The sequence below is a fragment of the Tropicibacter sp. S64 genome (genome assembly GCF_049803835.1).
Lineage (GTDB): Bacteria > Pseudomonadota > Alphaproteobacteria > Rhodobacterales > Rhodobacteraceae > Pacificoceanicola.
Genome location: NZ_JBNAGK010000001.1, coordinates 166415 through 397100 on the forward strand (window position 1 = coordinate 166415; position 230686 = coordinate 397100).

Here is a 230686-nt window from a genome sequence, read left to right on the forward strand (position 1 = left end):
GATCCGCTCCCCGGCGTCGATCCGCGCCTGAAACGCGGCCAGTTTCTCGGGATCGTCATTCGTCGCTTCGGATTTTACCATCTGCGCATACATCGTCCGTCCTCCTCAAACGCGTTCCAGGATCAGGGCGACGCCCTGACCGACACCGACACACATGGTACAAAGCGCATAGCGCCCGCCCGTCCGCCGGAGTTGATAGGCCGCCGTCAGCACGAGCCGTGCCCCGGACATGCCGAGCGGATGGCCCATGGCAATCGCCCCGCCGTTGGGATTCACATGGGGTGCGTCATCGGGCAATCCAAGCTCGCGCAGCGTGGCAAGGCCCTGAGCGGCGAAGGCTTCATTCAATTCTATCACATCCATCTGGTCGATGGTGAGTCCGGTCCGCGCCAGAACCTTGCGCGTCGCCGGGACCGGGCCGATCCCCATGATGCGCGGGGCAACCCCGGCCGAGGCCATTCCGACGATACGCGCCATCGGTGTCAGCCCGTTGGCCTTTGCTGCCGTCTCGTTCGCGAGCAAGACCGCCGCGGCACCGTCATTGACGCCAGAAGCATTACCCGCCGTTACCGTGAGGTCAGGACCGTTGACCCCCTTCAGTTTCGCCAGCGCTGCAACATCCGTTCCGGGACGCGGATGTTCATCCGTGTCCACGACCATCGGATCGCCTTTCCGCTGAGGGATTGACACCGGCGTAATCTCGTCCGCGAAAACACCAGCTTTGTGTGCCGCGTCCCACCGCGCCTGCGACCGGGCCGCGAAGGCATCCTGATCGGCGCGAGACACCCCGTAGTCCTCGGCCACATTGTCCGCAGTCTGCGGCATCGAATGCGTGCCATACATCGCACTCATCTTCGGATTGACGAACCGCCAGCCGATGGTTGTGTCATACACTGCGTTTGCCCGGGTGAACGCCTGCGTCGCCTTCGGCATCACGAACGGCGCTCGCGACATGCTTTCGACACCGCCAGCGATCACCATGTCGTAATCGTCCGCCTTGATCCCGCGAGAGGCCATACCGACCGCATCCATGCCGCTGGCACAAAGACGATTGATCGTCGTGCCCGGCACTTCAACCGGCAGACCGGCAAGCAAGGCCGCCATCCGCGCCACGTTCCGGTTGTCCTCCCCGGCCTGGTTGGCACTGCCGTAGATCACGTCGTCGATGGCGCCCCAGTCGACACCACTGTTCCGCGCCATCAGTGCGGAAATCGGCAAGGCCGCCAGGTCGTCCGCCCGAACGGAGGACAACGCCCCGCCGTACCGTCCGATGGGCGTTCGGATAGCATCGCAAATGAAGGCCTGAGTGGTCATGGTCGCGCGTCTCCTCCTGCCGGCATTCGCCGACCGCATGGTCGATCTAACGCGACAGGCGATTCGACGCAAGAAAAACGTTACTGAAACTCAAACTATTTCGACATTCTGTAACATGACGCGTGTTTCAGAACTCAAGGTATCGCGCAGACTGAGGCTCGATCAACGCCGCGGTCAGTCTTCCGGTGGCATAAGCCCCGGTGTCGAGCGGAATGCGGCCCTGCTCTGCTTTCGGATCGCGCGTAATGACATGGCCATGCACCACCCACAGTCCGTCACCGCGTGTCTTTTCAAAGAAAGCGGACCGCCCCCACAGCAATTCGCGCTCGCCCTGTTCCTCGATCGGAAGATCGGGTTCGGCCCCCGCGTGCGCCACAACCACATTTCCCGTCTGCCAATATAGCGGCAGGTCCTGGAGCCAGCCAATCAGACCCGGTCCCATCTTCCTCGCCAATTTGTCCCGCAACCCGGCCCAATCGTCATTCGACCCGGATTCAGGCACGCCGCGCAATCCGTAACTGGCTAGGGTCTGCAATCCACCATTGCGTTGCCAGCGAAATCCATGCGCCGCCGGGTCCTCCAAAAAATCCAGCAGCATTCGTTCATGATTGCCCATGAGGCAGACCATCAGCCCCTCGGAGCCGGTTTGCATGCGGTGCAGTCGCGCCAGCAGACCCGCGCTGTCGTCACCCCTGTCCACGTAGTCACCGACGCAAATCAGCCTTGCGGTGGGGTGAGCCTCCTCATGCAAGCGATGCAAAAGTTTCAAGAACAGTTCATCGCAGCCGTGCAGGTCGCCGACCGCGTAAAAGGGCTCCTCCGGCGCAATCGGCGCATCGAAAACGGCTTGGGGCTTTCTGGATCTGAACAAGCGCATGCAAACGCATTAGGAGGTTTCGCGGCGATGGCCAAGAGGGTCATGCTGTCTGACGCATCAGATGTCGTCGGACTGCGCGTGGCGCAAGCGTCCCAGAGCCTCGATGGTCTCGGCCTGTGCCAGCAAACGCTTCTCGCGGCTCCGCTTTCGGTCTTCCCGATCCAGGCTCTGTGCTGCGTCGAACCGCGCTTGGGCCAGCCGCGCCTGGGACAGGCTGTCCGCTTCCTTTGCCCGGGCCATCGCCATTTCCTGGAGAATGAACGCCCGCCGTGTCACAAGCCACGTTTGCCAGAGCGAGTCCGCACCGGACAACTGCCGCGCGCCAACCGATGCGCCATCCTCCTGCACCGCCTGTCGCAGCGCATCGATCTGATCAAGCTCCGCGGCGAGACGCCTGCTTTCCGCAAGGTTCATGCGATGCTTGTCGAGCGCCCTTTCCTGCAGGATATCGCTCACCGCGATCAAATCGTCGAACTTTCCCGTCATTTACCAACCTCTCTGCCGTGCCTTTGCGCGCATGGCGTCCGCGAACCGGATCGCCGCCGCCACCGGACGGTAATGGTCTCCCGCGATTTCCTGGCCAATCTCCGTCGTCGCGTACAAGGCGCGCGCGGTGGGTGGATCGGAATGGATCGGCACGTTGTTTTCTGCCGCCAATTCCCGGATTTTCAACGCGATTTCGTCCACGCCCTTCGCAACACACTCCGGCGCCGCACCAGGCATCCGGCTCCATTTCAACGCCACGGCGTAATGTGTCGGGTTGACGATGACCACGTCCGCCTCCGGAACCGCCGCCATCATCTGGCTCAGCGCCAATTCCTGCGCTCTACTGCGACGGGCCTGCTTGAAATGGGGATCGCCCTCAGCTTCCTTGAACTCGTCGCGCAACTCCTTGAGCGTCATACGATTCTTGCGCATGTGCTCCGCCCGCTGCCAGAAGAAGTCGAGCCCGCCGATCACCATCGCGATCACCACCACCAGGACCAGGAACTCCATCATGAGGGACAGCATCATGACCGACCCCTCCGCCGCGCTGGCGTAGATGCTTCCGACAATCTCGCCGAGCTTGCTCCGCAGGAACAGCGCAAGGCAGATGGAATAAACCATCAGTTTGACGAAGCTCTTGAAGAACTCGAAGAGTCCCCGCCGCCCGTACTTGTTCTTGGCGTTGGAAATCGGATCGAGCCGCTGCCCTTTTGGCACCAACTTGGACGGCGTGAACAACATCTGTCTCGACGCCACAAGCGTCAGCAGGACAATTCCGCCAGGAAGAAGGAAAACCGGCAGAGCGGGCACCAGCGTCGCCTGGAGCACTTCGCCCGCCACTTCCGTCGCTCCGTCTCGAAAGAACAGGGTTTCCAGACGGTCCGGCTGTTCGATCAATGGCAGCAGTGCATTCGCAAAATCCCGCAGGATCGGCCCACCAAGTGTCAAACCACACAGCAGAAGCCCAAGATAGGACATCGCTGTCGACAAGTCGGGCGCCCTGGGAATCTCACCTTTCTTTCGGGCGTCTTCGAGTTTCTTCGGTGATGGTTCGTGGCTCTTTTCGCCTTCGTCGTCCTCAGCCATCCCGTCACCGCATCGGATTGGCGAGGAAGGCCTCGACCGCGCCAAGCCAGACCGTGAGGATGACCGGCGCGCAAAGAAGCAACATGGAGATCGCGCCGAACGTAATCACGGGCGATCCGACAAATGCAACCATCAGCTGCGGCATGGCCTTGTTGATGACGCCCAGCGTGAGGTTGTAGAGTACAGACAGGATGACGAACGGGGCGGCAAGGCTGAATCCCAGGGTGAAACACTCGCCGATCCGGTGCCGCCCGACATCGGCGATCGCGACGGGGTCCGGAAATTGCAATGGTTCCAACAGATCGTAGGACAAGACCATGTAGGCCGCAGCCTTCACGTGGAAGCCGGTCGCCATGAGCAGCGCGAGCGCCGAGAGCGTCAGCACGTGACCGATCGCAGGCAGGGGGTCGAGTCCATGCGATCCGAGAACCTGAGCCAGCGACGTAGACTGCGCGGCGATCGACCCGGCGATCTGGATGGCCAGAATGAAGAGGCGCAACATCAGTCCGACGAAGAGCCCGGCGAGTGACTCCGTCACCAGCGCCGAGACGAAGTGGCCAAATGTCGGCTCCGGCAGTGCAATGCCCGGCAGGACGGCAGGCGCAACGATGGATGTCAACGCCAGAGACAGCACCAATTTGACCCGAACGGACAACATCTGTTCTCCCAGAGCGGGCAGCACGATCATCGCAGCACCGACCCTCAGGAAAACGATCAAACCGCCCCAGAGCGCCGCCGTGGTCAAGCCGACAAGGCCGTCCAATCCGGCAATCATGCCGCAACCACGCCAATCAGCGCTGGCCGCGCTTCGAGACCGATTTCCTCGAAGGACATCACGGGGTTGGTCATGCCCTTCGCTGCCATGACCGTGCGCAGGAAACGGCGCCGGCGCGAAGAGGTAACGACCGCTGGTACAACCCCACGATTGCCCGCATCATTGATCTGCACGGCGAGGCCTTCGGTCAGAGCCTCGAACCGCTCCGGAGGCAGGGCAACATCAAGCGAGCCGTGCCCGCCGTCAATCTGATAGGACGAGAACGTTTCCTCCCATTCCGGCGCCAGCTGGATGAGCGGAATCGTCCCGTCTTCACGCCGCAGCCGAGCAACCAATTGGAAACCAAGCCGTTTCCGGACATGCTCGCAAATCGCCTCCGGTTGGTTCTGCTGACCGCGCATTTCCGAGATCGCTTCCAGGATGAGCGGAAGGTTGCGGATGGACACCTGCTCGTCCAGCAGAAGTCGCAGGACGTGATGAAGCGTGTCGATCTGAACCTTGTCGGGGATCAACTCGTCAATCAGCTTGCGGTTCGCTTCCGCCCTGGCGGGGTTGCTGAGCGATACCATTTCATCGAGCAGACGCCGCAAAGATTTCAAGGTCAACAGGCGTCCGAAGTTGCGGCGCACCACTTCCAGAAGATGCGTGGCCAGCACCTCCGTCGGAGTGACTATTGTCGCACCAGTGATCGCCGCACGCTCCTGATCTTCCGGGCGTATCCAGCGCGCCGGTGCCCCATAGACCGGTTCGGTCACGTCCTGACCGGCCGGCAACGAAGATCGGTCCTCCGGCATCAGCGCCAGCACGAAGTCCGGGTTCAATTCGCCCCTGGCCATCTCCACCCCGTGAATTTTGACCACGTATGTTCCGGGCCTCAGCTCCGGCGCGTCGGTCAGCCGCATTTCCGGAAGAATTAGCCCATATTGAGTTGCCACGTGGGTTCGCATGTTGGCAATTCGCGCATCGAGGCCCGTGCCCGGATCGAGAACCATATTGACGAGGTCTGGTGCGAATTCGACATGAATATCATCCAGGTCCAGCACGTCTCCCATCCGCCGCTCCCGAGGACCTTCCTCCGCGGTGTCTTCGGGAACTTCTTCTTCGTCTGGTTCGGGCCGGGTGGCCATCCACCACGCCGCCGCACCGAGTACGCCTGCACCGGCAATGAACGGGATGAACGGCAGCCCTGGGACCAGGGCAAACAGACCCATCAGGATCGCAACGGTCGCCAGGGCGGATGGATGGCGCCCGAGTTGGCTCAAGATGGCGAGATCCGTTGATCCTGTTGTGCCACCTCGCGCCAGCAGAAGGCCGGCTGCAATCGAAATGATGACGGCTGGAATCTGGGTCACGAGCCCATCACCCACCGTAAGGATCGCGTAGGTTTCCACGGCATTGCCGAAACCCATGCCATGGACAAAAACGCCCATGGCTATGCCCATGATCAGGTTCAGGCCGGTAATTAGAAGACCGGCAACCGCGTCGCCTTTCACGAATTTCGAGGCACCGTCCAGCGAGCCAAAGAAAGTCGTTTCCTGTTGCTCGCGATCTCGTCTCGCCTTGGCTTCTGCATGGTCGATCGCGCCGGCAGCCATGTCGGCATCGATGGCCAACTGCTTGCCCGGCATGCCGTCCAGCGCAAAGCGGGCCGAGACTTCGGCCATGCGCGCCGCACCTTTCGTGATGACCGTGAAGTTAACGATCATCAGAACGCCGAAAACCACAAATCCGAGGAATACACTGCCCCCCATCACGAAGCTGGCAAATCCCTCAATGACCTCCCCGGCAGCCCCCGTTCCCGTGTGACCATTGCCGATAATCAGCTTGGTGGAACTGACGTTCAACGAAAGCCTCAGCATCAATGAGGTCAGCAGAATCGTCGGGAACGCTGAAAAATCGAGCGGCCGCTCGATAAAGAGTGTCACCGTGAAAATGAGAATGGCCAGACCGAAGGATACTGCGAGACCGACATCAAGAACCCATGAAGGCATCGGCAGAATCATCATGACGATGATGGCCATGAGTGCCAGTGCAAGCAGGATCGTTGGGCGCGTGATAGACGCCAGTGTCAGATTCATGACACCGTGCTCCGCTTGATCAGCTTCTCTGTTCTGATCAGCGCACTTCCTTCGCCGTGGCGCGGCCGCGATTGGCTGCGCCAGGTGTTTCGGGATGGTTTATTCGCCATTTCTTGGCTCTCTGCTACAACCGCGTCGCAATCAAACCTAGAATCCAAGGATTTATTTTTAGTAAGTTTTTCATCCACCCGCGCCGATCCGCGTTGCTTCCAGCAGGGCACGCAAAGTCTCTCGGGTTTCGGCAGCGTTGCCGCTCAAGGTCTCAGCATAAGTCAGGGTCGGGCTTTCAGGGGCCGGACCATCGGCATTCAACAATTGCGCAGCCTGACCAAGGGGCGTGTCTGTGTCTTTGGCAACGCGCTCCCAGTCGCCGGACAACCATGCGCTTTGCAATGCGTCATCACCTCGACCCATTCCGTCATACAACTCACGGGCATAGGAATAGTCGCCCATTCCACGTCGGGCATCCGCACGCAGCGCATCGATCTCTTCGCCACGCAAACCAACCAAGGTGATTTCTGCCTCCTCCGGCCGTGACAGAGCCATGAGCGCCTTGGCGCGCGCGAGACGGAAATCTCGGTTTTCCCGAGCCTGCGGCTCCTTGTCGAGCCGATCCAAAGCCATGTCTGGCATGCCCAGTTCGGTCAGCCGCCGTACGATTGCGAGCTCGAGAGCCGTGTCATGCATCCCAGAGGTATCGAGCGCGCCACCCATGGCATACTTCAAGAACTCCAGATCATCGGCCCTTTGCGTCACGGCCCGCACGGTTTCGCTAAGCATTTCCTTCTGTATTTCCGCCGGTGCGGCTCCAGCGTCTTCAAGCACTTTGAAGCTCTCGCTGAACCGGTCATTGAGCAACAAAGTGCGAAGGTGGGCTTTCCATAGGTCAGGACCCATCTCGCTATCGCGGAGTTCGGATGCATAGGCGGCCGTCAAGGCAACGACCTCTTCGGACACCGGGACATTTCGGGCGTGTGCGATGTCCACCGAAGTTGTAACCGCACGGTACGCTTCGGATTCGGGAAGGGCATTGATAGATTTCAGCGTCGACTCGGCTTTGTCGACGTTTCCATCTCGCATTTCGATTTCTGCCGCATTCAACGCCAAACTGTCGGTCGGCCCACCGTGTAGTCTTTCCAACCTACGCAGGACGTCACGGGCAAGTTCACTTTTTCCCTCCGAAGAAAGTCGTTGGGCCAACAATGGTCCAAGATAGTCTCGCAAGTGAGTTGGCAGGTTCTCTAATCCACGCAGTATTCCCGCCGAATTGTAATGCGCGTTACCACGCTTGACGCCTCCGCTCAGCGCAGCCCAAAATGCCGCAAACCCTTCGCAATCGGCTTGGGAACGAAACCATCCCGTCGGATCTTGTTCACCATCTACCAAGTAACTGATTGAATTCAGCACCGGGTCCGGCCCTTCCGGCAATGCCAGCAAAGCCGATCGCGCTTCCGCGCCGAAGCCAAAGAAGAGCAGTTCTCGGGCATATGCGTTGACCGCATTCTCATTGACGACATCGAATTCACCAAAGAGTTGGTTCCGCCGCTCGGACAAGACACCATTGACCGAGTCTGCAGACGACCAATCTGAAATGTGCACAGCCTTGTCAGGCGTGCACGCGCCCGCTCCAACGGAAATGTAACCTTTCTCGTCACTTTCCGGGCTCAATTCCGTCAACTGACGCGCCAAATCTTCCACAACTCCGGCCGCTTGATCATGCGACTCGTCGGTCTGAGTGGGCTGCAAAACGATATCCGCAGCTTGAGGTGCCGCTGAAATCGCGGGTTCCAAGAGGCCCTCGGTCGCCGCCTTGGCCAAGCTGGCGGCAATAGCCCCACCAAGCTCGTAAGGCTTCGATTCTCCCTGACCTGCCAAAGTATCCTGTACCCGTTCTGGGCGCAGGATGCCAACCGACGGAAGGAGCGGTTCTGCCCGGCGATCCGGACCTATACCAGGCAAACCTTCCACACGAACTGTCGACAAGTCACGCGCAAGCGCCAATTCATCTCGTGTTGGAGTGCGGATGGCCGGAGCTGCAGACAGTGACGATGTCTCCTGCGAAGCCAGTTCCGTCGATCCGGGATCACCTTCCTGCAGATCCACAACGATCATTGTCCCGCGCAACGTGAACGTTTTCGCGACACACGAGCAATTCAGCGAAACATCAAGCGCCGATCTGCCTTCGACCGGCGTGATAGCCGCAATGCGGTTCGTGTTTATCTTGTCGAAAACGCTGGACGTATCAAAATCGAGACCTGGCGTCGACAAGCTGATTCTGATATCCCTCGAGTTGCGCAGCTGGCTGAGATCGTATTGCGTCCCCTCCGGAACGGTAAGAACGAGACGCGTGAATGCTCCGTGCTCTCCGCTGCGAACCACTACCTGCTGCGCGAACGCCGAGGCTGGCGACAGGACGAGGAAGACTATGAAGGCGAGACGCCTCATGCAGCCTCCTGCTTGACGGATTTCAGCGCCTCTTCGAGATCAATGAAACTCGGCCTGAACTGCGACGGCGCATTCTGGCGACCAACCTCGATACAAATGTTGGTGGCATGGTTATGCAAATTCGCAATCAGCACTTCGCGGATCAATTGGTAAAAGTGCATATCCTCCTCGACGACAGCCTTTACCTTCGACGCGAAGGGCGCGGCCAGACCGTAGGCAAGGAACACTCCGAGAAAGGTCCCGACAAGTGCGCCACCGATCATCTTGCCGAGAACTTCCGGCGGCTGGTCGATTGCTGCCATAGTCTTGATAACGCCAAGCACAGCAGCAACGATTCCCAAGGCAGGAAGCGCGTCCGCCAAAGACTGAATTGCGTGGCTGGAATGCAGTGCGTGATGCTGCATTCCCTCGATACGTTTGTCCAAGACCTCCTCGACTTGGTGAGGATCGTCGTAATTCATCGACACCGATCGCATGGTGTCGCAGATCAATTCGATCGCGTACTTGTCCCCCTGGATCTTGGAATATTTCTGAAAGATCGCCGATTCCTGCGGAGACTCGATGTGCTCTTCGATGGCAACCGGACTGCTGCGCGCCAGCCTAATCAGTTCAAAAAGAAGGCAAAGAAGATCACGGTAGTCGTCAGGTTTCCATTTGGCTCCCTTGAACACTTTGCCTACATCCTTGAGCGCATGCTTGACGGCCGCGCCATCATTGCTGATCAGGAATGCGCCCGCCGCGGCCCCACCGATCATCATGAACTCGAATGGCAACGCCTTGAGAATGATCCCCAGCTTGCCACCAGCGAGGATGTAACCGCCGAAAACCATGATGAAAATCACGGCAATACCGACAATACTCAGCATTCTGAACTCCCGACTAGACTTTCGTTGAGAATGACAGCCAGCCGTTAAGAACCTCTCACTGGCTGGCGGTTTTTTGCGTCACATCACAACGAACTCGGCGTGCAATGCGCCGGCCGCCTTAATGCTCTTGAGGATGTCGATCATGTCCCGCGGGCTGACGCCCAAGGCATTCAGCCCAGCGATCACCTCGGACAAGGAAGTGCCCTCTGGCACTTCCGCCAGGCTGATCCCCGGATCTTGCTGGATACCCGCCGCCGTGCGCGGAATCACCACGGTCTGGCCTTCGGCAAAGGGATTTGGCTGCACCACGAGGGGCGCCTCTTCGATCCGCAATGTCAAGTTACCCTGAGACACGGCGACACGCGAAATCCGAACATCGGACCCCATGACAATCGTTCCGGACCGCTGATCGACAACAACGCGTGCCCTGCGTTCCGGTTCGACCGCCAGGTTTTCGATTGCAACAACCGCTCGGGCCGGTGAGCCGGCGCCTGTTTGTTCCAGGTTTACCGACACGGTTCCGGCGTCAAGCATCGTTGCTGCCCGGCGACCGACCTGCCGATTGATGACTTCCTCGATACGCGCCGCCGTCGTGAAATCCGGCTCGCGGAGCGCAAGGCGCAGGCTGGAGAGCTGGGTGAAATCGAACTCGACCTCTCGCTCCACGCGAGCGCCCGACGGAATCACACCCGCGGTCGGCACACCTTGAACCACCGAGGCCGCGTCTCCCTGAACCGAAACGCCGCCCGCAATAACCGTACCCTGTGCGACGGCATAGATTTCTCCGTCCGCGGCGTTCAGGGGTGTCATGATGAGTGTGCCGCCGAGCAGGCTCGACGCGTCGCCGATTGCCGAAACCGTGACGTCGATCTGGTTTCCGACCCGGGAAAAGGCTGGCAACCTTGCCGTGACGATCACAGCTGCGACGTTCTTCGGTCGGAATTGCTCCCCGGAAACATTGACACCGAGACGCTCGAGAATGTTCGACATGATCTCTTCGGTGAAGGGCGAATTCCTCAGTCCGTCTCCGGTTCCGTTCAATCCGACCACGAGCCCGTAGCCGACAAGATCGTTGGCGCGGACGCCATCCACTTCCACGAGATCCTTGATTCGCACGGATTGCGCGTGCAGCGCCGTCGCGCTCAGAAAAATCGTAAGGAATAGAACGATAATTTTACGGAATGTCATCAGAGAAACTCCGCCAAAGACAGCCGCTGGGACCGCGCCGTAATCGTGTACAGGCTTTCGAGTTGCCCACGGATCGCTTCGTAGCGTGAGGCGGTCTCGTATGGATCAGCACCGACAAGTTCGAGTTTTGCCTTGCTTGTCGCCGTTCGCTCAGCGGCGTTGCGCGTCTTGGTCTCTTCGATACGGGCTTCGAGGGCGCCAAGACCAGCCCGCAACTCGACAATCGGCTTCTGAGCCGCCAGCAGGTCGCGACCAGACTTGGACAGAAGTTCCACCTGAACGCTTTCGTCGAGACCCAGCCCACCGTTCGAGGCGACCGCCGCCATTGCGAGGGGGATCAGCAATTCCCGGAACGTGTCGTCCGTCGCGCGTATATCGACACTGGCCGTCTCGTTCTCACCAAGACGGATGGGACTCAATCCAGTGTTCGACCCTTGATAAACAACCGTCTCATAGGTTCCGCCTGCCCCGAAGAAAATGTCTAGCTCAGCCTCGATTCCGGCCAGATCGGTTTGCCCGGCGAGAGCCGTCGTCAACTCGGTCATGACGTCGTCGAGTGCAAGAACTGCCGGGCGATCCGTGGCAGTGCCCGCGAACAGGGAACGACCCGCGACCGAACGATTCAGAGCCCCCAGCACCTGGCCCAAAGCGCTTTTCGCATCGTCGGACATCGTTGACAGAAGCTCGCCAGACGGCGTGAGTTCTGCTGCGACGAGTGTCTGCGAGAGCGTCTGCGTCCGGCTTTGCATCTCTTCGAGCGTGGTTTGCATCGTGCTCGTGATGTAGGTTGCTTCCGTGACATTTACGGCGAACGCGTTGAGCTTGTTGAGCGACCTGTCGATGGCCAGCAGGTTGCTGAGGTCACCGTTGAGGTGTTGCCCCGTGTCCTTGACCAGGCCAGTCGAGACTTCGACTGCCAGCTTGTCCATTTCCTCGCGAAGCCGGACCTGATTGGTGCGCAACACGAGGGAGCGGGCGAGGTTTCCTACTGAATCCATGGTCTCTCTCCTCAGATGTTCATCAGGCGTTCAAGAAGTTTGTCGATGGTCTGCATGACCTTGGCATTCGCGGTGTAAAGCTGCTCGATCTCCATGAGGTTCTGGATTTCGAAATCCGTATCGACACCCTTGGAGAGTTCGACTTCCTTCAGCCCCGTGTTCTGCGACGTGGCGAAAACCTGGCGGTTTTCGGCGCGGACCCGTTCACCGACCACATCGGACGCAAAATCCGAAACCTGGTTCATGAAACTGCTGGGGAGCGCGTCCAGGGCAGCCGACCCGGGCACCACTTGCTCCTCGAGTGCTGCAGTGATCGCTGTGAGCAAAGTCGCGTCCCCGACTTCCCCCTGCGTCGCGGCGCCGAGGCCATCGCGCAGTCGCCAGCTGCCGCCACTGCCGGGCGCAACAAGGGAATTGAGCGCAATGCGCTGGGCGAGGCCGGTTTCGTTGAGCGGATCGAAAGCCAGTCCAGCGTCGGTGAAAAGGCCGGGGTCGCCAACCGCGAGCGTGGTGTCGGGTCCACCGGGCCCAAGCCTGTCAATCAGGTCGCGAGCTATGCCGTCAAGCTGCGCCTGCCGCTCGACCGTGACGTCGTCGCGCAGCGTGAATGCGGCTCCGAGCGTACCGCCCCCGAGCATGCCGCCATCGCGCGATCCGATTGCGACGCCATCGAGGGTCAGACCGCTCAGATCCCCTGCGGCCTGGGTCATGTAGGGGGCAATGGACCGGGTCTGCGTGAAGCCGACTTCGAAGGTCTTGCCATCGAGCAACACGGCACCGCCCTGCGTATAGACTGCCACAGTGTTGTTTTCGCGCGCCACCACGCGCAGCGGCACGATGTCGGAGACGGAATCGAGCAGGCGAGCCCGTTCGTCGAGCATCGAGGAGATGTCCGCCCCGGTCGAGCCCGCCTTGACCATGTCGTTGTTCAACGTCTCGATCCGCACCATGGTCTCGTTCAGGGTGCGGACCTGCGTCGCGATCGAGGTATCGGCCGAGACACGCTCCTCCTGCAATTTGTTGGACAGAACGTTGAGTTTGTCGGCGAGATCGTCCGCCGCCGTCGCAATGCTCTCCAGACGCTGGGTCGACGCCGGGTTGGCCCCGCCGGTGATGAGCGCGTTCTCGAAGGTCGTGACAAGGTCCGTCAGCGCGCCCGGAGTACCTGACTCGCCGATAGTGTCCTCGAGACCCTTTGCAAAGGCCATCATCGAATTGGCCCAGCCGAGGCTCGAGTCCGATACCCGCCGGTCGGCAACGAGGGCGGTGTCGGTATGGCGCACGACGCCGTCCACATGAACACCGCCGACGGTTCCGACCGACGCAGGGGACAGCGCCAAGGATCGCCGCCCGTAGCTTTCGGTGGTAGCGTTCGCGATATTGGTCGACACGATGGCCGCGCCACGCGACGTGGCCTTCAAACCACTGAACGCGTTTAGAAGAGCTCCGGACAGCGACATGATTCAGTCTCCTTGAGAACGGGATATCAAGCGCTCAGCGCTTGATATTGGTGGTTTCCTGAAGCATCTCGTCGACGGTCTGGATGACCTTTGCGTTCGAAGAGTACGCGCGCTGGGTCTGGATCATCGAAGTCAGTTCATGCGCCACGTCGGTGGTCGATTCCTCGCGGGCATAGGATTTGATGTCGCCGGTCGGGCCATCACCGGCGTTCCACAGGAAGTAGGCGCCACTTTCAGGCGAAGGCTTGAACGTCTGGTTGTCCATCGGAATCATGCCGTTCGGATTCGGCAGGTCTGCCAGCGGCACCTGGTACAGGACCTGACTCACGCCTGTGTCGTACATCGCGCTGACATAGCCGTTCGCGTCGACCTCAACGGAAACCATATTGCCGACTTGCGAGCCATCCTTGGCGATGGAGATCGGGGCAAAACGGTCGGACAATTGTGACAGGCCGCTCTTCTCGCCCACAGCGCCAATGTCGAACTCAATGGGGCCGCCGAGGACATCGACGATTGCGATACCCGTCACGGAATCATAGGCGCCGCCGGTCACGGTGGTCACGTTGAGGATCTGACCGCCGTTTGCCCGGGTTCCGTCAAACTCGATCACATACTCGCCTATCAGTGCACCGCCTTGCGCCGAATCAGTGATCGTCATGGTCCATTCGTTGGACTGGCCGCCGCCAGCCGCCGGAACCGTCGGCGTGAAGGTCAGCGCCATGGACTGCGAAACGCCAAGGTTGTCGAAGTATTCAACTGAAAGGTTGTAGGGATCGCCGCTCGACCCTTCGACAGTTTGCGTGGCAGGAAGGTTCAGCGACATCTGCACCGAAGTGGTCGGATCTGCGGTCAGGCTCAGGCTGAACTGCACCGGCTCCAATCCGTCCGTCGTATCCCTCGGATAGGAGGGAATCGAGCCGTCCAGATTGGCGGGCCAGCCCATGAGGTAGTACCCTGATTCGTTGGCCAGATAGCCGTTTTCATCAAGACGGAAGGACCCGGTCGAAGTCAGAAGAAGTTCCGGCTCGTTCGTGGCGGCAAACTGCGACGCCGATACGACGGGCAGCATGCCACGGCCGCGAACGGCCAGGTCCGTCGCGTTGTCCGTCGTGACAAGAGAGCCCTTCTGGTCGATTAGGCGAATGTTGCTCGATGTCACGCCGCCGGCGGTGTAGGAGCGCCCACCGTTCGACATCACCATTGCGTTGAATTCCGTTTCCGCTCGGCGGTATCCGTAGGTGGAACTGTTCGCGATGTTGTCGGAGATCGTGGCAAGCCGGGTCGCGTTGGCCGTGAGGCCCGACACACCGGCATTGAGGGAGGAAGAAATCGTCATGGACACGCCTTTCTGCTGTCGCGGTTCAAATCCGCGGACAACAGATAAGGCGGTTAGGTTACCGTGTGGCTAACAGCTAAAAAACGATCCATTCTTGGTACGGAATTCTGTCCGTCACTCCATGTCGGCCGAATGTCTCAGGAAGACGATTTCCAGGCGGTTGTTGCGCGGGTCCATCCGGTTGCTGACCTTCGGCTCCCTGTCGGCATGCGCCGTCACCCGATCCACCCTTTGCTCCGGCAGTCCGTTGCCGAACATGAGCTGGCGAAAGCTGTCGGCCCTTTGACCGGACACGTCCCATTTCGGATTGTTCGCAAGAACAACGGGATAGGATACGGTATGCCCCTCGATGGCAATCGGGTTCGTCACCAGTTCCGATGCCCGCACCAGCACCAGCGACAGGTCCCGCAACAGTTGAGTCGGCTGCTCCCTTTCGTCAAACAACGGTGCGCTGCGCGAGCCGAACAGTTCGATGACCAGTCCCTCGTCAGTCACCTCTGTAAATATGTGCTTGAGCAACTCGTCGGCCACCATGCTTTCGCCGCCCCGGCCCATAAGCATGTCCTCGGCCTGCTGGAAAATCTCGTCCTGACTGTCCTTTTCGGTTTCTTCACCCTGGGAGAAACTGCCTTTCTCCTTCTTGTCCGCAGTCGGTCGCAGGCTCGTGGAGCCCGTCCCCATCCGCGGCAGCACGTTTTCCGCAAAAACGGACTCGCCGCCCAAAGGCCCGTCACCGCCGCCCGACACCCGCGCAAGCGCCACGGTCGGACTGAAGTAGTCCGCAATACCCTTGCGCTGTTTCTCGGTCGTCGCGTTCAGGAGCCACATCAACAGGAAGAAGGCCATCATGGCGGTCACGAAGTCGGCATAGGCCACCTTCCACGCCCCGCCGTGGTGTCCGTCACCACCCGAAACCTTCTTGCGCTTGATTATGATTGGCGCGACCTTGTTATCGCCGCTCATCTCACCACCTCATTTCCCACCGTCGACGGGTATAGGGGTCCGGGTTTTACCAGCGGCTTAACAAATAAAAATGTCGCGTTAATGCGGGAGAAGCACCCAACCGCGGCCCGCAGTGGCAAAGCCGTGCCGATTTTCCCACAGCAAGCCCGGGCAGGAGGGTCTGGAATGGACAGCACGCGGCAAAATGTCTAGCAACAGGGGAGAACGGGTGACATTCGAAGGGGGCGCGGCATGGCGAAACGTCTGTCGGCTAAAGCGCGGCGATTGATCTGGGTGCCGGGAACGGCAGTCGGTGCCGTTGTCGGTCTGTCCGCCTGGAGTGCGCTGGCCGAGCAAACCGTCGCAACGCCGAGCCACAACAGCTACGGTGTTCCAGGACTGATCGACATGCCCACGGCAGAAGTGGACCCGGATGGCACGATCGCGGCGACGGTCGCCCAGATCGGCGACACCACGCGGACCACGGTCGGTTTCCAGATCACGCCGCGGCTGTCGGGAACCTTCCGCTACACCGGCATCGGCAACTTCAATCACCCCCAGAGCAACGCGAACGATGTCTACTATGACCGCTCGTTCGACCTGCGCTTCCAGCTGGTCAAGGAAAGCGACTATCTGCCGTCCGTGGTCATCGGCCTGCAGGACTTCATCGGCACCGGCCTGCTCGGCGGCGAATACGTCGTTGCCACCAAGACCGTCGCGCCGGGACTGAAGCTCACCGGGGGCCTCGGCTGGGGCCGTCTGGGCAGCTACAACAGTTTCACCTCTACCGGCACGCGTCCGGGCGGCGTGTTGCAGAACGGCGGTGTGCCGACCTATGACCGCTGGTTCCGCGGTCCGGTCTCGGGCTTTGGCGGCATCAGCTATGCGCCGAACAGGCACTGGAACTTCGCGGTCGAATATTCCTCCGACGCCTACGTCGAGGAATCCCGCCTTGGGAACATGTCCAAGGACAGCCCCTGGAACTTCGGCGTCGACTACCGCTGGGACAGCGGATCGCAATTGAGCTTCTACCACGTCAACGGCAACGAGGTCGGCGCACAGTTCACTATCGTCCTCAATCCGAAGACCTTCGGCATCCCCGGTGGCAATGAGCCGGCGTCCTACCCGGTCAAGGTGCGCCCGGCCGGTGCGGCAAGCGATCTGGGCTGGGTCGGCAATGCCAGCGTGTCGGAGAGTGCGAAGGCGTCGCTCCGCAAACTGGCGGAAAAGGACGATCTCGAGATCGAGGGCGTGACACTGGACGCCCATCGCGCCACGGTGCGTCTCGTGAACCCGACCTACGGTGCCCCGTCGCAGGCCATCGGACGGACCGCCCGCGCCATGAGCCGGGCCCTGCCCGCCTCCGTCGAAGAATTCGTCATCGTCCCGGTGGTCAACGGCATGGCCATGTCCGCCGTCACCATTCGCCGGTCCGACCTCGAGCGGCTGGAACACGAGAGCGCGGATGCGATGCTCGCGCGCACCGCGATCACCGATGCCTATGGCCGACTGCCGGACGTCGATCCCGGCATTTACCCGAAGTTCATGTGGTCCATCGGCCCCTATGCCATGGCCGAGCTCTTCGATCCGGAGAACCCCGTTGCCATCCACGGCGGTCTGCGCGGTTATGCCAAGTGGGACGTCTCCCCGAACATCGAGATTTCCGGCTCGGTCCGGACCAAACTCTTCGACAACCTCAGCGACAACCCGCGCATCAGCGAAAGCAAACTGCCGCGCGTGCGCACCGACGCCGCGCGGTATGTCGAAGCGGACAATGCGCTCGAGTTCCTGCAGGTCGCCATGTACGGACGCCCGGGCAAGAACCTCTACTCGCGCCTGACCTTCGGCTACCTGGAAACCATGTACGCCGGTGTCTCTGGCGAAGTCCTTTGGAAGCCGGTCAACAGCCGTCTCGCCCTCGGCGCCGAACTGAACTACGTGCAGCGCCGCGACTTCGACATGGGCTTCGGACTGCAGAGCAACACCACCATCGACCCGGTCAGCGGTGCCCGCCGCGAAATTCCGAACGTCAACGGCCACGTTTCGGCCTACTACAGCTTCGGGAACGGCTTCCACGGGCAACTGGACGTGGGCCGCTACCTCGCCGGGGACTACGGCGCAACCCTGTCCATCGACAAGGAATTCGCCAACGGCTGGCGCATCGGGGCTTATGCCACCAAGACCAACGTGTCGGCGGCGGACTTCGGCGAAGGGTCCTTCGACAAGGGCATCCGCTTCACCATGCCGCTGGCCACGCTCACCGGCTCCGCAAACCGCCACACCGACAGCCTGACCGTCCAGTCGCTCACTCGCGACGGCGGGGCGCGGCTCGATGTGCGCGACCGGCTGTATCCCAAGGTCCGCGAGTATCACGAACCGGACGTGGCCCGCTCCTGGGGGAGATTCTGGCGATGACACCAATCCTGAACCGCCTTGGCCTTGCCTGCGCCGGCCTGCTCGCCCTGAGCGCCTGTGGATCGGAGACCCATCCGGCCATCGACTATATCCGCTCGCAGAAACTGTTGTCGTCCGAGCCGAAGAACCCGAAGACCGTGGTCACCGCCGACCAGACCGCCCAGACCCTCGCGGCCACGGACGCTCCAGTGGAATTCGTCAATCTGGAGTCGCGCGAAAGCCAGGCGCTGATGATCGGAATCGAGCGCAACGGGCCGTATTACACCTACGGCACCGCGACGCGGCAGTCGATCGTGCTGCGAAACGGCATGATCACAGCCACCCGTGGCCTCGGCGGCGACCTGATGAGCAGCGAGGAGGACGCGCTCTATCGCGTGGTGCAGTCGCGCCATGCGGGCAGCGCCTCCTACCAGATGCGCTTCCTGACACCCGAGGACGTGATCAGCACGCTGAACGTCTCCTGCACGGTCTCTGCCGGCGGGCCGACCGCCATCGTCGCGGGCGCAATCAACAGTTCGGGCACCACGATGACCGCGAATTGCCAGGGCGACGGTGCGTCCTTTTCCAACACATACGTTGTTGATGCGCGCGGCAATATCCTTGCGGCACGGCAATGGCTGGGTCACGAACTGGGCTACGTCGGCAATCAGGCAATGCGTCGGTGAACCCGGCGGTGAGTATATTTTTAGTCTGAAAATATACTCACCCTTGCGCCCGCTCAGTGCGGATCGACATTCTTGAAGACGGTTGCAAACATCACCCGGAAATCGGTGCAGGTGTTGCGCTTCGGCTCATACAGCCTGTCGATCCGCGCCTTCGCCGGGATACAGCGGCGGCAGTAGACGGCTTCGGTCTCCTCCGCCGTCCGGCACCGGGCCAGCAACGCCTCTTCGTGCTTGTGATAGACAACCGACGCCAACCCGGTGATCCCCGGACGCGCTTTCAGCACGTCGGCATAAATCTCCGGATACATTTCGACATAGCGCCGTAGCGGCGGACGCGGACCAACCAGGCTGACATCCCCGCGAAGCAGGTTCCAGAGTTGCGGCAGTTCGTCGAGCCGCTTGCGCCGCAGCATCGCGCCCGTTTTCGTGATCCGCCCAGTCTTGTCGCCACCGGACACGCCCCGATCGCCGGAATCCGGCCGCATCGTGCGGAACTTCCAGAGCAGGAACCCTTTGTCCGGCGTCTTCATCCGCTCCGCCTTGTAGAGCAAAGGCCGCCCCTCCTTGATCAGCAGCAAAGCAGTGACCCAAAGGATCACCGGCAAAAGCACCGTCCCGAGGACGAAGGCGCTCAGGATGTCGATCAGCCTGCGGAACGGGGTCATGGCCAGACTCCTGTGGCCCGCGCACCATCCACCAGGTGCCGCGCCTCCGCCGCGCTGTCCGGCAAGGGGCAAAGTGTGCCGAGCAAGGTCGTATCGAGCGCCATCCGCTGCACCGCGGTTTCCGGCGCCGGAATCCAGCGTACCTCCGCGCCTGCCGCAAGGGCGATGGCCTCCATCGGCGTGGTCCGCGTCGCGGCCACGTTGACTGGCCCCTCGCGGTCGGAGCGCAGCAGCGCTTCGATCGCTCGGGCAAGATCCTGCGGTGCAATGTAGCTGCGCTCCGGGCCGGCGCCGTCGGAAAACCGGTCCAGGGTGACCGCTCCGGCGGGCCGCAGGTTGGCGAACAGGCTCTCCGCCCCGGCCACATTGCCGATCCGCATGTGCACGGCCTTGGGCCCTCCCGGATGCGCAAGACACCAGGCATCAACAGCCCGTTCCGCCGCCAGTTTCGACTGGCCATAGGCTCCGGCAGGGCGCAGCTCACCCGTCTCGGAAATGGGCTCTGACATAGGCGCATAGACAGCCTGCGTGGAGGCGTGCAGCACCCGCGCTGCGCCCAGCGCTGCGGCAAGTTCCATGGCTGCAACATGAAGTTCGGCGTTTCGCGCCAACGCGGCGGCCTCGCCAGACTTCACGCCCCAGAGGCCAAGAATAGCGTCGACCCGTGGCAATTGTGCGACATCGGCGCCATCCTGCCAGGCAATACCTTCCTCCCCACCGCCCCCCGGCCGAAAAACAGGTATGATTTCAAGGCCTTCCAGAGGGCGATCCGCCCAAACCCGACGCAGCATACGCGCGACGCGTCCGCTCGCACCCAGCAACAGCACCCGTTTGACCACCCGATCGCGCTCCCTGCTTCTTGTCATTCTTCTTCCAATCTGGGACGGGGTTATTTATCAACGGTCTCATCGGTTGATACAATACATTCGGTCTCAGATCCCTGGGGGCAAAGTGGCTGCACAATTCAAACTTCTGACGGTCTTCGCCGCGCTCGTCGCCCTGGCCGCCTGTAGTCTTCCGCGCGGGGCCGCGCTGCAATCGGAAGTCCTCCACGCGAAGAACGCCGAGAACCCGACGTTCGAAGTGGTCGCCGTCACGCGCGAGAACATCCCCGGCATCCTAGCCTGGTCCGCGCACAGCGGCTATGGCAGCTACCATTGGCCGAACACCTCCGAGGGTGCGAATTCCTCGACCATCCGGACCGGCGACCTGCTCGACGTGACAATCTGGGACAGCCAGGACAATTCGCTGCTCACCAACCCGGGCGAGCGCTACACCAAGATCCAGAACCTCGAGGTGGACGGCAACGGCTCGATCTACCTGCCCTACGTCAACAAGGTCGGCGTGCGGGGCCTGACGACCTCCGGTGCGCGGGCCAAGATCCAGAGCCGCCTTGAACCCATCGTTCCCTCTGCCCAGGTGCAGCTCAGCCTGCGCCAGGGACGGGATCATTCTGTCGATGTCGTCGGGGGCGTGACAAAACCCGGCGCCTACCCGATGCCGTCGCGGAATTACAAGATCCTCAACGTGATCTCCGATGCGGGCGGCATTCCGAGCGGCATGCGCAATCCGCAGGTGCGACTAATCCGGGGAACGAGCACTTACGAAATCTCGGCCAACAAGCTGTTCGAGGACGGCTCCAAGAACGCGCTCCTGCAGCCCCGCGACACGGTTTACGTGGAGCCGGACGAGCGCTCCTTCACCTCGCTTGGCGCGTCCGGGCAGGAAAGCCTGATCTACTTCCCGAAGGACGAGGTCACCGCGCTGGAAGCCATGTCCCTGATGGGTGGCCTCGCCGATTTCCGCGCAGACCCCAAGGGTGTGCTTGTCCTGCGCGAGTACAAGCCCGAACACCTGGCCCACAGCGGCCCTGGGCCGACCATGCAGCAGGTCGTGTTCACCTTCGATCTGACGAGCGCGGACGGACTTTTCGCGGCCAAGAAATTCCCGATCCACCCGGATGATACGGTGCTCGCGACCGAAAGCCCGGTCAACTCGATTCAGACTGTCTTTGCGCTGGTCGGTTCCGCCTTTGGCCTGACCGCGCGCGCGGTGGCCCTGAGCAACTGATCGTCTGACATCCATGGAAAAAAAGGCGCGCCCGGCGGCGCGCCTTTGTTGTTTCCGGATGCCGCGGCTCACTGGGCGGCAGGACCCACGGAAACCAGATAGGCATAGACATCTTCCATGCCGGACTTCAGCCGGAACGACATGTTGCTCTTCGCATTGCCCTTGTCGAGATACTCGGCGAGGAAACCCTTCGGATCCTGGATGTAGGCTTCGAAACTCTCCTCGTCCCAGACCAGACCCGCGGCCCCGGCGGCGACGATGTCCGCCCCGTAGTTGAATCCTTCATAGGTGCCGGCGGTCCGCCCGATGATGCCATACAGGTTCGGGCCGGTGCGGCCACCCTTCACGATGTCGGTGCCGTCCGCATCCTGCACCATGTGGCAGGACTTGCACTTTCCGAATACCTTTTTGCCGGCCTCGGCGTCGCCTTCCGCGAAAGCGCCGGTGGCGACCGCGGCCAGAGTCAGGATGGTTGCAATCTTCAGTGTCATGTCATGTCTCCCGTGACAGAGTTCCGCGCCATTGAGATAGCGCAAACTACAAGCATTCAATTCGCACGAAGATTCGGTAACATGGCCCCACCACAGGCTTAATGGCTCAAGATGCCGCGCTTGACCTCTCCACCAGTATAGCGGAAAGGAGCGGGATGCCCGAGTTTCCGAACCCTTCGTCCGACATGAGAACCCTGATTCCCGCCTGGATCAACGGCACCTTGGTGCCGGTGGATAAACTCGACGCCCACCGTCGCGGCCTTCGGCATAAGGCCGTGTCGGTCTTTGTCCTGCGCGAAGACCATGTCCTGCTGCAACAACGGGCCTTGGGGAAGTACCATACCCCCGGCCTCTGGGCGAACACCTGCTGCACCCATCCGCATTGGGACGAACCGGCGCTGACCTGCGCCATCCGACGGCTGCGTGAAGAACTGGGAATCACCGGCGTCACGCCCCGGTTCCGTCAGCAGGTCGAATACCGCGCGGACGTCGGCGGTGGCCTGACCGAGCACGAGGTGGTCGACCTGTTCGTCGCGGAGGCCGATGCCGGGATGCGGCTGGACCCCGCGCCTGCAGAGGTGATGGCGACAGCATGGATCGGTCTCGATGACCTGAAACGGCGCGTGACGGAGCAGCCGGAGCGCTTCACCCCGTGGCTGCGCATCTACATGACCAACCATGCCGAAGGTATCTTCGGAGCCTGACGTTTGCCCCAGTGCGTTGCGCGGCCCGATCAGTCCTCTTCCAGCTTGACCCTGAGTTCGCGCAGGACAGGCAACGCTGCGCGAACCTTCTCGTCTCCCAGTTCACTGACCATTTCGGTGATCAACGGCGTGATCGCCGCAAGCGCCGCGTCGCGTGCCGCCTTCCCGGCCGGAGAAATCGACACCAGCTTGCGCCGCGCATCGTCCCAATCGGGCCGGATATGCACGTAACCCGCGAGTTCAAGCTTGCCCAGCGTGTTGGTCATCGCCCCGCGCGTGACGTGAAAGGCGCGGGCGATCTGTGCAGGAGTGCGTTCGCCGCCGCGTCCAAGGTGGTTCAGCACGGAAAAATGAGAAATTTCCATCCGGTTCGGCAGGACCTTGTTCAGCCGTGCGCGGAGCAGCTGATCCGCCGTCAGCAACTCGCTGAACAGCGAGATGGCGAGGCCGCTCCCGTCGCTCATAGTGGTCCCTCGAACGCGCGGTCATGCGTCAGGGACGGCACCTTGCGGCGTGCTTCGGCCACCGCGGCGAGGTCGAGGTCGGCGATGAACACGCCGGGTTCCGTCCCTGCGTCCAGCAGCACCTCACCCCAGGGTGACACGATCAGGCTGTGTCCATACGTCTGCCGTTTGCGTCCCTTGCGGGCCTCATGCGTCCCGGTCTGCGCCGGGGCCAGCACGTAACACCCGGTTTCGATTGCCCGCGCCTGCAGCAGCGGCTGCCAGTGCATCGGACCCGTTCCCGGGGAGAAGGCTGCGGGAACCGTCAGGATGTCAGCCCCGGCCTGTGCCAAGGCGCGATAGAGATAGGCGAACCGGACGTCGTAACACACGGTCATTCCGATCTTCGCCCAGGGGGTTTTCGCAATAACAGCCCGCGATCCCGGCGCATAACCGCTCGATTCGCGATAGGTTTCGGTCTCGGAGACCTGCACATCGAACATATGCATCTTGTCATACCGGGCCTCAATCGCGCCCGTGTCCCCGACAAGCAGGGAGCGGTTGACGAACCGTGTCTCCGGCGGCTCCGCCTTCAGGGCCAGCGATCCCAGCAGAAGCCAGACCCCAAGCTCCGCCGCCGCGCCTTGCAGCGCCTGCAGCGTTTCGTCTTCGCTCTCCCGCCGCAGGACCTCTGCCTGATACGCACGGTCCATCGACACGATATTGGTCACTTCCGGTGTCAGCACAAGGTCCGCGCCCTGCGCCGCCGCCTCCCGAAGCAGGCCGAGCACCACATCCCGGTTGGAACGCACATCGTCGGACGCGCAGATCTGCAGCAAGGCGACCCGCATCAGCCCGCCAGCAGGCTGTCCAGCTTCCCTGCCCGCTCCAGCGCATAGAGATCGTCACAGCCACCGACATGGCTCCCGCCAATGAAGATCTGAGGCACGGTGTGACGTCCGCCGGCACGGTCCATCATCTCGGACCGGCGATTCGGCTCCTTCAGCACGTCCACTTCGGAAAACGTGACTCCCTTCTGGGTCAGCAGCCGTTTGGCCGCGTGGCAGAAGCCGCAGAGCGGGGAGGAGTAGATTTCAACATCTTGCATGGCGCGCGTCCCGAATGGTGTCACCCGTTACTTAGGCGTCTTTGCCCGCCCGCGCCAGTACGCTCACGAATACCTCGCTTGCACCGCACGCAAGACAGGCGTCCGCAGCAGCCCCAAGAGTCGCACCGGACGTCATCACGTCGTCCACGATCAGGATGGTACGCCCCTGCACCAACGGCTCGTATCCGGGCGTGACCGAAAGCCTTCCGGCCAGGATTTCATAGCGTTCGTCCCGTGACCGCCCCTTGAGCATCGGCGTGTGCCGCGCTCTTTGCAGAAGATCCGGCATGTAGTCGAGATCGAGCAGCCCGGCGAGCGTTTCCGCCAGCAAAGCCGACTGGTTATAGCGTCGCGCGAGGTGCCGCCGAAAATGCAGAGGCACGGGCGCGATCATCGTATCCGCCCGCACGATGGGCCGCGTCACACGCGCCATCCACCGGGCTGCGGGCCGGGCAATGTCGTGCCGGTCTCCATGCTTCAACGCCAGCACCATCCGCCGCGCCCGCCCTTCGTAAGACAGCGCCGCCCGCCCCTTGCTCCAGGGCCGGGCTACCTCCAGGCAATCGTCGCACAGTTCGTCCTGGTCTGACCGGCCGGACAATCGTTTGCCACAGAGATCACAGGCGAGGCCGGAAATGAACGGCGTATCCTTCCAGCACGTGGCACAAAGACCGAAATCCTCGCTGACCATGCCGCCACAGGACAGGCACCGGGGCGGATAGACCATCTGAACGATGGATTGCATCCTTTGGGCCCAACTCATATTTCATCCCCATGACTCAGCCGCCACTCCTGACCGACCGGCAGACGCTCGCCCTGCACCGCTCGCGGGTCACCGATTCTGCCGCGCTGTTCCTGCACGCGCTCGCCCGGGACGAAGCGCAGGATCGACTCTCCATGGTTAAAAGGACCTTTACGAGTGCCGCCGTCGTCACGCCTTTTCCCGACATTTGGCAGGGCGTGTTACCCGGAGCACGGTGTATTTCCGATGACGAGACGCTGGATCTCTCCGAAGCAACGCATGACCTCGTCATTCACGCGTTGACCTTGCATTGGGCCAACGATCCTGTTGGCCAGTTGATTCAGTGCCGCCGCGCCCTGCGTCCCGATGGCCTGCTGCTCTGCCTCACCTTCGGCGGCGAGACGCTGCACGAACTTCGGGCGGCCCTCGCCACGGCGGAGGCGGAGATCACAGGCGGTCTCTCTCCTCGTATCTTGCCCATGGGCGAGATTCGCGACCTCGGTGCCCTGATGCAACGAGCCGGGTTCGCCCTGCCGGTGGCGGACACGCTGCCGCTGAATACGAGCTACGCCTCACCGCTCCACCTGATGCGGGAACTCAGGGCCATGGGTGAATCCAACGCCCTGCACGGACGGCTGCGTTACCCCACGCGCCGCAGCGTTCTCCTGCGGGCCGCAGAACTCTACATCGACATGCACGGCACCGAGGATGGCCGCATTCCGGCGACCTTCGAGATCATCACCCTGACCGGCTGGGCCCCTGATGCCAGCCAGCCACAACCCCTCCGCCCCGGCTCCGCGACGCATAGTCTCGCTGCCATGCTCGGCACCCGCGAAACCCCGCTCAAGGATTGACGCATCCTGAAAAGGCGATACTTACGCGGCACCACCGGGGACGAGAGGACGAACAGGATGCGCGACATGACAACCGAAGCCATGAAACCGGCCCAAGCCCCTGCGGATCATCCAGCGATCAAGCCCGCAAAAGTCGGCATCCTGCTTGCGAACCTCGGCACGCCCGACGACTATACCTACTGGCCGATGCGGCGCTACCTGAACGAGTTCCTCTCGGACAAGCGCGTCATCGACATCGCGTCGTGGAAGTGGCAGCCGCTGCTGCAACTCATCATCCTGACGAAACGCCCCTTCACATCCGGGGCAAACTACAAGTCGATCTGGAACCACGAGGCGGGCGAAAGCCCCCTTATGACCATCACCAAGGACCAGACCGCAAAGATGAAGGCCGCGATGGCGGAGCGCTACGGTGATCAGGTCATGGTCGATTTCTGCATGCGCTACGGCAATCCCTCGACGAAATCGAAGGTCCGGGCGATGGTCGAGGCCGGTTGTCAGAAAATCCTCTTCGTGCCGCTCTATCCGCAACAGGCCGGGGCCACCTCCGCCACCGCGAATGACGAATTCTTCCGCGCGCTGATGGAAGAGAAGTGGCAGCCCGCGGTCCGCACCATCCCGCCCTACTTCGACCACCCGCTCTATATCGACGCGCTCGCGCAGTCGGTCGAGACCGCCTATGCCGCGCTGGAGGAGAAACCGGACATGCTGGTCTGCTCCTACCACGGCATGCCGAAGCGCTACCTCCTGGAGGGCGACCCGTACCACTGCCAGTGCCAGAAGAACACGCGCCTGTTGAAAGAGCGGCTCGGCTGGGACAACACGCAGATCTGCACGACCTTTCAGTCGGTCTTTGGCCGCGAAGAGTGGCTCAAGCCTTACACGGTTGAGCACGTCGCGGAGTTGGCGAAGCAGGGGAAGAAGAAGATCGCCGTGATCGCCCCCGCCTTCGCCGCCGATTGCATCGAGACGCTCGAGGAGATCAACGAGGAGATCCAGGAGAGCTTCATCCATGCCGGGGGCGAGCAGTTCACCTATATCCCCTGCCTCAACGACGCGGATGCGCATATCGCGGCGCTTGGCTCCGTGATCGAGACGAATCTCAAGGGTTGGCTGGAGTGACCCGGAAACTTTGAAAGTTTCCGGATCGAAGTCTTTGCAAGACTTCGACCGCTCAATGCACCGTCCCGCGCCCCATGACCCGGGCGCGGCAATCTTCGCAGAGCAGCGGCAGGCCGACGCGCGTGGCTGCGGTCATTAGCGGCAGCATACCGGCGGGAGAGACGAGGAAACTTGCCTCGGTCAATGCGACCTCCCGTCTTTGCTCCGTTGCCGCCATGACAAACCGGGCGATGGCCAATTCGTCCTCTGAATAACCCGACGCATCGGATCCGAGCACGAGAGGCGCGTGCCAGCCATGCTTTTTGAGTAGCCCGAGCAGCGTTTCGAAGCCTTGCAGGCAGGCCCTCGCCCTCGGAGCGCCCAGACGCTTGCACAGGTCTCGCCAGACCGCTTCCTGCGCCTCCGGACCTTCCGCCCAAAGCCGTAGCATCGTGACGAGCCGCATTTCCGGACCGCGCAGCCCGCTGCCCGATTGCCTTATGTCCGAATAGCGCATGACTTACCCCGGGTTCTCCATGCAATATAACCTGAGTGTTTTTATCAGATATGTCAATCCGGCCCGTTCAAACAAAAAGCCCGGCGAAGATCGCCGGGCTACGAACCGTTTCACGGGACTGAAAGGGATCACATCCCCGCCTCGCTCTCGATCTGCTTGCGGGATTTGCGCTCGCGCTCCGTTGCGCTCTTGAGCTGGCCGCAGGCGGCCATGATGTCCTCGCCCCGCGGCGTGCGGATCGGAGAGGCGTAACCAGCCTTGTAGATGATGTCGGCGAATTTCTCGATCCGCTCCCAGTCGCTGCGCTCATATGGCGAACCCGGCCATTCGTTGAAGGGAATCAGGTTGATCTTGGCGGGAATGCCCTGGATCAGCTTCACCAGCCGCCGCGCGTCTGCATCCGTGTCGTTCACATCCTTGAGCATGACATATTCGAACGTGATCCGCTCCGAGTTCGACAGGCGTGGATATTCCCGCAGCGTGTCGAGCAACTCCTTGATGTTCCAACGCTTGTTGATCGGCACGAGCTTGTCGCGCACCGCGTCCGTCGTCGCATGGAAGCTGACAGCCAGCAAACAGCCGATCTCCTCGGCGCATTTGGCGATCTCCGGCACGACACCGGAGGTCGAGAGCGTGATCCGGCGACGGCTGAGCGCGATGCCCTCGCCGTCCATCACGATATTCATCGCGTCCCGCACGTTCTCGAAGTTGTAGAGCGGTTCGCCCATGCCCATCAGCACGATGTTCGACAGAAGACGCGGGCCCGCGTCGCCGGTGCCGACACCCGGCTCCGGCCATTCGTCCAGATCGTCCCGCGCCATCATCACCTGCCCGACGATCTCGCCAGCCGTCAGGTTGCGCACCAGCTTCTGCGTGCCGGTGTGGCAGAAGGAACAGGTCAGCGTGCAGCCGACCTGGGAGGAAATGCACAGCGTGCCGCGATCCGTCTCGGGGATGTAGACGACCTCGACCTCATGCCCCCCGGCAATGCGCACGAGATACTTGCGCGTGCCATCGGCGCTGACCTGCTTCGAGACCACCTCCGGCACCTCGATCACGAAATGCGCGTCGAGCTTGGTCCGATAGTCCTTTGCCAGGTTGGTCATCGCCATGAAGTCGCGCACACCCCAGTGGTACACCCACTGCCAGACCTGATTGACCCGCATCTTCGCCTGCTTTTCCGGCGTGCCCATCTCGATCAGCGCCTCCCGCAGCGCGTCGCGGGTCAGGCCGACAAGGTTCACCTTGCCCCCCTCCGGCAGCTTGCGCGGGATGGTCAGAACGTCCTGGGTGATCGGCGCTTCGGAGGCCATGAACATCATCCTTCGAGAAAAGAAGCCTGTCCCATACAGGATTCGGCCAAAAACACAAAGGGTCGAGTTGCCCCGACCCTTCACATCATCAACAGCCGCGAACGCGTCAGCTGGCGCAGCGCTTCTCGGCATCTTCGACCGCGGCGGTGAAGCCGAGCAGCGAGAAGGTGTCCTTCGTCGTCGTGCCCCGTGCCGACACCGCCGTCAGCGTCGCATCGGCGCCGCGCTTCATCGCGGTGATCAGCTTGCTGTCGTCCTGCGACGTCGCCGGCCAGGCCCATTCGCCTTCCGTGTACATCTCGAATTCGGTGCCGCCGACATTCACGTTCACCGTGGAGCCCGGCGCGAAGGGATAGCCCCCGGTAAAGGCAACCTGACCGTTCACCCCTGCCGTCGGACGGTAGAAGACCATCAGCAGGATCTCGCCCCGCGTCACGGCAACAACCCGCCCGTCCTTGGTGTTCACGCTTTCCTTGAAGGTGGTCACCGCCCAGCATTCGCGCGGGTCCTGCCCCTCGAAGACAGACCAGTCGGTCATGGCGTCAACGCGGTTCGTGCTCTCTTCCTGCGCGGTGGCGAAGGTCGCCGTCAGGGTCAGGGCCGTCGCGGCGATCACGCGCACAAAGCTTGAAATCATAAGGGCTGCCTCCAGCTGTCTTTGCCTCAATCGTGACAGGCCACACCCCGGGTTCGTAACCGCCCGTCAAGTGGGAGCAACCTTTTCTCTCGACGGCAGGACATTAGCCTGAAATAGCTGAACAACAAAAGCCCTCTTGGCAGAATATCGCTCAGACGTGAGGAGACCCATGACAGCCCCAGCCCTGCTTGCCCAAACCTTCCGTGGACCCTTCCTGGAGAACGCCCACCTAGGACACGCGGTCATCAGCGACACCCTTGGCGTGGTCGAGGCCTGGGGCGAGGCGGAAGCGGTGGTGCTTCCGCGCAGTTCGTCGAAAATGATCCAGGCCCTGCCGCTGGTCGCAAGCGGTGCCGCGGATCGTTTCGGGCTGACGGAGAAGCAACTCGCTCTCGCCTGCGCCTCGCACGAGGGCGCGCCCGAGCATGTTTCCGCCGTTGCGGACTGGCTCTCCACGCTCGACCTCGGGGAACCGGACCTCATTTGCGGACCGCAGCCGTCGCGGGACACCGATCTGAAACTCCAGATGATTCGCGATCACGAGGTCCCGTGCCGGCTGCACAACAACTGCTCCGGCAAACACACCGGCTTCCTGACACTGGGCAAGTTCCTTGGCGCCGGACCGGATTACGTCGATCCCGCGCACCCGGTGCAGAAAAGCTGCCTCGATCTGTTCGAAACGGTCACGGGTCTTGAAAGCCCCGGCTACGGGGTCGATGGCTGCTCTGCGCCGAACTACGCTACGACCGTGGCTGCGATGGCCCGCGCGATGGCCTGGTACGCCACGGCACATACCCGCGACGACAGCCTGAGCAAGGCCGGCGCGCGGCTGGTGCAGGCGATGTATGCCTGGCCGGAGATGGTCGCCGGGCGCGGGCGTGCCTGCACCCTGCTGATGCGTGCAGCCAACCAGCCGGTTGCGGTGAAGACCGGCGCGGATGGATACTTCGTCGCGATCCTTCCCCAGCAGGGTCTGGGTGTGGCGCTGAAAATCGCGGATGGCACCACGCGCGCTGCGGAATGCGCGATGGCCGCAATCCTGGTCAAACTGGGCGTCGTCGATGCCGGACACCCGGACGTCCGGCGTTTCCTGAACCCGGACATTCTCAACTGGGACGGCCTTGTGGTCGGCAAGGTTCAACCCGCCGCCAGCCTGCTGTCCTGACCCGGAAAACCGACCTGCAAAAAGAAAAAGGCGCTGCAACCGCAGCGCCTTTCCTGTTCGTTCCGAGACTGACGATCAGTTCGCGGACGCAGCTGCCGCGATGACTGCGATCAGCAGCAGCGGGATCAGCAGGCCAGCGGAGGACGAGCTTGCTGCGGTTTCTTCAACCACAACGACGGGCTCCATCACAACGTCGTCCTTGGCGTAGGAACCGGCCATTGCGGAAGTGGCAGCAGCAGCGAAAGCAGCGGCGAGAGCGATTTTCTTCATGTTCTTCTCCAGATATTTGCCTGTCACACCCATGTTGAGGAACGTATGACAGGCACCCAAGACTTACCTCGTATAATTGTCTAAACAGCATTTCCGTGCTTTTGCAATTGCATCTTGCGTGGCCCGTTTTGCCGCCTGACCAAGTGTCGTCAAATTAGCAACACTTGCGTCCCAACTTTCGTCATGCCGAAAAGTTCCTTAATGTGTTCATTATAAAGGCCAATGCAGCCATTGGATGAACGCCGTCCGATCTTTCGCGTGTCATGCGTTCCGTGGATCCGGTAGTAGGTCCAGCTGAGGTACAGCGCATGGGTGCCGAGGGGGTTGTCCGGCCCCGGTCCGACGTACTCCGGCCACTCCGGATTGCGCTTGCGCATCGACGGTGTCGGGCGCCATTCCGGTCCTTCGACCTTGCGGACCACCTCGGTCCGGCCCCGCCGCGTCAGATCCTCGGTCAGCGGCACGGACGACGGGTACAAGTGGTAGCCGCCGGTTTCCTCCCAGAAGTGCAGCGCACGGCTGCTGATATCCACGAGAATCGCTCCGTTGCGCAGATTGGAGAAGTAGGGCTGCCAATCGAGCGTGCGGAAACTGGAAATGTTGCGGCGGACAACGGAAGAAATGTCGCGTTCAACCTCTGTCGTACCCTCGTTCACGTTCTGCGCGAGGGCGGGTGTCCCGATCAGCGCAGCCCCGGTTGCGAGAAAACGACGGCGGTTAAACCCTTTCCGGATGGGGGTTTGCATGGCCTCGGGCTCCTGTCAGTGCGATGAATCAATGGTTAATCATATGGCTCCAAAGCCATAGTCGCAATTCAAAGCCGTGTGTTTTGGCGGGCTCACGCCGATGTGGGTTTGATTGGCAACGCCGTGCAGGCTAAGTGAGGGGTTAACCATATGATGTCACGAACCGGAACCAACATGAACCGCCGCACCTTTGTCGCCCTGTCCTCCGCCGCGCTCCTCGCCGCCTGCGCGGAGGCCACCTACAGCACCGCCCTGGGGCCAGACGGAAAGCCCTTGCCGCAGGTCTACCGGATTCCGCCGGGCGCAACGGGGCAGATCCAGTTCCGCGTGCTCGACTCGGTCAACGCGCTTCGGCAGGCCGCGGGGGCGCAGCCGCTTGCCCTCAATGCTCAACTGAACGCCGCATCCGCCACGCATTCGCGCGATATGTCGGTGCAAAACCGGCCCTGGCACTTCGGCTCTGACGGATCTTCGCCGATCGACCGCGTGCGACGCGCAGGATATCCGGGTCGCGTGGTCGGAGAGAACATTTCGGAGACCTTCGAGACCGAACTCGAAACCCTGGCCGCCTGGATGGAAGAGCCGTCGACCCGCAAGGTCATTCTCGATCCGTCCGCCCGCGACCTCGGCTTTGCCTGGCACCAGGAAGGGGGCGGCAAGATCTGGTGGACGATGATCACCGGCGCACCGGGCCTTTCGGCGATCCCGGGCACCGCCGCAATGTGATCCAAAAGGATCACGCCTCAGGGCGTGATCCGGATCGGCGTGCCGTCGCGCACCATGGCGTAGATCGTCTCGATCTCGCGATCCTTCACGGCAATGCATCCCGCGGTCCAGTCGCGCCGGCCGTCACGGTATTTCCGCGGCCGCCCGTGGATGAAGATGTCGCCACCGGGGCTTTTGCCCTCCGCCGCTGCCCGTGCGATGTCCTCCGCGTTCGGGTAGGAAATCCCGATGCTGAGGTGGAACTTGCTGTCGGGATTGCGGCGGTTGATGAAGTAGTCGCCTTCCGGCGTCCTGCCATCGCCAAGGAACTGCTTGTGCCCCGCCGGCGCCGGGCCGAGACCCACGCGATAGGTCTTCAGCACCTCGCCGTTGTGCAACAGGTACATGCGCCGCTCGCTCTTGCTGACCAGCACATGGGTGACTTCGGGGCCGTTGTACGTCTTGAACTTGCTGCTGCAGGCCGACAGCCCGAGAAACAGGGCCAGAACCAGCCCAACCTTGAGAAACTGCATCGATATACCCATTCAGGTTTTTCGAACATCATACCGCAAATGAGGATGTCTCAAAAGAGGACGCAGGCGTCAATCCTCCAGATGTAGCCCCGCCGCCACTTCGACATGCGTGGACCAGCGGAACTGATCGACCACCTGAACGAAATCAAGTACGTAGCCACCCCGCACCAGCGCGGCACAATCCCGCGCAAAGGTGACGGGATTGCAGGAGACATGTGCGACACGCGGCACCCGGGCGCGGATGATCTCCGCCACCTGCGCTTCGGCCCCGGCGCGGGGCGGGTCGATCACCACGCCGGCGAGTCGGTCGAGTTCGTCCAGCATGAGCGGATTGCGGAACAGGTCGCGTGTCTCGTGGGTGAGCAGCTTCATGCCGCTCCCGTTGCGCCAGCCATGGTCCAGCGCCTTCAGCATTTGGGCATCGCCCTCGACCGCGTGCACGCGCATCTCCTGCGCCAGCGGCAAGGCGAACGTCCCGCAGCCCGCGAACAGGTCCGCGACCTTGGCATTGCGGCCCATCGGGCCCAGCGCCTCACGGACCGCGGCGAGCAGCGCCGCCTCGCCCTCGGCTGTCGCTTGCAGGAATGCGCCGGGCGGCGGTGTGACGTCGGCGGAGCCGAACCGCTGGATCGGCGGGCGGCGGGCAATGACTTCGTCGTCCCAGGCCAGCCGTGCCAGATCGTATTCCCGTCCGATGTCGGCCAAGGCGGTCCGAAAGGCCGTGTCGACGGACTTGCCGCCGGTCACCGCCACGTCGAGACCGTTCAGGCTCTCGGTGACCAGAACCGAAAGCTCCCCCTTTCGGCTCGCCCCCAGCACCGCCAGCGCCTCAACCATCGGCAGGGCCTTTGCCAGCGCGGGCGTCACCAACTGGCAGTTCGGCACCGAAACGACGACATCGGAGGATTTCTGATGAAACCCTGCCAGCGCGCCCTTCTTCGTCCGTTTCGCGGAAAAGTTCGCCCGTCGCCGCGAACGTGGCGGCGAAGTCAGGCAGGGGCGGATCTCGGTGACAAGGTCATGCGCCTCCAGCGCTCGCAGCACTACCTCGGTCTTCCAGCCCTCGACGAAGCTGTCCTTCGCATGCTGCAACTGGCACCCGCCGCAGGACCGGGCATGGCTGCAGGGCGGCTTCACCCGCTCCGGCACAGGCGTGACGATGCTGGGCGCCGCCATGACCCCGTCCACGATCTCGCCCGAGACTTCTTCGCCGGGCAGGGCGCCGGGCACGAAAACCGGCCCGGGGGCGATCCCGTCACCCTTGTGGCCGAGCCGTTCTATCCTGATCTGTGTCATGATCCGGCTCTAACGCGGAAATCCCGGCGCCGTCCAGCGTTTGCAGATAGCGCCGCACGTCGGACTGGCTGCGCAGATGCACGCCGGCTTTGGCCGGCCCGATTCGCGCCAGCAACGCCAACGGTTTGCGCCGCCCGGTGTGCCGCGTGTCCCAGATCCATTTCGAGAACTCCAGGTTGAACCGCTCCGGACAATCGTCCTGCATGTCAGGCCGGGTCCGGCCGTAGTACCGCAGCGTCCGCCAGAACACCCGCCACGCCCGCAGCCACAGCGGAAAGTCGAGAAAGATCACGGTATCGGCGCGGTTGAAACGGTCTTCGTAGGTCACCGAAAGTCCACCTTCGATAATCCATTCGGGCCGCGCCTGCTGCTCCAGCGCCAGGGCGATCTTTTCATGCAGCGGACGCGGCACCCACCCCGGCAGATGATGGATCCGGTCGATGTGAACCACCGGCAGGCCGGTGCGGTCTCCAAGTTTCCGGGCGAGAGTCGACTTGCCTGATCCCGGCTGCCCGAGGATCATCACCCGCCTCATTCCGCCGCTTCCTGCCCTTCGTCGGAGCCAAGGAACCCGCCGGACTGGCGATCCCAGTAACGCGCGTAGAGGCCACCCTTCGCCAGAAGGGCGTCGTGGGTGCCTTCCTCGACGATATGGCCTTTGTCCAGAACGATGATCCTGTCCATGCTGCTTATGGTCGAAAGCCGATGGGCAATCGCCAGTACGGTCTTGCCCTCCATGACAAGACTGAGTGCGTCCTGGATGCTGGCCTCCACCTCCGAATCGAGAGCCGACGTCGCCTCGTCGAGCACCAGAATGGGCGCATCCTTGAGGATCGCCCGCGCCAGCGCGATCCGCTGCCGTTGACCGCCCGAGAGTTTCACCCCGCGCTCGCCCAGGTGCGCGCCGTACCCTTCGCGCCCGGCGTGGTCCCTCAGACCTAGGATGAAGTGATGCGCCTCCGCCCGCCGCGCCGCCTCGAAAACCTCCTCGTCGGTGGCGTCGGGGCGGCCATAGCGGATGTTGTCCATCGCGGAGCGGTTGAACATGGCCGTCTCCTGCGTGACCATGCCGATCTGCCGCCGCAAACTGTCCTGCGTGACCTCGGAGATATCCTGCCCGTCGATCACCACGGTGCCTTTCTCGACGTCATAGAGTCGCATCAGGATGGACACGAGCGTCGACTTGCCCGCGCCCGAAGCCCCGACGACACCCAGCTTTTCACCCGGTTCGATGTGCAGCGAGATGTGCTCCACACCGCCGGTCTTCCGCCCGTAGGAAAATCCGACATCCCGGAACTCGATCCGGCCCTTGTCCACGGACAGAGCCCCGGCTCCCGGCGCGTCGAGCAGCGTATGCGGAGGCGTGAGCGTCCGCATCCCGTCCTCTACCTCGCCGACGTTGGCATAGAGCCCCATCAGGGCGAAGGATACCCAGCCGGTCATCTGCGCCAGCCGGAGCGACACGGCCCCGGTCGCCGCGATATCCCCCGCCGTCACCAGACCAAGGCTCCAGAACCACAAGGCACCGCCGACCATCATCACCGGCAACAGACCGGCAAGAGCCATCAGCCAGAAGCGGAACCAGACACTGACACGCCCGAACTCGATGAACCGCGTGCGGTACGTGTCCATTGCGCCCAGCGCCGCCTTGTCCTCGAAGTCGTCATGGGCGAACAGCTTGACCGTTTTGATGTTGGTCACGGTGTCGACCATTTGCCCGGTGATCATGGCCCGCGCCGCCGCCCGCGCCTTGGACCGGGCGCGGACCTTCGGCATGTAGTACCGGATCAGCAGGCCATAGACCCCCATCCAGACCACCAGTCCGCCAGCAATCCGCCAGTTCACCGTGCCCACCATCAGCACCGCGCCGACCACGGAGGCCACCGCGAACAGCACCGTATGCAGCACCTCCGTGATGACGTCGTTCAGTGCCCGCGCCGTCTGCATTTCCTTCTGGCTGATGCGCCCGGCGAAATCGTTGTCGAAGAAGGTCACCGATTGCCCGATGGTGTAGCGGTGCACCCGGCTCAGGATCAGGCTGAACACGTTCGGCTGCGTCACCTGGGTTTGCAGGTACGCGTTGATCCCGAACAACACCGGCCGCAGGGCGAGGAAGAAGACCAGCGAAAAGACCAGAAGACCGAGGTTGGCGCTGAATACCGTTTCTGCACCAGCCGAAAGCGCTCCGTCCACCACCCATCCAAGGATGATGGCCGAGGCCACCTCGACCACGCCCCCGAGGATCGAGAACACCGCCGCCAGCATCAACGGCGGCCAGGCGCCCCGGATCGCCCAGCGGCAGAACGCCCAGAGGGTACGCGGCGGCGGGCCGTCCGCTTCGGCGAAGGGGTTGATCCATTCGGTCGGTTTCATTCTGCTGCCTCGGCTTCGTCTTCGGACTGCGTGTCGGGATCGAGGAACCCGCCGCTTTGCCGGGCCCAGAACCCAGCATATAGGCCACCCTTTGCCAAAAGCATGTCATGCGTGCCGTCTTCCACGATCCGGCCCCGATCCATCACCAGAATGCGATCCATTTGCGCAATGGTCGAGAGCCGGTGCGCAATGGCGATCACCGTCTTCCCCTGCATCATGCCATAGAGCGTGTCCTGAATGGCCGCTTCCACCTCCGAGTCGAGGGCGCTCGTCGCCTCGTCCAGCAGCAGGATGGGTGCATCCTTCAGCATCACCCGCGCCAACGTGATCCGCTGCCGCTGCCCGCCGGAAAGCTTTACCCCGCGCTCGCCCACATGCGCGTCATAACCGCGCCGCCCCTGCGGGTCCTCAAGGTCCAGGATGAACTCATGTGCCTGCGCCTTCTTCGCGGCGGCCATGAGGGCATCGTCGCTGGCACCCGGTCGACCGAACAACAGGTTTTCCCGGACGGAGCGATGAAGGAGTGCGCTGTCCTGCTGCACCATGCCGATTTGCAGGCGCAGACTGTCCTGCGTCACCCGCGCAATGTCCTGTCCGTCGATCAGGATGCGGCCCCCTTCCACGTCGTAGAACCGAAGCAACAATTTCACGAGGGTCGATTTTCCCGCACCGGACCGCCCGACAAGGCCGATCTTCTCGCCGGGCTGGATGGTCAGAGATATATGATCGAGACCGCCGCTGTCCCGTCCGTAGTGATGCGAGACATCCTCGATCTCGATCCGCCCGTCCGTCAACCGCAAAGGCGCCGCATCCGGCGCATCCCTCAGGGCAATTGGCTGGGCAATCGTCTTCATGCCCTCCTGCACGACGCCCAGTTCCCGAAACAGGCTTGTCGTCGCCCACATGATCCAGCCGGTCATGGCATTCAGCCGCAGCACCAGAGCGGAAGCCGCCGCCACGACCCCCGCCGTCGCGCTGCCCTGCACCCAGAGCGCGATTGCCCAGCCGACAACCCCGACGATCAACAGCCCGTTCAGCGTGACAAGCGCCACATCCATGATGGTATAGAGCCGCATTTCGCGCTGAAACGTCTTGCGCCCGTGCTCTATCGCCTCGGTCGCATAGTCCATTTCCCGATCATGATGAGCGAACATCTTGATCGCATGAATGTTGGTGTAGGCATCCACCACCCGTCCGGTGATCTGCGACCGTGCGTCGCTCGACGCCTTGGACGCCGGGCTGACGCGCAGCACGGTCCAACGGATCAGTAGCCCGTAGAGCACGACCCAAACCAGCAGCGGGATCATCAGCCGCGGATCGGCCTCACCCAGCATCACGACCGCCCCGACGATATATGCAATCGAAAAGGTCATCGCGTCGAAGACCTGAAAGGTGACCTCCCCGACCGCAGGCGGCGTCTGCATGATGCGGTTGGCAATCCGCCCGGCAAAGTCGTTCTCGAACCAGCCGACGGACTGCCGCATCACGTGGTCATGTGCCCGGAACCGGATCAACGTGCCGATGTTCGGCAGGAGCGTGTTGTTGAGGAGCGCAACGTCAATGACCTGGATCACCGGCCTGAGCAGCACGATGAACAGCGCCAGCCCGATCAGGGTCATGCCGTGCTGCTCCCAGACCTGCGCCGGGTCACCGGACAGGATATCCACCACCCAGCCCATGACCCAGATCAGACCGATCTCGATTCCTGCCACGAAAATGGAGAAGAGCGTTGCCCAGATGAAGACACCACGAAACCCGCGCGTGTACTGCCAGATGAACGGCAACACCTTCTGCGGCGGCGTTTCCAGCGGCACATGTTTTGAATACGGGTCGACGAGATTTTCGAAGAAACGGAGCATATCGGAGGACTTTTTACGTCTTGCATTGCAAATCTTGATGATAGGCGGGGCGTGAAAAGCCCGCACGAGGACAGGGCCGTTCAGCGTAGGCTGGTTGGGATCCTGTCACACATCATCAAGCGTCCTCCGATTGGATGTCTCGGGCATAGACCAATTTTCGGCCCGTGTCACCCCGCCTTGTCACTCCGAGTTGAGGGACTCCAGCAGAGCGTCCTTTTCGAGGGTAAACCCCGACGCGATCCAGCGGGCCTCCAGCAACCGCAGCGCCTCGCCCAAGGCCGGGCCCTGAAGGGCGGGCATCAGGTCCTTGGACATGACCGGAAAGACGGCCCGGGCCCCGTCGGCGATCTGACCGGCGGCCTCGGAAGGCAGGGGTATCTCGAAACTGGCGGCCCTGAGCACGGCAACATCGCGCGCCATATCCGCACCCGCCCGCCACGCGATCTCCGGCAGGGTTTGCGAGGAGGAAATCAGGCTCTGGTATTGCCCGAGACGCTTCTGATCCTGTTTCGACAAGCGCAGCACGGCCCCGTCGAAAAACCCGCACGCCGCCATCCGGCGCAGCGGTTCCGGCGGCAGGCCGAGCGTCGCTTCGTGCTGCAGCAGCGGGCCAAGCGCACGCGGCGTCGCCCCTGGCATGACCCGTGCCAGAACACCGATGTGATCCATGACGGAGACCGCCATCACCGGGTCAGGGGCACTGAACAGCTTGCGCAACTCCACACCGACCCGTTCCCGCGACAGCAGGTCCAGACCGTCCAGATTGCCCGCGATTGCCGCCAATGTCTCGGCATCCTGGCCAGCGTCGGGATCGCCGTACCAGGCCGAAAACCGGAAATACCGCAGGATTCGCAGGTAATCCTCGCGAATCCTGGTCTCGGCGTTCTCGATGAACCGGAACCGCCGCGCCGCCAGGTCAGCCAGCCCGCCAAGCGGATCGACGATCTCGCCCCAGCGGTCCGCATACAGCGCGTTCATCGTGAAATCGCGCCGGATCGCATCTTCCTGCAGGGTATCGGCAAAGCGCACCACCGCCCGGCGGCCGTCGGTCTCCACGTCGGCGCGATAGGTGGTCACCTCGTAGGGTTCACCCTTCACCACGACCGTCACCGTGCCGTGGTCTATCCCCGTAGGCACGACCTTCAATCCGGCGTCCTGGGCAAGGTCAGAGACTGTCTCCGGCCGCGCCGAGGTCGAAATGTCCACGTCGGACACCGGGACCCCAAGGAGCGCATTGCGCACGCAGCCCCCGACGACATAGGCCTCGTACCCGGCTTCTTCGAGCATCCGCATGACAGTCTGCGTGCCCGCAGCCTCCAGCCATGCGCCGCTCACCCGGGTCATGCCGAGACCCGCTCCGCCAGCACCCGCAGGATCCGCGCGGTGGCGCCCCAGATGTAATAAGGCCCGAAAGGTACCGTGAAATAATGCCGGCGTTGTCCGCGCCAGCGCCGACCCTGCACGGAGAACCGGCAGGGATCCGTGACATGCGAGAACGGCACGGAAAAGACTTCCTCGACCTCGCCCGGCTCCGGCGTCGGATCGAACGGTTTCCGGATCAGGCCCAGAACAGGCGTCACCAAGAAGCCGGTCACGGTTTCATGGCTGGGCAGGCAACCCAGAACCTCGACATTCGACGGCGGCAAGCCGACCTCTTCCCAAGCCTCGCGCACTGCGGCGGCGGTCGCGTCCGCGTCGCCCGGGTCCTGCTTGCCACCGGGGAAGGCGATCTGTCCCGGGTGGTGCTTGAGCCGGGAAGAGCGCTTGGTCAGCAGCAGGTTAAGCCCGCCCGGCCCGTCCTGAAACGCGCAAAGCACTCCGGCGGGACGCAACTTGCGATCCTCCGGCAGCAGCGTTTCAGGGTTCAGATCGAAATCCGATGTCGCCGCGCCCTGGTCACCCACAGCGCGGCGCAGGGCGTCGACCTGCTCAGCCGTCGCCATTGTCCGCCTCGAACCCAACCGTCTTCGGGTCCAGGTCGTAATGCGCACCGCAGAATTGGCAGTCCGCCGTCACCCTTCCTTCCGGCGTGGTCATCTTTTCGATGTCCTTGGCCGAATAGATCGACAGGCTCTGGCGCACGCGATCCTCGGAACAGGTACAGCCAAAGCGAATCGGCTGGGCGTCATAGACGCGGGGCTGTTCTTCGTGGAACAGCCTTACCAGAAGCTCCGTCGGGGGCACGCTGGGGCCGATCAGCTCCAGTTCCTCGACCGTCCCGAGATGCATGTTCACACGGTTCCAATTCTCCTCGACCTCGTCACTGACGAGATCGCTGGCGTGCAGCAGGCCACCTTCGCCGGACCCGCCTTCGCCGGTGGCAAAGGGCGAGGCTTTCGGCATGTGCTGGAGCATCACGCCCCCGGCGCGCCAATGCTCCGCCACGCCCGGCTCTGTCGAGCGGCCGTAGGACAGGGCAAAGGTCGTCGGCAACTGCTCCGACTGGGCGAAATAGGCGGACGCGCAATCGGCAAGGCAGGTTCCGGCGATCGGCGTAATGCCCTGATACGGCTGCATTCCCTGCCCCTGGTCGATCAGGATGGCAAAGTATCCGCTGCCGAGTTGCTGGAACGGCGGCGCGTCGGTGATCCGGTCGCGGTCAAAGCTGGCATAGGCGCGGATGCGGGCAGGCTGCCCCTCCTTGTCCGGGCCGTAATAGTCGGTCGCGATCATCCGCACCGGGCCGTTGGTCTGCACCTGCAGCGACAGCTTCCAGCGCAGCTTGATCGTCTGCCCGATGAGTGCGGTCAACAAGGCCATCTCCGCCACCAGCGCTTCGACCGGGGCGGGATAGTCGTGCTGTTTCAGCACACCGCTGAGCACGCCGTCGAGGCGCGCCACCCGTCCGCGCATGTCGGATCGGTCAAGCTGGAATGGAAGGACGGTATCGTCCCAGGCGATTTTCGAACCAATGGTCATGGGGTTTCCTTATCAGCCGTGCGCTGGCATACCGCAGCCATATAGGGTCGTACAAGGCGAGCGCAAAGGGGCGATGGCATGATCCGCAGATATGGGCAACCTCCCGAACCGGGGCGACGCTACGTCCTGCGTCCCGGCGCCTACGTTATCCTGCCACGGAACGGGCGGCTGTTGCTGACCTTCCAGGAGGCTCCGACACCGGAATTCCAGCTGCCCGGCGGCGGCATAGACCCAGGCGAGCATCCGATCGCGGCGCTGCATCGCGAGGTCTTCGAGGAGACCGGCTGGCGCATCGCCGATCCGCGGCGGCTCGGAGCGTTCCGGCGGTTCACCTACATGCCGGATTATGACATCTGGGCCGAAAAACTGTGCATCATCTACGGTGCCACGCCCGTCCGGCGGTACGGTCCGCCAAGCGAGCCAGGCCACAGCGCCCATTGGCTGAACGCCGCAGAGGCCGTCCGCAGCCTCGGGAATCCCGGGGACCGCAGCTTTGTCGCGCGGTACATCGCCTGAACGGTCAGGCCTCGCCCATCACGTCGAACTCCAGCAGCGCCGCTGAAACGTCATCGCCCAGTGTTTCCGGGTTCTGCATATCCGCGGTGAGCCGCCAGAACATGTCCTCGAGCAACTCCGGTCCTTCGCCGCCATTTTTCACCCCGAGGCGCATGAGTTCGGCCAGACCCTCCTCTTCGAGCATGTGACCGCCTTTCATCACCGCCTCGGTGAAACCGTCAGAATAGAGCAGCAACCGATCGCCGCGAGCCATGGTGAACTCGACCTGGTCGTAGGTCACCTCGTCGACGAGACCGATGGGCAGACCGCCCTGCCCGAGGAACTCGACCACGCCATCGACGCGGAGCAGGATCGGCGGCGGATGACCCGCCTGCACCATGCGCATCTTGCCGGTTTTCAGATTGGCGGCGATATAGGCCATGGTGAGGTATTCCTCTACCCCCGGGTCCGCCGCAAGACGCTCGTTCAGCAACCGCCCGGTCTGCGCAGGCTCCCGCATGGCATAGTAATGATCGAACCGTTTCTCCAAAGCGATGTTCTGGTCCGGAAAGGAGCTTGACATGTATCCGGCCACCCGCGCCGTCACCATGGCGGAGGTGATTCCGTGTCCGGAGACGTCGATGCTGTAAAGGCCGAGCCGGTCGAATCCGGGTGTGAACATGCCGACAAGATCGCCGCCGACGTGGCCGCAGGGTCGCAACAGCAGGCTCACCCGGGACGATCCGAACTGCCGTACCCGTTCCGGCACCAGCGCCTGCTGGATCTTGCGTGCCTGTTTGAGGTCGTTGTCGATCGCCTCATGGATGATCTTCAGTTCGGCAAAGGCTTCGGACACCTGCCGGTTCTTTTCCGAAAGCTGGCGCTCCATGGAAACGACACGGGCCCCTGCATTGATCCGGGCGCGCAATTCGTGCGAATTGACCGGCTTGGTCAGGAAGTCGTCTGCCCCGGCATCCAGACCCTGCGCGACCTCACCCTTGTCGCTCTTCGACGTCAGCAGGATGAAGTATCCATACCCGTCCGACTGCATGGCCTTGAAACGACGGCAAAACTCGAGTCCATCCATACCCGGCATCATCCAGTCTGACAGGACAAGGTCCGGCGGAGTCCGCGCGCAGATGCCCAGCGCCTCCGGCCCGGATTCCGCGGTCATGACCTCGAATCCCCACCGTTTGAGCATCAGGCCGACCATTTTCAGTTGCGAGAGGCTGTCATCGACCAGCAGCACGCGTCGCACCGCGTCCGGTTCAATCCGCAATTCGTCAGTTGCGACTGGCTGCACTTTGGTTCCCTTCCAGGGTGCGGAATTCCTTGCCTCAAGGTCAGATACGCGCCTCGCGTTAACAGGCTCTGAAACCTAAAACTCGAATGATCCAAAGTCTTGCCGAAACCACGCATTCATCTTTCATCCCTTATGGTGAAAGCCACAGTGGAGAACGCGATATGATAGACTGGGCACGCGTGGCCGAACTGCGCGATGAAATCGGACCGGAAGATTTTTCCGAGGTCCTCGAATTGTTCCTGAGCGAAGTGGAAAACGCCATCGACCTGCTCGAGGGCGCCACCGGCAACCCGATCGTGACAGAAGAACAGATGCACTTCCTGAAAGGTGCGTCCCTGAACCTCGGGTTTGCGGACCTGGCCGCGCTGTGTCAGCGCGGGGAAAGGGCCGCGGCGCAGGGCGATGCCGGGGCCATCCCCCCCGGCGGTGTCCGCGAAACATTCGAGGCGAGCAAACTGGCGTTCGAAAAGGACTTTCCCGTACGGTTCGCGGCCTGAGACGCCGCTCAGATGAGCCGGTGAAGGCCCGCCAGCGTTTCGGGCGGATCGTCCCCGAACGTCTCGCGCCGGAGCCTGCGCATCCCGGCGATCCAGCGGTCCATGTCCTCCGCCCTGCGCCGCGCGAACACCGCCGCTTCTTCGTGCGGCAAGATCAGGAACTTCCCTGCCTTGAGCCCCTCGATCAGGCTACGCGCCACATCCTCGGCGCCAAGCACCCGGTCATTGGCGCGATCTTCCGGCGCGGTGCCCTCCGCATAGCCGAGCAATGGCGTCGCCACATACAATGGACAGACCACGCTGGCGTGGATTCCCTGATCACCGTGTTCGATGGCCAGGGACTGTGCCAGGCTGACCGCCGCATGTTTCGTCGCGGAATACGGCGCATCGCCGATCTGGCTGAGCAGACCCGCCGCCGAGGCGACGTTGATCAACCAGCCTTCGCCGCGCGCGATCATCCCCGGCAAGAGCAACCGCACCGCCCGAAGATGGGCCATGACGTGGACATCCCAGCTGTCCTGCCATTGCTGATCCGGCGCGGAAGCCGGACCCCTCACCGCACCGCTGGTAAAACCGGCATTGGAGACCAGCATGCCGATCCCGCCCAGCGCCGCCTCTGCCTCGGCCACGAGTGCTTCGATCTCTTCGGGTTTGCGCACATCGCAGGGAACCGCCACGCCGCCGACCTCGCTGGCCACGGCACGGGCCGAAGTCGGGTCACGGTCGCTGACACAGACCCGCATACCCTCGACCGCCAATGCACGCGCAATCGCCCGTCCGATGCCCTGACCGGCCCCCGTGACGATCACGGTACGGCCCGCGAACCTCATATGATGAAGTTCGAGAGGACTTCGTCCTCGGTGATGTCCGTGTAGACGAAGCCACCTGCATCGAGCTTGGCATAAAGTTTTGCGAAATTTCCGGGGTCGCGCGTTTCGATGCCGATCAACACGGAGCCGAAGTTCCGCGCCGATTTCTTCAGATATTCAAACCGCGCAATGTCGTCCTGCGGGCCGAGCAAATCTAGAAAGCCGCGCAGGGCGCCCGGTCTCTGCGGCAGGCGTAGAATGAAGTATTTCTTGAGGCCCGCATAGGTCTGCGCCCGCTCCTTCACTTCCGGCAAGCGCTCGAAGTCGAAGTTGCCGCCGGAGGTGATGCAGACCACGCGCCGCCCGCGGATCATCTGACCCATGTCCTTCAGGGCATCGACCGAGAGCGCCCCAGCGGGTTCCAGCACGATCCCCTCGACATTCAGCATGTCGAGCATGGTGGTACAGAGCCGGTCCTCGTCGATTTGCAGGGTGCTGGCGAGCCCGATGCTCTTGAGCCGGTCGAAAGTCACATCCCCGATCCGCGCCACGGCCGCGCCGTCCGCAAAGGTATTCACCTTCCTGAGCGTCACAGGTTCCTGAGCCTCCAGCGCCGCGCGAAGGCACGCGCCGCCTTTCGGCTCGACGAAGGTGTAGTTCGGCTGGCCTTCGAAGTACCCCAGCAAACCGGACGCAAGGCCACCGCCACCCACCGGGATCACCAGTGTATCCGGCACTCCGCCCAGTTGCTCCTCGATCTCGGCGCCGACACTCGCCTGTCCCTCGATCACGTCCGGGTCATCGAACGGCGAGAGGAAATAGGCGCCTTCCGCCTCGGTGAAGGCCTTGGCCGCCGCGAGGCACTCATCGAAGTAATCCCCGATCAGCCGGATCTCGACGCTGTCACCCCCGAACATTTCGGTCTTCTGGATTTTCTGCTGCGGCGTGGTCACCGGCATGAAGATCACGCCCCTGACGCCAAAATGCCTGCACATGAAAGCCACGCCCTGCGCATGGTTCCCGGCACTGGCGCAAACCACCAGGCCGAGGTCTGCGCGCTTGCGCATGGCGTTGAAGGCCCCGCGCAGCTTGTAGCTGCGGACCGGGCTCAGGTCTTCGCGCTTGAGCCAGATGTCGGCGCCATACAGCTCCGACAGATGGGCATTGCGCAGCAGAGGCGTGGCAGGAAACACCTCTCGCATGGCACGGGCGGCCGCGCGGGCCTTGTCCTGAAAATCGCTCATGCCTCTTTCGTGGCAGGGGTCGCGTCCGTGCGCAAGTCAGTCAATCGGTCGACCCTGGACATAATGGCCATACAGCGTGGTCAGGATCGAGATGCCAATCATCGTCGCAAACCACCCCGTGACCAGGTTGTAAACCAGCGTCAAAGGCGAATGCGGATTGCCGCTGACCAGCGAGGGCACTTGCAACAGGAAGCTGCCCACCGCCATGATCAGCGCAAGCACCACGATGGCCCCGTCCTTGTCCCGCGTCGCGGACCAGCTTTCTGCCAGGGTCAGCTTCTGATCCACGGTCCCGGCGGGCAGCATAACCCCGAGTCGGAAGAAGAAATACGATCCGGCAAGCACCATGCCGGGAAGCACGAGCACCCGGAGGAACGGAACGAACACCAGAACGCCCACGGTCACCGCGAGGCTAAGACCGATGAGCAGGCCGATCAATATCGAGCGCCCGAGATAGCCCAGTATCCTGCTTCCCTGCCAGCGAGGCAGCCAGCCGACCGGCTGCTCTTCCAGCAGGACGTAGCGATGCCAGGCCACCGCCATCCACAGGCTCGAAATGATCGTGCCCAGCCCGAGCAGCAAAAGCAGCCCGTCATAGGCCGGATCAGACGGGGCGAAGATGCTGACATCGCCGCCTCTGGGCGCAGCCATGAAGGCAACGACGTGATACGCGGCCTGGACGAGATACAGGACCAGGGTGATCCGCATCGCCATGTCGAAGTTGCGCAACACGAGTTGCACCGAGTGCAGGAAAATCGTCCAGCCCTTCATGGCCCACCTCCTTGGTTGCACATGGGCTAGCACGCCTGTCCCCGCCGTCAACGCCTATCCTTGCCCACGCCCGGAAAACGCAGTAAGCCGCGCGTCAACCTGCAAACAGAGGGATTCCAGCATGTCCGCCCCCAAGAAAGTCGTCCTGGCCTATTCCGGTGGCCTCGACACGTCGATCATCCTGAAATGGCTGCAAACCGAGTATGGCTGCGAGGTTGTCACCTTCACCGCCGATCTGGGACAGGGCGAGGAGTTGGAGCCGGCCCGCGCCAAGGCGGAGATGCTGGGCATCAAGCCGGAGAACATCTACATCGAGGACGTGCGCGAGGAATTCGTGAAGGACTTCGTCTTCCCGATGTTCCGCGCCAATGCGGTCTACGAGGGCCTTTACCTGCTCGGCACCTCCATCGCCCGCCCGCTGATCTCCAAGCGTCTGGTCGAGATTGCCGAGGAAGTCGGCGCCGATGCCATCGCGCATGGCGCAACCGGCAAAGGCAACGATCAGGTGCGCTTCGAGCTGTCCGCTGCCGCGCTGAACCCGGATGTGAAGTGCATCGCGCCGTGGCGCGAGTGGTCGCTGACCTCCCGCACCAAGCTGCTGGAGTTCGCCGAGCAGAACCAGATCCCGATTGCCAAGGACAAGCGCGGCGAGGCACCCTTCTCGGTGGACGCGAACCTCCTGCACACCTCTTCCGAGGGCAAGGTTCTGGAGGATCCGGCGGAGAACGCACCGGATTACGTGTACCAGCGCACCGTGAACCCCGAGGATGCGCCCGACACGCCGGAAATCATCGAAGTGACCTTCGAGAAGGGCGACGCGGTGGCGATCAACGGCGTGCCGATGAGTCCGGCGACGATCCTGACCGAGCTGAACGAGTACGGCCGCAAGCACGGCATCGGCCGTCTCGACTTCGTCGAGAACCGTTTCGTCGGCATGAAGTCCCGCGGCATCTACGAGACGCCGGGCGGCACGATCCTTCTCGAAGCCCATCGTGGCATCGAGCAGATCACGCTGGACAGCGGCGCGGGCCACCTCAAGGACTCGCTGATGCCGCGTTATGCCGAGCTGATCTACAACGGCTTCTGGTTCTCCCCGGAGCGCGAGATGCTGCAGGCGCTGATCGACAAGAGCCAGGAGCATGTTACCGGCACCGTCCGGCTCAAACTCTACAAGGGCTCGGTGAACACCATCGCCCGCTGGTCCGAGCACTCGCTCTACTCCGAGGCGCATGTGACCTTCGAGGACGACGCCGGTGCCTACGACCAGAAGGACGCGGCGGGGTTCATCACCCTGAACGCCCTGCGCCTGCGCCTGCTGGCCTCGCGGAACCGGCGGTTGGCGAAGTAAGCCTTTGATTTCGAGTCTTTTTTCAGTCTTTGGAATCTAACCACGATTCCAAAGACTTAGACTTGAAATTCGCTGTACATTGGAGTATAGTCAATAGGCGAGGAATGCGGTAAAGCCCACGTCCGCAGATAGTTGCAAGACTGATCTATAGGGGGAGTTGTGGGTCCCCCCCTCGCTATTTCTTGAAGTATCCAGCGCCGCTTTGATCCGTAAGTGTCACGGCATTTTTCATTTTTGCTCTAGAAAGCTGCGAGCTGAAATAAAAGGTTCTCAAGAACAAGCCTGTGTCCTCTCGGTTTCGCGCAAGCACCAAGAAGTACGCCCGTGACGGTTCCGGTTCATGGAGCACTATCTCAATCTGAAGATTGCCCCCTCGCTTTTTTGACTGATAGTAGTCCCCGAACTTTATGACTGTCGGAAGCGCCAAACCGCGTTCCGCATTCATGCCGTGCATTGGATGATGCCTGATTTTCTGCGCATCTTTAGATGTCAAATAGACTTTTCGAGCCTTCCATCCCAAGCTCGCCGACACTGCCCTGGGGATCTCACAGATATGAAACGGATCAGACTTAACTGTTCCCCCGCAGAGTAGTTTAAAAAGTTGGAATTCTTTATCAGTTGGCTCCATTTCGGAGAAATCTAATTCGGATTCCGAGTCCAGCCAACAGCAATTTGAACAACGTACCCACAGGTACAACCCGCCGCAACGTCACACTTGCCCGCGTCCCGCCTCCCTCCGATAGCTCTGAAAAGCCAACCGGAGGACATCCCATGCCGCTCACCGACATTGCCGCGAAGATGCAGCGCGGGCTCGACAGACATCCGCTCGCGCAGTCGATCAAGTTCGATTGCATGGAAGAAGGCGCGATCACTCTCTACGAGGGAAAGGCGCATCTGGCGGACCTCCCGGCGGACTGCACGATCCGGATTTCGGAAACAAACCTCGAGAAGCTTATCGCCGGAAAGCTCAACCCGATGACCGCCTTTGCCATGGGCAAGATCAAGGTCTCCGGAGATATGTCGCTCGCTCTGAAGCTAAGCCAACTCCTGGGCTGAAACAGTCTCTGTTCTGCCAGAAAACATAAAGAAACGGAGGCGGGGAGTGTTCGCCTCCGTTTCGCGTGAAGGCCAGGGGGACAGCCTTCACCACCGCGTTTACTGCGCGGTCACAACCGTCATGACGAGGTTGCCGTCGGGCTTGATCGGGCCGTCTTCCTTGGCGCCGAGGGTGTATTCGAACATGCCCGTGGACATGCCGCCGTCCTCGCCGTGCACCATGAGCATGAGCATCTCACCGGACTTCACCTCCTCCTGGAGGATCGCCGTCACGTCCATGTTCTCACCCATCTTCAGCGGCGCGTAGCCGACAACCGGGCCCGGCTTCATCTCGCTGTCGGTGCGGTGCACCACGAGCCAGCCATTCGCCGGGGCGCTGACCATCTCGGCGGTCACGGTACCGCCGGACACATCCTGATCGGCGGCGGTCACGCCGGGAGCCATCGAATGGCTCGCGGCCATGGCATAGGTTGCGGTCAGGGCAATCAGGCTGCTTGCGAAAAACGTCTTCATCGGTCTCTCCGTTGTCAAAAGGGGCGCGATCTCTTTCGCGCTTGTCCTGATCCACGGATGGCCTGGAAAAGAGTTTCAGTTTTTTTCAGTTTTTTGCGCGGGCCGTCATCAGCTCATAAAACGGCATGGCGTCCTCGGCCAATTGCTTCGCCCGGCCCTCAAGGTCAGGCAACGGCCCTTCCGCCCCGGCAAAGCCTGTGCTGCCCCAGACCGACGCATACCAATGCGTCGCCCAGACCCCGTCGAACGGCTTTGGTCCCTCAGGCCAGGCCAGAACCGCCGGGTCCCAATCGAGACTGATCCTGTCGCACAGATCGCGCAGGGCCGCTTCCGGGTTCGCCCGGATGTCGGCGCTGTCGATGACGACAGGCGACTGGCCCAGCGCCTCGCAATGGGCGAAGAGTTCCGCCTGCTTGGCAAAACCGATGTCCGCCGCCGTTGCCTGCGGATAGCCTTTCATGAAGCTCGCCACGACCCGCGCGGGATGGCGCAGGAGGAAGACATTGACGCAGTCCGCCATGAAATCGCGCGGCACGCCGTCGATCATGTGCTGGCACATGTGCTTGTGATAGACATGGGCCTTCCCGTCCGGGATCGGACCGAGCAGGGAAGCCTGCACCTCTTCGGCATCCTCGGGCCGGGAGGCCTTGATTTCCTCCGCCATCGGATGATCGAGGCCAGTCTGCCTCAGATACGGGCCATAGAACGGCTCATCCCACGCGGCGAAATCCGCGCGATTGCCGAAAGCGTACATCATCGCCGTGGAAAGGTTCCGCGGCCCGGACCACATCGCCAGCCTCATGGTGTCACCAGATCCTTGTAGAGTTCCCGAAGCCGCTTCGTCACCGGCCCCATCTGGCCGTCGCCGATCTGCCGCCCGTCGATCGTACCCACCGGCGTCTGCGCCCCGAACGTGCCGGTGAGGAAAGCCTCATCGGCACCGTAGGTGTCGACCAACGAGTAATTCCGCTCGAAGACCGGAATACCGTTCGCGCGGCACAGGTCGATCACCTTCTGCCGCGTGATGCCGTTCATGCAGTAATCCCCGGTGGAGGTCCAAACCTCCCCCCTGCGCACGATGAAGAAGTTGCAGGCGTTCGTGGTGTTCACGAAACCATGCACGTCGAGCATCAACGCCTCATCCGCGCCGGCCTTCTCGGCGGCGATACAGGCGAGGATACAGTTCAGCTTGGAATGCGAGTTGAGCTTCGGGTCCTGCGTCATGGGCAAACCGCGAATATGCGGCACCGTGGCAAGGCGGATCGGGCGTGGGATCTTCGGTTTCGAATGCTCCATGATGATAACCATGGTCGGGCCTTGCCGCGACAACGACGGATGCTGGAAGGGCCGCGACTTCACGCCCCGCGTCACCATCAGCCGCGCATGCGCGTCTGTAGTTATGCCGTTGGCTTCCTGGGTCTCGCAAAGCGCGGCAATCACCCCGGCGCGGTCCATGCCGATATCGAGGTCGATCGCCTTCGCCGCCTCGAACAGCCTATCCATATGCTCATCGAGGAAACTCCAGCGCCCGTCATAGAGCCGCAGCCCCTCCCAGACGCCATCCCCGAGCATAAAGCCGGAGTCGAAGACGCTGACCGTCGCCTCGGCGCGGGGTTTCAGTTGGCTGTTGATCCAGATCAGCACGCTTTCGTTGCGTGCATCTTCCTCGGCCTGATGGGTTGTCACATGCTCTGTCATGGGCGGCACGCTAGGCGCGGATGGAGGTTCACACAAGGTCACCTTGCAGTGATGGGCGCAGGTTTGTTTTGCAACGCGCCGCGCCAGCCGCCAGCCTGCGTTCAGGAGGACCAAGCCATGACGTTGACCACCCGTATTCTTGCTCTTTGCCTGTTGACCCTGGTGCCGATGAAAGCGGCCGCTGCCGAGATCATCGTCGCTGGCGGCTGTTTCTGGTGCGTCGAGGCGGATTTCGAAAAGGTGCCCGGGGTGCAGGAGGCGATCTCCGGATACACCGGCGGCAAGACCGCCAATCCGACCTACAAACAGGTGTCCAAAGGCGGCACCGGGCACTATGAGGCGGTCCGGATCAAGTACAACGCAGGACGCACCAACCCACGGGCACTCTATGACCTGTTCTTCCGCTCCGTCGATCCGACCGACGCCGGCGGTCAGTTCTGCGACCGGGGCCAGAGCTACCGGACAGCGATTTTCGTCTCTGATCAGGCCCAAAGACAGGCTGCAGAGGCGGCGAAGGCCGCTGCGGAAGCAGAGCTTGGGCGCACGATCGTCACGCCGATCCTGAATGCAGGACCGTTTTACAAGGCCGAGGATTACCATCAGGACTACTACAAGGGCTCGAATATCGTGCTCACACGATTCGGCCCGCTCACTCAGTCCAAGGCCTACAAGCGCTACCGCAATGCCTGCGGCCGCGACCAACGTGTCAGGCAGCTGTGGGGCAAGAACGCGCCTTTCGTGAACTAGAACGCCGCGTCCTGCACGTCCTTAAGATCCGGGATCACATCCGCCGCACCGAGCCGCGTCACCATGAGAGCACCGGCTTTCGAGGCCAGCCGGATGGCCTGCTCCATCGGCATGCCCCGGTCGAGCCCGGCGACGAGATAGCCTGTAAACGTGTCCCCGGCGCCGGTGGTGTCGACGGGCGTGACCTTGAAGGCGGGATAGTCCTGAGTCGAGTCAATCTCTGTTTTTAGCCAGCGGCAGCCTTTCGAGCCGAGCGTCACGACGATTTCCTGCACCGGCAGGTCGGACACCGACTGCCCCGTCGCCTCCTCCAGCTGCTGTGCTTCCACTTCGTTGAGCACAAGCAAATCGAGCATCGGCAGGACCGCCTTCACCGCCTCCGCATCGAAAGGCGCGGCAGCGTAGGCAACACGGAGGCCTTTCGACTTTGCCAGCCTTGCGCCTTCGGCCTGCAAGGTGGTTTCATTCTGTGTGAGGAAGAGATCGCCTTCCTGCGCTTCCGACAGGGCGGCAATCAGCGAAGCCTTTGACAAAGCCGCATTGGCACCGGGATGGATGACAATGGAATTCTCGGCGGCATCGTCGACGTAGATGATCGCATGGCCCGTGGCCTCGTCCGACATGGCAATCTGCCGGGTGTCGACGCCATACTCCGTCAGTCTTTCGACCGCCCAGCCGCCATCCGCGCCAACCGCACCGATATGCACACACCGCGCCCCGGCCCGCGCCGCCGCAACGGACATGTTCGCGCCCTTTCCGCCCAGGCCCCGGGTAAAGCCTTTGGCGGCAAGCGTTTCACCCGGTCCCGGCAGATGCGGGACGCGGTAGACGAGATCGGCATTGATCGAGCCGAGATTGTAGATGGTCATGGACGGGCCGTGATGTTGGGTGCGCAAGTGGTGCGCACCCTACGACGTTTTATCCAACCTTGCACGCGGCAAGGATGGCCATGTTCAGGATGTCGTTCGCGGTCGAATTGGTCGAGCAGATCTGGATCGACTTGTCTACGCCGGCAAGGATCGGTCCGATGACCGTCGCACCCGCCATTTCCTGCATCAGCTTCACCGAAATGGACGCGGAGTGCCGCGCTGGAACCACGAGGATGTTCGCCGGGCCGGTAAGCCGCTGGAACGGGTAAGCCTCCTGCGCCTTGAGGTTCAGCGCCACGTCCACAGTCATCTCCCCCTCGTATTCGAAGGACACACCGCGTTCGTCCAGAACCTTCGGCGCGATATGCATCTTGGCCGCCCGTTCGGAAACCGGATAACCGAAGGTCGAAAAGCTGACGAAAGCGACGCGCGGTTCGAGCCCGAGGTGCTTGGCCACATCCGCGGCCCGCTCGGCGATATCCGCCAGATCGTTTTCATCCGGCCATTCATGCACCAGCGTATCCGCGATCAGCACGATCCTGCCCTTGTGCAGAAGCGCCGTGACCCCCGCCGCACCCGAACCCGCATCGGCGTTGAAGACGTGGTTCAGGAGTTCGAGCACATGCGCCGACTTGCGCGTCGCGCCGGTGATGAGGCCGTCGCCATGACCGTGCGCCAGCATCAGCGCAGCAAAGACATGACGGTCGCGGGCGGCGAGGCGATGAATGTCCTGCCGGTCCATACCCTTGCGCTGTAGGCGCTCGTACAGGAAATCCTTGTAGGTCTGCAGATGCCGGGAGTTCGCCGCATTGACGATCTCCAACTCGCGGTGCGCGTCCTCGAGGCCAGCTGCTGCCAGCTTCTCTTTGACGTCGGACTCGCGACCAACCACCAGCGCCTTGCCGAGACCGGAGCGCTGGTACATGACCGCAGCACGCAGCACGCGCGGATCGTCGCCTTCGGCAAAGATCATGCGAGCCTGAGCCGCCTTCGCCCGCGCATTGATGCCGCGCAGGATACTCGCGGTCGGGTCCATGCGGCCCTTGAGCGCCTCCGTATAGGCCGCCATGTCAACGATCGGACGCCGAGCCGCGCCGGTTGCCATGCCTGCCTTTGCGACGGCGGGCGGAATGCGGTAGATCAGGCGCGGATCGAAGGGCGTCGGGATGATGTAATCGCGACCAAAGGACAGCGTCTTGCCATAGGCCAGCGCCACTTCGTCCGGCACATCTTCCCGCGCCAGTTCGGCCAGCGCCTGCGCACAGGCGATCTTCATCTCGTCGTTGATCGCGCGGGCATGCACATCCAGCGCACCGCGGAACAGGTAGGGGAAACCCAGAACGTTGTTCACCTGGTTCGGATAGTCGGAGCGGCCCGTGGCGACGATGGCGTCGGGGCGCACTTCATGGGCTTCTTCCGGCGTGATCTCCGGATCGGGGTTCGCCATGGCGAAGATGACCGGATTGTCCGCCATGGAGGCAACCATCTCCTGCGTCACCGCGCCCTTGGCCGAGACCCCGAGGAAGACGTCCGCCCCCTTGATGGCCTCCTCCAGCGTCCGCGCATCGGTCACCGCCGCATGTGCCGATTTCCACTGGTTCATGCCCTCGGTGCGGCCTTGGTAGATCACGCCCTTGGTGTCGCACATGATGCAGTTGTCCTGCTTCGCGCCCATCGACTTGACCAGTTCAAGGCAGGCGATCCCCGCCGCACCGGCACCGTTCAGCACGATCTTGCAGTCTTCGATCTTCTTGCCGGAGATGTGCAGCGCGTTGATGAGGCCGGCGGCGCAGATCACGGCGGTGCCGTGCTGGTCGTCGTGGAAGACCGGAATGTCCATCTCTTCCTTGAGCCGCTGCTCGATGATGAAGCACTCGGGCGCTTTGATGTCTTCGAGGTTGATGCCGCCGAAGGTCGGACCCATCAGGCGCACCGCGTTGCAGAACTCGTCGGGATCTTCGGTATCGAGCTCGATGTCGATGCTGTTCACGTCGGCGAAGCGCTTGAACAGGACGGACTTGCCCTCCATCACCGGTTTCGAGCCCAGCGCACCGAGGTTCCCGAGGCCGAGCACCGCCGTTCCGTTGGAGATCACCGCAACAAGGTTGCCCTTATTGGTGTAGTCATAGGCCAGTTCCGGGTTCGCCGCGATATCCTCGCAGGGCACCGCAACGCCGGGGGAGTACGCCAGCGACAGGTCGCGCTGCGTGGTCATCGGGACCGTCGCCTGCACCTCCCACTTGCCCGGGGTCGGCTCGAGATGGAAGGCCAGCGCTTCCTCGCGGGTAAACTTGGGTTTCAACATGGCTTCCTCCCGGTCGTCTCCAATATCGGGTTTTCCCCGATGAGTGCGCGCCTTAATGTCACGCGAAACCCGAAGGGGGAAGAGGACGTGAGCGCTAACACCACCACAGTCACGCCGATGATGGCGCAATATCTGGAGATCAAGGCCCAGTATCCGGACGCCTTGCTGTTCTACCGGATGGGCGACTTCTACGAGATGTTCTTCGACGATGCCGTCGCGGCCTCCGAAGCGCTGGACATTGCCCTGACCAAACGCGGCAAGCATGACGGCGACGACATCCCGATGTGTGGCGTGCCGGTGCACGCGGCGGACAACTACCTGCTGACGCTGATCCGCAAGGGGTTCCGCGTGGCGGTGGGCGAGCAACTCGAAAGCCCTGAAGAGGCGAAGAAGCGCGGCTACAAGGCCGTGGTGAAGCGGGACGTGGTGCGGTTGGTGACGCCGGGGACGCTGACGGAAGAGTCGCTTCTCGAAGCGCGGCGGCACAACTTCCTGGCCGCCTTGGGCCGGGTTAGAGACGATTTTGCCCTCGCTTGGTGCGATATTTCCACCGGATCGTTTCACGTGATGCCCTTGGCCCGTGCGCGCATCGGCGCTGAACTGGCACGGCTTGCACCCGCCGAGGTGCTGACGACGGACAAGGTCGAGGAAGACCTGCGCGAGGTGCTCGGAGATCTTGGCATCGAGCCGACGCTGCTTGGCGCCGCTTCCTTCGATTCCGGTGCGGCGGAGACGCGGCTGTGCGACGTTTTCGGCGTGCAGACTCTGTCGGGTTTCGGCAGCTTCGGGCGGGCGGAGTTGTCCGCGATGGGAGCGGTGGTCGACTATCTCGAAATCACGCAGAAGGGCCGCCTGCCCTTGCTCAACCCGCCGAAGCAGGACGCTGTCACCCGGCTTATGCAGATCGACACCGCCACGCGGCGGAACCTCGAACTAACGCAGAGCATGAACGGCGGGCGGGCCGGATCGCTTCTGGCTTCGATTGACCGGACGGTGACATCCGGCGGGGCGCGTTTGCTGGAACGGCGCATATCCTCACCGTCGCGGGAACTGAGTGTCATCCAAGACCGGCTTGACGCCGTGACTTGGGCGCTGGAATCGCCTTTGGCGGAGCCTGTGCGCGAGAGCCTGCGACGGGTTCCGGACCTCGACCGGGCGCTGTCCCGCCTGAGCCTCGACCGTGGCGGACCGCGTGATCTGGCGGCGGTGCGCAATGCGCTGACGCAAGGCGAGACGCTGCGATCCCACCTAGGCGAAGCCGAGATGCCGGAGCTGCTCGAACGCGCAAAACAGTCTCTAACCGGGCACAAAACGCTCCTCGAACTGCTGGACGCGGCATTGATCGCAGAGCCGCCGTTGCTCGCCCGCGACGGCGGCTTCATCGCTCCAGGCTATGACCAAGCGCTCGACGAGGCGCGCCAATTGCGCGACGAAGGGCGCGGGGTCATTGCCCGCCTGCAGGCGAAGTACGCAGAGCAGGCCGGAGTCACTGCGCTGAAGATCAAGCACAACAACGTGCTCGGCTACTTCATCGAAACGACAGCGACCCATGCGGACAAGATGATGTCTGCGCCGCTCTCCGAAACCTTCATCCATCGCCAGACCACCGCCAATCAGGTTCGCTTCACAACCGTCGAACTTTCCGAACTGGAAACCCGAATCCTGAACGCCGGAAACGAGGCGCTGGAGATCGAAAAGCGTCTCTATTCCGCCTTGACCCACGCCATTCTCGAATGCGCACCGTCGCTCTCCGAGCTTGCTCTCGCCCTTGCCGAATTTGACCTCTCGATCGCGCTGGCAACCCTGGCCCGCGCCCGAGACTGGTCGAAGCCCCGGGTCGATGACAGCCGCGCTTTCGCCATCGAAGGTGGACGCCATCCCGTTGTCGAAGAAGCCCTTGCCAAGGCAGGTGAGCCGTTCATCGCCAACGATTGCATCCTGAGCGCCGAGGGTGACAAGGCCGCCGTCACCCTGCTGACCGGCCCGAACATGGCGGGTAAATCGACCTACCTGCGACAGAATGCACTGATTGCCCTGCTGGCACAGATCGGCTCCTACGTCCCTGCCCGCTCCGCGCATGTCGGGCTGGTCAGCCAGATCTTCAGCCGCGTCGGGGCGAGCGACGATCTGGCCCGGGGCCGCTCGACCTTCATGGTCGAAATGGTCGAAACCGCCGCGATCCTCAATCAGGCAGACGACCGGGCGTTGGTCATCCTCGATGAAATCGGACGCGGTACGGCGACCTATGACGGCCTGTCCATCGCTTGGGCGACGCTCGAACACCTGCACGAAACCAACCGCGTTCGCGGGCTTTTCGCGACGCATTATCACGAGATGACCGCATTGGCTGGCAAGCTGCCGGGTGTGAAGAATGCGACCGTTGCGGTCAAGGAGTGGGAAGGTGAGGTGATCTTCCTGCACGAGGTCCACGACGGCGCGGCGGATCGCTCCTACGGCGTGCAGGTGGCGCAGCTGGCCGGTTTGCCGAAAGCCGTGATCGCCCGCGCCCGCTCCGTGCTCGATGCCCTCGAGAAAGGTGAGCGCGACCGCGCTTCGCCAAAGGCGCTGATCGACGATCTGCCGCTTTTCTCCGCCGCCGCGAAGGCGCCGCCTCAGCCGGTGAAACCACAAGGGCCGTCGGAGATGGAGCAGAAACTCGCCAGCCTGCTCCCGGACGAGATGACGCCGCGCGAGGCTTTGCAGGCTCTCTATGAGTTGAAAGCGTTGGCAAAGCGGTAAAGCGGGAGGTCCCGGATCAAGTCCGGGACTGCGGCGCACCATGAAAAAGGCGGGGTTCATCCCCGCCTTTCGCTGTTTCACATGAAACGGAGCTTTAGCCGACCATCGACGACACGCCGACCTGCGCGGGTCTCAGCAGGCGGTCATGCAAGACAAACCCTTCCGCCGAGACCTGGATGATGTCACCGGCCTTGGTGCCCGGCACCGGAGCCTCGAACATGGCCTCGTGCATCTGCGGGTCGAACTTGTCTCCGACCTGTGGGGTCACACGCTTGACGCCGTGGCGGTCGAAGACAGTCAGAAGCTCCTTGAGCGTCAGCTCCACCCCTTCCATCAACGCCTCGGACGCCTTGTCCTCGGTATCCTTTGCGGCATTCAGCGCACGGTTAAGATTGTCATAGACCGGGATCAGGTCCCGAGCGATTCGTGTTCCGCCGTAGGCCTGCGCCTCCTGCCGGTCCTTGGCCGCGCGCTTGCGGGCGTTTTCGGCATCGGCCAACGCCCGCATGAATCGGTCCTTGAACTCGTCGCGCTCCGCTTCGAGCGAGGCAATGATCTCCTCTGCGGTCGGCTCTGCATCCAGAGCCTCGTCCGCGGCGGCCTCAAGCGCCTCGATGTCGTCGAGAAAATCCTCGTCTCTCGGTTCTGCCATTCTTCACCTCTAACTCCGGTCTGACAGCAATCTGCCCACCAGCTGCGCCGTGTAGTCCACGATCGGGACGATCCGGCCATAGTTGAGACGCGTGGGTCCGATGACCCCCACCGCGCCAATGATCTTACGGTCAGCGTTCATATATGGAGACACCACCAGAGAGGAACCCGAAAGTGAGAAAAGTTTGTTCTCCGAGCCGATGAAAATGCGCACGCCGTCGCCCTGATCGGTCAATTCGAGAAATTCCGCTATGTCCCGTTTGCGTTCGAGATCGTCGAACAGCTGCCGTATGCGCTCCAGCTCCTCTTCCGCCGAGTCGTCGCCCAGCAGATTCGCCCTGCCCCGCACGATGAGCCGCGCGGAATTGTCCGAGGTCCCGTCCCAGACAGCCACACCGGCTTCGATCAACTCGGCGGCCAGGGTGTCGAGTTCCTGCCGGCGCCGCTTGATCTCCTCGTGCATGACTGCGCGCAACTCTTCGAGAGTGCGACCCTCGACCAGCGCGTTGACGAAATTTGCCGCTTCCCGCATCGAACTGGGCGTCTGCCCCGGTGGCGGGGTAAAGACGCGGTTCTCGACGTGGCCGTCGGCAAAGACGATCACGACAAGTGCCCGGTCATGGCCGAGGGAAACGAATTCGATATGTTTGAGCGGCGCTTCGTGCTTCGGAGTCAGCACCAGGGAGGCGCCGTGTGTCACCCCGGATAGTGCGGAGCCGATGCTGTCCAGCAGGCCGCCGACATCCTGCGCGTTGGCCCCCATGGTCGCGTCGATCTTTTCGCGATCGGTGTGATCGAGGTCGCGCACCTCCAGCAGGCTGTCGACGAACATCCGAAGGCCAAGTTGCGTCGGAATCCGCCCGGCGGAGACGTGCGGACTGTCGAGAAGCCCGAGGAACTCCAGATCCTGCATGACATTGCGGATCGTCGCCGCCGAAACCTTTTCCGACAGCGTCCGCGTCAACGTGCGTGACCCGACAGGCCCGCCGGACTCGAGATAGCCTTCGACCACCCGGCGAAACACCTCGCGCGAGCGATCGTTCATCTGGGAGAGTACTTCGTTCGCCTTGTTCATCGATGTCCTCTTGAGCGTCCGATCATTAAAGTGGCATGGGCCACGGCGTCAATCGGGGTTGCGTGCAGGGGCTCCGCCCGTCTATCCGTGGCGCAGCTTTGACGAGAGGAAAAACATGAGACCTTCGGGACGGAATTTAAGTGAAATGCGCGCGGTTTCAATCGAAACGGGCGTCACGAAACATGCCGAGGGCTCCTGCCTGATCAAGATGGGCGACACCCATGTGCTCTGCACCGCCTCGCTCGAAGAGCGCGTGCCACCCTTCATCAAGGGCTCCGGCCTGGGCTGGGTGACGGCGGAATACGGGATGCTGCCGCGCTCGACCTCTTCGCGGATGCGGCGGGAAGCCACAACCGGCAAGCAAGGCGGCCGCACCGTGGAAATCCAGCGCCTGATCGGCCGCGCTCTGCGCGCCGGTGTGGACCGGGTCGCCATGGGCGAACGGCAGATCACCATCGACTGTGACGTGATCCAGGCAGACGGCGGAACCCGCTGTGCTTCCATCACCGGCGGCTGGGTTGCGCTGCGCATGGCGGTGAACAAGCTGATGAAGGCGGGCGACATCAAGACCGATCCGCTGATCTCTCCTGTCGCTGCCGTGAGCTGCGGCATCTACGCGGGGCAAGCGGTGCTCGATCTCGACTATCCCGAGGACAGCGAGGCCGGCGTCGATGGAAACTTCATCCTGCGCGGCGACGGCCAGCTGATCGAGGTGCAGATGTCCGCCGAGGGCGCAACCTTCACCCGCGCCCAGATGGGCCAGTTGATGGACCTCGCTGAGAAGGGCGTTGGCGAACTTGTGGAATTCCAGAAGGCAGCGATCGGATGACCCGGAAATTCACCGGCACCCGGCTGCTCGTCGCAACTCACAACCAGGGCAAGCTGGAGGAGATTGCCGACCTCTTGACGCCGTTTGGCGTGGAGGTGGTCGGCGCGAAGGAGATGAACCTGCCGGAGCCGGTGGAAGACGGGTCGACCTTTGTCGAGAATGCCCGGATCAAGGCGCATGCGGCGGCGAAGGCGACTGGCCTTCCCGCCATGTCCGACGACAGCGGCATCGAGATCGACGCGCTGGACAAGGCACCGGGTGTGTATACTGCGGATTGGGCCGAAACAGGCTCTGGTCGCGACTTCGTCATGGCGATGACCAGGTCGCATGACCTTCTTGTGGAACGCGGCGCCCCTGCCCCCTGGACCGCGCGGTTCTGCTGTACGCTGGTGCTTGCCTGGCCCGATGGTCATGACGAGGTCTTCCCCGGCGTGATGGAAGGTCAGGTTGTCTGGCCGATGCGTGGGGATCAGGGGCATGGCTATGACCCGATCTTCCAGCCCGACGGTTATGACATCACCTTCGGAGAGATGGACCGCTGGGAGAAGAACAGGATCAGCCACCGCGCCGATGCGTTCCGCAAATTCGTTGCAGGCTGCTTTGACGCTTGAGGATTGGCAGAACGGGGGTTTTGGCCTCTACGTGCACTGGCCGTTCTGCGAGGCAAAGTGCCCTTACTGTGACTTCAACTCCCATGTCACGCGGTCGATCGACCAGCGTGTCTGGGCAGAGACGCTGGCTCAGGAAGTGCGGCGCGTCGCATCGCTGACTCCCGGACGTGTGTTGAAATCCATCTTTTTTGGCGGCGGTACGCCCTCTCTGATGGAGCCCGCCACCGTCCGGAGCGTTCTGGAGGCTGCGAAAGAAGACTGGACCTGGGCCAACGACATCGAGATCACTTTGGAAGCCAACCCGCGCTCGGTCGAGGCGCGACGCTTCGAGGGTTATGCCGAGGCCGGTGTGAACCGGGTGTCGCTTGGCGTGCAGTCGCTTCGCGAAGACGATTTGCGGCGTCTCGGGCGACTGCATGATGTCGAGGAGGCGAAGGCCGCGTTTCACATCGCAAGGCAGGCCTTCGACCGGGTCAGCTTCGATTTGATCTATGGACGGCAAGGACAGACGCTGGAGGGCTGGCGGGCTGAGTTGAATGAGGCGCTGGAGTTGTCCGTCGAGCACCTCTCCCTTTACCAACTGACCATCGAACAGGGCACGGCTTTTGGTGATCGCTACAACGCCGGAAAGCTGAAAGGCCTGCCGGATGAGGATCTCGGGGCGGATATGTATGATCTGACCCAAGAGATTTGCAACGCGGCCGGGATGCCCGCCTATGAGGTGTCCAACCATGCCGCGCCCGGCGCGGAATCTCGCCACAACCTGATTTACTGGCGATACGGGGATTATGCCGGCGTAGGTCCCGGGGCGCACGGGCGGCTGACGGTGCATGGCCGAAAGATGGCGACCGTAGCCGCCTCTGCGCCGGGCGCCTGGCTGGAGCGGGTCAAGTCCGGCTCCGGCGATATTCAGACCGATATCCTGACCGATGCGGATCGTGTGGCAGAGTACCTGATGATGGGTTTGCGAATCCACGAAGGGATCGTACTGGATCGGCTGCAGCGGATGGCCCCGGGCGCCTTGAACACAGAGAGCGTGGCAGACCTCGTTGAGATGGGGCTTGTCTGGAAAACCGAAACGGCCCTTGGCGTCACGCCGAAGGGCCGCTTGGTTCTGAACGCGATTATCGCTGAACTCCTGCCGTGATTGGTGCGGCACTCAGCCGGTGCTGAGCAAAGCGCAGAGTGCGTCCAGCTGTTCGAGCGACTCATAGGAAATGGTCAGTTTGCCTGCCTCCTGACCCGGCTTGTGGTCGATCGAGACCTTCATGCTGAGGGCTGCGGACAGATCCCCCTCGAGCGCCCGCGTGTCGGCGTCCTTTTCGACCTTGAAGGATCCACTCGGCTGCGGCTTCGGCCGTTCTGGTGCTGAGGAATCCTTGACCAGCTTCTCCGCAGCGCGGACCGAGAGTCCTTTTTCGACGATGGTTCGGGCCAGGCTTTCCGGATTGGGCGCTGTCACCAAAGTCCGGGCATGACCCGCACTGAGGTCGCCTTTCACCACCATGTCCTGTACCGTGTCAGGCAAGTTGAGGAGCCGCATCAGATTGGCAATATGACTGCGGCTCTTGCCCAGGGCTTCGGCAAGCTTTTCCTGGGTGTGGCCGAATTTGAACATCAGTTGACGGTAGCCGGCAGCCTCTTCGATGGCGTTGAGATCGGCGCGCTGGATGTTCTCGATGATGGCGACTTCGAGGACTTCGGTATCGTCGAAATCGCGGACGAGCACCGGGATTTCATGCAGTTGCACGATCTGGGCTGCGCGCCAGCGGCGCTCTCCGGCGACAATTTCAAACTGCTCCGGATCGCGCGGATTCTGCCGGACGATCAAGGGCTGGATGATGCCCTTTGTCCGGATGGACTCCGCCAACTCGTGCAGCTGGGCCTCGGTGAATGTCCGGCGAGGCTGGTCCGGGTTTGGCACGACCCGCTCGATCGGAACCAAGCGGTCCGGACGGACCGGCGCGTTCTCCTGCGGACGCGGTTGGGTTTCCACATCCGCCATCAATGCCGACAGGCCGCGACCGAGACCGCGCCGCTGTTCTTTCTTGTCTGCCATACCGGCCCCCTCTTCTGTTGTCGGACTGGCGGTCAGGCCGCCAGTTTCGTGTTCTTGGCCACCAGCTCGTCAGCCAGCATACGGTAAGCTGCCGCGCCCTTCGATTGCGTGTCATAGGCCAGGACCGGGAGCGCGTAGGACGGCGCCTCGCTCACGCGGACATTGCGCGGAATCACCGTCTGGAAGACGAGATCCGCAAGATTGGCCCGGGCGTCCGCCTCGACCTGCTGGGACAGGTTGTTGCGCGCGTCGTACATGGTCAGGACCACGCCTTCGATGCGCAGGTCCGGATTGGCGGACTGGCGTACGTCCCGTATGGTCAGCATGAGCTGCGAGAGTCCTTCAAGCGCAAAGAACTCGCTCTGCAACGGGACAAGGATCGAATGAGCTGCGACCATGGCGTTGACCGTCAACAGGTTCAACGAAGGCGGGCAGTCGATCAGGATATAGTCGAAACTGAAGGTCTCCATGGCCGGTTGCCGAAGGGTGTCATGCAGAAGGAAGCTGCGCTTTTCGTTCGACATGAGCTCAATGTCGGCAGAGCTCAGATCGACGTTGGCCGGGATGAGCTTCAAGTTTTCGGTAGATGTAGTGAGAATGACTTCTCTCAAGTCTACATCTTCGAGCAAGAGATCATATGTGGTGTAAATACGGTCATCCGGTTCAATCCCTAGACCCGTAGATGCATTTCCCTGCGGATCGAGATCGACGATCAGGACGTTCTGCCCTTTTTCCGCGAGGGCTGCTCCGAGGTTGATCGTGGTCGTCGTCTTGCCGACACCTCCCTTTTGGTTGGCCACGGCTATGATCTTGGGATTGGCCGAGCGCGTCAGATCAGACATGGATGATCTCTCCGATTTCGAGGACAACTGCGTTGGGATTGGTCTTGCTTTTATGAGTTATGAGCGTGAAATGCCACGATTCTTGTGCGGTCTGGACCTCGGCTTGCCAGTTTTCGCCTTTCGGTAGGTAGGCCCTGCCCGTCGTCGCCAAGTGCCGCGATACATACCCCAGCAAAGTGTTGAGTGGCGCGAGAGCCCGTGCGGTTACAACATCCGCGTTGCTCGGCACAGCGGCCTCTATACGCTTGGTCTGAATGTCCGGTCTTATCCCGGCTTCTCGTGCGACCGTCCGCAGAAATGTACACTTTCTTATGTCGCTCTCGATCAGCTTCACCTTGGTGGATGGCGATGTCTCGGCCATGATTATGGCGATCACCATTCCCGGAAATCCGCCGCCGCTTCCCAAGTCTGTCCATGTCGTTGGTGACCCGGAAGCGTGAGCCAGGATCTGCGCGGAATCTTCCATATGGCGGGTCCACGCGTCGCTGAGCGTCCCGGGAGAAACAAGGTTAATTTTTGGATTCCAGTGCCGAAGGAGGTCCCGGTAGAGCTCGAGCCGGTCCATTGTTTCACGTGAAACATGGATACCGGAGACTGACAGGGTCTTGCTCATGCACTGGTACGCCGATTGCTCTGACGAATGCGGGCGAGAATGAGGGTCAGGGCCGCAGGTGTCATTCCGTCAATCCGGCTGGCCTGGGCCAGATCTTCAGGCATGGCTGCCTTCAATTTCATTTTCAGCTCCGTCGATAGACTGGAAAGCGAGTCAAAATTGAAGTTGGCCGGAATCTTGAGGGCTTCATCCCGCTTCAAAGTCTCGACGTCCCGATTCTGGCGCTCAAGATAATTGGCGTACAGAGCTTCTCGCTTCAGTTGCGCACCAATTTCAGGATCAATATGACGACAATCCCCACTTAGCGTACAAATGTCCGCGAATTCGACATCCTTGAGAGACAACGCGTGGTAGGCCGTCCGCTTCTGCCCATCAGATTTCGTAGAAGCTCCAATTGTCGCAAGGTCCGAGTTCGAAAGAAAGATAGACTCCGCGATATTTCGAGCGGCGTCCAACGCCTCTCGCTTGGCCTCGAAAGCAACGCGTCTCTCCTGCGAGATGCAACCCAGTTCAATGGCTTTCGGCGTCAACCTTTGGTCGGCGTTGTCTGCCCTGAGGGACAGCCGGAATTCCGCCCGCGATGTGAACATGCGATACGGTTCCGATACCCCGCGCGTCACAAGATCATCAATCATGACGCCAATGTAGCTCTCGCTACGACCGAATCGCACCTGCTCTCGCCCCATGGCATCGGCCGCCGCATTCAAGCCAGCGACCAATCCCTGAGCCGCCGCTTCCTCGTACCCTGTCGTGCCGTTGATCTGACCAGCAAGGAAAAGACCGTTGACGGCTCGAACGGCCAGTGTGGAGTTCAGTTCCCTCGGGTCGACGTAATCGTATTCGATGGCATATCCCGGTTGCAATATTCGGACATCTTCAAGTCCGACGATACTTCTAACGTATCGCTCCTGCACGTCTTCGGGAAGCGAGGTCGATATCCCGTTCGGATAAACAGTGTCATCGTCCAGTCCCTCCGGTTCCAGAAAGATCTGGTGGCTGTCCTTTTCCGAGAATCTTACCACCTTGTCTTCGATGGAGGGACAGTACCTTGGCCCAACGCCACTGATGTGACCGCCGTACATGGCAGAACGGGAAAGATTCTCCCGGATGATATCGTGGGTCTTCTGGTTGGTATGCGTAATCCCACAGGAGACCTGTCTGGCCGTGACTGTCTTGGAGAGGAAAGAAAAAAGCGTCGGGTCATCGTCACCCGGTTGGCTTTCCAAGACGTCCCAGTTGATGGTTTTGCCATCCAGACGAGGTGGCGTTCCAGTCTTCAACCGTCCGAGGTTCAACCCGAAATCGTCAATGCGTTCCGCCAAACGGACAGAAGGCCGATCTCCCATACGACCGCCGGGATAGTGATGATCCCCGATATGAATGATTCCACGCAGGAAGGTGCCGCTCGTCAGAACGACCGTCGCGCATCTCAATGTCATATCGTCGGCAAGAACAACGCCAGTGACCGTTTGTCCATCCAGTAGAAAATCAACAACTTCCGCTTCGATTACATGCAGATTGACAATGCCTGACAAGGCTTTCTGCATGCCGGCCCGGTACAACTTGCGATCCGCCTGAGCGCGCGGGCCTTGAACCGCCGGACCTTTTCTACGGTTCAGCAAGCGAAACTGTATGCCGGCTTGGTCCGCCACGCGGCCCATTACACCGTCCATCGCGTCGATTTCGCGAACGAGGTGTCCCTTTCCCAAGCCACCAATTGCCGGATTGCAGGACATCACGCCAAGATCTGTCTTCCGCAATGTGATCAGAGCGGTCTCAGCGCCCATCCGCGCTGCGGCGGCGGCAGCTTCGGTGCCGGCATGACCCCCGCCGATGACGACGACGTCGAACTGATTTTGTTTCACGTGAAACACTCCTCACTTGCCGACACAGAAGCTGGAAAAGATCTCGTCGAGCAAATGCTCAACATCGACATATCCCAACAGTGCGCTCATTGACCTTGCAGCCACGCGAATCTCTTCACTTGCGACATCATACAGATCGGGGCCATCGTCCAACAGCACAAGTGCCGCCTGCAGATGGTCCTTGCCTTTTTCAAGCACCTGACGATGCCGAACCCGACTTGCAACGCCCGCCCCTGCACTCAAGTCCTGCAAGATGCCCTTCAACGTGTCGAGAAACCCGGAAACGCCGTAGCCTGTCAAACCCGAAACGCCGTCAGTTTCGCCCGACATATCTGCCTTTCCAGTCAGCACAATATCGTTCTGTCTCACCGCGAGAACCGGAGCTCCCCCTGGCTCCAGCAGATGTACACGAACATCCGCCCGATCCGCTCTCATCTTGGCCCGATCAACGCCCAGGGCCTCGACAACGTCGCTCGTGTCACGAAGTCCGGCCGTATCGATCAAGGTGACCGCGAACCCCCCAATATCCATGCGGACTTCGATGACGTCCCGTGTGGTCCCAGCCACCTCGGACGTGATCGCTGCATCCCGGCCGGCCAGAAAATTCAGAAGCGTGGATTTTCCGACATTCGGTGAACCAACAATGGCAACCTCGAATCCCGTTCTCACACGTTCGGCTGCGGTCAGCCCCGACAGTTGAGCAGCAATCTGATCGTGAACATTCGAAACGAGCCCACGCACTTCATCACTGACATCAACAGGCACCTCTTCATCGGCAAAATCAATCGTAGCTTCGAGCAAGGAAGCGGCACGGATGATGTCCCGGCGCCAGGAGTCGACCAACGCACCAAGGGCACCGGACAGCACCTCGACCGCTTGCTTCCGCTGGCTCTCCGTTTCTGCATCAATCAGATCGGCCAGCGCTTCGACCTGAGTCAGGTCAAGTTTTCCGTTTTCCAGCGCACGACGCGTAAACTCGCCCGCCTCGGCGTGCCGCAAACCGTCAAGTCCGGCCAGCCTGTCCAGAACAGCGGAAATGACGGCAGTGCCGCCATGTACCTGGAATTCGACCACGGACTCGCCCGTGAAACTCTTGCCGGCATCGAACACGAGAACAAGCGCCTCATCCAGAACCGCACCTTCGGCCCCGACCAGCTTGCGCAGCGCAGCGACCCGCGGCTTCGGCACATCTCCGCACAGAACTTTCCCGGCGGCGAGCGCCGCGGGACCGGAGACGCGAATTACCGAAACGCCAGCCTTTCCCGGCGCCGATGCCAAGGCAAAGATCGTATCCATGACATTGCCGGCGTCAGCTGTTCATCGAGTCGAAGAATTCCGCGTTCGACTTGGTCTGCTTCAGCTTCGACAGCAGGAACTCAATCCCGTCCGTGGTACCCATAGGGTTGAGTATCCGGCGCAGGAGGAAAGTCTTCTGCAAATCGGTCTTCTCGACCAGCAGATCCTCCTTCCGCGTCCCGGACTTGAGAATGTCGATGGCCGGGAACACCCGCTTGTCCGCAATCTTGCGATCCAGAACGATTTCCGAATTACCCGTCCCCTTGAACTCCTCGAAAATCACCTCGTCCATCCGTGAGCCTGTATCAATCAGCGCCGTCGCGATGATTGTCAGCGAACCGCCCTCTTCAATGTTCCGAGCCGCGCCAAAGAACCGTTTCGGACGCTGCAACGCATTGGCATCCACACCACCTGTCAACACTTTACCCGACGAAGGCACAACAGTGTTGAATGCTCTACCAAGTCTTGTGATAGAGTCCAAAAGAATGACAACATCTCGCTTATGCTCAACCAGCCGCTTGGCTTTCTCGATCACCATTTCCGAAACCGCCACGTGCCGCTGCGCCGGTTCGTCGAAGGTCGAGGACACAACCTCTCCCTTCACGGACCGCTGCATGTCCGTCACTTCCTCCGGGCGTTCATCGATCAACAGAACGATCAGGTAACACTCCGGATGGTTCTTCTCGATCGAATGCGCGATGTTTTGCAGGATCACCGTCTTGCCGGTCCGCGGCGGTGCGACGATCAGGCTCCGCTGACCCTTGCCAATCGGTGCCACGAGATCGATCACACGCGCCGAGCGGTCCTTGATCGTCGGGTCTTCGATTTCCATTTTCAGCCGCTCATCCGGGTAGAGCGGCGTCAGGTTGTCAAAGGCAACCTTGTGCCGTGCCTTCTCCGGATCCTCGAAGTTGATCTTCGTCACCGACACAAGACAAAAATACCGTTCCTCGCCATCCGGAGCCTTGATCTCCCCATCAATGGTGTCACCGGTCCGCAGCGAGTATTTCCGGATCATGTCCGGCGACACGTAGATATCATCGGGACCAGGCAAATAGTTGGCCTCCGGCGAGCGCAGGAAACCGAAACCATCCTGAAGCACCTCCAGCACCCCATCCCCGAAAATGTCCCAGCCCTCGTCCGCCCGCTCACGCAGGATCTGGAACATCATCTCGCCTTTGCGCATGGTCGAGGCGTTCTCGATCTCAAGCTCTTCGGCCATGGCGAGCAGATCTTTCGGACTCTTGGCTTTCAGGTCCGCCAGGTTCAAACGGTCTTCGAGGTCTTGGGTCATGGGTTACCCTCCAGGCAATGACGCCCGCTTTCTTTGTCTTGATGGGAAGCTGCTCCAGAACAGGAGTAGTGGCGTCCTAACCCATCCGCAGCACGCTCGTCAATCTCCATGGCCACACGGCCTTTCTTCCCTAGAATTTAATAAAGAATAAAAGGTTTTGGTTTTAGATAGGGAGCACCGTTAACTGTGGATTAACGAGTCTTACGAAAGTTTGTTCACAGCGTTCCGTCTTCGGGACATCCTTGTGGATACTTTCTCCAGGCATCGGCATCATGCCAGGCTTTCCTGACTGCGCGCGGCAGGAGACACATTGGACAGGTCCGTGTGTAAGTTCCGTGACAACGCCGCTGTTCACATCCTCACATTTATCCCTCCCACAGACAGGAAAAGGGATGCGAGCGATCCTGAACCACGGGAGTCGTCCCGAGGCTTGCAAGACAACGGATTTTTCCCCAAAACCATCCGGGTATCCGGCCACAAGGTTTCTCCCAGTTTTGTCCACATGAATCCTGACTTGATCCTCGCATCCGGCTCCCGAATCCGCGCCGATCTGCTGCGCGCGGCCGGACTTTCGGTCCAGTGCGAATCGCCCCGGCTGGATGAGGAGGCCATCAAGATGGCGCTTCTCGCCGAGGATGCCCCACCCCGGGACATCGCCGACGCTTTGGCCGAGGCAAAGGCCCGGAAAGTGTCCGGCAAGTTGCCGGCACTTCCCGTCCTGGGATGCGATCAGGTCCTGGAATTCGATGGCAGGCTGTTTTCGAAACCGGAAACACGGGAGGAGGCGCAGGCGCATTTGCGTCAACTGCGGGGCAACACGCACCGTCTGCTTTCGGCTGCGGTTCTTTACAAAGACACACGACCCGTCTGGCGCCATGTTTCCACGGCGCGGCTGACCATGCGGACCTTCACGGACGCCTATCTCGAGAGCTACCTGGACCGGAACTGGCCCGACGTTGCTGAGAGTGTCGGTGGGTACAAGCTCGAAAGGGAAGGCGTCCGCCTGTTCTCTCAGATCCAGGGCGATCATTTCACCATCCTTGGCCTGCCGCTGCTCGAATTGTTGAATCACCTTTCCCTGACGGGGGTGATCGAGGGATGAGCCGGATACCTCTTGCCGGGATTGTCGGCACTCCGGTCGACCGCTCCCCAGCGCCACGGCTGTTTGCCCACTGGTTGCGGGTACAGGGGTTGAACGGACACTACGTTCCATTGGACATCGCCCCCGACGTGCTCGAGTCGTGCTTGCGGCGGCTTCCGGACCTCGGGTTTCTCGGGGTCAACGTCACGGCCCCCTACAAGGAAAAGGTGATGGGCATTGCCGACCTGATTTCCGACCGGGCGACGCTGATCGGTGCGGCCAATGTCCTGATCTTTCGCGAGGACGGCCGGATTCATGCGGACAACACCGACGGGTACGGCTTCATCCAGAACGTTCGTCAGACTGTCCCGAACTGGGTGCCTCACGCTGGCCCGGCTCTCGTTTTCGGTGCCGGCGGGGCGGCGCGGGCCGTCATTGCCTCTCTGATTGATGTCGGTGTCCCGGAAATCCGCCTGACCAACCGCACCCGCATCCGTGCCGACCGCCTGCGCGAGGAGTTCGGCCACCGGGTCAAGGTCCACGACTGGGTGCAGGCGGGAAACCTCATCGAAGGCTGCGCCACCGTGGTCAACACGACCTCTCTCGGCATGGCGGGCAAGCCACCGTTCCGCGTGCCGCTCGACGGCTTGCGGCGCGGGATGGTGGTAACCGATACCGTCTACACACCGCTCAAGACACGGCTCCTCGAAGAAGCGGCGGCGCGTGGGTGTTCCGTCGTCGATGGCCTCGGTATGCTTCTGCATCAGGCGGTTCCGGGGTTTGAACGCTGGTTCGGCCAAAGACCGCAGGTGGACGCCGATACGCGTGATGCGGTGATGGCATGAAGTTCCGTCTCGGTCTGACCGGCTCCATCGGCATGGGAAAATCCACCACCGCGACCATGTTCGCCGACGAGGGCTGCGCTGTCTGGGATGCCGATGCTGCCGTGCACCGACTCTACGGCCGTGGTGGTGGGGCGGTTCTCCCGATGTCGGAAGAATTTCCCGACGCTATCGAAAACGGCGCCATCTCTCGCGACCGCCTTCGCACGATCATTGCCGCCGATCCGACCGCCCTGCCCCGGATCGAGGCCATCGTGCACCCGCTTGTCCTGCAGGACCGCGAAGCGTTCATTGCGTCCAATGCGGACAGGATCGGCGTCTTCGACATACCGCTGCTCTTCGAGACGGGCGGAGACAAGGCCATGGATGCCACCGCCTGCGTTCACGTATCCCGAGCCATTCAGCAACAGCGTGTGCTTGCCCGTGGCACCATGACCGAAGCGGATCTGGAGCGCATCCTTGCCCGACAGATGCCGAACGAAGAGAAATGCGCCCGGGCGACCTGGGTCATTGAGACCGATACACTTGAGCATGCCCGCGTGCAGGTGCAGGATGTGCTCAACGACATCCGGAACAGGCTGACCCATGCGTGAGATCGTCCTCGACACTGAAACCACGGGCTTCGAACCGGAGTCCGGCGACCGGATCGTGGAAATCGGGGCCATCGAGTTGTTCAACCACATGCCCACGGGCCGGACGTTCCACGAATACATCAACCCGGAGCGTGACATGCCGGACGAGGCCTTCGGCATTCATGGCATCGGCCCGGACCTGCTGGTCAGCGGACCCCGCGCCGCGAAGCCGGGCGAGGTCACGCTCAAGGACAAGCCGGTGTTCAAAGCTGTCGGGCAGGCTTTCCTCGACTTTATCGAGGACAGCAATCTGGTGATCCACAACGCCAGCTTCGACATGAAATTCCTCAATGCCGAACTGAAATGGATGGGCCTGCCGCAGATCGTCTACAGTCGCGCCGTCGACACGTTGGCGATCGCGCGGAAGAAATTCCCGGGCTCTCCGGCCAGCCTCGACGCGCTCTGCCGCCGGTTCGGCATCGACAATTCGAACCGCACCCTGCACGGCGCCTTGCTGGACAGCGAAATCCTTGCGGACGTGTACCTTGAGCTGATTGGGGGCAAACAGCCGGACTTCGGCCTTGCCGCGCCGGTGCAGAAGGGAAACGGATCCGCGCAGCAGGTCGAAACCGACTGGCGCCCGAAACCGCGCAGCACGCCGCTGCCGCCTCGCATCACGGAAAAGGAAAAGGCGGCTCACGCCACCTTTGTCGCCAAATTGGGGGAGAAGGCGCTCTGGCTCAAGACCTGAGCGCCCGGCCCCGTCAGGATACCGGCGCGGCTTCCTGCTGACGGCGCGCGATTTCCGCGCGGTACAGGGCAAGGAAGTCGATGGTGTCGAGGTTCAGTGGCATGAAGCCACCGTCGCGGGTCACGTCCGAGACGATGCGGCGCACGAACGGGAAGATCATCCGCGGGCATTCGATCAGCAGGAACGGATGCATCTGGTCCTCGGGAACGTTCTCGATCTGGAACACACCGGCATAATCCAGCTCCAGCACGAACAGGTGATCGCCCGTTCCCTTGGACTTGGCTTCGACCTTCAGCTTGAGGACGACCTCATACTGGTGCTCCGCCGAACGCTTCTTGGCGTCGAGGTTAACCTGAACCTGCACGTCCGGCTGGACCTCGCCGGTCACACCTTTCTGCGACAGGATGTTCTCGAACGACAGGTCGCGAACGAACTGCGCAAGGATGTTCATTTTCGGGGGCTGCGGGACTTGGGGCGCCGCGCCGTTTTCGTTTTCTGCCATGAGCCGAACTCCGCTGGGTCAAAATATCGCGCCAAGCCTTAACAGGCAGGGCGCAAAGGCTCAATGCCTCGTCCAGCCGGAGCCGGGGTGATTGGGAGCCTTGTCTTTCGGCACTTCGGTGAACTCGCCGTCGATCACGTCGCCGGGACGGTGTGCGGCGTAAGGATCGCGCTGTGGCGCATCCCGCCGGACATGCATTTCGCCGCCCATCTGGAAGGACGTGACCTTGACCCGGCTCCGCAACCATTTGAACACCGCCACGCGCACCGGCGGGAACAACAGGGCAAAGCCCACCGCGTCGGTAAAGAACCCCGGCGTCAGCAGCAGCGCACCGGACACGAGGATCATCGCCCCATGGGCCAGCGGCTCGCTCGGGTTTTCGAGGCGGGAAAAGGACGACTGCAGGTTCGCAATGGCCGCCCGGCCCTGTTGCTTCACCATCCAGGTGCCCAGGATAGCCGTGATGACCACCACCGCCAGCGTCGGCCAAAGCCCGATCAGGCCGCCAACCTGAATGAACAGGGCAATTTCAATCAAGGGCACCATCAGAAACGCGACGAACAACCACATGAGCGGGCTCCTTCCTTTCCCGGCGCAGGTAGACTTGCCTGCATGCAGCACCTACATAGGAACTCAACCGCATAAATGCCATGCATCGACAACATGAGGTGCCGATGAACTCGCCTATCCTGCAACTTCTGGTTCTCGCCGGAATTGCCATTTTTCTGGTTCTGCGCCTGCGCAGCGTCCTCGGCACGCGTGAGGGGTTCGAAAAACCCCCGGTGCAGCCGTCGTCCTCCTCGCGCCGCGATACCCGCGATTTCGAGGTGATCGAAGGCGGGCCGGATCATGACATCACCGACCACGTTCCCGAAGGTTCGGACAGTGCAAAGGCGCTCGCCGCGATGAAACGGATCGAACCCAGTTTCGGCGTTTCGGATTTCCTGTCCGGCGCGCGCGGGGCTTACGAGATGATCCTGATGGGTTTCGAGCGGGGCGAGATCGAGGATCTGAAGCCGTTCCTCGACGAGGATGTCTACGAAAGCTTCGAGCAGGTCGTCGACCAGCGCGCCGAGCAGGGACTCACCATCGAGGCGGAATTCGTCGGCGTTCGGGAAATGTCCCTGGTCGAGGCGACCTTCGACGACGCCACCCGCCGCGCGGAAATCACCGTGCGCTATGTCGGTGAACTGACTTCGGTGGTCAAGGATGATACCGGGCAGGTCATCGAAGGTTCGGCAACGGCGGTGAAGAAACAGAAAGACATCTGGACCTATGCGCGTATCATGGGCAGCGATGATCCCAACTGGCAGCTTGTCGCAACGGACGAATGATACGAACAGCCCTTGCAGCGCTTCTCGCCGTTCTCCTCATGACCGACCAATCCGACGCCCAGACCGAGGTGCAATACCAGATTCTCGGTTTCGAGGATCTGGACGGCTGGACCGAGGACAACCAGGACGCGGCGCTGCAGGCTTTTCTCGTGACATGCCGGGACATGGACGATCCGGATTGGCGGGCGCTCTGCGGGGTGGCCGCCGATGCAAGGAATGCGCGGGCGTTCTTTGAACTCTTCTTCCGGCCCGTCCTCATAACCGAGGGCAAGGACGCGCTCTTTACCGGTTATTTCGAGCCGGAGCTGGACGGCTCCCCCTACCCTACGCCACGTTACCGCTTCCCGGTCTACAAGATGCCGCCGGAAGCGCGGACGATCCGCCCCTGGCTGACGCGGCGGGATATCCTGACAAGCGGCGTCATGGACAACCGGGGGCTGGAAATCGCCTGGGTCGACGATCCGGTGGAGTTGTTCTTTCTCCAGGTGCAGGGCTCCGGGCGCATTCGATATTCCGACGGCCGCATGGTGCGTGTCGGATACGCCGGTTTCAACGGGCACGTTTACCGCTCGATCGGGCAGGAACTGGTGCGGCGCGGGGTCTACGACATCCACCAGGTGTCGGCGGAGGTCATCAAGAACTGGGTCCGCCGCAATCCCTTCGACGGAGAAGAACTGCTCTATCACAACGACAGCTACGTCTTCTTCCGTGAGGTCAGCGAGGTGCCGTCGGACAAGGGGCCGCTCGGCGCGATGAACCGCTCGATTTCGGCACTGCGCTCGATTGCCGTCGATCCGGCCTACACGCCCCTCGGCGCGCCGGTCTGGCTGGAGAAGGACGGCGCGATCCCGATGCGGCGGCTCATGATCGCGCAGGACACGGGGTCCGCGATCAAGGGTGCGCAGCGGGCGGATGTGTTCATGGGGACGGGCGACGAGGCGGGGCGCGTCGCCGGAATGATGAAGGACAGCGGGCGAATGATCGTCCTGATGCCGATCCAACGCGCCTATGCCCTGCTCGCGGACCCGACCTTATGAGCCGCAGGCGCCTGCGCCCGGACGAGCTCGACCTCTGGCAGCACGTGGCGAAAAGCGCAGACCCGCTGCACAAGCGTCCGAAGCCCGTGGAACGCCCGGAGCCGACCAAACCGGCATTTCGCCAGCCGGAGGTGAAGCCGCAGCCCCTTCCGGCGTTTGATATCGGCGAAATGACACCGCCGCACACCCAGACGCATTATTTCCCGAAGACCACCGGGCAAAGGCTCAAGGCCGAGCCGGTGCGGATGGACAGCAAAGCCTTCACCCGGCTCAAACGCGGAAAGCTGGCGCCCGAGGCGCGGATCGACCTGCACGGCATGACGCTCGACCAGGCCCATCCGGCGTTGAACCGCTTCATCGTGACATCGCACACGCGCGGCATGAGGCTGGTTCTGGTCATCACCGGCAAAGGTGCGCGCGAAGACCCCTATGATCCCATGCCCCACCGGCGCGGCGTGCTGAAACGGCAGGTGCCCATGTGGATGCGGCAAGCGCCGCTGTCGCTCATGGTGCTGCAGGTCGCCGAGGCGCATATCCGGCACGGCGGCGCCGGTGCCTATTACGTGTATCTCAGGCGCGAGCGTTAGAGCCGCCCGGCGTAGCGCGTCACGCCAATCGCCATCAGCACCGTTGTCAGCACGAAATACAGGGCGACGCCAAGGTATTGCAGCTCGATCCCGACGCCGAAGTCGATCAGTGCCCCGGTGATCCCGGGCCCAAGGGCAGATCCAAGAACCATGACCGCCGCCGCTGTCGCCTTGATCGCGCCGAGGTTTCGGGTGCCGTAGAACTCCGCCCAGAAGGCATTCGGCAAAGTGTTGTTGGACCCCGTGACCAGCGCCATGCAGAGGAGACCGAGGAGGGTGGTCCCAAGGCTTTCGCTGAAACCGTAGAAGGCAAAGGCCGCCACGGCCGGAACCTGGAACCACGGGATCAGCCGTGGGGTGCCGAACTTGTCGAGCAGCCAGCCGGACGTCAGCATCGCACCGAAGGTCACCGCGGTGTAGATCGGGAACAGCGCCACGAGGTCGATGTGCTCGAAGCCCTTGACCGTTGCGAAATGGACCTGCTGGAAGAAAAAGGCCGTGCCAAAGGCCGCCGGGCCAAGCAGCGCCGGCACCATGAACCAGAACAGCGGGTGGCGCAGGCATTCCATCCGTGTCCAGTGCCTCTGGTCCATGCCGAAGGACACATCGGACTCCGCATGGCTTTGCGGCGTGCGCTCCTGCGTCAGCAGCAGCACGATGACCGGCATGGCGACGACGCAGACCACCGCCGCGCCCATCCACAATATCCGCCAGTCCAGCACCAGCATGAGCGAGACCGCGCTGACCGGCAGGATCGCCTCGCCCAGCGCCACGCCAAGACCGGAGATCGACAGCGCCCTGCCCCGCGATGCGATGAACCAGCGCGACATGGAGACCACGGCGAGGTGACTCATCATCCCCTGCCCGCACAGGCGCAGCGCAAAGATCACCACTGGCAGCACCGCCGCCCAGGGATTCAGCGCCATGGCGAGGCAGGCGCAGGCAAACAGCAGAAGCACGATCACGCTCAGCACGCGGGTGCGGTAGAGATCGGTCAATGCGCCGCTCCAGAGCATGACCGCGGCGGACACGCTGGTGCCCAGCGTATAGATGCCGCCCCAGGCACCGTGGCTCAGCGAGAAGGCCTCGCGGATTTCACCGGAGAAGACGGAAATGAAAAAGGTCTGCCCGAAACTGGACAGGAAGGTCAGCAGGATGCCGACGGACAACCATCGAAAGTTGCCGAAGAGGAACTGAAAGAATGCCATGCGCAAGCTTTGTCGCGCATTTTCGCGGGCTGCAATGGGCCATCGCCCGGCCCCGTGAAACATTTGTTGCAGGGACCGGATTTCCGGCGAACCCGGCCGCGGCGAAAGGTCAGGCCACGGGTGCCAGTGCCGCGGTGACGTAATTCACCGACAGGTCCTTGTCCGACAGGCTCCAACGCCATGTGATCGGGTTGAAGACAAATCCCTTGCGGTCCACGGGCTCGAGCCCGGCCTTGCTCATCAGGTCATAAAGCTCGTACGGCGTGATGAACTTGTGCCACTCATGTGTGCCCTTCGGCAGCCAGCGCATGACATATTCCGCCCCGACGATGGCCATGGCGAAACTCTTGGGATTGCGGTTGATCGTCGAGCAGATGTGCAGCCCGCCCGGTTTCAGCAGCATCCGGCAGGCGGTCAGATAGGCCAGCGGATCGGCCACGTGTTCGACCACTTCCATGTTCAGCACCACGTCGAAGCGCTCGCCCCCGGCGGCAACCTCCTCGGCGGTGGTGTTGCGATAGTCGATGTCCAGCCCCGACTGTTCCGCATGGGTCATTGCCACCGGGATGTTGCGCGCGGCTGCATCGACGCCGACCACCTCCGCCCCCAGCCGCGCCATCGGCTCGCAGAGCAGCCCACCGCCACAGCCGATGTCGACGATCTTCAGCCCCTTGAACGGCTCCGGTTTCGAAAGGTCCCGGTCGAACTCCCCGGCGATCTGCGTGGTGATGTAGTCGAGGCGGCAGGGGTTCAGCATGTGCAGCGGCTTGAACTTGCCGTTCGGGTCCCACCACTCGGCGGCCATGGCCTCGAACTTGGCAACTTCGGACGGATCGACGGTGATCGTCATGACATTCCCCATGGTCTTTTCAGTGTCGCCCTATCATATAGTGAGCGTATGGATAAGTTCCCGAGCCAAAAACGCGCAGTGCAGTATCTTTATCCTCCCGTCGACCCGTTCGACAGTCGCAGGCTCACGGTGTCCGAGGGGCACAGCCTCTATGTCGAGCAGTGCGGCAATCCGGACGGCGTGCCGGTCATTGTCCTGCACGGCGGTCCAGGTGGCGGCTGCAGTCCGGCGATGCGGCGGTACTTCGATCCGCAGGTCTACCGGACCGTCCTGTTCGACCAGCGCGGCTGCGGGCGCTCCCGCCCCCATGCCAGCGTGAGCGGCAACACGACGTGGGACCTCGTTTCGGACATCGAGACGATCCGGGAGGATCTCGGAATCGAGAAATTCATCGTCTTCGGCGGCAGCTGGGGCGCGACGCTTTCCCTGATCTATGCGATCTCGCACCCGGAACGCGTCCGGCACCTCGTGCTGCGCGGTGTCTTCCTGATGACGCAGGCCGAGCTCGACTGGTTCTACGGCGGCGGGGCTGGCCAGTTCTGGCCGGAAACCTGGGCGCGGTTCCGCGACATGATCCCGGAAGAGGAACGCGGCGATCTGATCGACGCCTACCACAAGCGGCTGTTCTGCGGTGACCTTCGGGTGGAGACGAAACACGCACAGGCTTGGTCCGCCTGGGAGAATGCGCTTGCCTCTGTCTATTCCTCCGGCCATGGCGGCGAAGCGCCCGGCGATTACGCCCGGGCCTTTGCCCGGCTGGAGAATCACTACTTCGTCAACAAGGGCTTCCTCGACCACGACGGCTGGATTCTCGCCAACGTGCACCGGATCGCGCACATCCCGGGCGATATCGTGCAGGGCAGATACGACATGATCTGCCCGCCGCAGCGTGCGTGGGACCTGGCGCAGGCCTGGCCTCTGGTCGATCTGCACATGATCCGCAACGCCGGTCACGCCCTGTCCGAGCCGGGCATCAGCGCCGAACTGGTCCGCGTCATGGACCGTCTGGCCGAGCAAATCGGCTGAAAAGATCGCGGGTTGTCCGCAGATACGCGTTTCGTTCCCGACATTTTTGTCGTCATCTGACATAATCCTTTACAGATGCGGTACGGTTGTTAACTTTCCAGTCAATCAACGAAAGGATCGACAGGGATCGTGAATCCGGTTTTCAAGATCATCCTTCAGCGGCTGGCGCTCGGGCTACTGACGCTGCTCATCGTGTCCTTCGTGATCTTCACGGCGGTAAACATGCTTCCCGGCGACTTTGCCGAGGCGCTGCTCGGCCAGTCGGCGACGCCCGAGGCCGTTGCGGCCATCCGCCGGGACCTCAATCTCGATCAGCCGTTCTGGATTCGCTACTTCTCCTGGCTCGGCGCGATGCTCACCGGCGATCTGGGTGTCAGCTATGCGCAGCTCAACTTCCAGAGCAACATGGGCGCGGCAACGCTGAAGACCGTGGCGGACCAGATCGCGCCGCGTTTCGCCAACACCATGTTCCTCGCCGGGGTGACCGCCTGTATCGCCGTTCCCTTTGCGGTCGGCCTTGGGCTGCTGGCGGCGCTCTACCGCAACTCGGTCTTCGACAAGGGTGTGAACATCGCGACGCTGACGTCGATTTCCTCGCCGGAGTTCTTCCTCGCCTATGTGCTGGTCCTGTTCTTCGCGGTGCTCAATCCGCTGTTGCCGTCGATCGCCAACATCTACCAGGGCATTTCCTTTCAGGATCGCCTCGTCGCGACCCTGCTCCCTGCCCTGACCCTGACCCTCGTGGTCACCGCCCACATGATGCGCATGACGCGGGCCGCGATCATCAGCCTTCTGGCCTCTCCCTACATCGAGATGGCGCGGCTCAAGGGCATGTCCCCGCTGCGCGTCATCGTCAAACATGCCCTGCCGAACGCCTGGGCACCGATCATCAACGTCGTTGCGCTGAACCTCGCGTATCTCATCACCGGCGTGGTCGTGGTCGAGGTCGTGTTCAACTACCCCGGCATCGGCCAGCTCTTCGTGGACGCAGTGAAAAATCGGGACATCCCGGTGGTGCAGGCCTGCTGCCTGATCTTCGCCGGGGCGTACATCCTGCTCAACCTCGCCGCTGACATCCTGTCGATCATGACCAACCCGCGACTGAGGCATCCGAAATGAACACGGTACTCTGGATCGTCGTCGCGCTGTGTATCGTCGCGGTTGCTGGCTGGCTCTTCCGATTTGCCGGGCAGATGCTGACCGGGGGCAAGCCCTATTACCGCGACATGCCCTATGCCGTCGCCTTCGGCTTTGCCCTTGCTGCGGCATTGATCCTCGGCGGGGTCTGGCTGTACCTGCAGGCGCCGGTGACCGAGGCCGGCGTGCCGAAGGCGTCGGTGATCTTCTGGCGCTGGGCCGTGCATTTCCTTGCGATCTCCGCCGCGGCGGCTTTCGTGTTTCGCCTGCTCGGTCGCTTTGCCGGCACCGCAGGGTCGCGCAAGCTGTTCCGGCAAATGCCACTGACCGCCGCCTTCGGCATCCTCGTGGTGCTGATCTACGCCTTTGCCGCGATCTTCGCCGGGGTCATCGCGCCGCACGGTCAGGAACAGGTCTTCGCGACCGCGAATGTCGTGCCCGGCGGCAATCCGGCGCTGGGCGGCAATCCGGATTTCCCGCTTGGCACCGACCAGATCGGCCGCGACATCCTCTCCCGCCTGATCTACGGCGCGCAGAACACCGTCGGCATCGCCTTTGCCACCACGGTTCTGGCATTCCTGCTCGGCGGCACGCTCGGCTTCCTCGCGGCGACGCTGCGCGGCTGGGTGGACCAGCTTCTGAGCCGCGCGGTGGATGTTCTCATGGCCATTCCGTCACTCATCTTTTCCCTGCTGCTGATCACCGTCGCCTCGGCCTGGGTCAGCGGCACGGGACTGACCATCGCCATGATCGTCATCATCGCGGTGATCGACGCCACCCGGGTGTTCCGCCTTGCCCGTGCCGTCGGGATGAACATCGTCGTGATGGACTACATCGAGGCGGCGAAGCTGCGCGGCGAGGGTCTCGGCTACCTGATTTTCAAGGAGATCCTGCCCAACGCCACCGCGCCGTTGCTCGCGGAGTTCGGTCTGCGCTTCTGCTTCGTCTTCCTGACGATCTCCGCGCTCAGCTTCCTCGGCCTCGGTATCCAGCCGCCGTTGGCGGATTGGGGCACCATGGTCAAGGACCTCTCGGCCTTCATCAACTACGCCGCCTTCGCACCGCAGATCGCCGCCTCGCCCTTGCTGGCTGCCGGCGCGATTGCCTTGCTCACGGTGGCGGTCAATTTTGTCGTGGACTGGATGCTGCACCGCAGTTCGGGGCTGAAGGAGTGAGCCATGTCTGACCGCCCGATTCTTGTCGAAATGCGCGGCATCAAGATGGAAGGCCGCAGCGACGAGACCTGGACGCCCATCATCAAGGGCGTCGACCTGACCCTGCGCAGGGGCGAAGTGCTCGGCCTGATCGGCGAATCCGGCGCGGGCAAGTCCACGCTCGGCCTCGCCGCCATGGGCTTCACCCGGGACGGTGTGCGGATTTCCGAAGGGTCGGTGACCTTCGACGGCATCGACCTGCTCGCCGCCAGCGCCGAGCAGAAGCGCCACCTTCTCGGCAAGCGCATCGCCTATGTGGCGCAATCCGCCGCCGCCAGTTTCAACCCGGCGCACAGGCTGATCGACCAGCACACGGAAGGTCCGACCCAGCACGACGTCATGTCGAAGGCCGAGAGCGAGGCCGATGGCATGGAACTTTATCGCAAGCTGCGCCTGCCGAACCCGGACGAGATCGGCTTTCGCTATCCGCACCAGGTGTCCGGGGGCCAGCTGCAACGGGCGATGACCGCAATGGCCATGTCCTGTCGACCTGACCTGATCATCTTCGACGAGCCGACCACGGCGCTCGACGTGACGACGCAGATCGAGGTATTGGCCAGCATCCGCGACATCGTCGACGAATACGACACGGCGGCGATCTACATCACCCACGATCTCGCGGTGGTGGCGCAGATGGCGGACCGCATCAAGGTGCTGCTCAAGGGCGAGGAGGTCGAGGAAAACGAAACCCGAGACATGCTCGCCCACCCCAAGGAGGAGTACACCAAGAGCCTCTGGGCCGTGCGCGAATTCCAGCGGCCGCAAAAACCCGCAGTTGCGACCGATGCCACCCCCGTCATTTCGGTTCAGACCGTCACCGCGGCCTATGGCCATGTCGACGTTCTGCACGACGTCAGCTTTGACATCCACGAAGGCCGCACCGTCGCGGTTGTCGGCGAAAGCGGATCGGGCAAATCGACGACCGCGCGCTGCATCACCGGACTGCTGCCGCCGCGCATAGGACAGATCGAACTGGATGGCGTGGCTCTGCCCCTCGATTACCGCCAGCGCAACAAGGAGCAGCTGCGGCAGGTCCAGATGATCTATCAGATGGCCGATACCGCGCTGAACCCGCGCAAGCGCATCGGCGAGATCATCGGCCGCCCGGTCGAGTTCTACATGGGGCTGAAGGGCCGCGAGAAGCGCCGCCGCGTCGAGGAGCTGCTCGAACAGATCGAGCTTCCCGGCGCACAATACTACGACCGCCTGCCCTCGGAGCTGTCCGGCGGCCAGAAGCAGCGCATTGGCATCGCCCGTGCGCTTGCCGCCGAGCCGAAGTTCATCATTTGCGACGAAGTGACCTCCGCGCTCGATCAACTTGTTGCGGAAGGCATCCTGCGGCTGCTCGCGGACCTGCAAGATCAGTTGAAACTGTCCTATATGTTCATCACCCACGATCTGGCGACGGTGCGGTCGATCGCTGATGAGGTTGTGGTGATGAAAGACGGGAAGGTTGTCGAACAGGGGCCCAAGCGAGAGATGTTCCGTCCGCCGCACCACCCCTATACCGACCTGCTTCTCAGCTCGGTTCCGGAGATGGACCCGGATTGGCTGAGCAATCTTCTGGCCGAGCGCGGCGTCGACAACATCGGCGATGCGGCGGTTGACAACATGAACTGAATCCGAGCCAATTCGGACCAAGAACAGGCGGCCTGACCGCCAGACAACAGGGAGACCAACAATGACACGCATCAGCAGACGCGCTCTTCTGACCACCGGCGCCGCCGCCGGTGTTCTGGCCGCTTCCGGCCTGCCGCTTCGGGCGCAGGCCAAGCGCGGCGGACGCCTTCGCGCGGGCCTGTCCGGGGCAAACACCTCCGACAGCTGGGACAGCCGGACCCACTCCGACCTGTTCATGATCGCCTCCGCGCAGGGCGGCGTCTTCGACAGTCTGACGGAGATCAAGGCCGACGGCTCGCTCGCTGGCGAATTGGCGGAAAGCTGGGAAGCGTCGCCGGACGCGAAGACCTGGACCTTCAACCTGCGTCAGGGCGTGACCTTCCACAACGGCAAGGCCTTCGGCGCGGACGACGTGATCGCGTCGCTGCAGCTGCACGTTGCCGAGGATTCCAAATCCGCCGCCAAGCCCATCGTTTCGGCCATCACCGAGATGAAGAAGATCACCGACAACCAGGTGCAGTTCACGCTGGAATCCGGCAACGCCGACTTCCCGTACCTGATGTCGGACTATCACCTGCTGATGTACCCGGCGGGTCAGATCGACGAAGCCATCGCCAACGGCATCGGCACCGGCCTTTACAGCGTCGTCAGCTTCGAGCCGGGTGTGCGTTTCGTCGGCAAGCGGGTCGACAGCCACTACAAGGGTGACAGCGCGGGCTTCTTCGACGAGATCGAGTACATCGCGATCAACGACAACACCGCCCGGATGAACGCACTGATGACCGGGCAGGTCGAGGCGATCAACCGGATCGACTTCAAGACCGAAGCGCTGCTCAAGGCGAACCCGATGGTCCGCATCCAGGAAGTGACCGGCAACCAGCAGTATACCTTCCCGATGCTGACCAACGTCGCTCCGCTGAACGATGTGAACGTACGCCGTGCTCTGAAATTCGCGATCAACCGCCAGGAAATGGTCGACAAGATCCTGCTTGGCCACGGCCGCGTCGGTAACGACACCCCCATTGGCCCCGCCAACCAGTACTTCAACGGGGACATGGAGCAGACCGCCTACGATCCGGACAAGGCGAAGTTCTACCTCAAGGAAGCGGGTCTTTCGTCGCTCGACATCGACCTTTCCGCTTCCAATGCCGCCTTCGAAGGTGCAGTCGACGCGGCCCAGCTTTATCAGGCCTCGGCCAAGGCCGCCGGCATCAACATCAACGTGGTGCAGGAACCGGCGGACGGATACTGGTCCAACGTCTGGCTCAAGAAGCCGTTCTGCGCCTGCTACTGGTCGGGCCGGGCGACGGAAGACTGGATGTTCTCCAGCGCCTACGAAGAGGGCGTTCCGTGGAACGACACCCAGTGGGGCCGTGACGACTCGGAGCGCTTCCAGGATCTGCTGATCACCGCACGGGCGGAGCTCGACAGCGCCAAGCGCCGCGAGATGTACTACGAGATGCAGCAGATCCTGAAGGACGATGGCGGCGTCGTGCTGCCGATGTTCGCGAACTACGTGCAGGCTGTCAGCAACAAGGTTCAGCACGGCGAAACCGTCGGCAACCTTTGGCAGATGGACAACGCCCGCATGGCGGAGCGGTGGTGGATGGCGTAACGCCAGCCGTATTCTGAACAACAGACGCCCCGCCGGTTCGGCGGGGCGCTTCTGTCTCTACCTCTGCGGAATCGCCGTAAAGAGCACTTGCCCGCGCGGCAGCATGGCCGCGCTCCTGTCGGCCCGCCAGCCCGTGACCTGTGCCATATGCGACACGTCTTCGGACAGCACGTGATATGGCGGGCGGATGTCGTGAGTGACGACACCATCGGGCTGGCGAAAGGGCAGGGCGGCACGGGCCGCGTCCGGCGCAAGGAAGACCGTGAAGAGCAGTTTTTCGAGATTTTCGAACCGCCGGAGGTTGGTCAGCGCCCGGCGCAGGTAGGCCATCGGCAGATGCGGAAAGACGGCAAAGGCGATGGCGTGGGTGATGTCCGGTGACGCACCGGGATATTCGAACCGCGTATCGGCGACCAGCCTGTCGAGCGGCAGCCGACCGGGATCGGACAGCTCGGTCCGATGCCCCGCCAGCAGGAGCGCACGGGAGGCGTCGGTCGCCCAGTAGTGGCCCGGCTGGAGATACGGCACCGCCTTGCACCCGAGCCGCAACGCGCCCGCGCCAATGTCGAGCAGGTGGTGATGCGGGAGGAGGCCCGCCTCCTGCAGGATGGCCATCTGAACCCGCCCGGTCTCGTCCCAACGCCCGCCGACGATGTCACGGTGTTTCCCCGCGGCAATCGCTGCGTCGTGGAAACCCTCCGCGTCGTACGGGTTCTGCACCATGATGTCAGAGCACGTAGCGGCTGAGGTCGGTGGAGCGGGTCAGCTCCCCAAGGTGCTTTTCCACAAAGGCGGCATCCACGGTTACGGACGTCCCGGCCTGGTCGGGGGCCTCGAAGCTGAGTTCCTCGAACACCCGTTCCATCACGGTATAGAGCCGCCGTGCGCCGATGTTCTCCACCGACTGGTTCACCTCCGCCGCAATCTTCGCCAGCGCGGCAATCCCCTCGTCAGTGAAGTCTACCGTCACGTCTTCCGTCGCCATCAGCGCCGTGTACTGGCGCGTCAGGGCGTTGTCCGTCTCCGTCAGGATGCGCACGAAGTCCGCTTCGGTCAGCGGCCGCAGGTTCACCCGGATCGGCAGGCGACCCTGCAATTCCGGCAGCAAATCCGAAGGCTTGGCGATGTGGAACGCTCCCGACGCAATGAAGAGGATGTGGTCGGTCTTGACCGGGCCGTGCTTCGTCGAGACGGTTGTGCCCTCGATCAGCGGCAGCAGGTCGCGCTGCACGCCCTCTCGGGACACGTCGCCGCCCCGGGCTTCCTGCCGCGCCGCGACCTTGTCGATCTCGTCAAGAAAGACGATGCCGTTCTGCTCGACCGCTTCGACGGCGGCCAGCTTCACCTGCTCGTCATCAAGCAGCTTGTCCGCCTCTTCCGCGACCAGCACCTCGTAGCTGTCCGCAACGCTCATCCGCTTGCGCGTCGTGCGCCCGCCGAAAGCTTTCCCGAAGATGTCGCCAAGGTTCATCATGCCCATCTGGCCGCCGGGCTGGCCGGGAATGTCCATCATCGGGAAGGGCGAGGCGGTCTCGGCCACGTCGAGCTCGATCATGGTGTCGTCGAGTTCACCGTTCCGCAGCTTCTTGCGGAACATCTCGCGGGTGCCCTCGCGGGCATCTTCGCCGGCGATGGCGGTGATCACGCGGGCTTCGGCGTTCTCCTTCGCGCGGGTCTTCACGTCCTCGCGCATCTGCTCGCGGGTCATGGCGATGGCGGCGTCGACCAGATCGCGCACGATCTGCTCAACGTCGCGCCCGACATAGCCGACTTCGGTGAACTTCGTCGCCTCGACCTTGATGAAGGGGGCTCTCGCCAGCTTGGCCAGCCGGCGGGAGATCTCGGTCTTGCCCACGCCGGTCGGCCCGATCATCAGGATGTTCTTGGGGTACACTTCGTCGCGGAGGTCATCCGAAAGCTGCTTGCGCCGCCAACGGTTGCGCAGGGCCACGGCCACGGCACGCTTGGCGTCCGCCTGTCCGATGATGAACCGGTCGAGTTCGGAGACGATTTCGCGCGGGGTGAGATCGGTCATGTGGGGTCCTTTCAAGGTCAAGAGAGAGCCCCGGGTCAGGCTTCGATCGTCTCGACGGTCAGATTTCCGTTGGTATAGACGCAGATGTCCGCCGCAATCGCCATGGCGTCGCGGGCGACCGTCTCGGCGTCCTTCTCCGAATCTATCATCGCGCGGGCCGCCGCCAGCGCGTAGTTCCCGCCGGAGCCGATGGCGGCGACGTTGTGTTCCGGCTCCAGAACGTCGCCTGCGCCGGTGATGATCAGCAGGTCCGTGCCGTCGGTCACGATCAGCATGGCTTCCAGCTTTTGCAGATACTTGTCCGTGCGCCAGTCCTTCGCCAGTTCGACGGAGGCGCGTTGCAGCTGGCCGGGGGTGGCTTCCAGCTTGGCTTCCAGCCGCTCCAGCAGGGTGAAGGCGTCGGCGGTTGATCCGGCAAAACCGCAGACGACGTCATGCCCACCGGGAGAGAGGCGGCGCACCTTGCGGGCGGTGCCCTTGATCACGGTCTGGCCAAGGCTGACCTGCCCGTCACCGGCCACCACGACCTTGCCGCCCTTGCGCACGCCGATGATCGTGGTGCCGTGCCAGCCGGGGAAATCGGTATCGCTCATGGTCTGCCTCCTTGGGGTCTTGGGGGACATATGGGGGATTTGGCCATTCTTGCCAAGACGAAGCCCGTAAAACGGAAAGGCCCCGCCGACGAGGGCGAGGCCTTCCATGAAATCCGGTCAGCAGGGGATCAGATCGAGTCCTTGATCCAGCCTTCCAGCGCGGCCTTGGGGGCGGCGCCGGCGCGGTTGGAGACAACCTGGCCGTCCTTGAAGATGAACAGCGCCGGAATGCCGCGCACGCCCATGGCGGCCGCGGTGTTCGGGTTCTGGTCGACGTCGACCTTGGCGATCTTGATCTTGCCTTCGTATTGGGTGGCCAGCTCTTCGAGAGCCGGGCCGATCTGCTTGCACGGGCCACACCACTCGGCCCAGAAATCCACGACGACGGGAACGTCGGAGTTCTTCACTTCTTCATCAAAGGTGGCGTCGGTGACGGCAACGGTTGCCATGGCAGTCTCTCCTGGAAAATGGGGCGGCATGTCTTTGGAGGGGGAACGTATGGACGGCTTTGCCTGCCGTCAAGGTATCGTAGCCCGCCCGAGCGATTGTGTCACGAGGTCGTGCGACAGCGGCATATAGTGCGCGGTGGCCGTCCACAGCAGGGCAGTCCGGACCTCGCGCCCTGGGTAGACCTGCGCCAGAGCGGCGGCGTAGGCCCCCATCTGGCGCAGCAGCCCGTCCGGGGTTTGTTCTGCCGTCGCAGGGACTTCGCGGTTGGTCTTGTAGTCGATCAGGGTGATCTCGGCGTCCGTCACGAGGAGCCGGTCGAGGATACCGTGGATGCGCCCGAGTCCGGGCAGGTCGGCGGTGATCGGCACCTCCGCGAGGCTGTCCGGGGCAAAAAGCGCAGGGTGGACTTGCAGCACGTGCAGGGTTTCAGCGAGCAGCGGCTCCGCTTCGGGCCATTGACCGCGCGACTCGAGCAGCCTGTGCCCGGAGACTTCGCGGGCATCGCCGGGCAGGGGGGCGAGCAGTTCTATCAGCTCGTGGATGAGCGTGCCGCGCGCCTTCGCCACGTCTTCCTCGTCGCCGTGATCGCCAGGCAGCGCCTTTGCGCCGCCGAGGTTCGACGGGCTTGTGGCTGCGGGCAGGGATAAAGGTTCCGGGACTGGGGTGATGAAATGAGGCGGCAGGGGCGGTAGCACCTCCGGCGTCACGGGCTTGTCCGTCAACGCCAGCCCGGTCCAGTCGCCATGGGTCAATGTCAGGCCTGGGCCGTTGCCGAGATCGCCGAAGTCGAAGATCATCTCCTCCGCGCCGCAGCCGTCCATGCCGCGCTTGACCTTGTCGTACCAGGCATCGCCCTTCTTGCCGGTCTCCCCGGCGGCGGCGACGATCAGCCATTTCTCGGCGCGGGTCAGGCCGACGTAGAGCAGACGGTCGCGCTCCTGCGCTTCCTTCTCCTTCGCGGCCTCGATGGCGGCGACATGGCGCGGGGGCAGGCTGTCGCCGGTCTGCTTCCACAGAAGGCCGCTTTCGTCGCGCAGGAGGGTTGCTCGCAAACGGTCCTGCCGTTCGGCGCAGTCCGGCATGATGACGATGGGGGCTTCGAGACCTTTCGAGCCATGCACGGTCATCACGCGGAGCGTCTGGCCCGCGCCTTCAGCCGCGCGCTTGATCTCGAGGTTGTCGCTCTGCGCCCATTCGATGAAGCCGGTGAGCGAGGGAATGTCCGTGCGCTCGTAGCTCAGGGCCTGCGCCAGCAGCGCATTCACCCCGTCCTCGGCTTCCTCGCCAAGCCGCCCGATGAGCAGGCGGCGGCCCCTGTGGCGGGTCAGGATGCGCTCGATCAGGTCATAAGGACGCAGGAAGTCGGTCTTGCCGCGCAGATCGTCGATGATCGCCATTTCGGCGGCGAAGGCACCGCGCTTCTCGCGCAGGGCTTCCCATAGATAGGCCTTCTCCTTGCGGCGGTGCGCGAGGTCGAAGAGCCGTTGCTCACTTACGCCAAACAGCGGCGAGCGCAGGGCGGTGGCCAGCGCGAGGTCGTCTTCCGGCGTCGCAAGAAAGCGCAGCAGGGCCATGATGTCCTTGACCGCGAGTTCCGCCATGACCTTGAGCCGGTCAGCCCCGGCAATCGGCAGGCCCGCCTGCTTTGCGGCGCGGATGATCTCCGCAAACAGCCGCGAGCGGGAGCGCACGAGGATGAGGAAGTCACCGGCGTGCACGGGTCGGGCCTCAAAGTCGCCCGAGAAACCCTTCTCCACCGGCAGGGGCGTCTTCGCGTCGATGGTCTGCTTGATGAAGCGGGCGATGCGCTGGGCGAGCTTCACCGTCTGGTGCTGCGCCCCGACGCGATCCACCGGCTCGAACCACTCGCCGTCCTTCTCTTCCTCCACCTTCTCGACCACCGGCCAAAGGTCGACCCGCCCGGGCATGCGCTCCTTGAAGGCGATGTGCTTCTGATCGGGGGTAAAGCCGGAGGCTTCGGCGGTGTCGAAGGTCATGTCCACCAGCCGCAGGATCGGCGTGGCGGAGCGGAAGCTGTGTTCGAGCTCCATGGCGCTCAGCGGCGCGTCCGTTTCCAGCAGGCGTTCGCGGAAATCCTCGCGCATCCGGTCGAATTCCGCCGGGTCCGCGCCCTGGAAGCTGTAGATCGACTGTTTCTTGTCCCCCACGACGAAGATCGTGCGCCGAACGTCCGTTCGCGCGCCTTCCCCGGCGGTGAATTCCTGCGCGAGGCGCTCGATCACCTGCCATTGCACCGGCGAGGTGTCCTGCGCCTCGTCCACGAGGATATGGTCGATGCCGCCATCGAGCTTGAAGAGTACCCAGGCGGCAACCTTCGGATCGTTGAGCAGGTCGCGGGCGCGGGTGATGAGATCGTCGAAGTCGAGCCAGCCTCGCAGCTGCTTTGCCCGTTCGTAGGCCGGGACGAAATAGCGGGCAAAGTCATGCAGGGCGATGTCGCGCTCTGCGGCACGCAAGGCCAGACGGCGCTGCCGGGCTTCTTCGACCCGTGCGAGCAACTGCTCCATCTTCTCCACAAGCGCCGGAGCGGACTCGCGGACCTTCTTGACGAAAAGCCGCTTGTTCACCGTCCCGGCCTGCGTCAGTGCGGCGTTCTCGATCAGCGCCAAGCCTTGCGCGTCCGGCGCTTTCCACAGTTTCAGGGCATCCGCGAGCTTCTGGCCGTTCGCGCCGCTGCCATCGAGCGTCGGCAGGAAGGCGTCGAAGAGGGACTTCTCGTCGCCAAGGAAGACCTCCTTGCAGACGCCGTCTTCACTGAAGCCTTCGGGCAGGTCGTAGGCGGCGAAGATGTCGGCATTCGTCGGGCCGGGCGTGAAGGCGTCGCGGTTCGAGGTCAGGCCCGCCAGCAAAGCGCCGGTGTCATCGCCCGAAATATGCGGGGCAAGGGCCATCACGAGCGGCGCCTGCGGCCCTTCGACCATCTGATCGAGGATCTCCGCGCGGAGCATTTCCGCCGCGCGATCCTCCATTTCCTTGAACTGCGGGCTGACACGGGCTTCGAGCGGGAAGCGGCGCAGCAGCGAGGAGCAGAAGGAGTGAATCGTCTGGATGCGCAGCCCGCCCGGCGTCTCGATGGCGCGGGCAAAGAGCGTGCGCGCCTCGCGCAGAAAGTCGTCGTCGAGCGCGGTCTCGACGCCCAGGGTCCGCAGTTCGGCGCGCAACGCATCGCTGGACAGCATCGCCCATTGACCCAGCCGCTTGAACAGGCGGTTCTGCATCTCGGAAGCGGCCGCCTTCGTGTAGGTCAGGCAGAGGATATGCTCGGGCAGGACCCCTTCGAGCAGCAGCCGCGCCACGCGGTCCGTGAGCACGCGCGTCTTGCCCGACCCGGCGTTGGCGGCAAGCCATGTGGAGTTCCCGGGTGCGGCGGCATCGACCTGCCGCTGGGTGGCAAGGTCGCGGATCATTCCAGCACCTCCCGGAAAGGCTCGTCCGTCACGTCCCATTCGCCAAGGCGCGAGAGGTGATCGTATTCGGCAAAGTCATTGTCGGACATCAGCGCCCGCCGCGCGGTAAAGCCGCGATCCGGGGCGAGGTAGGCGCTGACGAGCAGGGTCAACTCCTCCCAGACCTGCATGGGCGGGCAATCCTCCAGCGGCGCGGGCACTTCCTTCGGCTCTCCGGGTTTCAGGGAAATGAACAGCGCCCGCTCGACGTGGTTCGGCATCAGGTTCGGGAAGGCACCTTTCAGGGCCATCGCCGCTTCGAGCAGCAGTTGCTTGTCGAAATGCCGCTGCTGGTCTTCGGTCGGGGCCTTGCCGGTCTTGTAGTCGTAGATATGCGCGCCGCCGCGTTCGTCGATGTCGATGCGGTCGGCCTGCCCCTTGAGGGTGAAGCCGAGCGAGGGAATGTCGACGCGGCCGCTGACCTCGAAATGCGCGGGGCGGGCTTTGGTCTGCCGTTCGGCTTCGGTTTCCGAGAACCACCCTGCCACCTGCCGCAGCTTGTCCTGCCAAAGCACGCGCATCATCGGGAAGGGCACGAGATCGGGATCGCCGAGGAGCTGTTCAGCATGCTTGCGCAGGGTCGCAGGCGTGATGAGGGTGGGATCGTCCCGGGTTTCCTTGACGAAGTTTTCCAGCACCTTGTGCACCAGCACCCCGCGCAGCAGCGCATCGGGCGCCTGCATCAGCGGATCGAGCGTCTTGAGGCGCAACACGCGGCGGGCGTAGATCGCGAAGGGATCGCGCACCAGTTTCTTGATGTCCGTCACCGGCAGTTCGCGCGGCCTTGCGGAGGCGGGCGGAGCCGGGGAGGGCCGCTTGGCCCTTGGCGTCTCGATCGGCGTTTCGACAGCGCGGGCGAGGGCGAGCCAGTGCTTGCCCCTTGCCTTCATCTCCCTCAGCGCCTCAGGCCCGTCCCGCTCCGGCAGGCCGGTCATCAGGTTCATCATCCGATTGAGCCAGCGCGAGGGCACCGTTTCGGCGTCGTCGGACTTCATGGACCTTGTCAGCCAGACCTCCTTCGCGGCGGCGGCCTGCTGGAAGTCATGTGCCGAAAGCCCGACGCGCCGTTCCGGCAGGAGCAGCCCGGCTTGCGCCCTGAGCGCCCGGTTCAGCCAGGGGTCCGCCCCCGGCATCTCCGGCCAGGAGCCTTCGTTCAGCCCGGCAAGGATCAGCAGGTCCGCATCCATGACGCGGGCTTCGAGCGTGCCCCAGATCAGGATGTCCGGGTGCACCGTATCGGGATTGCGCACTTCCTCGGCGCTGACGATGGCTCCGAAGAGATCGGCATAGTCGCGAGCGCTCAGCTCCGAGCCGTATTCGGCCTCTTCGGCAAGGTTAGAGACTGTTTCGCGCAGCTTCCGCCCCGTGTCCTTCTCCCAAAGCTCCCCCGATCCCTCCGCGCCGGGACCGGCGGCGATGGCTTCGGTCAGGGCAATGTGCCGGGCAATCCACTCGGTCAGATGCAGCGTGCCGGGAACGGGCCGGTTGCAGAAGGTCAGCGCCACCCAAGCCGTCCAATCCTCGCACTTGCGTTTCACGCCAAAGGCATGGAGCCGCTCTGGCGAGGGGTAGGGCATCCCGTTGCGGCGGATGTGCAGTTCGAGATCGCGGGTATGGCGCAGGTGTTCGCCATGGCCCTCGCCAGTGTTGGTCAGCGGATGCTTGAGCAGGGTCAGCAGCGCCTCGGCGGTCAGCGCCTCCGAGTAGAGCGCCGCCACATGGCGCAGGAGCCGCCCCGGCGGGGTCAGCTGCGCGGGCGTGCCGGCGCTGTCATCGGGGACGAGATCCCACCGGTCGAGCGCCGCCGTTACCTGCCGCGTCAGCATCCGGTCCGGCGTGATGAGCGCGGCTCGGGTGCCCTGTTCGGCGGCTTCGCGCAGGCGCAGGGCGATGGCGAGCGCCTCCTCGCGGGCGCTCGGAGCTTCGATCAGGGTCACGTCCTTGCAGGCCTCGCGCAGGTCCGGCAGGGACGGCCCTTCACTCAGCCACTGGTGCGTCACCGGCGCGGGGCGCAGGGCGAGCGAGAGCAGGCGATTGCGGGCGGGGGCTGGCGGGACATCTTCTGTCCAGCGGACAACATCGTCTCTGTTCAGGCCCAACTCCGCCATCAGCCGGGCGAAGCGATACTGCGGATGATCCTCGCCCTTCATCGGCTCGCCCATCCGGTCCCAGACGCCTTTCGGCATGTCGAAATCGAACCCTGGCAGCACGACGAAACCTTGCGGCAGCCGGGCGACGGCGTTCATGAACGCGGCAGTGGTGCCGCGCGAGCCGGTGGAGCCTGCCACGACGATGGGGTGTTGCGGCGGGGTCTCCTGCCACTGAAGCAGTCTCTCTTCCAGCGCAAAACGCGCATGGGAGGCGGCATCCGGCTCCGCGTCTTCGTCGAAGAAGGGCTGCACCGCGTTGAAGAAGGTCAGCGCCCGCGCCCAGTGCCCGGACTGGTCCGTCACGTCGAGATTGGCAATCGTTTCGGGGGTCACACCCTCGGCGTGCATCTCCTCCATCACGCCCACGAGGCTGTCGGCAAGGTCATAGAGCGCCGAGCGCGGCGCGAGGTCCGGTTGGGCTTCGAGAAGGCGGGCAACGAGGCCGGTCATCTCCAGCCTGCGCCGCAGCTTCGGGATCGGCGGCGGCAATTCCGCGCGACGTAGCGGATCGGCGAGGTCCGTCACGAGGCGGATACGTGGCAGCAGCCTTGCCGGGCCTTGATCGTAGAGATCGCGGATGCGCCGGGCCATGCGGGTCGTGTTGACGTAGAGCTCGACCCGGGCGAGCGCTTCCGGCGGGCCATCCACGCGGGCGTGAAGGCCGTCGATCAGCGCCTTCGCGAAGTCGACGCCGGGGGGCAGGGCAAAGAGGCGGCTAGTCACGAAGCATGTCCTCCGCCATCACGAGTCCTTCCGGATGGCCGACATCACACCACGTGCCGGGGTAGATCAGCCCGTGCAGACGGCCCGCATCGGCCATGAGGGTCCAGAGGAGGTTCAGCGAGAAGGCCTTGTCCTCGATCGCGCCGAGACGTTCCGTCTTCACGATCTGCGCGCCGGTATAGACGACGTCTCCTGTCCGCGTCAGCTGACCGTCCGGATGAAGTGTGAAATCGCCGGGGGTCTTGCGGCCAACGGCGTTGGCGTGCGGTACACACAGCAAGAGCGCGTCCATGACGTCCGGGTTCCAGGTCTCCGCCAGCAGGTCCAACGGATTGGGTCCGCGCCAGACCGCATCGGTGTTCAACGTGAACACCGGGTCCGGGCCAAGGATCGGCAGGGCCAGGCGCAGCCCGCCGCCGGTATCGAGAATGTCGGGCTGTTCGACGCTGACGTGGATGTCGGTCCCGTGCAAATGCGCGGCGATCTGGTCTGCATGGTAGTGGGCATTGACCACGCGGGTCGGGATGCCCCGGGTCAGGGCGAGCGCATGGTCAAGCAGAGGTTTGCCCGCGACGGGGATCAGCGGTTTGGGCCTGTCCTTGGTCAACCGGCCCATGCGGGTGCCGAAGCCTGCGGCAAAAAGCATTATGGCGTCTGGCATCGGGCTCTCAGGATGTTCAGGTGAGCTTCATCCGGCGCGGGCAGCGCGGCCAGCAGGGGGCGCATCGGCGCGAGAGACGGATGCGCGAGGTCGCTTTGCAGGTGCCGCCATGTGCGCGGGATCAGGTCGATGTAATGCGGCTTGCCCCGGGTGGCGGCCAGTCGGGCAAAGACGCCGAGGATACGCAGGTTGCGCTGGGCCCCGAGGACGGCAAGCGAAGCGTGGAAGTCGTCCGGTTCCCGCGCGGTCGCGGCGAGATAGTGGCTGATGCAGGCCTTTTCGGTTCCGGGCGAGACATCGCGGCGGGCATCCTGTAACAGGGAGATCAGATCATAGGCGCGGTGGCCGACCAGCGCATCCTGGAAGTCGAGCAGACCGGCGCGGGCGGGTCCCGTCCGCCCGGGAAGATCGAGGATGTTCTCGGCATGGTAGTCGCGCAGGATCATCACGCCTTCGGGCCGGGCGTGGAGGTCCAGTAGACCCTGAAAGGTGGCGATGGCTTCCGCCTTGCCTGCTGCGCCGGGGGCGTAGAAGTCGAAGGCGAGATCGACCATCTGCGCCAGACGTTCCGGCGTGGCAACCGGCAACCCTTTGGGCGCGGGGTGCCGGTGCAGGGCAATCAGGGCGTCAGTTGCGGTGAGATAGAGCCGCTTTTCGGTCTCGTGGTCCGTGGCAAGGCGGGCGATCAGCCCGTCGCCCAGGTCTTCGAGCAGAAGCAGACCATGCGCTGTGTCTTCCGCAAGGATGCGCGGCGCACTGAGGCCGATGGATGTGAGATGCCGGGCAAGGGTGGCAAAGAGGTCGACGTCGCCTTCGGGGTCCTCCATCAGGATGGCGGTCTCGCGCCCCCGGGTCAGGCGGGTATAGCGGCGGGCGGAGGCGTCCCCGGCAAGCGGCGTGTGTGCCGCGCGTGCCCAACCGGCCTCGTCAAGAAACGCTGTCATGCCATCAATCCGGCAATCAGGGTCGACCAACGGGCATCGGTCCACGCGATGGTCAACAGCCGGGCGTCCTCATCAGGCCCGTCGCGGAAGGCAAGGTTCAGGGCGTTCACGGGCGCGAGGTCTTCGAGCTTGTCCGGCCATTCGACCAGGCAGATCGCCTCGTCGAAAGCCTCGGGAAGGCCAAGTTCCACAACGTCGTCCGGTCCGGACAGCCGATACAGGTCGCTGTGCCAGAGCGCGCCGGCCTTTGTGTCATAGACCTGTACCAGCGTGAAAGTCGGTGAGGGGACATCCTCCGGTTCGATCAGGAGCGACTGGATCAGACAGCGGGCAAAGTGGGTCTTGCCCGCGCCGATGCCACCCGACAGCAACAGGGTGTCTCCAGCGCGTAGCGCGGCACCCAGACGCCTCGCAAGGGCGCAGGTCTGGTCCGGGTTCGCGAGGGGAAAGGTCTGCTGCTTTGCGCTCATGGCGCCAAGATACGCACCCGCCGCGGGGCTGCAAGCAGGTTCGGCGCTCCGGCTCAGCCGTTCACGGCGCGGGACTGCGCTGACCCGCCGATGGACCGGGTGCGTCTCGGCGGCGCGAGGGAGAAGCGGACCATGGTGGCGCCGGCCGACACCGGCTCGACGCTGAACCGCATGTCGCGGCCGTCGCGCAGGCGCAGGTCACGGCTCCACGGGCTGCGGTCCTGCATGGTGGTGACGTAGTCACGCAGGCCTGGCCAGATGTCGCTCTCCTTGCAGCCCTTCTGCCAGGTGTCGGTGGCGTCGGTGATGGTTGTCTCGTTGAAGCTGCTGTCCGGGTCGCAGTCCCAGAGCTGACGATAGGCGGTGTTGCAGAACGTCAGCACGCCGAGGCGTGAAAACACGGCCACGGCCTCCGGGAAACAGTCGATCACCGATTGCGTCAGTTCCAGTTCGGAGCGGAAGCGTCGGGTGAGGGAGATTTCGGCGGAGATGTCTTCGAGCAGGAAGGCGATGGCACCATCCGGGTGCGGGCGGCCGGTGATCTTGTAGGTCAGGCCGGAGGCGAGGCTCCAGGTCTCGCAATAGCGGTCATCCCGGGCGGCGGCGACCACGTCGGTCAGTTGCTCGCGCCACGAGGCGTAGTTCTTCGGTTCCGGCATCATGCGGTTCTCGCGCATCAGGTCGAAGAAGCTGAGCATGTTGGGCCGGGCGGAGAGGAAGTCCATCGGCAGGCGCGTCAGGTCCACCAGCGCGGGATTGAACAACACCAGTCGACGTTCGCGATCGAAGACGGCAAGGCCGATGGGCAGGTGGGCGAACGTCTTGGCCAGCGTCTGGACGAAGTTGCGTTGCGCCAGTTCGGCCTCGATCAGGGTGTCGATGTCGGTGGCGAAATGCAGGACGTGGTCGTGGGTGCGGCGACTGGTGACCTCGAACCAGCGGGTCGAGCCGTCGATCTGCTCGATCTGCGTGCGGCGGCTTTCCTGCCAGGTATCGACGCTGTGCGTCACGGAGATCAGCGGCTCCGCTCCCTGATCCTGCCGCGCGACGAGATTGAGCTTGTCGAACGCCGCGTTGTTCCAGATCACCGTACCGTCCGGATCGGTCGCCCAGATCGGGTTCGGGGCGACGTTGAAAGCGGAGGTGAGCATTTCCAGCTCTTCGGATTGCACGATGTACTGATGCTGCATCGCCGGGCTGACGGGGTCGGAGCGCAGGGTCACGCGCACCAGCGAGCCTTCGGGGGCGATCAGCATTTCGGTGGCGGCGAGATCCTCCGAGACCAACACGATCTCGCGGTCCGGCAGGTCCTTTGGCAGATCGGGGAAGCGTGGCCGGAAGATACGGTAGAGATCGGCCCAGGTGAACCCGTCGTTCAGCGGTGCATGAACCACGTCGCGCACGTCCGGTGTCGTGTCCATCAACCGCCCGCTGCCATCGAAGAGAAAGACGGAGACGGGAGTCAGGGTGCTCCTGGCGGGGGACGACAGCCGACGTATGAGAATCCCGAACGCCATCCAGCCCAGAAGGAACAGCGCGACGCCGGTCAGGATTCCGATGGTCAGGGCCAGAAAATCGTTCAAGAACAAGTCTCACAGCGGTTGGGTTGGCAAGAGTCCACCTATCCGGAAAGTAGTTTACGAATTGTTAATACCCCATGCAATTCGAATGTATCACGCTTCGATTGGCCGGTTTTCCCCGAGTCCCGCCCCCGGCTGTGCCGCCTTTGCAACAATCTTGTGGCGAGGCCAGACGACCTCCACAACCGCGCCGCGCCGCTCGCCTTTGGGGTGGTCCTGGGCAAACGGATCGGAGGCATTGGCAAAGCTCAGCTCCGCGCCACTGCGTTCGAGCAGCGTCTTGGCGATGAAGAGACCGAGCCCCATGCCCTCGTACTCGGGCCTCGCCTTGCGTTCGGCCTCGCTGCGGCGGCGGCGCATGAAGGGATCCCCGATGCGCCCGAGCAGATGCTGCGGAAAGCCGCGGCCATCGTCGATGATGCGGATGGAGATGACGTCGTCGGTCCACAGCGCCTCGATCCAGACTGTGGAGGCGGCGAAGTCGACGGCATTCTGGATCAGGTTGCGCAACCCGTGGATGACTTCCGGACGGCGCAGGATCTGCGGCTGCGCATATTCGCCCCCGGGTCCGGCGCCCTCCTCCAGGACGATCTGCTTGCCGCGGTCCTGGTGCGGTTCGGCGGACTCGCGGATCACCTCGACCAGCGGCGCATACCGCATGTGCAGGTCGTCCTTCCCGGCACGGCCCATGGAGCGCAGGATGTCGCGGCAACGGTCCGCCTGCTCGCGGATCAGCAAGGCGTCCTCGCGCAGGTCCGGGCGGTCCTCGAGATCGTCGGCCAGTTCGGCGGAGGTCAACTTGATCGTCGCCAGCGGCGTGCCAAGCTCATGCGCGGCGGCGGCCACGACCCCGCCGAGGTCGTTGAGCTTCTGCGCCCGGGCCAGTGCCATCTGGGTGGCGGCGAGGGCGTCGGACATGGCGTTCATCTCACGCGTGATGCGGCGGGAGTAGACCGAGATGAACACCAGCGCGATGGTGATCGCCGTCCACTGGCCATAGACAAAAAGGTCGGGGATCCGCAGGATGAACCCCATCTCCGTCCGCAGCGGCAGGTGATAGAACACCATGCCGGAGACCAGAAGAAAGGCCGTGAGACCGAGCGTCAGGGTGGAGCGCAGTGAGAGCACCGAGGCGGACACCGTCACCGGGCCAAGCACAAGCAGCGAGAAGGGATTGTGCAACCCGCCGGTGAGGTAAAGCAGGAAGCACAGCTGCAGGAGGTCGAACATGACCATCAGGAAATTTTCGGTCTCCGACAGACGTTTGTTCTCGGGAAAGACGAAGATCGCCACGAGGTTCCCGACAACCGAAACCCCGACCGCCAGGTAACACAGCCCCAGCTCCAGCTGGAGATTGTAGAGCTTCTGCGCCACTGTGATGGCGGTCAGCTGGCCGATGATGGCGAACCAGCGCAGCAGGATCATGGTGCGCAGGCGAATCCAGTTGCTGCGCTGGTATTCGCTGGTCAGGCCGAGTTCACTATTTGCCATCTGCGCTCATTCGTCACTTGCAGGGGTTGTGGGGATTGTTACCTGTCGCAGGCATCCATGCAATGGGAGAGCCCGATATGCCGCGTCTAGCCTTGTTGTCCGCCAGTGTCGCGGTCCTCGCCCTGATGGGCGGCATCTGGTACGCCACGATGGGACCGAAGAGCGACGATCAATTCGCCGATTGCCGCGCGACGGCGATAGCCGGCGGCAACGACCAGATCGGCGGGCCGTTCGAACTGGTCAATGCGCAGGGCGAGACGGTGACGGACAAGGATGTGATCACCGAGCCGTCGCTGGTCTATTTCGGTTATACCTTCTGCCCGGACGTCTGCCCGTTTGACGCGGTGCGCAATGCCGACGCGGTCGATCTGCTGGCCGAGAAGGGCTATTCGGTGACGCCGGTCTTCATCTCCATCGACCCGGATCGGGACACGCCGGAGGTGGTCGGCGCCTTTGCCGGGAACGTGTCGGACAAGATGATCGGTCTGACCGGCAGTCCGGAGCAGGTCAAGGCAGCCAGCCAGGCCTACCGGACCTATTACAAGAAACAGGACGCCGAGGATGACTACTACCTCGTCGACCACTCGACCTTCACCTACCTCGTTCTGCCGGAACAGGGTTTCGTGGAGTATTTCCGTCGCGAAGTGACGCCGGAGCAGATGGCCGAACGCGCCGCCTGTTTCATCGACGCGTCTTGACCGGGCGCGAGGCCCCGGAGTCGGGCTGTATGTCAAGGGTTTGACCACCCTCCCTCCCCAGTCTACAACCCTTTGGAACAGGCGCACAGCGGGGAGGACGGGCAGTGTCAGACAGCAGCATCGACGAGTTGGGTGACGACCGCACATTGCTTCTCGTGGATGACGACGAGCCGTTTCTGAAACGCCTGGCCAAGGCCATGGAAAAGCGTGGGTTCGAGGTGGAAACCGCCGGGTCCGTCGCTGCGGGCCGCGCCATCGCGACCGCCCGTCCGCCGGCTTATGCGGTGGTCGATCTGCGGCTCGAAGACGGCAACGGGCTCGACGTGGTCGAGGTGCTGCGCGAGAAGCGGCCTGACAGCCGGATCGTCGTCCTGACCGGATATGGTGCGATTGCCACCGCCGTGGCGGCGGTGAAAATCGGCGCGACCGATTACCTGTCGAAGCCCGCTGACGCCACCGACATCACCAATGCGCTGCTGTCGAAGGGTGACGAACTGCCGCCGCCGCCGGAGAACCCGATGAGTGCGGATCGTGTGCGCTGGGAACATATCCAGCGGGTGTACGAACTGTGCGACCGCAACGTGTCCGAAACCGCGCGGCGGCTGAACATGCACCGCCGGACCTTGCAGCGGATTCTGGCGAAGCGCTCGCCGCGCTAGGGTCAGCCGATATCGAGGCGGTCCACGGTGATACTGATGCTCCTTTCCAGGTCCGCAAGACGTGTGACGTACCACGAATAGTCTTCGCCGGAGTCGCGCTGGGCTTTTTCCAACACGCTGCGGGTTTCCGCGGCGCGGGCCGCGCTGAGTGACAGGGTTTCGGCAATCGCGCCACGGGCCCGCACCATGTGGGTGAGCCGCGCGGCCTGATCCGTCTCCGTGTACATCCCGGTTTTGCGCCCGGCCTGCAGCATGGCCATCTCCTCGCCCTGCTCGCGCAGCATGGTGTTTATGTCCTGATCGAGCGCGGCAAGGTCTTCGAGCGCTTGCGAAATGGCGGGCGCGAGGGCGTTGCGGTCGAAGGGTTGGCTGCCCCCCGTCAGGTCGCGCAGCGCGCCGAGCGTGCGGCCCATGAGGTCGCGTTCGGAGCACAGGGCCATGCCTGGATCGGAGAGGTTCCCGGCGCAGGCACCCGCAGGAGCCGAGGCGTTCCGGAGGATGGCGCGGATGCTGTCCTCCAAAGCGATTGCGGTGTTGGTCACGGCGCGTTCGCGGGGCGAGGTCAGGGCCACGGGCTCGACGAGGAAGGGGGTGTCATTGCGGGAGGCTTCGGGGACGCCCGCAGTCTGGCTGCACGCCGATAAGGAAACAATCGCCATCCCGAGCAGGCAAACCTTTCGCAAGCTCATTCCTGACCTCCTGACTTCGCGACAATGTCGGGAGGGCTAAGATTGGAATGCGGCAAGAATGCGGCGGATTGTTTCCGCATCTGCGTCAATGCCGGGACTGTTGCCCGGGGCGCACGTTCAGAGCGGGTGGCGCTTGACGATGCGGTCGACCATCGTGCCATCGGGGCGCATATGATCTTCGGGAATGACGTGGTCGTCCTCGAAACCGAGGCGGCTGTAGAAGGCGAGCCCGCCGGTATTGTCCGAGGTGATCCGCGCCAGGATCGCCACGCCCCCGAGTTTCCGGCAATCGGCCAGGGTCTTGTCGAAGAGAGCGTATCCGGCGCCTTTCACCGGATTCTCCCGGTCGGTGAAGCTCGCGATGCTGTAGAGACCGTTCCCGATATCGAACGCCACCTGGAAGCCGACGATCCGGCCCTGATGCAGAACCACGTTACTGACAGGTGGTGTCAGCCGGTAGTCGCGGTCGAAACCCTCAAGGGTGAACGGCTCTTCATAGGCGGTGGTGCCGCCCAAGCCGATGATGTGGTTGAGGATGTGAACGCAGGCCGGGACATCCCCGGCCTGCATGTCGCGGGTTTCCAGCATGTCAGAGCGCTTTCATCAGGTCGAGGTGCCGCCGGGTGAAGTCCAGCCGGACCTGCACCGGGGGGCGCAGCAGGATCGACAGATCGGCAATCATGTCGAGGTCGGGTGCGCCGAAGAACTTGTCCGCCTCTGCGCGGGAGAACCCGGCGATCTGCGTCGCTTCCATCCAGGCGCTGATGCGGTCGGCCTTCTTGATCTGTTTCTTGAGCCGCGCCGGGGTCACGGCGGGCAGGCCGAAACGGATGTGGATGGCGGCGGTCAGGCGCTTGTCCAGCGTCTCGTAATCGGGACCGACGGCGGCCTTGACCGGGGAGATCATGTCGCCGATCACATATTCCGGCGCATCGTGCAGCAGCGCCGTCAGGCGTTCGGCCGGTGTGGCCTTCGGGCAGAGCCGCCCGAACAACTCCTCGACGAGCAGCGAATGCTCCGCGACGGAATAGGCATAGTCCCCCTTCGTCTGCCCGTTCCAGCGCGCCACGAAGGCGAGACCATGGGCGATGTCCTCGATTTCGATGTCGACCGGCGTGGGATCGAGCAGGTCGAGCCTGCGGCCGGAGAGCATGCGCTGCCATGCGCGGGGTTGTCGTGCCATCACTTGCCTCGGTCTATCGTGCTTGTGCGAGGTAGAAGCCGTTCCGCTCCATCCCGCCGCAGAACCCATAGCCAAGGTCGGGGAAGTGCTCACCCAGGAATTCGGCATACATTGCCTGCTGCCAGGGGCGTTCCGCTTCCAGAACGATCATCGGCGCGTTGTCCGAGATGATGCGGCGGGCCCCGAGCAGGGCGGATTTCTCGAACCCCTCGACGTCCAGATGCAGGATGGACACCCGGCGATGCGGCTCGACGAGGCTGTCCAGGGTCACGACCTCGACCATGACGGTTTCGTCGGTTTCCTTCTCCACGATCTTCGCGCGGGCCGCGGTGGCGCTGCCGCCCTTACGCGACAGTTGCAGGGGCAGTTGCCCGGGCGTCTCGCCCACGGCCACCGGGAAAAGGCTGACGTTGGGAAGGTTGTTGAGCGCAACCGTGCGTTCGGCGGCGGCGAAGCTGAGGGGATTCGGCTCGAAGCTGACGATGCGCGATCCGGCGGCCACGAAAGGCGACAGCGCGGGCAGGAAATCCCCGATGAAGGCACCGCCGGTGACGATGTCTCCCAGCCCCGTGCGACGCTGCATCAGGCGAAGGGTGTTCGGCTCGTAGACCTCGCCGCGGGCCAGAACCTTGGGAAGCTTGCGCTTTTCATAGGCTTTCGGCACGCAATAGAAGCCGAATTCGTTGACGCAGACCCGGTACTCGAAATCCACTGTGGCCCCCTTGCTTGCACAAGGCCATTGAGGCCGCCACACCGCTTGTTGTCAATTGGCCAGCCCTTTGCTAACCCGGCATCGTTTTAACGTGTGTCATCAGGAGCAAAACCCACCATGACCCAGGACTACGTCGTCAAAGACATTTCCCTCGCCGCGTTCGGTCGCAAGGAACTGGACATCGCCGAGACCGAAATGCCCGGGCTGATGGCTCTGCGCGCAGAATATGGCGAGGCCAAACCGCTCAAGGGTGCGCGTATCGTCGGCTCCCTGCACATGACCATCCAGACTGCCTGCCTGATCGAGACGCTCGTGGCGCTGGGCGCGGACGTGCGCTGGGCGTCGTGCAACATCTTCTCGACCCAGGACCATGCCGCGGCGGCCATCGCGGAGGCGGGGATTCCGGTGTTTGCCATCAAGGGCCAGACGCTGGAAGAGCACTGGGACTACCTCGACAAGTCCTTCATGTTCCCGGAAGGCGCGAACATGATCCTCGACGACGGCGGCGATGCGACGCTCTATGTCCTGCTCGGCGCCCGTGCCGAGGCTGGCGAGGACATCATCCCGGTGCCCCAATCCGAGGAAGAGGCTGTCATCAAGGCGCAGATCAAGAAGCGCATGGAGCTCTCCCCGGGCTGGTTCACCAAGACTCGCGACGCGATCAAGGGTGTCTCCGAGGAGACCACCACCGGCGTCCATCGTCTCTATGACCTGCACAAGAAGGGCCAGCTGCCCTTCCCGGCGATCAACGTGAACGACTCCGTCACCAAGTCGAAGTTCGACAACAAGTACGGCTGCAAGGAATCGCTCGTCGATGGCATCCGCCGCGCCACGGACGTGATGATGGCCGGCAAGGTCGCCGTGGTTTGTGGCTATGGTGACGTGGGCAAGGGCTCCGCCGCTTCGCTGCGCGGCGCCGGTGCGCGGGTGAAGGTGACGGAAGCGGACCCGATCTGCGCCCTGCAGGCGGCAATGGACGGCTTCGAGGTCGTGCTGCTGGAAGACGTGGTCGCGGATGCGGACATCTTCATCACCACCACCGGCAACAAGGACGTGATCCGCATCGAGCACATGCGCGAGATGAAGGACATGGCGATCGTCGGCAACATCGGCCACTTCGACAACGAGATCCAGGTGGCCAGCCTGCGGAACCACAAGTGGACCAACATCAAGGACCAGGTGGACATGATCGAGATGCCCTCGGGCAGCCGTCTGATCCTGCTCTCCGAAGGCCGTCTGCTGAACCTCGGCAACGCCACCGGTCACCCGTCCTTCGTGATGTCTGCGTCTTTCACCAACCAGGTGCTGGCGCAGATGGAACTGTGGAACAACGGCCAGAACTACGAGAATGGCGTGTACATTCTGCCCAAGCACCTCGACGAAAAGGTCGCGCGTCTGCACCTCGGCCGGATCGGCGTCAAGCTGACGACGCTGACGGCGGAGCAGGCGGCCTATATCGGCGTGACGCCGGAAGGCCCGTTCAAGCCGGAACACTACCGCTACTGATCACGAGCGGGTGCGGGGCGCAGCCCCGCCCTACGGGATGTCGGGACACCGCGCAGGCCAGATGGCCTGCGCGGTTTCTCATTTTTGAAGACAGGGGAAATTCTCCGAGCGTCCTGGGCGTTGAAAAACAACAACGGCGGTGTGAATGTGTGGGTGTCGCTCGCACCCGCCACGGTGCCGGTGCCGGCGTCCTTGCTGCTGCTTGGCTCGGCTCTGGCCGGTCTGTCCGGTGTGCGGCGGCGGCAAAAGACTGCATAAGGAGCGCCCATGCGCATCATCATTCTTGGAGCGGGCGCCATTGGCGGTACGCTTGCCTTCGAACTTGTCCGCTCGGGTGCGGAGGTTGTCGCCATCGCGCGTGGCGCGCAACTGGAGGCAATGCGGACCGGCGGGCTGAGGCTGCAAGCGCCGGGGGTGGACGAAACGATACGGATTCCGGTGGTGGCGCATCCGGCCGAAATCGAGTTCCGTGCGGACGACGTGATCCTTCTGTGCACCAAGACCCAGCACACCGTTGCAGCACTCGAAGACCTCGCTGCGGCAGGGGTGACAGAGCAGCCGATCTTCTGCCTGCAGAACGGCGTGACCAACGAACGCATGGCGCTGCGCCGGTTTCCGAATGTGCACGGCGTCCTGGTCATGCTTCCGGCTGCGTTGGTGGAACCGGGGCACGTGGCGGTCTTCGCCAAGCCAAAGCTCGGCATCCTCGACATCGGGCGGTATCCGGACGGCGTGGACGCGGCAGACGAGGCGCTGGTGCAGGCTCTGTCGAACACGCGCATCGCGGCTTTTGCCGATCCGGAGGTCATGGCGGGGAAGTACGGCAAACTGCTGGTCAATCTGAACAACATCCTGGAGGCGATTCTCGGTCGTGGCGTGGAGGTTCCGCAGATCAAGAAGGCCCTGATCTCGGAGGCCGAGGCGGCACTGACCGCCGCCGGCCTCTCGTGGCGCAAGGCGGATTCCAGCGATCCGCGCCGGGCCGAGTTCCTCAACATGAGCGATATCGACGGTGTCGCGCGGATCGGCGGCTCTACCACGCAAAGCCTCTTGCGCGGGGCCGGATCGGTGGAGACGGACTACCTCAATGGCGAGATCGTTCTGATGGGGCGGCTGCACGGCGTAACCACGCCGGTCAACGCAGGATTGTGTGCCATTGCCGGAGACCTGGCGCGCGCGGGGGTCAGGCCAGGCTCCCTTGATGGAGGCGCGCTGGCGCGCAGATTGGGCCTCTGAGGGCCTGCTTTTGTGCGCAAGTGAGCCGCAAGGCGGGAATTTCCCCTAGATTTGTGAGGCCCGCTTGTCCAAGGTGCGCTGGGATAAAAGCCTTTGGCAAAACTCAAGGGAGAGTGGACAGATGGGTAAACGCGACGATTTGATCGAAAAATACGCTGACGATCTGAAAAGCAAATGCGGCATGGAGCCGGACATGGACCTGCTGCGCAAGGTCACGATCGGGTGCGGCCCGTCGATCTATGACGCGGATGCCTCGACCGTGGCGTCGAGCCAGGACGGCGAGCTGGAGACCGTCAAGAACAACTTCCTGATCAAGAAACTCGGTTTGAGCGATGGTCCGGAACTGATGGACGCGATCCATTCCGTGATCGAAACGTATGGCAAGTCGGAACGCAACAAGTACCGCGCTGTGGTCTACTACATGCTGACCAAGCATTTCGGCAAGGAAGCCGTCTACGGCTGATCCGCGTCGCGAGCGGACAAGGGCCTTCGCACCGGCGGGGGCCCTTTTGATTCAAGGCGTCGAAAATTGCGTTTACTTGCCGTTTGCCAGGTTGGCAGGGGACAGGGTAAGACTGGTCGAAACAGGCCAGAAGGCCGGACTCAATCGGTTTCGCGTGTGGTGCGTAGGGAGCACGCGGGGTGACGGGGGTGCCGGTCCATTGGTCTGGCGCCCCCGCTTTGAGTCCCACGATCTCAGAACAAGGTCAGGACCAGGCCCATCAGGGCACAGGAGACAGTCGCGTAGCCGCCGTCGATCAGGGTCAGCTTGAGCGGCTTGCCTCCGTAGAGGTTGTTCAGGGCAATCCACGGCGCAATGAAGAACAGCCCGATGCCCGCACCGGAGACGATCCCGGCACCCACGCTGGCGACGCCGCTGGCGGCGAAGACGTGCCGCATCATGCCCGCGACGACCAGCTGGCACAGGAAACCGAGACCGAAGAGCACGGGGTTCGGGCCGCCCAACGGTTTGCCGTTTTCGTCGCAAGGAATGCCAGCCGCCTCCAGCCAATGCTTTGACAGCACGTTGTACCAGACAGCCCCCGCCGCGAAACCGGCGACGGTGGCGGCCAGAACGTTGATCAATTCCATGATGCCCCTCCTGTTGACGCAAGGGCATGGTGCCTCAGGTTTGCCGATTTGCCTACAGCGTTTCTGGTTTGACCTGAAACATGGAGAGGCACGTACGTCCCGGGAGTACGAAGTAGGCAGGGCATGCCTGCCTCAAGTTCAACCAGAAACGCTATAGGGGTTCAGGCTCCGCGAAGCTGGCCGGGCAGCATTTCTGCCAGAAGGTCCCAGACCATCCGCACACGGGGACTGGTCCGCAGCTCGCGGTGTGCCACCAGCCAGACCGGGTAATCCAGCGTCACCTCCGGCAGGACACGGATGAGCTCCGGGAAGGCCCGCGCGTAACCGACCGGCCCGACCCCCACGCCAAGGCCCGCCCGCAGCATTTCCCAGTGCACGGGATGCGTGGAGCCGGTGACGGCGAAATTGTCCTCGGTCACGGGCATGTCCCGGGCATTCAACGCCGCTATGAAATTGGCGTTTTCGTCGAAGCCGATGAGTTTGGCACGGGCGAGATCGGGCTTGTCCCGGATCGCCGGTGCGCGGTCGAGATAGTCCCGCGTGGCGAAGAACCCGGCGCAATCCTCGGCGATGAGCTTGCCGATCAGGTCCGCCTGATCCGGGCGGGTGTTGCGGATCGCGATGTCCGCCTCGCGGCGCTTGAGGTCGCGAATGGCGTTGGACGCCACGACCTCGACGCGGATTCCCGGGGCCTCGGTCGACAGGCGTTTCAGGACAGGCGGCAGGAGCCACGACGCATAGATCTCCGAGGCGGTTATGGCGACGAGACCCTCGACCTGCTGCGCCTGCCCGGAGGCCGCCAGAGAGACGGCGGCGGCGGCCTCGCCCATGGCACGGACATGGTCCATAAGCCGGGTTCCCGAGTTGGTCAGCACAAGGCCGCGCCCGACCCGCTCGAAGAGCAGCACGCCAAGCTCTTCCTCCAGCGCGGTCACCTGACGGCCCAGCGTCGGCTGCGTCATGCCCAAGGCCCGCGCCGCCGCCGAGAACGAACCCTCTTCAGCGGTGACAAGGAACGCGCGGGCGCGGTTCCAGTCGAATGTCACGGAACGCCAATCCATGCGGTATTGCATGGTGAGCATGTCTGTTTGTCAATGGGGTATGCGGCAGTGATGCTGTCGGAAGGGAATGTTGCCGGGACATAGTTTGTTCGGGGACGTGGTCCGCGTCGCCTGCGGCGCTTCCCCTGCGGTATTTGGCGAGCAAAGAAGGCCGGGGCAACGTGCGATCCTTGCGTCGCGGGCCGGATGCAAAAAGGCCCCGGGAATGTCCCGGGGCCCGGCGTGCCTGACAGGGAGAGGGTGTCAGTTCACCTTGTCGGCGTCGACCACGTCCTTCGCGATGGCGCGGGTCGGCTTGGCGATTTCGATCTGGCGCGGTTTCAGCGCTTCCGGGATTTCCCGGGCCAGGTCGATGTGCAGCATGCCGTCCTCATGGATGGCGCCCACGACGCGGACATGGTCGGCGAGGTGGAAGCGGCGCTCGAAAGCGCGGGTGGCGATGCCGCGATGCAGGTAGGTACGGTTGCCCTCGTCCTCGGCCTTCTTGGCGGAAACGACCAGCGCCTGTTCCTTCACTTCGACCGAGAGGTCCCGATCGGAGAAACCGGCCACGGCGATGGAGATGCGATAGGCATCATCGGCGGTCTTCTCGATGTTGTAGGGCGGGTAGGTTTGCTGGCTGACGTCGTTGGCGAGGACGCGGTCCATCATGTCGGCGATCTGGTCGAAGCCGACGGTGGCACGGTAGAGCGGTGCAAAATCAAAGTGTCGCATGGGAATCCTCCGTTTGAGCGATACCGAAAGTGCGGCGCCTTCCCATCGGGGACAGGCGTCTGTTCTGGTCCGGGACCTGGCTTGGCAGCGTCCCGGTATCGTTCAGGTAGGGAGCGATTTTCCGGGTTTCAAGGGGTTTGGCTTACTGCATTTCGACAGTGACGCGCCCGGCCTGTCCGGCAGCGTCGATCACTGAAAGCGTGGTGAAACCCGCGCCGAGGTCCGGGGCGAAGAAGGCGGCACCGCGCAGGTCGGTGCCGACCACCGCCCCGTTTGCCAGGAGGGTGAAGGGCGGGGTGCCGCCGCGCAGCTTGATCGGGACCGGGCCGCCGCTGGCCAGTTTCGCGCCGTCGGGTGGGAAGGTGAGTTGCAGCGTCGGCGCGGTCTCGCGCGGGCCGAAGCGTTGCAGCGGGGCCGGGAGCTGCGCACGGGAAACCAGCAGGGTTTCCGGCGGCGGCGGTGGCAGCGGCGCGGGGCGTGTGGTGGCGCGGCCCAGCACCTCGAAGAGCATGGGCGCGGCGAGATCGCCGCCGAAGGCGCCGGGCACCGGGGTGCCGTCCGGCCTGCCGATCCAGACTCCGGCGACGTATTTGCCGTTCCATCCCAAAGCCCAGGCGTCGCGGTGCCCATAGGACGTCCCGGTTTTGTAGGCCACGCGCCCCGGCGGTCCGGATTGCGGCGGCGGGGCGAGACCGGCGAGCACATGGCCCACCTGCCAGGCGGAGGCGCGGGTGAGGATCGGGCCAAGGGGCTCCTCGGCTGTGTTCTCGTGCCATGTCAGGGCATTCGCCTGCCCGCCCCGGGCCAAGGCTCCGTAGAGTTGCACCATGTCTTCCAGCGACACACCCACCCCGCCAAGCGAGAGCGCCAGACCCGGCGCACCGCCTTGCAGCTTGGCGTTCACCCCTGCGCGGCGCAGGGCGGACATCAGGTGTGCGGGGCCAAGCGCCTCGGTCAGCCGCACCACGGGGATGTTCAGGGACATCTGCAGGGCCTGCCTGACGGGCACTTCTCCCCGGAACACACCGTCGAAGTTCTGCGGCGCGTAAGTGCCGAATTGCACCGGGGTATCGAGGATCAGCGTTTCCGGGTGGACCAGCCCGCGGTCGAAGGCGAGGCCGTAGACCAGCGGCTTCAGCGTGGAGCCCGGCGAGCGTACAGCCTGCGTCATGTCCACGAAGCCCTGCCCTTCGGTCGCGGTGTACCGAGGCGAGCCGACGGAGGCGAGAATCTCGCCGGTTTCGATGTCGGCCAGAACAACAGCCATGGAGAGGCGCAGGTCCCGGCCGCGCATATAGGTCCGCGTCAGGTCTTCCAGAGCCAGTTGCAGATCGCGGTCCAGCGTCAGGTCATGCCGCCCCGGACCAAGCGCCAGAGCGCGGTCAGCCATATGCGGCGCGATTTGCGGCATGGGATAGCGGCCCAGAGGAGCGGGGTCGGACTGGCCTGCTCTGGCGTCTTCCATCGTGATGATGCCGGCCTCCGCCATGCGCATCAGCACGCGGTCGCGGGCGATGCGGGCGGCGTCGGGGTGGCGGTCCGGACGCCGGCTCTCGGGCGCCTGCGGCAGGGCGACAAGCAGCGCCGCTTCGGCGGGGGTCAGGCGACGGGGTTCCTTGCCGAGCCAGACAAGGGAGGCGGCCCGCAGCCCTTCGACGTTGCCGCCATAGGGGGCGAGGCCGAGATAGAGGTCAAGGATCTGCTCCTTGCTCAACTGCCGTTCCAGCGCCAGAGCGAGCCGCATCTGCCGCAACTTGCCGCCCCATTGGCCGGTGGTGCCGTCCTCCAGCAGCCTTGCCACCTGCATGGTCAGCGTGGAGGCGCCGGAGACGATCCCGCCATTCCACACCGCCTGCCACGCGGCGCGGAGGGTGGCCTGCGGGTCGATCCCGTTGTGCTTCCAGAAGCGTTTGTCCTCATAGGCGACCAGCATCTCGTAGAACAGCGGGTCCACCTGATCGGCGGAGACGTTCATGCGCCAGAGGCCATTCTCGATGGTGTATGCGCGGAGCAGTTCGCCATGCCGGTCCCGCACCTCGGGCGCGGTGGCGTGGACCAGTGCAGGCAGTTCGGTTTCGTCGATGATCCGGTCCAGCCCGTCGCGCACAAACGCGACGGACCAGAGGGCAAGGACAAGGGCGACCAGCCGTTTCATGGCGTTACGGCAGGATCGTCACGCTGCCGGATGCCGTGGTGGCGCGGTAGTCGGGCCGATACATGTCTTCGACCAGCGCCGCCGGATGGTGAAACTCCCCGGGCGAGACGGCGCGGAGAATGTAGGCCAGCCGGAACGGGTTGGTCCCCGAGTAGGTCACCGCGGCGAGGAACCTGTCCGAACGGAACTCGGCATTGTCTGCCTCCACCGGGTCGAGCCAGTCGAGCCCGCGCAGATCGCCGGAGCGCAGGAGGTTCGGGTTGTCGATCTCGAAGCTGGCGGGCAGCGGATCGTCCACCATCAGCCGCGCCTGCGTGCCGTCCGAGGGCCGCACCGTCAGCACCGCCACCATGCGGTCGCCAGTCCGGATCGTGTCGCCAAGCGGTTTGCCGTCCAGCGTGTAATACTCGCGGGTGAGCGTGTAGCCATAGCCCGTCGCCTCGGTCTCGCCCATCGGTACGCCGAGCGTGGTCAGGGTGACATCAGTGGGCGTGCTGGCGGTGTTCCTGATCACCATCGGTTGCAGCGTCTCCCCGTCGAGCTTGCGCACGAAGGGACCGGCCAGCGCCGCGCCGTCTACTTCCAGACCAGAAACGGTCGGGTCCTGCACCATCGCATGTGCCGCCAGCAGCGCCCAGCTTTGCTCCTGCGTGGACAGGGGCCGGGTGACGGAGGCGAGACGGGCGGTCAGGGCGCCGGTATCCACGGCATTGGAGCGGGCCTCGATCACCAAAGACAGGATCCCGGCGGTGTCGCGGAAGGTCGAGCCGTAGTCGGCGCGATACTCCCGCCCGCCGTTCGTCACTGGCCGGGCAATCCGCGCCGCGGCCTTGCTGAACAGCGCATCGGCGCGGGGTTGATCGCCGTAAGACGCCAGCGCCGCGCCCAGTTGCGCCTGTGCCATCGGCGTGGCGAAGGCGTCCGCCTTTTCATCGGCATAGTAGCGCAGGTCGCCCATGGCTGCCGCGCCTTCGCGGGCGAGGATCATCAGCGCGTAGGCAATGTCCTCACCGCCCTTATCGAAGTCAGGCGCATAGGCGATGCGGTTCTTCAGGTTGTCGAGGGCATTGCGGAAGGCGATGTCGGGGATGTCGTGGCCTTGCGCCTTCGCCCGGCTGAGGAAGTCGGTGACATAGGCATCGAGCCAGAAGTCGCCGGATTCCGCCCGCCACAGGCCGAAGGCCCCGTTGGCGGCCTGCCGTGTCAGCACCTTTGTGATCGACTGGTCGATCCGCAGCGCGATACGGGCCGGATCGCCGATGCCGAGCGGTTCGGCGACAGAGGACATGTAGAGCAGCGGCAGCGCCTGCGACGTCACCTGTTCGGTGCAGCCGTAAGGGTAGCGGTCGAGCCGCGCCAGCAGCCCCGGTGCGTCGAACCGGGCAAGGGGACCGGCGGAGACGAGGGCGGAGGAGCCTTCGGGCCGCAGGTTGGCGAAGATCTCCCGGTCGAGCGTGAAACTCTGCCCTGGGGCCAGCGACAGGCGGCGAGTCGCGCCGATGGGGGGATCGTTGGCCCGGACACCGAGGGTCAGCTCCTTGGTCAGGCGCATGCCATCGGGCGTGGTGAGGGCAATGGCGATGGTGTAATCGCCGGTGTCCTGAGCGGTGACCGGGATGGTCAGCGCCAGTTTCTCATTCTCGCCGAGGTCGACCTCCGCCGGGATCGCATCGGGTTCGAGCATGAGACCGGCGGAGGTGATCGACAGCGGCATCGTCCCGGTTTCGCCCTTGGTATGGGTCAGTTCCAGCAGCAGGCGGGACGTGTCCCCAGGCGCAAGGAAGCGCGGAAGCGAGGCGGAGAGTACCACGGGATCGCGCACCAGCACGTCCTTTTCCGCCTGACCCACGCCCTTGTCGGTCCAGGCCATAGCCATCAGGCGCACGGTGCCGTTGAAGTCCGGCATCTGGAAGGACAATGTGGCGCGGCCGTTCGCGTCCACCTGCACCGGTCCTTCGAAGAAGGCGACGGTGGCCTCGGTCGGCGGCGGGCTTTGCAGGCGCATCCCGGCATCGGAGTCGCCGCCGGAGCGGACCTGCCCCATGCTGCTGTTCATGCCGTCGATCAGGCGGCCATAGATGTCCCTGAGTTCGACGCCAAGACGGCGCTGGCCGAAGTAATAGGCGGCGGGATCGGGGGTCTTGAAGGCGGTGAGGTTGAGGATGCCCACGTCCACGGCAGCAACCGTGACATAGGCGGTTTCGCCCTCGTTCAGGCCGTCAAGCTGCACCGTAGTGGTCAGCGTCTGACGCGGCAGAGCCTCTTCCGGGGCGTCGAGGCTCACGGCCAGCTTGCGCGATCCGGGATCGACGGCGGCGTGGGCGAGGCCGAGGGCGCGGGCCGGATTGTGCCCGGCGGTCACATCCATCGGGCGGATCACCTGCGCCGTGACATAGACACCTGCACCCCAGTCATCGGTGACGGGCAGGGTCAGCGTGTTGTCACCTTCGGAGACCTCCACCGCCTGCATGGAAATCACCCGATCCGCCAGCACCGTGACCAGCGCCTTGCCCGCATAACGCGGAACCATGCGCAGGGTCGCGGTCTCACCCGGCTTGTAGGCGGGCTTGTCGAGCGACAGCTCCAGCATGTCCGGCGTCTCGGCGGCATTGGCAGGCGCGTACCAGCCCGCGTCGAAGGTCATGGAGGCGGAGACATAGGCGCCATCGGTGCGCTCCACCACCACCTCGAACTCGCCCCAGGTCACATCGGCGCTGATGCTCAGCGGCGTATCGCCCAGCGTCCCGGTGCCGCGTTCCAGCGTTTCGCGGGTGGTGATCGGCTCCCAGTTCCAGTTGCCGTACAGCTGATACCACTGGTAGTGCCTGCTGATCCGGTTGACCTGCCAGCTGACTTCCATCGGCTCTGGAGACAGGTCCGGGCCAAGGGCGATCACGTCGAAACGGGCTTCGGCACCCTCCGGCAGGCTGTCGTCGAACGCCGGCTTGATACCGATCATCGCGGTCGGCGGAGCCACCGGGCGGGCGATCTCGCGCTCCACCGGACGGCCCGAACCCTCGGCGATGCGCAGGCGCACGGTGGCGGTCATCGGGCGGCCTTCCGGGTCCATGTCCGGGATCGGCAGGCTCAGGTCCGCATGGCCGGTCTCATCGGTTGTCAGATCGGACGGGAAACTTTGCGATTGCACGGAGACATCCGCGTCGTGGCGTCCGAAACGGTACTTCGGGTAGGCGTCGAGCGTGTTTTGTGCCCGCAGGATCACCTCGCCCTCGATGGGCAGGTCCGCCCCTGGCGCGCCAAAGAGGTACTTCGCATCGACACTCAGGTCCGGGGCCTCCAGCGGGTTGATGATCCCCTCCGGCAGGTTCAGGTCGAAGTCGATGCGTTCGGGGACGAAATCCTCGACCAGAACGGTTTTCGAGGACAGGGCCGGGGCGTCGGTATCGGCAAAGGCCTCCATCCGCCACGTACCGCGCGGAGCAGACGCGGCGATAGGAAGGGCAAAGACATGCCCGCCCGCCTTCCCGCCGTCCGAGACATGGCGCGAGTATTCAACGCCATCGGGGCGGGTCAGGACCATGGTCAGCGGCAGGTCCGTCACGGCCTTGGCTTCGGCGTCCCGGGTCAGGGCTGTCACATGGATGACCTCCCCGGCGCGATAGGCCCCGCGATCCGTGGCGAGGAAGGTGTCGATGGGGCCAGCAGGCGCACGCCCCTCGACGCCGCGATCCGACAGGTCGAACGCCGGATCGGTGAGCGAAAGGAAGGCGATGTCCTCTTCGCCCCGCGTCGCGGTAATCAGCGCGGGGGCCGCGTTGTCCTTGCCGCGCAAGAGGCCCGGGTCGAAATGGGCGACGCCCTGCGCGTCGGTTTGCACGGTTTCAAGGACGCGGTTGGCGGAGGAGATCAGAGCGATCTCGATGCCCTGCAGGGGCTCCGCCGTGCTCAGGCCCCGGGTGAAGACGGTCAGCCCGTCGTTGCCCTGCATGGTGGTCAGGCCGATGTCCGAGAGGATGAACCACTGCGTCGCCCGCTCGCCGTTGTCGTCATAGGGGTCGGAGCCCGGCACGGAGGCGGTCAACGCGTAAATGCCCGCGGGCAGATCGCCGATGACGTCGCCCATGGGCAGGCGTGTGGTGACTTCGGCGTTCAGGCGGTTCTCGACGATGCCGGTGCCTTTCCAGAGGTCTTCGGCCATCTCATAGGCAAAGCTGCGCTCCTGCCAGTAGCTGAGCGGTGCGCCGAAATAGCTGTCCTGAATGGTCCTGAGCAGGTTGCGGTCCGACACGCGGCGCAGGGTCAGGTCCAGCTCGGTGAGGTTCACTGTCTCCACCGGCAGGCCGGCATCGGCGCTCTTTGGCAGGACATAGGCGCGGCCGGGGAATTTCACGCCGGGCGAGCGGTCGCGGACATAGGCGGTGATCTCCACATCCTTGACCAGCGTCTCGCCTGAGGCGGCGGGCAGGCCGGAGCGGAAGGTGAGCGTATAGCGCCCGCCGTGCTCGACGCCGGTGACGCAGATGCGCTGCTCCTCGGCCTCCACCGCAAGGCGCGGGTCGGGCAGGCGGACATAGGGTGCGTAATCCTGCCCGGCGCGGATCAGCGGTTCGTTGAACTCGGCGCAGATGCGGGGTGTGGCGCTGTCGGCATCGACCTCATGTTCGGAGATGCGGAAGCCGTATTTGGCAATGGCCTCGTCCAGCTTGCGCGTCACTTCCGGGTTGCCGGTCAGGCTCTCGGCGAGGCGCAGCGGCGGGATCATGTCACGTCCGCGCCCCTGATCCTCCAGCATCTTCGCCATCAACACCAGAGCCGCCTCGCGGCCTTCATTGGTATCGCTGCGCAGGTAGGTGTTGATGGAGGCGAGGAAGGCGCGGTTGCGGTAGCGCGAGCGGTCGCTGCCGGTCAGCTGATCGGTCACGAGGTCTGACCATTGGCCATACTGCAACCAAAGGTCCACGGAGTCCGACTGCGCCAGCGCCGCGCCGGTCCAGTGGATCGCGTCGCGCAGGTTGCCCTGACTGCGGCTGCTGTTCGCGGCGGTCAGCAGCTGCTCCACCGTCCACTCGCCGCCGCCATGGCGCACGCCCAGTTCCCCGGCCTCGGCGCGGGCCTCCAGCAGGTCGCTCTCACGCAGGAAATCCAGCTCGGCCCGGCGGGTTTCGGCAAGGTCGATCACCGCCTGCGGCGTGTCCACCACCTGCGCGGAAATCGCGCCCTCATAGGGTTGGCGGTCCGTGATGTCCGACTTGGGGAAGCAGGAATTGGAGCGTTTGTTGAAGGTGAACGCCTTGCAAGCCGAGTTGTTCAGGCACTGCAACTGGCAGGCCTCCTGCGTGGTGTCGAACAGCGCTTGGAGGTCCGCGCCGTAGAAATCCACGTCGCGGGTGACGATCAGCCGCCGGTCAGGAACGCTGTCCTGCGCCAGCAGGGGCGAGGCTGCAATGAAGGAAAGAAGGGCGGCGGAGAGAAAACGGCGCATGGACACGCTCCTTTGAAGGAATGCCGTATCGTGCACCCGCGCCCCATGGTCTGGCAAGGATTCGGACCCTCCGGAAAACCATACCCACCGGGGCATGAACGCGGGGGTATCTGTCATTCGCGGCTTTTCGATCAAGGCGCCGGAAACAGTTTAAGCGGATATTCACGCCTGTTGGTGAAAGTGCGGATCGGGTCTTGGAGGGCACCTCATGAGCATGGCTACACGCCTTGCCGAAGAACGACGCGCGCGCCTTGCAGCGGAGCGCCTGCTTGAGCTCAAGCAGGCGGAGCTTCATGCCGCGAACCGAAAACTCGGCGCTCATGCGCTGCAACTCAGCCACGAGATCACCGAGACCCGCGCCGAGGTGAAGGAGGTCAGGGACGAGAACCGCCGGGTGATCACCCAACTGGGCGAGGCGACGCAGAAGATCGAACTGGTCGAGGACCAGCTGTGGAAAGCGCTGAAGACGGTACGCGACGGCTTTGCCATGTTCAACGCGGAGAACAAGCTGGAGATCGCCAACCCGGCCTACATGTCGGTGTTCGACGGAATGGAATGCGTCGACAAGGGCACGACCTACGCGGAGATTCTCCAGATCCTCGCGGAAGAGGGTATCGTCGACCTGCAGGGCGAGGGTAGCGAGGACTGGCAGTCACGCATGTACGCCCGCTGGGGCAGCAATCCGATTCCGCCCGAGACGGTGCGTCTGTGGAATGGCCGGTTCATCAAGATTCAGGACCGGCGCACGCCGGATGGCGGCGTGGTGTCCCTTTGCGTCGACCTGACGGAACTCATGCGCATGTGGTCCGCCATCGAGGAACTGCCCGACGGTTTCGTCCTCTATGATGACGAGGATCGCCTGATGATGTGCAACGATCCCTACCGTGCGATCTACAGTGCCAGCGCTCCGGCCATCGTACCGGGAGCGAGTTTCGAGGACATCCTGCGTTACGGGCTGGAGCGGGGCCAGTATGCCGAGGCCGTCGGTCGCGAGGAGGAATGGCTCGACGAGCGGTTGCGCCAGCACCGAAGGGCGGACCGCGAACTGGAACAGCAGTTGGACGATGGCCGGTGGCTGCGTGTGTACGAGCGTCAGACCCGCGGTGGCGGCCGGGTCGGTCTGCGCGTCGACATAACGGAGATCAAGAAGGACCAGCAGCGGCTGAAGGAGGCGACGATCCGTGCGGAGGCCGCCAACCGCGCCAAATCCGCCTTCCTCGCCAACATGAGCCACGAAATCCGCACGCCGATGAACGGTGTCGTCGGCATGGCCGACCTGATGGCGGAAACGGACCTGACGGAGGAGCAGCGGCTCTATCTCGACACCATCCGCTCCTCCGGCGAGGCGCTGCTGGTCATCATCAACGATATTCTCGACTATTCGAAGATCGAGGCGGAAAAACTTGAACTGCACCCCGAACCGTTCGATCTTGAGCGTGCGATCCACGAGGTGGTCATGCTGCTCCAGCCGACCGCGCGGGACAAGTACATCCAGATCCTCGTGGACTTCGACATGTTCCTGCCGACGCGGTTCATCGGCGATCCGGGGCGCCTGCGGCAAATCCTGATGAACCTGCTCGGCAATGCGGTGAAATTCACCGTGGAGGGGCATGTGCTGGTCCGCGTGGTCGGCATGCCGGAGGAGGAGGGGCCGTCGGCCATCCACATCACGGTGGAAGACACCGGCATCGGAATCCCGGCGGACAAGGTTGATCACGTCTTCGGCGAGTTCAACCAGGTCGAGGACGAACGCAACCGCAAGTTCGAAGGCACCGGCCTGGGGCTCGCCATCACGAAGCGGCTCGTCGAACTCATGGGCGGCGAGGTCTGGGTCGAGTCGGAGTTGGGCAAGGGCAGCTGTTTCGGCATGCGCATCCTGCTGCCGGTGGCCGAACCGGCGAGCTACGAACGAAAGGCTTTGCCCGCGCATCTCAAGCGCGTCGTCGTGGTGGATGATCACAGTGCCGGCCGGATGATCCTGTCGAAGCAGCTCGATATCCTCGGTCTGAAGACCGAGTTCTGCAAGACCGGCGCGGAGGCCATCGACCGGCTGACCGATCCACCGGACCTGCTGATCGCGGAGGAGGATCTGCCTGATATGATGGGCCATGAACTGGCAGAACAGATCCGGACCCTCGGACACCACATTCCCGTCATCCTGCTGGCCGACAACCCCGGACAGATTTCGACTCCCAGCAAGGACACGGTGCATACAGTCCTGCAGAAACCCTCGACGCGGCGCCAGCTCTTCGCTGCGCTGGAAACCGTCGTGTCGGCCGCCCCGCGTGAGGCGGCGTCGAAAAAAGAGGAGGCCTCGGCCCCAATCCCCGACAGGACACGCGACAACGCGCTGCCGATCGACGTTCTGGTGGCCGAGGACAACAAGACCAACCAGCTGGTGTTCCGGAAGATGGCCGCGTCCTTCAACGTGGCCCTGCGCTTTGCCAACAACGGTGTCGAAGCGGTGGATGCGTTCAAGGCGCAGCGCCCGGAGATGATATTCATGGACATTTCGATGCCGGTCATGGACGGCAAGCAGGCAACGCGCGAAATCCGCGAGATCGAGGGGGATGGCCCCCGTGTGCCGATCATCGCCGTGACCGCCCACGCGATGGCCGGAGACCGTGAGAGCATCCTGGAGGCAGGCCTCGACGATTACCTGACCAAGCCGCTGCGCAAGGCGGAACTGGGAGAAAAGATCAAGATGTACCAGCGCACGATCGTGCAGTCGAAGGCGTCCTGAGCGGTTACTGCGGCGTGGTGGCCGGCCGGACAAAGACCGGCTTGTCCGCCTCCGAAAGGTCGGGCCGATACGCGTAGCCGCCGCTGTCGAAATCGAGCAGCCCTGCGGGATCGGTCAGGCGTCGCTGGATGATGTAGCGCGCCATGGCCCCCCGCGCCCGTTTGGCGAAGAAGCTGACGATCTTCGCCTCGCCCTTCTTCTCTTCCATGAATTGTGGCGTGATGACGCGGATTTTCAAGGACTTGAGCGGCACCGCGCCAAAGTACTCCTGGCTGGCGCAATTGACCAGTACATCTGTGTCGAGGCTATCGGCCTGCGCGTTGAGCGCTTTCGCAAGGGTGTCCCGCCAGTAGTCATACAGGCTCGCCCCGCGCCGCGTCTTGAGCCGCGAGCCCATTTCCAGCCGGTAAGCCTGGATGCCGTCGAGCGGGCGCAGCAGACCGTAAAGCCCGGACAGGATGCGCAGATGTTCCTGCGCCCAGGCCATTTCCTCGGCCTCCAGCGTTCCGGCCTCCAGCCCCATGTAGGTATCTCCGGCAAAGGCCAGCGCGGCGGGGCGCAGGTCCGGCGCGCCCGGAGTCTCGCTGTAGGCCCGGAAACGGTCGCGGTTGAGCTTCGCAAGATCGTCGGACAGGTCCATCAAGGCCTTGAGGTCCCGCAGAGGCAGGTTGCGGGCCGTCTTTGCAAGGCTCCCGGCTTCCTTTAGGAAATCCGGCACGGTCATGTCCACGGAGCGCTCGCTCCAGTCCAGCCGCTTGGCCGGCGAAATCACGATCAACATGGCAGCTCCCCTTGTCTGCGTCCCGGGCAGAGTACCTAGCCTGCCTCCCGTAGAACCTCAAGGAAAGCCGCACCAAAACGCTCGGCTTTCTTCTCGCCGAGGAGGCGCTCCATGGAGTGATCGCAATCCGGTTTTTGCTCGGCAACCTTTGCCAGCAGCGAGGCCGAACAGGACAGGGGCTTGTCCAGACCTTCAGGTCCGCGCAGGAGTTGCGCCTGGGCTTCCATCAGAGCGTCGTACACCGTTCCCGTGCCGCGGCTGGCCAGCCTGCGCCGGGTGGGGTGCACGTCTTCCACCGCGCCGTTGATGACCTCCAGAAAGGCGCGGCCATAGCTCTCCAGCTTCTTGGCCCCGACGCCGTTGATGCGCGCCATCTGATCCATGTTCACGGGGCGGCGCTCCGCCATTTCGATCAGGGTGCGGTCGGGGAAGATCATGTAGGGCGGCACCTGCGCCTCGCGGGCCAGGGCAGTGCGCCGGGCCTTCAGGGCCGAGAAAAGCGGCGCATCCTCGTCGCTGACCAGCGCCTTGACCGCAGGCCTGCGCTCGTCGTCGGCGCGAACCACGGCGTCCTTCCGCAGTTCTATGCTTTCCTCGCCGCGCAGGATCGGCCTTGCTGCGTCGGTCATGACCAAAGCTCCATGGCGTTCCGCGTCCGGGCGCATCAGGTCACGGCCCATCATCTGGCGGAAGACCGCCTGCCACTGGCCCTTTGACAGGTCCTTGCCAACGCCGAAGGTCGGCAGGCTGTCATGACCGCGCTGGCGGACCTTGTCGGTGTCCTTGCCTTGCAGGATGTCGATGAGGTGCCCCGCGCCGAAGCTTTCGCCGGTCCTGAGCGCGGCGGAGAGGGCCTTGCGTACGGCTTCGGTGCCGTCGAACACCTCGGGCGGGTTATCGCAGAGGTCACAGTTGCCGCAGGGGTCCGCCTCTTCGCCGAAGTATTTCAGCAGCGCCTGACGACGGCAGCCGAGCGCCTCGGCCAGCCCCAGAAGCGCGTTCAGGCGACCATGGTCCGCGTCGCGGCGCTCTGGCGGGGCGTTGCCTTCGTCGATCTGGGCGCGGCGCAGGCGGATGTCGTCCGGGCCGAAGAGCGTCAGCGTCTCGGCGGGCGCTCCGTCGCGTCCGGCGCGACCGATCTCCTGGTAATAGGCCTCGATGCTTTTGGGCAGATCCGCGTGGGCGACCCAGCGGATGTCGGGTTTGTCGACACCCATGCCGAAGGCGACGGTGGCGACGACGATCAGGCCCTCCTCGGTGGCGAACCGCGCCTCCACGGCGCGGCGGTCGTCCGCCTCCATGCCGCCGTGATAGAAGCAACTGCTGTGGCCCGCCTCGCTCAGCGCGCGGGACAGGGTCTCGGTCTTGGCACGGGTGCCGCAGTAGACGATGCCGGACTGGCCCTTGCGGGCGGCGGCGAAGGACAGGATCTGCTGGCGAGGGCCGTCCTTGGGTTGGAAGGCAAGGTGGATGTTCGGCCGGTCGAAGCCGCGCAGGAAGGTTTCCGGACGCTGACCGTCGAACAGGCGGGTGACGATCTCTTCCTGCGTCTCGGCATCGGCCGTGGCGGTGAAGGCGGCAAGGGGTACGTCCAGCGCCCGGCGCAATTCGCCGATGCGCAGGTAATCAGGGCGGAAGTCATGGCCCCATTGGCTCACGCAATGCGCCTCGTCCACGGCGATCAGGCTGACCCGCGATTGCGCCAGCATGCGCTGCGTGCCGACATTGGCGAGCCGCTCCGGAGCAAGGTACAGCAGTTTCAGCGAGCCGTCCTGCAGCATGTCCCAGACAGCGTCCGTCTCTTCCTGCGTATTGCCGGACGTCAGCGCACCGGCGGCGACGCCCGCCTCGCGCAGCCCGCGCACCTGGTCGCGCATCAGGGCGATGAGGGGGGAGATGACCACGGTCACGCCCGCGCGCATCAGCGCAGGCAGCTGGAAGCACAGGGATTTGCCGCCACCAGTGGGCATGATGGCCAGCACATTCCGGCCAGCCGCGACCGCATCGACGATCTCGCCCTGGCCGGGGCGGAATCCATCAAAACCGAAGATATCCTTCAGGAGCGCCTCTGCGGGCGCTGTGTCGCGGGGCATGGGACCTGCCGGGTTTGTCTATATCTGCTCTCATCCCGACAGTCTCATACTAAGATTCGGTGAATCAAGCCCCGAGTAGCGGTATTCTTCGCAAATGTCGGGGCCTGAGAGCGTGAACTGACCTTAGACCAAAAAGTCTGCGCACCGCAGACTCTGGCTCAATACCCGTAAAAGACGCCTGCGTTGTTCGCGAGTATGATGCGGATCGCATAGATTCCGACGAGCGCCACCAGAGGCGCGAGGTCGATGCCGCTCATCGGGGGCAGGATGCGGCGGATGCGGGAGTAAGCAGGTTCGAGGATGCGGTTCAGGCCGTCCCAGATCTGCGCGACGATCGGCTGGCGCAGGTTCAGAACCTGAAAGTTGATCAGCCAACTCATGATGACGTGCGCGATGATGAAGAACCAGACAATGTCGAGGATCAGCATAAGGATTTGGAACAACGACTGCATCAGGCGCCTCTTGTTTTCGGAAAGACCGCGCAAGACCTAAGCATTCGCTGCCCGAAGGGCAAGCCGCGACGCGAGGTCGTGGTTGACGCGGCGGTGCGGCGAGGTCACCACAACGCGACGTCAGAAGGAGCCGCCGATGTATCCGTTTTTCCGCCTGTTCAAGGACATGTACTTCGCCCGCCGCGCGCCGCGCATCGGCTTCTTCGACACCCATGTGAGTTACCATCGCTGCATGCCCTGGGATCTCGACCTGTGGATGGAGCTGAACAACGGGCGGACGCTGACGCTCTACGATCTCGGGCGCATCCCGATGGCGGAGCGGGCCGGGCTGCTCGCCATCCTCAAGCGCGAGACCTGGGGCCTGACGATTGCCGGCTCCGTGGTCCGCTACCGCCGCCGCGTCCGGATGTTCGACAAGGTAAAGGTGCTGAGCCGCGTGGCCGGGTGGGATCACCGCTTCGTCTACATCGAGCAGTCCATGTGGAAGGGGAGCGAATGCACCAGTCATGCGGTCTATCGCTCCGCCGTGACTGACCGGAACGGTATCGTGACTCCGGACCGGATCATGGCGGCATTCGAACTCGACGCGACCTCGCCGGAGATGCCGGAGTGGATCAGGCTCTGGATCGCCGCGGAGGACAAGCGGCCGTGGCCGCCGATGACAGACGCGGAGGCTTGAGCGCCATCATTTTCCGACTTGGGCGACTCTTCCTTGTTCTGCTAGGACGAAATTGGAGTTTCCGGGTTTGGAGTATTTGACGATGACTTTCGTGATGAAGGCACAGGCGGCCTGTGTCGCCATCCTTCTTGGCAGCGGCGCACAGGCGGCCGTCCTCATCGAGGACTTTTCCGGCGGGTTGAATGGCTGGAGCGCCTACGAGACCGTGGCGGCGGGAGGTGCGGGCGGCACGCCCGGCGGTGCCACCGTCAGCCACGTCACCACGGGCGGTCCTGGCGGCGCGGGCGATGCGTATATTCAGTATGACGACGCCACGGCCAACTGGCAGCACGCGGTTTTCGGAAACGGCTGGACCGGCGACCTGTCGCTCTACGACAATGGCCTCTTTTCCATCGACTTCATCGAGTCCTTCGGCACGGCCAATCCCCAGCATCTCAGCTTCGGAACCCTGCGTATTTCCGGGTCCGGTCAGAGCGCGGTGATGGACATCGTGCCCGCAAACCCGACCGGAAGCTGGCAGACGGCCAGCATTGCCTTCAACGCCGCGGCTTTTGGTGTGTCCGCAGGTGTGTGGACCAGCATTCTTGGAAACGTCAGCGAGATCCGCTTCCAGACCGAAGCCGCGAATGGTGGCGAGATCGTCGGGCTCGACAACGTCACCCTCACGTCACCGGCCACGGTGCCCCTGCCCGCCGGTGGCGCGCTGTTGCTGGCCGCGCTGGGTATGCTCGGGCTGCGGCGCAGGGGATGATCCGGAGCCGTCCTAGGACATCGCGAGGATGCCGCCGAGGATGAAGCCCCCGATAAACAGTGTCTCGACCACGATCAGCGCGATTGCGGCGGGGCCGACGGCGAGGACCTGCTTGAGGTTCGTCTTCATCCCCACGGCGGCGATGGCGGCGAGCAGCAACCAGCGGGAGGCCTCGCCGAGCCATTCGGCGACGACGTGAGGGATCAGGTGCATCGAATTGAGCGCGGCCAGCGCAAGAAAGCCGATGACGAAGCCGGGTAGTAACGGCGGACGCCCTTCGCCGGGCGTGCCTTCGGTCAGCGAACGGATGAGCAGCGAGGCGACGAGCACCACGGGGGCGAGCATCGCCACGCGGATCAGCTTGACCAGCGTCGCGGTCTCGCCGGTTTCCTGACTGACGGAGAAACCCGCGCCGACGACCTGGGCCACGTCATGAATCGTGCCGCCCAGGAAAACGCCCGATTGTGCCGTGTCCAGATCCAGCGTTGCAACGAGGATCGGGTAAAGGATCATGGCGAGGGTCGAGAGCACCGTGACACCGACGACGGTGAAGATCAGCCGCTCTTCGGAGCGCTCGTCGCGGGGCAGGATCGCGCCGATAGCCATGGCGGCAGAGGCGCCGCAGATCGCCACCGCGCCCGCCGTCAGTAGCGAGAACTTCCAACTGGCGTTGAAAAACCTGCCGATCAGCAGGCCGAACCCGATGGTCAGCACGACGCCTGCTACAACAAGCGTGATGAGCGGCCCGCCGAGAGCCATCAGCAGATCGAGACTGATGCGCGCACCGAGCAACGCAACCCCGGCGCGCAGCAGGCCCTTGGCCGAAAAGGCGATGCCTGGCGCTGTCTTGCCGTCTTCCGCGAGGAAATGCACGGCGATGCCCAGCAGCAGGGCGAGCAGCATGGCGGGGGTGGCATAGTGCTCCGAGAGGAACTTCGCCGCGACGGCGACCAGCGTGGCGACCATCACGCCGGGGAACAGGTGCTCGACCTTGTCTTTCAACGTCTCCAAAGACTTGCTCCTCACCGCTCCACCATCGGAACATAGGGCCGCGGGTCCGGTCCGTTGTACAGGGTCAGCGGGCGGATCAGGATGTTCTGCCTTTGCTGTTCGAGACATTGCACCAGCCAGCCGGGCATCCGCCCGATGGCGAAGATCGGCACGTAAAGGTCCATCGGGATGCCGTGCAACTGGTAGATGACGCCGGAATAGAAATCGACGTTCACGTTGAGGCCGTGGCGGGCGTAGGGCTTCATCGCCTCCACCACTGCCTGCAGGATGGCGTACCACTCCGGTGCACCCATTTCCTCGCCAAGCTTGCGCACGCCCTCGCGCATGTGCCGCGCGCGCGGGTCTTCGGCGCGGTAGACGCGGTGTCCGAAGCCGGTGACGGCTTCGCGGTTGGCCCGCTTGGCCTTGACATAGGCGGCGGCGTTCTCGGGTTTGCCGATCTCCGCGACCATCTTCATAACGTCCTCCGCCGCGCCACCGTGGGCCGGACCGGCAAGGGTCGAGAGGGCCGTGACCATGGCCCCGTGCAGCGTGGCCTCCGTGCCGACGGTCACACGGGCGGCAAAGCTCGACGCATTCGCGCCGTGCTCCGCGTGCAGGATGAAATCCACATCCGCAAGCCGGGCGGCATTGGCGCTGGGCTTCTCGCCCTTGAGCATCCAGAGCCAGTTCGCAGCATGGCTGAGGGTCTTGTCCGCCGGCACCGGGTGCCGGCCATTGCGGATCGCCTCATGCGCGGCAACGATCATCGGAACCTGGGAGGTCAGGCGGATGCCGTTCTTCAGAAAGCCGTCCTCTCCCTTCTCGGCGCTCCCCGGCTCCAGCGCGGCAAGGGCCGAGACGCAGGTGCGCAGGACGTCCATGGGATGACCGTCCTTGATGCTGTCGATGATGTCGAAGATCGCGGGGGGCAGGTTGCGGGCGTCTTTCAGGGCTGCGTCGAAGGTTTCCAGTTGCTCTGCATCAGGGAGGTCGCCATGAATCAGCAGGTAGCACACTTCCTCGAAGGTCGAGTTCTCGGCAAGATCGTGGATCGTGTAGCCGCGATAGAGAAGTTCGCCCGCCGCGCCGTCGATATGGCTCACGCCGGAGCGTTCGAAGTAGATGCCCTTGAGGCCCCGGTTGATCTTCACGTCTTCGCTCATCATGGTGCCTTTCGGATCAGGGAGGTCGGCATGGCGGTTCTGGAGAGGGTTTTCGACATCGCCCGCACACGGCAGGCGCGGGTGGTCTTTCCGGAAATGGAGGATGCGCGTGTCGCCGTAGCCTGCACGCGGTTGAAAGCCGAGAGACTGGCGGAGCCGGTCGGGCTGGCGGAGCCGTCCGAGGCGCAGCTTGCGGCGCTCGTCGAAGCGCGCGGCATGAAGGAGGGGATCGCACGGCGGATGCTGGCCAAGCCGCTGTTCCGCGCCGCGGCCATGGTCGCGGCGGGGGAGGCGGATTGCATGGTCGCGGGCGCGGACAGCCCGACGCGGCGCGTGATCGAGGCGGCCTCCATCGCCATCGGTCTGGCGGAAGGGGTGACGGTGCCGTCGAGTTTCTTCCTCATGCTCTTCCCGGACGGGCGCGAGATGCTCTTTGCCGATTGCGCCGTGAACGTCGCGCCGGATGCGGAGGCGCTGGCCTCCATCGCTGTGGCGTCCGACCTTTCGGCCAAGGCGCTTCTCGGCGACTCCCGCCCCGCGCTTCTGAGCTTCTCGACCGGCACCTCAGGCAGCGGTCCCAGCGTCGATCTCGTCCGTGCCGCTGCCTCGGCCACCGGCTTTCTCGGACCGGTGCAGGCGGACGCGGCGCTCAATCCGCGCATTGCGGCGAAGAAGGGACTGGGGCAGGGCGATGCCAATGTGCTGGTCTTCCCGTCTCTGGATGCAGGCAACATCGCCTACAAACTGGCGCAGGAACTGGCGGGCGCACAGGCGCTCGGCCCGATCCTGCAAGGCTTCCGCCGCCCCGTCTGCGATCTCTCGCGCGGGGCGACGGTGGAGGATATCGTCGCGGCGACGGCGGTGACGGTGGCCCTGGGCTGACGTCCCCCACCCCGACCCTCCCCAACGGGGAGGGAGGCCGCTAGACCGCCTGTTTGCGCATGTCCGCCGGGTCGATGCCCGCCACGACCACCGGCTTCTTCATCGCATCACGGCGGAAAGGCTCGCCCAGTTCCTGATTGATAAGAGCCTCGATCAGCGTCGTGACGCCGTTTTCCATCTGGTCCTTCACCGCCTGCGCCAGCGCCGCCGTCAGCTCGTCCATGGTCTTCGTCTGGACACCTTTGAGCCCGCAGGCCTGCGCGATGGCGGCGTAGGACACGCCATCGTCGAGTTCGGTGCCGACGAAATTGTCGTCATACCACAGCGTCGAGTTGCGCTTCTCCGCGCCCCACTGGTAGTTGCGGAAGACCACCTGCGTGATCGCGGGCCATTCCTTGCGGCCGATCGCGGTCAGTTCCGTGACCGAGATGCCGAAGGCACCGTCTCCGGCGAAGCCGACCACCGGCACGTCCGGGCAGCCGATCTTCGCGCCGATGATCGCCGGAAGGCCGTAACCACAGGGACCGAAGAGGCCCGGGGCAAGATACTTCCGGCCTTCGTCGAAGGACGGATAGGCGTTGCCGATGGCGCAGTTGTTGCCGATGTCGGAGGAGATGATCGCATTGCGCGGCAAGGCGCTCTGGATCGCGCGCCAGGCCATGCGCGGGCTCATCCAGTCCGGCTTGTCGGCGCGGGCGCGCTGGTTCCAGCTGGTGCCGGGATCGTCGTCCTCGTGGGTCATCTCGGTGAGCTGCTGCGCCCAGCGCGACTTGGTCTCGGCGATCTTCGCTCGGCGCTCCTGACGTCCGGCCTCACCCGCGTTCTCGGAAAGCTGCCGCAGGATTCCCTTTGCCACCTTCGCCGCGTCGCCAACGATGCCGACCGTGACCTTCTTCGTCAGGCCGATGCGGTCCGGGTTGATGTCGACCTGGATGATCCTTGCGCTTGTGGGCCAGTACTCCATCCCGTACCCCGGCAGGGTCGAGAACGGGTTGAGCCTTGTGCCCAGCGCCAGGACCACATCCGCCTCCCGGATCAGCTCCATCGCCGCCTTCGATCCGTTGTAGCCCAGAGGCCCTGCAAACAGCGGATGACTGCCCGGGAAAGCGTCGTTGTGCTGGTATCCAACGCAGACCGGCGCTTCCAGCCGCTCGGCAAGCTCCATGCTCGCCGCGATGCCGCCCTTCGACAGCACCACGCCCGCGCCGTTGAGGATCACCGGGTTCTTCGCCTGCGACAGCAGCGCGGCGGCTTCGGCGACGGAGGTCTCGCCACCGGAGGATCGCTCGAAATTGATCGGCTCGGGGATCTCGATGTCGATCACCTGCGTCCAGAAATCGCGCGGCATGTTGATCTGCGCCGGGGCGCTGGCCTGCTTTGCCTTGGAAATCACCCGTGTGAGCACTTCGGCCACGCGGGAGGGATCGCGGACTTCCTCCTGGTAGGCGACCATGTCGCGGAACAGCGCCATCTGCTCGACTTCCTGGAAGCCACCCTGACCGATGGTCTTGTTCGCGGCCTGCGGCGTGACGAGGAGCAGCGGCGTGTGGTTCCAGTAGGCCGTCTTGACCGCCGTGACGAAATTCGTGATGCCCGGACCGTTCTGCGCGATCATCATGCTCATCTTGCCCGAAGCGCGGGTGTAGCCGTCCGCCATCATGCCGCCGGAGCCTTCGTGCGCGCAGTCCCAGAACTTGATCCCGGCTTTCGGGAAGAGGTCCGAGATCGGCATGAAGGCGGAGCCGATGATGCCGAAGGCATGTTCGATGCCGTGGCGCTGCAGCACCTTCACGAAGGCTTCTTCGGTGGTCATTTTCATTGGTGGAATTCCCTGAGCGTGTCGCCGCCGCACGCGGCCTTTGCCGGTCATGGTAAGCGCTGCACTCTCCACCGGATAGGGCCAGTTGATGTGCCCGGTTATGTCCAACTCTTCGGTGAGCCGGAAACGGGAGATTAAAACCTGCTGCCGTACATCGGAGGGCGACGCTTCTGGAAACCGCCGAATGCCCAACCTCCTCTCGCTCTATCTGCCCGCGCTCGTGCCCTCTTGGCGGTTCTTCAAGACCGTGGGGCCGAGTCCGCGCATCGAGTATCGCGTCGATGGTGGGGATTGGGTCGGCTGCGAGCATCGCCCGGAGCATGTGCGGATCTCGCGGATGCTGCGCCGGATGCTCTGGAATCCGCGCTGGAACGAACAGCTTTACCTTGTCAGTCTTTCCGAGCGCCTGGCCAGCGATCCGGACCAGGCCGACCATGCGGTGCGGGAGTTGGCAGAGCGGATCATCCGGCTCGGGTCTGTCCCGCCGGGCGCAGTGATGGAGTTTCGCGTCATCTTCCTCGCGCCCGAGGGAGACCGGATCGGGCTCTTCGTCGAGTACGAAAGCCTTGCAAAGCGGGTGCCGGACGATGCCGTTTGAGCTTGCCCTGCGTGTGACGGAAATCCTGCTCGCGCTGGCCATGATCCAGCAAAGCCTCGAGCATCTGGCGACGGAGCGGCGCAGTCGCTGGATCTTCCTTGCCCGGACTGGATTGTGCCTGCTGCTGCTGCTCAGCGGGATTCAGCCCGCCGTGACTCTTGTGCCTCTATTGGCCACGAGCCTCCTGCTTCTGCACCGTTATCAAGGCCCTTACAACGGCGGCAGCGACAAGATGACCCTGCTCATCCTGACCTGCCTGACGGTTTCGCGGCTTGCCCCGGAGCGCTACGCGGAGCTTGCCTTCGCCTATCTCGCAGCGCAGCTTCTCCTGAGTTATTTCACCTCCGGCTGGATCAAGATCATCAACCCGGACTGGCGCAGCGGCGCGGCGCTTCGGGACGTCTTCCGCTTTTCCGCCTATCCCGTTAGCGAGAGCCTGCGTGGTTGGGCCGATCGTCCGCGCGTGTTGCAAGCTGCCGGTTGGGCGGTGATGCTCCTTGAACTGGCGTTTCCCCTCAGCCTCCTGCATCCACTGACGCTGATGGCGGCGCTGGCCTGCACCGCCGCCTTCCATTTCTCCAATGCCTGTTTCTTCGGGTTGAACCGGTTTTTCTGGATCTGGATCGCGGCGTATCCCTCGATCCTCTGGCTGCAAGGCAGGCTGATCGGTTAGCCGCATTGGACACGGAGGCCAAGGCGCTGTAACAGGCAGAAAAGAGGCCACCGAGAGCAACATGACCGCAACCCCGTCCGACATCGCCCGCGAGGTGCTCGCCACCGAGGCCGCCGCGCTGACACGGCTTGGCGCGGAGCTTCCCGAGAGCTTTGATGCTGTGGTTGACCTGCTTCTGAAGGTGCAGGGGCGCGTGATCGTTTCCGGCATGGGCAAGTCTGGCCATGTAGCGAGCAAGATCGCCGCGACCTTCGCCTCGACCGGGACCCCGGCGCAGACCGTGCATCCGGGAGAGGCGAGCCATGGCGACCTTGGCATGATCACCCGCAATGATGCGGTCATCCTGATCTCCAATTCCGGCGAGACCCGCGAGTTGGCCGACATGATCGCCCATTGCGCCCGCTTTGCCATCCCGCTGATCGCCATGACGAAACGCGCCGAAAGCAGCCTTGGCAGCGCGGCGCAGCATGTCCTGCTGTTGCCGGACGCCGCCGAAGCTTGTGCCATCGGTATGGCGCCGACGACCTCGACCACCATGGCCATGGCGCTGGGCGACGCGTTGGCGGTGGCGATGATGCGGCACAGGGGTTTCGGCAAGGAGAACTTCGCCGCTTTCCACCCCGGCGGGACGCTGGGTGCGCAGCTTCTCCATGTCCGGGCGGTCATGCACACGGGCTCGGAACTGCCGCTGGTGACAGAAGACGCGCCAATGAGCGAGGTTCTGCTGGAAATGAGCAAGAAGGGCTTTGGCGTGGCGGCGCTTGTTGACGGCGACCGCCTGGCCGGGATCATCACGGACGGCGATTTGCGCCGCAACATGGACGGGCTGATGGAGCGGACCGCGGGTGGGGTTGCCACGCGCACGCCGCTGGTCACCCGGCCGGATACGCTGCTTACGGAGGCCTTGGGAGTCATGAACATGTCGAAACGGACGGTCTTGCTGGTGGTCGAGGAGGATCACCGGCTGGTGGGGCTTCTGCACATTCACGATGCACTTCGGGCAGGTGTGGCATGAGCGCGGTCATCTTCATCCCCGCCCGCTATGCGTCCTCGCGCTACCCGGGCAAGCCGCTGGTGGAACTGACCGGCGCGACGGGCGTGGCGAAGTCGCTGATCCAGCGCAGCTGGGAAGCGGCGAAGTCGGTCAAGGGCGCAGATGCGGTCTACGTCCTGACGGACGACGCGCGGATCGCCGATGCGGCGAAGGCCTTCGGTGCGGAGGTCATCATGACTTCCTCCGACGCCCGCAACGGCACGGAGCGCTGCGCCGAGGGTGTGGCGAAACTGGATTGCGAGCCGGATGTCGTCGTGAACCTGCAAGGCGACGCACCGTTGACCCCGGCCTGGTTCGTCGAAGACCTGATCGCGGCCATGTCCGATGCCACGGTGAACATGGCGACGCCAGTGCTGAAATGCGATCACGAAACCCTGTCGAATTTCGTCTCCGACCGCCACGCGGGCCGTGTCGGCGGCACCACCGCCGTCATGCGCCGCGATGGCAAGGCGATCTACTTCTCCAAGGAAGTGCTGCCTTACGTCGGCAATCTCGAAACGCCGCCGGAGGTCTGGCACCATGTGGGTGTCTACGCCTACCGCCCGGGCGCCCTGCGGTCTTACATGGGCTGGCCCGAAGGACCGATCGAGAAGGCCGAGGGGCTGGAGCAGCTGCGGTTTCTGGAAAACGGCATGGACGTGACCTGCGTGCCGGTCGAGGGCAAGGGCCGGGTGTTCTGGGAACTCAACAACCCCGTGGACGTGAGCCGCATCGAAGGGGTTCTGAAGAAGGAAGGCATCGCATGAAAGCTGTTCAAATCCGCGATGTGACCATCGCCAACGACCTGCCCTTCGCGCTGATCGCCGGGCCGTGCCAGCTTGAAAGCCTCGATCATGCCCGGATGCTGGCGGAGAAGATCGCGGAAGCGGCTTCGGCGTCGAGCATCCCGTGGATCTTCAAGGCCAGCTACGACAAGGCGAACCGCTCCTCGCTCAAGGGCAAGCGCGGGCTGGGCATGGACGAGGGTCTGCGCATTCTCGGAGCCATCCGGGATGAGTTCGACGTGCCGGTGCTGACCGATGTGCATGACGCCGGGCAGTGCGCCCCGGTCGCCGAGGTTGTCGACGTGCTCCAGATCCCGGCCTTCCTCTGCCGTCAGACGGACCTTTTGTTGGCGGCGGGAGAGACCGGCAAGGCGGTGAACGTCAAGAAGGGGCAATTCCTCGCGCCCTGGGACATGGCCAACGTGGCGGACAAGATCGCCAGCACCGGCAATGAGAAGATCCTGCTCTGCGAGCGCGGCACATCGTTCGGCTACAACATGCTGGTGTCGGACATGCGTTCCCTGCCGATCATGGCGGAGACCGGACGGCCGGTGGTGTTCGACGCAACGCATTCGGTGCAGATGCCCGGCGGGCAGGGCACCTCGTCTGGCGGCAAGCGTGAGTATGTCGAGCCGCTGGCACGGGCGGCGCTGGCCATCGGCTGCGGCGCGGTCTTCATGGAGACCCACGAGGACCCGGACAACGCGCCGTCTGACGGCCCGAACATGGTGCCTGTGCAGGCGCTGGGCCAGGTTCTGGAGGGGCTGAAGGCCATCGACGATCTGACGAAGGCCCGCAGCTACGCGCTGTAACCGAAGTCCGTGACGGATTTCGGACCGGAAAGCTTCAAGCTTTCCGGCACCCTACGCCAGCTTCGCTTTCAGCTTCCTAAGGTAGTCCGTGACGAGGGCGAGCGCCCGCTCGGCGCTCCCTGCCTCGGCATAGCAGCGGAATTCCGGCGCGTTGCCGGAGGGCCGCAGGTGCACCACATCGCCACTCTCGAAGGTCACGCGCAGGCCGTCCGTTTCGTCCAGCTTCGCCTCCCTGCCCGTCGCGGCAAAGAACGCCTCGCGCGTCTCCCGGTCACTCGACAGTTCCGCGATGAAGCTGCGCGAGTGTTCCGTCTCGATGCCCTGAATGCGATCCGCGGCGGTAAAGCGCGGCGGCAGCGCGTCGGCCAGTTCGGCCAGCGAAACGCCCTGTCGCGCGGCCTCCGCCAGAGGCGCAAGGATGGGCAGCAGGCAGTCCCGCGTCATCAGCGGTGCCAGAGGCCCGGCGGGTCCCTGTGCTTCGAACCCGAGCAGGAAGCCGCCGTTGGCCTCGTAGCCGACGACCTTCGCGCCGTGCTCCTGCGCCAGCGTTTCTTCCATGGCGGCAATGACATAGGGTGAGCCGATGCGGGTCAGGGTCACCCGCCCGAACTCGGGCATCTGCGCCACCATCGTGTTCGAACTCACTGGCGTGCAGAGCACCTTCGCCCCGAGCGCCCGGGCTGTCAGTGCGCCGAGCACGTCGCCGAGGATCACCCGCCCGGAGGCATCCGCGACCATCGGGCGGTCCGCGTCGCCGTCCGTCGAGATCACCGCGTCCAGCGCGTGCTCGCTGCACCAGCCCGCCAGCATCCCGCGTGTTTCGGGGTCCAGCGCCTCGGTATCCACCGGGATGAAGACGTCCGAGCGGGCGAGGGCCACCGGCTCCGCTCCCAGCGCTTTCAGGACGTCGACCATGACGTCGCGGGCGACAGAGCTGTGCTGGTAGACACCGACGCGCAGGCCGCGCAGCGCCTCTCCGAAACCGAGTGCATAGCGCTGGACGTAGGCCGTCACCGCGTCGCGGGTCTGCCGCTCGGACGCGGCTCCCATGGACAGGGACTTGCCCCGGTTCGCGGTGATCGCTTCCTCGTCCGGCTTGGTGATTTCCCCCGTCGGGACGTAGAACTTGAGGCCGTTGCGGTCTGCCGGGATATGGCTTCCCGTGACCATGATCGCCGCTTGCCCTGCTTCGAGGGACGACAAGGCCAGCGCGGGGGTCGGCAGCACGCCGCAGTCGATCGCCTGCACGCCGCAGCCCTCGACCGTCCGCAGCACCCATTCGGCAATCTGCGGCGAGGAGGGTCGCAAATCGCGCCCGACATGCACCGCGCCGCCGGTCGGGCAGGCCAGAAGGAAGGCGGTGGTGTAATCGGTGACCAGCTCCTCGGTCAGTTCCGTGACCAGCCCGCGCAGGCCGGATGTTCCGAATTTCGGCGCCATTCCGCTCTCCCTTTTCGATAAGCCGTTGATGCCGAAGGGACAGGGTAAAGGCAACCGATTTGGCTGCTTGCGAGGGGGTCCGGGCGGGGCTATCACGGTCTTCCCGAAGTGAAGGAGACCCCCATGTCCGACACCGCAGAGCGCATCAGCCGCGTCATTGCCACCGAGATCAACGCCACGCCGAAACAGGTCACGGCGGCTGTCGAGCTGCTCGACGGCGGGGCGACGGTGCCTTTCGTGGCGCGCTATCGCAAGGAGGTGACGGGCGGTCTCGACGACACGCAACTGCGCACGCTGAACGACCGGCTCGCCTACCTGCGCGAGATGGAAGCGCGGCGGGCAACGATCCTGTCGTCCATCAAGGAGCAAGGCAAGCTGACGGACCTTCTCGCCCGCCAGATCGCGCAGGCGGATACGAAAGCGGCGCTGGAAGACATCTACCTGCCCTACAAGCCGAAGCGGCGCACGCGGGCGATGATCGCGCGGGAGAACGGGCTGGAGCCGCTGTTGCGCGGCATCGTGGAGGATCGGAGCAAGGACCCGGTGAAGCTGGCAGAAGGTTTCCTCAACGCCGAGGTGCCGGACGTGAAGAAGGCGCTGGAAGGGGCGAGAGATATTCTCGCGGAAGAGCTTTCCGAGAATGCGGAGCTTCTGGGCAAGCTGCGGACCTTCATGATGGAGGAGGCCCGGATCAGCGCGAAGGTGCAGCCGGGAAAGGAGCAGGAAGGGGCGAAATTCTCCGACTACTTCGACCATTCGGAGAAATGGGCGGACATTCCCTCGCACCGGGCCTTGGCCATTCTCAGGGCCGCCAAGGAAGAGATCGTCACCATCGAGATTGCCCCCGACGCGGAGACCGGCGTGCCGCGTGCCGTTGGCATGGTCGCGGGTGTTCTGGGCACAAAGGGCGAGCAGCCGGGCGATCTGTGGCTGCGCGAGGCTGCGGCGTGGACCTGGCGGATCAAGCTGAGCCTGTCGATGTACGTCGACCTGCTCTCCGAGCTTCGCAAGCGGGCGCATGAGGCGGCCATCGACGTGTTCTCCCGCAATCTCAAGGACTTGCTCCTGGCCGCGCCGGCGGGCGCGAAGGCAACGCTGGGTCTCGACCCGGGCATCCGGACCGGGGTGAAGGCGGCGGTGGTCGATGCCACGGGCAAGCTCGTCGAGACCGCGACGCTCTACCCCTTCCAGCCGAAGATGGACGTGCGCGGCGCGGAAGCGGCGATTTTGGCGATGGTGGCGAAGCATGGCGTCGAGCTGATCGCCATCGGCAACGGCACCGCCAGCCGCGAGACGGAGCGGCTTGTGGGCGAGACTTTGAAGCACTTGCCGAAGACCGTGAAGATGCCGACGAAGGTGGTCGTCTCCGAGGCTGGGGCGTCCGTCTATTCCGCCTCCGAACTGGCGGCAAAGGAATTCCCGGATCTGGACGTTTCTCTCAGGGGGGCGGTCTCCATCGCTCGCCGTTTGCAAGACCCGCTGGCGGAACTGGTGAAGATCGAGCCGAAGAGCATCGGCGTTGGCCAGTATCAGCACGACGTCGACCAGCGCCGCCTCGCACAGGCGCTGCAAGGCGTGGTCGAGGATGCGGTGAACGCCGTGGGTGTCGATCTGAACATGGCCTCTGCGCCGCTGCTGGCCTATATCGCGGGGCTGTCGTCGAACATCGCACAAGCGGTTGTGGATTACCGGGATGCCAACGGCGCCTTCCCCTCGCGCAAGGCGCTGATGAAGGTGCCGGGGTTGGGGGCGAAGACTTTCGAGCAATGCGCCGGATTCCTGCGCATTCGCGGCGGTGAAGAGCCGCTGGATGCCTCCTCCGTGCACCCCGAAGCCTATGGCGTCGCGCGGAAGATCGTGAAGGCCTGCGGGCGGGACATTCGCGCGATCATGGGAGACGGGCAGGCGCTCAAGGGGCTTCGCGCCGAGCAATTCGTCGACGAGACCTTTGGCCTGCCGACCGTGCGGGATATTCTCTCGGAACTGGAAAAGCCGGGCCGCGACCCGCGCCCGGACTTCAAGACCGCGAGCTTTGCCGACGGGGTCGAGGACATCAAGGACCTCAAGCCGGGGATGCGGCTCGAAGGGACGGTGACGAACGTCGCGGCCTTCGGCGCTTTCGTCGACATCGGCGTGCATCAGGACGGGCTGGTGCACATCAGCCAGCTTGCGGATCGCTTCGTGAAGGATCCGCATGAGGTGGTGAAGGCCGGGGACGTGGTGAAGGTCACGGTCACGGAAGTGGACGTGCTGCGCAAGCGGATCGCCTTGTCGATGCGCAAGGATGGCGGGCGGGGCGGTGCACGGCCGGAGCCGAAGGATCGCCGCGACGCACCGCGGGGCGGCCCACGTCACGCCGGGCCGAAGGGTCAACCGCCGAAGGGCGCTTCGGGTGGCACCGGCGCGCTCGGTGCGGCGCTGCTCGACGCGATGAAGAAGCGTTAATCGAAGAAATCAGGCTTGGGGGCGGCCTTGCCCCCGAGCACCCAGTCGTAGACGTGTCGCACCTGCTCCGCCTTGCGCGACCAGAGGAAATGCGACTGGACGCGGGCGCGGGCGGCTTCGGCCATCTGCTCCAAAGCCGCCGGATCGCCTGCAAGGTCTTGCAAAGCCGCGCGAAAATCCCGGACGATCTCCTGGCGGCTGCCGCAGGGCACCTTGACGCCCCAATCCGGATGGACAAGTTCTCCCGGTCCTGCGTAGTCCACGATCAGGGGAACGACGCCGAGGGCCATGGCTTCGAGCACCACGCCGCCGCCAAACTCGCGGATGCTCGGGAAGGTCAGGAGGTGACAGCGGGCGAGCGTCTCCTGCACCTCCTCATGCGCCTTCCAGCCGTGGAAGGTGACACCGGGCAGCCCCTTCGCCTGCGCTTCCAACGCCGGTCGCATCGGGCCGTCGCCAATGATTTCCAACTCCAGCTTCCCTGACTGCAAGAGCGGCTCCGCCGCGCTCAGCAGCATGTCGCAACCCTTGTAAGGCACCAGCCGCCCGACAAACGCGCCGCGCAGCACGCCAGAGGGCGCGGCAATGCGGTTGAATCGCACCGGGTCGATGCCGTTTTCGGGGATGTAGAGTGTCTTGCCCTGATGCTCCGCCGGGATTTCCGAGGCGGTATGGTATGAGCCGGCAAGGATCGCGGCGGCATGGCGCAGGGTCGTGCCGCGCCCGGGCAGCAGCTTGTAGGCGGAGCGGATATAGCTCAGCCATTCCTTTTCTGCCCGACGCTCGGCTTCGAAGCCCTTCGGCCAGGGTACACCCCCGTTCAGCGGGCCGAGGACGAAGGGCACGCCCGCCTTCGCACAGCGCCCCGCCAGCGAGGAGGAAATCGTCGGTGACAACGGCGTGATGCGGTGGACGATGTCCCACTGGCCGCTCTCGATCTCATCGCCAAAGCGCTTCCAGACCAGCCGCTCGAAATGCGGGTAGCTCAGGGCGTTCAAAGCCTGAACCATCGTCCAGCCCTTGCCCTCCCCCATACGCAGCTTTTCGGCCAGTTTCCACATCGGCCGGGACAGCGCCTCCGAGTCGATGGCGGTGAAGTCCTCGCCCTCGACCATCCCGGCTCGCAGGAAAGCGTCGCGGTTGCGCACCTGCGTGACGATATGCACATCGGCCACTTGCCGCAGGGCGGAGGCGAGGGACCAGCCCACGAGCGGCACGCTCACCCATTCCGGGTTCGCCGCCTCGGCGATGGCAAGGACCCGGACCACGTTACATCACCGATTGCCAGCTGAGTTTGGACGTATACTTCTGCAATCGCAGCCGTTCCGCCCGCAATTGCTCCGCATATCCGGTCAGCGCCCCGGCGATCAGCCAGGTCAGCGGTGTCAGCGTCGCGTTCGGCAGCATATCCGCCAGGTTGATGGCGAGGATCAGCGACAGGGGCGCGATCATCGGGGAGATGGCATCCCTGCGGCTGGGGATGGCCTCGCGCCAGAGCAGGATGAGCGGCCAGAGCAGCAGGCCGAATTCGGCGAGGAAACCGACCCAGCCGTAGGTGCCGATCAGGATGATCCAGCGGCCGTCTGTCACCGTCAGGATGTTGCCGGAAACCGGATCAAGGATATGGTTGCGCCCCCAGCTGCCCCAGCCGAACACCGGCTTGATATAGGCACGGTCGAGCAAGGTCTGCTCATTGTCGAAGCGGAATTCGAGGGAGCGGGCACGCTCCGGCTCGATGCTGGCGATGGCGTCGAGAAGCCGTTCCTCGGGGATCAGGTCGACACCTTTCATCACAGGATAGCTGACTGCCAGCAGGGCGATCACGATGGCCATGCGGATCTGCATCAATCGGCTGAGCAGCAGGACGGCCGGAACCAGGAGCAGCGCGAACAGCAGGGCGCCGAAGGATTTTGCGAGGACGAGGATGGCGAACAGGTAAAGCGCCGCGAGTAGCCGCTTGAACCGGGTTACCTGCGTGTCCAGCCGCCACAGCGCCCAGGCGGAGACCACGGCGGTTGTCATGAAGAAGGCGACCCAGAGGCCATGATAGAGGAACACCACCGGGCGATAGCCCCCGGCGCGGATGCTCTGCCCGAAGAGGTGCTGATAATAGCCGTAGACCCAGAGGTTCAGCTGTGGCGACAGGCGCATCTCGATCAGCATGGGCACCGAATAGAGCAGCCCGCCCACCATCAGCGCCACCATGAGGTCACGCTGCGCGCCGCCGCTGGCGAGGTGTTGCCTTGCCAGAAGGAAGGGCAGGATCAGCAGGGATTGCTGCACGATCAGGGCGAGCGCGTCCTTGATCGTCAGCCCCGGCAGGCCGACCTGTCCGAAAAACACCGGCTCCTCGTTGGTCAGAACGGTCATCACCGGCGACAGGACGAAGGTCAGCACGAGGGTGCGCCCGACCCAGGACTCCGGCAGGATCGGCACCTTCTGGCCGTCGCGCCAGAGCAGGATCAGGAAGGATGCCAGCGCCGGAATGTTGTGTTTGTTCAGAGGCGGAATCAGCGGCAGGTCGAAGGCCGCAGGCGGCTCCGGCAGGAACAGGTAGCCCAGCATCAGCGACCAGATCAGCGCCCGATCCCGCGGCAGCCGCAGGAACAGGATCATGGTCACGATGGGCCAGATGGCCAACGCGAGAAAGGCGATCGGATTGGGCATGTCTGCCTTCGGTCAATGGGCGGCGGCTGGGCCGGACGACAGGCACTGTAGAGTCGGGCTGGGGCAATGTCGCGTCCACATTGGGCCGAAAGCATGGAATTGGAAACAAACCGGCCACACTCGTACGGTTTGATCCGGCGCATCAGGGGTCTGCCCCAGTTTCGCCTCAATTGGCGGCAAGATGAGGTCTTTACGACTCACGGGGGCGTGATGAGCAAGGACAGGCTGCGGATTGCGTATCTGTGCGATATGTCTCCGCTGAACCGGAACCTCTATTCGGGTGGCAACGCCCGGATCTACGACTCGCTGCGCAAGCATGCGGGTGAGGTGACGATCCTGTCGCGAAGCTGGCATGCGCTGGAGCCGGTCCGGCAGCTGATCCACAAGACTCCCGATGCGGTGAACCTGCGGTTGCGCTGGCGGATGCACCTGGCCTTGTCGCGGTATATTGCGCGGGGCGTGGAGAAAGAGCTGTCGAAAAAGCCTTACGACGTTCTCTTCTGCGCGTATTCCTTCCAGTCACTCTGCAATGTGACGACGCCGAAGACCATGGTGACCGCCTACACCTCCGACGCCACGCAGACGACGTACCGGCTGTCGGAAATCGGCAATCACTACAAGTCGTGGCTGGGCATCGGACGCAGGCTCGACGGATGGGTGGAGCGCTGCGAATACGCGACGTTCCACGACACGGACCTGCTGCTCTGGCCATCGAAATGGCAAAAGGATCTTGCGGATCAGCGCTACGGGCTGAGCGAGGCACAGTCGAGGCTGGTGCCCTGGGGGGCCAATCTCGACACACCGCCACCGCCGTTTGCCCGCACCGAAATCCACCGGACCGAGCCGGTGCGGCTGCTGCTGATCGGGCGCGACTGGTTTGCCAAGGGAGGGCCTGTCGCCTTCGACACCATGAAGGAGCTGCGCACCCGGGGCATAGACGCTCGGCTGACGGTCATCGGCTGCGTGCCGCCGGATTTCCACGTCAACGAATGGGTCACCGTGCATCCGCAACTTGACAAGGCGGTGCCGGAGGACCTCGCGCATTTCAACGCGGAGCTGACGCGGGCGCATTTCCTCGTGCAGCCGAGCTACGAGAGCTATGGCTTCGCCTACTGCGAGGCGTCGGGGTTCGGCCTGCCCTCGCTCTGCCTGCGGGTCGGCGGTGTGCCGATCCGCAATGGCGTGAACGGCTTTGCCTTGCCGGTGGGCTCCGGTCCGAAGGAGTTCGCGGACAAGATCATGGACTACGTCATGGCACCCCAGGACTACATCGCGCTGACCGTCGCAGCCCATACGGAGTATGAGGAAAGCCTCAACTGGGACGCCTGGGGGCGGACAACGACAGGTCTGCTGCATGACGCGCTTGAGCAGAAACGGCGCGGAGTCTGACGCCGGACAGGCGCAATTTGCCGGGCCGGGAACAAGAATACACGTTTTGAGCGAAGAGTTTGTGTCGCATCTGCAACGACACCGGGGAGGATCGCGCCTTCCATGAGGGCGGGCCTGCAAGAATATTTCACGGGCCAGTGTCTTGGCTTAATCTGTCGAAAAAAGACCATAACAATAAAAGAGCAGGCATACAGGCATGGGAACGGGCTATCGGGGCACGTTCGTCATCTCCTGGTCACAGACGGATATAGACGGCCTGAAGGCCGCGCCTCCGTCCTCTCTGACTGTCGGGGCGATGTGGTCCTGGCAGGGGGAAGCTGTGCGGGTCGACGGTCCGTCGTCGATTCTGCAACTCGACCAGGCGACAGGCGAGGCGCATCTGCGCAAACGCGCCGCACGCATGGTGCGGCGGCTGGTCGGCGCGGCCATCACACATACGGACAATCCGGACACGGTCGAGGTGGATCACCCGATGACCGACAGCAGTTTCGTGGTGACCGATGGCCGCCAGAGCTACACCGTGACCGTGATCGAGGTGAACACCGGCGCACAGCCGCTCCTGATGTTCCTTGATGACATGCCACCCTGCGGGCGCGACCTGTGGGTCGTGCATCATTCCATGGAACTCATGCGCGATCCCGCGTCGGGCGAGCAAGCCGGCGGGGTGATCTGTTTCACGCCGGGCACCTGGATCGCGACGCCACGCGGCAAGATCCGCATCGAGGACCTGCGCGAGGGCGATCTAGTCCAGACAAAGGACAGCGGCCCGCAGCCTGTGGAATGGATCGGCAGCCGGCACATGACTGGCGCACGGCTGTTTGCCATGCCGAAACTGCGCCCGATCCGCATCCGGGCCGGCGCCTTCGGGATCGACCGCCCGGACGCGGAATTCCTCGTCTCGCCGGAGCACCGGATGGTGGTCAAGGGCGCGGTGGCGCGTGCCTTGTTCAATACGCCGGAAGTGTTGGTCAGTGCGCGTGATCTGGTGAACGGGTCCAGCGTGGTTGTCGACACGGCGGTGAAGGACGTGACCTATGTCCACCTGATGCTGCCCCGGCACGAGATCGTCTTTGCCAATGGCGTCGAGACCGAGAGCTTTCACCCGGCGAACACGGCGCTGACGACGCTGTCCGACGCGGACCGGGCACGGCTGCTGCGGCTGGAGCCGCGCTTGCGCGAGAACCCGCATCTCTATGGCAGCTACGCCCGGCGCAACCTGTCGAAATCCGAGGCGGCTATCCTGCTGCACGACGTGGCGTGACCGGCGCTCCGTGATCCCGGGCCTGACCCGGGATCTGACGCCATGAGGTCCCGGATCACGTCGGGGTCTGCGTCGTTTCCAGCGTCCGAAAGGCAAGAAAAAACCCGGGCGCGAACGCCCGGGCAGGTTTTCCTTGGACTGATAGGAAGGAGAAGTCAGCCCTTGGAGAATTCGGGGTAGGCTTCCATGCCGAGTTCCGCCATGTCGAGACCGTTGATCTCGTCTTCTTCGGAAACCCGGATGCCGATGGTCATCTTCAGGATGAACCAGATCACCGCCGAGACCACGAAGGTGAAGACACCGACGATGACGATGGAGATCAGCTGGCCGCCGAGGGTCGCATCGCCGTTGGTCAGGACAACCGCGATGGTGCCCCAGATGCCGCAGACGAGGTGAACCGGGATGGCGCCGACAACGTCGTCGATCTTCATCTTGTCGAGCATCGGCACGACGAGGACCACGAGGATGCCGCCGATGGCGCCGATCAGGGTTGCTGCGCCGAGGCTCGGGGTCAGCGGTTCCGCGGTGATCGAGACGAGGCCGGCGAGGGCACCGTTGAGCACCATGGTCAGGTCCGGCTTCTTGTACATCACCTGGGTCAGGATCAGGGCGGCGATGGCGCCACCGGCGGCTGCCGTGTTGGTGTTGGCGAAGATGCGGGAGATGTCAGCCACGTTGGCGGCCGTATCCATGTAGAGCTGCGAGCCGCCGTTGAAGCCGAACCAGCCAAGCCACAGGATGAACGTGCCGAGGGTCGCAAGGGTCAGGTTGGAACCCGGCATCGGAACGGTGCGGCCATCCTTGTACTTGCCGATACGCGGCCCGAGGATGAGGGCACCGGCGAGAGCGGCCCAGCCACCCACGGAGTGCACGACGGTGGACCCGGCGAAGTCGAGGAAGCCGTAGTCCGCGTCGAGGAAACCGCCGCCCCACTTCCAGGAGGCCTGGATCGGGTAGATGAAGCCGGTCAGGAACACGGTGAAGATCAGGAACGGCCAGAGCTTGATACGCTCGGCCAGGGTGCCGGAGACGATCGACGCGGTGGTGGCGCAGAACATCAGCTGGAAGAAGAAGTCCGAACCGACGGAGGCATAGGTCAGGTCCGGCGTGGTGTCCGCGAGGCCGACCGGGTCCATGGACGCCATGGAGAAGGCGCCGAGCACGTTGGTGATCGTCCAGCCGTCGCCCGGGTACATCAGGTTGTAGCCGATCACGTAGTACATGATTGCCGCGATCGCGAAGAGCGAGATGTTCTTGAGCGCCTGCATGGCGACGTTCTTGGAGCGGACGAGACCGCATTCCAGCATCGAGAAGCCCGCACCCATCCACATCACCAGGAAGCCGGTGACGAGGAACATGAAGGTCGTGAAGATATAGCCGATTTCTTCGTTCGGCGGCGTCACGTCCGCGTCCTGGGCAAGGCCCAGCGTGGGCAGGGCCACGAGCAGCGCAGCGGGCGCCAGAGTTTTCAGAAGGTTCATTGTTCGGATGTCCTCTATGTCCTGTTGGGTCCGCGTCAGAGCGCGTCTGCGTCGGTTTCGCCGGTGCGGACCCGCACGGCCTGCTGCACGTCGAGCACGAAGATCTTGCCGTCGCCGATCTTGCCGGTCTGGGCGGTGTTCTTGATGGTCTCGACCACCTGGTCGGCCATCGCGGCACCCACGACGATCTCGAGCTTGATCTTCGGTACGAAGTTCACGGCGTATTCCGCGCCGCGGTAGATTTCGGTATGGCCGGACTGCGAGCCGAAGCCCTTGATTTCCGTCACCATCATGCCGCGTACGCCGATCCCGGTGAGCGCCTCGCGCACCTCCTCGAGCTTGAACGGCTTGATCGTTGCAATGATCAGTTTCACCTTGGTCCCTTTCGCTTTTGCAGGCCCGGCCTGCTATTGGCCCTTGCAGAAAGGCGGGTAGGCGCTTGCGAGGGAAGGTGAGCGCGCGTATTTCAGCGGCAAATACCGGCAGAAATGTCTAAAAAATGTGCATCTATAAATGAACGCACATAAAATAGGCAAAATAAGAAGCGATTTCCCGCCGAAATGTTGTCAACATTGCTGCACAAGCAGCGTAGGTTTGTCACAACAACCGAAAAGAAACCGGGCAGATTTCATGAGTGATTCACGACGCAGACCGAGCCGTCTGGTGGCGGACAGGCGTTATCCGGCCAAGGACGGCGGGGCCGGAAAGGCTGCCGCCAAGCCCGCGCCCCGCAAGAAGAAGCCCGCAGCGAAGAAGCCCGCCCGGCCGCGCAAGGGGATCGTCGGCTTCGTACTCGGGATTTTCGACACGTTGCTCAGGATGATCGTCCGCACCGTCGTCTTCGCCACGCTCGTCGCCTGCCTGATTGTCGGCGGCATCGTCCTTGTGATGCAATCCGACATGCCGCCGTTCGAGCAGATGGTCGACGGGCGGGCGAAGGGCTCGGTCACGCTGCTCGACAATCGCGGCGATATCTTTGCCCTGCGCGGCGATCAGTTCGGCGGGGTTGTGACGGCTGACAGCGTGTCGGTGCATCTCAAGAACGCGGTCGTCGCCACCGAGGACAAGCGGTTCTACCGTCACTTCGGGGTCAGCCCGCGTGGTATCGCCGGCGCGATCCGGATCAACATGTCCGAGGGGCGCTCGCCCCTCTCCGGTCACGGTGGCTCGACGATCACCCAGCAGACCGCCAAGCTGCTCTGCATTGGCGTGCCCTACGATCCGACCGAGTGGAAGAACGAGGCGGAATATATCGACGACTGCCGCCGCTCCTCGCTGGCGCGGAAGGCCAAGGAGGCGCTCTATGCCATCGCCATGGAGGTCAAGTATTCCAAGGACGAGATCCTCTCGATCTACATGAACCGCGCCTACATGGGTGGCGGGGCCTATGGCGCGGAAGCTGCGGCGCAGCGGTATTTCTCCAAACCGGCCTCGGCGCTGAACCCGGCGGAGGCGGCCATGCTGGCGGGTTTGCTGACGGCGCCTTCGACGCTTGCCCCCACGTCGAACCTGAAGCGCAGCCAGGACCGCGCGGCAACGGTGCTGCGGCTGATGAACGACCAGGGCTATCTGAGCGACGAGGACACCGCCTACTACCAGGAGCATCCGGCGGTCCTGTCGGATGAGGCGCAGAACCTCGGTGGCGGCTATTTCGCCGATTGGGTCATGCAGTCCGGGCCGGAGTTCTTCACCAAGGACACGACCGAGGATGTGGTGATCGAGACGACGCTGGATCAGCGCATCCAGCAGGCCACCGCCGACGCCGTGAACAAGCTGTTCCGCGAAAAGATCAAGGAAGGGTCCAAGGCGCAGGTGGCTGTGGTCGTCATGGATGCCGACGGCGCGGTGCGGGCGATGGTTGGCGGGCGTGATACGGATGCCTCCGGCCTGTTCAACCGCGCGTCGCAGGCGGTGCGCCAAACCGGCTCGGCGTTCAAGCCGTTCGTCTATGCCACGGCGCTGGAGTTGGGCTATTCGCCGCTGGATACCGTGGTGGACGAGCCCTATTGCCTGAACATTCCCGGCTCGGGCGAGTGGTGCCCGGACAACTACACGCGCAAGCACTATGGCCGCGTGACGTTGACCGAAGCGCTCAAGCGATCCCTGAACGTTCCGGCGGTGAAGGTGTCAGAGAGCGTCGGGCGTGATCTCGTGATCCGCGTGGCGCATGACTTCGGAATCGTGCGGGATCTGCATGATACACCGGCGATGGCGCTTGGCACGTCGGAAGCGACCCTGATCGAGATGACCGGAGCCTATGCCGGCATTCTCAACGGTGGCTCCTCGGTGAAGCCCTATGGCCTGCGTCAACTGCGGATCAAGGGCGATGACGAGCCGCTGATGGGGACCGGCGGCGGCATGGGCGAGCGGGTGATCCAGGAATCCGCCGCGCGGCAGCTGACGTGGATGATGGAGAAGGTCGTGACCGAAGGGTCCGGCGCACGGGCCCGGCTGCCCGATCGCGAGGCGGCGGGCAAGACCGGCACCAGCCAGGAGGCGCGCGACGCGTGGTTCATTGGTTTCACCGCCGACTACGTGACCGGCGTCTGGATGGGCTACGATGACAACACGCCCTTGACCGGCGTGACGGGCGGCGGCCTGCCAGCGGAATTGTGGAACGAGGTGATGGTGCGGGTGAACGAGGGTGTTCCGGTGAAGCCCCTGCCGATGATCGCGCCGGTGGCGCCAGAACCGCCGCCGCAACCGGATCCGGTCCCGCAACCGGCGCCGCAGCAACCGAGGAACGGTGGCGCCAGGGTGGGCGATACGCTGCTCGATCAGGTGTTGAGGGATATCTTCGGCGGAGGGAATTGAGCAGACGGTCGGGTCAAGGCCCCGATTTCTTGAAAAGAAATCGGTCCGGACTCTTTGAAAGAGTCCGGCTCCAGCGTCACCCCAAGTTCAAGACCCGGTCGTCAGAACTCTTTCTCCGGTATCCCCACGCTCGCGTTTTCCTCGAACACCACCGTTTCGATACCGCTCAGTCGCAGCACCCCGTCCGGCCCTGAGGCCAGCAGCAGGCTGCCATCCCGGCTGAACCTGTAGTCCTCCCGCGACCCCGGCAGCACCGCCCGATCCTTGCCGGGACCGCCACCAAGCACATCCGCTCCGCCCGAGGCGATCAGCGAATCGTCCCCCGGCCCGCCGATCAGGATGTCATCGAAACTCGTTCCCTGAAGGCGCTGGTTGCCCTCTCCGGCAATGCGGGTGATGCCATTTCGGAAGGCGCGTTCGTCGCGCGGCTCCCAGTCGTTCCGACCGGACGCATTGTAGGCCATAAGCATGTCCCAGCGAGGATTGGCGTCGCTGAGCGAGCGCAGCGCGCCCCAGCTGCCCCATTTCGTCGCCGGGGCGACATCGACGAACGCGTTGAACAGCGTGCCACCCGCCCGCTCCCACCCGGCGAGGAGCAATTCGTAGAGCTTCGCCATCTCGGGCGTGTAGTTGTACATCTCGAAGAAGTCGGTGATCCGTTCGTCATTCACCGCCTCGCCATGCGCGGTGACATGGCTGCCACCCTCGTACATGACCAGACGCAGGCCAGCCCGGCTCGCCGCGCCCGCGTGGTAGGGAAAGACCTCTTCGGTCAGTTCCCGGAGCGAGCCCTCTTCAAGCGCCAATGTCACCGGCGCGATGGCGCCCTCGAACCGCGCGTCCTTGACGAACTCCCGCAAGGCGACCCGTTGCAGACCCTGCGCCTTACCTGCCTTCGTCGCCAGCGCCTCCGCCGCGTCCAGCCAGCCTTTCAGCTGTTGCGCCATCTCCTCGCCACCGAGTTCGTACCCGAAATAGCCGGTCACGGCGTAGGCGTCGAAACTGTCCTTCGGCGCGCGGCCCAGCTTGAGGAAGGCAAGGGGCGCCATCAGGATGCTCTCTTCGAGACCCGGCCATCCGGTGTGCGTCGCGACGACGCGGATCAGTCGGTCTCCGGCTTCCTTGCCATAGACCTCCGACCAGATGTCCATGACCTGCGCCGCGCGTAGCCCGTAATATTGCATCCATCCGGTCTCGGACTCGCCCCAGAGCACCCGCGCCTCGGCGGAGGCCCATTGCGCCTGCGGGAAGATGAAATTCCAGACCTCGTTGGAGAATTCGACATAGGCTTTCAGCCGCGGGTCGAGATCGCGCTTCACCAGCGCCGCGAATTGCCTGACATACGCGTCGTCGGCGAGATGCGGCATGTTGAACCACGGGTCTGCCCCGATCTGGTTGGCCAGCTGGATCATCACCTCCGCCGGAACGCCCCAGACGCTCCAGGTGGCGTCCTCCATGCGCGGGCGGTCCTCCCAAGAGGTGATCGGCGAGCCGTTGGTCATCATCCAGTCCATGAACCGTATCACACGCAGGTCCTCGACCCGGGCGATCCAGTCGGGATTGAACAGGACTCCCGCCTCGAAGAGCGGCAGGTTGTCCTGCTTGACGATGTGGATGTCGCGGATCGGGTCGTCCTTGTCGATGGCTGTCAGGGATACGCCGACCAGCCCCTCGCCCGGCTCGTAGGCGAAACTGATCCTGCCGTCTTCGTAGAACACCCGCTTGGCGCGGCCGGTGAGTTCGATCTCGCCCTTGCCCTTGTAGAACAGCACATAGTCGCCGCGCAGGTCCTCGGCCTCGGGCGGCTGATCGGTGAGCAGGACGGATTCCAGCGCGTCGACGCCTTCGGGCAAGGCGGTGGGGTAACCGTCCGGACCGATGTAGCCTTCCGCCCGCAGAGCGTCCGAGGACCACGCGCCCCAGGTGCCCCCGGCATGGCCGACCCAGTCCCGCGCGGTTTTCATCAGATCGACGAAGGGATGCTGCGTCGACCAGTCGGCGATGCCGTTGAGTCCCATACCAAGGGCGGGAATGCCGTCCGGACGGACGCCGCGCGGGGGCAGGGCAACCGGCTGGCGTTCCGGCAGGTCCGCCGCCGCGACGGGCTCCGGTGACGGCGCGGAGGGTGCGGCAGCCCGCCGGGTGGCGGAGGTGGTCACGCCGGTCCAGATCGCCTGCGCGATTTGCGGATAGCGGTCCACCACGTCCGGATGCAGCGTGATCGGCGGCGTCCAGCCGTCCGGCGGCGGCGCCTCGTAGAGCGAAACATAGGTGACCATCGCGGCCAGCAGGTACATCGTCCGCGTTCCGTGCGGTTCGCCGTCGACATAGAACGCCTCCGCGGGCAGCCCGTTGAGCAGGCCGCCTTCGCCCATCAACGCGGCGACGACCGAGGCCACCGGCACCAGCGTCACATCCGCATCGGGCCTCGCTTTGGTAATCTCGTCCATCAGCCCGAGATACCATTGATGCGTCGCGTCCCGGTTGGTGGCGTTATAACGGCCGAATGCCTCGTCGGTCGGCGGGAAGGCTCCGGTGATCCCGGTCATCTCGGCCCAGCCTTCGTAGATCAGCACCCGGCTTTGCGGGCTTTCCCGTTGCACCCAGTCGATCAGCGTCAGCATCGCGTCCAGCGGGCTTTCTCCGGTGGGGTTGTCGCCGTCGTAGGGCACGTCGGGCGCCTGGTACTGGATGAAGTTCGCCGGGGTGATCATCACCGCATCGAACCGGCCCGAAGCGAAGGGCGTGTCGGGCGACCATGCGCCCGGAACGCCCGGGAAGGACCAGTTCGCCGTCGGCGGCAGGTTGCCCGCGAAGTTGCGCAGGAACCCCCATTGCCCATCCACCGCGAACCCGCGCCCGTCCGCCTTCGCCATGGCGTTCAGCCAATGCGGCACGTTGGTGTTGTCGAAGGACTCGCTGAGGTAATTCACCAGCGAATTGCCGAACACGTAGAGCCGCGCCGTTTCCGCCCCCGTTCGCTCCTGCGACAAAGCCTGAAACGGCAATAGCGCCAGTAAGACGGCGACCACGATCCTCAAACCCATGCCTGTGCCCTGATTTTCCAGATTTTCCTGCTGTTCCGGAGTATGGCGCAGCATCGCGTCCGGTCAAAGCCCCCGCGCTGCGGCAGGCTGAAAATTGCGGGTTTTCTTTTAAGATTCGGCGCGTATATTGCCGGGCATGAGCACCACGTTCCATATCGCCCCTTCCGCGCGCCCTTCGGCGCCGTTGGCGCTTGGGCTGGTCCTGCTGCTAATCCGCCTCTGAGCGCGGTCCTCTGCGGCGCGCGTGCTCAGAGGAGGCATCCTTCGCGCCGTTTGATCACCCGTCAGAGTTGGGATACCCCGAGATCCGAATGATCCGCCTCCCCCGTGCCCCGCAATGGGAGCCGCGCTGACCCCGACCCATTCGAAGACCCGTTCCAGGACCAAGACCATGACCAAGACCGACCAGCCCCACGTGCTCATCTTCGACACCACGCTCCGCGACGGCGAGCAGAGCCCCGGCGCGACCATGACCCATGACGAAAAGCTCGAGATTGCCGAGTTGCTCGACGACATGGGCGTCGACATCATCGAAGCTGGCTTCCCGATTGCTTCCGAAGGCGACTTCCGCGCCGTGTCCGAGATCGCGCAGCGCTCGAAGAACGCGGTGATCTGCGGCCTCGCCCGCGCCCAACTGCCGGACATCGACCGCTGCTTTGAAGCGGTCAAGCATGCCGCGCGTCCGCGCATCCACACCTTCATCGGCACCTCGCCGCTGCACCGCGCCATTCCGAACCTCACCATGGACGAGATGGCCGACCGCATCCACGAGACCGTGACCCACGCCCGCAATCTCTGCGACAACGTGCAGTGGTCGCCGATGGACGCGACGCGGACCGAGTGGGACTACCTCTGCCGCGTGATCGAGATCGCCATCAAGGCGGGTGCAACCACGATCAACATTCCCGATACCGTCGGCTACACGGCTCCGCGCGAGAGCGCCGATCTCATCCGGCGGCTGATCGAGACGGTGCCGGGTGCCGACGAGGTGGTCTTTGCCACCCATTGTCACAACGACCTCGGCATGGCGACGGCGAACAGCCTCGCCGCCGTCGAGGCCGGTGCGCGGCAGATCGAATGCACGATCAACGGCCTTGGCGAGCGGGCAGGCAACACCGCGCTCGAAGAGGTGGTCATGGCCATGCGCGTGCGTAACGACATCATGCCGTTCCAGACCCATATCGACACGAAGAAGATCATGCATATCTCGCGCCGTGTCGCGACCGTGTCGGGTTTTCAGGTGCAGCCGAACAAGGCCATCGTCGGCAAGAACGCCTTCGCCCATGAAAGCGGCATCCACCAGGATGGCATGCTGAAGAACGCGGAAACGTTCGAAATCATGCGCCCCGAGGACGTGGGCCTCGCCGGGACCTCGCTCCCCTTGGGCAAGCACTCCGGTCGCGCCGCGCTCCGGGCCAAGCTCAAGGAACTCGGCACGGAGGTTGGAGACAACCAGCTCAAGGACATCTTCGTCCGCTTCAAGGATCTGGCTGACCGCAAGAAGGAGGTCTTTGACGACGACATCCTCGCGCTGGTCTCTGCCACCACCGAAGGCGCCGAGGCGATCACGCTCGTGAACCTCTCGGTCAGCTGTGGCACTGGCGGCCCGGCAAAGGCGGAGATCGAACTGGAAATCGACGGCAAGGACCTGACCGGGGTCTCCGAAGGCGACGGTCCGGTCGACGCCTCGTTCAAGGCGGTCCGCGAATTGCACCCGAACAAGGCGCGGCTGCAGCTTTATCAGGTGAACGCCGTGACCGCCGGCACCGACGCGCAAGCGACGGTTTCCGTGCGGCTCGAGGAAGACGGCATCATCGCCACGGGCCAGTCGGCGGACACCGACACCGTGGTTGCCTCTGTCAGGGCCTACATTCAGGCCCTCAACCGCCTGATCGTCCGCCGCTCCAAGGTCGGTCCCGGCGCCGACAAGCGCGAGATCAGCTACAAGGAGATGTGAGTGCCGCGGCGGGCCTCCGGGCCCGCCGTACCACCCCGAGACCAGCCAGCCCTGCGCCGAGTAGCCAGACACTGGCGGGCAGAGGGATGGTAGAGGGAATGGGCGTGTAGGATTGCAGCGCCCCGCCGATCGCATTCGTAAACTGAACCTGCTGCTGGCTCAGCGTAAAAAGACCGATATTCCCGGTCTGTCCCTTTGCCAGCTGCACGTTGAATTCCTGTACACATTGGCTGAGGGTCGTGCCCAGCGCATCCGATGCGCAGACCCTCAATCCCAGCGTCGGCGCGTTCAGCCCGAGCGGATCCGGCGTGTAGCTGAAGTCAAAGAGGTAAGACGCGTTACTCGCCCAGCCCAGGGAACCCCGCACCGCGCCCCGCGCCAGTTCGGTCACCTGACCCGTTGCGCCGTTCGGATCGTGGGTGAAGAAGTCATTGAAGCCGGGGGCGCCGGTGACATGCGACAGGGTAAGCCCGGCGAATGCCCCGGCTTGAGAGCCTTTCTTCCAGTCGACGAGAAGATAGTCGGCATAGGGGTTGGACAGGTCACCGGGCCGGAAGCCGATCACGAAGCCGAGGAAATCGTCATCGGAAGTGGTGGTCACCGAGGTCACAAAGGAAAAATCCCCCGCGATCCCGGTGATATTGTTGAGCAGCACCGACGGCCCGCCCTGTGCGAGCTGCTTTGCCCGCGTGGCGGCTTTGGGACCCGACGGGTTCGTGGGATCGAGCGGCAACAGGTTGTTGATTTCCCAGCTCCCGTCGGCCGGAGCGCCCTCGACAGTCCAGTTGTTGAAATTAAGCGTCGCTGCGGAGGCGGTTGTGCCAAGCAGTGTCAAGGCAGTGAGGAAAACAAGAAAACGGCGCATGAAATGTCTCCCGAAACAGGCTCGGCGGAAGGAAACGCCGCAATGCGGTCCAGCGTAGGGCTGCGGGGTTCCATCTGACAAGAGTTTTCGGGAGCGGGGGTGGTCCCTGTCAGCTCTTCTTCACGAATTTCGTCAGGATCACGATCCGCTGCCCCTCGACGCGGCCAGAGATGTGCTCGGCGTTGTCCGGTTCCAGCGATATCTTCCGCACCGCCGTGCCCTGCTTGGCGGTGAAGCCCGCGCCCTTGACCGGCAGGGCCTTGATCAGCGTCACCGTATCGCCGTTTTGCAGGACGGTGCCGTTCACGTCGCGGTGCACGATCTCGCTGCCCGTCGGCACGCCGGCCTGCGCCCACTCCAGAACCTCCGGTTCGAGATAGGCCAACTCCAGAAGGTCATTCGCCCAGGCCGCGTCCAGCTTGTTCAGAAGCCGCCAGGCCAGAACCTGCTCCGCGGCTTCGGTGCTCCAGATCGCCTCATTGAGGCATTGCCAGTGCGGCGCGTCCTCGACCGTGCCGGATATCCCGGCTGCGCAGGTCTGACACAGGAGAACGGTCTCGTCCTTCGGGGCAACAGCAAAAGGGCTGGCGTCGTCGGCCTTGCACAGGGCGCATGTGGTCATGGCGGTCTCTCCGGTCTCGATTTGTGCCCCTATGGCGTCAAGTCCGGAGCAATGTCCATGCGTCCAATCGCGCCTCGCCTTCCGCTCAGAAAAGAAACCCGACAACCAGCGGCGCCAGCACCGCCGTCAACAAGGCGTTCAGCCCCATGCCGATACCGGAAAAGGCACCTGCGGTCTCGTGGACGCGGAAGGCGTGGGCGGTGCCAATGCCATGCGCCGCGACCCCGACGGCAAATCCGCGCGCCCGCCAGTCCGTCACGCCGAGGAGGTTCAGCATGGGGGTCGAGACGATCGCGCCGGTGATGCCGGTCAGGATGACGAGCACAGCCGTCAGCGAAGGCTGTCCGCCGATCGCTTCCGACACGCCGAGCGCAACGGGCGCGGTGGCCGATTTCGGGGCGAGCGAGAGTAGCGTCGGTCCGCGCACGCCAAGCACCCAGGCGATGCCGAGGGCCGAGATAATGGCGACGAGCGACCCGGCAAGCAGCGCCGCCGCCATCGGCAGCAGGCTCTGTTTCACCCGGGCGAGATTGAAATAGAGCGGCAGGGCCAGCGCCACGGTGGCGGGGCCAAGCATGAAGTGCACGAACTGCGCGCCCCGGAAATAAGTGGCATAGGGCGTGGCCGAGACCTTGAGGATCACGGCCAGCAGGATCACGGCCATCAGGACCGGATTGGCGATGGCACGCCGTCCGAAGGCCTCCGACAGTCGGTCCGCGATCACGTAGGCGGCAAGGGTCAGCGTGAGCCAGAGCAGCGGCTCGCGGGCCAGGTAGCTCCAGAGGGCAACGGCCTCATCCATCCTGCGCTCCCGTCAGCTTCGCCACCAGCAGGAACGCCCCGACCCCGGCGAGAATCGCCAGTGTCGTGCTGCCGATCAGGGCCAACAGCAACGCGGGCCCGTCCCGACCGAAGGTGTCGAGATGCGCCACCACGCCGACCCCGGCCGGTACGAAAAGCAGGGACAGATGTCCGAGCAGCCCCGTGACGGTCGCGCGCATGTACTCCGCCATCCGTGGAAACAGGACAAGGGCGATAAACAGCCCTGCCAGACCGAAGACCGGGCCGGGGATCGACAGGCCCAACCCCCGCGACAGGGTTTCGCCCGCCAGCTGGAAGCCCAGCAGGACGAGGATCACCCGGATCATCTGCATCCCGGAATCCGGTCAGAGCATCGCCGGGACAACCTGGTCCGGCGGACGGTGCCCGTCTGCGAAGGTCTTCACGTTGATGATGACCTTCTCGCCCATCTCCATGCGACCCTCCAGCGTGGCCGACCCCATGTGCGGCAGCATCACGACGTTGGGCATCCCCGACAGTTCCGGGTTGCCCTTGATGCCATGCTCGTAAACGTCGAGTCCCGCCCCGCCGAGTTCCCCCGCTTTGAGCATCCGCGTCAGGGCGTTCTCGTCGATCACCTCGCCGCGCGAGGTGTTGATGATGATCGCGGAAGGTTTCAGCAGCTTCAGACGCCGGGCGTTCAGCAGGTGGTAGGTGCTTGGCGTATGCGGGCAGTTGACGCTGAGAATGTCCATGCGGGCGGCCATCTGGTCGAGGCTCTCCCAATAGGTCGCACCGAGATTCTCCTCGATCTCGCCACGCAGCCTGCGCCGGTTGTGATAGTGGATCTGCATTCCGAAGGCCGCCGCGCGCCGCGCCACCGCCTGGCCGATCCGGCCCATGCCGAGAATGCCGAGCCGTTTGCCGCCAAGCCGGGTGCCAAGAAGCGCCGTCGGGGCGTAACCCTGCCATTCGCCGGACTGCATCACCGCCATGCCTTCCTGGATCCGGCGGGTGACGCCGAGCATCAATGCCAGAACCATGTCAGCGGTGTCCTCGGTGACCACGCCGGGGGTGTTGGACACAAGGATGCCGCGCTGCCGCGCCGTCGCCACGTCGATGTGGTCGAACCCTGCGCCATAGTTGGCGATCAGCTTGAGGTTCTCCCCCGCCTGTCCGATCAGCCCGGCGTCGATCACGTCGGTCACCGTGGGGATCAGCACATCCGCGGTCTGGATCGCGTCGATCAGCGCACCGCGCGTCATCGGCGTGTCATCGTCGCGCAACTTGACGTCGAAGAGTTCGGTCAGCCGCGTCTCGACCACTTCGGGCAGGCGTCGCGTCACGACAACACTCAGACGTTTTGATGGCATTCCGGCTCTCCTGTTGCTTCCTCGGGCATGGACCCTGTGGCACAGTGCTGCAAAGGCATCAGGGGCGCAAGAACCCCACCTCAATTATAGTTCGGGCGGATGAGCGGTATGGTCTTGAAAATCGGGGGCGTTGCCCTGTCGTGTCTGCTGTGTGCCGGTGTGGCCGCGGCGTCTGAAACCAAGGGGTCGGTGACCAACTTGCCGTTGCCCCGCTTCGTCTCCATGAAAGCCTCCGAAGGCAACGTCCGGCGCGGCCCCTCGCTGACCCACCGCATCGACTGGGTCTACACCCGCAAGGGCATGCCGCTGGAGGTGACCGCCGAGTACGGCCACTGGCGGCGGGTTCAGGACCGCGACGGTCTGGGCGGCTGGGTGCATTACTCGCTGTTGTCCGGGGTACGCACGGTATTGGTCGAGGAGGACATGCTGCAACTGCACGCCCGTGCCGACCTCGGCAGCCCGGTCACCGCGATGCTGGAAAATGGCGTCGTGGCCGAGCTCGGCGAGTGCACCGCGTCGCTGTGCGAACTCAGCGCGGGCGGGTTCGAGGGCTGGGCGCCGAAAACCGCGCTCTGGGGTGTGGACGCGGATGAAGTGCGGGAGTAACCGGGACCCGGTTCAGACGCTCTGCAACTTCTTCGCCTCGATTCCGGCCAGACGGATCAGGTCCGTCATGTAGCCTTTCTCCAGGTCCTCTGTCCGCGTCGCGGCGTAGAGCCGCCGCGTGATGCCCTGAGCGGTCAGGGGCCGGGTCACGTAATCCGAGTTGTACTTGACCTCGCGCACCACCCAGTCCGGCAGTACGGACACGCCCCGGTTGGATGCCACGAGCAGAAGGATCACCGCTGTCAGCTCGACCTGCCGGATCGCACCCGGCTCCACCTTCGCCGGGGTCAGCAGCTGGTTGAAGATATCGAGCCGGGCGCGGTCCACCGGGTAGGTGATCAGGGTCTGGCCCCGGAAGTCCTCCGCCTCGATATACGGTTTCTGCGCCAGCGGATGCGCGGCCGCGGCGACGAAGACGGGATTGTAGTCGAACAACGGTGAGAAGGTCACGCCGGGCAGGTCCTCCGGGTCGGAGGAGATCACCACGTCAACGTCCTCTTTCATCAAGGCGGGCAGGGCGTCGAAGGCGAGGCCGGGGCGGATGTCCACGTCCACATCCGGCCAGCTCTTGCGGAAGGCTTCGAGCACCGGGAACAGCCATTCGAAGCAGGCGTGGCATTCGATGGCGATGTGCAGCCGCCCGGATTTGCCGTCGCGCAGCCCGATGAATTCATCTTGCAGCGCTTCGACCTGCGGCAGCACCTGCTCCGCCAACCGCAGGAGCCGCATCCCGGCGGCGGAGAGTTTCATCGGCTTGGACCGCCGCACGAACAGCTCCACCCCTGCCTGATCCTCCAACCCCTTGATCTGGTGGGACAAGGCGCTTTGGGTGATGTTCAGCTGATCGGCCGCGCGCGCGAGGCCGCCGCACTCGTGGATGGCCTTGATCGTGCGCAGGTGGCGAAACTCGATATGCATATGCCGCTCATAACCTTCTTGAGATTTATGAGTTTGTCTCACAATGCCGCCCGTGCAACAAGGGGACAACGCTACAGAGGTAAGCCACAATGATCCGCCCCGACGTTTCCTTCGAATTCTTCCCGCCGCGCAACATCGAGGCGACCTTCCGCCTGTGGGACACCGTTCAGGTCCTGTCACCGCTCGATCCGCGTTTCGTGTCTGTCACTTACGGCGCCGGTGGCACCACGCGTGACATCACCCGCGACGCGGTTGCCGCGATCCACAAGCACTCCGGCCTGCGCACCGCGGCGCATCTCACCTGCGTCAACGCGACCCGCGAGGAGACGCTGAAGATCGCGCATGATTTCGCCGAGGCCGGTGTGACCGATATCGTCGCACTGCGCGGTGACCCGCCCAAAGGCTCCAACGGTTTCGAGCCGCACCCGGGCGGCTTCAACTCCTCCATCGAGCTGATCGAGGCGCTGGCCGAGACCGGCAAGTTCACCATCCGCGTCGGCGCCTACCCGGACCAGCACCCAGAAGCGCCGAACTTGCAGGCCGACGTCGAATGGCTCAAGTACAAGATCGAGGCCGGTGCCTCCGAGGCGCTGACCCAGTTCTTCTTCGAGGCGGAGACCTTCTTCCGCTTCCGCGACGCCTGCGAGAAGGCCGGGATCGACGCGCCGATCGTGCCGGGTATCCTGCCGATCGAGAACTGGAAAGGCGCACGCCGCTTTGCCGAGGCCACCGGCACGAAGATTCCCGCCTGGGTCATCGACGCCTTCGAGAAGGCCGAGCGCGATGGTCGCGAGGACCTGCTGGCCACGGCGATCTGCACCGAGCTGTGCTCGGAGTTGATCGAGGGCGGCGTGGACAAGCTGCACTTCTACACGCTGAACCGCCCGGAACTGACCCGCGACGTCTGCTTCGCGCTGGGCGTGACGCCGGAGGTCCGGTTGGAGCACGTCGCATAAGGCACTGATTTCAGACTTGTTTCCCTGCACTCCCGGCGTGGCCCTGCCCCGCCGGGTTTCTTTCATCGCGGGAAGCGGCGCGGGGTCAGGCCGGACTGGAGCCAGGACACGAGGCTGACAATGGAGTAGCAGGGCAGGCCGGTGGCCTCGGTGATGTCGGCGGCGTAGGGACACATGTTGGTGCATTCCAGCACGAAGGCTCCAAGATCCGGATGTCTCGCCTGCAGCGCCAAGGCTGCCTCCACGTTGTCCCGCCGTGCCAGATCGACGTTCAACTGCCGTTCGTTTCCGAGAATCGCCCGGGTGAACTCCTGCCCGCCCTCGGTGGTTCCGATGGGCGTGCCCTCGGGCACGCGGGCGCCGTGCAGGTGGGCCTGCGTGAGGGTCGAGGCGGAAATCGTCAGCACTCCGGCGCGTTTGCCGTGGGGCAGGATGCGGTTGACCATCTCGACCTGCATCAGGGAGGAGGTCAGTACAGGAACCGGCAGGGCCCGTGCCAGATCGTCCTGAAACAGCGACAGGAACCCGCAATTCGTGGTGATCCCGTCGACGCCGTCCTTCACCAGGTCTTTCGCTGCGTCGATGAAGGCGGGGAGCAGCCCCTGCGCCCCGCCGCGCACCACTCTGTCCGGCGAGGCGTTGCGGACGATGCGGTAGAGCACGGGAAAATCCCAGGTCGTCGCGTTACCCATGTCCCCGGGAATACGGGGAAATTCGGCATCGAGCATCAGGATGCCGACCGACGCGCCATAGATGGATTTGCCGCCCTTTGCGATCCACGAGTCGTCCATCGCGGTGTCCCTCCCTTGCAATCGAAACGGTTTCCAATCCACTGTGCCGATGAACCGAGGCGCTGCATAGGGGGATGTGATGGCCGAAACGAACCAGATGAACGGCGCCGAGGCGATGGTGAGAATGCTGGAAGCGCAGGGGGTTACGCATATCTTCGGCCTCTGCGGGGACACCACGCTGCCGTTTTATGACGCGATGCGGGGGCTGGATCATTCGATGACCCATATCCTGACCCGGGACGAGCGCTGCGCCGCTTACATGGCGGATGGTTTCTCGCGCGTCACGGGCCGGGTTGGCGTCTGTGAAGGGCCGTCTGGGGGCGGGGCGACGTACATCCTTCCCGGGCTGATCGAGGCGAACGAGAGTTCTTACGCGGTGCTGGCCATCACCACGGATATTTCCGTGGGGTCTTATGGCAAGTATCCCCTGACGGAGGTCGATCAGGACGCGCTGATGCGCCCCCTGACCAAGTACAATACGGTCATCAAGCAGGCGGCGCATATCCCGCGCATGGTGCGGGCGGCGTTCCGGGCGATGACATCCGGGCGGTCCGGGGCGGCGCATCTGGGGTTGCCGTATGACATCCAGTACGATGCGGTCGATCCCGTAGATGTCTGGGGGGATTTGACTTTTTCAAGCTACCCCGCGCATCCGGGCGCACCGGAGGCGTCTCGGGTCGAGGCGGCGGTGGCGGCTTTGCTTTCTGCCGAGCGGCCCTTGATCGTCTGTGGCGGCGGGGTGATCATTTCCGGGGCTTGCGAGGCGTTGGCTGCGGTGGCGGAGCGGCTGGATATTGCCGTGGCGACGTCGATTTCCGGGAAGGGGTCGCTGTCCGATGACCACCCGCAGAGCCTTGGGGTGGTGGGGTCCAACGGCGGTACGCCGGAGACATGGGAGATGATGCAAGAGGCTGATCTCGTTGCGTTTCTCGGCTGCCGTGCCGGGTCCACAACCACCTCGCGTTGGAGTGCGCCGAAGCCGGGAACGCGGGTGCTGCATTTCGACAATGACCCGATGGTGATCGGAGCGAACTACCCGACGGAGGTTGGCGTCGTAGGCGATCTGCGGCTGTCGCTTGATATGGCCAACGCGGTTCTGGACGGGATTTCAGCGCTTCCGACATTCGGCGGCACAGCGCGGGTGGCGGAGATCAAGGCGCGGAAGTTTGCGCGTTTTCAGACGCTTGCGCAGAGTTTGGAGAAGCCGGTCCGGCCGGAACGGATCATCGACACGCTGAACAGGCTGCTGCCCGAGGAGTCCGTCGTGGTCAGCGATCCGGGGACGACCTGCCCGTATTACAACGCCTTCGGGTTGAGGCCGAAAGCCGGGCGGACGTTTATCACGAACCGGGCGCATGGGGCGCTGGGATATGCCATCGGGGCGTCCATCGGGGCGTGGTTCGGCAGGCCGCAGGCGACGGTGGTCGCGCTGATGGGGGACGGCAGTTTTGGCTTTAGTTGCGGGGAGTTGGAGACCGCAGCTCGGTACAAGGTGCCGGTGACGTTTGTGGTCCTGAGCAATGCCGGGTACGGTTGGATCAAGGCCAGTCAGAAGGATGACAAGGGCGGGCGGTACTACAACGTCGACTTTGGCCGGACGGATAACGCGAAGGTGGCGGAGGGGTTCGGGGTGCGGTCGTGGACCGTGGAAGACCCGGAGGACCTTGACCGGGTGCTGAAAGAGGCGCTCGCGCATGACGGGCCGACGCTGATTGATGTTATTTCTCAACCGCTTGAGGAAAGCGCTGCCCCTGTGATGCGGTGGATGGGGTAAACTGACGTACCGGACCCAATGGGTCCGGCAAACGCTCCGGGGGAGCGTTTGGTCAGTTTACGGGCGAAGCCCCGGGGGTGTCTGAACCGTGCCCAATGGGTCCGGCAAACACTCCGGGGGAGTGTTTGGGGGTTTTACGGGCGTAGCCCCGGGGTGCGTTAACCAAGTGCGCCGAGCTGCATTGGGTTAACGCATCGCGCGCCGGGGTTAAGCGACCGCTCGCTGGTCTGGACACACAACATCTTGTTGTTTCTCCTCGACGCCACACACGGACAATCCGGGCGTTAACCCGCCTCGCGGGGCCACGGGCCCGAGTTTGGTACGATTCTACCCGAGTTTCGTACAGATTTGATTTCATGGTATCGATACCATTCCATCTGCCGTCCTCAGCGGTCGGATTCGTGGTTAACGCCCGAATTTCTTGAGTATTTGGAAAGAGAAGAAAGCGGGACGCCGCAGTCCCCGGGGCGCGATGCGGCCCAATTCAGAGGCTGTCCTGCGCGGGCGTCACGGCGATCTTGCCAAGTTCTTCCAGCAGCACCGCAAGAAAGGCACTGCCGACGGCGGAGAGCGGCCGGGCGCGGGAGGTGATGACCACCATGTCCATCAGGATGCGCGGCGCGAAGGGCCGCGAGGTGAAGCCGCCCCAGGCCTCCTCTTCGAGGGCGAAAGGGTCGAGCAGGGCGGCGCCCATGCCCTCGCGGACGAAGCCGAGCAGGTTGCGGAAGAGGTGCGAGTGCACGCGCGGACGCAGGGTCGCCCCAGCCTCCGCAAAGGCGGCGCGGAGGCGGCGGTGGGTCATATGGTCGGGGCCCATGACGATGAAGGGGTATTGGTCCAGCAGGGCCGGGGTCAGGACGTCATGCGCGGTCAGCGGGCTGCCCAGCGGCAGGGCGATGCGGGTTTCGAAGTGGAACGGGTGGAGGTGGAAGGCGTCGAGGTGGACGGGACGCTCGCAGATGCCGATTTCGAACAGACCTGAGGCGACCCATTCCTGGATTTTCGAGGAATACTGCGACTGGAAGGTGATCGCCGTGTCGGGGCGCCCCTCGGCGAAGCGGGCGATGAGGCGGGGCATCCAGGTGAAGCTGATCGAATGCTGGGAGGCGATCTGGAGCTGACCGGCCTGCTTGTTCTGCAGGTCCGTGACCGCCTGCTGCACGTGGTCGAGGCCGCGCACCACGGTTTCGACCTCGCGGTAAAGCATTTGCGCCTCGGGTGTCGGGACAAGGCGGCCGCGCTGGCGCTGGAACAGGCGAAAGCGGACCTCGCGTTCGAGTTGCGACAGAAGGTTCGACAGGCCCGGCTGGGAAATGCCCAATTGCGCGGCGGCGGCGGTGACCGTGCCGGTCTCGATGATGGCGTGAAACGCCTGAAGCTGTCGGAATCGCAGGGACATTCCCGAGAGTATAAGTTTGAGTGATGACTTGTGCAATAAATCGTATTTGAAATGATGGCAGGCGCTTGGCAGGCTTCGCGGGACATCTGCGGGGGCGTTTCCAATCATGAGCAAGACCATCGTCATCGTCGGGGCGGGGATCGTCGGGGTTTCCACGGCGATCTGGCTGCAGCGGGACGGGCACAGGGTGATCCTGATCGACCGGCTGGACCCGGGCGAGGGCACCAGCCACGGCAATGGCGGGGTTCTGGCGAGCTGCTCCGTGGTGCCGGTGACGGTGCCGGGGCTCTTGTGGAAGGCGCCGCGGATGCTGTTCGATCCAAAGCAGCCGCTGTTCCTGAAATGGGGCTACCTGCCGAAGCTGGCGCCCTGGCTGGTGAAGTACCTGCGGCACGGGAACGCCGCCGACGTGGCGCGGATCGCACGTGCGATGACGGCGATCATCGGAGACAGTCTGGCTGATCATCAGGCGCTGAGCGCGGGCACCGGGGCGGAGCATTACGTCGTGCCGTCGGATTACGTGTATCTTTACAAAGATCGCGCGGCCTATGAGGCCGATGCCTTTGGCTGGGGCGTGCGGCGGGAGAACGGGTTCCGCTGGCACGAGATGGAAGGCGATGCGTGGCGGGCCTATGATCCGGAGTTCTCGGATGAGTTCCGCTTTGCGGCGCGGTTCGACGACCATGGCCGGATCACCGATCCCGGGCAGTATGTGAAGGCGCTGGCGCGGCATGTGGAGGCCTCCGGTGGAGAGGTGCGCCGGGCCGAGGTGACGGAGCTGGTGCGGGAGAATGGCCGGGTGACGGGCGTGCGCGCGGGCGGCGGGACAGTGACGGCGGATGCGGTGGTGCTGGCCATGGGCGCGTGGTCGAAACGGCTGTCGGATATGCTGGGACTGGATGTGCCGCTGGAAAGCGAGCGGGGCTATCATCTGGAATTGTGGGAGCCGTCGGTGATGCCGAAGGCGGCGGTCATGGTGGCGAGCGGCAAGTTCGTGGCGACACCGATGGACGGGCGCATCCGGCTGGCGGGGATCGTGGAGTTTGGCGGGCTGGAGGCGGAGCCGTCGCGCCCGCCGTTCGACCTGCTCCGGGACAACATCCGCAAGGCGATGCCGGGGCTGACATGGGCGCGGGAGGTCGAATGGATGGGCCATCGCCCTGCGCCGGCGGATTCGATCCCGCTGATTGGCGAGGTGCCGGGGGCGGCGGGAGCGTATCTGGGCTTCGGCCATCATCATGTGGGGCTGACAGGCGGGCCGAAAACCGGGCGTCTGCTGGCGCAGATGATCGGCGGGCGCAGTCCGAACATTGACGTGACGCCCTATTCTCCGTCACGCTTCGCGAAACAGGCATAACAAGTCCCGGGCAAACCGGGGCGCAACCAACCACCAACAAGGGAAACAGATGATGACGACATTGACGAAATTCCTCGCGGCGACGGCGCTGACGGCGGTTTCCGCCACGGCGGCGCTGGCGGACAAGTGGGATATGCCGCTGGCCTATGCGGCGACCAACTTCCATTCGGAGAACGCGGCGCAGTTTGCGCAATGCGTGACCGACGCCACCGGCGGGGCCATCGAAATGGTGACGCACCCCTCCGGCTCGCTCTTCGCGGGCAATGACATCAAGCGGGCGGTGCAGACCGGGCAGGCGCCCATCGGCGAGCGGCTGATCTCGGCGCATGAGAACGAGAATCCGCTGTTCGGGATCGACTCGGTGCCGTTCCTCGCGACCTCCTTCGACGCGCATGAAAAGCTGTGGGAGGTGGCCGGGCCGAAGATCGCGGAGGTTCTGGCGGATCAGAACCTCGTGTATCTCTACTCCGTGCCGTGGCCGCCGCAGGGTCTGTACTTCAAGAAGCCGGTGGAGAGTGTCGCTGACATGGCCGGTGTGAAGTTCCGGTCCTATTCGACGGCGACCGCGCGGATGGCGGAGCTGACCGGCATGCTGCCGGTGCAAGTCGAGGCCGCGGAACTGTCGCAGGCATTGGCGACCGGCGTAGCGGAGGCGTTCATTTCCTCCGGCGCGACGGGTTATGACCGGAAGGTCTGGGAGCACCTGACGCATTTCTACGAAGTCGACGCCTGGCTGCCGCGCAACGTGGTCTTTGCCAACAAGGACGCCTGGGATGCTCTGGACGACGCGCAGCGTGCGGCGATGACCGACTGCGCGGCGGAGGCCAAGGCGCGCGGCTTGCAGATGTCGAAGGACTACACCCAGCTGACGCTGGACGGTCTGCGCGAGGGCGGCATGACCGTGGGCCGGGCCGGCGACGGGCTGGTCGAGGAGCTGAAGGCCATCGGCGAGACCATGACATCGGAGTGGCTGGAAAAGGCCGGGGACGACGGCAAGGCCATCGTCGACGCCTACAAGGCGATGCAGTGAGGGTGAGCAGAATTTCAGGCTGAAATTCTTCTCACCGTCGGCCCATCCCGTTCGGGGTGGGCCTTTGTGATGCAAAACCAAGGCAGGGCAGACCACATGACCGCGATCCGCCGCGTGCTCGATACGCTATACCTCGCCGGGGGCGTGATTGCCGCCGTCTTCACCGTGTTGATCCTGCTGATCATCGTCGCGCAGATGGTGGCGCGCTGGAGCAGCCTGACCTTTCCGGGCGCGGCCGATTATGCCGGGTACTGCATGGCCGGGGCGAGTTTCTTTGCCTTCGCCTATGCGCTGAACCACGGGGCGCACATCCGGGTGACGCTGGCCCTGACGGCCTTGGGCAAGTACCGGCGTTGGGGCGAGACCTTCTGCTTTGCCGTGGGCGCGGCGGTGACGACTTTCGTCGCGCGGTACGCGTGGAAGTACATGATGCAGAGCTACAAGTTCAAGGACGTGAGCCAAGGACAGGACGCGACGCCGCTGTGGATTCCGCAGATCGTCATGGTGGTCGGAGCGATCCTGCTGGCGATTGCCTTCTGGGACAACCTGATCCGCCTGCTGTTCACCGGCACCACCAACATCCGCGAGGACCTCGTGGACCAGAGCCACGCGGAGTAGGGCCATGGAACAACTCGCTCCGATCTTCATCTTCCTCTTCGTGCTTTTCGCGCTGCTGGGCAGCGGCGTCTGGGTCGGGCTTGCGCTCATGGGCGTGGCTTGGGTCGGCATGGAGCTGTTCACCGTACGCCCGGCGGGCGATGCGATGATCACAGTGGTCTGGCGGTCCTCCTCGTCCTGGACGCTGACCGCGCTGCCGCTGTTCATCTGGATGGGGGAAATCCTGTTCCGAACGCGATTGTCCGAAGACATGTTCCGGGGTCTGTCGCCCTGGATGGCGCGGCTGCCGGGGGGCCTCGTGCATACCAACATCGTCGGCTGCACGGTCTTCGCCGCTGTCTCCGGGTCGAGCGCCGCAACGCTGACCACCGTGGGCAAGATGTCCATTCCCGAGCTGCGCAAGCGCAACTACCCCGAGACCATGGTCATCGGCACGCTGGCGGGCGCGGCGACGCTCGGGCTGATGATCCCGCCCTCGCTGACGTTGATCGTCTACGGCGTGACGATCAACGAGAGCATCACCAAGCTGTTCTTCGCCGGCATCCTGCCCGGCCTCGTGCTGGCGCTGATGTTCATGGCCTATGTGGCGGTCTATTCCTTCGTTTCGAAAAAGTGGAACCCGACGCCGGACCCGGCCATGACCTTCATGGAAAAGGTGAAGAACTCGCGGTTCCTGATCCCGGTGATGCTGCTCATCATCGTGGTGATCGGCTCCATGTATCTCGGCTTTGCCACGGCGACGGAGGCGGCGGCCTTCGGCGTGATCGGCGCGATGGTACTCGCGGCCGCGCAGGGCTCGCTGACCTGGTCCACCTTCACAGAAAGCCTGATGGGCGCGGTGCGCACCTCCGCGATGATCGCGCTGATCCTCGCCGGGGCGGCGTTCCTGTCGCTCTCCATGGGCTTCACCGGCCTGCCTCGGGGCCTCGCCGATCTGATCGCAAGCTGGGAGCTGTCGCGGTTCGAACTCCTGATGGCGCTGCTCGTGTTCTACATCGTCCTCGGTTGCTTCCTTGACGGCATCTCCTCCGTGGTGCTGACCATGGCCGTGGTCGAGCCGATGATCCGGGAGGCGGGCATCGACCTGATCTGGTTCGGCATCTTCATCGTCGTTGTGGTGGAGATGGCGCAGATCACCCCGCCCATCGGCTTCAACCTCTTCGTGTTGCAAGGCATGACCGAGCATCAGATGGGCTTCATCGCGAAGGCGGCGATCCCGATGTTCCTCATCATGGTGGTGATGGTTTTCGTGTTGATTGCCTTCCCGGATCTGGCCACTTGGCTGCCCGAGAACATCAGGCAAAGGCCGTCTTGACCGATCCACTTCGTTTCCTTGCACGGCATGGACCATGGGTGCTGGCCTTCGGGCTGGTGCTTGGCCTGCTCCTGCCCGGCCCGGCATCGTCGCTGAAGCCATATCTGCCGTGGCTGGTGATTGGCCTGCTTTACGTCTCCCTGTTGCGCATGTCCGTGGCCGGGATGCTGGAAGCGGTGCGAAAGGTGCCCCGGATGGTGCCTGCCGTGCTTGCCCTGCAACTGGCTGTGCCGCTGGTCATCCTCGCCGTCGCCGTCCTGACAGGCACCCTCGCCAGCTCCGTCACGCTCTCCCTTCTCCTCGTCAGCGCCGCGCCCTCCATCGTCGGCAGTCCCAATGTCGTCATGATGATGGGCGCCAGCCCCGAGCCTGCCCTGCGCCTGATGGTGGCCGGGACGCTGTTGCTGCCGCTGACCGTCATCCCGATCTTTGCCTTGTCGCCGATGCTCTCCGGCCTGCGCGATGTCATCCTCGCCGCGCTGAGCCTTCTCCTGACGATCCTGCTGACCTCCGCCGCCGCGATGCTCACCCGGCGGCTGTTCTTCCCGAAACCTGGGCCGGTTGTGCTCGAACGCTTGCAAGGGGCGTCGGCGATTGCGCTCGTCGTCGTGGTCATCGCCCTGATGCCCGCCGTGGTGGAGATTTCTCGCGAGTCCTGGGGCCTTCTGGCCTTCTGGCTCGCCATCGCCTTCGGCGCGAATTTCGGAGCGCAGGGGGCGATGCGTCTGATTGTGTCGGGCAAGCCGAGAGACGAGGCGCTGGCCCTCTCCTTCATTGCCGGAAACCGCAATATCGCCTTGTTTCTCGTGGCCTTGCCGCCGGAGACGACGGCGCAGCTTTTGCCCTTCATCGGCTGCTACCAACTGCCGATGTACCTGACGCCGATCCTGCTTCGGCGGATGCATCGCTGAGCGCAGCTAAACAAACCTGTTAGCAAAACTCAATTGTTCGGGGACGGCACAGGAGTAGAACGGGGCAACACTCTGGGAGGAGAGCCATGCCCGATCACAGCCCCCATGCGGGATCGAACGTCAGCCTCGCGCGCCGTGCCTGGGCCATCCGCCGTCATGCGCTGCGTATGGGCGCGGTGCAGGGACAGGGGTATATCGGGCAGGCACTGGGCGTGGCGGATGTGCTGGCGGTCAGCTATTTCCACGCGACCAGCTACCGACCGGACGATCCGGAGTGGGAGGGGCGGGACCGTTTCTATCTCTCCATCGGCCATTACGCGATTGCGCTCTATGCCGCGATGATCGAGGCCGGCATCCTGCCGGAAGACGAGATCGAGACCTACGGAATGGACGACAGCCGCATGCCGATGTCCGGAATGGCGTCCTACACCCCGGGCATGGAGATCACCGGCGGCTCGCTCGGCCATGGTCTCGGCATTGCCGTGGGTGCGGCGATGGGGCTGAAGCGCAAGGGCAATCCGGCGTTTGTCTATAACCTGATGTCGGACGGTGAGCTGGGCGAGGGGTCCACCTGGGAGGCGGTGATGTCCGCCGCCCAGCACAAGCTCTCGAACCTGATCTGCGTCGTCGATTTCAACAACCAGCAGGCCGATGGGCCGAGCCGCGACGCGCTGGCCACAACGCCGGAGGCGCCGAAATGGCAGGCCTTTGGCTGGCACGCGCAGGAGGTCGACGGCAATGATCTGGACGCCGTGCGCCAAGCCTTCGACACGGCCCGCGCCCATGATGGCCCGGAGCCGCGCGTCGTCATCTGCAACACGAAGATGTGCAAGGGCATCCCCTTCCTCGAAACCCGCGAGAAGACCCACTTCATCCGCGTCGAGCCGGAGGAATGGGCGAAGGCGCTGGCACATCTGGATCAAGAGGTCCCGGCATGAGAGACGTTCCCTTCGGCCCCAACTCCCGCCGCAAATCGAAATACGCCGCCCGCGTCGTGCCGGACCAGAAGCTGGCCACCAGCGCGATGATCGCGTCGCTGGACGCGGAAGGCCGCGAGACGATTGCCGCGCCGTTTGGCGAGGCGCTGTGCCAGCTGGCGGAATCCCGCGACGACATCGTCGGGCTGTCGGCGGACCTGTCGAAGTACACCGACCTGCATGTCTTCGCCGCGAAATACCCGGAGCGGTTCTACCAGATGGGCATGGCCGAACAGGTGCTGATCTCCGCCGCCGCCGGTCTCGCCCGCGAAGGCTTCACACCCTGGGCGACGACCTACGCGGTGTTTGCCTCGCGGCGGGCCTATGACTTCATCTGCATGGCGATTGCCGAAGAGAACCTGCCGGTGAAGATCGCCTGCGCCCTGCCGGGGCTGACCACAGGCTATGGTCCGAGCCATCAGGCGACAGAAGACCTCGCGATCTTCCGGGGCATGCCGAACCTGACAATCGTCGATCCCTGCGACGCGGTGGAGACGATGCAGGCGACGCACGCTCTCTCAAGCACCCCCGGCCCGGCCTACATGCGCCTGCTGCGCGGCAAGGTGCCGGATGTGCTCGGCGAATACGGCTACCAGTTCGAGCTGGGCAAGGCGAAGCTGATCCACGATGGCGCCGACGTGCTCTTCATCTCCTCAGGGTTCATGACCATGCGCACGATTGATGCGGCGAAGGCATTGAAAGCCGATGGCGTCGATTGCGCGGTGGTGCATGTGCCGACGATCAAGCCGCTGGACGAGGCGACGATCCAGGCCGAGGCGGCGAAGACCGGCCGGCTGATCGTGACGGCGGAGAACCACACGGTGGTCGGCGGGCTTGGTGAAGCGGTGGGCGCCAGCCTGATGCGGGCGGGCGTGCAGGCGCGGTTCCGGCAGATCGGGCTGCCGGACGAATTCCTCGACGCGGGTGCGCTGCCGACGTTGCATGAGCAGTATGGCCTCAGCGTGCCGCGCATCGTGGCGCAGGTGAAGGAGTGGCTCGATGGCTGAGACCTGTCTGATCGGCCTCGGGGCCATGGGCCTTGGGATGGCCAAGAACATCCTCAAGGCGGGCATGGACCTGCGCGGCTTCGACCTCTCGCCCAAGGCGCGGGAGCGCTTTGCGGAGGCCGGCGGGCGCAGCTTTGACAGCGCGGCGGACGCGGCGGAGGGCTGCGACCTGCTGGTGCTGATGGTGGTCAACGCCGAGCAGGCCCGGGCGGCTGTCTTCGGCAGTGGCGTGGCAGAGGCGCTGGCGCCGGGGGCGACGGTCATGCTGTGCAGCACCGTTGCGCCGGATGACGCGCGGGCGCTGGCGGCGGAGCTCGACGGGGCGGGTCTCGTCATGCTGGATGCGCCGGTCAGTGGCGGGCAGGTGGGCGCGGAGGCGGGCACGCTGACGTTGATGACCTCCGGTCCGGAGGCCGCCTATGGCAGGGCGCAGCCGGTGCTGGACGCCATCGCGGGCAAGGTGCACCGGCTGGGAGACGTCCCCGGCCTCGGTGCGACCTACAAGGTCGTGCATCAACTGGCCGCCGGGGTGCACCTCGTGGCGGCTGCCGAGGTCATGGCGCTGGGCGCACGGGCCGGGTGCGATCCGGAGAAGCTGTTCGAGATCGTCAGCACCAGCGCGGGACAGAGCTGGATGTTCGAGGACCGCGTGCCGCGTATCCTCGCCGGAGAGACCGCGCCGACCTCGACGGTCGACATCTTCGTCAAGGATCTGGGGCTTGTGCTCCAGACCGGGCGCGATTGCGCCACGCCCCTGCCGCTCAGCGCCGCCGCGCATCAGATGATGCTGGCCGCGAGTGCCATGGGTTTCGGCAAGCTCGACGATTCCTGTGTCATCCGCGCCTACGAGGCGCTGACAGGCTACAGCACGAAATCCCCCGAAGGAGACTGAACGGATGCTTCTGAAAGACAAGACCGCCATCATCACCGGCGGTGCCAGCCCGCGTGGCCTCGGCAAGGCCACGGCGAAACTGTTTGCCGAGCACGGTGCCCGTGTGGCGATCCTCGACCTGAACGCGGAGCAGGCGGCGGCCGCGGCGGCGGACCTGCCGGGTGAGGGCCACATCGGGCTTGCCTGCAACGTGACGGACAAGGCTGCCTGCCAGACGGCGGCGGATGCGGTGATTGCCGCGTTCGGCCAGATCGACATCGTGGTGAACAACGCCGGAATCACCCAGCCGCTGAAGCTGATGGCGATCGAGCCGGAGAATTACGACGCGGTGCTGGACGTGAACCTGCGCGGCACGCTCTACATGAGCCAGGCGGTGATCCCGCACATGCGGGGGCGCAAGACCGGGGCCTTCGTGAACATCTCGTCCGTGTCGGCCCAGCGTGGCGGCGGCATCTTCGGCGGGCCGCACTACTCGGCGGCGAAGGCGGGCATCCTCGGTCTGACCAAGGCGATGGCGCGGGAACTGGCGCCCGATGGCATCCGCTCCAACGCCGTTTGCCCGGGCTTCATCGCCACGGACATCACCGGCGGCAAGCTGACCCCGGAGATGATGGCGGGTATTCTGGAGGGCATTCCCATGGGCCGCGCCGGGGAAGCCTCGGACGTGGCGGGCTGCTGCCTGTTCCTCGCCTCCGATCTGGCGGCTTACGTCACCGGCTCCGAAGTTGACGTGAACGGTGGCTCGCTGATCCACTGACCGTCCTCCCTGTCGGTCGGACGACTGGGCCCGCTCGACAGCGGGCCCTTTTTCTTTTTGGTGGCGGGTCCCCCACCCCAGCCCTCCCCACAGGGGAGGGAGTTTGGACGCGTACCCCCCGGGGCTCCGCCCGTCGCTCGCTGAAAACCGTCCGCCGGACGGTTTTCCGGGCGCTCGCGAACCCTAGCCCTCCCCAAAGGGGGAGGGGGTTCCGCTTAGCGCAGGATTTCCTCGACCAGCGTTTCCGCGCCAAGCGACGCCCGGAAGTGTTCCTCCACATGCGCCCGCCCCGCCGCCGAAAGCCGCAGGAGCGCGTCCGGATCGGTGGCGAGCGCACGGATGGTGCGGGCCAGCGCCCCCGGGTTCTTCGGCGGCACGAGGTAGCCGTTGGAGCCGTCGCGGATCAGTTCCGGCACGCCGCCCGCATCGGTGCCGATCACCGGCACGCCCATGGACATGGCCTCCATGTAGGCCACGCCGAGCGGTTCGTGCCAGGAGGCGAGCACGAAGATATGCGCCTCCTTCAGTTTCTCGCGCACCGCTCCCGCGTCGATGGCGCCGAGCAGCTTGACGTGGTCCTGCAGGCGCAGCTTTTTCAGATGCGCTTCGAGCTCCTGCCGGTAGCCGGTGCCGCCGGCGTCGTCCTCACCCGCGATTTCGAGCCGGACGTCGACGCCGAGGTCGATCAGCTGGCGCACGGCGGTCATCAGGTCCTGATGGCCCTTGACGATGTTCAGCCGTCCACAGGAGAACAGCCGGACCGGGCGGGATTTCTCGGGCGTCTCGTAGGGCGTGTCGCGCGAGAGCATGCGGGTGTCGACGCCCATGGGCCGGACCACGAGCCGCGGCGGGAGTGATCCGGCGAGGGCCTCCTCGACTTCGTGCAGCAGCTTGTGGGTGATGATCGTGGCGAACTTTGCGCCGGACCACTTGAAGCGCTGGCCGGGGCCGTAGTCCGACAGCGGTCCGTGCAGGGTGATCGAGTATTCCGGGCCGCCGAGTTTGCGCACGAAGGCGGCGATCAGCGCGGCACGGCCGCAGGAATGCGCGTGGATGTGGTCGAGATCGTGGTCGCGGGCGTGGCGCAGGAGGTGCTGGGCGGCTCCGAGCGCAACGGCCGCGTCTTTGGCGAAGCCCGGTCCCTCGCTGGCGATCCAGCGCGGCAGCCCCTCGGCGGTCAGCCTGGCAAGGGCGACGGCGGAGGCGACCGGATCGAAGTTGCCAAGGTAATCCGTGCGCAGGATGGCGTCGTCGGACCAGTCGTGCGCGATCAGGCCGGAGGGCGGTTTGCGGGTCGAGAGCACATGCACATCGTGCCCCATCGCTTCGAGCGCGAGAATCTCGCGCCAGAAGAAGATGTGGGTCTGCCCCGGAAATTGAGGCACCAGATACCCGATACGCAGCTTTCGCGACACGTTAGCCTTTGCCTTGGTTGATTGGCAGCCAACCAGCCTCCCCCTCGAGACGGTTGCCCCGGACTATTCCAGCCGGGACCATGCTTTGGCCATAGTTAACCGGCAAGGAGGGCAAGCTGGGGTCTTGTATTTTCCGAAGGTGTGGCCCCAAAGGTACGGGACCATGGTAGCGGGTATGGTGACAGGGGAAACGGCGGTGTCGGTGATCGTGCCGGCCAGCAACGAGGCGGCGCTGATCGGCGGCTGCCTGTCGGCGCTTCTGGCGTCGGACCCGGTGCCTGCGGCCGTCGAGGTGATCGTGGTGGCGAACGGCTGTTCTGACGATACGGCGGCGCGGGCGCGGGGCTTTGCGGAGCGGTTCGCGGCAAAGGGCTGGCATCTCGTCGTGCTGGACCTGACGGAGGGCGGCAAGCTCGAGGCGCTGAATGCCGGGGATGCCGCGGCCTCGGGCGGGATACGGGTGTATCTCGATGCGGATGTGACGGTGTCGGCTGCGTTGCTCGGGCAGATTGCAGCGGCGTTGGAGGGACCGGAGCCGCGGTATGCCAGTGGACGCGTGACCATCACCGCGAAGAGTGCCGTCAGTCGCGCCTATGCGCGGGTCTGGGCAAAGGTGCCCTTCATGGCCGATTGCGTCCCGGGATGCGGGCTGTTCGCCGTGAACGCCGCGGGTCGGGCGCGCTGGGGCGCTTTTCCGGATATCATCAGCGACGATACCTTCGTCCGGTTGAGTTTCGCGCCGGGCGAGCGGGTCGGGGTGCCTGCCGCCTATGAATGGCCGATTGCCGAGGGGTTTCAACGGCTTGTCAGGGTACGCAGGCGGCAGGACGTGGGGGTCGACGAGATCGCTCGCCTGTATCCGGACCTGTTGGACAACGACGACAAGCCCGCCTTCGGCACGGGCCGGAAACTCGGGCTTGCCCTGCGCGACCCGCTGGGTTTTGCGGTCTATTCGGGGGTGGCGGTGATGGTCAAATTGACCAAGGGTCAAGGCAGCGAGTGGAGCCGGGGGCGATGAATGCGGTGCTTGGACGATTGAGGGGCGAGGGGCTGTCGGCGCGGATCATGCGGTCCTCCCTGCTGACGGTGGGCGGCTTTGGCGTGGCGCAGGTGATCCGCCTCGCCTCCAACCTGATCCTGACGCGGCTGCTGTTCCCGGAGGCATTCGGGCTGATGGCGCTGGTTATGGTGTTCCTCATGGGGCTTGGCCAGTTCTCCGACGTGGGCGTGACGCCGGCAATCCTGCAATCGAAGCGCGGCGATGACCGCGATTTCCTCGATACCGCCTGGACCATTCAGGTGATGCGCGGCTTCGGCCTGTGGCTTGTCGCCTGCGCGGCGGCCTTTCCGATGGCTTGGGTCTACGGGGAGCCGCAATTGACGCATCTGCTGCCCGTCGCGGCGCTGACCTTGCTGATTTCGGGGTTCAAACCGACGCGCATGGACACCGCCAACCGGCACCTGATGCTTGGCCGGGTGACGGTGATCGACATGGGCGTGCAGGTCATCGGCGTCGTGGTGGCAGTGACGCTGGCCTGGCTCACGGGTTCGGTCTGGGCGCTGGTGATTTCCGGCGTGGTCGGCGGCATCGCGGAGGTGGTGGTCAACAGCCGGTTCCTGCCCGGGGCGCGCAACCGCTTCCGCTGGGAGAAACCGGCGGCGGAGGAACTCATCAACTTCGGCAAATGGGTCTTCCTCGCCACCATCGCCGGGTTCCTGTTCAGTCAGGCGGACAAGATCCTGATCGGCAAGTACCTGGAGCTGGACACTTTCGGGGTCTACAACATTGGCTATTTCCTTGCCGCCTTTCCCATGCTGCTCGGCGGGATGGTGACGCGGAAGATCCTGATCCCGATCTACCGTGAGGCACCGCCGACGGCATCGCCCGAGAACTTTGCCAAGCTGCGCAAGATGCGCTTTGCGGTCACGGCGATGCTGATGGGCATGGTGGCGGTGTTTGCCGCGCTGGGCGTCTGGCTGGTGGGGGTGATGTATGACCCGCGCTATGCCCTGGCGGGCCCGGTGGTGGTGTTGCTGGCCTGTGCGCAGATGCCGATGCTGATCGTGATGACCTACGATCAGGCGGCGCTGGCGGCGGGGGATTCGAAGCGGTTCTTCGTGCTGGCCGCCGCGCGGGCTGCGCTGATGATCGCCTGCCTGATCGTCGGGCTGGAGGTGGACGGGCTGCTGGGCGCGATCATCGGGCAAGGCGTTGCTTTTGTCCTCGCCTACCCGGTGGTGGTCTGGTTGGCGCGGCGGATGGGAGCCTGGGACGGGCTGCACGATGCGATTTTCGCCGGGGTTGCCGTGGCGCTGACCTCCGGGGCGCTGTGGCTGAACTGGCCCGCAATAGTGACTCTGGCGGGGAATACGCCTTAACCTCTCCCGTTTCCCAAATGGAAACAAAGGCGGTAGACTGCCCCAGTGTTTCCGGAGTCGCCCGCGTATCACGGAAAGACCGCCGAAATCGGGCAAAACCGGGGGCCGATTCCTAAAAAACGCCGCAATTTCCCCGCATCACTCTGATTGTGTGGTGACGCGGAAATGGTGGCGGGGTGAGAGCTTATGTCGGATCAGTCCGAGCAGCAGTACGGCGAGAATGACATCGCCATCGTCGGGATGGCCGCGCACCTTCCCGGGGCGGCGGATATTGCGGCGTACTGGCGGAACCTGCGGGACGGGGTGTCCTCGATCCGGCGGCTGTCCGAGGAAGAGCTGAAGGCTGCGGGCGAGGACCCGGGCCTGATGCGTCACCGTGACTACGTGCCCTTCGCCGCGCCCCTTGACGATTTCGAGCATTTCGACGCGGAGTTCTTCGGGTTTTCGCCCAAGGAAGCCATGGTGATGGACCCGCAGCACCGGCAGTTCCTCGAATGTGCCTGGGAGGCGCTGGAAACCGCCGGGCATGTGCCGGAGAATTATCCCGGGCAGGTCGGCGTGTTCGCCGGTTGCGGGATGGGGTCGTATTTCTATTTCAACGTCTGTTCGAACCCCGATCTGGTTGAAAACACCGGCATGTTCCTGCTGCGCCACACGGGCAACGACAAGGACTTCATGACGACGCGACTCAGCCACGTCCTCGATCTGCACGGCCCGTCGATCAACCTGCAAACCGCCTGTTCGACGTCGCTTGTGGCGACGCACTACGCGGTGCAGGCGCTCCTGAATGGCGAGTGCGACATGGCGCTGGCGGGAGGTGTGACCATCGAGCTGCCGCAGGGGCGTGGGTATCTCTACAAGGAGAACGAGATCCTGTCGCCGGACGGGGCCTGTCACGCGTTTGACCACAGGGCGCAGGGCACGGTTTTCGGCTCCGGTGCGGGGGTGGTGGTCCTCCGGCGGATGGCGGATGCGGTGCGCGATGGCGATCACATCTGGGCGGTGATCAAGGGCACGGCGGTCAACAACGACGGCGCGCAGAAGGCCGGGTATCTCGCGCCTTCTGTCGACGGGCAGGCCGGGGCGATTGCCGAGGCGCAGGCCTTTGCTGGCGTCTCCTCCGATACGGTCGATTATGTCGAGTGCCACGGCACCGGCACTTACCTGGGCGATCCGATCGAGGTGGCGGCGCTGACCCAGGCCTTTGCCGAGAGCGGCTCGGGTGTGGGGCATTGCCGCATCGGCAGCGTGAAAACCAACATCGGCCATCTCGACACGGCAGCCGGGGTGGCGAGCCTCGTCAAGACGAGCCTTGCGCTGCATCACCGGCAGATGCCGCCATCGCTGGGTTTCGAGAAGCCCAATCCTGCGATTGATTTCGAGCACTCGCCGTTCCGGGTGAATGACCGTCTGACCGACTGGCATCGGGGCGATCATCCGCGCCGCGCCGGTGTGAATTCGCTCGGCGTCGGCGGGACAAACGCGCATGTGGTGCTGGAGGAAGCGCCGGAGCGGATGGCCTCCGAAACGAGCGATTTCCCGTTCCAGATCCTGACGGTCTCGGCCCGCAACAAGGCGGCGCTGGAGGGCAACGCGCAGCGGCTCGCGGCGCATCTGCGGGCGCATCCGGAGCAGCCGCTGGCGGACGTGGCCTTTACCCTGAAAGAGGGGCGGAGAGCCTTCGAGCGGCGGATGGTCGTGGTGGCGGAGAGCCATGCCGAGGCGGCGAACCTGCTGGAGGAGGGCAATCCCCGCCGCGTGTTCCAGCACAAGGCGCTGGACCGGCCCGACGTCGCCTTCCTCTTCCCCGGTGGCGGCGCGCAATATGCCGGGATGGCGCGGGACCTCTACGAGACCGAGCCGGTCTTTGCCGAATGGATGGATCGCGGCCTCGACTGCCTCGCGACCCTGACCGATGTGGACATGCGGGCGCTCTGGCTGCCCGAGGGCGATACGGCGGCGGCGGACAAAGCCCTGCAGAAGCCGAGTCTGCAGCTGCCGCTCATCATGATCGTGGAATACGCGCTGGCGCAGATGTGGATGGCCTGGGGCGTGACACCGTCCGTACTCGCAGGGCATTCCATGGGCGAGAATACCGCCGCTTGCGTGGCAGGGGTGATGGGGTTCGAGGATTGCATCGGCCTCGTGCATCTGCGCGGGCGTCTGTTCGACACGGTGCCCGCTGGCGGCATGCTGTCGGTGTCGCTCCCGGCGGAGGCGCTGCGGCCCTACCTTGGCGCGGATCTCGATCTCGGCGCCGAGAATGCCCCGAACCTGAGTGTCGCCTCCGGGCCGCAGGCCGCGCTGGATGCGCTTGAAGCGCGGCTGAAAGCTGAGGACATCGACTGCCAGCGCATCGGCATCGACATTGCGGCGCACAGCCGGATGCTGGAGCCGATCCTGGACGACTTCCGGGCCTACCTGCACTCCATCGACCTCTACGCCCCGCAGATCCCGCTCACTTCGAACCGCACCGGCGAGATGATGACGCCCGAACAGGCGACCTCGCCGGATTATTGGGTGGAGCACCTGCGCGGCACGGTCTTCTTCGCCCGCTGCGTCGGGACATTGGCGAAGCCTAATCGCGTCTTCCTCGAAGTCGGGCCGGGCAAGGCGCTGTCCTCGCTCGCGCGTCAGCACGACGCCGTCGATGCCAACCAGGTGCTGAGCAGCCTGCGCCATCCGGACGACCGGATCGCCGACGACAAACACCTGTTCGAAGTGCTCGGGCGGCTCTGGGCGCTGGGCGTGGAGGTGGATTGGGAGCAGGTCTGGGGCGGTGCGCGGCGCAACCGCGTGGTGCTGCCGACCTACGCCTTCCAGCGGGCGCCCTATTTCATCGAACCGGGCAAGGTGGCCGCGACGGCGCCGCAATACCTGATGCGCAGCGATGACCTCTCGCAATGGGGCTGGAAGCCGGTCTGGCGGCCAAGGGCGGCGGACGTCGAGATCGACCTTGCGGACCTGAAGGACGCCGCGCCGCAGACCTGGCTGGTCTTTGCTGATGAGGCGGGGCTGGCGGCGGGGGCCGTGAGAAGGCTGCGGGAAGCTGGTCAGCAGGTTGTCGAAGTGCGAACCGGCGACACCTTCCAGAAGCTGTCCGAAGCGCTTTACATCCTCTCGCCCGAACGCGGACGCGAGGGCTATGACCTTCTCCTTCAAGACCTTGCGCAGAACGGCGTGATCCCGACGCGCATCGCGCATCTCTGGATGGTCACGGCGGACGAGACGCACCGCCCCGGCTCCTCCTTCTTTCACCGCGTACAGGAGCAGGGCTTCTATTCCCTGATGTTCCTCGCGCAGGCGCTGGCGGAGGAGGGCACGGCCAAGCCGCATATCACGGTGTTCACCAACGGCGCGGCGACGCTGCGGGACGAGGCGCTCCCCTATCCCGGCAAGACGACCATCGCCGGTCCGGCCCGGGTGATCCCCCGCGAGTTGCCCGGGGTGACCGTTTCGACTTTGGACCTGCAGATGCCGGTGCTGCCGGACGTGTCGTTCTGGAGCCGGGGCAAGGCGGAGGCGGCGCATCGCGGGGCGATGGCGGCGCTGACGGAACGGGTTCTCGAGGAGCTTTTGAGCGAACCTGCGGGCGTGATCGCCGCTTTGCGCGGCGACCGGAGGTTCGAGTGCGTGATGAAGCCGGTGGCGCTGAACACGGTGCCGGACGCGGAGAGCGGCGTCTATTTCATCACGGGTGGTTTCGGCGGCATCGGGCTGACGCTTGCGATGGACTTTGCCCGCAAGGGCGCGAAGCTGGTTTTGGTGGCCCGCAAGGGCCTTCCGGCGCGGTCGGATTGGGACAGCTACCTGGCCAGGCATGCGCCGTCCGATACGCTTGCCCGGCGCATCCGGGCGGTTCAGGCGCTGGAAGAGGCCGGGGCAGAGGTCATGGTCGCGGCAGCCGATGTCTGCAACGCCACGCAGATGGGCCGGGTGAAGGCGCAGGCGGAGGCGCGGTTTGGCAAGATCACCGGCGTCATCCATGGCGCGGGGGTCATCAAGGATGCGCCGCTGCTGACCAAGACGCCGGGCACTGTCGAGGATGTCTTTACGCCGAAGATCCACGGCACGGAGGTGCTCGGGCAGGTCTTCCCGGATGGTTCCGTGGAGTGGATCGCGCTGTTCTCGTCGTCGTCGACCGTCACCGCCCCGGCGGGGCAGGTGGATTACGTCGCGGCCAACGAGTTCCTCAACGCCTTCGCCCGCGCACGGGCGGGTGGCGCGACAAAGGTTGTCGCAATCAACTGGGGCATCTGGAACGAGGTCGGGATGGCGGCGGAGGCCGTGGCCGAACGGACCGGCGATCTGCCGCAGGCGCCGGTGGAGTCGGTGGACATGCCGCTTCTGGATGAGGCCAGCTTCGATGCGCAGGGCAACCGGGTTTTCCTCACGCGGCTTTCGGCCAGGGACTGGATCATCGACGAGCACCGCACGAAGGCCGGGGACGCCCTGCTGCCAGGTACGGGCTACCTGACCCTCGCGGCCCATGCGCTGAAGGCGCATCACGAGAGCGGGGCGTTCGAGCTGCGTGACCTGAACTTCCTGCGACCGCTCAGGATTGCCGATGGCGGCGCGCGGGACGTGAAGGTGCGGCTGACGCGGACGGATCGCGGCTATGGTTTCGCGGTGCTGGCGGATGCGGCGCTGAACGGACGGCAAGGCTTTGCGCTGACCGCCGAAGCGGCGATTTCGCTGTTGCCGATGGCGAGACCGGAGCCTGTGGACCTCAAGGCGGTGCGCGGGCGCTGCGGCGCGGTGGTTGCCGCGCAGGGCGGTGGCAAACTCCCCGCCGCGCAGGCGCTCTTGCTGAAGTTCGGCCCGCGTTGGCAGGTGCTGGACTCGCGGTCCCTTGGCGATGGCGAGGGGATTGCGACGCTGTCGCTGCCGAAGGTTGCCCGGGAAGATGGCTGCCTCTTGCACCCTGCGCTGATGGACATTGCAACCGGCTGGGCCATGGAGCTGATCGACGGCTGGCAGCCGACGCATCTCTGGGCGCCGGTGCGCTATGGCCGGGTGCGGGTGCATGCGCCCTTGCCTGACAGGATCGTCAGCTGGGTCCGCAATGCAGCGGAGAACAAGGCGAGCGGCGAGACCGCAAGCTTCGACGTGACCTTGTGCGATGAAAGCGGCGCGGTGCTGGTCGAGATTACCGGCTTCACCATCCGCAAGCTGGCCTCGCTGGACGTGCTAAAGAGCGCACCGTCGCTGACAGCTAATGAGTTGGAAGTCGAGGAAGGCGCGGCGCAACCGCTCTCGCCCGCCGAGGAGCGCCTTGCGCATAACCTCTCGCAGGGCATCCTGCCGCAGGAAGGAGTGAAAGCCTTCCATGCGGCATTGGCGCTCGGCCTGCCGCAGGTGGTTGTCTCCTCCATGGATCTGGACGCGCTGACCCGTCAGACCGCGTCGAGCATGGCGGAAAGCGGCGAGAGCCAGAGCTTCGAGCGTCCGCAACTGGACAGCGATTATGTGAAGCCCGAGGGCGTGATCGAAGAGACGCTGGCGGGCTTCTGGGAGAACCTTCTGGGCGTGAAGGACGTCGGCGCGGAGGACAGTTTCTTCGACCTTGGCGGGCACAGCCTGATCGCCGTGCGGCTCTTTGCCATGGTGAAGAAGGCCTTCCGGGTCGATTTCCCGATCTCCGTGCTTTTCGAGGCTCCGACGATCCGGACCTGTGCCGCGCTGATTGCGGAACAGACCGGACATGTCGAGGCTACGCCGGGAACGGAGCAGGAGACGAAGCCGCAGAAGCGGTTCAAGCATCTCGTCGCCATGCATGACGGCGACGGAGGGCCGCGCCAGCCGTTCTTCCTCGTCGCGGGTATGTTCGGCAACGTCCTGAACCTGCGCCACCTCGCGCATCTCCTCGGCGCGGACAGGCCGTTTTATGGCTTGCAGGCCAAAGGCTTGCTCGGCGGCGAGGCACCGCACGCCACCATCGAGGAAGCCGCGCGGGACTACATCGCGGAAATGCGGCAGGTGCAGCCCGAAGGCCCCTACATGCTCGGCGGTTTCTCCGGCGGCGGCATCACGGCCTTCGAGATCGCGCATCAGCTCGAAGCGATGGGCGAGGCCGTCTCGCTCGTCGTCATGCTCGACACACCGCTGCCCCGCCGCAGGCCGCTGAGCCGCGCGGACCGGCTGTCGATCCAGTGGCAGATGGCGAAGGAAATGGGGCCGCTCTACCCGCTGATCTGGGCGAGGAACCGCATTGCCTGGGAGTTCGCGAAGCGCAGGCAGGTCGCGGAGACCGGCGCGGACCATGCCTTCCACAATGCCGAGATCGAGGCGGCCTTCTACGGCGCGATCGCGCAATATGACGTCCGGCCGCGCGGCGGGCGCGTCGTGCTGTACCGGCCGCCGCTGAAAGGCAAGTGGACCGTGAGCGGTGGCAGGCTGGTCAACTCGGAACGGACCTATGTTCTGGATGACAACGACTGGGGCGAAACCTTGCCGCAGATCGAGGTTTTCGAGGTGCCCGGCGATCATGACAGCATGGTTCTGGAACCGAACGTGCGGGTCCTCGCGGGCCTCATGCGCGAGGTGATCGAGGAGGCCGAGGCGCAGGCGGCTGGCCGGGGCGAAATCGTCGCCTTTCCGACGCAGGCGGCGGAGTAGCCGATGCCAAAGTTGCTGACTGTGCTGCTGAACTACCGGACGCCCGAGATGACGATCCGCGCGGCGGAGGCGGCGCTGCTGGCGCTGGAGGGGATGGCGGCGGAGCTGGTCATCGTCGACAATGCCTCCGGCGATGGCTCGTTCGAGCGGCTGCAGGACGCGGCGCGGGACTGGCCCGGCGTGCGGGTGATCCAGTCCGGCTGGAACGGCGGTTTCGGCGCGGGGAACAATGTCGGTATCCGGGCGGGGCTGTCGGACGGGACGAAGCCGGATTACGTCTATCTGCTGAACTCCGACGCCTTCCCGGCGCGGGACGCGGTGCGGCTGCTGCTGGAGCATCTGGAGAGCCACCCCGAGGCGGGTTTCGCCGGGAGTTACATCCATGGCGAGGCGGGCGATCCGCATATCACCGCCTTCCGCTTCCCCTCCGTCTGGTCCGAGCTCGAAGGCGCGGCGCGCTTCGGGCCGATTTCGCGGGCCTTGAAAGGCAAGGCGGTGCCGCTGCCGATGCCGGAAGCGACTCAGCGGGTCGACTGGCTCGCGGGCGCGTCGTTGATGATGCGGCAATCGGTGCTCGATGAGATCGGCCTCTTTGACGAGACCTTCTTCCTCTACTTCGAGGAGACCGATCTGTGCCTTCGCGCGGCGCGGGCCGGGTATGAGACGCATTATGTGCGGACAAGCGAAGTCGCGCATATCGGCTCCGTCTCCACCGGCATGAAGCGGTGGAGCCGTATTCCGGCCTACTGGCTGGACAGCCGCTGGCACTATTTTTCGAAGAACCACGGCCGCGGTGCGGCGGTTCTGGCGACGGGGATGCATGGATTGGGCGGCTTGCTATGGCGGCTTCGGATGCTCCTGCAAGGCAAGCCCCCGGCAGACCCGCCGCATTTCCTGCGCGACATGATTTTGCATGACCTCAAGGCGTTGGCCCGGCCTCTGCCGCCGCGGCGTGCCCCGGACGTGAGCCGGGAAGAGGCAAGAGTGGAGTGAGCGACATGACGTTTTCCTGTGTGCTGATGGGCAATGAATCGTTGCTGGTGGGCTGCGCGGAGCAGCTTTTGCAGCGCGGCAACCGGGTGGTTGCGGTGGTGACGCAGGCGGCGGATGTCCGGGACTGGGCAGAGGGGCGCGGCCTGCCGGTCATGGAAGACCCGAAGGCGGTGCAGGGCAGCTTCGACTGGCTCCTGTCGATTGCAAATCTGCGGATGATCCCTGCCGAGGTTTTGGCCAAGCCTCTGAAAGGCGCGGTGAATTTCCACGACGGGCCTTTGCCGCGCCACGCCGGGCTAAACGCGCCGGTCTGGGCTTTGCTCGAAGGTGAAACGCAGCACGGGATCAGCTGGCATCTCATCGAAGGCGGTGTCGACGAGGGTGATGTCTTGGTCTCGCAAGGCTTTGCCATCACCGAGGCGGACACGGCTTTCACCCTGAACGCAAAGGCTTATGAAGCGGCGATGGAGAGTTTCCCGGCGCTGCTCGATCAGCTTGAGTCCGGGGAGTTGCGGCGGATGCCGCAGGATCTGGCGCAGCGCAGCTATCACGCGCTGGCGGACCGCCCGTCCGGCTGTGGCCTGCTGGACTGGTCCTTGCCCGCCGAAGACCTCGAGCGGCAGGTCCGGGCACTGGATCACGGCGGCTACTGGAACCCGCTTTGCGCGGCAAAGCTGCGGGCGGGAGGGGCGCTCTGGCTCGTGACCCACGCGCGGGTTGCCGACGCCACTGGCGTGCCGGGAGCGGTGCTCGAAGTGACGGCGGACCACATGACGGTCGCCTGTGGCACTGGCGCCTTGCAGCTTGAAGGGCTGACGCGGATTTGCGGAATGCCGGTCAATGCGCGGCAGGTTTCGCGGGTGGGCGACGTGCTGCCGGGGATCGGCGGCGAGGAACGGGCCAGGATCGACGCCGCCGCTGCGCAGGTGGCGAAGAAGGACGGGTCTTTCCGGAAGATTTTCAGTGGCTTCGATCCGGTCAAGGTGCCGGGGGCCTGCCATGGGAGTGATACCATCGAGACGAAGGCGCTGAGCCTTCCGTCTGGCGAGGACGGTCTTGCGCTGGTGGCCAAATGGGCCGCGCGGCTCGGTGGCAGCGCGAATTTCGACCTCGCCTTTGCAGACGAGGCGATTGCGGGGCTGGCAGTGACCGGGCTGGTCTCCGGCTGGTCTCCCCTGCGGGTCTCGGGCGATACGATGCAAAGCCTTGAGAAGGCTTCGAAAGACGGCGGCTTCGCCCGCGACCTCTTCGCCCGTGCACCGGAGCTGACCTATCCAGACGTGCCGCAGATCGGCGTCTCGCTCGGCGCGGGGCATGTGCCGGGGACGGTGATGACCGTGGAGCTTGGCGCGCAGCCGAAGCTGACCTGGGACACGGGCAAGATCGCCGGACAGACGGCGGAACTGCTGATCGCGCGGCTCGAACTGCTGGTGCATGCGCCGGAGCAGAGCCTGCCGGAGGCGGAGCGCAGCCTTGTGCTGACGCAGTGGAACGACACGCAAGTGGACCACGACCGCAGCCTCACCATGCACCGTGCCTTCGAAGCGCAGGTGGCAAAAACACCGACCGCCACGGCGCTGGTCTTTGAAGGTTTGAGCCTCACCTATGCGCAACTCAACGCCCGCGCGAACCGCGCCGCGCATGTGCTGCGCGAAATGGGCGTCGCGCCCGGGCAAGTGGTTGGCCTGTGCTGCACACGTTCGGTCGATCTGATGACTGGAGCGTTGGCGATCCTCAAGGCGGGCGGGGCCTACCTGCCGATGGACCCGAGCTATCCCGCTGACAGGCTGCAGCATTTCGTGGAAGACAGCCACGCGCAGGTGATCGTCACGCAGGCCGCTCTGGAAGCGCAACTGCCCAAACATGACGCGCAATTGCTTGTGCTCGATGCCGAGCCGCGCCTTGATACGGCCTCCAACGAGAACCTGTCGGACACGTCCGGTCCGGAAGACCTCGCCTATCTCATCTATACCAGCGGCAGCACCGGCAAGCCGAAGGGCGTGATGATCGAGCATCGCAATGTGCTCAACTTCTATCGCGGCATGGACGATGTGGTGCAGGATCATGGCGGCACCTGGCTGGCCGTCACCTCGCTGTCCTTCGACATTTCCGTGCTGGAGCTATTCTACACCACGGCGCGCGGTTTCAAGGTGGTGCTGACCGGGGACGAGGACCGGGCGACGATCTCGAAGGGGCCGCTTGGCGTGTCCGGGGCCGGAATGCAGTTTTCGCTCTATTACTGGGGCAATGACGACGGGGTTGGCCGGGACAAGTACAAACTCCTGCTCGAAGGGGCGAAATTCGCGGACGAGCATGACTTCGTGGCCGTCTGGACGCCCGAACGGCATTTCCACGCCTTTGGCGGACCCTATCCGAACCCGAGCGTCACCGGCGCTGCCGTGGCAGCAGTGACGAAGCAGATCGGCGTGCGTTCCGGCTCCGTGGTTGCTCCGCTGCACCATCCGGCGCGGATCGCGGAAGAGTGGTCTGTCATCGACAACCTGACCAATGGGCGCGCGGGGCTGGCGATTGCCAGCGGTTGGCAGCCGGACGATTTTGTCCTGCGCCCTGAGAACACCCCGCCGAACAACAAGGCCGCGATGATCGAGAACATCGACCAGATCCGGCGGCTCTGGCGCGGTGAGGCGGTCGAGTTCCCGCGCAAGGACGGCACGCCGCATGCGGTGGTGACGCAGCCGCGCCCGGTGTCGAAGGAGCTTCCGGTCTGGGTGACCACCGCGGGCAATCCGGAGACGTGGAAAGAGGCAGGGCGTCTTGGCTGCAATGTGCTGACGCATCTTCTGGGCCAGTCGGTCGAGGAGGTCGGCGGCAAGATCAAGCTGTACCATGCGGCGCTGCGCGAGGCGGGGTATGATCCGAAGGACTTCACCGTCACGCTTATGCTGCACACTTACCTCGCGGAGACGCGGGAGCAGGCGCGGGAGATCGCGCGGCAGCCGATGAAGGATTACCTCAATTCCGCTGCCGGCCTCATCAAGCAATACGCCTGGGCCTTCCCGGCCTTCAAGCGGCCGGAGGGGGTCTCGAACGCCTTCGATCTGCAACTGGACGGGCTGGAGGCGGAGGAACTCAACGCGATCCTCGATTTTGCCTTCGAGCGGTATTTCAACGAGAGCGGTCTGTTTGGAACGGTCGAAGACGCCATGGCGCGGGCCGAGGAGGTCAAGCGGATCGGCGTCGATGAGATCGCCTGCCTGATCGACTACGGCATCGACCGCGACGCGGTGCTCGACGGGCTGAAGCCGCTGGCGCAGGTGGTGCAGGCGACGAAGGGCGCGCCGGAGCCGGAGGCGGATGACTTCTCCATCGCCGCGCAACTGCTGCGCCATGACGTGACGCATCTGCAATGCACGCCCTCCATGGCGCGGATGTTCGCGATGAACGACGAGGCGCGGCAAGCTCTGAAGGGCGTGAAGCATCTCTACTTTGGCGGCGAGCCGCTGCCGGGGGCGCTTGTCGAGGAATTCGGCAAGATAACCGAGGCCAGCGTGACGAACATGTACGGGCCGACGGAGACGACGATCTGGTCCTCGACGCAGGTGGCCGAAAGCGCGGCTTCCGTGGTCAACATCGGCTATCCGCTTGCCAACCAACAGCTTTACGTTTTGGACGAGGTGTTGCAGCCGGTGGGCATCGGCGAGGAGGGCGAGCTTTGGATCGGCGGCGAAGGTGTGACTCGTGGCTACTGGGAGCGGCCTGAGCTGACTGCCGAAAGGTTCGTGGCGAACCCCTTCCACGCGGGCCGCATGTACCGGACCGGCGACCTTGTTCGCCGCCGCGCCGATGGCGCGATCGACTTCGTCGGGCGAGTGGACCATCAGGTCAAGCTGCGCGGCTATCGCATCGAGCTTGGCGAGATCGAGGCTGTTCTCGAAGGGCTGGACGGTATCCGGCAGGCGGTCGTGATGGCGCGGGAGGATACGCCGGGCGATTTGCGGCTTGTCGGGTATTACACTGGCCAAGTGCAGGACGAGGCGGTGCTGAAGGCGAAGATGGCGGTGGACCTGCCCGCCTTCATGGTGCCGGGGCGGTTTGTGCGGCTCGAAAGCTTCCCGCTCACGCCGAACAAGAAGGTCGACCGCAAGGCGCTGCCCGCGCCGAACGCGCCGCAGGTGGCGAAGCCCGCGGCGACGCCAGCGCCGAAGCCGGTTGCCGCAGCGACTGTCCTGCCGCAGGCCAAGGCCAATACGGCTGAGGTCGAGCAGGCCATTGGCCAGATCTGGACGCGCTTCCTCGGCGTGGCGGGGATTACCGGACGCGACAACTTCTTCGACCTTGGCGGGCACTCTCTGCTGGCGGTGCAGTCCCATCGCGCGATCCGCGAGGAACTTGGTGCGGCGAAGCTGTCGATCACGGACATCTTCCGTTTTCCGGTCCTTGCCGATCTGGCGAAGCGCGTGGCGGAGATGACGGAGAGCGCGCCGGTGGCGGTCAAGCCGAAGCCGGTCGTGCAACCGAAGCCGCAGCCCGAGCCGACTGCCGCGCAGGCACCCAAGCCCGTCCCGGTGCAGACCACGCCGGAACCGACGGGAAATCCCCGCGCCGATGCCAGGACCGAAGCCATGGCGCGGCGGCGGGAAATGCGAGCGCGGCGCAGCGCCTGATTTCTCTCAAATCAGAATCACAAAGCCCGGGCGAGCCTCTCTCCCGGGCTCTTTGCTGCCCGGCGACCTGCCAGATTCGGGCAGACCAAGGCAGTCCCGGCCTCATTTGGACCCAATTGGGGCAGCTTTCGGGCGCTGATTTCGAGCCTCGCAGGTAGTCGAAAACCGCAGGGCCTGCCCAATCATGGCAAAAGCGTGGCGGGGTTTCCGCCAAAACCCCCTGATATACCTCAAATCTTTGAAATTGTGACGAAAATGTGTTCACGTTTTACGCTCTCAGAACGCATTGTTTCCCGAAATGCCAAGGATAATCGTGGCGCAAATAAGGCGGCTTGGCTAGATTGTGACATGAAGATGGCCGCAACCGGGCCCGCCCGGGGCAGTCATCTTCCGCATTGGGGGCAACTTTGCGGGAGTAAGACAATGAACCAGTTCCAGTCGTTCGACGAAATCAAGTCCGCCCTCAAGCGCCGTGCCTGGCTGATCGTGCTGATCACCTTTGTCGGCTGCGTGCTCTCGCTCAACTACGCCATCAGCCAGATCAAGACCTACGAAGCAACGGCCGTGGTCCAGATCGAGGATGCCCGCGTCCCCGATCAGCTGGCCGGTGCCAATGCCGCCGAGGATGCCGCCCGCCGCGTGCGCCTGATCGAGCAGCGCCTGATGGCCCGCGACAACCTGATCCGCATCATGGACAAGCATGACCTCTTCGCCGACGATCCGGAGATGTCGGTCAACGAGCGCATCTTCCACATGCGCGAAGCGGCCTCCATCGAGCAGATCGTCGATCCGTCGCAAATCTACGCCGCTGGCGGCAACTCCCCGTCCGGCCTGCTGATCACCGTGCGTCTTGACGATCCGCAGAAGGCTGCCGACCTCGCCAACGAACTGATGTACTCGGTTATCGACCAGTCCCGCGACCGCTCCGTCAGCCGGGCCCGCGATACCCTCGATTTCTTCATCGCCGAAGAAAACCGCGTGGGCAACGAAATCGCGGCGATGGAAGAACAACTCGCCGCGTTCAAGTCGGCCAACTCCGACCAACTGCCGGCTGGCGTCGCCGACCTGCGCGATCAACTGGCCACGCTGCGGGATGCCGCACTCGATCTCGACCAGCAGATCGTCACCATCGAGACCACATCCGATCGTCAGCGTGAAGGGGTGAAGGCCGCGAACATCCAGCTGTTGCAGGAGCAGAAGCTGCTCGTAACCGAACGCATCACCCAGATCCAGGCGCAGATTGCCGGTGCGCCGGAAGTCGAGCGGGCCCTGAGCGGCATGGAGCGCGAACTGACCCGCCTGCAGGACCAGTACAGCGTCATCACCCGCCGCAAGGCCGAGGCCGAGATGGGGCAGGCCCTGGAAGACCGTCAGCAGATGGACCGCTTCGAGGTTCTGGAAACCGCACTGGTGCCCGAGCATTCTGTCACCCGCAGCCGCAAGAAGACCGCCATCATGGGCGCCGTCGCCAGCCTGATCGTCGGCATCGCCGCCGCCTTCGTGGCCGAGCTGATGAACCCGGCGATCCGCAGCGCGGCCCAGATGGAGCGGATGCTCGGAATCCAGCCGGTGGTCGCCATCCCGACCGTCACGACCCGCCATGACCGCACCCGCCGTGGTCTGAGCGTCTTCGGCTGGGTCCTTGGCCTGATCGCGATGCTCTACGCCGCCGCCCGCCTGATCGGCAATTCCATCGGCTGGGGCGAGTTGATGGGCCGCTTCCTGCCCCGGCTGGCCCGCAGCTGACCGACAATTTCGAGACGCGCAGCTACAGCGCAGGGTGATCCGGGCCGGGCCCGAGCCTGACTGATCAGGCCGGGGGTGGACAAAGGCTCCGGATCGCCAAAAAGGGAAAGCCCCCGATGCCGGTTGGTATCGGGGGCTTTTTCCTATAGCGTTTCCGGTTGAACTCGAGGCACGCATACCGTGCCATACTTTGTATTCCCGGGACATGCGTGCCGCTCGATGTTTCAGGTCAAACCAGAAACGCTGTAGGGGCCGGAAGGTCAGTACTGGTACTTGCTGATCTCCGTGTTCTCGGCCTTGTTGAGCACCATGCCGAGCAGCGGGGTCTCCTCGCCGAGGCGGCGCTCGACCTCCTTGATCTCCTTCTCGGTGGTGATGCCGCCACCGACCACGAGCAAAACGCCGTCGAACAGCGGACGGAAGGCGATCACGTCGTCGTAGTAGAGGGCCGGTGGCAGGTCGAAGAGCATCACGTCCGGCTTCATCTCGGTTTCGATGCGCGTCAGCGTGGCCGCCGTGCGCGGGTCCTGCAACAACTCGGAGGCGTAGGGTTCGATCACCTCGTTGAAGCCGAAGGCGATGTTGCGCCCTGCGTTGATGCTGTTCTTGCCAAGCCGGAGCAGGTGGTCCTGCGGGTCAATCTTGCCGCGCAGCATGTCGCCCATGGACCCCGGATGCGTGCGGCCCATGACCTTTTGCAGCGTCGGACGGCGCATGTCGCAATCGAGCAGCAACGTGCGACAATTCTCCTGCCGCGACAGGGAGATGGCGAGATTGGCGGCGGTGAAGGTTTTGCCGCAATCCTTTGTCGGGGAGGTGATCGCGACGCGCTTCCAGCCGTTTTCGGACAGCGCCTGCAGAAGCCGTGTGCGCAGCACGTCGAAGGCGGTATAGGCCGGGTCTTCACGCGTTGCGGTGATGATCCGGTTGGCAGCGAGATGGTTTTCGTTGACGTCAAAGGTGGCCACCTGTTCCCACGGATGGATCCCTTGAGTGGAGTGAACCGGGGCGACCGGATCGGTCAGTTCCAGCGGGGCAGGGGAGGCCGTGCGCCTTGCGGCCTGTGCTTCGGCCTCCCGTTCAGCCTCTTCCCGCCGCGAAGCTTCCCGCCGCCGCGCGGCATAACGCGCCTTGCGCTCGGATTCGGCGGCCTCGCGACGTGCGGTTTCCTCGGCGTCCCTGCGGGCGCGGTCTTCGGCCTCCCGGCGTGCGGCTTCCTCGGCTTCCTTGCGGGCGCGGTTTTCCGCCTCGCGTCGTGCGGCTTCCTCCGCTTCTTTGCGGGCACGCTCTTCCGCCTCTCGACGCGTGGCCTCCTCGGCGTCCTTGCGGGCGCGGTCTTCGGCCTCGCGGCGTGCGGCTTCCTCGGTTTCCTTGCGTGCGCGTGCTTCCGCCTCGCGGCGTGCGGCCTCTTCCGCTTCCTGCCGGGCACGTTCCTCAGCTTCGCGGCGTGCTGCTTCCTCTGCCTCCCGCGCGGCCTCTTCTTCGGCGGCCTTGCGGATCGCGTCGGCCTTGGCCTTCCGGATGGCATCCAGACGAGCGCGGCGTTGGGCTTGCAGACGCTCCTGTTCCTCAGCCTTTCGGCGTGCCTCGGCTTCGGCCTTTGCCCGGCGTGCGGCCAGTTCCTCTTCTTTCCGGCGTTTCTCGCGTTCCCTGGCCTCGGCGGCCTGCCGTTCCTCGTAGGCTTTGCGCTGCCGCTCAAGTTCGGCTTCGCGGCGGGCTTCGGCCTCGGCCTCCCGGGCCTCGCGTTCTGCCGCGGCAAGCGCCTCCGCTTCGAGTCGTTCCGCCTCTTCCCGCGCCTTGCGGGCCTTTTCCCGGACCTCGGCGGCGGACTGCTCCTCCGCCTGACGCCGGGCGAGGCGGTCCTCGCGGCTTTCCAACGGCTCGATCGGCGTGACGCCCTCGTCATAGGCGGCGCTCTCGTCCTGACCGGCGGAACGGCGGAACTTGCGGCGGAATTTGGGGCGGTCCATCATGTTCATCGCTCTCCGACCCCCGAAACCAGATTCACCAAGCCGGCGGCCGCGGGGCCGCGCACGTTCGAACGCCTCAGAACTGGTTTCGCCGTCATACTCTGCTCAACTCCGGTGTGGGGCCGCACTGCGGCACACACTTTGCCTCGAACCGTTTACACCAAAGGAATCTGTCCAGAATAAGACGTTTCCGGGGGGATTGTTTCCACAATCAAGGCCTTCAGAAGCCGAAGAGGTTGGCCTTGGTGATGGCCCTTTCGATGAATGTGGTGCGGTCGGCCTCCGGTTTCCACCCCAAGAGGCGCTTTGGCTTCTCGTTAACGAAGGGCGAGAAATGCGCGCGGCTCTTCCAGTCGGCGAGGCTCGGGCGGATCACACCGGGGCGGCGCAGCGCGTATTTCTTCAACCCGTATTTCAGCGCGTCGGAGGCGTAGAAGGCGTGCAGATTGCCGGAAGACACGCGGATACGGGCCCCGAGTTCGGTGTGAATGGCGTCGAAATAGTCGCGCGCGGAGAGCATCGGCTCGCCGATCAGGTTGAAGCTCTGTCCCTCCACCGGCGCGTCGATCATGCGCACCAGCCCGTCGGCGATGTCATCGTTCAACACAAACGGCAGGATATTCCGGCCATGGCCCCAGATCCGAACCGCCCCCGCGCCATGCCAGCGCCCGATGCCCCAGTGTTGCAGCGGGCCCCCCTCGCCGACGACGATGCCGGGGCGGGCGATGACCAGCGGCAGGCCACGGTCGCGGTGCAGCTTCATCAGCTGTTTCTCGCACTCCGCCTTGGAGCGGGCATAGAGGTTGCGGTCGGTCATGTCTTCGGCAAAGCCGGTGTCTTCGGTGATCTTCACCGCAGGGTCAGACATGTCGTAGCTGGCGATGGTGCCGGTGTAGATCAGCCGCTTCACCCCCGCCTGCTCACAGGCCATGCCGACGCGGGTGGCAACGCCGACATCGTTGACGAGGCAATCGGCCCAACTGGTCTCCAGCGCCTTGGCGAGGTTGAAGACGACGTCGATGCCCTTCATCGCTTCCGTCAGCCCGTCGAGGTCATGCAAGGAGGCCGCGACGGTCTCCACATTGTCCGGCAGGTCCGGGAAGGGGCCGCTGCGGCCACGGGAAAGCACCCGGACATCCCGCCCATCGGCCACCAGCCGCCGCGTTAGCGCCCGCCCGATGAAGCCGGTGCCGCCGATGACCATGGCCGTGGGCCTGGGCTTGCGGGTCTGCACGGCGGGCGCGGCGACCTTGAGCACCGCCTCGGGAAGGAGCGCGATGGCATCGTCAATGGCCTGCATCACTTGCACGGCCTTGTCGCCATCGAAAGGTGTGGCGGTGCCGGTCGGGCCGTAGAGCGCCGCATTCATGCCCCGGAAGCTGCGGCCATAGGGGTTCTTCGTATTCAGCGATTTCAACTGAACCGCAGCGTTCTTCATCCCCTGCCAGAGGTGTTGCCGCGACAGGTCGAGCTGCCGCCGCAGCGGGTTCACCACAAGGTCGGAGGCGTTCTCCCTCTCCACCACCAGCACGTCCTGCGCATAATCGAGCCGCGCGCGGGCGGAGGACCCGCGCAGGGTCACGCTTCGGTCGTCCACGGTCTCGACCATGGACAGGGTAAAGGTGATCTCCACCCCCCCGGCGCGGGCGAGAATGCGGAAGGCCTGCGGGCGCATGTCGTCACCGGGCAGCGCGATGGGGCGGGCGGCCTGGGCGTGCAGCACCTCGACGGTGCCAAACAGATCATGAGCAAAGGCAAAAAGATGGGGGCCGAGTTCGAGCAGCAGATTTTGCGGCTGTCGCAGCAGCCACAGGGTGAACGGACCGGAGCGCAGCGGCGCAAGCGGCAGCGCCCAGGTGATCTCGCAGCCCGAAATCCGGCCATACGTGCCCTTTTGCATCTCCGCTTTCATGCGCTGATAGGCGGGAAGGCCGAGGAAATTATGCCCGGCGCGAAAGCATTTGCCCGTTTCCTTTGCGATTTCAGCGATTTCGCGCGTTTCTGCCGCACTTTCTGCCACAGGTTTTTCCACAAGCACATCCAGACCGCCCCGGAGGCACTGAATCGCGATTTGCTTATGCAAATGCGGTGGCGTGAGGATGTGCACGGCGTCGCATACCCTTGCGTCAATCAGATCGTCCACAGCGTAGAAGGCCTTTCCCCCCGTAGAGGAGGCAAGCCCGTTTGCGGCTGTCTCATCGAGGTCGCAGACCGCCGTGATGCGCACGCCCGGCGTGGCGCGCAGGGCATCGGCGTGCCATGTGGCGATATATCCGGCCCCGATCAGGCCAACGCGGGTTTCGGTGGACATCTTTGGCACCTTTTACTTGTATTCGATGATGCGCATGGCACGGCCCGTCAGGCGACGGAAGTGGAAGCGCAGCATACCAATGAGATTTGGAAATTTGGACAGGGTGAGCAGGAAGGCGTGCCGGAAGGCTTCGTCCGAGGGCAGGCCGTCCCGGATCAGTCCCTGCGCCGTGCGCAGGTAGTTCAGTTCGTAGACCGTCAGGATCAGCAGCGGCAGCCACCACGATATGGTCAGGCTCAGCAGCATAAGAGCCGGGATCAGCGCGGCGTAGATCCAGGTGCGCCTGCGTTCGCGTTTGAAGTATTCGGGGTGCAGATGGCCGACCTGCGCAAAGCCGTGCCCCGTGCGTTCCGCCCGCCGCCACCATTGCCGGAAGGTCAGCATGTTGGCGTCGTGGCGGGTCATCTCGTGCGGGATGCGTTCGAGCAGCCAGCCAGCCTTGCGCAGCCGCGTGCAGACCTCGTCGTCCTCGGCAGCGATCACCTCGGGGTTCATGCCACCCACTCCGGCCCACGCCTCTGCCCGGACCATCATGTCACCGCCACAGGCGTCGATGATCCCGGCGGGTCTGCGCCATTCCCAATCACAGAGTTGGTTGTAGAGGCTGGCATCGCGGTGGATCTCCGAGCGCCAGCCGGTGACAAGGCCAAGCTGCGGGTTGGCCTCCAGATGTGCCCGCGCGGCGTCGAGATAACCGGGAACGAGGGAACAGTCGCCGTCGATGAACTGGACGATCTGCGGGTTCTCCAGCGCTTCGAACCCGGCGTTGCGGGCGCGCGCGGCGGTGAAGGGCTGGGTCATGTCGAGGCGCACCACCGTTGCGCCGCGGGCTTCGGCCTCGGCGACGCTGGTGTCGGTCGAGCCTGAATCGACATAGACCACCTGCCGCGCCTGCCCTTTGACAGAGTCGAGACCGGCCACCAGCCGCGCCCCTTCGTTCCGCCCGATCAGCACCACGTCAACCGGCGTCATGGGCGTTTCCCTTTCGGCGGCGTACCCTGGGCGTAGCCTGTGAACAGGGCGGAGAGGCGGCGCGCCTCCATGCGGATGTCGAAATCGGCCCGCACCTTTGCTTGTCCGGAGGCACCCATCCTGCGCCGCGTGTCCGGATCTTGCAGGAGGGTTTGCAGGGCGTTGCGCAGGGCATCCGCATCGCCCGGTGGCACGAGATGTCCGTTGACCCCGTTCTCCACCAGTTCCGGCACGCCTGCGATCCGGGTTGTAACAACGGGAACCCCGGAGGCCAGCGCCTCCATCAGCACCACGGGCACCCCTTCGGCGAAACTCGGCAGGGCGAAGATGTCGGTCTTTTGCAACGCGTCGGCCACGTCCGATTGGCTGCGATAGCCGAGGAAGTCCACCGGCAGCCCCTGCGCCTGCCGCTCCAGCGCCGCGCGGTCCGGGCCGTCGCCGATCACGGTCAGGTGCCAGTCGCCGTCCAGACCTTTCAATGCATCAAGCAGCACCGGCAGCCCCTTCACCGCCGCTAGCCGCCCGACGAAGAGCAGCTTTCGCCCCTGATGCAGGGCCGTTTCATATCGGCCCGGCTCCACGCCGCAGTGCACGATATGGAAGCGGTCCCAATGCGCCTGATCGGCGAAACACATCAGCTGCGACCGACAGAAATCGCTGATGCAGGCCACGAAAGACGCCCGCGCGGCCTTCTCGTCGATGCGCCAGTGGTGGGGCTCGAAGAAGATGTCGGGGCCGTGGATGGTGAAGCTGTAGGGGATGCCTGAGAGCGCGGAGGCGAGCATGGCGACGGTGCAGGATGCCTTGGCGATGTGGTTGTGGAGATGCTGGACACCCTGCGCGGCCAGTTCATCGGCCAGCACGCCAGCCTCGGCGAAATAGATCAGGTTGTAGACGCGGCCCTTCAGCCCTTTCGGCGCGGTTCGCCATGCCAGTTTCAGTGCGTTCAGATAGCGCCCGGGAGACGCCATCCAGCGCAGGTGCGCCTTCAGCAGGCGCAGGGGAGACTTGCAGGCGTCCAGCACCTTGAACGTGCGGGCATGCTCGTCCCGTTGCTCCGGCCCGACGAGATGCTCGGCCCCGGTGGTGCGAATGGAACAGGTCAGCACGTCGTGACCGAGATCGCGCAGCGCGGCGACCTCGCGTTGGATGAAGGTATCGGAGGCGCGGGGGTATTCGCCGGTCAGGTAGGCGAGTTTCAACAGGGTCACGGGCGGCCCTCCACGCTGCGGCTCAGCAGGTCCTCGAACGGCGCGCGGTCCTCGCCCCCCAACACGCCGCGCAGGACGGTGTTCGGGTAGGTCAATGGCATCAGCCGGGCCCGGGCGACGGGTTCACGGAACAGGCCGGGCAGCGCGGCGGACAGGGGCCGGACGAGGCGCACCACCCTGAGCCATTGGGCATAGGAGACCGGCAGGACAAACCGCGGCCATCCGGTTGCCGCCCGGTGCGCGGCGACGAAGCGGGCGCGGCTCGGGCGGTCGTCGTCAAGCGCATTGACGGTGGCCAGTCCCATCGGGACCGTCTGGACGGCGTTGAGCAGGATCCGGGCCAGCGAGTCGACGTGGATGAGGGGCAGTTCTCCCTCCTCGCCGCCGATCCGGACGAAGAGTTTCGAGGCCCAGAAGCCAAGCAGGGCGTGCCATGTCCGCCCCGGACCCCAGACTGCGCCGGGGCGGATCAGCCAGGCGGCGTGCAGCGCTTCGCGGACAAGGGCCTCCTGGTCCAGCTTCGCGCGGGAATAGGAGTCCCGGGCTGTCTCCGGCCTCTCTATCGGGCTTTGTTCGTCCAGCGTGTCTCCCGGCTCAAGCGCCATGGTGTCGTAGAGGGCGATGGAGGAGACCAGCACGAAACGCGGGCCGTGCCCCTGTATCGCGGCCAGCAGGGCGCGCGTGCCGCCGAGGGTCAGTCGCTCATGCTGCAGGGGATCGTCGCCGAGATGGGCGGCGGCGTGCACGATGGCGTCCACCTGCGGCATGAGATCGGCCAGCAGGTGCCGGGCGTTCGGCGCGGCGAGGTCGAGCTTTACCGGGGTTATGCCCGGGTCGGCCTCCCATGCCGCGTGCGGCAGGCTGCGGTATTGCGCGATGACCGCCAGCCCGCGCCGTCGGGCCTCTCGCACGGCCGCGCCGCCGACAAAACCGGAGGCCCCGGTGATCAGGACCGTGTTCACCGTGCCCATGGCATCGGCTCCATCGGGGCGCAGCCCGTGGTCATGGCCTGCGAACCGGCGTGCTCGCCTGCATTCTGGATCGCGAGGGTGACCTCAGTCATGTGCAGGGCGAAATCACCGCCAAGGCGGCTCTCCCGGTTTTCCCGGATCGCATCCAGCACCTCCGCCGGACCCAGCATGAAGTTCATCGCCGCCGCGCCCCAGCGTATCACCTTCGGATGCGTCGGCCCCGGCAGCCGGACCCGCCTTGGCCAGGGCGACTCGATCAGCCGCCGCCGGATCGTCATGCGCCGGGCAAAGCGCACGCGGGCGGCATTGTCCCAGGCGGCATCACAGGCCAGCAGCCCCTTGTCCCCGGTGATTCGGATCGCATGGTTGTGGGGCGCGATGATGCTGCAGGTCAGGCGTGTGACAGGCCCGTTTTCAAAAAAAAGTGTAGCGACCGAAAGGTCCGGCGCGAAGGGGCCTTGCCCGGGCTTGTCGGGGTAGGTCTCGGCACTGGCGGCGACCACGGTGCGGACCGAGCCGAACCAGCCGATCAGCCAGCCGAGATAGTAGCCGGCATGTTCGAGCGTGCAGCCGACGCGGAACTCGTCTTCGGCGGGCCAGGGAGCGCCGCCTTCCGAGGTCCATTTGTCATATGCCGCCTGCGGAATGAACCCGTCGTCGAGTTCCGCATAGATTGCACGCGGCGTTCCCGCGAGGCCGGTTCGCAGCGCGTGGCCCAAGGTCTGCGCCGCCTCGCCCAGCGCCGAGCAGGGTGCAGAGGCAAGGGTCAGGCCTTTCGCGCGCGCCAAGGCATGCAGGGCTTTCGCGTCGTCGACCCGCATGGCGAGGGGTTTTTCCGAGTACACCGGATGGCCTGCGTCGAGGCAGGCCCGGCTGGTCTCGAAATGCGCGTCAGGGTTGGTCAGGTTCAACACAAGCGCCCCCGGCGCGGCATCGAGAAGGGCCTCGAAGGACGGCTGCGCGGGGACGGACCAGAAGCGGCAGAACTGCGCAAGCCTGCCTGCGTCGATGTCATAGACACCCGCCACCTCGATGCCCTCCATGACCGCCAGGGAGCGCATGTAGAGGTCTGCGACAAAGCCGCATCCCAGTATCAGAACCTTGTTCATGCTCGCATCGCCCCGGCCCGGAATGGCAGGCCCTATTTGACCTGATCCCGGGCATCCCTGCACTACCCGCCGTCAACCATTGCTTGCCTATATGCAAAAGATGGCCAGAATTCGACACGTTACCGGATTTTGCACAATCCCGGAGATACCGCGCTTTTGCCACTTTTTTGGCACCAGCCTGTGGTTTTTTCCCACTGAATACGGAAGCAGTTCAGAGTTAATGTACCGCCGTCAGAGAGGCCGGAATGCAGTTTACGATCAAGGGTCAGACAATCTCGGTCAACGTGCCGACCTGGGCCGGGCTCGAAGCCCGGGTCGAGGCATGTCTGGTGGATCGAAAGGGCTTCGCGCTGGCGACGATCAACCTCGATCATCTCGTAAAATTAAATACAAACAAGAACTTCCGGGATGCTTACCTGCGGCAGGATTTCGTGGTTGCCGACGGCAATCCGATTGTCTGGATGTCGCGACTGGCGGGCAAGCCGGTGCAGTTGATCCCGGGTTCCGATGCCATTCTGCCGCTGTCGAGAATCGCGGCGCGGCACCAGGTGCCCGTTGCCTTCGTCGGGTCGACGGATGAGTCGCTCCAAGCCGCGAAAGCCTTCCTGGAGACGGTGGTTCCCGGCCTGAATGTGGCACTGTGCCTCTCGCCGCCAATGGGATTCGATCCGCTCGGCGCGGAGGCGGAGGCCGTCTTGCGCCAGGTCGAAGCCAGCGGCGCCGGGCTGTGCTTTGTCGCCTTCGGGGCGCCGAAGCAGGAAATCCTGTCCGCCTTTGGCCGGGAGATCGCGCCGTCGGTCGGGTTTGCCTCCATCGGGGCGGGACTTGATTTCTTCGGCGGATCGCAGAAGCGGGCGCCGGAGTGGGCCCGCAGCCTTGCCATGGAGTGGCTGTGGCGCATGGTGAACAATCCGCGCCGCCTGACTGTGCGATATCTCAAGTGCTTCCTGATTTTGCCCCGGCAGGTGCTGCAAGCGCTGGCACTTCGGGTGCGCAAGGAACTCTGACGTCAGAGGCGGCGCGGCTTGCGCGTTCGTCGCAGGACCAGATCCTTGATTTTCCCCTTCAGCCCGCGTGGCGGCAGGATCTCGCGGTCCATCTCGAAGGTGGTGCCGGTGAAGGAAGGGTCGGTCTGCACTGCCAGAGTGACCCCCCATTTCGCGGCCACGGCCGGGTCGAGCCCGTCCGGAATCCCCATGTCCGTTCGCAGCATTCCGGGCATCCAGTCCGAGATGACGATGTTCGGAAAGCGATCCCCGAGATCCGCGATCAGACTGCGGGTGAGGATGCGCGCGGCCCCCTTCGAGACGGAGTAAGCGCCCGCAGTCGGCAGCGGGTTGAGGTCCGCGAAGGTGGCGACGTTCAGAATCCGCCCGGTGCCGCGCGGAGCCATGTCCAGCAGGGCCGCGTGGGTGCAGGCAACGATCCCGCCGAGGTTGGTCTGCACCACCTGCATGAAGTCCTGCGGGGCCGTGTCGAGGAAATCCCGGTGCGGGTAGACCGCCGCATTGTTGATGAGCAGGGCCAGCGGGCCGTGGGTCTGTGTCAGCCGCGCGAAGGTTGCGGCCACCCGGCCCGCGTCTGACACGTCCAGCGGTTCGGCGTGGAAAAGCCCGCTTTCGCAGAGCGTTCCGGTCTCGGTCAGCGCCGCAAGCCGACGCCCGGTGCCGACAACGGTAAATCCGCGCCGCGTCAGATCGACCGCCAGCGCCCGCCCGAGGCCGGAGCCTGCGCCGGTCACGATGGCAAAGCCGTCCTTTGGTGTCAGCGTGGTCATGGCAGTGGCTCCTGAAGCAGGATGTCCGCCACGCGCAGGGCATTGGCGGCGATGGTCAGCGAGGGGTTCACGCCCATGGAGGTCGGCATGAACGACGCATCGGTGACCCAGAGGTTCGCGATGTCATGGCTACGGCAGTCCGGCCGCAGGACCGAAGTCTTCGGATCGTGTCCAAACCGCAAGGTGCCGCAGGGGTGGCCGTAGTTCAGTTCCGGCGCGATACCGAGGAACATCCGCCTGTGCCCCCGGAACGCCTGCCGGATCGCCCGGCGGAAGGCGCGGCGGCGGTGCAGGAGTTCGTCGGCGAAGGTATAGATCACCTGCAGGCGCTCCGGGTGTGCCGGATCGAAAGTCACGCGGTTCTCCGGGTAGGGCAGGTCTTCCATAAGCCCGACGAACAGCTGCGCCTGGCCGAACAGCCTGGCGGCGATGGCGGCGGGCAGGCGGGTGAGATGCCGGGCACCGGGGACCCCGGCAAACCGGCTGCGGGCGAGCATCTGGTTCAGGTAGAACACGATCTCGCCGTAGGCGGCGCGGATGCCCATGGCCTGCACCGTGCCGAACCGGGCCCCGGAGTGGTAAAGATCGCGCAGGGAAATGGCTTTTGTCGCGCCATCTTCCAGCTCGCCGCCTTTTGGCCAGAGGGCGAATATCTCGTTGAGATGGAACATCAGGTTGCGCCCGACGAGACCGGACGTGTTGGCGAGGCCGGTCGGATGCGCTTCGGACGCGGATTTCAGCAGCAAATGCGCCGAGCCAAGTGCCCCCCCGGCGAGAATGTAGCGCTTTGCCCGGAATATCTGCGTCCTGCCGTCGATGCGGGTCTCGACGTGGGTGATGGCGTTGCCCTCTGTTGCCAGACGGGTGACATCGGCACGGTCGATCAGCGTGGCGTTGCCGGTGGCCAGCGCCGGGTCCACGCCAGCGGAGCGGCCATCCATCTTGCAGCGTTTCGGACATTTTGTGCCCAGGCATCTGAGGCAATCCGGTACCCGCTCCAGCGCCGTGTGCGCGTGGTAGGGATGCAGGCCGCCGGCGGACAGGCTGTCCATCAAGGCCTGTTCGGTTGCGTTCAACTGCGGCGCGGCGCGCAAGGGTATCGGAGCTTCGGGCGAGAGCGGATCGGGGCTGCCATAGACGCGGAACTGCCGTGCGGCGCGGGCGTAATACGGCTCCATCGCTTCAAAGCCCACCGGCCAGCCGCCTGTCGGGTGCGGCCTGCCATCCGTCTCCTCCAGATCATGCCGTTCGGGCCGTTCCAGCGTTGCGGCATAGAACACCGAGGAGCCGCCCACCCCGGCCCCCAGCGGCGCATGAAATGCTGCGTCGCGCCCGTTCAGCGTGACATGCAAAGGCTCGGGCCAGAGGCCGCGGGTCAGCCGTGCCTCCGGCACGAATACATCGCTCAGACCATTGACCTCGCTGCGGAAGCCGGCGGGGCCTTTCTCCAGGAAGAGTACCTTTTGCCCGGCCTCCGCCAGCGCCTGGCCGATCGTGCCTCCACCCATGCCGGTGCCGATGACGATGGCGTCCCAGGGCGTATCGCTGGCCGGGTGGGTCATTGCTCGGTGAGGGCGGTCTGCTGGCTGACCCCGGAAAAGACGGGGGCGAAGACGTCACGTACCCGGAGCGCCGCGGAATTGGTGATGTGGTTGTTGTCGAAGTATTGCCCGGTCCCGTCGTGGACCGCCGAGCAGCTGTCCGCGTCGCAGAAGAACGGCCAGGGGTCGAGGAACCGGATGCGGCCTTCTTCCGCCAAGGGCAGCCAGGGCGCGTCGGCCAGCGCGGATCGCACCGCGAGCGTGGCGCGGTTGACCGTTGGCGTGGTCTGCGGCGCCGGGGCCAGCGGCCAGGTGCCGTGCGCGGCCTCGCGGGCGGCCCTGCGGCTGTCGTAGAACGGGATCTCGGGCGGCTGGCGGAGCACGTAGACAGTCGGGAACCAGGCCGAGAGCTTTTGTACCGTGTGCTTCGCTCCGGAGGCCAGCAGCCGTGCCTGCCCGGTGCCGATATGCTCCGGCACGTCCGTCGGGTGCAGCGCGATGCGGTTCGCCTCGTCGAGACCGACGCCGGTGCCGGTGGCGTAGTAACTCCAGCGCCCGATCAGCAACACCGTTTCCACTGTATCCAGCCGGCCAAGCGCCTGTTCGATCTGCTTGTTCGCCTGCGTGCAGGCCACGTCCTGCGCCGCCGTTGCGCTGTTCTCCACCTTGCGCACCCCGAAGATCGGCGGGCATCCGGCCCGCCAAAGGATCATGCCGGGCACCTCCGCCTCATGCGCGGCAAGGTCGAGGCCTTCCTTGAAGGCGCGGACATGGCTGTCTCCCCAGACGAGGATGCGCGGCGGGCCGTCGGGACCGATGGGGCAGACCTCCAGCCCGTCGAGCGGCAGGGTGTCCGCCGTGTAGCAGCGGCTCCAGTCCTGCAGGAAATCGCCACTGGCGGCGATATGGGTGCGGGCCTCCGGGCCGAAGCGGGCAGGCAGGCCGTTCTGCGTGTAGAGCCAGCCGCCGAGGCCAAGCAGGAGCGCGGAGGCCAGCGCGGTGCCGCCAAAGACGAACCCGCCCGGCAGGCTGCGCGCCCGCCGCACCGGCGTTTCGACGAAGCGCCATGAGAGCCAGGCGAGGCCGAAGGAGACCGCCATCCAGACAAGGGATTCCAGCAGGTTGGCGTATCCGTCGCGCAGGTAGGTCGAGAGGGTGAACACCGGCCAGTGCCAGAGATAAAGCGAGTAGGAGATGGCCCCGACGAACACCGCGTGCCGGTGGCAGAGCATGCGGTTGACCGGGTTTCGGTTCAGCCCGTTGGCAATGACGAGCACGGTGCCGAGGACCGGCGGCACGGACAGGAGACCGGGGAACAGCGGGCCCGAGGGGATGAGCACGATGGAGGCGAGGATGAGCGTCATGCCGAGCCATGAGAGAACCGCCCAGCCGCGCCAGGTGCGTCCCGTCTCATAGCCCCAGATCGCCAGCAGAACGCCGCTGAGCAACTCCCACGCGCGGAAGGGGAAGAGGTAGAAGGTGGCGGTCTGGAAATGCGGGGTGAGCAGGATGCTGCCCGCAAGCGAGGCCGCCCAGACGGCCACGAGCACGCCCAGCAGGCCCCAGCGCCAGCGGGCAAGAAAAATGATCAGCAGCGGCAGCAGGATGTAGAACTGCTCCTCCACCGCGAGGGACCAGGTGTGCAGGAGCGGCTTGTCCTCGGAGGCCGCATCGAAATAGCCGGCGCCGCGAAAGAAGAAGACGTTGGAGAGATACACCGTCGCAGCGATCAGGCTCTTGCCGTATTCGCGGAATTCGAAGGGCAAAAGCAGCGCCCAGCCGACGAGTGTCGTGACCAGCGCCATGGTGAAAAACGCCGGAGCAAGGCGGCGGAAGCGGCGGATATAGAAGTTTTTCAGCCAGATACGCCCGGTCTGGTCGTATTCGCGCCAGAGGATTCCGCCGATCAGGAAGCCGGAGATGACGAAGAAGACGTCCACGCCGACAAACCCGCCCTGCAGCGGAAAGCCGAAATGGTAGAGCACGACGGACAGCACGGCGACGGCCCGGAGACCGTCGATGTCGCCCCTGTAGGGCAGAGTCTGACCGAGCGGTGCGCTCACGCGGGGGGCCTCTGTGTCGAGGACTGGCTCATCACTGCTCCTTCCGGGTCACCGGGTCACGTCGGTCCGCGGCTCCGGGAGCGACCCGGATGTGCGGACAAGGGTTAGCACGTCATGCGCGATGCAAACGGCGTGACGTGTTGGTATTGCTTTAGGGTTAACTATACCTCAAATCTTGGCGGGAATTGGGCGCAGTGTGGCACGGGAGCGGATTTTGTGACGGACGAACAGGTCTCCGCCCAGGTGCCCGACTGGAGTCGAGAGGACGTGCGCCGGTTCTGGGATCCGGGACAGAAGCTGCTCAGGGCCTTGCGCCGGTATCAGGCCGCACAAGCGCGGGGCGGAGTTCTTGCCGCGATTTCAAGGAAGTACTGGGCACTGAACCACCTGTTCTGGTCTACGATCTGCCAGACGGAACTGCATCTGAACACGGAGGTCGGCGGAGGGCTCAGGCTCACGCATCCGACCGGCATCATCGTGCATCCGGACGCGAAAATCGGCGTCAATTGCATGATTTTTCACCAGGTGACGCTGGCCGGTCCGGTGGTTCTTGGCGGGCATGTGGATGTCGGCGCGGGCGCAAAGCTGATCGGGCCGCTGACCGTGGGTGATCATGCGGTGATCGGGGCGAATGCGGTGGTCACGCGGGATGTGCCTGCCGGTGCGACTGTGGCGGGCATTCCGGCGCGGGTGATCCGCCAGAAGGTGGCAAACGCATCGGGCGATAGCCAGCGGGACACGGATTAACGCGGCGCACGCCGGGGTTAAGGCGGCGGACTGTGCCGGGCCTGGTGAAATCCGGTCTATATCTTGTGGTGCCCTTCTTGCAGTCCACAACCCACCTTGGATGCGCCGCCTTCGGGTGGGTGCATTGCTACCGCGTTTGGTACGATTCTGGCCGAGTTTCGTACAGATTGCCCCATCGCGACTCGCCCGCGCCTGTCAAACCCCGTTGCGCAAGCAAAAAGAGGGTCAATCACCCGTGTCGTCCAGAAGGTCGGCCAGTTTGGCCACCGTATTGAGATTGCGCATCGTGCCGACGTCCATCGCCTTGAAACGCAGTTTCGACCGGCCCATGCCGTCCGGGTAATGGATGTACACCTCGCGCCCGGCGGCGACGATCGCCTCGCCCGCCTGCCCTTTCGGTTCCAACGCCGCAGGCTCCGGCTCGGACGGCAGGAACAGCACACCGAGCCGACGCGGGTCAGCTTCCGGGAAAGGGTTGGACTGCAGCGCCTGTCGCATCCGGGCAGCGCTGCGGATCAGGACACCCACCGGCTTGCCCGCATGGGCGGCCAGCCGCTCTTCCAGGGCCGCACGGACGGCATCTTCGCTGGCATCGGTGGCAAACAGCGCATTGCCGCTGGCGATATAGGTCGACACATCGGCAAACCCCGCATCCGCGCACAACGCCCGAAGCTCCGCCATCGGCAGCTTGCCGGTGCCGCCGACATTGACGGCGCGCAGGAGGGCGCAATAGCGGGTCATCCGTGCAGCATAGGGCCTCCGCGCCGGTCACGACAAGCGCAGGGAAACCATACCCCGGTCAGAGACTTTCTGCATTGCAGAACACGGATTGGCGCGGCAAGGATCATTTGGTAAGCAAGGCCCAAGACGTTCAGGACAGGTATTCCCATGGCAATCACCACGATCATTCCGGTCATTCTTTGCGGAGGGTCGGGCACACGGCTCTGGCCCTTGTCCCGCAAGAGCTATCCCAAGCAGTTTGCCAAGCTTATGGGCGAGGAGACCCTGTTCCAGGCCTCCTCGCGGCGCATGTCCGGTGGCACGGACGCACTGCAGTTCGACAAGCCGATGGTGCTGACGAATGCCGATTTCCGCTTCATCGTGACCGAGCAACTGGCCGAAGTGGGGATCGACCCGGGTGCGGTTCTGATCGAGCCGGAAGGGCGCAACACCGCGCCGGCGGTGCTGGCCGCCGCGTTGTTTGCTTCGAAGACCAACCCCGATGCCGTGCTTTTGGTGGCGCCGTCGGATCACGTCGTTCAGGACGTTGCGGCCTTCCATGCGGCGGTGTCCAAGGGGCTGGAGGCCATCGAGGACGGCAAGCTCGTCACCTTCGGCATCACGCCGACCCATGCCGAAACCGCCTATGGCTACCTGGAACTCTCCGCCACCCCGAGCGCCGATGGCCGCGCCGTCGCGCTCAGCCGCTTTGTCGAGAAGCCCGACGAGGCGCGGGCGGCGGAGATGGTGCAGGCGGGTAACTACCTGTGGAACGCCGGGATCTTCCTGTTCCGCGCCGCGGACATCATCGCCGCTTTCGAGACCCACGCCGGCGATCTCTGCGCCCCGGTCAAGGCGGCGGTCGAGGACGCGAAGACGGACCTCGGCTTCCTGCGGCTGGCGCCGGAGCCGTGGAGCGGGGCTGCGGACATCTCCATCGACTACGCGGTCATGGAGAAAGCCGACAATCTCGCGGTTGTCCCTTTCGCGGGCGGCTGGTCCGATCTTGGCGGCTGGGACGCGGTCTGGCGCGTGAGCGAACCGGATGACTCGGGCGTCGTGGCCGAGAACAACGCCACGGCGATCGACTGCCGCGACACGCTGCTGCGGTCCGAGGACCCGAACCTCGAAATCGTCGGCATCGGGCTCGACAACATCATGGCCGTGGCGATGAACGACGCGGTTCTGGTGGCGGACATGAGCCGGGCGCAGGACGTACGCAAGGCGGTCTCGGTGCTCAAGAAAAAGGGCGCATTGCAGGCCGGGCAGTTCCCCAAGGACCACCGCCCCTGGGGCTGGTTCGAGAGCCTGGTGATCGGCCAGCGTTTCCAGGTGAAGCGCATTCTGGTGCATCCGGGCGCGTCGCTGTCCCTGCAGAGCCATTTCCACCGCTCCGAGCACTGGATCGTCGTCGAAGGCACGGCGAAGGTGACGGTGGACGACGACGTGCGGCTGCTGACGGAGAACCAGTCGGTCTACATTCCGCTTGGTGCGGTGCACCGGATGGAAAACCCCGGCAAGGTGCCGATGGTGCTGATCGAGGTGCAGACCGGGACCTACCTCGGCGAGGATGACATCGTGCGCTACGAGGATGTCTACGCTCGGGGGTGAAACCCCGGACCGGGCTCTTGGCCCGGCAAACGCTCCGGGGGAGCGTCACATAACACAAGGAAAAGGCCGCGTTTTCGAAAGCGCGGCCTTTGTCTTCTCTGGTTTTCAGATACCTCGGTCGCCGCGCAGAACGCGGCGAACCCCTCACTTCGCGGCGGCGGCCACGGTCGTGGTGATGATCGACGGGGTGATCTGGCGGATCACGCGGCCCCAGCGGGTGACCGGCTGTTCCGAGACGAAGATCACGTCGTTGGGCCGCAGCTGGAACCGCGTCGCCAGCATGAAGTTCGCCGCGTTGCGCCCATCCAGTTGCCAGGCGGTCACCGCGCCGAACTCGCGGGCATCCTCGGAGCCGCGAAGCACGTAGATCTCGCGCACGTTGCCGGTTTCGGTCGGGATGCCGCCGTTGGAATAAAGCGCATCGGCCAGACTCGCGGTCTTGCCGAAGGGAAGCGGGTAGCGGCTTTGTTCGGTCACTTCGCCGGTCAGGTAGACATAATCGCGCTCGACCGAGTCGAGTTCCAGCCGGGTCAGGTAGTTTTGCCGGGTGTCCTGCATGGCGTTGCGGCGGATCGCCACCTCCGCCTGCAACTCGTTCAGCGCGTTGATGCGGGCGGACTGCTTGAACTGCGCGGTGCGGATTTCCTGCTCGAAATAGGCTTGCGCCTCGTTCAGTTGCAGCTGCGTGTCGACGAAGACGCTGTCGCCTTCCTGCAGGCGGGTGCGTTGCAGGCCACGGTTGGAGTAGAGCTCGGTCAGCGGGATCTGATAGAGGGTGCCGTCCCGGTAGATGCGGACGGAGGCCTGGTCGAGGTCACCGGCATTGACCCCGCCCGCCGCGGCGAGCGCCTCATCGAGGTAGAGCGGCGTGAGGCCGATGGAGGCCACCGTGGGGTTGGCGACGGCGCCGCCGATGGAGACCCGGCGCGAGTTGAACTCGGCGATTTCGAGGCTGAAGGTCGGGTCGATCTGGTTCTCGACCAGCCGCTGGAACAGCTCCGCCTCGGCCTGGTCGATGGTCAGGCCGCGCACCTGCACCCGCCCGACGTTGGGAATGGCAATCGCGCCATCGTCCTGCACGGTATAGCCCTGCCGGGAGTTGGACGCGGCGAGAAGGCCGGTCAGCTGCTCGACGGTGTTGCCGCCCTGCGGTGTGGCCAGCAGCAGCACATCACCGACGCCGATGCGATAGGGGCTGTCCGCCACCTGCGGCGGCACGCGGGTTTCGAGGAAACCGCCCCGGCCCGGATCGTCGAACGGACGCGGCAGCGCCCCGACGCCCCGCGGCTGCGAGCCTGCTCCGGCAGCGGCGAAGAACACGCCCGGCAATTCCTTGGGCCGGTAGGTGGAGCGGTTGGCGGCCAGCACGGTTTCCGGCGTCATCGAGACCACGCGGACCTTGGTGTCATCGTCGCGCAGGGGATTGACGCTCGGCGACTGGTACACCACGTCGCATCCGATCAATCCGGTGAGGGCGAGAATCGCGAAAAAGGGCCTGAGCATCCAAGTTTCCTTCGGTCCGTGACGTGTCCGATTTTTACCCCGCCCGGTGCGGCGGGGCCAGTTTGCAGAGCGCTTGCCAAGAAAAAAGGCGAACCCGATGCAGGTTCGCCTCAATCCGACCGGGTCTTGCGCCCGGATTACTGTCCGGCGACGAAGGTGTTCGGGGTCTCGCCGCCGCCACCGCCACCGCCGCCACCGGCTGCCGCGATGATGCCGACGGCCGCGCCGGTTGCGATGGCGATGCCGACACCGTCTCCGGCGCCCCAGAGGCCACCCAGGATGGTGCAGTCGTCATCGGTTTGCGGCGTCGACTGGTTGCTGTCGCAGTCTTGCTGCTGTTGTGCCGAAACAGAGGACGCGCCGATCATGGCCGCCATCAGCACGAAAGACGTAAGGATTTTGCGTTTCATGATTTGCACTCCGAAAATCATTCTGGTTCCGGAGGTACACCATCGGACGTAACCGCGCAACGCAACTGGTTAAGGATTCGTTGATTATGGCGGCCACAAGGCCGACAATGCCGGATTATCGGTCTTTCAGCCGCTGGATGTCCAGATAACCGGCGTAGGGACCGAGCCATTGCGTCGATCGTCGCACGACACCCGCGCCGTCGATCCAGTAGGCATTCTCGATTCGAGTCCCCTTGCTGTCGAAGCAGGTCTCGTCGATGCGCTGCGCGGTGTAGGCTCCGGCGAGGGTCTGCACCGGCTCCCGGCCTGGCCGGGTGTATTCACACTTGAAGGCGTGGATTTCGAGCGCGTTCTCGTGGTTCAGGTAGCGGTGTACCCGCTCGGCGGTGTCGTGACCCTGCCGCAGCGCCGCGACGACATCCGTGACATCCGCCGCGATCAGGTCTCCGCCAAGGCCGCGGCTGGCGGTCAGCACGCCGTCCCGGAAGCTCAGGCTCGCGCCGTCCACGGTGTTCCACTGCTGCACTGCGCCGTTGCGGGGGCCCGGGGTCAGGCCCGCCTGCACACCATTGCCAAGCACCGCCACGTAGATCAGCGGGCCGTTGAAGCGGGCGATGGCCTGCGGGGTCAGCGACCGGCTCAGATCCGGCGGCGCGGCGCGATTGCCGAAAGCGCCGGAGAACACGCCCTTGAGACCGCCAGTCCCGGCGCCGTCGTTGCCGCAGGCGGCGAGGGTCAGAAGACAGAGGAACGCCACCAGCCGTTTCATCGCCAGAACCGCCCCCACTGATCCTGAAGCCCGTCCTGATGGTAGTCGCGCACGTCGTTGTAGAGCCGCCCGCCGACATTGAGACGCGCACCGCCGTCGCGCAGAACCGGGCGGATGGTGCGGCTTACGCTTTGCGTGGATTTGCGCCCGGTGATGGCGGAAACGGGAATCTCGAAGCGGATGCCCTTGTCGAAGGAGCCTTCACCGAAGGTGTCGAAGGGCACGTCGGTCAGGGTGGCGAAGGCTCCGATCCTGATGCCGTTGGCGAACTCGCGGTCCACGGAGAGCGTCGCGCCCCAGTCCCCGGCGAGGTAGCGGCCCACGTCCAGCTGGTAATGGAAGTCGTTCTGCGCCTTGTAGTAGGCGGAGACATGGCCAGTCACGACGTCGTAGTCCTGCAGACCGAAGCCCTGGTCGAAGGCGCGTTTGCGCACGTAGTTGAGTTCCGCGCCCAGGGCGAGCCGGCTGTTGACCGGCTTCCACAGGACCTCGCCGGACACCCCGGCGTACATCGGTTCGAGATAGCCCGCCGTGACGCGGCCATAGAGATCCTTGCCGGGGCGGAAGTAATGCGCGACCGTCAGGTTGGTGAGGGCGGTTTCGCCCTCCTTGGCATAGAGGCCCACGTCCGAGCGCACATGCGGCAACACGGAGTCGGACGGGCGCGTTTCGCCCCGGTTGCCGGTCAGCCGCTGCCGCACCGCGCCGCTGATAACGAGGCCGCCGACGGGTTCATACCGGAAGCGGCCCTCGACACCAACGTCGACGCGCACGGGGCTGTCGGGGTCGAAGTAGGTCGCCTGCAGATACGGTCCGATCCCCCAGGTGAAGGACGGCGTCGCCGGGCCGGTGAAGTCGGTGCCGAGGCCCGCGAGGGTGGCATCCTCTATCCTTGCGCGGGCGAAGGTCTGCCAGGCGCCGTCCGGGGCGTATTCCAGCTCTTCGAGGTCGCTGCGCATCAGGGTGATCCGCGAGATCGGTGTGCCGTTGCCTGAGACCGGCACGATCTCGAACTGCTCGACCGAGGGCGGGAGCAGCAGGGACAGCGTGCGGGCGATGCGGCCCACCGACTGTGCGGTGTTCATGTCCGAAGGGTTGCGGAAGCGGACCACGGCGCGGCGGCCTTCCACCGTGAACCCGTCCAGCGTCAGCCCGTCGGCGGCGAGCACCTGCGCCACGCCATCGCGCAGCGCCGGGGGCAGGGCGGCGTTGACGGTCCAGCCGAGGTCGGCGGCGGCCCCGGGCGCGCGCACCTGCAACGGCGGCGGCGCGCTTTCCAGCGCCGGAGCGCGGCGGGTCGGGGACTTGGCGTTGAGCGTGTAGCTGAACTGTACCGCGACGGTGCTGCCGTAGAGGTAGGCGGCGCGCATGTCGACGGCGTTCCGGAAGCGGTAGTTCAGGCCGAAGTTGAACGGCGAGGCGCGGTCGAACCCGGCCTGCCGCTGCTCCAGCGCGTAATCGTCGGAGGAGTATTCCAGCGCCAGCCGGAAGCGGTCATTGACGGCGTACGCCAGTCCGCCGAACAGCGCGGCATCGCCCCGGAACCACTGGCTGGAGTCGAGCCGTCCGGTCTGTTCGACGCCGGTCGCGCCTTTCTTGCGGGCCTTGAAGGACGGGGCGAAGAGGCCGATCGGGTTGGTGAAGCCATTGTAGCTGCCCAGCCGTCCCCAGCCGATGCCCCCGGTGGCCCGCAGGTTGCCGAACGTCTTGGTCGCGACGACATATTCGCTGGCGAACACGCCGGTGCCGCCGAAATCCTGCAGGCCGACAGTCACGGCGGGATGGTAACGGCCTTCATCGAGCAGCTGGTAACGCAGGTCGAAGCTGCGGTCGTAGTAGTTGACCCCGGGGTTCCAGAACTCGCCGAAGGCGGTATAGCGAAACACGCCGGAGAGGCGCGGCGTGATCTGGAAATGGAACGTCGTGCGGGCGGTGCCGTCGATCACACCGACGGTGGCGGAAAGGTCGGCGTCCTGCATCTGGTGCGCGGTGGGCATGTCGACGAGGCCCGGCACGCCGGTGAAGGACAGGCTCGGGCGCGCCCAGGGGTCCGTTTGCGGCATGGCATCAGTGCCCGCGACGAGGGCGCAGGCCGATGTTGCCAGGAACAGACTGATCCGATAGCGCAAGCGCCCTCTCCAACCCCACCCAAATCGCGGCCTGACCCGTAAGCAGCCGGTCACCCCGCGACAGCCTGGGCCCGCTAGCGGACCCTGCGGTCTTTTGTGCCGTGTTCGGCGTCCGGGATAAAGAGGCGGGGCTCCCTGGGCTTCGGTTGGCGCGGCGACGTGCCGGAAAAACCACATCTTGCGCCCAAATCCGCGGCATGACCGCTATCTATGCGCGGTATGCTGGGAAAAATCCTGTCTTTTCAGAGGTGTTTGCCCGGCTGGACAGGGACGTGTAGGCGCTCTCGTCGACGATCAGCCCGCAGAGGGACGGGCTTGCCACGCCGTTGGCAAAGCCGCGTTTGAAACGGTCGAGGCCGGGATTGGGCTGGCCGCCGGCGCTGTCGGGAACGCCGCCCAGGGTGATCCGGTGACCGGCGAATCCGGCGATGGAGGCGTCGTAGACCGCGTAGGCGGCGCTCATCGCGTAGCCCTCGGCGCTGGAGGCGGCGAGGTGGCTGTAGAGGCGGTTTTCGTACCGGGTCCAGATGTGGGCGGAGACGAGGGTCTCGCTCTGGAACGCACCGAAAGTGGGAAAGTCCTGCGGATGGTCCGCCAGATGCCTGAAATGGTTGACGCCGAAGCGGTGCTGCGGGCCGAAACCGTGGCGTTCGGCGAGCGTATCGTAGAGCGCAAGGAACGCGGGCAGGTGGTCGCTTAGCATGATTTGTCGCGCGGAGCACTGGCGCAGGGCGCGGCGGATCTCGGCGCGGTGATGCTTGCTGAACCTGGCCGGCCCGTCCGCCGGATTGATGATGTGATGCGGTTTGTAAGGGCGCGTCAGGTCGAAACCGTCCAACGGCGCGTCGAAAGGGTCCGTGACGAGCACGAGGCTGACAACGCCCAGAGCGGCGAGTTCGGCGCGGATCGCCCCCGGATCGGACCGGCGCAGACCCGGTGAGATCGGGTAAGTGCCGCAGGCGTCGATCCGGTCTGTGCCGGGAATGGCGCGCAGACGCAGCGGCACGCCAAGCGTTTCGCTCATGTGGACCGGGTCGCCGCCGGGCAAGGTTCGCGCGTAGGCGCGCGTGTTATACGGATGCGTCATGCCAGCGCCGCCCGCACGGCACGGGCGATGCGGTCCATGTCTTCCGGCCCGTAACGCTGGTCACAGGGCAAGGTAAGAAGTTGCCGTTGAAGGGTTCTTTCCGGCTCCGGTGGAGTGTCGGTGACGAGATGCAGCCAATGCCGCGGGGCAAAGATACGCTGTTTCGCCAGCGCGGCGCCGAGGGCCTTGGCATCCGGCACCCGGATCGGGAAGCCGAGCGGAGTCCAGTCGGGGCTTGGATCGGGCCAGAATGCAAGGTCGGGCAAATGCGCGTGCAGCCTCGCGTAATTGGCGCGGCGCGGCGCGGTGAGGACTGTGACCGGCGTGGATTGCAGGATCTGGCGGGTGCGGTGGCTCATGGCGTGGTCGGTCACCGTCATGCATGCCTCGGCGGATTGGAACGCCGCGAACCACGCCGCGTTGTTCAGGTCCTGCGGATCGCGGGCGCGCATCAGCCCAGCGCGGCGCAGGGCCGCCGTGGCGGCGGGGCGTTGACCCGGGAGTGGCAGGGGGCCTTCGAGGTCGATCAGGATGCCCCCGTCTGCGACGCCGAGCAGTTTGCGCGGGCTGTAGATCTGAAACTGGCCCCAAGGCGGAGCAACGGTGTCGGTGGCCTGCGCCATGTCTTGGACGAAGGTCACGTCGGGGCGGGCGGCGGCCAACTGCCGGAGGGCTGCATTGGGCCTGCCGAAATAGTTGACGCCAAGCAGGAGATCACCGGGTTGCAACGCCTTTTCAAGGGCTTGGATGTCCGGAGTCAGGGTCTCGTCCAAGCCGTAGAGCATGGGGGCATGGACGGCCTCCGCCATGTCCGCGCAGAGCCATACCGGCAGCCAGACGCGCCTTGGCGCAAGGCTGTCGATGACGTGGGCAAAGGCGGAGCGGGCGTTGGCGAAGGTCAAGACCTGCGCCGCGCCCTCTGTCCAATGTTGCCAAAGGCTGTCCGACACTGGCTCTCCCGGCGTGATCGCCGGAAAGACCCCGCCAATGGCGCGGCCTTCAGGCTCGGGTGAGCGTGGCATTGAAGCGGTAGGAGGCGGCATGCACCTCTGGCGGCAGATCGGTGAAATGGCAGGTCAGGCCGAGGCGTCCGGCCATCTCCGCCAGATCGTCGCGCCGCCACCACGTGCCGAAGGCGTCGGTCCCGGCGGCGACATGGGCGGCATGGGCGGCGCGGCGTTCGGGGGTGTCGAAGAAGTTGTCCTTCAGCGCGTCATCCGGCACGAACCCGAGGAAGATCCGCACCTCCGGCGTGGTGATCTCCAGTACATCGCGCAGGATGGTGAGGCCGGTTTCGGGGCTGAAATGCTGCCACGCGCCGTACATCATCACGCGGGTAAAGGGCGCTTCCGGGCGGCTGGCGAGGGTGCGGATGTCGGCAACGTCGCGTTCCTCGAAGACCAGGTTCGGCGCGGCGAAGTCCCGGCGGGCGGTGGCGATCATCGCGCTGGAAATGTCGACGCCGAGCGCCGCCCCGGCGGGGTCTGCCAGCGGTCGCGTAAACACGCCGTTGCCACAGCAAAGGTCGAGCAGCCGGTCCTTTGGCCCGATGTCGAGTTCGGTCGCGATCTGCGCCAGCAACGCGCGGAAATGCGTGTCCGGAATGGGTTTGCCCTGCACCGTGTGTCCGACCTGGGCCAGATGGTCGTCGGGGGCGAGGCTGGCCACGCGGGCATCATAGTAGGCTTTCCAGTCCAAGCGCGTCACTCTCCGATGCGGTTTCGCACGCGGCACAGGCGGTCGCGGAAGACTGGCCAGGCCCCGTCCCGATCGTCCTTGTCGAGCAGGTCCTGCATTGCCGCCGGATCGCCGAAATACGCGCCGCCGCCGATGTAGTGAAAGATTTTCGTGTCCTCATGCGTGGTCGCGCCGCGCGGATCGGGGTTCAGCGCGCGGTATATGTCGGTCGGAAGGTTCAGCGCGAAGTTGTAGTCCACCGGCATGGTCTCGCACCGCAGCCCGTGCCGGGCGCAGCAGACCGGATGGGCAATCTGGTAGGCGAAATGCGTCTTCTGGAAGGTGTGGACGAGGGTCATGTCCTCGACGAAGGTGGTTCCCATCAGGTCGAACTGCGCCCGCGGGCCGACGATCACACCGGCATTCAGATAGGCGGGACCGTAGCGGTGATCGGGGTCACCGAAAATGATGTTGGTGCGCTCGAAGCCGGGAATGGTGCGAAAGTCGATGCCCCAGGCGGAATACTCGAAGTCGAGCGGGGGCATGGGCACGCCGGCGGCGTCGAAGATTTCCTTCCACCACGCCGCGCTGGGCCGGCCGTCGGAATTGGTGCGCCCGAAGGGCGAGACATGGGCCATGACTCCGAGGATGGTCTGGTCGCGGTGCGACCGCAGGATGACGTCATCGAAGTCGCCCGCGACCAGCAGGTCGGCGTCGATCATCGCCACGATGTCGGCATCGGATTTGACCCAGAAGCGTTCGAAGCCGGTGGCGTCGTATTCCCATTTCGCGAAATTCTCGGGGTCGACCCAATGTACGGAGATGTCGTGCTCCGCCATCCAGGGGTATCTGCCTTGCAGGTCGACAGGGGCTTCATGGTCGCCCACGACCAGCGCGCAATGTGCCGAGCGGCCTATCGGACCACCGAATTCCTGAACCGATTCAAGGAAGTAGCGGACCATCCGCATCATCTTGTCCGTCGGACTGATCGGGATGCGGTATTCGAGCGTCGGCGGGTGTTTCATCTGATCCTGCATCATGGGCGACCCTAACGCGCTTCCGGAGCGTCGTGAAGCGCCTGGGCCGCGGCAAAGAGGCGATCGCGCTCGGCGTCGGTGTAACGCCGTCCGCCGAGGTCACCGTCGATGGTGCGGCCAAGATACGTCTCGGCAAAGCGGCGGTTGCTGTCGGCGAAGCGGGCGCGGATGGCGCGGGCTTCGTCGGCGCTGAACAGGACGGCAGGCAGGTCCTTGCCGTCGAAGGCGTTGAAGATCGTGTGCCGCAGGTGGCGGTCGGTGACTTCCGCCCCGTTCAGCAGCCGCGCGACGGTCAGCGCCCGTGCACCGAGCGAGCGGTTCGCCCCCTGGCGGCTGGCGGCATTCGGCGCGCGCGGCAGGTCCGGGGCACCGGGCAGGCACCCTCCAAGCTGCGCCACGGCGTCCTGTCCCGCCCCGTCATAGAGCCGCGCGATGACGGCGTCCCGCCCGAAATGCGCCGCCCAGGCCTCCGCTTCGGCGAAGAAATCCGCGCCTTCGAGGGCGGCGGCGTATTCGGCGGGGCTGCGGGTCTCGAAGGTCAGCTTGACCATCTGGTTGTATTCGGATTCCGCGAGGTCGTCCTGCGACCGGGCAAACAGGATGACCTTGACGGCAATCCGGGTCGGCAAGGCTTCGATCCATGCCCTGAGCGCGGCGATGTCGACCAGCGGAAAGTTCTCCGAACTGAGCAGAACCGCCGGGGCCGGGCTCTCGGCGATCTGCCGCGCGGTCTCGATGCGCAGCGCCTCCGGGTCTTTCGGTGGAACCATGTAGGCAGGGCGGCTTGCGATGAAGCTCTTGGCGAAGTCCTGATGCCCGCCGCCCTTGCCTTCGTCTCCGGCCAGAATGTAGTCGATTCCCTGCGCCAGCAGCGCGTCGCGATGCGCGGCGAGGGCGCGTTGCTGGGCGGTTGTGCCGGTCTTGCCGCGGCCGATGTGCAGGTAGAGTGTTTTCATGCGCCCCTGATGCCATGGCGGGCGGACAAGCAAAAGGCCCCGCGTGGGGCGGGGCCTTCGCGGACCGTGGCGGGGTTACTCGGCTGCGGCCAGACGGCTTTCGACCGAGGCAAGGCGCTCTTCGAGCTGGGCGATGTAGATATGCGCCTTCTCCAGTTCGTTCAGCATGCCCGCGACCTTCTGCGTCACGTTGAACGGACCGTCCTCGTCGGTCGGGCCGACGTTGGGCAGATGCCGGGAGGCGAACATCATTTCGGCCTGCTCGGCAATCGTCGGCAGCGGGTAATCCGCGTCGAACACCCGGTCACAGCCCGAGCCGCAGACCGCGCCGGTGGTGGTCAGGTCGCCGCTGAGCACCATGTTGCCGTCCCGGTCGAGCGCCATCTGCACGCCGCCGTCCGAATGGGAGATCAGGAATCGGTTGGGCGCATTGTTCTCATGCGTGAAGAACCAGGACTCGGAGGTCGCGGTGTTCTCGAGGGTGATGAAGGAGCCGCCGTTGTTGCGCAGCAGGATCATCTGCTTGACGCCCGAGCTGGTGCGCTGGACGTGCAGCGCCGCTTCGGCGGTCAATGTGCCGATGCCGACATCGTTGTCGTTGTCGATCACCAGCGAGTTGCTCGCCGCGCCGGGCCGGATGCGGAAGGGCAGGGTGGAGCCGTTGGTAGCGTCGCGGACGAAGAAGCTGGTTTCGTTCCCGGCCAGGTCCCAGCGCTGCGCGGCAAAGCCGCTGGCGGTGGTCTGGTCAAGCCGCAGCGTCGGTGTGTCGCCATCGGTGACATGCACTTCGACAGAGGGATTCGCGGTGCCCAGCCCGAGCCGTCCGCCATTGTCGACGTAGAGCGCATTACTCGGGCCGTTGGCCTCGACGGTGAACAGCGCCCGGTTGGCCGTCGCATCCATGATGCGGAAATACTCGCCGCCGCCGTTAACGTTCGAGTTCGCCTCGAGCCGCCAGTCCTGGTTCGCGAAACCGCCGGCTGTCGAGGTATCGTCGAAATGGATGCGCAGGTTGTTTTCCTTGAGGCGGATCGTATCGGCCCCATAGGTTTCGGAATTGGCGCAGTCGAAGCCTACGCAAAGGCTATTGTAGATCGTGGTATTCGAATTGATCACGTTCTGCGCGCTGGCGGCGCCCGCCAACAGGCAGGCGACCACGGCGGTGGTGAACGTGGATGTGGTGATGGTGGTCCCCATGAGAATTCTCCTCGTCGCAACAATGGAAAGACAATCGATTGCGCCAAAAACACGGACGCTCGCGCACGAGTATAGCAGATTCTCCGACCCTGTGTGCGGAAATCAGTGGTTTGACCGGAAATGGCGGAAAACCTTACCAAAGGGAAGGCAGGGCTACCGCTTTCCTTCCAGTTGTTCGATGCGGGCAAGTAGCGCCTGCATCCGCGTCTCCGTTTCCGCCTGCTGATCGGCCAGAGCGGCACGCTGTTCGGCGATCACGGCCTCCTGCTGGAGCGTGTAGAGCGTCAGTTCCTCGACCTTCCGCAGGAGCGTCAGCTGCATCTCCGTCATGTCCAGTCCCTCCCGCGCGATCTGTGCGGCGGAAGGCACGTCCGGCAGGTGGCTGTGGGCGTCGATGAAAGCCTGCACCTCAGCAAGCGGCCTGAGCGCGTAGTCCTCGGCAAAGACGTAATCGGGAACGTTCAGCTGGGTGTTGCCGGAAATGAACTTGCCCATGACGGTCAGGTCGCCCTGCCGGGTCAGGGCCAGCTGGATGCCGCCGTCCGAGTGGTTGATCATGAACCGGCCTTGCGCGTTGTTCTCGTGCACGTAGTACCACGCCCGCCCGGTGCTGGAGTTGGCGAGGGTGAAGTAGCTGCCGCCATTGTTGGTCATGTTGAACATTTCGCGTACCGCGCCGGGGGCGGGGGCGGTGTTCTCCACCCGAAGGCTCGCGGTGCCGTCGGCGCGGCGGATGTGCAGGGACGCGGAAGGTGCATCGGTGCCCAGCCCGATCCGGCCGGCGGCGTTCATGTAGAACCCGAGGTCGGGTGCGCCGGTGCGGATCTCGAACGGCAAGGCACCGCTGCCCGCATCCCTTACGAAGAAGCCGCCGCCATTGCCGTGCAACTGCCAGGTCTGGCTGGCGCCGGTGGTCTCGAAGGCGATGCCGGGATCGCTGCCGTCGACGATGTGCAGGCTGGCCTGCGGGATACTCGTGCCGAGTCCGAGGCGCCCGTTCCCGGCGAGGTACAGGGCATTGCTCGGCGCGTCGGCGTGCAGGGTGAGGATCGGCTTGGCCGCGTCCTTGTTGAGGATGGCGAAGTAGTTGTTTCCCGCCCCGGTGATGCCGTTCGCCTCCAGCTTCCAGTCCACAGAGGGGAAACCGCCGGTCGAAGTGTCCTCGAAGACGAGCCTGACCTCCGAGTGCTTGATCTTCACGGTGGTGTCGGTGAAATCCTCGTTGTTCCAGCATTCCGGCCCGGCGCAAAGGCGGCCGTCGACGCTGTAGTTTCCGCTCAGCACCGTCTGCGCCGAGAGCGGGACGCAGGGCATGACGAGGCCGAGCGCGGCCAGCATGCGAAGGATGACGAAACGGATCATGGCGGACGCCTTGTCGGTTCCCGGGGCGGGCGGATGACGTGACGCGGTGCCTGGTCCGGCCCCCACCGGCGGATTGCGGCCATGGTGGCGCAGGAATGCTTAAAATTTGGTTTAATTGTCCATGTTCGTCCCCGGACGCGGAGTCCCTTCCGCGCTTTCGGGTCGGTTTGGTGCCGCCGCCGGACAACCCGCGCGGAAATCCGCCCGCTGGACGCGACGGGAGGGGGAACAGGACCGGGAATCAAGGGCTTGGCACTCATAGGGTGATTTTGGGTCAAGGGCACAACACTGGGTTGACGGAATCGCGCGTCGCTCCTACTCTACCTCTAATTGTAGTCCTGTTTTCATTGCCAAAATCCATTCGGGGAGATGTACCTTGGTCAGTCTTACCTATCCCGGCGTATACGTGGTCGAAAAGGCCAGCGGGGCGCGACCCATCGCAGGGGCTTCCACTTCCATCGGCATGTTTGTCGGACGCGCGCAGAAAGGTCCGATCGGACGGCCCGTGCGGCTCACCAACCTGACGGAATTCCTCCGCACTTTCGGCGATGATGGCGGGGCGGTCAGCGACATGGCGCGGTACGTCAAGCTGTTCTTCATGAACGGCGGGTCCGATCTCTACGTCCTGCGCATCGCCAACGGTGCGCAACAAGCGCAGGTGCAGCTGCGTAACGAGGCGGACACGGCCAGCGTGCTGACCCTGCGGGCCAAGGCGCATGGCGCGTCGGGCGAGACGATCCGGGCACGGGTGCGCTATGGCGGCGAGGAACCGGAAGGCCGGTTCACGCTGGAGGTGTTCCGGTGGGGACCGAATGCGGCGGGTGTAAACGTCGAAAGCGAGGCGGAGATCTTCGTCAACCTGACGATGAACCCGAACGATCCGCTTTATGCCCAGAGCTACGTGACGCAGAACAGCGCGCTTGTGGATGCGGTGGATACCGGCCCGGCGGGGGTGAACGGCATCGCGATCCTCGGCCGGCCGCTGCCGGCGAACGATGGGGACGCGTTCCGGACCGCCTTTGCCGCCGCGGTCGACGGGGCGCCGGGCGCTCCCGGTGGCACGCATTTCGCGATTTCCGTCGACGGCCTGCCGTTCGTCGAGGTCGACCTGACCGGGACGGAGGCGGCGGTGGTGGCCGATGCGGCGGCGAGCGCCAACACGACCATCGACAACGCTTTGATCCCGACCCTCGGACAGGCGATCACGCAGGCCTACCAGGACATCGGAACTCCCGGTGTTTCAGTGACCGTGGGGCGGCTGGTGGGGCCGACCATCGGCGGCACGGGCCATCGTTACATCACGATCCGCTCGGACAACCAGGGTGACATCCGCCTGCGTCCGGCCACCGGCGGCAAGGACATCTCCGCGACGCTGATGATGGGTCCGGCGAACGGCGGACTGGAAATCGGCGCCCACGCGGCGCGGCGTCCTGCACCCACCGGGATCAGCATCCGCTTTGCCGACGCAGCGGCGTTGCGGGCCTTTTCCGAGCGGCAGAACCAGTCCATCGTGCAGGTCGACCTGCCGGGGCTGGACGCGGCGGGCAATCCGGCGACGGTGAACATCGCCAGCGTCCGGCCCGATGCCCTGGGCAACGCGTTGCATGTGACCGACACCTACGCGACAAGCGCCAACGGCCACAACGACGGTGTGCGCCAGCGGCTGAACCAGTTGCGCGACGCGATCAACGCCTTCCGTACGGCAAACCCGCGTCTGTCACCCTGGACCGCGACGACCAGCGGGCTGCGGCTGACCGTGACTTCGGCAACGGCGGGCGACACCACCATGCCGACCTTCGCGGCCCAGCCGAACGATTTCGCGGGCGGCACGCGGGTGCTGAACGTGCCGCGATACACCGTCGGCGCGGGCGGCATCGCCGGGCTTCAGGTGCCCACCGCCCTGCCCGCCGGAGACGGCAACCCGGCGCAGCTGGTGGATTATACCAACGCCTTCGCCACAATCGACGAGGCGGTGCGCGACTGGAACATCATGGTTCTGCCGCGCGACAACACCACGGTGCAGGACATGCAGCCCTTCGTGGCGGCAGCCTCCGCCTTCTGTCGTCAGCAGCGCGGTTTCCTGATTGTCGATCCACCGGAGACCGGCCTCGATCCACAGGCCATGGCGACCGCTGCCGACGCCCTGCGCGTGGGTGTCGCCATCGACCATGCGGCGGTCTACTACCCCAACATCCTCATCAGCGAGGCGGGCCGGCAGGTGTCCATCGGTCCCGCCGGGGCGATGGCCGGCGTTTATGCACGGACCGACCAGACCCGGGGCATCTGGAAAGGACCGGCAGGCCAGGATCTGCCCATCCTCGGAATCACGGGCGTGGCGCGGCAACTGTCCGATGGCCATGTCGGCATCCTGAATCCGCGCGGCGTCAACTGCATCACGCAGGCCTCGTCCGGCATCCGGCCCTGGGGGGTGCGGACCCTGGCTGGGGCGAATGAACTCGCCAGCGAGTGGAACTACGTCAACGTGCGCCGCACCGCGCTCTACATCGAGGAGAGCCTGTACCAGGGTCTGCAATGGACCGTCTTCGAGCCGAACGGCGAGACGCTCTGGGGTCAGATCACCTTCAACGTCGACGCCTTCATGAACCGCATGTTCCGCGACGGGGCCTTCAAGGGCACGACGAAGGCGGAGGCCTATTTCGTCCATTGCAACGCCGAAACCACCACGCAGGCGGATATCGACATCGGCGTGGTCAACGTCAATGTCGGCTTTGCTCCGCTCAAGCCGGCGGAATTCGTGGTCCTGACGCTCCAGCAGATCGCTGGCCAGGCGGATACCTGAGGGGGAGACTTGTCATGAGCACTGAATTTCCGATGAACTCCCACCGCTTCGAGCCCTACAAGACGTTCCGGTTCCGGGTGATGTGGGATGGCAAATACGTCGCCGGGGTCTCCAAGGTTTCCGCGATCAAGCAGACGGTGGAGACCATCACCCACCGTCAGGGAGGCGATCCCAACATCCAGCACATCGGCCCGGGGTTGGTCTCGGCCGAGGCGATCACGCTGGAGCGCGGCATCACCTGGGACAACGAGTTCGAGGCCTGGGCGCGCAAGGTGTTCGAGCCGGGCGAGCTCGGCATCCTGTCGCTGAAGGGGTTCCGCAAGCCGATGACCATCGAGTTGAACAACCTCGCGGGCGAGGTGGTCCGGGCCTACAACATCCACAATTGCTGGGTGTCCGAATACGAGATGCTTCCGGAGCTTGACGCCAATTCCGCCGGGTACGCCATCGAAAGGCTGGTGATCCAGAACGAGGGCGCATCGCGGCAGGCGATCCCGGAAAAAGCCGAAACCTGACGGGGTGGCCCCTGAAATTCGGGGGCAGGAATAGCCATGCGACACGATCTGCTTCACTTTCCGGGGCCGGGGCCCCTGTATCTTGGCGACCTCACCGCGCGGGTCGAACTGGCGGTGGCGGGTACTTCGCCGTTCGATGCGATTGCGCTGGTGGATGCGCTCCTGCTGGACCGCCCGGGTTCGGTGTTGAAACCGGGGGAGGCGGCACGGCTTGCGGTGGCGGATCGCGACCGGCTGATGGCGTCGCTGCATCTGGCGGAGTTCGGGTCGCGGATCGCCGGGGACCGCACCTGCGAGGCCTGCGCGGCGCGGTTTTCCTTCGATTTCGATCTGGGGGATCTGCTCGGGGCGCTGGCTCCGTCGCAGGCGGTGGAGCGGTTGCAGGACGGCTGGCTATTGGCCGAGGGCGTCCGCTTCCGCCTGCCGACTGGCGAGGACGAGCGCATCGGTGCGGCGTCCGGGGCAAAGGCCGGAGAAGTCATCGCCTTGCGCTGCCTGCCGGAGGGGGAGGTCACGCATCTGGGCAAGGTTTCGCAGATTGCCGAGGCGGTCGCCCCGCTGGTCGACCTGACGTTGAAGACCACCTGCCCGGAATGCGGCGCGGATCACGCCATGGCCTTCAACGCGGAGGCCTATTTCCTCGGCTCGCTCAGGGCGCGGCGGGCGCGGCTGATGGCGGACATTCACCGCATCGCGTCCACGTATGGCTGGAGCTACGACAGCATCGTCGACCTGCCGCAGGCGCACCGGCAGGGCTTCGTCGACCAGATCACCCGCGACCGCGAAGCGGCCCGGCGGGCGAGGAGGCTGGGATGACGGGCTATTTCGACAGGCTCGGTGCGCGGCTGACCCCGGAGGCGATCGCCCCGGTGGAAAACGCCCCCGCGCCGGTCCGGTTGAGCCTGCCGGAGGGGGAGGTGCCGGATGCGCCTGAGCGAGTGGACCCTGCCCCAGTGCAGACCCCACGGCGAGAGCCGGGCGGGACTGAACCACGGGTCTCGGTGGACGACGACATCGCCGGGTTCGATGCGGTGATGGGGCGGCAGGAAACGCCTGTGCCGCTGGAACGGGCGGGCCAGACGGAGCCGTCGTTGTCCAACACCACCGAAACGCCTGCCGAAGCGCTCGCGCCCATGGCGCCGATCTCGGATCTGCCAGCCGAGAGGACCGATGTGCCGGAGACGCACCTTGAGGACAGGACTGAGCCAGGCCCAATCCTCCCCGACCCGGTCGCTTCCGAGGGGGAGCGGGACAGGCCGGAGGAGGTCACGGGCGAGGTGCGCCCTAAGGAGCGCGTTGATCTCGAAGCGCTGCTGAGCGGTTTCTTCGGCGAACCGGACGTCCCCGAACCGGCGCGGCCCGAGCCAATGGAGCCGCAGCCGTCCCGCACCATCGAACCCCCGGCGCCGCAACTCATGCCGGACCCGCCGCAGGCGCATTGGGAGCACCACGCTGATCCGGACCCAGCCCCGGACACGCAGCCCAGCCTGACCATCGGCGAGATCCGCGTCGACGTGATCGAGCCGAAATCCGCCCCCCGCGCCCCGGCTCCCGCGCCGACCCCGCTGCGCCAGAGCTTCGGGCCAACCCGCCCGGCGCGGCGCCGTTTCGGACTGGATCAAAGCTGATGCCGATCCCGGACCTCAGACTGGCCACGAATGCCATACGGCGGACCATCCAGCTGCATATGGCCGCCTCGCCGCTCTGGGCACCCGCCGCCGCGCCGGTGGTCAGCCCGCGTCCGCCGGACGAGGCGGGGGGCGATCCGCTGACGCTGTTCCTCTACCACCTCGGGCGCGACGGATCGGTGCTCAACCGCGTGCCGCCCAGCCCGGAGATCGCCCCGCATTTCACGCCGCTCGGTCTTGTCTGCGCCTACCAGTTGGCCGCGCACAACCTGACCGACGACATCGACGGCGCGATGCAGGCGCAACTGACCCTCAGCGCCGCGATGCTGGCGCTGAACGAACATCCGGTGCTGACCAATCAGACCGTCGTGGCCGGAACCAATCTCTTTGCCGACATCGGGCTGGCTGACCGCACCGCCCGCATGAACATCACGCTGCTGCCCATTGGCCAGTCGGAGGCGGTGGGGTTCTGGACCCCCGGTGACATGGCCCCGCGCCTCGCCGTCTATTACCAGGTGGCGGTGCAACTGATGCCGCCCGCGCCGACGCGCACCGGGCCGCGCGTGCTGAGCTACAATGTCGGCGTGAGCGCCGCGGGCGGGCCGAGCCTCACGGCATCGGAGAACGAGGTCACGCTGCTGCAGCCGGGAGGCGGGACCGAGGACGTCACGCTGCGCCCGGCGCTGGTGTCTTACGGCGAAACGGTGCGCTTCACCGGCGCCGGGCTGACCGGCGATCACCCGCGCCTGATCCTGACCGGCGGCGGCCTGCCGGGGCCGGTGCGGGTGGGCGTGGACTGGTCGGTGCAGGTCCGGGGCAATGCGGTGGAGGCCGTGGTACAGCGCACGGCGGGCACCGCACAGATCCCTCCCGGGCTTTACGCCGCGCAGATCGAAGTGGAGCGCCCAAGGACCGGGCAGGACCCGGAAGTGCTCGCTTCCGCGCCGGTCTCCTTCACCGTCGCCCCGGCGCAGACGGCGCAGGCCGGGCCGGATGGCAACGGGCGGTTCACCGTCACCGGGCAGGGCTTTGCCCCGGCGAATGCCCTCGCGACGGATGCGGCGGTGATGCTGGGCGGCGTGAGCCTGACTCGCGGGGCCGGAGCAAACCCGGCGGCGGGCGAATTCGTCATCGACAGCGATACGGCCTATCGGTTCGTGCCGCCCGCCGGGCTTGTCCCCGGGGCGGTGTTGCCGCTGCGCTTCGTCTTCCGGGGCGCGTCGTCCCTGCCCCTCTGGGTGGTTGTGCCATGAGCGTTGCACCGGACCCCCATGGCCGCGAGGCCACGCCGCTTGACCTGATCGGTTGGGCGGAGGCGGTTCTGTCCGGAGCGGACACGCCGCTGCCGCAGGTCGAGCGGTTGAGCCACGCGATTGCCGTGTTGGCCCTGCCGGAGGGAAGTGACGCGGTGGCAGGCCTGCTCTTCGGCCTCTGGGCCGCGCCGCAGCCGTGTCCGCCGGTGACGATGGGTACGTTGGTCCGGGCCTTCGGGCCTGAGGCGGCGCAGGTGCGGGAGGCCATGGCGCTCTGGGGGCTGATCCGCGAGATGCCGCTGGCCGGGGTCTCGGCGCTCGGCATCGCTTTGGACGAGAGCTTTGCTGACTGGCTGCTCGGCGGCTCCGGTTTGCCGCCCTTGCACGCGGGGCGGTTCATGATGTGCCCCGAAAGTCCCACGCTTCCGGATTGGCCGGTGTCAGAGCTCGCCGCGCGGATCGTCGAGGACGCCGCGCCGACGACCGTTTGCCTGACCGGACCGCGCGGCGCGGGGGCGCGGGCGCTGGTGGGTCAGATCGGGGCGGCGCTGGGCGTGAGGCCGATCTGCGTCGATGCGGAGGGGCTGGACGGAGAAGGTCTGGCGGCGCTGGCCCGGGTGGCGGAGCGGCAGGCGCTGCTGTCTTTGTGCCCGCTGTTCTGGACCTCCGGTCCACGCCCGGACCTACCCCTGCCGACGCGTTTTCCCTTGTGTTTCCAGCGCGACACCGGGGGCGCGGATTCCACCCGCCGGATCATCCACCGCATGGGTCCGCTCTCGCCGGAAGCGGCGCGGGTGCTTTGGTCGGAGGGGGAGAGCCTGCCATCCGAGGCACTGACCGAAATCGCCCGGGATCGCGCCCAGACCCCGGCACAGATCGCCCGCGCGCGGGCCACATTGCCCAGGACGCTGGCGGACGCGCGACAGGCGCTGCATGCGGCCCGGCATGGTGATCTGCCGCCCTGGCTGACGGCGGACAACGCGAACCTGTCGTGGGAGGACATCGTTCTGCCGGAGAGGGTCCTCGCCCCGATGCGGAGCTTCTGCCACGAGGTGCGCATGGCCAGCGCCCTCTGGGAAAACCCCGACAGGGCAAGGCATTTCCCGAGAGGACGCGGCACGCTGGCGCTGCTCTCGGGGTCGAGCGGCACGGGCAAGACCATGGCGGCGCAGGTCATGGCGCGGGACCTCGGGATGGACCTCTACCGCGTCGATGCCGGGGCGCTGACGTCGAAATACGTGGGCGAGACGGCGCAGCATTTGCAGGCCGTGCTGGACCGGGCGGAGGCGGACGGGGCGATGCTGTTCTTCGACGAATGTGACGGGCTGTTCGGCAAACGGGTGGAAACGCGGGACGCGCAGGACCGCTATCAGAACGCCGATACCAACGTGCTGCTGGCCGCCGTGGAGCGCTACGAGGGCGCGGCGATCCTTGCGACGAACAAGCGCGAGAACATCGACGGTGCGTTTACCCGCCGCCTGCGCTATGCGGTCGACCTGCCGCGCCCGGACGCGGCGGCGCGGCTGCAAATGTGGGGCCTGTTCCTGTCGGCCCTGTCGCCTTGCGGTGGAGCGGGCTGTGCCGCGCTGGCGGGGCCGATGGCGTCGCGGCTCGACCTGACGGGCGCGCAGATCCGCAACGTGGTGCTGACGGCGGTGGTCGAGGCGATGCGGCGGGGTGAGGACGCCATCGCGCCGCCGGTGCTGCTCGATGCGTTGGATCAGGAACTGACCAAGGAAAGCCGCGCCCTGAGCGTACAGGACAGGGAGGCCTTGCTGCGCCATGGCTGACACCCGCATCGACATCGGCAGGCTGACGGTGACGCGCCCCGGGACGGGGCGGGCAGGGCAGAATGCTTTCGCCGAGGCCTTGGCGCGGGCGTTGGCGGAGGCGCTGGCGGATTGTCCCGGCGGTGTTCTGGACGCTGTGTCCCTGCAGGTCCGGCCGGAGGAGGCCGCCGATCCGGCGGCGCTGGCGCGGCGGATCGCGGCGGATGTGCGGAGGCGGGTGCGATGAGCCGGGGCGGGCAGGAGCAGACCCGACTGACGGGCAAACGCGCCACGGGACGCGTGCTGGAGGACGAGGCGCGGCAGGCAGGGCGCGGACGCCTGATGGACCTCAGCCGCGCCCCGGCGGCGCGGTTGCCGGGGGACGCCGGGGCGGGGCGGGCGCTGAGCGCAGACATCCGAGCGCGGCTCGAAGACGCGTTCGGCGCGGACCTTTCCGGTCTGACGATCCACGACGGGCCGGAGGCGGCGGCGCTGGCCCGGCAGACCCGCGCCCGTGCCTTCGCCGCCGGTCCGCACCTCGTGTTTGCCGATGGGGCCTACAGGCCGGGCACGTCCGAGGGGTTCAGACTCTTGCGCCACGAGACCGCCCATGCCTTGCAGCAGACCGGCGCGGAGACGGCGCAGGGCTTGCGGCTGGTCAAGGGGGGCGCGTCCTCCGGCCCCGTGCAAAAGGACGATCCGCCGACGCAGGAAGAGGAGGACATGGCGCGGGCCATGTGGACCGGCACACTCAAGGCGTATGAGGAGATCAAGCCCTGGGAGGGCGAGACGGGCCTGCCGAAGGGCGCGGATTATGCGGCGGATGTCGCGGCCCTGACCAAGGCCTCCGGCGGCAAGATCTACACAAACAAGAAGACCACCCACGGCGCGGCGCTGGCAACCTTCATCCTCGGTTACAGGTTCCGGTCGCTGCGGGGCTGTTCGCTGGCGGCGGACATCCTGACCGGCATTCTCGAATTCGACGCGGTGATCGCCCTGATCCGCAAGAAGCCGACGCTGGAACAGGCGGTGCTGACCAAGGCGCTCGGCGATTACGCGACGGCCAATGTTCCGGCGGAGGACATGGTCAAGCTGTTCATCACCGATGCGAAATCGCCCTACGTCAAACGCCAGTGGGACGCGATGCTGGAGCGGGTCCTGACCGCCGCGCGGACCGTGGGTGAAGCCATCCCGGCCCGGTCGAAGGCGATGGACCTCTACGACACGATTCGGCTTTACCCGAGTTCGGACCGAACCCGGCCCAATGCGCTGCAACTGCTGACGATCTCCTCCATCGGCGCGGTGGAGAACGCCATCCTCGATGCCATGCGGAACTCGAACGATCCCAAGGTCATGGCGCCGCTCGTTGAGGAGAGTTTCGGGGCTTTCGATGCCACTTCGCCGGTGCTCAAGGTGCTCGCGCGGCTGCGGGGGTTGAGCTTCGATCTGACGAAGATCGTGGAAAAAGGCGGCACGTCAGACCCCTTCTCGAATGCCGCGGTCGATGTGCTGCAAGGGCCGGTCGCGCGGCTCGCGGAGCGGTTCACGCTGGCCTTCAAGGGGTTCAGCAGTTTTCACGCGGGCCTCGGCATGGGGTTAGTGGATTTCGCGGCGATCCGCAGCGGCGGGGCGCTGAAACTGCCTGCGGCGCTCACGACGTTCCTCGATGCGCTGGCGGTGATGGCCGATACGGACACGCCGTCCGGGACGTTCGAGCTTTTGCCCAAGGCTGCGGGCGAGGCGGTCGGCGGCGAGGGGAGCGACGCGCAGGCGGAGGTCCAGACCCGCGCCTTCCTTGCCCGGATGCAGAAGCCTTCGGACTTCGACACCCGCCGCCGGACGCTGATTTCGCAGGTGCGCGACAAGGCGCTGGACCTGCGCGGGGCGCTGAACGCGATGAAGCTGCCCAAAGCCGATCTGAAGGACGATCAGGCGGATGCGATGACCGCCATGGTCTTTGCCCTGATGTGGACCGAGTGGTTCACCGCCTTCGCCGATGCCACGCCGCAGCAGGGCGGCGCGGATGCGGATCAGGTGGCGGCGGCCCGCTACGCGCTCGCGCGGGCCATGGGCGGGCTGGGGCAGATACTCATGCACCCGAAGCTGACATCCGAGGCGATGCAGGTCGCCAAGGCGCGCGATGCCGGGCTGAGCTATGCCGCCATTCCGAAATGGGCCTTCAAGGAAGACACCAGCAAACCCTTCGCCGAGGCGCTGCCGAAGGAGATCAAGACCATCGGCGGGAATTGGTCCGGCCCCGGCGATGCTGCGGGCAAGACGCATTACTCGCATTTCGCGGTGCCGGTGGACGTGCTGGTGGAGTTCTACCAGATCGACTTCCTGCGCCGCGCCTTGCCGCTGATGACGGCGGAGATCGCGCGGCAGCAGGTGATCGTCGATCAGAACAAGAAGACCGCCCGGGCGGAGGACAAGAAACTGCCGGGGCCGGATTCGATCCAGACCGTCCTCGATGGCGTCGACAAGACCATGCCCCGCCCGCGCCGCTGGGTGGCCGAGGACGGGGTGCTGGTGCAGAACCCTGACGACACCGCGACGCCGCTGGAGGTGTTGATGCGCCACCCGGCGGTGATGACGCGGCTCGGCGAGGCGGACCCGAAGGCCAGCGGTGGTGCGCGTGGCATCAGCGGCATGTGGCACGGCCAGCATATCGTGCGACAGCAGAACCGCTGGACCGGGGTGGACCTGTGGACCCTGCCGGACCTGGGCCCGCTCAGGGATTCGCTGCGCTCGGTGCCACAGGTGGCGAAGATCCTCAAGGAGTGGAAGAAGAGCGGCGGTGCCTGGTCCGAGCCGGAAGCCGCGCACCTGTGGCTGTTCCAGCTGTATGACTATGCAAAGCAGAATGGTGGACTGGAGGCATTGCGCAAGGACATGCGCGGCACCTTCGACGCGCGGCTGGAGACCGAGAACGAGAAGCTCAGGCAGGCCTTGCGCCAGCTCAGCACGCTGAACCGGGGCATCTATGTCGACTATTTCCGCGACCGGCTCGCCGCGTCGGTGAAGACGACGGAGATGAAGGGGCGGCACGACATCCTGTTCGACGCGAAGCTGACCGGCGACCTGCGGGGCGCGATCTTCGATTTCTCCAGGTCCGTCCGCCCGAGGGAAGATCAGGACATCCAGACCGTGGCGTTGATGATCGAGGTCGCGCCGCAGCTTCTGGCGGCGATCAGCGTGCGCACCAATGGCGACCACATCCAGAGCTTCTTCGAGCCGGTGGCGCTGGCGCTGTCCATGGCGACCGGGTCCATCGTCTTCGGCGTCAGCAGCGAGGGCGCGAGCGGGAAGGACATCGGAACGCCTGCGCCGGGGGTGACGGCGGATTTCCAGAAACGGATGGGCGAATTGCGTGTCACGCCGGGCGAGTTGGCGAAGGGCGTGGAAATCCTGCGCCAGATCCTGCGGACGCTCGATGCCGCCCGTCGTGAGAACCAGCAGATGTTCAAGCTGCATGGCGATCCGAAGAAGGGCCTGAAGACCAAGCTGGCGGGCTACTGGATCGACCCTGCGGACAAGGCGACCTCGATGTTCGTGCTGGCGCTGCCCTACCGCAGCGACGTGCGCAGCGGTGGCAAATGGGACACGCCGGAGCCGCCGAAGGCGACACCGCTGGATGCGGCGACGGGACAGTCGGAGGACACGGCCAAGCCGAAGCTGAACCCGATCTGGATGTCCAACATCATCTACCAGACCGACTACCCGATCTACTACGAGATCACCAAGGTGCACCGCAGCTTCACCTATATGCCCGCCTACAAGGCGCATGGCGCGGCGCGGGTGGAGGAGAGCCTCACCGACGAGAAGGACCGCAAGATCGGCAAGGGTGTCGATCTCGTGACCTTCCGCTTTGCCTACATGGACAAGAGCGGCGGCGAGGTAACCTTCTCCCCGGCGCGTGAGGTCACGGTGCAGTCCGGCGACATCGAGCTTCTGGACCTGCTCAACAACCTCGTGGACTACCAGGGCCGTCTGCTCTCGATGCAGAACCTCGCCAACATCATCGAAGCCTCGGGCGAGCTTTTCCTCGACCTGCTGGAATTCGTGCCCGGTGTCGGGCAGGCGGTCATGCTGGCGCGGCTGGCGGCCAATGTCGTCGACATGATCGTCAACATGGAGTGGGACGAGATCCGGGAGGATCTCGTCAAGGCGCCGCAGGAGATCATGGAGTTCCTCAAGGGCGAGTTGCTTGCCGAGTTGCAATCGGCGGACATGTTCAGCTTCTTCCTGAACACGCTGATGAGCAACACCGGCGCGGCGGACCGGATCAGGAAGGCGCTCGACAAGGCGGAGGAGCGGGCGAAGAAGCGCAAGGAGAAGGCGCGGCTGAAGCCCCGCACCGGCAAGAAGGCCAAGACGGAGCAGTACCGGCGGCTGATGGGCACCGTCTCGGGCATTGCCATCGACGTCGGGCAGGGCCTGCTTAAGGCGCAGGAAAAGATGGGCATCGGGGTTAAGGCGGCGGCCGCAAAGGTGGTCACCTCGCAGGTGCTGACACGCCATATCGACCGACTGCCGGTGTATCTCGGATATGCCGACCTGTTCGTGAACCTCGCCCGCGCGGCGGAGGCAATGGTTTCCGGCGGCAAGGCGGGGTCGGCGGCGGACTGGCTCTCCGCGCAGTCAGAGTTCGCCGGGGGTGGTGCGGGGTCCTTCAAGGGCGCGATCACGGCGATGATGGAACCGCTGGTGGACCTGCAACTGCCGAAGGAGATCATCCCGATGGATCTCGCCGTGCAGATCATCCTCGACATGACCATCGGGCGGGTGCGCAACAAGAAGATCAAGATCGTCTACGAGGCGCTGCGCCTGACCGGCGGGCTGGCGAAGATCAGCCAGCTGATCGCGGACAATCTGTTCAAGGGCTCCTCGGTCGATCCCAACACCTACTGGCGTGACGACATTGCGGGGAAAATCGCCCCGGCGGTGACCACGGGCCGCGACCTGCTGGTCGAGCAGGTGTTCAGCCTGATGCGCTACGTCTTCCCGAAGGCCGGATTCGAGACGCCGGAGCTGTCGCCGATCCTTGCCGACTGGAGCGAGCCCAAGCTGCACGAGGAGGTCGCGCCCTATGGCATGGCCTGGGGATTTCCATCTCTGGTGCATCCGATGACAGCCTTGCCCAAGGGCGGCGGGGCGCCGCTGGACGACAGGATGCGCCGCGATCTGGAGGGGCGGTTCGGCTATGATCTCGGGCACCTTCGGGTGCATGACGACGGCCCGGCGCAGGACTTCACGCAGGCCATCGGCGCGGAGGCGGCGGCCTCGGGGTCTCATGTCTACCTCGGGCAGGGGTTCGATGTGCGGTCCGAGCACGGCAAACACGTGATGCGCCACGAGGTCGCCCACGCGCTGCAACAGACCCGCCCGCCGGTGCTGGGGACCGGCACGCCGCCGGCGCCGAAACCGGGCCAGAGCGGGCGCGGCCTGCGCCACGATCCGATGCGCGAGCAAGGCGCGGAGCGCATGGCCCATGCGGCGCGAACACGCTCGGCCAGCGAGGACGGCCCGATGCGGATCGAAGGCGAGGGACAGCAGGCGATCCTGCCCTATGGTCGCGACACGTTGGTGGCGATGCTGCAGGCCATCGGCACGGAAAAGAAGACCGCGCATGACTTCGGCGACATGAAGCGGACGCAGAACAAGCTGACCCAGGGCAGCACCGAGGACCGCACCGCCGTGACATCCCTGCTCTCCGACCTTCAGACCCAGGTGGCCACGGCGAAGCGTGCAACGTCGATGAAATACGGGTCGGCCAGCGAAGGGCAGTTGCGTGACGAGCTGACCAAGGTGGTTGGCGGCTGGACCGAAGACCAGATGCTGCGGATCGCCTCCAGCGTCGTGACGGAGATCGACGAGGCGAAGAAGAAGAAACTGAACCTCAAGAGCAAGTTCGTGCTCGATTTCCCTAAACTGTTCGAGATCGTCGAAGGGGTGATCTTTGCCGACACCGGCATCACGGTCTCGCTGAAGCGGACGAAGGCGACGCCGCCGCGGCTGTCGTCGGTCGAGATCGAGGGCGTGCATTTCGGCGG

At 64.5% G+C, this 230686-nt stretch carries 195 protein-coding genes (2 of these 195 cut by a window edge); 78 read left to right on the plus strand and 117 right to left on the minus strand.

Annotation, left to right across the window (positions count from 1 at the left end; translation table 11 throughout):
* The 14 genes from paaA to ACP159_RS00945 all read right to left on the minus strand — a co-directional run.
* On the minus strand, positions 1-93 hold the beginning of the coding sequence (gene paaA / locus ACP159_RS00880) for a 1,2-phenylacetyl-CoA epoxidase subunit PaaA (protein ID WP_425097722.1). It extends 885 nt beyond the left edge of the window; the window shows 93 of its 978 coding nt (coding positions 1-93); the start codon lies at positions 91-93; the stop codon falls past the left edge of the window.
* A 12-nt stretch (positions 94-105) separates the two neighbouring features.
* Positions 106-1314, minus strand: coding sequence for a 3-oxoadipyl-CoA thiolase (gene pcaF, locus ACP159_RS00885; RefSeq protein ID WP_425097723.1), 1209 nt, complete (start codon positions 1312-1314; stop codon positions 106-108).
* Positions 1315-1441: 127 nt separating this feature from the next.
* Positions 1442-2191: a metallophosphoesterase gene (locus ACP159_RS00890; protein WP_425097724.1), complete on the minus strand. Its 750-nt coding sequence runs from the start codon at positions 2189-2191 to the stop codon at positions 1442-1444.
* A gap of 57 nt (positions 2192-2248) precedes the next feature.
* On the minus strand, positions 2249-2677 hold the full coding sequence (locus tag ACP159_RS00895) for a hypothetical protein (RefSeq protein ID WP_425097725.1): 429 nt from the start codon (positions 2675-2677) through the stop codon (positions 2249-2251).
* Complete coding sequence (locus ACP159_RS00900) at positions 2678-3763, minus strand: EscU/YscU/HrcU family type III secretion system export apparatus switch protein (RefSeq protein ID WP_425097726.1); 1086 nt, start codon at positions 3761-3763, stop codon at positions 2678-2680.
* Positions 3764-3767: 4 nt separating this feature from the next.
* Complete coding sequence (locus ACP159_RS00905) at positions 3768-4538, minus strand: flagellar biosynthetic protein FliR (RefSeq protein WP_425097727.1); 771 nt, start codon at positions 4536-4538, stop codon at positions 3768-3770.
* The gene (gene flhA, locus ACP159_RS00910) at positions 4535-6616 is read right to left on the minus strand and encodes a flagellar biosynthesis protein FlhA (RefSeq protein WP_425097728.1); all 2082 of its coding nucleotides are present in this window, start codon (positions 6614-6616) and stop codon (positions 4535-4537) included. Before flhA ends, ACP159_RS00905 begins: the two co-directional genes overlap by 4 nt.
* Positions 6617-6796: 180 nt before the next feature.
* Positions 6797-9061 carry a hypothetical protein gene (locus tag ACP159_RS00915; RefSeq protein ID WP_425097729.1) on the minus strand — a complete coding sequence of 755 codons (2265 nt, stop codon included), beginning with the start codon at positions 9059-9061 and terminating at the stop codon, positions 6797-6799.
* Positions 9058-9927 carry a flagellar motor stator protein MotA gene (gene motA, locus ACP159_RS00920; protein ID WP_425097730.1) on the minus strand — a complete coding sequence of 290 codons (870 nt, stop codon included), beginning with the start codon at positions 9925-9927 and terminating at the stop codon, positions 9058-9060. Before motA ends, ACP159_RS00915 begins: the two co-directional genes overlap by 4 nt.
* Before the next feature lie 78 nt (positions 9928-10005).
* Complete coding sequence (locus tag ACP159_RS00925; RefSeq protein WP_425097731.1) at positions 10006-11115, minus strand: flagellar basal body P-ring protein FlgI; 1110 nt, start codon at positions 11113-11115, stop codon at positions 10006-10008.
* Positions 11115-12113 (minus strand): flagellin, encoded by a 999-nt coding sequence (locus ACP159_RS00930; protein ID WP_425097732.1) that lies wholly within the window; start codon positions 12111-12113, stop codon positions 11115-11117. Before ACP159_RS00930 ends, ACP159_RS00925 begins: the two co-directional genes overlap by 1 nt.
* A gap of 11 nt (positions 12114-12124) precedes the next feature.
* Positions 12125-13573, minus strand: coding sequence for a flagellar hook-associated protein FlgK (gene flgK / locus ACP159_RS00935; protein ID WP_425097733.1), 1449 nt, complete (start codon positions 13571-13573; stop codon positions 12125-12127).
* A gap of 34 nt (positions 13574-13607) precedes the next feature.
* Complete coding sequence (locus ACP159_RS00940) at positions 13608-14909, minus strand: flagellar hook protein FlgE (protein WP_425098186.1); 1302 nt, start codon at positions 14907-14909, stop codon at positions 13608-13610.
* 114 nt (positions 14910-15023) lie between these two features.
* Positions 15024-15872 carry a flagellar motor protein MotB gene (locus tag ACP159_RS00945; RefSeq protein ID WP_425097734.1) on the minus strand — a complete coding sequence of 283 codons (849 nt, stop codon included), beginning with the start codon at positions 15870-15872 and terminating at the stop codon, positions 15024-15026.
* 231 nt (positions 15873-16103) lie between these two features.
* Here ACP159_RS00945 and ACP159_RS00950 point away from each other — a divergent pair, with 231 nt between their 5' ends.
* Entirely contained in the window at positions 16104-18266 is a 2163-nt protein-coding gene (locus ACP159_RS00950) for a YjbH domain-containing protein (RefSeq protein WP_425097735.1), read from the plus strand.
* Positions 18263-18931 carry a YjbF family lipoprotein gene (locus ACP159_RS00955; protein ID WP_425097736.1) on the plus strand — a complete coding sequence of 223 codons (669 nt, stop codon included), beginning with the start codon at positions 18263-18265 and terminating at the stop codon, positions 18929-18931. Before ACP159_RS00950 ends, ACP159_RS00955 begins: the two co-directional genes overlap by 4 nt.
* A gap of 53 nt (positions 18932-18984) precedes the next feature.
* Here ACP159_RS00955 and ACP159_RS00960 read toward each other — a convergent pair whose 3' ends face one another.
* Positions 18985-19596, minus strand: coding sequence for a sugar transferase (locus ACP159_RS00960; RefSeq protein WP_425097737.1), 612 nt, complete (start codon positions 19594-19596; stop codon positions 18985-18987).
* Entirely contained in the window at positions 19593-20267 is a 675-nt protein-coding gene (locus ACP159_RS00965; RefSeq protein WP_425097738.1) for an NAD-dependent epimerase/dehydratase family protein, read from the minus strand. The genes ACP159_RS00960 and ACP159_RS00965 overlap by 4 nt, the downstream gene beginning before the upstream one ends.
* Before the next feature lie 280 nt (positions 20268-20547).
* Between ACP159_RS00965 and ACP159_RS00970 the strand changes: the two genes are divergently transcribed.
* Entirely contained in the window at positions 20548-21666 is a 1119-nt protein-coding gene (locus ACP159_RS00970; protein ID WP_425097739.1) for a polysaccharide biosynthesis/export family protein, read from the plus strand.
* A 68-nt stretch (positions 21667-21734) separates the two neighbouring features.
* Here ACP159_RS00970 and ACP159_RS00975 read toward each other — a convergent pair whose 3' ends face one another.
* Positions 21735-22157 (minus strand): c-type cytochrome, encoded by a 423-nt coding sequence (locus ACP159_RS00975; protein WP_425097740.1) that lies wholly within the window; start codon positions 22155-22157, stop codon positions 21735-21737.
* 185 nt (positions 22158-22342) lie between these two features.
* Here ACP159_RS00975 and idi point away from each other — a divergent pair, with 185 nt between their 5' ends.
* Positions 22343-22861, plus strand: a complete 519-nt coding sequence (idi, locus tag ACP159_RS00980) for an isopentenyl-diphosphate delta-isomerase (RefSeq protein WP_425097741.1) — start codon at positions 22343-22345, stop codon at positions 22859-22861.
* Positions 22862-22890: 29 nt separating this feature from the next.
* On the opposite strand, the gene ACP159_RS00985 is transcribed toward idi, so the two are convergent.
* From ACP159_RS00985 to ACP159_RS01000, 4 genes are read right to left on the minus strand one after another with little or no spacing between them, the layout of a single operon-like run.
* Positions 22891-23325: a MarR family winged helix-turn-helix transcriptional regulator gene (locus ACP159_RS00985; RefSeq protein ID WP_425097742.1), complete on the minus strand. Its 435-nt coding sequence runs from the start codon at positions 23323-23325 to the stop codon at positions 22891-22893.
* The gene (locus ACP159_RS00990) at positions 23322-24155 is read right to left on the minus strand and encodes a carbon-nitrogen hydrolase family protein (protein WP_425097743.1); all 834 of its coding nucleotides are present in this window, start codon (positions 24153-24155) and stop codon (positions 23322-23324) included. Before ACP159_RS00990 ends, ACP159_RS00985 begins: the two co-directional genes overlap by 4 nt.
* A complete protein-coding gene (grxC, locus tag ACP159_RS00995; RefSeq protein WP_425097744.1) occupies positions 24155-24412 on the minus strand; it encodes a glutaredoxin 3 in 258 nt (85 codons plus the stop codon). The genes ACP159_RS00990 and grxC overlap by 1 nt, the downstream gene beginning before the upstream one ends.
* A gap of 31 nt (positions 24413-24443) precedes the next feature.
* Positions 24444-25175: a ComF family protein gene (locus tag ACP159_RS01000; protein ID WP_425097745.1), complete on the minus strand. Its 732-nt coding sequence runs from the start codon at positions 25173-25175 to the stop codon at positions 24444-24446.
* An 11-nt stretch (positions 25176-25186) separates the two neighbouring features.
* Between ACP159_RS01000 and ACP159_RS01005 the strand changes: the two genes are divergently transcribed.
* Both ACP159_RS01005 and hemH read left to right on the plus strand, forming a co-directional pair.
* The gene (locus ACP159_RS01005) at positions 25187-26008 is read left to right on the plus strand and encodes a methyltransferase domain-containing protein (RefSeq protein WP_425097746.1); all 822 of its coding nucleotides are present in this window, start codon (positions 25187-25189) and stop codon (positions 26006-26008) included.
* Positions 26009-26074: 66 nt separating this feature from the next.
* Positions 26075-27127 (plus strand): ferrochelatase, encoded by a 1053-nt coding sequence (hemH, locus tag ACP159_RS01010; RefSeq protein WP_425097747.1) that lies wholly within the window; start codon positions 26075-26077, stop codon positions 27125-27127.
* A 52-nt stretch (positions 27128-27179) separates the two neighbouring features.
* On the opposite strand, the gene ACP159_RS01015 is transcribed toward hemH, so the two are convergent.
* From ACP159_RS01015 to ACP159_RS01025, 3 genes are all read right to left on the minus strand, one after another.
* Positions 27180-27623 (minus strand): hypothetical protein, encoded by a 444-nt coding sequence (locus tag ACP159_RS01015; RefSeq protein WP_425097748.1) that lies wholly within the window; start codon positions 27621-27623, stop codon positions 27180-27182.
* Between the two features lie 128 nt (positions 27624-27751).
* Positions 27752-28936, minus strand: coding sequence for a 23S rRNA (adenine(2503)-C(2))-methyltransferase RlmN (rlmN, locus tag ACP159_RS01020; protein WP_425097749.1), 1185 nt, complete (start codon positions 28934-28936; stop codon positions 27752-27754).
* A gap of 106 nt (positions 28937-29042) precedes the next feature.
* On the minus strand, positions 29043-29573 hold the full coding sequence (locus ACP159_RS01025) for an invasion associated locus B family protein (RefSeq protein ID WP_425097750.1): 531 nt from the start codon (positions 29571-29573) through the stop codon (positions 29043-29045).
* Positions 29574-29742: 169 nt separating this feature from the next.
* Between ACP159_RS01025 and ACP159_RS01030 the strand changes: the two genes are divergently transcribed.
* Positions 29743-30738, plus strand: a complete 996-nt coding sequence (locus ACP159_RS01030) for an asparaginase (RefSeq protein ID WP_425097751.1) — start codon at positions 29743-29745, stop codon at positions 30736-30738.
* A 75-nt stretch (positions 30739-30813) separates the two neighbouring features.
* On the opposite strand, the gene ACP159_RS01035 is transcribed toward ACP159_RS01030, so the two are convergent.
* Positions 30814-31008 (minus strand): ferrochelatase, encoded by a 195-nt coding sequence (locus ACP159_RS01035; protein ID WP_425097752.1) that lies wholly within the window; start codon positions 31006-31008, stop codon positions 30814-30816.
* A 149-nt stretch (positions 31009-31157) separates the two neighbouring features.
* Positions 31158-31754, minus strand: a complete 597-nt coding sequence (locus ACP159_RS01040) for a L,D-transpeptidase (RefSeq protein ID WP_425097753.1) — start codon at positions 31752-31754, stop codon at positions 31158-31160.
* A 174-nt stretch (positions 31755-31928) separates the two neighbouring features.
* Here ACP159_RS01040 and ACP159_RS01045 point away from each other — a divergent pair, with 174 nt between their 5' ends.
* Positions 31929-32480, plus strand: coding sequence for a CAP domain-containing protein (locus ACP159_RS01045; protein WP_425098187.1), 552 nt, complete (start codon positions 31929-31931; stop codon positions 32478-32480).
* A gap of 17 nt (positions 32481-32497) precedes the next feature.
* Here ACP159_RS01045 and ACP159_RS01050 read toward each other — a convergent pair whose 3' ends face one another.
* The 8 genes from ACP159_RS01050 to ACP159_RS01085 form a co-directional block, all read right to left on the minus strand.
* Positions 32498-33004, minus strand: coding sequence for a L,D-transpeptidase family protein (locus tag ACP159_RS01050; RefSeq protein WP_425097754.1), 507 nt, complete (start codon positions 33002-33004; stop codon positions 32498-32500).
* A 57-nt stretch (positions 33005-33061) separates the two neighbouring features.
* Positions 33062-34288 carry a class I SAM-dependent RNA methyltransferase gene (locus tag ACP159_RS01055; RefSeq protein ID WP_425097755.1) on the minus strand — a complete coding sequence of 409 codons (1227 nt, stop codon included), beginning with the start codon at positions 34286-34288 and terminating at the stop codon, positions 33062-33064.
* A complete protein-coding gene (locus ACP159_RS01060) occupies positions 34248-34823 on the minus strand; it encodes an AAA family ATPase (RefSeq protein ID WP_425097756.1) in 576 nt (191 codons plus the stop codon). Before ACP159_RS01060 ends, ACP159_RS01055 begins: the two co-directional genes overlap by 41 nt.
* A complete protein-coding gene (locus tag ACP159_RS01065) occupies positions 34820-36661 on the minus strand; it encodes an ABC transporter ATP-binding protein (protein ID WP_425097757.1) in 1842 nt (613 codons plus the stop codon). The genes ACP159_RS01060 and ACP159_RS01065 overlap by 4 nt, the downstream gene beginning before the upstream one ends.
* Complete coding sequence (locus tag ACP159_RS01070; RefSeq protein WP_425097759.1) at positions 36658-38520, minus strand: ABC transporter ATP-binding protein; 1863 nt, start codon at positions 38518-38520, stop codon at positions 36658-36660. Before ACP159_RS01070 ends, ACP159_RS01065 begins: the two co-directional genes overlap by 4 nt.
* A gap of 180 nt (positions 38521-38700) precedes the next feature.
* Positions 38701-39864, minus strand: a complete 1164-nt coding sequence (locus tag ACP159_RS01075; protein WP_425097760.1) for a CCA tRNA nucleotidyltransferase — start codon at positions 39862-39864, stop codon at positions 38701-38703.
* Positions 39861-40463, minus strand: a complete 603-nt coding sequence (locus tag ACP159_RS01080; RefSeq protein ID WP_425097761.1) for a CoA pyrophosphatase — start codon at positions 40461-40463, stop codon at positions 39861-39863. The genes ACP159_RS01075 and ACP159_RS01080 overlap by 4 nt, the downstream gene beginning before the upstream one ends.
* The gene (locus ACP159_RS01085; protein ID WP_425097762.1) at positions 40450-41439 is read right to left on the minus strand and encodes an Hsp33 family molecular chaperone HslO; all 990 of its coding nucleotides are present in this window, start codon (positions 41437-41439) and stop codon (positions 40450-40452) included. Before ACP159_RS01085 ends, ACP159_RS01080 begins: the two co-directional genes overlap by 14 nt.
* A 78-nt stretch (positions 41440-41517) precedes the next feature.
* Between ACP159_RS01085 and ACP159_RS01090 the strand changes: the two genes are divergently transcribed.
* Positions 41518-41955: an NUDIX hydrolase gene (locus ACP159_RS01090; protein WP_425097763.1), complete on the plus strand. Its 438-nt coding sequence runs from the start codon at positions 41518-41520 to the stop codon at positions 41953-41955.
* A 4-nt stretch (positions 41956-41959) separates the two neighbouring features.
* Here ACP159_RS01090 and ACP159_RS01095 read toward each other — a convergent pair whose 3' ends face one another.
* Positions 41960-43237, minus strand: a complete 1278-nt coding sequence (locus ACP159_RS01095) for a PP2C family protein-serine/threonine phosphatase (RefSeq protein ID WP_425097764.1) — start codon at positions 43235-43237, stop codon at positions 41960-41962.
* Between the two features lie 86 nt (positions 43238-43323).
* Between ACP159_RS01095 and ACP159_RS01100 the strand changes: the two genes are divergently transcribed.
* Positions 43324-43734: an Hpt domain-containing protein gene (locus ACP159_RS01100; RefSeq protein WP_425097765.1), complete on the plus strand. Its 411-nt coding sequence runs from the start codon at positions 43324-43326 to the stop codon at positions 43732-43734.
* 8 nt (positions 43735-43742) lie between these two features.
* Here the strand turns inward: ACP159_RS01100 and ACP159_RS01105 are convergent, their stop codons facing one another.
* Genes ACP159_RS01105 through ACP159_RS01115 form a run of 3 tightly spaced genes read right to left on the minus strand, consistent with a single transcriptional unit; the run spans position 43743 to position 46558 of the window.
* Entirely contained in the window at positions 43743-44564 is an 822-nt protein-coding gene (locus ACP159_RS01105) for an SDR family NAD(P)-dependent oxidoreductase (protein WP_425097766.1), read from the minus strand.
* The gene (ilvA, locus tag ACP159_RS01110; RefSeq protein WP_425097767.1) at positions 44561-45787 is read right to left on the minus strand and encodes a threonine ammonia-lyase IlvA; all 1227 of its coding nucleotides are present in this window, start codon (positions 45785-45787) and stop codon (positions 44561-44563) included. Before ilvA ends, ACP159_RS01105 begins: the two co-directional genes overlap by 4 nt.
* Positions 45788-45823: 36 nt before the next feature.
* Positions 45824-46558, minus strand: a complete 735-nt coding sequence (locus tag ACP159_RS01115) for a hypothetical protein (RefSeq protein WP_425097768.1) — start codon at positions 46556-46558, stop codon at positions 45824-45826.
* Between the two features lie 121 nt (positions 46559-46679).
* Here ACP159_RS01115 and ACP159_RS01120 point away from each other — a divergent pair, with 121 nt between their 5' ends.
* Both ACP159_RS01120 and ACP159_RS01125 read left to right on the plus strand, forming a co-directional pair.
* Positions 46680-47906 carry an argininosuccinate synthase gene (locus tag ACP159_RS01120; RefSeq protein ID WP_425097769.1) on the plus strand — a complete coding sequence of 409 codons (1227 nt, stop codon included), beginning with the start codon at positions 46680-46682 and terminating at the stop codon, positions 47904-47906.
* A gap of 771 nt (positions 47907-48677) precedes the next feature.
* On the plus strand, positions 48678-48962 hold the full coding sequence (locus ACP159_RS01125; protein ID WP_425097770.1) for an SCP2 sterol-binding domain-containing protein: 285 nt from the start codon (positions 48678-48680) through the stop codon (positions 48960-48962).
* Between the two features lie 99 nt (positions 48963-49061).
* On the opposite strand, the gene ACP159_RS01130 is transcribed toward ACP159_RS01125, so the two are convergent.
* The 3 genes from ACP159_RS01130 to ACP159_RS01140 all read right to left on the minus strand — a co-directional run bounded on the left by ACP159_RS01130 (position 49062) and on the right by ACP159_RS01140 (position 51173).
* A complete protein-coding gene (locus tag ACP159_RS01130; RefSeq protein ID WP_425097771.1) occupies positions 49062-49475 on the minus strand; it encodes a DUF7282 domain-containing protein in 414 nt (137 codons plus the stop codon).
* Positions 49476-49560: 85 nt separating this feature from the next.
* On the minus strand, positions 49561-50277 hold the full coding sequence (locus tag ACP159_RS01135; protein ID WP_425097772.1) for an HAD family hydrolase: 717 nt from the start codon (positions 50275-50277) through the stop codon (positions 49561-49563).
* A complete protein-coding gene (locus tag ACP159_RS01140; protein ID WP_425097773.1) occupies positions 50274-51173 on the minus strand; it encodes a D-amino acid aminotransferase in 900 nt (299 codons plus the stop codon). The genes ACP159_RS01135 and ACP159_RS01140 overlap by 4 nt, the downstream gene beginning before the upstream one ends.
* Before the next feature lie 117 nt (positions 51174-51290).
* Here ACP159_RS01140 and msrA point away from each other — a divergent pair, with 117 nt between their 5' ends.
* On the plus strand, positions 51291-51920 hold the full coding sequence (gene msrA, locus ACP159_RS01145) for a peptide-methionine (S)-S-oxide reductase MsrA (RefSeq protein WP_425097774.1): 630 nt from the start codon (positions 51291-51293) through the stop codon (positions 51918-51920).
* Here msrA and ACP159_RS01150 read toward each other — a convergent pair.
* Positions 51917-52789, minus strand: a complete 873-nt coding sequence (locus ACP159_RS01150; protein ID WP_425097775.1) for a ribokinase — start codon at positions 52787-52789, stop codon at positions 51917-51919. The two genes, msrA and ACP159_RS01150, sit on opposite strands and share 4 nt — an antisense overlap.
* Before the next feature lie 49 nt (positions 52790-52838).
* Complete coding sequence (locus ACP159_RS01155) at positions 52839-55094, minus strand: NADP-dependent malic enzyme (RefSeq protein ID WP_425097776.1); 2256 nt, start codon at positions 55092-55094, stop codon at positions 52839-52841.
* 117 nt (positions 55095-55211) lie between these two features.
* Here ACP159_RS01155 and mutS point away from each other — a divergent pair, with 117 nt between their 5' ends.
* Entirely contained in the window at positions 55212-57833 is a 2622-nt protein-coding gene (mutS, locus tag ACP159_RS01160) for a DNA mismatch repair protein MutS (RefSeq protein ID WP_425098188.1), read from the plus strand.
* Positions 57834-57927: 94 nt separating this feature from the next.
* Here the strand turns inward: mutS and ACP159_RS01165 are convergent, their stop codons facing one another.
* Complete coding sequence (locus ACP159_RS01165) at positions 57928-58485, minus strand: nucleotide exchange factor GrpE (protein ID WP_425097777.1); 558 nt, start codon at positions 58483-58485, stop codon at positions 57928-57930.
* A 9-nt stretch (positions 58486-58494) separates the two neighbouring features.
* Positions 58495-59559: a heat-inducible transcriptional repressor HrcA gene (hrcA, locus tag ACP159_RS01170; protein WP_425097778.1), complete on the minus strand. Its 1065-nt coding sequence runs from the start codon at positions 59557-59559 to the stop codon at positions 58495-58497.
* 115 nt (positions 59560-59674) lie between these two features.
* Here hrcA and rph point away from each other — a divergent pair, with 115 nt between their 5' ends.
* From rph to hemW, 3 genes are read left to right on the plus strand one after another with little or no spacing between them, the layout of a single operon-like run.
* Positions 59675-60388, plus strand: a complete 714-nt coding sequence (gene rph / locus ACP159_RS01175) for a ribonuclease PH (protein ID WP_425097779.1) — start codon at positions 59675-59677, stop codon at positions 60386-60388.
* Positions 60385-60999 (plus strand): RdgB/HAM1 family non-canonical purine NTP pyrophosphatase, encoded by a 615-nt coding sequence (gene rdgB / locus ACP159_RS01180; protein WP_425097780.1) that lies wholly within the window; start codon positions 60385-60387, stop codon positions 60997-60999. The genes rph and rdgB overlap by 4 nt, the downstream gene beginning before the upstream one ends.
* Positions 60959-62146: a radical SAM family heme chaperone HemW gene (hemW, locus tag ACP159_RS01185; RefSeq protein ID WP_425097781.1), complete on the plus strand. Its 1188-nt coding sequence runs from the start codon at positions 60959-60961 to the stop codon at positions 62144-62146. The genes rdgB and hemW overlap by 41 nt, the downstream gene beginning before the upstream one ends.
* 12 nt (positions 62147-62158) lie before the next feature.
* Here the strand turns inward: hemW and ACP159_RS01190 are convergent, their stop codons facing one another.
* Genes ACP159_RS01190 through rho form a run of 6 tightly spaced genes read right to left on the minus strand, consistent with a single transcriptional unit; the run spans position 62159 to position 68968 of the window.
* Positions 62159-63058: a ParB/RepB/Spo0J family partition protein gene (locus ACP159_RS01190; RefSeq protein ID WP_425097782.1), complete on the minus strand. Its 900-nt coding sequence runs from the start codon at positions 63056-63058 to the stop codon at positions 62159-62161.
* 32 nt (positions 63059-63090) lie between these two features.
* Positions 63091-63900 (minus strand): ParA family protein, encoded by an 810-nt coding sequence (locus ACP159_RS01195; protein WP_425097783.1) that lies wholly within the window; start codon positions 63898-63900, stop codon positions 63091-63093.
* On the minus strand, positions 63893-64513 hold the full coding sequence (rsmG, locus tag ACP159_RS01200) for a 16S rRNA (guanine(527)-N(7))-methyltransferase RsmG (protein ID WP_425097784.1): 621 nt from the start codon (positions 64511-64513) through the stop codon (positions 63893-63895). The genes ACP159_RS01195 and rsmG overlap by 8 nt, the downstream gene beginning before the upstream one ends.
* A complete protein-coding gene (gene mnmG / locus ACP159_RS01205) occupies positions 64510-66387 on the minus strand; it encodes a tRNA uridine-5-carboxymethylaminomethyl(34) synthesis enzyme MnmG (RefSeq protein WP_425097785.1) in 1878 nt (625 codons plus the stop codon). Before mnmG ends, rsmG begins: the two co-directional genes overlap by 4 nt.
* A 3-nt stretch (positions 66388-66390) precedes the next feature.
* The gene (gene mnmE, locus ACP159_RS01210; protein WP_425097786.1) at positions 66391-67674 is read right to left on the minus strand and encodes a tRNA uridine-5-carboxymethylaminomethyl(34) synthesis GTPase MnmE; all 1284 of its coding nucleotides are present in this window, start codon (positions 67672-67674) and stop codon (positions 66391-66393) included.
* Positions 67675-67687: 13 nt separating this feature from the next.
* Positions 67688-68968, minus strand: coding sequence for a transcription termination factor Rho (gene rho, locus ACP159_RS01215; RefSeq protein ID WP_425097787.1), 1281 nt, complete (start codon positions 68966-68968; stop codon positions 67688-67690).
* 502 nt (positions 68969-69470) lie between these two features.
* Here rho and ACP159_RS01220 point away from each other — a divergent pair.
* From ACP159_RS01220 to dnaQ, 4 genes are read left to right on the plus strand one after another with little or no spacing between them, the layout of a single operon-like run.
* Positions 69471-70070, plus strand: a complete 600-nt coding sequence (locus ACP159_RS01220) for a Maf family protein (RefSeq protein ID WP_425098189.1) — start codon at positions 69471-69473, stop codon at positions 70068-70070.
* Positions 70067-70894: a shikimate dehydrogenase gene (locus ACP159_RS01225; protein WP_425097788.1), complete on the plus strand. Its 828-nt coding sequence runs from the start codon at positions 70067-70069 to the stop codon at positions 70892-70894. The genes ACP159_RS01220 and ACP159_RS01225 overlap by 4 nt, the downstream gene beginning before the upstream one ends.
* On the plus strand, positions 70891-71484 hold the full coding sequence (gene coaE / locus ACP159_RS01230; RefSeq protein ID WP_425097789.1) for a dephospho-CoA kinase: 594 nt from the start codon (positions 70891-70893) through the stop codon (positions 71482-71484). Before ACP159_RS01225 ends, coaE begins: the two co-directional genes overlap by 4 nt.
* Complete coding sequence (dnaQ, locus tag ACP159_RS01235) at positions 71477-72214, plus strand: DNA polymerase III subunit epsilon (protein ID WP_425097790.1); 738 nt, start codon at positions 71477-71479, stop codon at positions 72212-72214. The genes coaE and dnaQ overlap by 8 nt, the downstream gene beginning before the upstream one ends.
* Positions 72215-72227: 13 nt before the next feature.
* On the opposite strand, the gene secB is transcribed toward dnaQ, so the two are convergent.
* Positions 72228-72716: a protein-export chaperone SecB gene (gene secB / locus ACP159_RS01240; RefSeq protein ID WP_425097791.1), complete on the minus strand. Its 489-nt coding sequence runs from the start codon at positions 72714-72716 to the stop codon at positions 72228-72230.
* A 60-nt stretch (positions 72717-72776) separates the two neighbouring features.
* Positions 72777-73286 carry an FxsA family protein gene (locus ACP159_RS01245; RefSeq protein WP_425097792.1) on the minus strand — a complete coding sequence of 170 codons (510 nt, stop codon included), beginning with the start codon at positions 73284-73286 and terminating at the stop codon, positions 72777-72779.
* A gap of 104 nt (positions 73287-73390) precedes the next feature.
* On the opposite strand from ACP159_RS01245, the gene ACP159_RS01250 reads away from it, so the two are divergent.
* The 3 genes from ACP159_RS01250 to ACP159_RS01260 are packed head-to-tail and all read left to right on the plus strand — an operon-like array spanning position 73391 to position 75674.
* Positions 73391-74050 (plus strand): Tim44/TimA family putative adaptor protein, encoded by a 660-nt coding sequence (locus tag ACP159_RS01250; protein ID WP_425097793.1) that lies wholly within the window; start codon positions 73391-73393, stop codon positions 74048-74050.
* Between the two features lie 38 nt (positions 74051-74088).
* Positions 74089-75087 carry a murein transglycosylase A gene (locus ACP159_RS01255; protein WP_425097794.1) on the plus strand — a complete coding sequence of 333 codons (999 nt, stop codon included), beginning with the start codon at positions 74089-74091 and terminating at the stop codon, positions 75085-75087.
* Positions 75084-75674: a Smr/MutS family protein gene (locus ACP159_RS01260; RefSeq protein WP_425097795.1), complete on the plus strand. Its 591-nt coding sequence runs from the start codon at positions 75084-75086 to the stop codon at positions 75672-75674. Before ACP159_RS01255 ends, ACP159_RS01260 begins: the two co-directional genes overlap by 4 nt.
* Here ACP159_RS01260 and ACP159_RS01265 read toward each other — a convergent pair.
* Positions 75671-76882: an MFS transporter gene (locus ACP159_RS01265; protein ID WP_425097796.1), complete on the minus strand. Its 1212-nt coding sequence runs from the start codon at positions 76880-76882 to the stop codon at positions 75671-75673. The genes ACP159_RS01260 and ACP159_RS01265 overlap by 4 nt on opposite strands.
* A 109-nt stretch (positions 76883-76991) precedes the next feature.
* Positions 76992-77732: a bifunctional 2-polyprenyl-6-hydroxyphenol methylase/3-demethylubiquinol 3-O-methyltransferase UbiG gene (gene ubiG, locus ACP159_RS01270; RefSeq protein ID WP_425097797.1), complete on the minus strand. Its 741-nt coding sequence runs from the start codon at positions 77730-77732 to the stop codon at positions 76992-76994.
* Positions 77733-77780: 48 nt separating this feature from the next.
* On the opposite strand from ubiG, the gene pip reads away from it, so the two are divergent.
* The 5 genes from pip to ACP159_RS01295 all read left to right on the plus strand — a co-directional run bounded on the left by pip (position 77781) and on the right by ACP159_RS01295 (position 84344).
* A complete protein-coding gene (gene pip / locus ACP159_RS01275; RefSeq protein WP_425097798.1) occupies positions 77781-78758 on the plus strand; it encodes a prolyl aminopeptidase in 978 nt (325 codons plus the stop codon).
* 129 nt (positions 78759-78887) lie between these two features.
* The gene (locus tag ACP159_RS01280) at positions 78888-79877 is read left to right on the plus strand and encodes an ABC transporter permease (RefSeq protein WP_425097799.1); all 990 of its coding nucleotides are present in this window, start codon (positions 78888-78890) and stop codon (positions 79875-79877) included.
* Positions 79874-81070 (plus strand): ABC transporter permease, encoded by a 1197-nt coding sequence (locus tag ACP159_RS01285; RefSeq protein WP_425097800.1) that lies wholly within the window; start codon positions 79874-79876, stop codon positions 81068-81070. The genes ACP159_RS01280 and ACP159_RS01285 overlap by 4 nt, the downstream gene beginning before the upstream one ends.
* Before the next feature lie 3 nt (positions 81071-81073).
* Positions 81074-82729 (plus strand): ABC transporter ATP-binding protein, encoded by a 1656-nt coding sequence (locus ACP159_RS01290; RefSeq protein WP_425097801.1) that lies wholly within the window; start codon positions 81074-81076, stop codon positions 82727-82729.
* A 61-nt stretch (positions 82730-82790) separates the two neighbouring features.
* Positions 82791-84344 carry an ABC transporter substrate-binding protein gene (locus ACP159_RS01295; protein ID WP_425097802.1) on the plus strand — a complete coding sequence of 518 codons (1554 nt, stop codon included), beginning with the start codon at positions 82791-82793 and terminating at the stop codon, positions 84342-84344.
* A gap of 57 nt (positions 84345-84401) precedes the next feature.
* Here ACP159_RS01295 and ACP159_RS01300 read toward each other — a convergent pair whose 3' ends face one another.
* From ACP159_RS01300 to regB, 11 genes are all read right to left on the minus strand, one after another.
* A complete protein-coding gene (locus ACP159_RS01300; RefSeq protein WP_425097803.1) occupies positions 84402-85067 on the minus strand; it encodes a class I SAM-dependent methyltransferase in 666 nt (221 codons plus the stop codon).
* 4 nt (positions 85068-85071) lie between these two features.
* Positions 85072-86379, minus strand: coding sequence for an ATP-dependent protease ATPase subunit HslU (hslU, locus tag ACP159_RS01305; RefSeq protein ID WP_425097804.1), 1308 nt, complete (start codon positions 86377-86379; stop codon positions 85072-85074).
* Positions 86380-86414: 35 nt separating this feature from the next.
* Positions 86415-86972: an ATP-dependent protease subunit HslV gene (hslV, locus tag ACP159_RS01310; RefSeq protein ID WP_425097805.1), complete on the minus strand. Its 558-nt coding sequence runs from the start codon at positions 86970-86972 to the stop codon at positions 86415-86417.
* 128 nt (positions 86973-87100) lie between these two features.
* Positions 87101-87421, minus strand: a complete 321-nt coding sequence (gene trxA / locus ACP159_RS01315; protein WP_425097806.1) for a thioredoxin — start codon at positions 87419-87421, stop codon at positions 87101-87103.
* 69 nt (positions 87422-87490) lie between these two features.
* Positions 87491-90850 (minus strand): double-strand break repair helicase AddA, encoded by a 3360-nt coding sequence (addA, locus tag ACP159_RS01320; RefSeq protein ID WP_425097807.1) that lies wholly within the window; start codon positions 90848-90850, stop codon positions 87491-87493.
* Positions 90847-93762: a double-strand break repair protein AddB gene (gene addB, locus ACP159_RS01325; protein WP_425097808.1), complete on the minus strand. Its 2916-nt coding sequence runs from the start codon at positions 93760-93762 to the stop codon at positions 90847-90849. The genes addA and addB overlap by 4 nt, the downstream gene beginning before the upstream one ends.
* Positions 93755-94423: a nucleotidyltransferase family protein gene (locus ACP159_RS01330; RefSeq protein ID WP_425097809.1), complete on the minus strand. Its 669-nt coding sequence runs from the start codon at positions 94421-94423 to the stop codon at positions 93755-93757. The genes addB and ACP159_RS01330 overlap by 8 nt, the downstream gene beginning before the upstream one ends.
* A complete protein-coding gene (locus ACP159_RS01335) occupies positions 94408-95367 on the minus strand; it encodes an aminoglycoside phosphotransferase family protein (protein ID WP_425097810.1) in 960 nt (319 codons plus the stop codon). The genes ACP159_RS01330 and ACP159_RS01335 overlap by 16 nt, the downstream gene beginning before the upstream one ends.
* Positions 95364-95837 (minus strand): tRNA (adenosine(37)-N6)-threonylcarbamoyltransferase complex ATPase subunit type 1 TsaE, encoded by a 474-nt coding sequence (gene tsaE / locus ACP159_RS01340; protein WP_425097811.1) that lies wholly within the window; start codon positions 95835-95837, stop codon positions 95364-95366. The genes ACP159_RS01335 and tsaE overlap by 4 nt, the downstream gene beginning before the upstream one ends.
* 53 nt (positions 95838-95890) lie before the next feature.
* The gene (locus ACP159_RS01345; RefSeq protein WP_425097812.1) at positions 95891-97420 is read right to left on the minus strand and encodes a PAS-domain containing protein; all 1530 of its coding nucleotides are present in this window, start codon (positions 97418-97420) and stop codon (positions 95891-95893) included.
* A 90-nt stretch (positions 97421-97510) separates the two neighbouring features.
* The gene (gene regB, locus ACP159_RS01350) at positions 97511-98908 is read right to left on the minus strand and encodes a sensor histidine kinase RegB (RefSeq protein ID WP_425097813.1); all 1398 of its coding nucleotides are present in this window, start codon (positions 98906-98908) and stop codon (positions 97511-97513) included.
* Positions 98909-98985: 77 nt separating this feature from the next.
* On the opposite strand from regB, the gene ACP159_RS01355 reads away from it, so the two are divergent.
* Together ACP159_RS01355 and ACP159_RS01360 are read left to right on the plus strand one after the other, a co-directional pair.
* Positions 98986-99606 carry an SCO family protein gene (locus ACP159_RS01355; protein WP_425097814.1) on the plus strand — a complete coding sequence of 207 codons (621 nt, stop codon included), beginning with the start codon at positions 98986-98988 and terminating at the stop codon, positions 99604-99606.
* Between the two features lie 104 nt (positions 99607-99710).
* Positions 99711-100265 carry an ActR/PrrA/RegA family redox response regulator transcription factor gene (locus tag ACP159_RS01360; RefSeq protein WP_425097815.1) on the plus strand — a complete coding sequence of 185 codons (555 nt, stop codon included), beginning with the start codon at positions 99711-99713 and terminating at the stop codon, positions 100263-100265.
* 2 nt (positions 100266-100267) lie between these two features.
* On the opposite strand, the gene ACP159_RS01365 is transcribed toward ACP159_RS01360, so the two are convergent.
* From ACP159_RS01365 to ACP159_RS01380, 4 genes are all read right to left on the minus strand, one after another.
* Complete coding sequence (locus ACP159_RS01365; RefSeq protein WP_425097816.1) at positions 100268-100954, minus strand: hypothetical protein; 687 nt, start codon at positions 100952-100954, stop codon at positions 100268-100270.
* Positions 100955-101071: 117 nt separating this feature from the next.
* A complete protein-coding gene (locus ACP159_RS01370; protein WP_425097817.1) occupies positions 101072-101542 on the minus strand; it encodes an N-acetyltransferase family protein in 471 nt (156 codons plus the stop codon).
* Between the two features lies 1 nt (position 101543).
* Positions 101544-102137, minus strand: a complete 594-nt coding sequence (locus ACP159_RS01375; protein WP_425097818.1) for a hypothetical protein — start codon at positions 102135-102137, stop codon at positions 101544-101546.
* Positions 102138-102150: 13 nt separating this feature from the next.
* Positions 102151-102849 carry an FkbM family methyltransferase gene (locus tag ACP159_RS01380; protein ID WP_425097819.1) on the minus strand — a complete coding sequence of 233 codons (699 nt, stop codon included), beginning with the start codon at positions 102847-102849 and terminating at the stop codon, positions 102151-102153.
* 117 nt (positions 102850-102966) lie between these two features.
* Here ACP159_RS01380 and ahcY point away from each other — a divergent pair, with 117 nt between their 5' ends.
* The 4 genes from ahcY to ACP159_RS01400 all read left to right on the plus strand — a co-directional run bounded on the left by ahcY (position 102967) and on the right by ACP159_RS01400 (position 106054).
* Positions 102967-104355 (plus strand): adenosylhomocysteinase, encoded by a 1389-nt coding sequence (gene ahcY / locus ACP159_RS01385; protein ID WP_425097820.1) that lies wholly within the window; start codon positions 102967-102969, stop codon positions 104353-104355.
* 153 nt (positions 104356-104508) lie between these two features.
* Positions 104509-104613, plus strand: coding sequence for a VPLPA-CTERM sorting domain-containing protein (locus tag ACP159_RS01390; protein WP_425097821.1), 105 nt, complete (start codon positions 104509-104511; stop codon positions 104611-104613).
* 9 nt (positions 104614-104622) lie between these two features.
* Complete coding sequence (locus ACP159_RS01395) at positions 104623-105591, plus strand: ketopantoate reductase family protein (RefSeq protein ID WP_425097822.1); 969 nt, start codon at positions 104623-104625, stop codon at positions 105589-105591.
* Between the two features lie 121 nt (positions 105592-105712).
* Entirely contained in the window at positions 105713-106054 is a 342-nt protein-coding gene (locus tag ACP159_RS01400; RefSeq protein ID WP_425097823.1) for a DUF2853 family protein, read from the plus strand.
* Between the two features lie 233 nt (positions 106055-106287).
* Here ACP159_RS01400 and ACP159_RS01405 read toward each other — a convergent pair whose 3' ends face one another.
* From ACP159_RS01405 to ACP159_RS01425, 5 genes are all read right to left on the minus strand, one after another.
* Entirely contained in the window at positions 106288-106683 is a 396-nt protein-coding gene (locus ACP159_RS01405; RefSeq protein ID WP_425097824.1) for a DUF1761 domain-containing protein, read from the minus strand.
* A 161-nt stretch (positions 106684-106844) separates the two neighbouring features.
* Entirely contained in the window at positions 106845-107744 is a 900-nt protein-coding gene (locus ACP159_RS01410) for a LysR family transcriptional regulator (RefSeq protein WP_425097825.1), read from the minus strand.
* Between the two features lie 243 nt (positions 107745-107987).
* The gene (locus ACP159_RS01415) at positions 107988-108458 is read right to left on the minus strand and encodes an Hsp20 family protein (protein ID WP_425097826.1); all 471 of its coding nucleotides are present in this window, start codon (positions 108456-108458) and stop codon (positions 107988-107990) included.
* Positions 108459-108600: 142 nt separating this feature from the next.
* Positions 108601-110613: a penicillin-binding protein 1C gene (gene pbpC / locus ACP159_RS01420; protein ID WP_425097827.1), complete on the minus strand. Its 2013-nt coding sequence runs from the start codon at positions 110611-110613 to the stop codon at positions 108601-108603.
* 4 nt (positions 110614-110617) lie between these two features.
* Complete coding sequence (locus tag ACP159_RS01425) at positions 110618-116056, minus strand: alpha-2-macroglobulin family protein (RefSeq protein ID WP_425097828.1); 5439 nt, start codon at positions 116054-116056, stop codon at positions 110618-110620.
* A gap of 208 nt (positions 116057-116264) precedes the next feature.
* On the opposite strand from ACP159_RS01425, the gene ACP159_RS01430 reads away from it, so the two are divergent.
* The gene (locus ACP159_RS01430) at positions 116265-118799 is read left to right on the plus strand and encodes a response regulator (RefSeq protein WP_425097829.1); all 2535 of its coding nucleotides are present in this window, start codon (positions 116265-116267) and stop codon (positions 118797-118799) included.
* 4 nt (positions 118800-118803) lie between these two features.
* On the opposite strand, the gene yaaA is transcribed toward ACP159_RS01430, so the two are convergent.
* From yaaA to ACP159_RS01445, 3 genes are all read right to left on the minus strand, one after another.
* Positions 118804-119580: a peroxide stress protein YaaA gene (gene yaaA, locus ACP159_RS01435; RefSeq protein ID WP_425097830.1), complete on the minus strand. Its 777-nt coding sequence runs from the start codon at positions 119578-119580 to the stop codon at positions 118804-118806.
* Positions 119581-119615: 35 nt separating this feature from the next.
* Positions 119616-121673, minus strand: a complete 2058-nt coding sequence (recQ, locus tag ACP159_RS01440; RefSeq protein WP_425097831.1) for a DNA helicase RecQ — start codon at positions 121671-121673, stop codon at positions 119616-119618.
* A 158-nt stretch (positions 121674-121831) separates the two neighbouring features.
* Positions 121832-122125, minus strand: coding sequence for a YggT family protein (locus ACP159_RS01445; protein ID WP_425097832.1), 294 nt, complete (start codon positions 122123-122125; stop codon positions 121832-121834).
* 136 nt (positions 122126-122261) lie between these two features.
* Between ACP159_RS01445 and ACP159_RS01450 the strand changes: the two genes are divergently transcribed.
* Together ACP159_RS01450 and ACP159_RS01455 are read left to right on the plus strand one after the other, a co-directional pair.
* A complete protein-coding gene (locus ACP159_RS01450; protein ID WP_425097834.1) occupies positions 122262-122804 on the plus strand; it encodes a thioesterase family protein in 543 nt (180 codons plus the stop codon).
* Between the two features lie 82 nt (positions 122805-122886).
* Positions 122887-123555 carry a hypothetical protein gene (locus ACP159_RS01455; RefSeq protein WP_425097835.1) on the plus strand — a complete coding sequence of 223 codons (669 nt, stop codon included), beginning with the start codon at positions 122887-122889 and terminating at the stop codon, positions 123553-123555.
* Between the two features lie 12 nt (positions 123556-123567).
* On the opposite strand, the gene ACP159_RS01460 is transcribed toward ACP159_RS01455, so the two are convergent.
* Complete coding sequence (locus ACP159_RS01460; protein WP_425098190.1) at positions 123568-124521, minus strand: YeiH family protein; 954 nt, start codon at positions 124519-124521, stop codon at positions 123568-123570.
* Positions 124522-124577: 56 nt separating this feature from the next.
* The gene (locus tag ACP159_RS01465; RefSeq protein ID WP_425097836.1) at positions 124578-125714 is read right to left on the minus strand and encodes a citrate/2-methylcitrate synthase; all 1137 of its coding nucleotides are present in this window, start codon (positions 125712-125714) and stop codon (positions 124578-124580) included.
* Positions 125715-125741: 27 nt separating this feature from the next.
* Here ACP159_RS01465 and ACP159_RS01470 point away from each other — a divergent pair, with 27 nt between their 5' ends.
* Positions 125742-126593 carry a phosphate acyltransferase gene (locus ACP159_RS01470; protein WP_425097837.1) on the plus strand — a complete coding sequence of 284 codons (852 nt, stop codon included), beginning with the start codon at positions 125742-125744 and terminating at the stop codon, positions 126591-126593.
* 40 nt (positions 126594-126633) lie between these two features.
* Here the strand turns inward: ACP159_RS01470 and xsc are convergent, their stop codons facing one another.
* Positions 126634-128412 (minus strand): sulfoacetaldehyde acetyltransferase, encoded by a 1779-nt coding sequence (xsc, locus tag ACP159_RS01475; protein ID WP_425097838.1) that lies wholly within the window; start codon positions 128410-128412, stop codon positions 126634-126636.
* Between the two features lie 184 nt (positions 128413-128596).
* On the opposite strand from xsc, the gene ACP159_RS01480 reads away from it, so the two are divergent.
* The 5 genes from ACP159_RS01480 (at position 128597) to kdsA (ending at position 132313) form a co-directional block, all read left to right on the plus strand.
* The gene (locus tag ACP159_RS01480; RefSeq protein WP_425097839.1) at positions 128597-129010 is read left to right on the plus strand and encodes a hypothetical protein; all 414 of its coding nucleotides are present in this window, start codon (positions 128597-128599) and stop codon (positions 129008-129010) included.
* Positions 129000-129683 (plus strand): HTTM domain-containing protein, encoded by a 684-nt coding sequence (locus tag ACP159_RS01485; RefSeq protein ID WP_425097840.1) that lies wholly within the window; start codon positions 129000-129002, stop codon positions 129681-129683. The genes ACP159_RS01480 and ACP159_RS01485 overlap by 11 nt, the downstream gene beginning before the upstream one ends.
* A gap of 61 nt (positions 129684-129744) precedes the next feature.
* Complete coding sequence (locus tag ACP159_RS01490) at positions 129745-130698, plus strand: KpsF/GutQ family sugar-phosphate isomerase (RefSeq protein WP_425097841.1); 954 nt, start codon at positions 129745-129747, stop codon at positions 130696-130698.
* A complete protein-coding gene (locus ACP159_RS01495; RefSeq protein ID WP_425097842.1) occupies positions 130695-131483 on the plus strand; it encodes a 3-deoxy-manno-octulosonate cytidylyltransferase in 789 nt (262 codons plus the stop codon). Before ACP159_RS01490 ends, ACP159_RS01495 begins: the two co-directional genes overlap by 4 nt.
* Complete coding sequence (gene kdsA, locus ACP159_RS01500; RefSeq protein ID WP_425097843.1) at positions 131480-132313, plus strand: 3-deoxy-8-phosphooctulonate synthase; 834 nt, start codon at positions 131480-131482, stop codon at positions 132311-132313. Before ACP159_RS01495 ends, kdsA begins: the two co-directional genes overlap by 4 nt.
* 51 nt (positions 132314-132364) lie before the next feature.
* Here the strand turns inward: kdsA and ACP159_RS01505 are convergent, their stop codons facing one another.
* On the minus strand, positions 132365-133753 hold the full coding sequence (locus ACP159_RS01505; protein ID WP_425097844.1) for a phosphomannomutase: 1389 nt from the start codon (positions 133751-133753) through the stop codon (positions 132365-132367).
* A 123-nt stretch (positions 133754-133876) separates the two neighbouring features.
* Between ACP159_RS01505 and ACP159_RS01510 the strand changes: the two genes are divergently transcribed.
* On the plus strand, positions 133877-136198 hold the full coding sequence (locus tag ACP159_RS01510; RefSeq protein WP_425097845.1) for a Tex family protein: 2322 nt from the start codon (positions 133877-133879) through the stop codon (positions 136196-136198).
* Here the strand turns inward: ACP159_RS01510 and ACP159_RS01515 are convergent.
* Both ACP159_RS01515 and ACP159_RS01520 read right to left on the minus strand, forming a co-directional pair.
* Complete coding sequence (locus ACP159_RS01515; protein ID WP_425097846.1) at positions 136195-137466, minus strand: glycosyltransferase family 4 protein; 1272 nt, start codon at positions 137464-137466, stop codon at positions 136195-136197. The genes ACP159_RS01510 and ACP159_RS01515 overlap by 4 nt on opposite strands.
* A 1-nt stretch (position 137467) precedes the next feature.
* Positions 137468-138865 carry a hypothetical protein gene (locus ACP159_RS01520; RefSeq protein WP_425097847.1) on the minus strand — a complete coding sequence of 466 codons (1398 nt, stop codon included), beginning with the start codon at positions 138863-138865 and terminating at the stop codon, positions 137468-137470.
* Positions 138866-139075: 210 nt separating this feature from the next.
* Between ACP159_RS01520 and ACP159_RS01525 the strand changes: the two genes are divergently transcribed.
* Positions 139076-140254 carry a glycosyltransferase family 4 protein gene (locus ACP159_RS01525; RefSeq protein WP_425097848.1) on the plus strand — a complete coding sequence of 393 codons (1179 nt, stop codon included), beginning with the start codon at positions 139076-139078 and terminating at the stop codon, positions 140252-140254.
* 196 nt (positions 140255-140450) lie between these two features.
* Entirely contained in the window at positions 140451-141515 is a 1065-nt protein-coding gene (locus tag ACP159_RS01530; protein WP_425097849.1) for a Hint domain-containing protein, read from the plus strand.
* A gap of 155 nt (positions 141516-141670) precedes the next feature.
* Here ACP159_RS01530 and ACP159_RS01535 read toward each other — a convergent pair whose 3' ends face one another.
* Together ACP159_RS01535 and ACP159_RS01540 are read right to left on the minus strand one after the other, a co-directional pair.
* Positions 141671-142996 carry an ammonium transporter gene (locus tag ACP159_RS01535; RefSeq protein WP_425097850.1) on the minus strand — a complete coding sequence of 442 codons (1326 nt, stop codon included), beginning with the start codon at positions 142994-142996 and terminating at the stop codon, positions 141671-141673.
* 35 nt (positions 142997-143031) lie between these two features.
* The gene (locus ACP159_RS01540; protein ID WP_425097851.1) at positions 143032-143370 is read right to left on the minus strand and encodes a P-II family nitrogen regulator; all 339 of its coding nucleotides are present in this window, start codon (positions 143368-143370) and stop codon (positions 143032-143034) included.
* A 256-nt stretch (positions 143371-143626) separates the two neighbouring features.
* Here ACP159_RS01540 and ACP159_RS01545 point away from each other — a divergent pair, with 256 nt between their 5' ends.
* Positions 143627-145810: a transglycosylase domain-containing protein gene (locus ACP159_RS01545; protein ID WP_425097852.1), complete on the plus strand. Its 2184-nt coding sequence runs from the start codon at positions 143627-143629 to the stop codon at positions 145808-145810.
* A gap of 101 nt (positions 145811-145911) precedes the next feature.
* Here ACP159_RS01545 and ACP159_RS01550 read toward each other — a convergent pair whose 3' ends face one another.
* Positions 145912-148857, minus strand: coding sequence for a calcium-binding protein (locus ACP159_RS01550; RefSeq protein ID WP_425097853.1), 2946 nt, complete (start codon positions 148855-148857; stop codon positions 145912-145914).
* 391 nt (positions 148858-149248) lie between these two features.
* Here ACP159_RS01550 and ACP159_RS01555 point away from each other — a divergent pair, with 391 nt between their 5' ends.
* Positions 149249-150814: a 2-isopropylmalate synthase gene (locus ACP159_RS01555; RefSeq protein ID WP_425097854.1), complete on the plus strand. Its 1566-nt coding sequence runs from the start codon at positions 149249-149251 to the stop codon at positions 150812-150814.
* Here ACP159_RS01555 and ACP159_RS01560 read toward each other — a convergent pair.
* From ACP159_RS01560 to ACP159_RS01580, 5 genes are all read right to left on the minus strand, one after another.
* On the minus strand, positions 150795-151679 hold the full coding sequence (locus ACP159_RS01560; RefSeq protein ID WP_425097855.1) for a VPLPA-CTERM sorting domain-containing protein: 885 nt from the start codon (positions 151677-151679) through the stop codon (positions 150795-150797). The genes ACP159_RS01555 and ACP159_RS01560 overlap by 20 nt on opposite strands.
* Positions 151680-151788: 109 nt before the next feature.
* Positions 151789-152301 carry a PhnA domain-containing protein gene (locus ACP159_RS01565; RefSeq protein WP_425097856.1) on the minus strand — a complete coding sequence of 171 codons (513 nt, stop codon included), beginning with the start codon at positions 152299-152301 and terminating at the stop codon, positions 151789-151791.
* Positions 152302-152386: 85 nt separating this feature from the next.
* Positions 152387-153103: an LrgB family protein gene (locus tag ACP159_RS01570; protein WP_425097857.1), complete on the minus strand. Its 717-nt coding sequence runs from the start codon at positions 153101-153103 to the stop codon at positions 152387-152389.
* The gene (locus ACP159_RS01575; RefSeq protein ID WP_425097858.1) at positions 153096-153455 is read right to left on the minus strand and encodes a CidA/LrgA family protein; all 360 of its coding nucleotides are present in this window, start codon (positions 153453-153455) and stop codon (positions 153096-153098) included. The genes ACP159_RS01570 and ACP159_RS01575 overlap by 8 nt, the downstream gene beginning before the upstream one ends.
* A 12-nt stretch (positions 153456-153467) precedes the next feature.
* Positions 153468-154454 carry a 2-hydroxyacid dehydrogenase gene (locus tag ACP159_RS01580; RefSeq protein ID WP_425097859.1) on the minus strand — a complete coding sequence of 329 codons (987 nt, stop codon included), beginning with the start codon at positions 154452-154454 and terminating at the stop codon, positions 153468-153470.
* 108 nt (positions 154455-154562) lie between these two features.
* On the opposite strand from ACP159_RS01580, the gene ACP159_RS01585 reads away from it, so the two are divergent.
* Positions 154563-155060, plus strand: a complete 498-nt coding sequence (locus tag ACP159_RS01585) for an SH3 domain-containing protein (protein ID WP_425097860.1) — start codon at positions 154563-154565, stop codon at positions 155058-155060.
* Positions 155061-155072: 12 nt separating this feature from the next.
* Here the strand turns inward: ACP159_RS01585 and ACP159_RS01590 are convergent, their stop codons facing one another.
* Entirely contained in the window at positions 155073-155978 is a 906-nt protein-coding gene (locus ACP159_RS01590) for a LysR family transcriptional regulator (RefSeq protein ID WP_425097861.1), read from the minus strand.
* Between the two features lie 89 nt (positions 155979-156067).
* Between ACP159_RS01590 and metF the strand changes: the two genes are divergently transcribed.
* A complete protein-coding gene (metF, locus tag ACP159_RS01595; protein ID WP_425097862.1) occupies positions 156068-156934 on the plus strand; it encodes a methylenetetrahydrofolate reductase [NAD(P)H] in 867 nt (288 codons plus the stop codon).
* A 62-nt stretch (positions 156935-156996) separates the two neighbouring features.
* Here metF and ACP159_RS01600 read toward each other — a convergent pair whose 3' ends face one another.
* Positions 156997-157725: an aspartate/glutamate racemase family protein gene (locus ACP159_RS01600; RefSeq protein WP_425097863.1), complete on the minus strand. Its 729-nt coding sequence runs from the start codon at positions 157723-157725 to the stop codon at positions 156997-156999.
* A 79-nt stretch (positions 157726-157804) separates the two neighbouring features.
* Here ACP159_RS01600 and ACP159_RS01605 point away from each other — a divergent pair, with 79 nt between their 5' ends.
* Positions 157805-159499, plus strand: a complete 1695-nt coding sequence (locus tag ACP159_RS01605) for a thiamine pyrophosphate-binding protein (protein ID WP_425097864.1) — start codon at positions 157805-157807, stop codon at positions 159497-159499.
* Between the two features lie 484 nt (positions 159500-159983).
* Here the strand turns inward: ACP159_RS01605 and ACP159_RS01610 are convergent, their stop codons facing one another.
* Complete coding sequence (locus ACP159_RS01610) at positions 159984-160898, minus strand: LysR family transcriptional regulator (protein WP_425097865.1); 915 nt, start codon at positions 160896-160898, stop codon at positions 159984-159986.
* A 106-nt stretch (positions 160899-161004) separates the two neighbouring features.
* On the opposite strand from ACP159_RS01610, the gene ACP159_RS01615 reads away from it, so the two are divergent.
* From ACP159_RS01615 to ACP159_RS01655, 9 genes are all read left to right on the plus strand, one after another.
* Positions 161005-162255, plus strand: coding sequence for an NAD(P)/FAD-dependent oxidoreductase (locus tag ACP159_RS01615; protein WP_425097866.1), 1251 nt, complete (start codon positions 161005-161007; stop codon positions 162253-162255).
* Between the two features lie 52 nt (positions 162256-162307).
* A complete protein-coding gene (locus ACP159_RS01620; protein ID WP_425097867.1) occupies positions 162308-163285 on the plus strand; it encodes a TRAP transporter substrate-binding protein in 978 nt (325 codons plus the stop codon).
* A gap of 96 nt (positions 163286-163381) precedes the next feature.
* Positions 163382-163903 (plus strand): TRAP transporter small permease, encoded by a 522-nt coding sequence (locus ACP159_RS01625; protein ID WP_425097868.1) that lies wholly within the window; start codon positions 163382-163384, stop codon positions 163901-163903.
* Between the two features lie 4 nt (positions 163904-163907).
* Entirely contained in the window at positions 163908-165218 is a 1311-nt protein-coding gene (locus tag ACP159_RS01630; protein WP_425097869.1) for a TRAP transporter large permease, read from the plus strand.
* The gene (locus ACP159_RS01635) at positions 165215-166129 is read left to right on the plus strand and encodes a hypothetical protein (RefSeq protein WP_425097870.1); all 915 of its coding nucleotides are present in this window, start codon (positions 165215-165217) and stop codon (positions 166127-166129) included. The genes ACP159_RS01630 and ACP159_RS01635 overlap by 4 nt, the downstream gene beginning before the upstream one ends.
* An 86-nt stretch (positions 166130-166215) precedes the next feature.
* Positions 166216-167067 (plus strand): transketolase, encoded by an 852-nt coding sequence (locus ACP159_RS01640; RefSeq protein ID WP_425097871.1) that lies wholly within the window; start codon positions 166216-166218, stop codon positions 167065-167067.
* Positions 167064-168113, plus strand: a complete 1050-nt coding sequence (locus ACP159_RS01645) for a transketolase family protein (RefSeq protein ID WP_425097872.1) — start codon at positions 167064-167066, stop codon at positions 168111-168113. The genes ACP159_RS01640 and ACP159_RS01645 overlap by 4 nt, the downstream gene beginning before the upstream one ends.
* Positions 168106-169005 carry an L-threonate dehydrogenase gene (ltnD, locus tag ACP159_RS01650; protein WP_425097873.1) on the plus strand — a complete coding sequence of 300 codons (900 nt, stop codon included), beginning with the start codon at positions 168106-168108 and terminating at the stop codon, positions 169003-169005. Before ACP159_RS01645 ends, ltnD begins: the two co-directional genes overlap by 8 nt.
* 4 nt (positions 169006-169009) lie before the next feature.
* Positions 169010-169762, plus strand: a complete 753-nt coding sequence (locus ACP159_RS01655; RefSeq protein WP_425097874.1) for an SDR family NAD(P)-dependent oxidoreductase — start codon at positions 169010-169012, stop codon at positions 169760-169762.
* Positions 169763-169977: 215 nt separating this feature from the next.
* On the opposite strand, the gene epsE is transcribed toward ACP159_RS01655, so the two are convergent.
* Positions 169978-171177 carry an exopolysaccharide biosynthesis GT4 family glycosyltransferase EpsE gene (gene epsE / locus ACP159_RS01660; RefSeq protein WP_425097875.1) on the minus strand — a complete coding sequence of 400 codons (1200 nt, stop codon included), beginning with the start codon at positions 171175-171177 and terminating at the stop codon, positions 169978-169980.
* Between the two features lie 175 nt (positions 171178-171352).
* On the opposite strand from epsE, the gene ACP159_RS01665 reads away from it, so the two are divergent.
* The 6 genes from ACP159_RS01665 to ACP159_RS01690 all read left to right on the plus strand — a co-directional run bounded on the left by ACP159_RS01665 (position 171353) and on the right by ACP159_RS01690 (position 187538).
* A complete protein-coding gene (locus ACP159_RS01665; protein ID WP_425098191.1) occupies positions 171353-172195 on the plus strand; it encodes a glycosyltransferase in 843 nt (280 codons plus the stop codon).
* A complete protein-coding gene (locus ACP159_RS01670) occupies positions 172192-173556 on the plus strand; it encodes an oligosaccharide flippase family protein (protein WP_425097876.1) in 1365 nt (454 codons plus the stop codon). Before ACP159_RS01665 ends, ACP159_RS01670 begins: the two co-directional genes overlap by 4 nt.
* Before the next feature lie 186 nt (positions 173557-173742).
* Entirely contained in the window at positions 173743-180174 is a 6432-nt protein-coding gene (locus tag ACP159_RS01675) for a type I polyketide synthase (RefSeq protein WP_425097877.1), read from the plus strand.
* Positions 180175-180177: 3 nt separating this feature from the next.
* Positions 180178-181167 (plus strand): glycosyltransferase family 2 protein, encoded by a 990-nt coding sequence (locus tag ACP159_RS01680; RefSeq protein WP_425097878.1) that lies wholly within the window; start codon positions 180178-180180, stop codon positions 181165-181167.
* A 5-nt stretch (positions 181168-181172) separates the two neighbouring features.
* Positions 181173-185792 (plus strand): MupA/Atu3671 family FMN-dependent luciferase-like monooxygenase, encoded by a 4620-nt coding sequence (locus ACP159_RS01685; protein ID WP_425097879.1) that lies wholly within the window; start codon positions 181173-181175, stop codon positions 185790-185792.
* Positions 185793-186215: 423 nt separating this feature from the next.
* On the plus strand, positions 186216-187538 hold the full coding sequence (locus ACP159_RS01690; protein WP_425097880.1) for a GumC family protein: 1323 nt from the start codon (positions 186216-186218) through the stop codon (positions 187536-187538).
* Between the two features lie 260 nt (positions 187539-187798).
* Here ACP159_RS01690 and ACP159_RS01695 read toward each other — a convergent pair whose 3' ends face one another.
* The 6 genes from ACP159_RS01695 to ACP159_RS01720 form a co-directional block, all read right to left on the minus strand.
* The gene (locus ACP159_RS01695) at positions 187799-189511 is read right to left on the minus strand and encodes a CpsD/CapB family tyrosine-protein kinase (protein WP_425097881.1); all 1713 of its coding nucleotides are present in this window, start codon (positions 189509-189511) and stop codon (positions 187799-187801) included.
* 217 nt (positions 189512-189728) lie between these two features.
* The gene (locus ACP159_RS01700; protein WP_425097882.1) at positions 189729-191819 is read right to left on the minus strand and encodes an NAD-dependent epimerase/dehydratase family protein; all 2091 of its coding nucleotides are present in this window, start codon (positions 191817-191819) and stop codon (positions 189729-189731) included.
* Between the two features lie 12 nt (positions 191820-191831).
* The gene (locus ACP159_RS01705) at positions 191832-192791 is read right to left on the minus strand and encodes a glycosyltransferase (protein ID WP_425097883.1); all 960 of its coding nucleotides are present in this window, start codon (positions 192789-192791) and stop codon (positions 191832-191834) included.
* Positions 192788-194002: a glycosyltransferase family 4 protein gene (locus tag ACP159_RS01710; RefSeq protein ID WP_425097884.1), complete on the minus strand. Its 1215-nt coding sequence runs from the start codon at positions 194000-194002 to the stop codon at positions 192788-192790. The genes ACP159_RS01705 and ACP159_RS01710 overlap by 4 nt, the downstream gene beginning before the upstream one ends.
* A complete protein-coding gene (locus ACP159_RS01715; RefSeq protein ID WP_425097885.1) occupies positions 193999-194973 on the minus strand; it encodes an NAD-dependent epimerase/dehydratase family protein in 975 nt (324 codons plus the stop codon). The genes ACP159_RS01710 and ACP159_RS01715 overlap by 4 nt, the downstream gene beginning before the upstream one ends.
* A complete protein-coding gene (locus ACP159_RS01720; RefSeq protein ID WP_425097886.1) occupies positions 194961-196082 on the minus strand; it encodes a Gfo/Idh/MocA family protein in 1122 nt (373 codons plus the stop codon). Before ACP159_RS01720 ends, ACP159_RS01715 begins: the two co-directional genes overlap by 13 nt.
* Positions 196083-196327: 245 nt before the next feature.
* Here ACP159_RS01720 and ACP159_RS01725 point away from each other — a divergent pair, with 245 nt between their 5' ends.
* On the plus strand, positions 196328-197089 hold the full coding sequence (locus ACP159_RS01725; protein ID WP_425097887.1) for a WecB/TagA/CpsF family glycosyltransferase: 762 nt from the start codon (positions 196328-196330) through the stop codon (positions 197087-197089).
* A 2-nt stretch (positions 197090-197091) separates the two neighbouring features.
* Here the strand turns inward: ACP159_RS01725 and ACP159_RS01730 are convergent, their stop codons facing one another.
* From ACP159_RS01730 to ACP159_RS01740, 3 genes are read right to left on the minus strand one after another with little or no spacing between them, the layout of a single operon-like run.
* On the minus strand, positions 197092-197859 hold the full coding sequence (locus ACP159_RS01730) for an SDR family oxidoreductase (RefSeq protein ID WP_425097888.1): 768 nt from the start codon (positions 197857-197859) through the stop codon (positions 197092-197094).
* Positions 197856-199421, minus strand: coding sequence for a GMC oxidoreductase (locus ACP159_RS01735; RefSeq protein WP_425097889.1), 1566 nt, complete (start codon positions 199419-199421; stop codon positions 197856-197858). The genes ACP159_RS01730 and ACP159_RS01735 overlap by 4 nt, the downstream gene beginning before the upstream one ends.
* Positions 199418-201463: an acyltransferase family protein gene (locus ACP159_RS01740; RefSeq protein WP_425097891.1), complete on the minus strand. Its 2046-nt coding sequence runs from the start codon at positions 201461-201463 to the stop codon at positions 199418-199420. Before ACP159_RS01740 ends, ACP159_RS01735 begins: the two co-directional genes overlap by 4 nt.
* A 216-nt stretch (positions 201464-201679) precedes the next feature.
* Between ACP159_RS01740 and ACP159_RS01745 the strand changes: the two genes are divergently transcribed.
* The gene (locus ACP159_RS01745; protein WP_425097892.1) at positions 201680-202210 is read left to right on the plus strand and encodes a serine O-acetyltransferase; all 531 of its coding nucleotides are present in this window, start codon (positions 201680-201682) and stop codon (positions 202208-202210) included.
* Between the two features lie 225 nt (positions 202211-202435).
* Here ACP159_RS01745 and ACP159_RS01750 read toward each other — a convergent pair whose 3' ends face one another.
* Positions 202436-202951, minus strand: a complete 516-nt coding sequence (locus ACP159_RS01750) for a DUF1697 domain-containing protein (protein WP_425097893.1) — start codon at positions 202949-202951, stop codon at positions 202436-202438.
* Positions 202952-203098: 147 nt separating this feature from the next.
* On the opposite strand from ACP159_RS01750, the gene ACP159_RS01755 reads away from it, so the two are divergent.
* On the plus strand, positions 203099-204541 hold the full coding sequence (locus tag ACP159_RS01755; RefSeq protein ID WP_425097894.1) for a mannose-1-phosphate guanylyltransferase/mannose-6-phosphate isomerase: 1443 nt from the start codon (positions 203099-203101) through the stop codon (positions 204539-204541).
* 144 nt (positions 204542-204685) lie between these two features.
* Here the strand turns inward: ACP159_RS01755 and ACP159_RS01760 are convergent, their stop codons facing one another.
* The 11 genes from ACP159_RS01760 to ACP159_RS01810 all read right to left on the minus strand — a co-directional run bounded on the left by ACP159_RS01760 (position 204686) and on the right by ACP159_RS01810 (position 216668).
* Complete coding sequence (locus ACP159_RS01760) at positions 204686-206044, minus strand: polysaccharide biosynthesis/export family protein (RefSeq protein ID WP_425097895.1); 1359 nt, start codon at positions 206042-206044, stop codon at positions 204686-204688.
* Between the two features lie 137 nt (positions 206045-206181).
* Positions 206182-206454, minus strand: coding sequence for a hypothetical protein (locus tag ACP159_RS01765; protein ID WP_425097896.1), 273 nt, complete (start codon positions 206452-206454; stop codon positions 206182-206184).
* Positions 206455-206569: 115 nt separating this feature from the next.
* The gene (locus ACP159_RS01770; protein ID WP_425097897.1) at positions 206570-207223 is read right to left on the minus strand and encodes a YjbF family lipoprotein; all 654 of its coding nucleotides are present in this window, start codon (positions 207221-207223) and stop codon (positions 206570-206572) included.
* On the minus strand, positions 207220-209352 hold the full coding sequence (locus ACP159_RS01775) for a YjbH domain-containing protein (RefSeq protein ID WP_425097898.1): 2133 nt from the start codon (positions 209350-209352) through the stop codon (positions 207220-207222). The genes ACP159_RS01770 and ACP159_RS01775 overlap by 4 nt, the downstream gene beginning before the upstream one ends.
* A gap of 208 nt (positions 209353-209560) precedes the next feature.
* Entirely contained in the window at positions 209561-210376 is an 816-nt protein-coding gene (locus ACP159_RS01780; RefSeq protein WP_425097899.1) for a hypothetical protein, read from the minus strand.
* Positions 210377-210435: 59 nt separating this feature from the next.
* Complete coding sequence (locus ACP159_RS01785) at positions 210436-211461, minus strand: hypothetical protein (protein WP_425097900.1); 1026 nt, start codon at positions 211459-211461, stop codon at positions 210436-210438.
* Positions 211439-212137, minus strand: coding sequence for a class I SAM-dependent methyltransferase (locus tag ACP159_RS01790; protein ID WP_425097901.1), 699 nt, complete (start codon positions 212135-212137; stop codon positions 211439-211441). The genes ACP159_RS01785 and ACP159_RS01790 overlap by 23 nt, the downstream gene beginning before the upstream one ends.
* A gap of 5 nt (positions 212138-212142) precedes the next feature.
* On the minus strand, positions 212143-213156 hold the full coding sequence (locus ACP159_RS01795) for a hypothetical protein (RefSeq protein WP_425097902.1): 1014 nt from the start codon (positions 213154-213156) through the stop codon (positions 212143-212145).
* 8 nt (positions 213157-213164) lie between these two features.
* A complete protein-coding gene (locus ACP159_RS01800; RefSeq protein WP_425097903.1) occupies positions 213165-214109 on the minus strand; it encodes a hypothetical protein in 945 nt (314 codons plus the stop codon).
* Positions 214110-214184: 75 nt separating this feature from the next.
* On the minus strand, positions 214185-215306 hold the full coding sequence (locus ACP159_RS01805; protein WP_425097904.1) for a hypothetical protein: 1122 nt from the start codon (positions 215304-215306) through the stop codon (positions 214185-214187).
* A gap of 153 nt (positions 215307-215459) precedes the next feature.
* Positions 215460-216668 carry a cell division protein ZapB gene (locus ACP159_RS01810; RefSeq protein WP_425097905.1) on the minus strand — a complete coding sequence of 403 codons (1209 nt, stop codon included), beginning with the start codon at positions 216666-216668 and terminating at the stop codon, positions 215460-215462.
* 376 nt (positions 216669-217044) lie between these two features.
* On the opposite strand from ACP159_RS01810, the gene ACP159_RS01815 reads away from it, so the two are divergent.
* The 8 genes in view from ACP159_RS01815 to ACP159_RS01850 are tightly spaced (at most 36 nt apart) and all read left to right on the plus strand, a layout consistent with a single transcriptional unit that may run on beyond the window.
* Positions 217045-219468, plus strand: coding sequence for a phage tail sheath subtilisin-like domain-containing protein (locus tag ACP159_RS01815; protein WP_425097906.1), 2424 nt, complete (start codon positions 217045-217047; stop codon positions 219466-219468).
* 14 nt (positions 219469-219482) lie between these two features.
* Positions 219483-219983, plus strand: a complete 501-nt coding sequence (locus ACP159_RS01820) for a phage tail protein (RefSeq protein WP_425097907.1) — start codon at positions 219483-219485, stop codon at positions 219981-219983.
* A 36-nt stretch (positions 219984-220019) separates the two neighbouring features.
* Positions 220020-220799, plus strand: coding sequence for a hypothetical protein (locus tag ACP159_RS01825; protein WP_425097908.1), 780 nt, complete (start codon positions 220020-220022; stop codon positions 220797-220799).
* Positions 220796-221611 carry a hypothetical protein gene (locus ACP159_RS01830; protein ID WP_425097909.1) on the plus strand — a complete coding sequence of 272 codons (816 nt, stop codon included), beginning with the start codon at positions 220796-220798 and terminating at the stop codon, positions 221609-221611. The genes ACP159_RS01825 and ACP159_RS01830 overlap by 4 nt, the downstream gene beginning before the upstream one ends.
* Positions 221611-222864, plus strand: a complete 1254-nt coding sequence (locus tag ACP159_RS01835; protein WP_425097910.1) for a Pvc16 family protein — start codon at positions 221611-221613, stop codon at positions 222862-222864. Before ACP159_RS01830 ends, ACP159_RS01835 begins: the two co-directional genes overlap by 1 nt.
* The gene (locus ACP159_RS01840) at positions 222861-224654 is read left to right on the plus strand and encodes an ATP-binding protein (protein ID WP_425097911.1); all 1794 of its coding nucleotides are present in this window, start codon (positions 222861-222863) and stop codon (positions 224652-224654) included. Before ACP159_RS01835 ends, ACP159_RS01840 begins: the two co-directional genes overlap by 4 nt.
* Positions 224647-224880 (plus strand): hypothetical protein, encoded by a 234-nt coding sequence (locus tag ACP159_RS01845; RefSeq protein ID WP_425097912.1) that lies wholly within the window; start codon positions 224647-224649, stop codon positions 224878-224880. Before ACP159_RS01840 ends, ACP159_RS01845 begins: the two co-directional genes overlap by 8 nt.
* Positions 224877-230686, plus strand: the 5' portion of a protein-coding gene (locus tag ACP159_RS01850) for an eCIS core domain-containing protein (RefSeq protein WP_425097913.1). The gene runs 1150 nt beyond the window's last position; 5810 of the gene's 6960 nt are visible here — the first part of the coding sequence; the start codon lies at positions 224877-224879; its stop codon lies off the right edge, out of view. The genes ACP159_RS01845 and ACP159_RS01850 overlap by 4 nt, the downstream gene beginning before the upstream one ends.

Coding starts and splice junctions, on each gene's coding strand:
- pcaF (WP_425097723.1), bottom strand. CDS start 1,314: ATGACCACTCAGGCCTTCATTTGCGATGCTATCCGAACGCCCATCGGA.
- ACP159_RS00890 (WP_425097724.1), bottom strand. CDS start 2,191: ATGCGCTTGTTCAGATCCAGAAAGCCCCAAGCCGTTTTCGATGCGCCG.
- ACP159_RS00895 (WP_425097725.1), bottom strand. CDS start 2,677: ATGACGGGAAAGTTCGACGATTTGATCGCGGTGAGCGATATCCTGCAG.
- ACP159_RS00900 (WP_425097726.1), bottom strand. CDS start 3,763: ATGGCTGAGGACGACGAAGGCGAAAAGAGCCACGAACCATCACCGAAG.
- ACP159_RS00905 (WP_425097727.1), bottom strand. CDS start 4,538: ATGATTGCCGGATTGGACGGCCTTGTCGGCTTGACCACGGCGGCGCTC.
- flhA (WP_425097728.1), bottom strand. CDS start 6,616: ATGAATCTGACACTGGCGTCTATCACGCGCCCAACGATCCTGCTTGCA.
- ACP159_RS00915 (WP_425097729.1), bottom strand. CDS start 9,061: ATGAGGCGTCTCGCCTTCATAGTCTTCCTCGTCCTGTCGCCAGCCTCG.
- motA (WP_425097730.1), bottom strand. CDS start 9,927: ATGCTGAGTATTGTCGGTATTGCCGTGATTTTCATCATGGTTTTCGGC.
- ACP159_RS00925 (WP_425097731.1), bottom strand. CDS start 11,115: ATGACATTCCGTAAAATTATCGTTCTATTCCTTACGATTTTTCTGAGC.
- ACP159_RS00930 (WP_425097732.1), bottom strand. CDS start 12,113: ATGGATTCAGTAGGAAACCTCGCCCGCTCCCTCGTGTTGCGCACCAAT.
- flgK (WP_425097733.1), bottom strand. CDS start 13,573: ATGTCGCTGTCCGGAGCTCTTCTAAACGCGTTCAGTGGTTTGAAGGCC.
- ACP159_RS00940 (WP_425098186.1), bottom strand. CDS start 14,909: ATGACGATTTCTTCCTCCCTCAATGCCGGTGTGTCGGGCCTCACGGCC.
- ACP159_RS00945 (WP_425097734.1), bottom strand. CDS start 15,872: ATGAGCGGCGATAACAAGGTCGCGCCAATCATAATCAAGCGCAAGAAG.
- ACP159_RS00950 (WP_425097735.1), top strand. CDS start 16,104: ATGGCGAAACGTCTGTCGGCTAAAGCGCGGCGATTGATCTGGGTGCCG.
- ACP159_RS00955 (WP_425097736.1), top strand. CDS start 18,263: ATGACACCAATCCTGAACCGCCTTGGCCTTGCCTGCGCCGGCCTGCTC.
- ACP159_RS00960 (WP_425097737.1), bottom strand. CDS start 19,596: ATGACCCCGTTCCGCAGGCTGATCGACATCCTGAGCGCCTTCGTCCTC.
- ACP159_RS00975 (WP_425097740.1), bottom strand. CDS start 22,157: ATGACACTGAAGATTGCAACCATCCTGACTCTGGCCGCGGTCGCCACC.
- idi (WP_425097741.1), top strand. CDS start 22,343: ATGAGAACCCTGATTCCCGCCTGGATCAACGGCACCTTGGTGCCGGTG.
- ACP159_RS00985 (WP_425097742.1), bottom strand. CDS start 23,325: ATGAGCGACGGGAGCGGCCTCGCCATCTCGCTGTTCAGCGAGTTGCTG.
- ACP159_RS00990 (WP_425097743.1), bottom strand. CDS start 24,155: ATGCGGGTCGCCTTGCTGCAGATCTGCGCGTCCGACGATGTGCGTTCC.
- grxC (WP_425097744.1), bottom strand. CDS start 24,412: ATGCAAGATGTTGAAATCTACTCCTCCCCGCTCTGCGGCTTCTGCCAC.
- ACP159_RS01000 (WP_425097745.1), bottom strand. CDS start 25,175: ATGAGTTGGGCCCAAAGGATGCAATCCATCGTTCAGATGGTCTATCCG.
- ACP159_RS01005 (WP_425097746.1), top strand. CDS start 25,187: ATGACTCAGCCGCCACTCCTGACCGACCGGCAGACGCTCGCCCTGCAC.
- hemH (WP_425097747.1), top strand. CDS start 26,075: ATGACAACCGAAGCCATGAAACCGGCCCAAGCCCCTGCGGATCATCCA.
- ACP159_RS01015 (WP_425097748.1), bottom strand. CDS start 27,623: ATGCGCTATTCGGACATAAGGCAATCGGGCAGCGGGCTGCGCGGTCCG.
- rlmN (WP_425097749.1), bottom strand. CDS start 28,936: ATGGCCTCCGAAGCGCCGATCACCCAGGACGTTCTGACCATCCCGCGC.
- ACP159_RS01025 (WP_425097750.1), bottom strand. CDS start 29,573: ATGATTTCAAGCTTTGTGCGCGTGATCGCCGCGACGGCCCTGACCCTG.
- ACP159_RS01030 (WP_425097751.1), top strand. CDS start 29,743: ATGACAGCCCCAGCCCTGCTTGCCCAAACCTTCCGTGGACCCTTCCTG.
- ACP159_RS01035 (WP_425097752.1), bottom strand. CDS start 31,008: ATGAAGAAAATCGCTCTCGCCGCTGCTTTCGCTGCTGCTGCCACTTCC.
- ACP159_RS01040 (WP_425097753.1), bottom strand. CDS start 31,754: ATGCAAACCCCCATCCGGAAAGGGTTTAACCGCCGTCGTTTTCTCGCA.
- ACP159_RS01045 (WP_425098187.1), top strand. CDS start 31,929: ATGAACCGCCGCACCTTTGTCGCCCTGTCCTCCGCCGCGCTCCTCGCC.
- ACP159_RS01050 (WP_425097754.1), bottom strand. CDS start 33,004: ATGGGTATATCGATGCAGTTTCTCAAGGTTGGGCTGGTTCTGGCCCTG.
- ACP159_RS01055 (WP_425097755.1), bottom strand. CDS start 34,288: ATGACACAGATCAGGATAGAACGGCTCGGCCACAAGGGTGACGGGATC.
- ACP159_RS01060 (WP_425097756.1), bottom strand. CDS start 34,823: ATGAGGCGGGTGATGATCCTCGGGCAGCCGGGATCAGGCAAGTCGACT.
- ACP159_RS01065 (WP_425097757.1), bottom strand. CDS start 36,661: ATGAAACCGACCGAATGGATCAACCCCTTCGCCGAAGCGGACGGCCCG.
- ACP159_RS01070 (WP_425097759.1), bottom strand. CDS start 38,520: ATGCTCCGTTTCTTCGAAAATCTCGTCGACCCGTATTCAAAACATGTG.
- ACP159_RS01075 (WP_425097760.1), bottom strand. CDS start 39,864: ATGACCCGGGTGAGCGGCGCATGGCTGGAGGCTGCGGGCACGCAGACT.
- ACP159_RS01080 (WP_425097761.1), bottom strand. CDS start 40,463: ATGGCGACGGCTGAGCAGGTCGACGCCCTGCGCCGCGCTGTGGGTGAC.
- ACP159_RS01085 (WP_425097762.1), bottom strand. CDS start 41,439: ATGACCATTGGTTCGAAAATCGCCTGGGACGATACCGTCCTTCCATTC.
- ACP159_RS01090 (WP_425097763.1), top strand. CDS start 41,518: ATGATCCGCAGATATGGGCAACCTCCCGAACCGGGGCGACGCTACGTC.
- ACP159_RS01100 (WP_425097765.1), top strand. CDS start 43,324: ATGATCCAAAGTCTTGCCGAAACCACGCATTCATCTTTCATCCCTTAT.
- ACP159_RS01105 (WP_425097766.1), bottom strand. CDS start 44,564: ATGAGGTTCGCGGGCCGTACCGTGATCGTCACGGGGGCCGGTCAGGGC.
- ilvA (WP_425097767.1), bottom strand. CDS start 45,787: ATGAGCGATTTTCAGGACAAGGCCCGCGCGGCCGCCCGTGCCATGCGA.
- ACP159_RS01115 (WP_425097768.1), bottom strand. CDS start 46,558: ATGAAGGGCTGGACGATTTTCCTGCACTCGGTGCAACTCGTGTTGCGC.
- ACP159_RS01120 (WP_425097769.1), top strand. CDS start 46,680: ATGTCCGCCCCCAAGAAAGTCGTCCTGGCCTATTCCGGTGGCCTCGAC.
- ACP159_RS01125 (WP_425097770.1), top strand. CDS start 48,678: ATGCCGCTCACCGACATTGCCGCGAAGATGCAGCGCGGGCTCGACAGA.
- ACP159_RS01130 (WP_425097771.1), bottom strand. CDS start 49,475: ATGAAGACGTTTTTCGCAAGCAGCCTGATTGCCCTGACCGCAACCTAT.
- ACP159_RS01135 (WP_425097772.1), bottom strand. CDS start 50,277: ATGAGGCTGGCGATGTGGTCCGGGCCGCGGAACCTTTCCACGGCGATG.
- ACP159_RS01140 (WP_425097773.1), bottom strand. CDS start 51,173: ATGACAGAGCATGTGACAACCCATCAGGCCGAGGAAGATGCACGCAAC.
- msrA (WP_425097774.1), top strand. CDS start 51,291: ATGACGTTGACCACCCGTATTCTTGCTCTTTGCCTGTTGACCCTGGTG.
- ACP159_RS01150 (WP_425097775.1), bottom strand. CDS start 52,789: ATGACCATCTACAATCTCGGCTCGATCAATGCCGATCTCGTCTACCGC.
- ACP159_RS01155 (WP_425097776.1), bottom strand. CDS start 55,094: ATGTTGAAACCCAAGTTTACCCGCGAGGAAGCGCTGGCCTTCCATCTC.
- mutS (WP_425098188.1), top strand. CDS start 55,212: ATGATGGCGCAATATCTGGAGATCAAGGCCCAGTATCCGGACGCCTTG.
- ACP159_RS01165 (WP_425097777.1), bottom strand. CDS start 58,485: ATGGCAGAACCGAGAGACGAGGATTTTCTCGACGACATCGAGGCGCTT.
- hrcA (WP_425097778.1), bottom strand. CDS start 59,559: ATGAACAAGGCGAACGAAGTACTCTCCCAGATGAACGATCGCTCGCGC.
- rph (WP_425097779.1), top strand. CDS start 59,675: ATGAGACCTTCGGGACGGAATTTAAGTGAAATGCGCGCGGTTTCAATC.
- rdgB (WP_425097780.1), top strand. CDS start 60,385: ATGACCCGGAAATTCACCGGCACCCGGCTGCTCGTCGCAACTCACAAC.
- hemW (WP_425097781.1), top strand. CDS start 60,959: ATGCGTTCCGCAAATTCGTTGCAGGCTGCTTTGACGCTTGAGGATTGG.
- ACP159_RS01190 (WP_425097782.1), bottom strand. CDS start 63,058: ATGGCAGACAAGAAAGAACAGCGGCGCGGTCTCGGTCGCGGCCTGTCG.
- ACP159_RS01195 (WP_425097783.1), bottom strand. CDS start 63,900: ATGTCTGATCTGACGCGCTCGGCCAATCCCAAGATCATAGCCGTGGCC.
- rsmG (WP_425097784.1), bottom strand. CDS start 64,513: ATGAGCAAGACCCTGTCAGTCTCCGGTATCCATGTTTCACGTGAAACA.
- mnmE (WP_425097786.1), bottom strand. CDS start 67,674: ATGGATACGATCTTTGCCTTGGCATCGGCGCCGGGAAAGGCTGGCGTT.
- rho (WP_425097787.1), bottom strand. CDS start 68,968: ATGACCCAAGACCTCGAAGACCGTTTGAACCTGGCGGACCTGAAAGCC.
- ACP159_RS01220 (WP_425098189.1), top strand. CDS start 69,471: ATGAATCCTGACTTGATCCTCGCATCCGGCTCCCGAATCCGCGCCGAT.
- ACP159_RS01225 (WP_425097788.1), top strand. CDS start 70,067: ATGAGCCGGATACCTCTTGCCGGGATTGTCGGCACTCCGGTCGACCGC.
- coaE (WP_425097789.1), top strand. CDS start 70,891: ATGAAGTTCCGTCTCGGTCTGACCGGCTCCATCGGCATGGGAAAATCC.
- dnaQ (WP_425097790.1), top strand. CDS start 71,477: ATGCGTGAGATCGTCCTCGACACTGAAACCACGGGCTTCGAACCGGAG.
- secB (WP_425097791.1), bottom strand. CDS start 72,716: ATGGCAGAAAACGAAAACGGCGCGGCGCCCCAAGTCCCGCAGCCCCCG.
- ACP159_RS01245 (WP_425097792.1), bottom strand. CDS start 73,286: ATGTGGTTGTTCGTCGCGTTTCTGATGGTGCCCTTGATTGAAATTGCC.
- ACP159_RS01250 (WP_425097793.1), top strand. CDS start 73,391: ATGAACTCGCCTATCCTGCAACTTCTGGTTCTCGCCGGAATTGCCATT.
- ACP159_RS01255 (WP_425097794.1), top strand. CDS start 74,089: ATGACCGACCAATCCGACGCCCAGACCGAGGTGCAATACCAGATTCTC.
- ACP159_RS01260 (WP_425097795.1), top strand. CDS start 75,084: ATGAGCCGCAGGCGCCTGCGCCCGGACGAGCTCGACCTCTGGCAGCAC.
- ACP159_RS01265 (WP_425097796.1), bottom strand. CDS start 76,882: ATGGCATTCTTTCAGTTCCTCTTCGGCAACTTTCGATGGTTGTCCGTC.
- ubiG (WP_425097797.1), bottom strand. CDS start 77,732: ATGACGATCACCGTCGATCCGTCCGAAGTTGCCAAGTTCGAGGCCATG.
- pip (WP_425097798.1), top strand. CDS start 77,781: ATGGATAAGTTCCCGAGCCAAAAACGCGCAGTGCAGTATCTTTATCCT.
- ACP159_RS01285 (WP_425097800.1), top strand. CDS start 79,874: ATGAACACGGTACTCTGGATCGTCGTCGCGCTGTGTATCGTCGCGGTT.
- ACP159_RS01290 (WP_425097801.1), top strand. CDS start 81,074: ATGTCTGACCGCCCGATTCTTGTCGAAATGCGCGGCATCAAGATGGAA.
- ACP159_RS01295 (WP_425097802.1), top strand. CDS start 82,791: ATGACACGCATCAGCAGACGCGCTCTTCTGACCACCGGCGCCGCCGCC.
- ACP159_RS01300 (WP_425097803.1), bottom strand. CDS start 85,067: ATGGTGCAGAACCCGTACGACGCGGAGGGTTTCCACGACGCAGCGATT.
- hslU (WP_425097804.1), bottom strand. CDS start 86,379: ATGACCGATCTCACCCCGCGCGAAATCGTCTCCGAACTCGACCGGTTC.
- hslV (WP_425097805.1), bottom strand. CDS start 86,972: ATGAGCGATACCGATTTCCCCGGCTGGCACGGCACCACGATCATCGGC.
- trxA (WP_425097806.1), bottom strand. CDS start 87,421: ATGGCAACCGTTGCCGTCACCGACGCCACCTTTGATGAAGAAGTGAAG.
- addA (WP_425097807.1), bottom strand. CDS start 90,850: ATGATCCGCGACCTTGCCACCCAGCGGCAGGTCGATGCCGCCGCACCC.
- ACP159_RS01330 (WP_425097809.1), bottom strand. CDS start 94,423: ATGCCAGACGCCATAATGCTTTTTGCCGCAGGCTTCGGCACCCGCATG.
- ACP159_RS01335 (WP_425097810.1), bottom strand. CDS start 95,367: ATGACAGCGTTTCTTGACGAGGCCGGTTGGGCACGCGCGGCACACACG.
- tsaE (WP_425097811.1), bottom strand. CDS start 95,837: ATGAGCGCAAAGCAGCAGACCTTTCCCCTCGCGAACCCGGACCAGACC.
- regB (WP_425097813.1), bottom strand. CDS start 98,908: ATGGCAAATAGTGAACTCGGCCTGACCAGCGAATACCAGCGCAGCAAC.
- ACP159_RS01355 (WP_425097814.1), top strand. CDS start 98,986: ATGCCGCGTCTAGCCTTGTTGTCCGCCAGTGTCGCGGTCCTCGCCCTG.
- ACP159_RS01365 (WP_425097816.1), bottom strand. CDS start 100,954: ATGAGCTTGCGAAAGGTTTGCCTGCTCGGGATGGCGATTGTTTCCTTA.
- ACP159_RS01370 (WP_425097817.1), bottom strand. CDS start 101,542: ATGCTGGAAACCCGCGACATGCAGGCCGGGGATGTCCCGGCCTGCGTT.
- ACP159_RS01375 (WP_425097818.1), bottom strand. CDS start 102,137: ATGGCACGACAACCCCGCGCATGGCAGCGCATGCTCTCCGGCCGCAGG.
- ahcY (WP_425097820.1), top strand. CDS start 102,967: ATGACCCAGGACTACGTCGTCAAAGACATTTCCCTCGCCGCGTTCGGT.
- ACP159_RS01395 (WP_425097822.1), top strand. CDS start 104,623: ATGCGCATCATCATTCTTGGAGCGGGCGCCATTGGCGGTACGCTTGCC.
- ACP159_RS01400 (WP_425097823.1), top strand. CDS start 105,713: ATGGGTAAACGCGACGATTTGATCGAAAAATACGCTGACGATCTGAAA.
- ACP159_RS01405 (WP_425097824.1), bottom strand. CDS start 106,683: ATGGAATTGATCAACGTTCTGGCCGCCACCGTCGCCGGTTTCGCGGCG.
- ACP159_RS01410 (WP_425097825.1), bottom strand. CDS start 107,744: ATGGATTGGCGTTCCGTGACATTCGACTGGAACCGCGCCCGCGCGTTC.
- ACP159_RS01415 (WP_425097826.1), bottom strand. CDS start 108,458: ATGCGACACTTTGATTTTGCACCGCTCTACCGTGCCACCGTCGGCTTC.
- pbpC (WP_425097827.1), bottom strand. CDS start 110,613: ATGAAACGGCTGGTCGCCCTTGTCCTTGCCCTCTGGTCCGTCGCGTTT.
- ACP159_RS01425 (WP_425097828.1), bottom strand. CDS start 116,056: ATGCGCCGTTTTCTCTCCGCCGCCCTTCTTTCCTTCATTGCAGCCTCG.
- ACP159_RS01430 (WP_425097829.1), top strand. CDS start 116,265: ATGAGCATGGCTACACGCCTTGCCGAAGAACGACGCGCGCGCCTTGCA.
- yaaA (WP_425097830.1), bottom strand. CDS start 119,580: ATGTTGATCGTGATTTCGCCGGCCAAGCGGCTGGACTGGAGCGAGCGC.
- recQ (WP_425097831.1), bottom strand. CDS start 121,673: ATGCCCCGCGACACAGCGCCCGCAGAGGCGCTCCTGAAGGATATCTTC.
- ACP159_RS01445 (WP_425097832.1), bottom strand. CDS start 122,125: ATGCAGTCGTTGTTCCAAATCCTTATGCTGATCCTCGACATTGTCTGG.
- ACP159_RS01450 (WP_425097834.1), top strand. CDS start 122,262: ATGTATCCGTTTTTCCGCCTGTTCAAGGACATGTACTTCGCCCGCCGC.
- ACP159_RS01455 (WP_425097835.1), top strand. CDS start 122,887: ATGACTTTCGTGATGAAGGCACAGGCGGCCTGTGTCGCCATCCTTCTT.
- ACP159_RS01460 (WP_425098190.1), bottom strand. CDS start 124,521: ATGGTCGCCACGCTGGTCGCCGTCGCGGCGAAGTTCCTCTCGGAGCAC.
- ACP159_RS01465 (WP_425097836.1), bottom strand. CDS start 125,714: ATGATGAGCGAAGACGTGAAGATCAACCGGGGCCTCAAGGGCATCTAC.
- ACP159_RS01470 (WP_425097837.1), top strand. CDS start 125,742: ATGGCGGTTCTGGAGAGGGTTTTCGACATCGCCCGCACACGGCAGGCG.
- xsc (WP_425097838.1), bottom strand. CDS start 128,412: ATGAAAATGACCACCGAAGAAGCCTTCGTGAAGGTGCTGCAGCGCCAC.
- ACP159_RS01480 (WP_425097839.1), top strand. CDS start 128,597: ATGCCCAACCTCCTCTCGCTCTATCTGCCCGCGCTCGTGCCCTCTTGG.
- ACP159_RS01485 (WP_425097840.1), top strand. CDS start 129,000: ATGCCGTTTGAGCTTGCCCTGCGTGTGACGGAAATCCTGCTCGCGCTG.
- ACP159_RS01490 (WP_425097841.1), top strand. CDS start 129,745: ATGACCGCAACCCCGTCCGACATCGCCCGCGAGGTGCTCGCCACCGAG.
- ACP159_RS01495 (WP_425097842.1), top strand. CDS start 130,695: ATGAGCGCGGTCATCTTCATCCCCGCCCGCTATGCGTCCTCGCGCTAC.
- kdsA (WP_425097843.1), top strand. CDS start 131,480: ATGAAAGCTGTTCAAATCCGCGATGTGACCATCGCCAACGACCTGCCC.
- ACP159_RS01505 (WP_425097844.1), bottom strand. CDS start 133,753: ATGGCGCCGAAATTCGGAACATCCGGCCTGCGCGGGCTGGTCACGGAA.
- ACP159_RS01510 (WP_425097845.1), top strand. CDS start 133,877: ATGTCCGACACCGCAGAGCGCATCAGCCGCGTCATTGCCACCGAGATC.
- ACP159_RS01520 (WP_425097847.1), bottom strand. CDS start 138,865: ATGCCCAATCCGATCGCCTTTCTCGCGTTGGCCATCTGGCCCATCGTG.
- ACP159_RS01525 (WP_425097848.1), top strand. CDS start 139,076: ATGAGCAAGGACAGGCTGCGGATTGCGTATCTGTGCGATATGTCTCCG.
- ACP159_RS01530 (WP_425097849.1), top strand. CDS start 140,451: ATGGGAACGGGCTATCGGGGCACGTTCGTCATCTCCTGGTCACAGACG.
- ACP159_RS01535 (WP_425097850.1), bottom strand. CDS start 142,996: ATGAACCTTCTGAAAACTCTGGCGCCCGCTGCGCTGCTCGTGGCCCTG.
- ACP159_RS01545 (WP_425097852.1), top strand. CDS start 143,627: ATGAGTGATTCACGACGCAGACCGAGCCGTCTGGTGGCGGACAGGCGT.
- ACP159_RS01550 (WP_425097853.1), bottom strand. CDS start 148,857: ATGGGTTTGAGGATCGTGGTCGCCGTCTTACTGGCGCTATTGCCGTTT.
- ACP159_RS01555 (WP_425097854.1), top strand. CDS start 149,249: ATGACCAAGACCGACCAGCCCCACGTGCTCATCTTCGACACCACGCTC.
- ACP159_RS01560 (WP_425097855.1), bottom strand. CDS start 151,679: ATGCGCCGTTTTCTTGTTTTCCTCACTGCCTTGACACTGCTTGGCACA.
- ACP159_RS01565 (WP_425097856.1), bottom strand. CDS start 152,301: ATGACCACATGCGCCCTGTGCAAGGCCGACGACGCCAGCCCTTTTGCT.
- ACP159_RS01570 (WP_425097857.1), bottom strand. CDS start 153,103: ATGGATGAGGCCGTTGCCCTCTGGAGCTACCTGGCCCGCGAGCCGCTG.
- ACP159_RS01575 (WP_425097858.1), bottom strand. CDS start 153,455: ATGCAGATGATCCGGGTGATCCTCGTCCTGCTGGGCTTCCAGCTGGCG.
- ACP159_RS01580 (WP_425097859.1), bottom strand. CDS start 154,454: ATGCCATCAAAACGTCTGAGTGTTGTCGTGACGCGACGCCTGCCCGAA.
- ACP159_RS01585 (WP_425097860.1), top strand. CDS start 154,563: ATGGTCTTGAAAATCGGGGGCGTTGCCCTGTCGTGTCTGCTGTGTGCC.
- ACP159_RS01590 (WP_425097861.1), bottom strand. CDS start 155,978: ATGCATATCGAGTTTCGCCACCTGCGCACGATCAAGGCCATCCACGAG.
- metF (WP_425097862.1), top strand. CDS start 156,068: ATGATCCGCCCCGACGTTTCCTTCGAATTCTTCCCGCCGCGCAACATC.
- ACP159_RS01600 (WP_425097863.1), bottom strand. CDS start 157,725: ATGGACGACTCGTGGATCGCAAAGGGCGGCAAATCCATCTATGGCGCG.
- ACP159_RS01605 (WP_425097864.1), top strand. CDS start 157,805: ATGGCCGAAACGAACCAGATGAACGGCGCCGAGGCGATGGTGAGAATG.
- ACP159_RS01610 (WP_425097865.1), bottom strand. CDS start 160,898: ATGTCCCTGCGATTCCGACAGCTTCAGGCGTTTCACGCCATCATCGAG.
- ACP159_RS01615 (WP_425097866.1), top strand. CDS start 161,005: ATGAGCAAGACCATCGTCATCGTCGGGGCGGGGATCGTCGGGGTTTCC.
- ACP159_RS01620 (WP_425097867.1), top strand. CDS start 162,308: ATGACGACATTGACGAAATTCCTCGCGGCGACGGCGCTGACGGCGGTT.
- ACP159_RS01625 (WP_425097868.1), top strand. CDS start 163,382: ATGACCGCGATCCGCCGCGTGCTCGATACGCTATACCTCGCCGGGGGC.
- ACP159_RS01630 (WP_425097869.1), top strand. CDS start 163,908: ATGGAACAACTCGCTCCGATCTTCATCTTCCTCTTCGTGCTTTTCGCG.
- ACP159_RS01640 (WP_425097871.1), top strand. CDS start 166,216: ATGCCCGATCACAGCCCCCATGCGGGATCGAACGTCAGCCTCGCGCGC.
- ACP159_RS01645 (WP_425097872.1), top strand. CDS start 167,064: ATGAGAGACGTTCCCTTCGGCCCCAACTCCCGCCGCAAATCGAAATAC.
- ltnD (WP_425097873.1), top strand. CDS start 168,106: ATGGCTGAGACCTGTCTGATCGGCCTCGGGGCCATGGGCCTTGGGATG.
- ACP159_RS01655 (WP_425097874.1), top strand. CDS start 169,010: ATGCTTCTGAAAGACAAGACCGCCATCATCACCGGCGGTGCCAGCCCG.
- ACP159_RS01665 (WP_425098191.1), top strand. CDS start 171,353: ATGGTGACAGGGGAAACGGCGGTGTCGGTGATCGTGCCGGCCAGCAAC.
- ACP159_RS01670 (WP_425097876.1), top strand. CDS start 172,192: ATGAATGCGGTGCTTGGACGATTGAGGGGCGAGGGGCTGTCGGCGCGG.
- ACP159_RS01675 (WP_425097877.1), top strand. CDS start 173,743: ATGTCGGATCAGTCCGAGCAGCAGTACGGCGAGAATGACATCGCCATC.
- ACP159_RS01680 (WP_425097878.1), top strand. CDS start 180,178: ATGCCAAAGTTGCTGACTGTGCTGCTGAACTACCGGACGCCCGAGATG.
- ACP159_RS01685 (WP_425097879.1), top strand. CDS start 181,173: ATGACGTTTTCCTGTGTGCTGATGGGCAATGAATCGTTGCTGGTGGGC.
- ACP159_RS01690 (WP_425097880.1), top strand. CDS start 186,216: ATGAACCAGTTCCAGTCGTTCGACGAAATCAAGTCCGCCCTCAAGCGC.
- ACP159_RS01695 (WP_425097881.1), bottom strand. CDS start 189,511: ATGATGGACCGCCCCAAATTCCGCCGCAAGTTCCGCCGTTCCGCCGGT.
- ACP159_RS01700 (WP_425097882.1), bottom strand. CDS start 191,819: ATGTCCACCGAAACCCGCGTTGGCCTGATCGGGGCCGGATATATCGCC.
- ACP159_RS01705 (WP_425097883.1), bottom strand. CDS start 192,791: ATGACGCCGGTTGACGTGGTGCTGATCGGGCGGAACGAAGGGGCGCGG.
- ACP159_RS01715 (WP_425097885.1), bottom strand. CDS start 194,973: ATGGGCACGGTGAACACGGTCCTGATCACCGGGGCCTCCGGTTTTGTC.
- ACP159_RS01720 (WP_425097886.1), bottom strand. CDS start 196,082: ATGAACAAGGTTCTGATACTGGGATGCGGCTTTGTCGCAGACCTCTAC.
- ACP159_RS01725 (WP_425097887.1), top strand. CDS start 196,328: ATGCAGTTTACGATCAAGGGTCAGACAATCTCGGTCAACGTGCCGACC.
- ACP159_RS01730 (WP_425097888.1), bottom strand. CDS start 197,859: ATGACCACGCTGACACCAAAGGACGGCTTTGCCATCGTGACCGGCGCA.
- ACP159_RS01735 (WP_425097889.1), bottom strand. CDS start 199,421: ATGACCCACCCGGCCAGCGATACGCCCTGGGACGCCATCGTCATCGGC.
- ACP159_RS01750 (WP_425097893.1), bottom strand. CDS start 202,951: ATGACCCGCTATTGCGCCCTCCTGCGCGCCGTCAATGTCGGCGGCACC.
- ACP159_RS01755 (WP_425097894.1), top strand. CDS start 203,099: ATGGCAATCACCACGATCATTCCGGTCATTCTTTGCGGAGGGTCGGGC.
- ACP159_RS01760 (WP_425097895.1), bottom strand. CDS start 206,044: ATGCTCAGGCCCTTTTTCGCGATTCTCGCCCTCACCGGATTGATCGGA.
- ACP159_RS01765 (WP_425097896.1), bottom strand. CDS start 206,454: ATGAAACGCAAAATCCTTACGTCTTTCGTGCTGATGGCGGCCATGATC.
- ACP159_RS01770 (WP_425097897.1), bottom strand. CDS start 207,223: ATGAAACGGCTGGTGGCGTTCCTCTGTCTTCTGACCCTCGCCGCCTGC.
- ACP159_RS01780 (WP_425097899.1), bottom strand. CDS start 210,376: ATGAGCGAAACGCTTGGCGTGCCGCTGCGTCTGCGCGCCATTCCCGGC.
- ACP159_RS01785 (WP_425097900.1), bottom strand. CDS start 211,461: ATGCCACGCTCACCCGAGCCTGAAGGCCGCGCCATTGGCGGGGTCTTT.
- ACP159_RS01795 (WP_425097902.1), bottom strand. CDS start 213,156: ATGATGCAGGATCAGATGAAACACCCGCCGACGCTCGAATACCGCATC.
- ACP159_RS01800 (WP_425097903.1), bottom strand. CDS start 214,109: ATGAAAACACTCTACCTGCACATCGGCCGCGGCAAGACCGGCACAACC.
- ACP159_RS01805 (WP_425097904.1), bottom strand. CDS start 215,306: ATGGGGACCACCATCACCACATCCACGTTCACCACCGCCGTGGTCGCC.
- ACP159_RS01810 (WP_425097905.1), bottom strand. CDS start 216,668: ATGATCCGTTTCGTCATCCTTCGCATGCTGGCCGCGCTCGGCCTCGTC.
- ACP159_RS01820 (WP_425097907.1), top strand. CDS start 219,483: ATGAGCACTGAATTTCCGATGAACTCCCACCGCTTCGAGCCCTACAAG.
- ACP159_RS01825 (WP_425097908.1), top strand. CDS start 220,020: ATGCGACACGATCTGCTTCACTTTCCGGGGCCGGGGCCCCTGTATCTT.
- ACP159_RS01830 (WP_425097909.1), top strand. CDS start 220,796: ATGACGGGCTATTTCGACAGGCTCGGTGCGCGGCTGACCCCGGAGGCG.
- ACP159_RS01835 (WP_425097910.1), top strand. CDS start 221,611: ATGCCGATCCCGGACCTCAGACTGGCCACGAATGCCATACGGCGGACC.
- ACP159_RS01840 (WP_425097911.1), top strand. CDS start 222,861: ATGAGCGTTGCACCGGACCCCCATGGCCGCGAGGCCACGCCGCTTGAC.
- ACP159_RS01845 (WP_425097912.1), top strand. CDS start 224,647: ATGGCTGACACCCGCATCGACATCGGCAGGCTGACGGTGACGCGCCCC.